A 222442-nucleotide genomic window follows, 5' to 3' on the forward strand; every position below is an offset into this window, starting at 1 on the left:
TCACTTGACGAGTTCAGTTCCTTGGGCTGGTATGGCGTCCAGTGTTGCTCCATGAGTGGGGGACTGAATGTCCGAAATCGCCAGTGGCCGAGGGCACGGCTTTGCGACTCGTGCGACCGCTCCTGGCTGACTGCGGACTTGCGGCTCACGCTGTGCCGCGGCCATGAGCTCCCAAGCCTTGTCCGCACGGCGGCTGCCGTGCCAAGCCGGATGATCACGCCCCCGACCGCGAGGTCGACCTTGGTTCTCAGCCCCCGCCATGGACGCCCTGCTCAGCCTGCCGCAACTCCTCGCCTTCGTAGGCGCTGCCCTGCTCGTCACCGCCGCACCGGGGCCCGACAACCTGATGGTGCTGAGCCTGGGCCTGGCGCGCGGCCGGCGGGCCGGTATGGCCTTCGGCAGCGGCTGCGCGCTGGGCTGCCTGAACCACACCGTGCTGGCCGCGCTGGGCGTGGGCGCGCTCATCGCTGCGTCGCCCGTGGCCTTCACCGCGCTGCGCGTGGCCGGGGGGCTGTACTTGGTGTGGATCGGCATCGGCGCAATGCGCGCCAGCCTGAGACCAGCCGGGGCCGGCGCTGGCGCCGTGGGCGCGGTGCCGACCGACCCGCCGCGCCGGCTCTTCCTCAAGGGCCTGGCCGTGAACGCCATCAACCCCAAGGTGGTGCTGTTCTTCCTGGCCTTCTTGCCCCAGTTCGTCGAACCCGCGCGCGGCCACGCGGCCTGGCAAATCGCCCAGCTCGGGCTGGTGTTCACCTTGCAGGCGCTGCTGGTGTTCGGCGCCATCGGGTGGTTTGCTGGCGGCGTGGGCGAGCGCCTGCAGCGCCGCCCGGCGCTGGGCCAATGGCTGGACCGCATCGCCGGTCTGGTGTTCGTGGGCCTGGGCTTGCGCTTGTTGGCTCCGGGGTGAATCATGGCCTCCCAGACCGAGCCGCCAATCCGCCGGTGACAGCGCCCAAGGCGCGATATGGAGGGGAGAGTTCATGCGCATTCGATACCCGCTGGCCCTGCTCCTGAGCGTTGTCATGGGCCTTTTCCCCGTGCGCGGGGCCGAGTTGAACTACGCGACGGCCCTTGCACAAAGCAAGGCGGACGCCTCGAATCCAGCGTACGAGGACTGGTACTGGAGCCTGATGTATCCCGCGTTCAAGGGCGCCAGGCGCCAGGCGTTCGCCGAATGCCTGCCGCTGAATAACGAAGGTTTGCCGTCGATCGGGCAGGTGTTGGTGCTGGACACCACCGGAGCCGTGCGGCAATCGGTTGCTCGTGGCGACTCTGCCCTCGACCGCTGCATGCAAAGCAAGCTATCGATGCGGCGCTATCCGGCTCCGCCCAAGCCGGACTTTCACGTCGGTTACGAGCTGGAGGGATCACCGATCCTGCCGCGCACGCCGTGATCAGGTTGACGATGCGGCGGTGCGCGCTGGGGCGCCCAGTGTGTGTGCGTGGGGCCTTGGATTGCGCCATGTGGATCGTGAAGCAAGAGTGGGTGTCGGTGCCGCCCGGCGCCATGGAGGGCCTCCTTGTCACCGGCTGGACCTCCATGGGTTTGACTTGGCGAGAGACGGGCAGCCGAGAAACACTCGCATTGACCAAAGCAACAGCCAAGCTGTCTTCGATGACCTTGCAACCGCCGCGTTACCGCTGCTCACCCAAATCCGTGAAACCACGAATCCAATAAAACAAAACACTGTTTCATGATGGAGGTTCGATGCGCTGCCTGTTGGGGGCGCCGACCTGACGTCGCTGCGCTGCAGATCGACCGGGCCCGACGGTCCGTCGGCCCAGGCACCCCAACGACCTCGGAGACCTCCCCATGAAACTCGCATCGCTCACGCCCGTGGGCAGCGCTTTGGCGCTGCTGTTCGCCCTGCCTGCCGCCCACGCGGTCGATTGGCCTTCGGGCTACTCCAAGTGCGCGGACGAAGGCGGCACCTGCCGCGTTGGCACGACCCCGCGCTCGGTGTCTTTCGGCATCAAAGACCGCTGGGTGATCAAGACCCTGCAGGGCGACCAGGCCTGCACCGTGGCCACCTTCGGCAGCGACCCGAACCCGGGCATCGCCAAGAAATGCGCGGTGGGCCCGGCGGCAGCGCCAGTCCCTGCTCCCGCACCTTCGCCGGCCCCGGCACCCGCGCCGGCCCCGGCACCCGCGCCAGCACCGGCCCCCGCGCCGGCCCCTGCCCCTGCCGGCCACAGCGGGGGCTACGCCGGCACGGTGACGGGGGGTGGCAGCGCCGCCCCCATCACGGTGACGAATGCGGCCGAGATGCAAGCGGCCATCAACAACTACACCGGCACGGGCGGCTTGGTGCTGCGCTACACCGGCACCTTCAACTTCGCGGCCATCACCGACAGCTGCACGCAGTGGAAGCAGCCGGCGGGCGCCATCGTCGAGATCAAGAACAAGAAGAACATCACCATCGAAGGCGCGAACGGCTCGGCCGCCAACTTCGGCATCGCGATCAAGGCCGATTCGCAAAACATCATCGTCCGCAACATGACGATCGGCCTGCTGCCCGGCTCCATCGACGCCATCGGCATCGAGGGCCTGAGCGGCAAGTTCCCGGGCTACATCTGGATCGACCACAACACCTTGTTCAGCAGCCTCAAGGACTGCGCGGGGGCGGGCGATCTGGAGTTCGATGGCCTGATCGACAGCAAGGCCGGCGCGCACCACATCACCTACTCGTACAACCACATCCACAACCACCAGAAGGTGGGGCTGATCGGTTCGAGCGACAGCGACGCCAGCGACCGCTTCATCACCTTCCACCACAACCACTACCAGGATGTGAGCGCGCGCCTGCCGCTGCAACGCGGTGGCTACACGCACCTGTACAACAACCTGTACAGCGGCGTGAAGACCTCGGGCGCCAACATCCGCATGGGCGGTTACTCGCTGATCGAAGGCAACTACTTCGAGAACGCGCAGAACCCGGTGACTTCGCGCGACAGCTCGTCCATCGGCTACTGGCAGCTGCGCAACAACAACATCCAAAGCCAGGCGGACTTCGCGCGCTTCAACATCACCTGGGTGGCCAGCGATTCTTCGCCCATGCGCGACGCCACCGACTGGAAAACGACGGCCAACTTCCCACTGGGCATTCCCTACCCGTACACGGTGCAGGACGCCGCCTGCGTGAAGGCGAAGCTGCCGGCGGTGGCCGGGGCGGGCAAGGGCTTGGCGAAGCTGAGCTGCTGAGGCCTGGCGCGCACTGCCGCCGGCGCGCCGAAGTGCGTCAGCCCCCTCGCCCTGCGCGTGGACGCCAAGGGGCTGATCGGCCCCACCCTGACCTTGCCATCGGCACGGCCAGGGTGGGGCCTGCGCATCAAGGCGCATGGCCATCCCCCACACCCGCGGCCGCCTGCGCGCGCAACTTGGCGGCCATCGACTGCGGGTGCTTCACGTGCAGCAAGTCGGCCAAGCGCCACATCACGTGGCGTTCGTGCGCGTCCAAGTGCCCGTCGGCAAAGGCCACGGACCACATCGCTTCGACCATGCGAAGCCGGGCGGCTTCGTCCCAGCGTGCGTTGATGGCGCTGGTGAACTGGTGGAAGTCGGTGGCGTCGTTCGCGACGCCTTCGGCGTGCGCCAGCAGGGTGTCGCGCTCGTCCTCGTTCATGGGAAACGGGCGCGCCAGGGTGGCCAGCACGTGCTGCCGCTCGGCGGCGGGGAACTGGCGGTCGGCGCGCATCACCTCCACCAGCAGCACGGCGGTGGCCAGTTGCAGGGTGTGGTCGTCGGGCGGTGCGTCCTGCTGGCCGGTGGCCTTCAGCAGAGGGGCGAACAGGTCTTGGAGGGCGCGGAGCATGGCGGGATCATCGCGGCCCACGGCCTTGGGGGCGAAGCGGGCGCAGCAAGTCACGCAGGCCGTTGTGGTCGATGGTTTGCATCAGGGCCAGCAGGCGCCCGATCTCGCCTCTGGGAAAGCCCTCGCGGGCGAACCAGTTCAGGTAGTTGCCGGGCAGGTCGGCCAGCAGCACGCCCTCGTGCTTGCCGAAGGGCATGCGCTGGGTCACGAGCTTTTCCAGGTCTTGGGCGTCCATGGCGTTCGCAGGAGGGGTAGACGGTGGTGGCTTGGGCGGCCCCTGAATTCGACGGCGCCAGCGCCCATCGTTTAGGCTCTTGACCCACCGCCACCCGCAGGGCCCCAGCATGCATGCAGCGAGCGAAGCGCACACGCCGTCCGAGCGCCCCCGGATTTTGTTGGTCGACGACCTGCCCGCCAACCTGGCGGTGCTGGTGGAGTTCCTCCAGGACGACTACGAACTGCGCTTGGCCCCCAGTGGCGAGCGGGCCTTGGAGCTGGCGCGCCAATTGCCGCGGCCGCAGTTGATCCTGCTCGACGTGATGATGCCCGGCCTCGACGGCTACGAAACCTGTCGACGGCTGAAGGCCGACCCGCTGACCCAGCACATCCCCGTGATCTTCCTCACCGCGCGGAACGAGGAGCAAGACGAAATGCTCGGCTTGAGCCTGGGCGCTGTCGACTACCTGAGCAAGCCGGTCAGCATGGCCATCTTGCATGCCCGCGTGCGCACGCACCTGCAATTGCACGCGGTGGCCGAGTTCTTTCGCGACAAGAGCGCGCTTTTGGACGCCGAGGTGCAGCGCCGCACCGAGGAGGTCGAGTCCTTGCAGGACGCGGTGGTCATCGCCCTGGTCTCGCTGGGCGAGGCCCGCGACCACGAAACCGGCAACCACCTGCGTCGCACCCAACACTACGTGCTGGAACTGGCCGAGGCCCTGTCGGACCATCCGCGCTTCGCGGGTGCCTTGCCGCCCGAGCAGCGGCGGGTGCTGTTCAAGTCGGCGCCGCTGCACGACATCGGCAAGGTGGGCATTCCCGACGCCATCTTGCTCAAGCCCGGCCGGTTGAGCCCGGAAGAGTTCGAGCTCATGAAGAACCACACGGTGCTGGGGCACGCGGCCTTGGTGCGCGCCGAGCAGTACCTGGGGCGCCGTTTGGCGTTTTTTGAGTGCGCAAAGGAAGTGGCCTTGTCGCACCAAGAGTGGTGGGATGGCAGCGGCTACCCGCAAGGCTTGGCGGGGGAGGCCATCCCCCTTTCGGCGCGCTTGATGGCCGTGGCCGACGTCTACGACGCCTTGATTTCGCGCCGGCCCTACAAAAAGCCCTGGACCCACGCCGACGCCGTCGCGCACATCCAGAAGGAGTCCGGCACGCACTTCGACCCCGACGTGGTGGCCGCGTTCACGGCCTTGGCGCCTCGCTTCGCCGAAATCGCGGCGCAGTTCCGCGATCCCGACGAAGCGGGCTGAGCCGCCCCGTCAGGCGGGTTCCGTGCGCTCGCTGAGGTCGGCCAAGCGCGTGGGCTCCAGCGCGCGCAGGGCGTGCTGCTCCAAGCGGTCCCACAAGCGTTCGACGGCCTGGTGCTCGATCGTGGGGGCTGGCGGCTCGCCCCGCGGCTCGCGCTGGCCGGTCAGGGTGTGCAGGCCCAGGGCCTGGGCCACCGTGGCCACCGACAAGGTCTCCGGGTCGACGGCGAGGCGGTAACCCCCGCCCGGACCGCGCTGGCTTTCCACCAAGCGGGCCTGTCGCAAGGCCATGAACATGGCCTCCATGTACGACAAGGACACGCCCAGTTGCGGCGCCAGCACCGACAGGGGCAACGATTCGTCCGCGGGCATCTCGGACAAGGTCGTGAGCGCTTGCAGGGCGACTTCGAGTTGGCGGTTAGGCATGGGCCACTCCCAGGCAAGCGTGGGCGGCGGCACGGACGCAGTCCGTGCAGAGGCAATCGATCAAGGTCATGGCGCAGGGGCGTCGGAGCCGGGGCGGGCCGGGCGACGCAACAGAGTCAGAGGAAGCGCGTCTTCGAGGCGGGGCGCCCGTGGGCGCCCGTGGCCCCCGGTCGACGCGACCGGGGCCGCCTCGGACTCAGACTCTGGGGGGGCGCAGCGGGCCCTCGAGCACGGGGCCGCGCGGCGCGGGCGCGTGCGCGCTGCGGCGCCAAGCGCCTTGGGGCGGGGCCAGGGGCGCCGCCGAGGGCTCGGCCGAAGGCACGCCCAGGGTTTCGTGCACGGCCCCTTCGGCCGAGGCGGGCGGAGCGGCCTCTTCCGGCAGCGGCACGCTGGGCGCGGGCTCGGGGGCGGCCGTCAGGCTGGGGATGGCGTTGGCGTCTGGCGTGCACACGGGCCATGCGGCAGCGCTTGCCCCCATTGCCAGGGACAGGAAGAGCCCGATCAGCCACATCCAAATGCTGCGCACCATTCCCCAATTTTAGGGAGGCTTTCGGTCGGGTGTTAGGCCGGCGCTTGAAAACAGGCGGCCAACCAGGCCAACGCTTGGCGCTGCGCCCCCTCGCCCAGGCGGTGGCCATCGGGCGTGATGCGAACGCTCAGGTTCGCGGCCTTGGGCCCCGACCAGGCCCGGGACAGTTGGCGAAGGCCGTCCTGCACGGCGTCCCAGGGGAAGAGGCGGTCGGTGGGCGAGGCGAACAGCAGCAGCGGCCGTGGCGCGATCAGGGCCGCAACATCCGGGTGGTCGAGCTCGGCCGCCAGGCCCGGATGCAGCATGGCGTAGGCCGACTGACCTTGCAGCGTGTGGCCCCCAGGCCGCAACAGGCCTTCGCGGGTGCACATCCAATGGGCCGCCACGCAGGCTTGCACCTCCTCGGGGGCCAAAGCGGCCAACTGCCAGGCGCGCAGGGCCCCCATCGAAAAGCCCATCGTGGCCACGCGCTGCGGATCCACGTGGGCTTGGGCGCGCAGGCAGCGCAGCGCTCGCAAATCGTCGCTGGCGATGAGGCCGGCCCAGCTCAAGCCCAACTGCTGCAAATGGGCGGCCAGGGCCTGCTGGTCGTCGCGGGCAAAGTCGGGGCGCGCGCGCTCGCCCCAGCCCAAGGCGTCGATGGCAAGAACGGCGTGGCCGGCGCGCACCAGGCGTTCGCCGAGCCAGACGCCGTCAAAGTAGCGCTGGACCCAGGCTCGCGCGGCGGTTTCGCGCGCCGGATCGCCGATCGGCCGAATGAGCTTTTCCTTGCCGATGTCGAAGCGGGCGCCGTGGTCGTGCAGCAGCAGCACGGCGGGGTGTGGCCCGGGGGCCTTGGGGCGCAGGTGTAGCGCCCCAACCCGCTGGCCGAGGGTGGCGGTGAATTGCAGGCGTTCGGCCCAGTGGTCGCCACGGTCTTCGGTGGCCAAGGTGTCGGGATGGAACGGGGTGCCGTCGTCGCCCGGCTGCAGCACCAGACGGCGGGCCACAGCCCGGGCCTCGTCGGCCCAGCCCGGGGTGGGCTGCCACGCCAGGCGCGGGCGGTAAGCAGCCTGTTGGGCGCGCACCTCGTCGTCCAAGCCGGCCCAGGAAGGTGCGGCCGCGCCCAAGGCCAGGACGGCCCAAAGGCGCCGAGAAACGGCAGGATTCAACAGACCCTCCGGGGAATCCGGCATGGCAAACCCGTTCGGCACGTGCGACGGTACGACGCTTTGAGCGCTGGGCCGTCGGCCCGGGCGATCGACCAGAAGGGCGTGGGCGAATGAGCGGCGGCTGGACGCGGCGCGGGGCGCTGCAAGCAGGGGCGGCGGTGGGCTTGGGCGGCGCCTGGGCGGCAGCGCGCGCGCAGGAGGAGTCGCTGACCCTGCGCGTTGGCTGGGGCCATTCGCCGCCCTACCAGTTCGAAACGCCCCAAGGGCCTGCGGGCCTGGACATCGAACTGTTGACGGTGTGGGCGCGCGCCGCCGGCGTGAAGCTGCAGTGGGTGCGCGCCACCTGGGCGAGGCAACTGTTGGAGGCGCAGGCCGGCACGCTGGACCTGATGCTGTCGGCCACGCCCTCGGAGGAGCGGCGCGGCTTTGCCGACTTCACCGCGGCCTACCGCCAAGAGAACCTGGGCCTGATCTCGCTGGCCGGGCAGGGCCTGGAGGTCGCTGACCTGCGCGAGTTGGAGGGCCGACCGGTGAAGATCGGCATCATGCGCGGCATGGCCTTTCAGCCCGGCTTGGCGCAGACCTTGGAGCGTCCGGGCTTGCAGCGCCAATTGGTGCCGCTGCGCGGCGACGACATGACCTTGGCCGCGCTTCGGGCCGGGCAGTTGACCTACATCCTGAGCGACGTCGTGTCCATCCGGCACATGGCCAGCCAGGGGCCGGGCGAGCCCGTGAGCGTGGCCCTGGCCTTTCCGCCGGCGCCGGTGCATGTGCTGGTGTCGCGCCATGCGCTGAACCGGCATCCCGGGTTGCTGGGCCGCTTGAACGAGGCCTTGCAGCGCGTGCGAGGGTCGCCTGCCTGGGTCCAAGCCTTGGCGCGTTACCCCGGCGCTTGAGCCGTCGGCCGACAAGGGCGCCTCACCCGCCGAAAGCCCGGGGCAAGGCCAAGGACAACGCCGGCCAGAACGTCACCAGCATCAAGGTGACCACCAGGGCCCCGTAAAACGGCCAGATGCTGCGCATCACCTGCCCGACCGACACCCCGCCGATGGCGCAACCCACGAACTGCGTGCTGCCCACGGGCGGCGTGTTCAGCCCCAGCGCGCAGTTCAGCAGCATGACGATGCCGAACTGCGTCGGGTCCATGCCGGCTTGCTGGCAGACGGGCAAGAAGATCGGCGTGCAGATCAGGATGGTGGCCGCCATGTCCAAGAAGGTGCCGAGCAGGAACAGCAGCAGGTTGACCAGCAGAAAGATGACCCAGGGCTCGGCGCTGATGCGCGTGAGCAGCTCGCCCGTGAGCTGCGGCACCTCGTACAGCGCCAGCAGGTAGCCGAAGGCGCTGGAAATGCCGATGAGCAGCAGCACCACGCCCGTGGTTTTGCAGGCCTTGGCGCAAGCCTCGACGAAGCCGCGCCAGCTCAGCGAGCGGTACACCAGCCCGGTGACCAAGAGCGCCCAGCACACCGCAGTGGCCGCCGACTCGGTGGCCGTGAACACGCCGCTCAAGATGCCGCCCAGGATGATGCCCACCACCAGGAGGCCCGGCAGTGCGGCCACGAAGGCCACGCCCACCGCGCGCCAGCCGGGGAAGGCGCCGTGCGTGGGGTAGCCGCGCTTCACCGCCACGCCGTACGCGGCCACCAGGTTGGCCACGGTGAGCAACAGGGCCGGCAGCAGCGCGGCCAAGATCAGGTTGAACACGCTGACCGCCGCGATGCCCGAGGCCGCCAGCACGTAGATGATGAGGTTGTGCGAGGTGGGCATCAGCGCGCCCACCAGCGAGGCGTGCGTGGTGACGTTGACCGCGTAGTCGGCGTGGTAGCCCTCGCGTTTCATCAGCGGGATCATCACGCTGCCCATCGCCGAGACGTCGGCCAGCGGCGAGCCGGCCACGCCGCCGAACAGCGTGCAGCCGACCACGTTGCTCATGCCCAGGCCGCCGCGCACGTGGCCCACCAGGCGGTTGGCCAGGTTCACGATGCGCTCGGCGATGCCGCCGTGCAGCATCAGCTCGCCCGCGAAGATGAAGAAGGGGATGGCCAGGAAGGAGAACACCTGCATGCCGCCCACCATCTTCTGGAACACCAGCGCGAGGGGCAAGTCGGCCGCCAACAAGGTGGCGATGGACGACAACCCGATGGCGAAGGCCACGGGCACGCCGAGCAGCAGGAGCAGCAGGAAGCTGCCGCCCAGAATCCAAAGTTCCATCTCAGACCCCTGCCGGCTCGATGGTTTGCCCGCGCCACAGCGCGATCAGGTGCTCGATGCAGAACAGCACGATCAGCCCCCCGCCCAGCACCAAGGGCAGGTAGTCCAGCCCGTCGGGCACGCCCAGCATGGGCTTGGGCTCGTTCCACTTCAGCACCATCCACTCCCAGCCGCCGGCGGCCATGAGGCCGCCGAACAGCGCCACCAGCGCGTGGATCAAGGCCTCGAAGCCGCGTTGCAGGCGCGCCGGCAGCAGGCCGATCAAGGACTCCAGCCCCAGGTGCCCGGCGTCGCGCACGCCCACGGCCACGGCCAGGGCGGTGATGTAGAGCACGATCAGCAGGGCCACGGGCTCCGTCCAGGTCGGGGTGTCGTTGAGCAGGTAGCGGCCCAGCACCTGCCATTGCACGCACACCACCAAGGCCACCAGGCCCAGGGCGGCGCCGCGCAAGGCCCAGCGCGAGAGCAAGCGGCAGACCCGGGTCATCGCGCTCATGGCGTGCCTTGGATTTGCTGGACCAGGCGCTGCAGGTCGGGCGTGTTGGCGAAGCGCGCCACCACGGGGGCCATGGCGGCTTGGAAGGCGGCGCGGTCCACGTCCACCAGCTTGGCGCCGGCCGCTTGGGCGCGGGCCAGGCTCTGGGCTTCTTGGGCGTCCCACCGCTGGCGCTGCAGCGCCACCGAGGCTTTGGCGGCGGCGCGCACCTGGCCCTGCTGCGCGGGCGTGAGCTTGGCCCACACGCGCTGGCTGATGAACAGGACGTCGGGCGTCATGGCGTGCTCGGTGCGCGCGTAGAAGGGCGCGGCCTCCATGTGGCGGAAGCCTTCGAACGAGGGCAGGTTGTTCTCGGCCGCGTCGATCAGGCCGGTTTTCAAGCCGGTGTAGACCTCGCCGATGGGCATGGGCGTGGCGTTGGCGCCGATGGCGGCCATGGCGGCGATCCACACGTCGGTTTGCGGCACGCGCACCTTCAGGCCCTTGGCGTCGGCCACGGTTTTGATGGGGCGCTTGGCGTACAGCGAGCGCGCGCCGGCGTCGTACAGCGCCAGACCCACCAGGCCCTGGGCTTCGCAGGCCCGTAGCAGTTCCTCGCCCACCGGCCCGTCGAACACGCGGCGTTGGTGCGCCACCGAGCGGAACACGAAGGGCAGCGTGGCCACCGTCAGCTTGGGGCACATGCCGGCCAGCGCGGCGCCGTGCACGCGGGTCATGGCCAGGGCGCCCAGCTTCACCTGGTCCAGGGTTTCCTTCTCGGTGCCCAAGGCGCCCTTGTTGAAGACCTTCACGGTGAGTTGGCCGCCGCTGCTTTTGGCCAGCACCTCGCCCAAGTGGCGAACGGCGATCACCGTGGGGTAGTCGTTGCTGTTGTGCACGTCGGCCGACTTCAGCTCCAGCGCCCGGGCGCCGGGGCTCGTCGACAGGGCGGCGGTCAGCGCCAGGATCAGGGGCAGGCAAGCAGCGCGCATGGCGGTCTCAGGGTTGGCGGGTGAACAGGCTGGCCCAGCCGGCCTTGGGGGCCATGGTGGCCAGGTCCCAGTCGGCTTCCACGAAAGCGCGACGCGTGGCTGGGCGCTTGGGGAGGCCGCCGGCGTTGTTGCCGTACTCGTTGTCGATCAGGCGGCCGCGGTCCTCGGCCACGTCGGACAGCAGCTTGAAGTCCAGCGGGTCGCGCGCCCAGGGGCGGGCGCCCACCACGCGCGGCAGCACGCGCTCCAGCTCTTGCGCGGGCAGCCAGCGCAGGCCTGCGGGCAGCTCGGGCTCGCGGGCCGGCACGATCTGCGCGGCGCTGCTGGTGTAGCGCCCGGTGTGGGGCAGGGGCTGGCCCTGGCGGTCTTGGGCCAGGTTGTCGGCCAGGTACAGGCTCACGTCGCCCGCGCCACCCAGGCTGAAGAAGGGCAAGCCCGGGACGGTGTCGGGCCCAGCACGGTAGGCGTTGCCCACCAGGGTGAGGCGGCCCAGCTGGTGCGGGCGGTCGCCCCATTCGTGCGCCACCAGGTTGTAGTGCACGGCCCGGGCGCCGGGGTTGACGATCAGGTTGTTGACCATGGCGGCCTGCACACCGCCCTTGAACAGCGCGTTGCGCTCGCGGTTGCTGGCGTAGAGGTTGCCCAGCAGCAGGATCTGCGTGGCGTTGTCGTGCACCAGGGTGCCTTTGCTGTGCTCGCCCTTCTCGTGCACCGAGTCCCCCAACCCCTCGTAGATCAGGTTGTGGCTGTAGGTGATGGCGTGCGAGGTGGCGTGGCGCCAGGCCTCGGGCGTGTCGCCCTTGAAGCGCGAGCCGCCGACCGACAGGTTCTCGTCGGTGGCCCAGCTGAAGCTGCAGTGGTCGACGACGACGCGCGCCGCGCCGTCGGCGGTGCTCAGGCCATCGTGGTCGTTGCCGCTGCGCTTGGCGCGGCCGTACTCACCGGGGCGCACGGTGAGGTGCTGCAGGACCACGTCGTGGGTGCTCACCAGCAGCTCGCCGCGCACCAGGGTGATGCCCGGGTCGGGCGCGGTCTGGCCGGCCACGCTCACCATGGGCTCGCGGATGCGCAGCTGGCCGCCGGCCAGGTCGATGACGCCCCCCACCTCGAACACGATGGTGCGCTTGCCTTTCTCGTCCAAGGCCGCTTGCAGGCTGCCGGGGCCGTTGGCGGCCAGGGTGGTGACGCGCACGATGCGCCCGCCGAAGCCGCCCTCCGTCTGCGCCCAGCCGGGGTGCGTGTAAGTCGCGGCGTGCAGCGGGGCGGGGGCTTCGGGCAGGGCGGCGTGGGCGAGGCCCGCGCCGAGCAGCAGGGCCGCGAGGCAGGCTTTCACAGCAGGTCCTCCATGGCGGTGCGCGGGATGACCGCACCGGGGTGCTGGATCACCCGCGCCGCGAGGCGGTTGCCGAAGGCCGCGGCCTCGGCAGGCGATTGCCCTTGCAGGCGGCGCGCCAGGTAGCCGCCAGCGAAAGAGTCGCCCGCGGCCGTGGTGTCCACCACGCGGGGCACGGGTTCGGTGGCCACCTCATGCCAGGTGCCGCCCAGGCCCACCAGCGTGGGCCGAGCCCCACGCTTGAGGGCGAGCTCGGGCACGTTCAGGCCTTGGGCGTGGCCCGTGGCGGCCTCGGCGTCGGCCAAGGCGAACAGCGCTTGGTGGTCGTCGGTGGTGATCAGGGCGAGCGATGCCACGGCCAGTGCGCGTTCGAACCAGAGCCGCGCCGTGGCGGCGTCGTCCCACAGGATGGGGCGGTAGTTGTTGTCGAAGGCCACCCAAGCGCCACGCGCCCGCAGCCGCGCGGCCAGGGCCAGCAGGCGCTCGCGCCCCGCGGGGGGCAAGATGGCCAGGCCGATGCCGCTGAACAGCAGGCCGTCGAGGCGGTCGGCCGCGTCTTCCAAGGGGGTGGGGGCCGGGTCGTCGAAGTACGACCGGGCGGCGCTGTGCCCGCGCCAGAAGTGAAAGCGCCGCTCGCCGTGGGCGTCCAGTTCGATCTGGTACAGGCCCGGCCGGCGGCCCGGCAGCCGGCGGGTCAGGCTCAAGTCCAGGCCCTCCGCGCCCCAGCGCTGCAACAGGCCCTCGCTCAGCGAGTCGTCGCCCAAGGCGCTGGCGAAACTGACGCGCGCGCGGCTGCAGCGGGCCAGGTAGCAGGCGGCGTTGAAGCTGTCGCCCCCGTAATGCTGGCGCAGGGGGCCGAAGGCCTCGCCCTGCAGCTCCAGCATGCACTCGCCGAAGGCGGCGACCCAGGTCTCTTTCATTTTGAACCGTCGGCCTTCAAAAAATGGAACGACGTTTCGAATAATAGCGACTGCGGACCGTTGTGGCCAGTTGGGACTAACGCCAGCCTGATGCGGGCCCAAGCCCATGACTACATTGGGGTCCTCTGAAATCAGGGTCGCAAAGTGATGTCTACTTGGCTGGAAGGGATGCCATTGCCGCCTTGGCTGGCCCAGTTGGCGAACGGCGTGGCGCTCCAATCGGCTGGCTATTTGCTGGCGCTTGGCTTCACATGCTGGTTCAAACCGGCCTGGGCGCGCCGCTTTTTGCTGGCCCATGCCAGCACGCCCGGCCGGCACGCGCTGGAGTTGGGCCTTCGCTTCGTTGTTGGGCTGGCGTGGCTCGGGCATGCACCCCACACCGCCCTGCCTGGGGCGGCCATGGTCTTGGGCTTGGTGTTGGTGCTTACCACCTTGGGATTGGTCTTGATGCCTTGGCGCTGGCATCGGACCATGGCTGCGCGCTCGGTGCCCCGGGTCTTGGGGCACCTGGGCTGGATCGGCCTCGCTGCGGTGCTGGGCGGCGTGGCCCTCGCTGCCCTGGCCTGGCGCTACGCCTGAATCACGGCCAGCCGGCCACGGCCATGTCCTTCGGCGCGCTGAGCTGGTACTCGGCCGTCAGGCGCTGGCTTTGCTTGGGCGCTAGGGTCAAGGTCCACAGGCGCACGCCGGGCAAGTCGCGCCAAGCGTTCAGGGCCGGTGCGGGGTTGAACTGGGCCTGCACCTGGATGTCCTCGTGCTGCGGGTGTGGTCCAGCCTCCACCACCTGAACGGCCAGCGGCTTGCCGCTGGTGTTCTCGAGCACGTAGGCGCGTTTGACCGACAGCACGCGGCGGCTGCCGATGAAGCCGGCGTTGCCGCCGTCCCGCTGGGCCGGCTCGACGCGCACGCGCACGCGGTCGTCGGGGCCGAAGAACAGGGCCTGCTCCGCCTCATGGCCCAGCCCGAAGGAGGTGCGGCCCACGAACTCGCCGTCCCGCATGAGTTGCACCACCCCGCTCGGGAAGAAGCCCTCCGGCCGCGCAAAGCGGGCCACCAGGTAGCCCTGCGCTTGGGCCGCCGGCTGCACCTGGGTGAAGACCTGCACCGGCCAGTTCAGGCGCTCCAGGCCCAGGCTGCGTCGCTCGCCGCCGCTGGCCACCGTGACCGGGTTGGGCACGCTGAACTGCAGGTCGAAGTCGGACTGGAAGGACGGCAGGTTCGCGTCGACATCGGCGGCCAGGCGCGACCCCGTGACCATGACCTTCTCCAACATCGGCGCCGCGGGCGCAGCCGCGGCCATGGTGCGCACCGGGGGGCGTGGCGCCAGCGGCTCCAACACCCAAGGCCGTGGGTCAGCCAGGGCCATCGCGCGGTTCGGCTGGCGGGTGCTGAGCACCAGCTTCACGTCGCGCCAAGGCTCTCCCGTGCTTTGCGCCACCTCGGCGCGGCGCTCCAACTGCACGCTGCCTTTGGCGCTGTCGAGGTCCGCGCGGTAGCTCGGTTCCCAGCCGGCGTGGGCCGTGCGGCCGGTGAGTTGCACCGTTCCGCCCTGGGGGGCTTGCACGCGCACGCTGACGCGCAACCAACCGTCCACGCCGCCGGCCTCGGCCTCGCGCTGCAAGCGCAGGGGCTGGAGCTGCCGCTCCAGGTCTTCGACGCGCCGCTGCAGCAGGTGCTGCTGCTTCAAGGCCTCGGCGCCTTGCCGGCGGATGGACTCGCCGGTGGCGGCCTGCACGCCGCCCTTGACCTCCCCTTGGCCCGCGCCTTTGAGGTAGCCCAGCAACAGGTCCAAGGCCTGGCGGTCGGCCGTCACGGCGGCCTGCTGGTCTTCCAAAGCACGGATGCGGGCGTCGAGCGCCGCGGTGCTGCTGCACTCGGGGGCCGCGTCCTTGTCGAACGATTCGACGCGCAATTCGCCCACGCGAACCTCGCCAACGCCCTGGGCGCGGAACCCGCCCTGGTCGTAGCGGTTTGGGATGCAGGCGAACACCGCCTCTTGCGCCCCAGCGGCGACGGCCGTGGCGCGCTGCACCTCGGCCCCGCCGGGGAACACCAAGGCCTGGGTGATGCGGGCCTGCGCCCAAAGACCGCCGCTGGCCAGGGCCAAGACGAGGGGAGTGCAACGGTTCAAACGCATGAAGAAACCTCGGGGTGGAGACGCCGCTGGCATGTTGGCACGGGGCCGCGCTGGCACACTTCGACGCACTGTGAGCAAGCGAAACCCCGACCCCCGCACCGCCCTCGTCCTGTTCTCGGGCGGGCAAGACTCCACCGCCTGCCTGGCTTGGGCGCTGGACCGGTACACCAACGTCGAGACCCTGGGTTTCGACTACCGACAACGCCATCGCATCGAACTGGATTGCCGGCTTGTGGTCCGCGACCAGATCGCCGCGCAGTTCCCGGCCTGGCGCGCGCGCCTGGGCCCCGACCACCTGCTGGACCTGGCCCTGCTTTCGCAACTGAGCGACACGGCGCTGACCAGCGAGCGGGCCATCGAGATGCAGGCCAACGGCCTGCCCAACACCTTCGTGCCCGGCCGCAACCTGCTGTTCTTGACGCTCGCGGCCACCGTCGCCTACCGGCGCGGGGCCAGCGTGTTGGTGGGCGGCATGTGCGAGACCGATTACTCCGGCTACCCCGACTGCCGGGACAACACCATCAAGGCCCAGCAGCTCGCGCTGAGCCTGGGCCTGGACACGCCCATGACGGTCGAGACGCCGCTGATGTTCCTGACCAAGGCCGCCACTTGGCACTTGGCCGAGCAACTGGGGGGCGAGGCCCTGGTCGAGCTCACGCGCGAGCACACCCACACCTGCTACTTGGGCGAGCGCGGCGCGCGCCACGCCTGGGGCCATGGCTGCGGCCACTGCCCGGCGTGCGAGCTGCGGGCCAGTGGCCACGCGCAATACCTGCAGGAGCGCGCGGGGTGCTGATCGCCGCCTGGGTGCTGCTGGCGGTCCTGCTCTTGTGGGGCCTGGGGGCCTACAACCGCCTCATGCGGCTGCGCAACGGCATCGCCTTGGCCTGGCAGCAACTGGAGCCGGCCTTGACGGAGTTGCGCGCGGTGGGCGCGCAATTGGCCGAGCGGGGGCCGGCCTGGTTGCCCAGCGAAGGACCGGCCTTCGACAACCTTCGTCAGGCCGGGGAGGAGCTGGCGGCCGCCGTTCAGGCCGTGGCGGCGCGGCCGCACAGCGCCGATGCCGCTGCGCGGCTGGCGGTGGCTCATGCGTTGCATGCGGCCGCCCTGCAGCGCGTGCGCGGCCTCTTGGCCTTGGGTGTCGGCGATGAGCACGATGCCGATCGGCAGGCCTTGCTGGCGCGTTTGAAGCAGGCGGAGCCGCCGCGGGACTTCGCCCGTCAGCTGTTCAACCAGCGGGTGCAGGCCTTCAACCTGGCCTTGGACGAGCTGCCCACCCGCTTGTTGGCAGGGCTCTTCGGTTTCCACGACGCCGGCTCGTTCTGAGCCGGCCGCGCTGGGCGCCTCAACTGCAGACGATGGCGCCCGAGGCGATGAGTTCGTCGAACAGGCTGGCGATGGCGGCACCACTCATCGCGTAGGGATCGAGCTTGGCACTGGCCCCGTACTTCAGCACCAGGCCGGGGTTCAGGCGCTGCAGGTTCACCTGGCCCATGGTCCAGCCCGCAAAGCGCCGTTCTGCCACTTCTTCGTAGGCCAAAAGGGTCACGTCGCGGTGGCGGGGGTCGCTCACCACGCGGTTGTAGAGCGCATTGACCGCGTCACGCCCGCCTTCGAGCACCTGGATGAACACGCCATCGGCATGGCACAGCAGGCCAGTGATGCCGTTGGCCGGGTTGTGCTGGCGCGACTGGCGCAGCACCGTGGCCAGGTCGCCCTCGCCGAACTGAGCGCCCACGCGGCTGGCGTAAATCAAGCGAACGAGCATGGTCAGTCTTTCTTCGACAGCAGGGAGAGGAACTCGCGGCGCAGGTTGGCGTCCTTCAAGAAGGCCCCGCGCATCACGGAATTGGTCATCTTCGATTCGGTGTCCTTGACGCCGCGCCAGGCCATGCAGAAGTGGTCGGCCTCCATCACGATGGCCAGGCCATCGGGCTGCACGCGCTCTTGCAGTTCGTTGGCCAGCATGGTCACGGCCTCTTCCTGGATCTGCGGACGGCTCATGATCCAGTCGGCCAGGCGCACGTACTTCGACAGGCCGATCAGGTTGCTGTGCTCGTTGGGCAGCAGGCCGATCCAGACCTTGCCCATGATGGGGCACAGGTGGTGCGAGCAGGCGCTGCGCACGGTGATGGGGCCCACGATCATCAGCTCGTTGAGTCGCGTCACGTTGGGGAACTCGGTGACGCTGGGCGCGGGCTTGTAGCGGCCGGCGAAGACCTCGCGCACGAACATCTTGGCCACGCGTTTGGCCGTTTCGTTCGTGTTGTGGTCGCTGTCCGTGTCGATCACCAGGGCCCGCAGCACGCCTTGCAGTTGCTGCTGCACCTCGGCCTGCAGGGCATCGAGTTCGCCGTCTTCGATGAAGTCGGCGATGTTGTCGTTGGCGTGGTGGCGGCAGCCGGCGCTGACGAGTCGGTAGCGGATGCGCTCCGACACCGGCGCGTCGTCGCCCGGGGGGGTGGTGAGGTCGCTCATGCGCCGATTGTGGAGGCCGGCTGCCTAAACTGCCCGCGATGTCTGCCCAAAACCCCAGTCCGCCCCTCCACACCCTGCTGCGCGAGGCCGCGCGCGCCGTGGCCGCCCTGCGCCAGGGCCGCAACCTCGACGCGGCGCTGGAGGCGGTCCCCGCCGCCCTGCGGGGCGGCGCGCAGGCCCTGGCCTACGCCGCCGTGCGACGTCAGGGCAGCGGCCTGGCGCTCATCAAGGCCTTGGTGCCCAAGCGGCCGGCGCCGCCGGTGGAAGGCTTGCTGCTGGTGGCCCTGGCGCAGTTGCGGGGCGGCGGCCAGCACGCCGAACACACGCTGGTCAGCCAGGCCGTTCAAGCGGCGCGGGCCTTGGCGGGGCCGCAGGCGGGCCTGGTCAACGCCGTGTTGCGCCGCTTCTTGCGGGAGCGGGAGGCCTTGGAGGCCGGTCTGCGGGGCGACGACGCCGTGCACGAGCACCCCGCGTGGTGGGTGCAGCGCCTGCGCCGCGATTGGCCCGCGCAGGCCGACGCGCTGCTGGCCCAGGCGCAGCAGTCGCCCCCGTTCACCTTGCGGGTGAACCGCCGCCGAAGCACTGTCTCGGCTTACTTGCAGGCCCTGGCCGAGGCCGGCCTCCACGGGCAGGCCCTGGGGCCGGCTTGGCCCGACGGCCTGTGGGTGGACCCGCCGTGCCCGGTGCACCGCCTGCCCGGGTTCGCCGAAGGCTGGGTGTCGGTGCAAGACGCCTCGGCGCAGCGCGCCGCCCCGCTGCTTGTCGACGGAGAGGGCCGCCTCCCACCACTGCGACCGGGCGCCCGCGTGCTCGACGCCTGCGCCGCGCCGGGGGGCAAAACCGCCCACCTGTTGGAGTTGGGCGACTTCGACCTGCTCGCACTGGACGCCGACGCCCAGCGCCTGCCCAAGGTGAACGAGACCCTGGCCCGCCTTCAGTTGCAGGCCCGCACGCAAGCGGCCGACGGCCGCGACGTGAGCGCCTGGTGGGACGGCCAGCCGTTCGACGCCATCTTGCTCGACGCCCCGTGCAGCGCCAGCGGCATCAACCGCCGCCACCCCGACGTGCGCTGGCTGCGTCGGGAGGCCGACCTGGCCGAACTGGCGCGCGTGCAAGCCGGGCTCTTGGACGCGCTGTGGCCGCTGCTGGCGCCGGGCGGTCGCTTGCTGTACGCCACCTGCAGCCTGTTCGCGTCGGAGGGCCGTGAGGCCATTGCCGCGTTTTTGCAACGCCAGCCCAACGCCCAGGTGCTGCTGACCCCGGGCGAGCACGGGCACCTCTTGGGGCTGCCAGACAATGCGCCCGGTTCGCCGGGCCTGCCGCCGGGCGACGGCTTTTTCTACACGCTGCTGCAGCGTCCTTCCGCCCCCAACGCCTGAACCCCTTGTTGCGTCGCCGCTCGTTCGCCGCTGCCCTGTTGTGCAGCCCCTGGTTGGGGGCGGCTTGGGCGCAGGCCGTGCTGGACGCCCCGGTGCAGGTGCAGCGCGACGACCGGACCCTGGAGCTGGCCTACAACCTGAAGCTGGAGCTGCCCCGGACCTTGGCCGATGCGCTGCAGCGCGGCGTGCCCTTGCACTTCGTGGTCGAGGCCCGCGTGCGGCGGGTGCGCTGGTACTGGCGCGACGCCGTGGTGGCCGAGGGGCAGCGCGTCTGGCGCCTGAGCTACCAGCCGCTGACGCGGCAATACCGGGTGGCCGTCAGTAGGGGCCTGAGCCAGTCCTTTGACACCCTGGAAGACGCGCTGGCCGTGGTGCGGCGCGCAGGCCGCTGGCCATTGGACTTGCGCGACGACCCCAGCCTGGACGCCCAGTACGAGCTGGACTTCAGCCTGCGCTTGGACGTGTCGCAATTGCCCGGTCCCGTGCAGATCGGCCTGGGCACCCGCGCGGCCTTGGAGGCGACGCAAACGCGCCGCCTGCACCCCATGGAACTGGGGTTGGCCAGTTGAGCGGCCCCCCGGCTCCAGCGCCGGTGGAGCGGCGCAGCACCGCCGGGCGTTGGGCCTGGATGGTGTCGCTCTTGGCCGTGGCCACGGCCAGCGGCGCCTTGGCCTTCCTGCTGTCCATCGGCGCCACCACGCCGCAGGGCTTTTTCGAGCGCCACCAGGCGTGGCTGTACTGGGTCAACCTGGGCGTGGGCGTGCTGCTCGGCCTGGTGGTGCTGGTGGCGGCGGTGCGCCTCATGGTGCGCGTGCGGCGCGGTCGCTTCGGCGCCCAGTTGTTGGGGCGCTTGGCCTTGGTGCTGGCCGCCGTGTCGTTGTTGCCGGGCCTGCTGATTTATGGCGTGTCCTACGCCTTCGTGAACCGATCCATCGAGAGCTGGTTCGACGAGCGCCTGGCCAGCGCGCTGGAGGCGGGCCTGAACCTGGGCCGCGCCACCTTGGACAGCAAGGTGCAAGACCTGGGGGCGCAGGCGCGCGTGGGTGCGCAGCGCGTGGCCGACGAGGGCGGGGCCAGCCCGGCCTTGACCTTGGAGCGCCTGCGCGAGCAGTGGCTGGCCGAGCGGGTCGCCCTGCTCGGCCCCAACGGCCAGGTGCTGGCCGAGGTCAGCGACCTGCGCGACGCCACCGTGAGCCCCGGCTTGCAGCCGGCCGAACGCGTGGACCCTGCGCTCTTGCGACGGGCGGCCCGCGACGGCAGCACCGGCCGTGTCGAGGGCTTGGAGGACGACGGCCACGGCGGGCGCCACGCCCGCATCCTGGTCGTGGCGGCGCTGCCGAACACGGGCATCAAGCTCACCGGCGACCAGCGCTACCTGATGGTGCTGCAGCCGCTGCCGGTGTCGCTGACGACCAACGCCCTGGCGGTGCAGACGGCCAGCCAGGAGTACCAGCGCCGCGTCTACGAGCGCGACGGCCTGCGCCGCATGTACCTCGGCACGCTCACTTTGGTGCTGATCCTGGCGGTGTTCGTGGCCCTGCTGCTGGCCATCCAGCTGGGCAACGCCCTGGCCAAGCCCCTGGTGCTGCTGGCCGACGGCATGCGGCAGGTGGCCGGCGGCGACCTGACGCGCAAGCCCGTCATGAGCTCGCGCGACGAGCTCGGCGGCCTGACGCGGGCCTTTGCCGACATGACCGACCAGCTCGGCCAGGCCCGCGAGCAGGCCCAGCAGTCCATGGCGGCCCTGGAGCAGGCGCGCGCGCGCTTGCAGACCCTGCTCGACAACTTGACCGCCGGTGTCATCGTGTTCGACCGCGAGCAGCGCATCGCCAGCGTCAACGCCAGCGCCACGCGCATCCTGCGCCAGCCCTTGGCCGGCTTGGTCGGCGCGCCCCTGGACCAGCTGCCAGCGCTGGCGCCGCTGCACGCCCTGGTGTGGCCGCGCTTCGCCACCCTGACGGACGGGGCCGGCCCCGGCCTCGAGCACTGGCAGCTGGCCCAGGACCTGCCCCTGCCCAACCACCCCGCCCCCCTGACCCTGCTGCTGCGCGGGGCGCAGTTGCCCGACGGCCAGTGGTTGCTGGTGTTCGACGACATCAGCGAGCTGGTGTCGGCCCAGCGCACCGAAGCCTGGGGCGAGGTTGCACGCCGCCTGGCGCACGAAATCAAGAACCCGCTCACGCCCATCCAGCTCTCGGCCGAGCGGCTGGAGCACCGGTTGGCCGCCAAGTTGGCCGAAGAGGGCGACCGCGCCATGCTCACCCGCTGCGTCGGCACCATCGTCAACCAGGTGCAGGCCATGAAGCAGCTGGTCAACGAGTTCCGCGACTACGCCCGCCTGCCCGCCGCCCGCCTGGCGCCGCTGGACCTCAACGCCCTGGTGCAGGAGGTCATGACCCTGTACCCCGACGCCATCGAACAAGGGCGCTTGCTGCCGCAGCTCGAACCCGGCCTGCCTTGGATCCAGGGCGATGCCAGCCAGCTGCGCCAGGTCATCCACAACCTGGTGCAGAACGGCCTGGACGCGGTGAGTGATCGCCCTGATGGCCGGGTTGTTGTAGATACGAAACAATCGCGCCACGACGATGGCTCGGTTCGCGCCGTGCGGTTGACCCTGACGGACAACGGTCCGGGGTTTGCCGAACAGGTGTTGAGCCGGGCCTTCGAGCCTTACGTCACCACCAAATCCAAAGGCACGGGCCTGGGCTTGGCGGTGGTCAAGAAGATCGCCGACGAGCACGCCGCTTCCATCCGTTTGAGCAATTTGCCACCGGCCCAAGAGCCCACTGCGAGCGACGCGCCCACGGGCGGCGCCCGCGTCTCACTCACCTTTTCCCAGTTGGCGCCCCAAGGCGCCGCCTAGTCATTGCGCGCATGGCAACCATCCTTGTAGTTGACGACGAACTCGGCATTCGCGGCCTGCTGTCCGACATCTTGGGCGACGAAGGCCACACGGTGGAGCTGGCCGAAAACGCGGCGCAGGCCCGGGCGGCCCGCGAGCGCAAGGCCCCCGACCTCGTGCTGCTCGACATCTGGATGCCCGACGTCGACGGCATCACCTTGCTCAAAGAGTGGAGCGGGGCCGGCCTGCTGACCATGCCCGTCATCATGATGAGCGGCCACGGCACGATCGACACCGCCGTGGAGGCCACCAAGCACGGGGCCATGGCCTTCCTCGAAAAGCCCATCACCCTGCAAAAGCTGCTGCGCTCGGTGGAGTTGGCCTTGCAGCGCAACGCCCCGCGGCCGGCGCCGGCCGCCCCGGTGGTCAGCGGCTGGTCGCGGCCCGACTTGGAGCCGGCGCCTTACGCCCCCATGGGCTCGGTCATCAACCACGCGGCGTTGCAGACCCCCACCGGCCCGTCGGCCGACCAAGTGTTCAACCTCGACCGCCCCCTGCGCGAGGCCCGCGACGCCTTCGAGCGCAGCTACTTCGAGTTCCACCTGGCCAAGGAAAGCGGCTCCATGACGCGCGTGGCCGAGAAGACGGGCCTGGAGCGCACGCACCTGTACCGCAAGCTCAAGCAACTCGGCGTCGACATCGGGCGCGCCAAGCGCAACGGCTGACCGCGAAAACCCTGTGCTATAGTCGCGGGCTTCCTCGGCCTGGTAGCTCAGTTGGTAGAGCAGCGGATTGAAAATCCGCGTGTCGGTGGTTCGATTCCGCCCCAGGCCACCAGATTAAGAACAGCCCCGTCACGCAAGTGGCGGGGCTGTATGCTTTTCCCGGTCAGTTTGGGTCGTGCTCGGCGATGAAGGCCGCGATGGCCGCGTTCACGGGCTCGGGGTGCGTGACGGGTGCCATGTGGCCCGCACCGGGGATGTCGACCGTGCTCAGCGACGGGAGGACTTGGCGCAGTTGCGCGGCGACCCCCAGGGCCGAGGCGCGGGAGCGTTCGCCCGTCATCAGCAGGCAGGGGCAGGGCAGGCTCGCCCAGGCCCTCAGCGGCGTGGGCTCGCCGAACAAGGCTTGCCAATGGCCTTTGACCGCGGGCAGACCGGCTTGCAGGTTGGGGCGCTTGGCCTCGGGGGTGCTGGCGTAGCGACCCGCGCCCATCCAGTAGTCGACGAAGGCCTCGGTGGCGGCCTCGAGTTGGCCGGCGTCCAGCAGTTGCGTGGTGTGGCGGCTGATGGCGTCGATCTCGCGGGCCCCCTCGCTGTCGGGCGCGGCGGCCATCAGCAGGCTGAACAGCACGGGCTCGAAGAGGGTCAGCGAGGCCAGGCGGTCGGCGTGACGCAGCGCTGCGCGCAGCGCCACGGCGCCGCCGAAGGAATGGCCCACCAGGTGGAAGCGCGGGCCGGCGCGCTCGAACATCGCGGCCAGCGCGTCGACCTCGTCGTCCAAGCGCAGGGGGCGTTGGAAGTGCCAGGGCGCGGACTTGCCGCAGCCTTGCAGGTCGGGCGCCAGCACGCGGTGCTGGGCGCTGAGCGATTCCATCAGCGCCCGCCATTGGCTGGACGAGCTGGCGCTGGAGTGCAGCAGCACGACGGGCGTGCCGTCGTAGCCGGCCTCGCGCACGAAGGGGGAAGGAGCCAAAGGGAGGGAGGGCATGGCCAGCATTCTGGCCGGCCAGGCTCAGCGCTGGGGCTCGATCACGACCTTGCCCACCACGCGGCGTTCGGCCAGGTCGCGCAGGGCTTGCGGGGTCTCGGCCAGTGCGTAGCGCCGGCTCACCAAGGGGCGCAACTGCCCGCCGCGCAGCCAGCCCATCAGCTCCTTCAGGCCCGCGCCCCAAGCCTGTGGCTCGCGCTTCAACCACTCGCCCCAAAACACGCCCACCAGGCTGGTGCCCTTGAGCAGCAGCAGGTTGAAAGGCAGGGCCGGGATCTCGCCGCTGGCAAAGCCCACCACGAGATAGCGGCCGCGCCAGGCCATGCCGCGCAGCGCGGGTTCGGCCAGCGCGCCGCCCACGGCGTCGTAAACCACGTCGACGCCGCGGCCCTCGGTCAGGACCTTGAGGCGATCGCGCAGGTTTTCAGTGCTGGTGTTGATCACGGCATCGGCGCCGTGCGCCGTGCACACGGCGAGCTTCTCGTCGCTGCTGGCGGCGGCGATGACCTTGGCGCCAATGGCCTTGGCGATTTCCACCGCCGCCAGGCCCACGCCACCCGCGGCGCCCAGCACCAGCAGGGTCTCGCCGGGTTGCAGCGCGCCGCGGTCGCGCAAGGCGTGCCAGCTGGTGCCGTAGGCCAGGGTGAAGCTGGCGGCCAGCGCCGGGTCCAGCCCGGGCGGCAGCGGCATGAGCTGGTTGGCGGGCACCAGGGCCTCTTCGGCAAAGGCGCCCAGGCCGCTGAAGCCGACCACCGCTTGGCCGACTTGCAGGTGCGTCACGCCTTCGCCCACGGCCTCCACCACGCCCGCCAACTCGGCGCCTGGCGTGAAGGGCAGCGGCGGCTGCAGCTGGTATTTCTTCTGGACGATGAGCAGGTCGGGGAAGTTCACGCCCGCGGCTTGCACCTTCACGCGCACTTGGCCGGGGCCTAGCGCGGGGCTGGGCAGGGTTTGAACGGCGAGGTCCTCGGGCGGACCCCATTGGGTGCAGACGATGGCGCGCATGGGGGGGTATGTGGGCGAGGGATGGGTCGGGGCGCTGCTGGCGTCAGCTCTTGCGGTACCGGGCGATCCAATCGTCCAGCATCGCAGCCGTTGGTGGGGTGGAAAGGCGGTGAACCAGTTTCCGGATTTCTGCGTCGGGCAAGTCCCACCAGCGCAGCGTTCGCAATCGCTCGACGATGTCGGGTGGAAACCGGTGTCGGATGAGCCGGGCCGGATTGCCTGCAACGATGGAGTAAGGGGCGACGTCCTGCGTGACCACGGCGCGCGCTGCGACCACCGCGCCATCACCAATTCGCACGCCCGACATGATCGTGGCGCCGTCGCCGAGCCAGACGTCGTTTCCGACGACCACGGCCCCATTCGTTGTCGGATGTCCCAGGACGTCACGACCGCCCAGTTGTTCCCCAAACACGTGGCCGAACGGGAAGGTGGTGACCCAGTCGACGCGGTGGTTGCCCCCTAGAAACACCGTCACGCCTTGGCCGATCGAGCAAAAACTACCGATTTGCAAGGGCTCCCCCTCGCCCCATTGCTTGACCTGCAGGGTTTCGTACCCGTAGGTGTAGCGTCCGATGTCGACCACACTTGCGCCAGCCTGGCCCTTGAGGCCGTGGGTGTTGGTCTCTGAAGCGGGCGGCGTGCTCATGGACGGTGATCGACCTGCGGCTTGAAGCCCAATGCCCACAGGGCGAACTTGTGGCGACTGACCTGCACGCGCTCAAAGCCAGCATCTCGCAAAGACTGTGCGAGCGTGTCCGCCGTGAAGCCGGTTTTGTGCAGCATGAAGGGGTTGCCGCTCTCGACGAAGGGGGTGTAGCTGTAGATCAAGTGATGCGCCGTCACGGGTCCGGCCGGCGATTGGTAGAGGGGCGTGTGCAGTTCACCCCGCAAGATGGCCTCTGCCGCCGACTGGAGGTCGGGCAAGGTGATCAACGCAAAGCCACCTGGTTTGAGAACCCGATGGAAGGCCTGCAAAGCCTTGGGCACCTGGCTCGGGAACAGGTGCTCCACGTTGTGCGAGGAGTAAAGCGCGTCGGCGTGGTGCGACGGAACGGGGGCCAAGTCTTCGATGGAGGCCACGAAGTCCGGGTGGACTTTGGGATCCAAGTCCACCCGGAGCTCGCGCCATTGCTGGGGGTCGAAGCCTGGGGGGAGCTTGCCGGCTTCGGGGTGCCCGCAGCCGACGTGCAAGACGTGATGGGTCCGCGTTGAACCTTCGGGCTGCAAGTCGCACCATTGAGCCCACGCCCTGCGAATGACGTCCCCGAGTTCCTGGGCAAAGCCTTGACCCTCTAGCAGCGGACTGGCGTGCAAGCGGTCGCGCATGCGCCGGCGCAGATCGGCCAGGCGACTTGGGTCGGCCAGCAGCGCTTGCGCCTGTGCAATCAATTCAGATTCGTTGGCACAGGCCCAGTCTCGGAAACCAGCCGTCTCCAGCAGCGAACGGCCCATCCGTCCCGCAGGGCGGTTGCCGGCCAAGCTAAGCACCGGGACGCCCATCCACAAGGCCTCGCAGGTGTTGCCCGCGAGGTTGAACGGCAGGGTGTCGAGCATCACGTCTACTTCCTGGTAGGCGCTCAGGTGTTGGAAGTGATCGCTCCAGGGCAAAAACACCAAGCGGTCGGCGGCGATGCCCTCACGGCCAAGCGCCTCGGTGATCCGGGATTGCTGTTCCTGCTCGGCCAATGCCGCCGCTTTGAGGACGAATCGGGCGGTGGGGACGGCCCGAAGCACAGCCGCCCAATGGACGAGGGCCTCGGGGCCGAACTTGGCGTAGTTGCCGAAGACCCCGAAACTCGGTCGTCCGATACGGAGCAAGGGCGGCTCGGCGGGAAGCGGCGCCTGCTCGGGCGGCGCGTAGCGGAAGACGCCCTGGGCCAAGCGCACGCAAGGCTCGACGCCGCAGGGGAGGTCTGGAGGATCGATCCAGGCATCGCTGATGCGCAGGTCAATCGCGCGCAAGCCGGTCGTCGCGGGGTAGCCGAGCAGACTCACCTGGACGGGGGCGGCGCGGCGGGCAAAGACCGGCAACCGATTCCCCGCCGTGTGTCCTGAGAGGTCGATCAGCACGTCCACCTGGTCCTCGCGCACTTTGGCCAGCAAGGCATCGTCGCTCAGGTGCTGCACCTCGACCCATGCCGCTGCCAGGGCCTGAAACTTCTGCTGCATCGGGTCATGGCGCGTTCGTGTCGCGTACACATGCAACTCGAACTTCGATGCATCCAGCGCCTGAAGCCAAGGCAGCGCGAGGTAGCCCACAGGATGCTCACCCAGGTCTGCGGAAACCACGCCCAGCCGCAGGCGACGATCACGACTTCGGTCGTTGGCGAAAGGAAAGGGAATGGCGGGCCAAATGCCCTCGATGCGCTGTCCAAACCGCGTGTGCAGGTCCAGCAGCGTGGATGGATCCAGGCGCTCGTCGTACTGCGCCATCAAGAGCCGATTGCTCCAAACGGTGGCGTCGTCGGGACGAAGCGACAGCACGCGTTCGTAGGCTTCGGTGGCTGTTCGCCAATCGCCAGCGTCGGTGCAGATGTTGCCCAGGGTGGCCCAGTGTTCGGCGTCCGATTCCGCGGCCGTCTGCGTCATTACGCGCTGGGCGGCGCCCGGCTGTCCGGAGCGCGTCAGCGCGATGCTGAGGTTTCGGCGTCCAGCTAGATCCAGGCCGCGCTCGATCAACGGCGCTAGTAACTCGATCGCTTCTCGGTGCCGCTGAAGCAGCACCAGGGCCGACCCCAGTCCAGCCTGCAAATCGGCGCGCGCTGGTGCCGCGTCCACCGCTGCCTGGAGCAGGCGCAGTGCGCGATCTGCGTGACCGAGTTGCAGCGCGACCAAGCCCAAGTTGTGCAGCACGTCAGCATTCGTGGGATGCACCGATAGAAGCTCTTCGTACAGTCGCTCGGCCTCGACGAACTCGCCCGCGTTGTGGCGGTCCACGGCTTCAGCGAACAGGGCATCGGGTTGCAGGCGAGCCCGCCAGCTTTGGGGTGCACCGTGGCCCGGCAACGGGTCAGCTCCTGGGGCACCGTGGCACTTCTTGTACTTTTGGCCACTGCCGCAGGGGCAGGGTGAATTGCGATCAATCTTCAATTGAACTCACCGACAGATGGACGACGCAGTTTAGAAGTCGCCCCGCTGGGCAGGCGGCCGCCGGTCGAGGCGTCTCAACGTCGCGCCAGAACGCGTTCCAGTTCGTCGCGAAGCGCCCGGTGATCGGCCGCCAGGGGCATGGTGGCGGCGGCCTCGTCCAGGGCCTGACTTGCGGCGCGGCGCAGGGAGTCGGCATCGTTGGGGTTCAAGGGCGCCAGCCAGGCGGCCGCTTCGGCCCAGGCCAAGCGGGCGCTGCGGCCGAGGTTGGCGTCGCCGAAGTGGCCTTGCAAGCGAGCCAAGGCGGCTCGCAGCGGGGCCTCGGCGCCGGGTCGGCGCAGGGCGTGCAGCAGGGCACCCTGCAGGGCTTGCAACTGACTCCAACGGACATCGGCGCCTGGGTTGGGGGCGGTGCCGCGCGTGGCTTGCCAGAGGGCCATGCCACGGCTCACCACGGCCAGCGCCGCCTCGGGCTGGCCGGTGGCCCACAGCGCCCGGCCGTGTTGAAGCGCCAAAGTGCGGGGCATCGTGGCCCATTTGCTCTTGGGCCCCTCTTGGCGCGCCAGGCGTTCGTTCTCCTCCCACGCCAGGGTGGACGCCGCGAGCGCTGCAGCCGCTTGACCCAGGCGCAGTTGCACCAAGGACAGGGTGTTGGCCTCCTGCATCAGGCCGTCGTGCCAGGCGATGTTGTCGGGATCGGCCGCCACGTTGGCGCGCCGCAAGGGCAGCGTGGCCTGCAGTTCCGTCAGAGCCTCGTCCAGTCGGTCCAGTCGGATCAGGGTCAGGGCGCGCGAGGCGCGGGCCACGCCGAGTTGGTGTCGCAGGTAGACCTCGCTCTTGATGTCTCCCGGGGCAGCTTGCCGGTCGGACTCGGCTTGCATGGCTTTGTCGTCCAAGAGGTCGCGGTAGACGGGTTCGGCCTTCGCGTACAGCACCAGGGCTTCGCCCATGCGACCGGCGGCGCTGAGGGTTTGGGCCAGGCTCAAGGTGGTGTTGGCCAGTTCTACGCCCAAGGCGGCGCGCCCCAGCAAGTCAGGCTGGGCATGGGGCCTTGCCACTTCCAGGCGCGCGATGGCTTGGCGAATGGTCGCTTCGGCGGCTTCTGGCTGCCCGGAGTTGCGCTGCCGCACCGATTGCACCTGCAGCACACGCGCATGCCACTGGGCAAAGCGCCAGTCGCGCTGGTGCGTGGACCACAAGCGCTCGCCCAGGGCAATGGCGCGTTGGGCCATGGCGTCGGTCTCGGCCGCCAGTTCGGCGGTGCCGGTGGTGTCGTTGCCCAGCAGTTCGGCCCGGCGCGCCAAGATGGAGGCGCTGAGCGCTTGAAGGTCACTGTCCGGCTGCTCGCCTTGCACCAAGGGCGACAGGGCGGACAGGGTCTGTTCCAGCAGCTTGTCTTGCGCTTTGCGGCCGCCGGGGAGGTAGGTGATGGCGTCGCCGAAGCGGAACACGAGGTCGGCAGTGATGCCCTTCACCGCCGTGAGTCGCAGTTCCGCGGCTTGCCGCGCTTGACGGGCCACGTGGGCCTGCCAGGCGGCCAGGGCCAGACCCGTCAGCAGGGCCAACACGGCGGTGGCGCCTAGGCCCACGGTCACGCGGTTGCGCTGCACGAACTTGCTCAACAGGTAGCCCCGGCTGGGCGCCCGTGCGCTGACCGGGTAGCCGGCCAGGGTGGCGCGAAGGTCGGCGGCGAACTGGTCGACGCTGGCGTAGCGGCGCGGCACGTCCTTCTCCAGGGCCTTGAGCAGGATGTTGTCGAGGTCGCCTTGCAAGCGTTGCCGTGTGGAGAGCCAGTCTTGGGCGTTGGCGCCCATGTTGCTGGGCAGTGTGAGCGCGGAAGGGCGGGTGGGCGCTTCGTTCAGCACGGCCTGGGCGGCCTCGGCCGGGCTGCGCGCGTCGCGGCCGTAGGGGCGTTGGCCGGTGAGCAATTGGTAGAGCAGTACCCCGAGCGAATAGACGTCGGTGGCCGTGCTCACGGGCTCACCGCGCACCTGCTCGGGGCTGGCATGCGTGGGCGTGAAGGGGCGTTGCCCGGCCAAGGTTTGTTCCGGCGCGCCCGGGTCGTCCAGCGGGTCCAGGGCCTTGGCGATGCCGAAGTCCAGCAGCTTGACCTGGCCCTCGTCATTGACCAGCACGTTGCTGGGTTTGAGGTCGCGGTGCACCAGCAGGTGCCGGTGCGCGTGGGCCACAGCGTCGGTCAACTGCAGGAACAGGGCCAGCTTGCCCTCCAAGGGCAGCGCGGCGGCAGCCTGATCGATGGACTGGCCCTGCACCCGTTCCATCACGAAATAGGGCAGGCCCTGGGGGCTGAGGCCGGCGTCGAACAGGCGGGCGATGTGCGCGTGGTCCAGCCGGGCCAGGGCCTGGCGCTCTTGCGCGAAGCGCTGCAGCACGGCGGCCGAATCCATGCCGCGCTTGAGCAACTTGACCGCCGCTTCGCCCGTGTAGGCGCCGTCGGCCCGCTCGGCCAGCCAGACCTCGCCCATGCCGCCGCTGCCCAGGGGGTGGACCAGGCGCCAGGGACCCAGGCGCTCGCCGGGATGTCCGGCCGAAGGCTGCGACTGCGCACCCAACAGGTGCGCCGCGGGCTGGGCCAAGAAGGCCTCGGTGCTGTGGGCCAACAGGCTCAGCACCTCCGCCTCCACCTCGGGGCCCGCCCCGGCGGACCGAACGAAACCTTCGCGATCGGCTGCGGGGAGGGCCTGGGCCGCCTCGAAAAGGGCTTTGACGGCGGACCAGTCGGCGGAGCTGGGGGGCGTTTGCATGGGGGCAGTGTGCCGGGGGGCGACGCGCTCGGCAGGCGGGTCGCCCCGGGGTGGAAGTGCTCAGCGGCTCAGTTGGGGAAGTAACAGGCGTCGAACTGCGACGCCGTGCCGCCGACCGAGGGGGCCACCTGCGCCGTGACGTAGCTGACCTGCGAGCGCTCGCCGTTGTGCGCCAGCTCTACCTGCACTTGCACCGTGCTGCTGCCTGAGGGCGATTGGCCGGTGAGCGACCAGACCCAATCGCGTGCGCCGGTCAACGCGCCGTAGGCCGACAGGCGGGACGTGCCGCTGGCGTCGCGGTCACCCTGCGTGCTGCCTCCGCTGACCTGGGCGGCGTAGGTGCGGCCGCCGGCCGTCACCAGCAGCGTGCCATCGCCCGAGACCTGCAGACTGCAGGCCGCCGGGGCGCTGAGCGGGAACAGCATGTTGCCCGTGGCCTGGCCGGTGTGCGTGCCGACCAGCCAGCTCGGCAAGTCGGCGGCCAGCAGGCCGGGGTTCTTGATGGGCAGGGGCGGGCTGCTGCTCAGGGCCAGGGTCAACGGGGTGTCCGACTTGAAGGCGATCGCGCATTTGTCCAGCACACCGCCCACCTCCACCAGCGCCAGGCGGGGGCCATAGCCCGTGAGGACGACGCCCTGACCGGGCTCGACGACGTTGACGCCCCAGTTCATGGAATTGGCCGGGAGCTGCACCCAGGTGTCGCCGCTGTCGCCGTCGAGCTGCGCACTCTGCGTGCTGCCGTTCATGGTGGCCGACACGCTGCCGTTGGCCTGGATGGTGACCGAGCACAGGCCCGCCGTGCTGCGACCGTAGTAGGTGCCAGCCAGCCAAGCGAGCGCACCGTTCGGGGCCACGGCGCGCGCAGTCGGTGCGGCAGCCTGGAAAGCGGTATAGCTGGTCAGCGCGCCCGCCGGGGCGGGGGCTGGTGTGGGGGCGGGCGCGGGCGCGGGCGTTGGTGCCGAGGCCGGTGGCGGCGCTGGCACTGGGGCGGGGGTCGGCGCTGGGGCCGTGTTGCGGGCTGTGGTGCCTTGCAGGTAACGGTTCGCGTTGCTGCTGCCCAAGTCGGAACCCGACACGTAGAGCCCGTTGAAGGCGGGGCTGAAGAAGTCGATGTGGCGTTGGGCGTCGATCACTGCCACCACGCCGATGTTGGCCCCGCTGCTGTTCTTGTTCTGGCACACGGCGGTGACGGTGGCGTTGGCCGCCACCGAGCCGCTCAGGCCCGTGCCCGGTGTGAACTGCAGGGTGCTGCCGGTCAGCGCCAGCGTGGCCGGCCCCAGGTCAACCGGCGTTGGGGTGCTGCTGTCGAAGACCTTCACGGCGTAGTTGCCTTCGAAAGGCAGCAGATCGGCCAGGGTCAGCGGCGTCAGGGTGCCGCAGGCCGATGGCGCGGGCGCCGGGGCAGGGGCTGGCACGGGCGGTGCGGGCGGCGTGGCGGGGTTCAGGGGCGGGTCGTCGCCGCCCCCACCCCCGCCGCAGGCGGCCAGGCCGGCCAGGCCGATCGCGGCGAAGGCGTGGGCCCAATGGACCCAATGGGCCCGGGTGGGTCGGATGGGGCAAACAAGGCGGGCGCGGGGGTCCAACTCAGACATGGCGATCTCCGGTGGTGAAGGGGGGTGTCTTTGGCTTACGCAGGCCCGCCGCGCCAAAAGGCTCACGGCCCTTGCAAGGCTGAGAAAGAATGGCCACGCCATGCCTCACGCCGCGCCCGAGTTCAACCCTGCCGAAATCACCCAGTGGCTGCAGCAGCAGCCCGACGAAGCACCAGCTGTGGGCAACGCCTTGTTCGCCGCGCTGTACGACGAGCTGCGCCGCTTGGCCCGCGGCCACCTGCGGCGCGAGGAGGCGGGCCACACCCTGTCGGCCACCGGCCTGTCGCACGAGGCCTGGTTCCGGCTGGCTGAGCAAACCCGCACCGCGTGGCGCAACCGCGGTCACTTCTTGGCCGTCGCCTCCATGATGATGCGGCGCATCTTGGTGAACCACGAGCTGGCCCGCCGGGCTGCCAAACGCGATGCCGAGCTGGTGCCCGTCACCTTGGGCGGTTTGGAGCAAATGGCCTTGCCGGCCGACCGCGACGTGGTGGCCGTGCACGACGCTCTGCTGGCCCTCGAGGCCGTGGACCCGCGTGCGGCCAAGGTGGTGGAGTTGCGCTTCTTCGGTGGCTTGGAGAACGAGGAGATCGCCGAGGTGCTTGGCCTCTCGCTGGCCACCGTAAAGCGCGACTGGACCTTGGCGCGTGCTTGGCTGCACCGGGCGCTGAGCGAGTAGCCGCCCGTGTGCATGGGTGTGCAGCGGTAACGCCAGCGCCTGGCTGTCACATTCAGGTGCAAGCCAACGGCATGGCGCCGCTACGGTGCGGGCTCCTTGACCTGGAGCCCCATCCGATGAAAGCCCTGAGCCTGAGTGCCGTCCTGATCCTGAGCCTGAGCGGCTGCGCCACCCAAGACTTCGTGCGCGAGACCGTCGCGCCCGTGCAAACGCAGGTCGGCGATCTGTCGCAGCGCGTGAAGGCGCAAGACGAGGGTCTCAAGGCCTTGGACGGCCGCGTCAAAGGCAGCGAGGAACGCATCCTGGCGCTGCAAAAAGAAGCCCAGGCCCGCGCCGCCGCGGCCGGCCAGGTGCGCGAACCCGGCTTTGCCATGAGCACCTTACTCAGCGACGACAAGATCAAGTTCGCGCACGGCCGCGCGCTGCTCACGCCCGAGGCCAAGGCCGAGTTGGACCAGCTGCTGGCGCGCCTGAAGGCCGAGAACAAGCCGGTGTACCTGGAGATCCAGGGCCACACCGACGCCACCGGCACGCCCGCCTACAACCAGCAGCTGGGCCAGCAGCGCGCCGACGCCGTGCGCCAGCACCTGGCCCTGGCCGGCATGCCCCTGCACCGCATCGCCACCATCAGCTACGGCGAGAGCTCGCCCATGGCCGACAACCGCAGCGCCGAGGGGCGCAGCCTGAACCGCCGCGTGCAGCTGGTGGTGATGCGCTGAACCCCGAACGCAACGGCATGAAAAAGGGGCCCCGAGGGGCCCCTTGCCGTTGGCGTGCTTGGGCTCGACTTGCGCGCCGGGCTCACTTCTTCATGGCGTCGGCCAGGCCGGGCACGTGCTCGGCCCCGGTCGGGATTTGCGCGGTCGACTGGCGCACCGTCTCGCCCAGGGGCTCCACCCGGCCGCCCAGGCACTGGCCCAAGAAGGCTTCGGTGATGGCGTTGAAGCCGATGCGGTTGTTGGGCTTGGCGAAGCCGTGGCCTTCGTCGGGGTACAGCACGTAGGTGACCGGGATCTTCTTGGCCTGCATGGCGCCCACGATTTGGTCGCTCTCGGCCTGCTTCACGCGCGGGTCGTTGGCGCCTTGCCCGATGAGCAGCGGGCGCACGATTTGGTCGGCCTTGTACAACGGCGAGGCGGCGCGCAAGATGGCCTTGCCTTCCTCGGTCGTCGGGTCGCCCATCCGGCTGTAGATCTGCTTGCGACCCGCTTCCCAATAGGGCGGGATCGTGGACAGCAGGGTCTCGAGGTTGGACGGGCCGACGATGTCCACCGCGCAGGCGAAGGTGGTGGGCGTGAAGGTCACGCCGGCCAGGGCTGCGTAACCGCCGTAGCTGCCGCCCATGATGGCGACCTTGTCCTTCGTGGTCACGCCTTGCTGGACGGCCCAGTCGACGGCGTCGAGCAGGTCGTTGTGCATGGCCAGGCCCCACTGCATGTTGCCGGCGCTGAGGAACTTCTTGCCGAAGCCGGTGGAGGCGCGGAAGTTCACCGACAGCACGGCGTAACCGCGGTTGGCCAGCCATTGGTGGTAGCCGTTGTAGCCGTAGGAGTCGCGCGCCCAGGGGCCGCCGTGCACGAACAGCACCATGGGCACGGGCTTGTCGGCCTTGCCGTCGCCGTTGGTGTCGGCGCCCTTGGGCAGGGTCAGGTAGCTGGGCAGGGTCAGGCCGTCGCGGGCCTTGATCTCGGCGGTGAGCATGGGCACCAGCGGTGCGCCTTGCAACTCGGGCCGGGCCACGTACAGCGGGCTGAGCTTCTTGGTCTTGCGGTCGTACAGGTAGGTGGCGGCGACGCTGGAGACGGGGTCGATGCCGACGATCCACTTGTCATCGGCCCGCGTGCGGCTGGCGACGTACACCTCGCCCTTGCCCAGTTGCTTTTGCAGCCAGTCGAAGTCGGCCTTGAGGTTCTTGTCGATGAACTTCCACTCGTTGGTCAGGTAGTCCACCGCGTAGGCCTGCACCACGCCCGTCACCGGGTGGCGCAGCGTGGCCCCAAGGTCGGCGCGTGGGTCTTGGGCGATGAGCGTGCGCGCGCCGGTGCGCGTGTCCTGCGCGAAGACGGCCGTGGTGTCGCGGTCGCGCGAGTCCATCCAGTAGAGGGTCTTGCCGTCGGTGGTGTAGCCGATGGGGCCGGTGCTGCTGTCTTCGAGGTTGGTGCTCAGCAGCGGCTTTTCGGCCACCACGTTGTCCTTCACCTCGAAGTAGTCCACGCCGCCGGCGGCATTGGGGCGCGAGGCCATGCGCACTTGCAGGTCGTCGTCCACGCTGAAGGCACCGATGCCGTCGCCCTTCATCACCAACTTCAGCTCGCCGGTTTTCAGGTTCAGCAGGTACGCGTCGTGCCAACGAGGGTCGCGGTTGTTGATCCCCACCAGCACCTCGTCCAGGCGCTTGGACGAGCCGCCCAGCATGCGCACGCGCACCTTGTCGAAGGGCGTGTAGTCCTTCTGCTCGCCAGTGCGCACGTTCACGCCGTACAGGCGGAAGTTCTCGTCGCCGGCGTTGTCCTTGACGAACAGCACCTGCTCGCCGTTGCCCGACCAAAAGTGCGTCGGGATGGGGCGGTCCTTGGAGTCGGTGATGGCCTTGGCGTCGGCCGGCTTGCTGGCTGGCGCCACCCACACGTTCATCACGCCGTTCACCGGGGCCATCCACGACAGCCACTGGCCGTCTGGGCTCAACTGGGCCCCGGCCTTGACGGGGTTGCCGAACAGCGCGGCGCGGGGGATCAGCGGCGTGTCGCCCACGGTGAGGCCGGCGCTGGCCTTCATGTGGCCGTGCGCCATCGAAGCCAGGGGCAAGGCGGCCAGCAGCGCGGCGGCCAGGGGGGTGAGCAGGCGGGTGCGAGACAGGGTCATGGGGAACTCGGGGGGAGTCAAAGGAAGGCCAGCAGCTTAGGCAGTTCCCGCCGGCGATGCCATCCGTCATGCGATGGACTGCCGACCCAGGCGCCTCAGCGGCCCGTGATCGCCCGCAAGCGCAGGAAGGTGGGCTTGAGCCGCCCGTACAGCGGCCGGTAGACCTCGCGGTACAGGCGCTCGTAGGTATCGGCGGCGGCCGGCTGCGGCTCGAACCAGCGCGCCACGCGCGTCATCTCGGCCACGGCGGTGGGCATGTCGGGGTGCAGGCCCAGGCCCACGGCGGCGTCCATGGCAGCGCCCAGGCCCGAGGTTTCGTGCGTGTGCGGCCGGGCCACGGGGAGGCGAAAGACGTCGGCCGTGAGTTGCAACGCGGCGTTGCTCTGCGCGCCGCCGCCGCTGGCGCGCAATTGGTTGAGCGTGACGCCCGCGCGGCGTTCCAGGCGTTCGCGCCCCTCGCGCAGGCCGTAGGCCAGGCCTTCCAGGATGGCGCGGTACAGGTGGGCGCGGGTGTGCTGTTCGGTGAAGCCCACGATGGCGCCGCGCGCCTCGGGGCCGGGGGTGCGGATGCCGGGGCCCCAGGTGGGCAGCAGGGTCAGGCCCAGGCTGCCGGGCGGCACGTCGGCGATGAGTTCGTCGAACAGGGCCTCGGGCGCCACGCCCAGGGTTTGGGCGGCTTCGCGTTCGGGGTGGCCGAACTGCTCCTTGAACCAGCTCACCAGCCAGAAGCCGCGGGTGATTTGAACCTCGGCGCTGTAGTGGCCGGCCACGGCCGCGGGGTAGGCGGGCACGAAGGGCTCGGGCTCGACGTAGCGCGGCAGCGTGAGGTTGATGGTGGCCGTGGTGCCGTAGCTGATGGCGCCCACCTCGGGCGCCAGCGCGCCGGCGCCCAGCACCTCGCAGGCCTTGTCTGCCGCGCCGGCCAGCACGGGGGTGCCCGTGGGCAGGCCGGTGGCGTGGGAGGCGGCGGCGGTGACGGTGCCGATGGGGGCGCCCACGGGGTGCAGCGTGGGCACTTGGTCGGGCCGCAAGGCCAGGGCCTGCCAGTGCCAATCCCAGGACCTCGCCCAGGCGTGGCGGCGGTAGTCGAAGGGCAGGTAGGCGACCTGGCTGCCGATGGAGTCGGCGAACTCGCCGGTGAGCCGCAGGTGCAAGAAGCCCGACAGCAACAGGAAGCGGTGCGTGCGGGCCAGCAGTGCGGGCTCGTGCTGGGCCCACCAGTTGACTTCGGCGTCGCGCTGCAGCGCGTCCATGGTGCCGCGCACCCCGGCCAGCCGGAAGGCGGCGCGCCACCAGGGCGCCAGCGGCGGCAGTTGCGTGGCGCGGCGCTGGTCCAGCCAGATGACGGCCGGGCTCAGGGCGCGGCCTTGCGCGTCCACCGGCACGAGGGAGCCGCGCTGCGTGGTGACGGCCACGCCGGCCACGCGATTCGCATCGTGCCCTTCGGCCCACAGGCGCCGGCAGCAGGCGGCCGCGGCCTGCCAGAAGCCGTCGGCGTCGTGCGTCATCCAGCCGGGCTCGGGCCGTTGGTAGTCGGTGAACACCTGCTGCGCGCGGCCCACCAGGTGGCCGCGCAGGTCGTAGAGCAGCGCGCGGACGGACTGGGTGCCGAGGTCGAGGCTGAGGAGCAGGTCCTTCATGAGGCCGTCCGCCCCTCGCCCGGCGCATGCGCCGGGCGATCCCCCGAGGGGATGGGGCCCGGCTTGGGAGCGGCCCGGCGCTCGGGCCCCACCACCCCATGCCGCTCGTGCATCAAGGCCAGGTAGCGCTCGACCTCGAAGCGCCACCGTGTCCCGTCCCAGCCCAAGGCCGATTGGCAGGGCGTTTGCAGCGCCGGCAGCAGCGCTTGCGCGAAGGCGGGTTGCCGCAGCCCGAGGCGGGTGCGGCGCAGCAGCAGGTCGTCGAGGTGGTGCACCTGCTCATGCTGCAGGCTCCAGGCGATTTCGCCCATCCGGGTTTGCGTGCCGCCCAGGCACTCGCCGCGCAGGGCTTCGGGGGGCAGGGGCGTGCCGCCGCCGGCGAACCAGGCGGCGTGGGCGGGCTCGCGCAGCGGCGGCAGCCAGGGCGCGGCGGCGCGCAGCGCGGCTTCGGCCATGGGGATGAAGGTGGTGAGCTTGCCGCCACTGAGCAGCACCAGGCCCTGCGAGGCCTGCACCAAGGTGTCGCGCCGCTCTTGCGAGGGGGCCAGGCCTTGGCCGCTGTCCAGCACCGGGCGCAGGCCGGCCCAGGTGCATTGCAGGTCGCAGGCTTGGATGCCGGCGCGGGGGAAGGCCTGGGCGAGCGCGTCCAGCAGGTAGGCCTGCTCGGCCGCGGTGATGCGCGGGGCGCGTTCGGGGTCGGGGTGGTCTTCGTCGGTGGTGCCCACGATGAGCGTTCCCAGCCAGGGGTAGGCGAACACGGGGCGCCCGTCGCGCGCGTGGCGCCAGGCCACGGCGCGGGCCAGGGGCAGGCGCCACAGGGGCAGCAGCAAGTGGCTGCCGCGCAGCGGTCGCAGCTGGGGTGCTTGCAGGCCGACCTGATCGGCCAGCGTGGTCAGGTGCGCGCCGGTGGCGGCCACCGAGGCGCGGCAGCGCAGGGTCCAGGGCTGGCCGCCCGGGCCGCGAAGTTGGGCGCCGTTGACGTGGCCCTGCGCGTCGCGCGTCAGCGCTTCCAGCGCGGTGCGGTTGTGCAGTTGCGCGCCCCAGGTTCGCGCCTCTTGCAGCACGCGCAGGGTCAGGCGGGCGTCGTCGGTGGTGGCGTCGTCGTAGCGGTGCGCGCCTTGTGGCGCGTGCCAGCCGGGCACGGTCCAGGCCAGGGTGGTGGCAGGGTCGAAGCCGCGGGCGTGGCGGCGGGCGAGGGCGTCGTACAGGCGCAGGCCCAGGGCCGTGCTGGCGCGCGAGGCCGCGCCGCCGGCCGCCAGCGAGAAGGGCAGGCGTTGCACCAGGCCCGGCAGCTCGCGCAGCAGGCGCTCGCGCTCGCGCAGGCTTTGCGCCGTGAGGTGTACGGCGCCCTGCGCCAGGTAGCGCAGGCCGCCGTGCACCAGCTTGCTGCTGGCGCTGCTGGCGCCGCTGGCGAAGTCCTCGCGCTCGACCAGCGTCACCCGCAGCCCACGGCGCGCGGCGGCCAGGGCCACGCCGGCGCCGCTGATGCCGCCGCCGATCACCAGCAGGTCGGTGTCGACCGTGGGGTTCATCGAACGGGCCGCAGGTTGCCCGAGGCCAGCAGGCCGTTGGGGTCGGCGTGCTGGATCAGCGCATCGATGGCGGCCAAACCGGCCGCGCCCTTCTCGGCGCCGAGGTAAGGCGCGTGGTCGCGGCCCACGCCATGCTGGTGGCTCACCGTGCCGCCCTGCGCCACGATGGCCTGCGTGACGGCGGCCTTCAGGGCCTGCCAGCGCGCGCGGCTCTCCTCGGCCGTGGCGCCCACGCGCAGCACGAAGGTGCTGTAGACCGAGCTGCCCGTGGGGTAGACGTGGCTGAGGTGCGTGTAGGCGTGGCAGCGCTCGCCCATCGCCGTCAGGGCCTCGCGTCCCGCCGTTTCGATGGCGTTCACCATGGCCGTGGTGCGGCCCCAAGGCACGGCGGTTTCCATGGTGTCGACCATGAAGCCAGCGTCCCACAGCGCGTTGCGCAGGTACACGCCGGCGAAGCGCTTGGCCGCCCACTTCTGGCCCAGCACCGTGCCCGTGCCCACGCCGCCGTGGGTGCGCCAGACGGCGCGCGCCTCGCGTTCGGTTGCGCGCACCTGGCTGGCACTGCCGGTCAGGCCGACGAAGAGCAGCACCTTGCCATCGCCGCAGCCGCGCCAGCCGAGGACCCGCTCCAGCCAGGCGATGGCGCCGGCGTGGCCGGCGAGCTTCAGCGTGGTGCGCGTTTCCACCGCGTTGGCCAGGCGCAGCATGGACAAGCCCCCGAGCTTGCTCTGGGCCAGTTCGCGCGTGGCGGCCACGCCGGCCTCCCAGCCGGGGAAGAACACGCCGACGAAGCGCTCGACCTCGGGCAACTTCGTCACGCGCACGGTCACGTCGGTCAGCACGCCCAGGCGGCCCTCGCTGCCCAGCACCCACTCGCGCAGGTCGGGCCCAGCGCTGCTGGCGGGCAGGGGCGGGATCGTGCATTCGGCCTGCGGCGCCAGCATCGTGCCGCCGGCGAACCAGTGCTCGGCCCGCCCGTAGCGCAGGCTTTGCTGGCCGCTGCTGCGCGTGACCACCCAGCCGCCCAGCGAGGCCTGCTCGAAGCTCTGCGGGAAGTGGCCCAAGGTGAAGCCCTTGGCGCGCAGTTGCGCCTCCAAGTCGGGGCCCAGCACGCCGGCCTCGAAGGTGGCGAGTTGCGCCTCGGCGTCGAGCCGCGTCATCGTGCGCATGCGGCTGAGGTTCAGGGTCAGCACCGGGCGCGGCTCGGCGGCCTCGGGCGTCAGGTGGCCCACCACCGAGGTGGCGCCACCGCAGGGGATGACCAGCGCGCCCACGGCCTGCGCCCAGTCCAGCAGGGTGCGCACCTCGGCGCGGTGCGTGGGGTGGGCGACGCCGTCGCTCACGCGCGGCAGCGCGCCGAAGCGCAGCGCGATCCAGTCGCCCAGGCTTTGGCCCAGGCTGCTGCGCAGGCGCGCCTCGGGCGCGGTGTCCACCAGCGGGTGCGGGGGCAGGCGGCTGTCGGGGATGCGGGCGCACACGGTGGCCAGTTCGGCGTCGGGCACCGGCTGGGGCGTGCCCACGGCCTCGCGCAAGAATGCCAAGGCTTCGGGGGCCAGTGTGGCCCGCACCGATTCATCGCCCCACCCGTTCCAACGCCGCATCGGTCGCTCCTCGAAAAGGCCGCGATGCTAGGAACGGGCCCGCCCTTTGGCTTGTTGCCGCCGACCCGCCCGTTTGTGAATTCACGCCACCTGCCTTCGCCGCTGCCCCCCTGGCCCCAGGCCCGGGTGGCGCGGCCCTACGCCCAGGCGGCCTTGGACGAGCTCGCGGCCTGTGGCGTGGCGGCGCCCGTGCCCGAGGCCGACACCCTGCCCGTGGCCGACTACCTGGCCCTGCTGAACCTGGGCCGCGCGCAGGCGGGCGAGGACTTTGGCTGGCGCGTGGGCGCGCGCATGCGCACCGCCAGCTTCGTGGCCTACGGGCACGCGGTGCTGTCTTGCCCGCGCTTTGACGACGCCATCGCGCTGACGCAGCGCTTCGAGGGCCTGGCGCACGACCTCGGCCGCAGCGAACTGTTGATCGACGGCGCGCAGGCGCACTACCGCTGGCACAGCCCCTGGCTGGCCGCGCACCCTTGCCCGGCACTGCCGGAGTCGGTGATGTCGGGCATCTTGGCCTTTGCCACCTGGCTGGCGCAGCGGCCTCTGCCCGTGCTGGCCCTGGCCTTCCCGCACGCGGCGCCCTGCCGCGATCTGCGCGAAGCGATCGACCAGCGCCTGGGCCTGCGTGTGGTGTACGACGCGCCCGTCACCAGCGCCACGGTGCCCGCCGCGCTGTTGCACGAGCCCATTCCCACCGCCGACCCGGCGCTCTTCCCCTTGCTGGAGCAGCACGCCGCGCAGCAGCTGGCGGCCCGCGAGCAGGCGCTGCGCGCCACCGACGCCCGCACGGCCCTGGCCGCGCAGGTGCAGCGCTGCATTGCCGAGCGCCTTGCGCACGACGGTGCGCGCCTGGCCGAGGTGGCCGACGTCCTGGGCCTGTCGGCCCGCACCCTGCAACGCCGATTGGCCGAGGCGGGCACACCCTTTCAAGGCCTGCTGGACGCCACGCGCCGCGAGCTGGCGCTGCAGTACCTGCGCGACCCCGCCTTGTCGATGACGGAGATCGCCTTCTTGCTCGGGTACGCCGAGCAGAGCAGCTTCAACCACGCGTGCCGGGGGTGGTTTGGGGAGGCGCCGGGGAGGGTGAGGATGGGGTTGGGGTGACTTTGGCGTGAGAGCTCGCAGGGCGCTCCGCCCCTGCACCCCGGGTTCCTTTTGTCTTGGCAAAAGGAACCAAAACCGCTGGCCCCGACTACAGCGCCCCTGGCTCCGCCAGGGGTTCCCTGCGCTGCTCGTTCCGGGGGGCTCGGGATTGAACTCCCTGCGCTCACTGCGTTCGCTCCGGTCAGACAGCAATCCCGGGTCAGTTCACGAAGCGCGCTTCGCGCGCGCCCCCCTGCACTGCGCTGCTCGGCGCTTCCGAACGGGGCAACAGCCGGAACAGCCAAACGCCGAACAGCCCGGACTTCAACGCATTGCGCCGGTTCCCGGCTGCTGGCTGTTTGGCTGTTCGCCCCGTTTGGCGAGCAGCGCAGGGAACCCCCGCCACCGGCGGGGGCGAAGGCTGCTGGGGCGGGCGCTTTTCCCCACTTTTGGCAAGACGAAAGGGGGTCGGGTGCAGGGGTGAAGCCCCTGCGGGCTGCACCGAAAACGGAGTGCCCTGCGGGCTCTCCCTCAAAGCGCCAAGGTCAAACCTCGACGTTGTCGATCAAGCGCGTGCTGCCCAGCTTGGCCGCGCCCAGCGCCACCAAGGGCTCGCCGTCGCGGGCCGGGCCCAGGTCGTGCTGGCGGCGCAGGGTCAGGTAGTCGGGCTGCCAGCCTTGGGCGGCCAACCGGTCCATGGCCTCGCCCTCCATGCGCTCGCGGTCGCGCAGGCCGGCTTGCCATTCATGGATCAAGGCGCGAAGGGCCGCGCTCAGTTGCAGCGCCTGGGCCTTTTGCTCGGCGCTCAGGTACTGGTTGCGGCTGCTCAAGGCCAAGCCTTCGGGGCTGCGCAGGGTTTCGCCGCCGTGGATGGCGATGGGCAGCCCCATCTGCGCCACCATGCGGCGGATGACCATCAGCTGCTGGTAGTCCTTCTTGCCGAACACGGCGTGCGCCGGCTGCACGAGGTTGAACAGCTTGTGCACCACGGTGCACACGCCGGTGAAGAAGCCGGGCCGGAATTGGCCCTCCAAGATGTCGGCCAGCTCGGGCGGTGGCACCACCTTGTAGCCCTGCGGCTCTGGGTAGAGCTCGCGCTCGTCGGGGGCGAAGACCACGTCGCAATGGCCTTGGGCGGCGAGTTGCGCGCAGTCGGCGTCCAGGGTGCGCGGGTAGCGGTCGAAGTCCTCGTGCGGCAGGAACTGCAGGCGGTTGACGAAGAGGCTCACCACCACCGGGGCGTCAGGCGCCACGGCGCGGGCCTGGGCCACGAGCGCCAGGTGCCCGGCGTGCAGGTTGCCCATGGTGGGCACGAAGGCGGCGCGGCCGGCACCGACCAGGGCCCGCAGCTCGGCGATGGTGTGGACGACTTTCATCAGAAGGCGTGCAGGGATTCGTCGGGGAAGGTGCCGGCTTTGACCTCGGCCACGTAACGGCGCACGGCGTCTTGCACGCTGCTGGCGCCTTGCATGAAGTTCTTGACGAAGCGCGGGCGGCGGCCGGGGGTGATGTCGAGCATGTCGTGCAGCACCAGCACCTGGCCGCTGCAGCCCACGCCGGCGCCGATGCCGATGACGGGCACGGGACTCCAGGCGGTGATCTCGCGGCCCAGGTCGGCGGGGATCATCTCGAACAGCAGCATCTGCGCGCCGGCCTCGACCATGGCCTGCGCTTGGGCCTTGACCTGGGCGGCGGCCTCGCCGCGGCCTTGCACCTTGTAGCCGCCCAGGGCCGACACGGTTTGCGGCGTGAAGCCCAGGTGCGCGCACACGGGCACGCCGCGCTCGGTGAGGAAGCGCACCGTGGGCGCCGTCCAGGCGCCGCACTCCAGCTTGACCATGTGGGCGCCGGCTTGCATCAAGGCCAGGCTGCTGTGCCAGGCCTGCTCGGGGCTGGCGTGGTAGCTGCCGAAGGGCAGGTCGCCCAGCAGCCAGGCGGTTTTGTTGCCGCGGGCCACGCAGCGCGTGTGGTACTCCATGGCGTCCAGGCGCACCGGGGTGGTGGTGGCCTCGGCCTGCAGCACGGTGCCCAGGGAATCGCCCACCAACAGGATGTCGACCCCGGCCTCGTCCAGCACGCTGGCGAAGGCGGCGTCGTAGCAGGTGAGCATGGCGATCTTCTCGCCGGACTTGTGCATGTCCTGCAGGCGGTGCAGGGTGACGGGTTTGCGCTCGGGCATGGGCGTCTCCTGGCGGGTGGCCGCGGTGGGCCAAGGGAAGGGCGCTGGAAGGGCGCGGAGTGTAGGCTTTGCCCCATGACCTTGACCGAACTCCGCTACTTGGTGGCCGTCGCCCGCGAACTGCACTTTGGCCGCGCGGCGGAAGCCTGTCACGTTTCGCAGCCCACGCTCAGCGTGGCCATCAAGAAGCTGGAAGAGGAGCTGGACGTCAAGCTCTTCGAGCGCGGCGGCAACGAGGTCAGCGTCACCCCGCTGGGGCAAGAGATCGTGCGGCAAGCGCAAACCGTGCTGGAGCAGGCCAACGCGATCAAGGACATCGCCAAGCGCGGGCGCGACCCCCTGGCCGGGCCGCTGCGCCTGGGCGTGATCTACACGATCGGCCCCTACCTTTTGCCGCGCCTGGTGCGCCAGGTGATCGAGCGCACGCCGCAAATGCCGCTGCTGCTGCAAGAGAACTTCACCCACAAGCTCTTGGAGATGCTGCGCACCGGGGAGCTGGACTGCGCCATCCTGGCCGAGCCCTTCCCCGACACCGGCCTGGCCATCGCGCCGCTGTACGACGAGCCCTTCCGCATCGCCGTGCCGGCCGCGCACCGCCTGGCCGCGAAGACCGAGCTCAGCGCCGAAGCCTTGAAGCAAGAAACCATGCTGCTGCTGGGCAACGGGCACTGCTTCCGCGACCACGTGCTCGAGGTCTGTCCCGAGTCGGCGCGCTTTGCCAGCGGGGCCGAGGGCATCCAGAAGAGCTTCGAGGGCTCGTCGCTGGAAACCATCAAGCACATGGTGGCCTCCGGCATGGGCATCACCGTGCTGCCGGCCCTGAGCGTGCCGCAGCCGCCCGAGCAACACCCGCACCTGCGCTTCCTGGACTTCACCGCGCCGGTGCCTTCGCGCCGGGTGGTGCTGGCCTGGCGGCGCAGCTTCACGCGCTACGAGGCGATTGCCGCGCTGCGCAACGCGGTGGTGGCCTGCGAGCTCACGGGGGTTCGCCCGCTGAACGTCGGTTGAGGCGCGGCGCCGTCGCAACAGGCTTCGGCCTGCGCGGCACCTTGGTGTGGGCACTGCGTCACACAGCGTGTCCTGCCGCAGTCGCAACCGATTGCGAGCGACCTATCCTTGCCGGTTCCGTCAAGAACTCGTGCTTTCAACGTCGATTCGCGCCCGCCATGACCCGAAGCTTTGCCGCCACCGATCGCACCCGCACCGTCGCCCCTGGGGGCTATTTCTCGTACCACGGGCTGTGGGCGCCTGGCATTCGTTGGTTTCGGCGCATGCGCTTTGCCAGCAAGGCTTGGATCATCTCCATGGTCTTGGTGGTGCCTGCTTTGGCCTTGCTGCTGGGGCAAATGCTGCAGCACAACGACGAGGCCATGAACGACCGCATGAAGGCCACGCGCGAGCACGTAGAAATTGCGCACAGCGTGCTGCAGTGGGCGCATGCCAAGGAGAGGGCGGGCGCCCCCACAGCCGAGGCACAAGCCCTGGCCCTGTCGGCCCTGGCGCAACTGCGGTATGCCGAGACGGAGTACTTCTGGGTCAACGACATGCAGGCCCGCGTGGTCATGCACCCTATCAAGCCCGAACTGAACGGCAAAGAGGGCGCCACCATCAAGGATCCCAACGGCAAGGCCCTGTTCGTCGCCTTCGTGGACCAAGTGCGCCGGGAGGGCAAGGGTTTCGTCGATTACCAATGGCCCAAGCCCGGCTCGGCCGCGCCGGTGGACAAGGTGTCCTACGTGATGGGATTCGAACCTTGGGGTTGGGTGGTGGGCTCCGGCATCTACGTGGGTGACCTGCAGGCCGCGGCGCGCGAGCGCACGCTGGTGACCCTCGCCATTCTGGTTCCGGCCCTGCTGACGGGCCTGTACCTGTTCATCTGTTTTTACCGCGTCATGGATGGTGGCTTGGCCGAGACGCGGCGCCATCTCCGGGCGCTGACCGATGGCGACTTGACCACCGTCCCCGAGCCTTGGGGTCGCGATGAGGCCGCCGAGCTGATGCTGGACTTGCGGGCGACCCAGCAATCGCTGGTGGCCGTGGTGGGCACGGTGCGCGACGCCAGCCACCGCATCCTGGACTCCAGCACCGAGATCGCCGCTGGCGCCATGGACTTGTCGGCGCGCACCGAACAGGCAGCGGCCAACCTGGAGGAAACCGCGTCGGCGATGGAAGAGATCGGGGCCACGGTGAATCAGGCCACCGAGCACGTGAGCCGTGCCACCGGCCTGGCTTCCACCAACGCCCAGGTGGCGCAGCGCGGGGGGGAGGTCATTGGGCAGATGGCGGCCACCATGAGCGAGATCCAGGCCTCGTCGCGGCGCATCAACGACATCATTGGCGTGATTGACGGCATCGCATTTCAAACCAACATCTTGGCGTTGAATGCGGCGGTGGAGGCCGCCCGAGCCGGCGAGCAAGGCCGTGGCTTTGCCGTGGTCGCGGGCGAGGTGAGAAGCCTGGCGCAGCGCAGCGCCTCCGCCGCTCGCGAGATCAAACAGCTCATCGTCACCAGCGTCGAGGCCGTGGACAACGGCACCCGCATCGCCACCGAGGCTGGCGAAACCATGGTCGATGTGGTCAAAAGCGCCCACCAAATCGAAGAGGTCCTGAGCCAAATCGCCAATGGGGCCTCAGAGCAAAGCCTGGGCATCGGTCAAGTCGGGGAGGCCGTGCAAGACCTTGACCGTGCGACCCAGCAAAACGCCGCGATGGTGGAGCAAACCGCTGCCGGCGCGTCGGCCCTGAAAGACGAAGCCAGCGCCTTGGCGTCGCAGGTGGCGCGCTTTCGCCTGCCCTGATGGGCTCCCGCTGTTTGCGCGCGCCTGGCCCCGGTCATGCCGCGCCAGTCGCGGGCGTCACCCTGAACGAATGAGGCCTTCGGCCTCGGCCACGCGGGCCAAGGCGTCTTCCAACAGCACCCGTGCCTGGCCGCTGACCTGCTGCAGGTGGCGGTGCAGGGCGGCGTCCTCGGGACCGCGGCTGGCGCAGTCGGCGCTGTAGGCCTCGAACTGCCCGAGTTGGATCAGCAGCTCGGCCAGGTGGCGCGGGCACTCGCAGGCGATGGTGGTCGACAGGCCGGCGAAGGCCTCCAGCGTCGCCTGGTCCCAGCGGGGCGGGGGCGCGGTGGCGGCCGGCGGCGCCTCGGGCGGGGGCAGGGTCGGCCGCGTGGCCACGAGCCGCTGCCACCAGGCGCGCAACGCGGCCTCGTCCGCCGGCTCGCGCAGCACCTCGGCCCCAGCGGCTTGCAGGGCGGCCACGGCCGGGGCCGCGGCGTAGCGCACCAGCACGCCCCAGCGCGGGCCGCCCGCGGGCGCCTGGGCCGGGGCGTCGGGCAGCAAGCGCGCATGGCGGTCCAGGTGCAGCGCGGCCGCCTCCCCCGGGCCGACCCATTGCAGGGGCTGGTCAACCAGCGCGTCCAGGCGCTCGCGCAGGCGCGGGTCGGCGCAGCGCACCCGCAGCGGCGCCGCGGCCTCGGGCGTGCGCGGGCGGGCGGTGGTGGCCGCGTGCGTGGCGGCCACGGCGTGCAGGGCCTCGGTGTCCAGCGGGGCCAGGGTGCCGATGGCGTGGCCGTGGGCCACCAGTTGTTGGATGAGGGCCAGGCGTTGCACGTCGGCGCCGCTGTACAGGCGTTGTCCGCTGGGCGTGAGTTGCGGCGCGCACACCCCGTAGCGGCGCTCCCAGACGCGCAGGGTGGCCACGGGCATGCGCAGCATGCGCGCCACGGCGCCGCTGCGGTATCGGGGCTCGGTCGGGTTCATTGAATCGGAAGTGAATTCGAAAAAGGCGGGTGGCTCGTCGGATTCTGGGGTCAAGTTGGCGTCATTTCGTCAAAGCCCCTAGGCTGTGCCCATGCATTCCGCAGCCTTCTCCCTCGATGTCGTCGACCGCCCGGTGGCCGTGGTGGGCGCCGGCCTGGCCGGTGCGCGCTGCGCCAGCCTGCTGCGCGAGGCCGGGCTGGCCGTGACGGTGGTCGACAAATCCCGTGGCGCGGGCGGCCGACTGGCCACGCGGCGCGGCGTGTGGACCGACGCGGCGGGCCAGCAGCACACCGTGCGCTGGGACCACGGCGCGCCCGGCTTCGAGACCACGGCGCCCGACTTTCTGGCTTGGCTGCACGCGCAGGCGGCCCAGGGCCGGGCGCGGGTGGTGCAGGCCAAGGTCGCTGGGCAGGGCCTGGGCCCCGCCCGCTGGCAGGGCTGGCCCACCCAGCCGGCGCTGTGCCAGTCCCTGCTGGAGGGCGCGGCCACGCACTGGAACTGCACCGTGCAGGGCCTGACGCGCGACCCCGAGGGGTGGACCCTGCACACCGACGGCGGCGACCTGGGCCCTTTCGCGGCCGTGGTGCTGGCCTTGCCGCCCGCCCAGGCCGCCCCCCTGCTGGCCCCGCACCGGGACGATTGGGCGCGGGCGGCCTCGCTGGTGCCCATGCAGCCCTGCTGGACGCTGATGGGCGTGAGCGAGTCCCTGGCGGGCGACCCGCACGACGAGGTCTGGCTGCCCGAGATGGGGCCGCTGGAGCGCCTCACCCGCCAGCGCGCGGCTGACCTGCCCGCCGGCGCGACCGCCTGGGTGGCGCACGCGCGGGCCGCCTGGAGCCGCCAGCACCTGGAAGACCCTGCCGAGCAGGTGCTGCCCGACCTGCAGGCGGCCGCCGAGGCCGCGCTGGGCCAGCCTGTGCGCTGGCTTCACGCCGCCGTGCACCGCTGGCGCTACGCGCAACCGGCCCTGCCACCCCGCGAGGACTGGGGCGGCGCCCGCTGGGACGCGGCGTTGGCCTTGGGGCTGTGCGGCGACCACCTGGCCGGCTTCGGCGCCGAAGGCGCATGGCGCTCGGGCAGCGCCCTCGCGCAGTGCATGCAGGCTCCCTCCCGCCACGCCCCGCCGCCCTTGGGGCGCGCCGACGGGGCCGTGGTTGTCGCCCCGGCGCGCCCGTGAGGACCCTGCCATGACCTGCCCGCCCCGCCGCGAATTCCTGATCACCCTGGCCTTGACCGGCCCCGCTGGCGCCGCACTGGCGCAGGCACCGATGCTCAACGAGAAAGACCCCGCCGCCCAAGCCCAGGGCTACGTGGCCGACGCCAAAAAGGTGGACGCCAAGAAATGGCCGAAGTACGCCGCCGGCCAGGTGTGCAGCAACTGCGCGCTGTACCAAGGCAAGCCGGCGGACAAAGCGGCCGCCTGCCCCTTGTTCGCCGGCAAGCAAGTGGCCGGTGCCGGGTGGTGCAACGCCTGGGTCAAGAAGGCGTGAACACCCGCCCCGCCGTCGTGCAGTCGGCCCTGGACGTGTTCTACGACGGGGCCTGCCCCCTGTGCCGGCGCGAGATCGCGCACTACCAGCGCTTGCGCGCCGACCCCCCGGTGCGTTTCGTGGACCTGAGCACCGACGCGCTGCCTGCGCACGCGCCCGAGCGCGCCGCCTTGCTGGCCCGCTTGCACGTGCGCCATGCCGACGGCCGCTGGCGGCACGGGGCGGCGGCTTTCGTGGCCCTGTGGGCCTGCCTGCCCGGCTGGCGCTGGGCCGCGCGCGCGGCCCGACTGCCCGGCGTCTTGCCGGCGTTGGAGTTGGCCTACCGCGCCTTTCTCCGCTTGCGCCCCCTGTGGCGCCCGCGCGCCCCCTGCGAAGGCGCTTGCCCCCCGAAAGGACCTGCATGACTCCCCCTTCCATCGTCGTCACCGGCGCCAGCGGCGGCATCGGCCGCGCCCTGGCCACCCAACTGGGCCGAGCCGGTTGGCGCGTGGTCGCCGTGGGCCGCGAGGCCGATCGCCTGAGCGACGTGCCGGCCCTGGCGCGGGTGGTGGCCGACGTGACCACGCCCGAAGGCGCCGCGGCGGCCTTGGCCGGCGCCCAGGCGGCGCTGGGCGAGGCCCCTGCGCACTTGGCGCACTGCGTGGGCAGCACCCTCATCGCGCCCCTGCACCGCACCAAGGCCGAGGCCTACCGCGAGCTGATGCGCGTGAACCTGGACAGCGCCGTGTTCACCCTCCAAGCCTGGCTGACGGCGCGGGCCGGCGGGCCGGGCGCGGCGGTGTTCGTCAGCTCGGTGGTGGCGCGCACCGGCGTGGCCAGCCACGAGGCCATTGCGGCGGCCAAGGGCGGGGTGGAGGCGCTGGTGCGCAGCGCCGCCGCCACCTACGCACCGCAGGGCGTGCGCGTCAACGCCGTGGCCCCCGGCCTCACGGAAACCCCCATGACGGCCAAGATGCTCTCGGTGCCCGCGCAGCGGGAGGCCGCGGCCAAGCAGTACCCACTGGGCGGCGTGCAGTCGGCCGACGAAGTGGCGGCCGTCATGGCCTTCCTGCTCGGTCCGGCGGGCGCGCGGCTCACGGGCCAAGTGCTGCCGGTGGACGGCGGCTTCACCAGCGTGCGGCCCTTGGTGCGCTGAAGGGGGCGTCTCAGCCCTTGGTGTCGGTGAAGCGCTGCGCGATGGCGCGGAATTCCGGCTCCACCGCCAAGAAGGCGTCGACCACGTCGGGGTCGAAGTGCTGGCCGCGGCCGGCCGCGATGGTGTCCCGGGCGGCCTCGGGCGTGAAGGCGCGCTTGTAGACGCGCTCGCTGATCAGCGCGTCGTACACGTCGGCCACGGCCATCAGCCGGGCCGAGATCGGGATGGCGTCGCCGGCCAGGCCCTGCGGGTAGCCGCTGCCGTCCCACTTCTCTTGGTGCGACAGCGTGATCTCTTTGCCGTAGCGCAGGAAGGGCAGGTCTTCGCCCAGGCTCAGCTCCGCGCGGTGGATGGCTTCATGGCCCAGCGTGGTGTGCGTCTTCATGACCTCGAACTCGTCGGGCGTGAGCCGGCCGGGCTTGAGCAGGATGGCGTCGGGAATGCCCACCTTGCCAATGTCGTGCATGGGGGCCGACTTGTAGAGCAAGCGAATGGCGTCGGGCGTCAATTCGGCGGCGAAGCGGGGGTGGTCTTTCAACTGCTCGGCCAGGCACTTCACGTAGTGCTGGGTGCGGCGCAGGTGGTTGCCGGTTTCGTTGTCGCGCGTCTCGCCCAGCGAGGCCATGGCCAGCACCACCACGTCTTGCAAAGCCTCGTTCTCGCGCGTGCGGCGGGCCACCTCGGCGGCCAGGAACTCGCTGCGGTCGCGCAGGAAGTCGGCCGAGGCCTTGAGCTGCAGGTGCGTGCGCACGCGGGCTTCGACGATGGGCGGGCTGATGGGCTTGGTGATGTAGTCCACCGCGCCCAACGACAGGCCGAAGGTCTCGTCCTCCACCTGGGACTTGGCCGTCAAGAAGATCACCGGGATGTGGGCCGTGGCCGGGTCGGCCTTGAGGCGACGGCAGACCTCGTAGCCGTCCATGCCCGGCATCATCACGTCGAGCAGGATCAGGTCGGGCCGGGGTTCGGCATGGGCCAACTCCAGGGCGCGCTCGCCCTGGTTGGCCACGCGCACGCGGTAGGCCGTGCGCAGCAGGCCGAACATCAAGGACAGGTTGTCGGCCACGTCGTCGACGACGAGAACCGTGGGCGGCGCGTGGGGCGTGGGCGTGCTCATGAGGGTTCCGGTCGGGTGGCGTTCAGCAGGGCCAAGGCCTCGGGGAACTCGAACTGTCGCACCTTGGCCAGCAAGGGGGCGGCGGCGGGCCCCAAGTGGTGCTGCAAGAAGCCGTGGTGGCGCTCGGTCCAGGCCAGGGCTTCAGGATCGCCATCGCGCAGCAGCGCGGCCAACTCGGCCATCAGGCCTTCGACCTGCGCCGGCGTCACGGCCTCGGGCGGGGCCTCGGTCTCGTCACCGCCCAGGGCCTCGCGCAGCGCCTCGACCAATCCGTGCAGGGCCTGCACCAAGGCCGGCACCTCGCGGGCCGCGGCCCGGGGGTCGCTGGCCAGGCGCCGCTCCAGCGCCTCGCACTGCTGCTGCAGCCAGTTCGCGCCCAGGTTGCCGGCCACGCCCTTGAGGCTGTGCACGTGCAGGCGCAGGGCCTCCGCGTCGAGATCCGGCGTGCCCTGTGCGGCCTGCAGCAGGGCGTCCGCGGTCGTCGCTTCGGACTGCACGAAGCGCTGCAGCAGGTCCAGGTAGAGCTCGGCCTTGTGGCCGCAGCGGCGCAAGCCGGTCCGGGGGTCCAGGCCGCCGATCCGTTGCAGCGGCGCCAAGCGCGGGTCGCTGGCCACGGGCGCTGGGGCGGGGCGGGCGGTGGGGGGCGGTGGCAGTTCGCTGGGCAGCCAGCGCTGCACCGCGGCGCGCAAGGCCTCGGCCTCCACCGGCTTGGCGACGAAATCGTTCATGCCGGCGGCCACGCAGCGCGCGCGGTCCTCGGGCAGCACGTTGGCCGTCATGGCGATGACCGGCAGCGAGGCCCAGCGCGCGTGTGCGCGGATGGCCTGCGTGGCGCCGAGGCCGTCCATCACCGGCATGTGCATGTCCATGAACACCAGCGCGTAGTCCTGGGCGTCGAGGGCGGCGAGCGCCTCTTGGCCGTTGGCGGCGATGTCCACCGCCAGGCCCAGGTCTTGCAGCATTTCTCGCGCAATTTGTTGGTTGATGGCGTTGTCTTCGGCCACGAGCACGCGCTGGCCTTGCGCGCCCGCCAGGGGGCCGGCGTCGGCCTGCGGGGCCATGGGTGCGAGCACCGCGCCCGGGTTCAGGCCCAGCAGCAGGTTGTCCAGCAGCACCGAGGCGTTCAGGGGCTTGACCATCACCGCCATGAATCCCTCTTGCAGCGCATCGCGCATGACCGTCTCGCGGCCGTGGCCGGTGACGAGCATCAAGCGGGGCGGCCGCTCCAGGCCCAAGCCGCGGATGCGGCGCCCGGCCTCGAGCCCGTCCATGCCCGGCATTTGCCAATCGAGCAGCACGAAGTCGTAGGGCCGGCCGGCCGCGGCGGCCCGTGCCACCTGCTCCACGGCCTCGGCGCCCTGGCCGGCGCATTCCGCCGCCAGCCCCAAGCTGCGCAGCAGCGTGCACAGCACGCCCAGGGCGGTCTCGTTGTCGTCCACGGCCAGAACGCGCAATCCACTCAGCGCGGTTCGGTTGGGCGGGGCCGCCGGCGCTTGCCCGCGCGGGAAGCGGGCGGTGAACCAGAAGGTGGAACCGTGCCCGGGTTCGCTGTGCACCCCGACCTCGCCGCCCATCAGGTGCACCAGCTTTTGCGTGATGGCCAAACCCAGGCCCGTGCCGCCGTACTGCCGGCTGGTCGAGCTGTCGGCCTGGTGGAAGCTTTGGAACAGCTTGCCCACCTGCTCGGGGCTCAGGCCCACGCCGGTGTCTTGCACCGCGAAGCGCAGCAGCACCTGCTCGCCCTCGTCGGCCGCGACCTGCACGCGCAAGACCACCTCGCCGTGGGCCGTGAACTTCACGGCGTTGCTGCCCAGGTTGATGAGCACCTGACCGAGCCGAAGCGGGTCGCCCACCAAGACGTTGGGCACCCCGGGGGCCACGTCGAGCACCAACTCCAGGCCCTTTTCGCTGGCGCGGTCGCCGATGAGGGTGAAGACGTTGTCCAGCACCGTCAACAACTGGAAGTCGATGGCCTCGAGCACGAGCTTGTCGGCCTCGATCTTGGAGAAGTCCAGGATGTCGTTGATGACGCCCAGCAGGTGCTTGGACGAGAGCTGGACCTTGTGCAGGTAGTCGCGCTGCTGCTCGTCCAAGCGGGTGCGCAGCAGCAGGTGCGTCATGCCGATGATGGCGTTCATCGGCGTGCGGATTTCGTGGCTCATGTTGGCCAGGAAGCGGCTCTTGGCCTCGTTGGCAGACTCGGCCGCGCGCTTGGCCTCGGCCAGCGCGTCGGCCGCCTCGTGCTCCGGCGTCATGTCTTCCATGACGACGAGGGTCAGCATCTGATCGCCCTGGTCCAGGCGTCGGGCGGAAATGCGCGCCCAGAAGGGGCGGCCGTCGCGGCGGCAGAGTTGCTGCTCGCGCAGGTGGGTGCGGCCGGCGCTGAGGTCGGCGTACAGCGCCCGGCCAACTTCGTCGTAGTCCTCTTGGTGCTGGTACCACTGGCGGGTGGGTCGGCCGATGGCCTCGCCGGGCTCGTAGCCGAAGAGCTCTTCGGCCTTGGTGTTGCAACGCAGCACCCGGCGGTCTTTCAACAGGAGGATGCCCACGGTGGCCGAGTCGATGATGAGCGACACCTCGGCCGTGAGCTGCTGAAGCCGGTCGCGCTCGCGCGCCAGTTCGTCGGCGGTGGCCTGCAACTTGGCGGTGCGCTCTTGCACCGTGCTCTCGAGCCGCGCGTTCAGCGCACGCACTTCGTCTTCGGCACGCTGACGTTGCGTGACGTCGCGCAGGATGACCGTGAAGTAGTCCTGGTCGTCGATGCGGGCGTGCGAGATCGAGGCCTCGGCCGGGAACTCCTCGCCGTCCCAACGTCGCCCGTGCACCACCGACTGGGCCGACATCTGGCGGTTGGTGACCCCACTGTCGGCAAAGCGTCGCACCAAGTCCGGGTGGTGCGCGCGGTAGCGCTCGGGCAGCAGGCATTCCAGCGGTTGGCCGAGCAAGGCCGCCTCGGAGACGCGGAACATCTCGGTGGCCGAGCGGTTGGCCATGACGATGCGGCGCTCGGCGTCAACGGTGACGATGGCGTCCATGGCCGAGCTGACCAAGCTGGCCAAGCGCTGGTGGCTGGCCTCGCTCTCGGCCTGCGCCGTGCGCGTGCGTTGCACCATCTGGTTGAAGCTGCGCGCCAGGCGGCGCACCTCGAAGGGCCCGGACTCGGGCACCGGGCGCACCGGGCGGTCGGCCTCGGCCAGTGCACGGGTCGCCGCCTCCAACTGGTCCAGGGGCTGCGTCACTTGGAAGCGCAACACCAGGCTGAGCCACAGCAAGGTGAGGGTGGCCACGGCCAACGCGGGCCAGGTGTTGACCAGGGCCTGGTGGTCGGCGACGGCCAGTTCGTGCCCGAGGTCGTAGACCATCCACACGGCATAAAACTGCTGGGATCGCACGCGCGCCTCGTCGGTGCCGACGCTGACCGGCACCAGCACGTTGACGTGCTGGGTCCCCGTGTCGGTCCACAGCACGGGCACGCTGCCCTGCTGGACCTGGCGCCAGCGTTCGGCATCGAGCCGCGGGGCCGTGGGGTTCCAACTCTGGGCCACCGCGGGGGCCTCGGTCGCCGCGCGCCCCACGAGCACGCGCCGGTCGGCGAACAGGATGCGGCCCTGTGCATTGAGCACGGCGACGCGCTCGACGCGCGGGTCGGTCGCGGCCATCGCCAAGTCGGCGGCAAGCACGCCCCGGTTGTCCAGCACATGCTGCTCGACCGAGCGGGCCAGGTGCGCCGCCTCGGCCAGCGCATTGCGTTCGGCACGCAGCTGCACCGCCTGGCGGTCGGTGCCGCGCTGCTGAAGGAACGCGAGCAGCACGGCCACCAGCATGGCCGCCAACAGGGCCAGCGGCAAGGTCGTGCGCATCGAGGCGTGCAGGCGGCTCATAGGCCTTGCAGCCAGCGCGGGTCAAGGAAGGGGCCCGTGTCCACCTCGCGCGCCATCAGGCCCTGGGCCTGCAGCAAGGGCACCAAGCTGCCCAAGCCCTGTCGCACGCTGCCCTTGGGCGCCAACAGGGCGCGGTTGGCGGCCAGGTCGGGCAGGTCCAGGCCCTGGAAGGCGCCGGGCACGGCCTCGGCCGGGATTTGCAGCCGAGGGGCCAGCAGGGCCGAGGCGGCCAGGGGCTGGGCCCGGAAGTGCGCCAAGGCCCGGAAGTGCCCGCGCAGCAACTGGGCCAAGCCGGGGGCGCGGGCCGGCAGGGCGTCGGCCCGCACGGCCAGCACGTCCACGATGCGGCCTGGGATGGCGCGGCTGTCGAACACGGCCTGGGCGCCTTCGGCCCGCAGGGTGCTGGCCCAGGGTTCGGCCGTGACCAGCGCGTCGACCTGCCGGCTGCGGTAGGCCTCGACGCTGGACGACAAGGCCATGGGCACCTTTTGAATGTCGCCCACGCCCAGGCCGGCGGCTTCGAGCACGGCGGCCAGCATCAAGGCGCCGACGGCGCTGTCTTCCACGCCCACGCGGCGGCCGCGCAGGTCGGCGGCGTCGTGCGCCGGTGGGCGGGCCAGCACCACGTCGGCCCCGGCCGACACGTCGAGCACGGCCACCACCCGCAGGGGGATGCCCTCGCTCAGGCCGGTCAGGGCCTCGTCCAGGGTCAAGGCGGCGGCCTCCAGGCGGCCCAGGGCCAGGGCGCGCAGGGTGTCGGTGTTGGTCTGCATCTCGACCAAGTGCACGGGGGCCTCGTTCAGCCAGCCCATCTGCTCCGCCAAGAACAGGAACTCGTAGCCGGGGAACACGATGGCCCCGACGCGCAGGGCCGCGGGCGGGGCGCTGCAGCCCACTCCCAGCGCGCCCAGCCCGAGGCAGGCGGTGGTGCTCATCCAGCGGCGGCGTGACAGGCGATGGCGCAAGGCAGTCTCGGCGTTCCTTGTGGGCGTCGGCTCAGCTTAGCGTGGCGCCAAGCCCGCCGGGTTTGGCGCAGGTCAAGAACCAGCGCTGCACCTCGGCCTGCTGCGTGGCATTCAGCACGAGCCCGAGCTTCGTGCGCCGCCACAGGAAGTCGTCGCCGTTCTGCGCCCATTCGTGCGCGTGCGCGTGCCGCAGTTCGGCCTCGCACACGCCGGGCGCGATCTCGGGACCCGGTGGCGTGTTCAGCAGCGCGCGGGCCCCGCTGCCATGGGCCCGTGCCCAGCGGGCCACAAGCGCTGGATCGCGATCCGGGTGGGCGCCTTGCAGTTCGGCGATGAAGGGCGCCAGCGGGCCGCAGTCGCCCCCGGGCAACGGGGCTTCGGCGGTCCAGGTGCCGCGCGGGGCGCCCAGCAGCGGTGCCAGGCGGTCGGCAGCCTGCTCGGCCAGCAGGCGGAAGGTGGTGAGCTTGCCGCCCCACACGTCCAGCCGGGGTGGCAGGCCCGGTGCTTTGACGAGGTCAAGCCGATAGTCGCGGGTGATGGCCTTCGCGTCGCCCTGGGCGTCGTCCAGCAGGGGCCGCACGCCGGCCCAGCGGTGCAGCACGTCGGCCGGCGTGACCGGCTCGCGCAGCCAGCGGCTGGCCTGGGTGCACAGGTAGTCGACCTCGGCCTCGGTGGCCTGCGCGCTGGGACGGTCGACCTCGACGTCGGTGGTGCCAAGCAGGGTGAATTCGCCGTGGAAGGGCAGGGCGAAGAGCACGCGGCCGTCGGGGTTCTGCAGCAGGTAGCCGGCGCCGTGCGTCCAACGCCGGCGCACGACCACGTGGGTGCCTTGCACGAGGCGCAGGCGCGGCGGCTGGGGGTGATGCAGGGCCTCGGCCAAAAAGCGGCTGGCCCAGGGCCCGGTGGCGTTGACCAGGGCACGGGCGTGCACGGCGTGCTCGCGACCGTGGGGTTCGCGCAGCTGGATGTGCCACAGGCCATCGCGCGGCCGCGCGCTCACGCAGGCATGCCGGGTGAGGATGCGCGCGCCGTGGGCTTGCGCGTCGAGCGCGCAGGCCAGCACCAGGCGGGCGTCGTCCACCCAGCCGTCGCTGAAGGTGAAGGCGTGGGTGAAGCGCGCTTGCAGGGCGGCGCCCTCGGGCGTGCCGGGCAGGGCCAGCGCGCGGGAGGGGGCGCTGACGCGCAAAGGCGCGAGGTGGTCGTACAGAAACAGGCCCGCGCGCAGCCGCCAGCGGGGGCCTTGGGTCGCGTCGTGCGGCAGCACCAGGCGCAGGGGCTGCATCAGGTGCGGGTTGCGCGCCAGCAGGCGCTCGCGCTCGAGCAGGCTTTTTCGCACCAAGCCGAAGTGCCCTTGCGCGAGGTAGCGCAGGCCGCCGTGCACCAGCTTGCTGCTGGCGCTGCTGGTGTGGCTGGCCAGGTCGTCGCGCTCGGCCAGCAGCACGCGCAGGCCGCGCCCCGCCAGGTCGCGGGCGATGCCCGCCCCGTTGACGCCCCCGCCCACCACCAGCACGTCAACAATGTCTGCGCCCATGCCCCATTCTTGAGGAGTCCCCGATGTCGGCCAAGCCCTACGTGTTGGCGCTGGACCAAGGCACCACCAGCAGTCGCGCCCTGCTCTTCGACGCCCAGGGCCGCCTGTGCCGCGTGGCGCAGCGCGCGTTCGCGCAGCACTTCCCGCAGCCGGGTTGGGTGGAGCACGAGGCCGAGGACATCTGGGCCACCCAACTCGCCACGGCCCGCGAGGCGATGGAGGGCATCGACCCGGCCGAGGTGGCGGCGATCGGCCTGACCAACCAGCGCGAGACCGTGGTGCTTTGGGAGCGCGCCAGCGGTCGGGCCCTGACCCGGGCCGTGGTCTGGCAGGACCGCCGCACTGCCGCGCACTGCCAGGCGTTGCGCGACGCCGGCCACGAGCCCGAGCTGCGTGCGCGCACCGGGCTCACGCTGGACCCCTACTTCAGCGCCACCAAGGTCGCGGCCTGGTTGCGCGAGCGCCCCGACTGGCGGGCCCGGGCCGAGGCCGGCGAGTTGGCCGTGGGCACGGTGGACAGCTGGCTGCTCTGGCGCTTGACCGAAGGCCGCGTGCACGCCACCGACAGCACCAACGCCAGCCGCACCCTGCTGATGAACCTGCACACCGGCGCTTGGGACGAAGAGTTGTTGCGCCTGTTCGATGTGCCGGCGGCCTTGCTGCCGCGCATCGAGCCCTCGTGCGCCGACTTCGGCCACACGACGCTGCTGGGTGGGCGCATCGCCTTGCGCGGCGTGGCCGGGGACCAGCAAGCCGCGCTGTTTGGCCAGGGCTGCAACCGGCCTGGGCAGGCGAAGAACACCTACGGCACGGGGTGCTTTTTGCTGATGCACACGGGCTCGCAGGCCCTGGCTTCGCAGCACGGGTTGCTGAGCACGCGCGCGGCCCAGGTCGACGCCCAGGCGCAGTACGCGCTGGAAGGCAGCGTCTTCATGGGCGGGGCAATCGTTCAATGGCTGCGCGACGGCCTGGGCCTGGTGCGGCACAGCGACGAGATCGAGCCCCTGGCCCGCAGCGTGCCCGACAGCGGCGGCGTGGTGCTGGTGCCCGCCTTCACCGGTTTGGGCGCACCGCATTGGCGGCCCGAGGCCCGCGGCGCACTGTTGGGCCTGACACGGGGCAGCACGCGCGCGCACATCGCCCGCGCGGCCTTGGAGGCCATCGCGCTGCAGTGCGCCGACCTGCTCGACGCCATGCTGCGCGACGCCGCCCCGGCGGGCTTGGCGCTTCAAGACCTGCGCGTGGACGGCGGGGCCTGCGCCAACGGCCTGCTGATGCAAGTGCAGGCCGACTTGCTCGGCGTGCCCGTGCTGCGGCCGGCGATGCGCGAACGCACCGCGTTGGGGGCGGCGGCGCTCGCCGCCCACGGCGCCGGCCTGTGGAGGGGCGAGGTTCCCTGGGGCGGCGCCGAGTCCGACGAGCGCTTTCGGCCCCAAGCCAGCGCCAGCGACCTCGCCCCGCTGCGCACGGCCTGGGCGCAAGCCTTGCAGCGCGTGATGTGACGCGGCCAAAGAAAAAGCCCCGCCAGGGCGGGGCTTGGAGGGGGCACCGGGTCGCCGAGGCGACCGGGCCGGGGATCACTTGAACTGGTAGGTCGCGGTGGCGAACCAGATGCGCGTGCGCGGGTCGGCGAACGAACCGGCGAAGCCGGCCGCGTGCGAGCCGTAGCTCGACGAGGCCACGAACGGCGGCTCGGCGTTGGTGAGGTTGCGCGCGCCCACCGTCAGCTTCAAGTCCTTGAAGCCGCGGTAGCTCATCGCCAGGTTCCAGCGGCTGGTGTTCTTCACGCTGTAGGGCGCGTCCACGCCCAGGTTCGTGTTGACCACCGCGGCCGACTCGGTCCAGCCCTTGGTGTAGGTGTTCTCCAGCGCGATGCCCCAGGGGCCCATCGACCAGTCGAAGCCCAGGGTGTGCTGCCACTCCGGCACCGGGGCGTTGCCGCCCAGGCTCAGGCCCACGTAGTCGGTGAAGGGCGTGCCCTTGCCGTTCTGCTGCTCGAACTTGACGATGCGGGTGCCGTTGAGGCTCACGCCCAGGCGGCCGAAGTCGCCCAGGGTGAAGTTGCTGCGGATGTCGAGGTCGAAGCCCGAGGTCTTCAGCTCACCCAGGTTCTCCACCGGCGTCTCGATGTACGAGATGAAGCCCGCGGTGGTGCGCTTCACGCGGCTCTTGTACTTGGCGTACAGGCCGGGTTCGGCCATCAGGGTGTCGCCCGTGATGACGCCGATCTGGTCGCGCTTCTGGATGTTCCAGTAGTCCAAGGCCATCGTCAGGTTGCGCATCGGCTCGAAGACGATGCCGGCCGTGAACTGGCGGCTCTTCTCCGGCTTGAGGTTCGGCGCGCTGGTCAGGCGCACGTTGAACTGCGTGTTGCACAGCGGGCTGGCCGACTGGCCGGCCGGGCATTCCGGGTCCACCTGCGGGTCGGCGGTGTTGGTGTTGCTGGGCGGGCTGTTCACGTCCCACAGCGTGGGCGCGCGGAAGCCGGTGCCGGCGCTGGCGCGCAGCATCAGTTCCTTGGTCGGCTGGAAGCGGGCGCGCAGCATCGGGTTGAAGGTGCCGCCGAAGTCGCTGTAGCGGTCGTAACGGGCGGCCGCGGTCAGCTCGAACTCCTTGCTGAACGGCATGGCCAATTCGCTGAACACGGCCACCACGTTGCGGCTGGCGCTGGTGGCGGGCACCGAGCCTTCGCCACCGATGTGCTCGCCACGCTCGTACACGCCTTGCGTCGGACGGTCGCTGGCCTTGTCCTTGCGCAGGTCGGCGCCGACGGCCAAGGCCATCGCGCCGCCGCCGAGCTGGCCGATCTCGGTGCTCGCCTTGGCGTCAAAGGCCATGGTCGTGCCCTTGGACTTGCGCACGGTGCCCTTGAGTTGGGCGCCGTCCAGCAGGGCCACGCCAGCGGCGTCGTTCGGGCCGAAGGGGTTGACGTTGCCCGTGGCCAAAGCAGCCAGGTAGGGGTCTTGAGCCAAGTAGCCTTCGTAGTCCAGCTTGCCGCGCGACTGTGCCAGCGTGAACGCCGCGTCCACGTCCCAGCCGCCCATCACGGTGCTGCCGCCCAAGATGGCGCGGTACTGCTCGTTGGTGTTGTCGCTGACGCGGTTGCCGCGGTCCAGCGAGCGGGTGGCCACTTCGGTGTACTTGCGACCGGCCGGGTCCACGTACGAGACGTAGTCGGCTTCGGTGTAGCCCAGGCGGGTGAGCAGGGCCAGCGGGAAGTACTTGCTGTCGATCGGCATCACCATGCGCGGGTAGTTGCCGTCGGCCTGCACCTTCATGGCCGAGCCGTCCAGCGGCGAGGGCGCCGCGCGGCCGGTGGTGTGGTTGCGGGCCAGCGAGACCTCGGTGTACCAGCTCGTGTCGGCGTCCACCTTGAAGGTGCCGCGGGCAAAGAGGTCGGTCTTGGTGCTGTCGGGCAGGTTGTCCAGCATGGCCGCGTAGATGGCGCGGCAGCGCTTGGCGTCGTCCACACCGTTCGGGGTCTTGCCAGCCACTTGAACCACGGTGTTGGCCGGGTCGCAGGCGGCCATGTTGGCGCCAGGGTTGGTGTACGCGCCCGGGGAGATGCCGATGTCCATCAGGCGGCCGGGGTAGGCGCGGAACGAGGTCGGGGGGATGGAGCCCGGCACTTCGGTGGCGTGGCGCCAGTACCAGCCCTGCTCGTTGGCTTGCAGGCGGGTCTGCTCCTTGATGTTGGCGGTGACCAGGACGTTGTAGCCGTCCTTGTTCAGGTCGCCCATGCCGTAGGCCAGCGAGCCGCCGTGTTCCTTGCCGCCCTTGGTTTCGTCGGGCTCGTAGTAGCGGACGGTGATCTCGCCCTTTTGGTAGTCCTTGCGGGTGATGAAGTTCACCACGCCGCCCACGGCGTCGGTGCCGTAGATGGCCGAGGCGCCGTCGCGCAGCACTTCGATGCGCTCGATGGCGCCGAAGGGGATGCTGTTCAAGTCGACCGCGACCGAGCCGCCGATCGAGCCGAAGGGATGGCCGGCCATGCGGCGGCCGTTCAGCAGCACCAGCGTGGAGTTGGCGCCCAGGCCGCGCAGGTTGGCGTTGGAGGTGGCGTAGCCGGCACCCTGCGTGGAGTCGGACAGCATGCCGGTCATGCCGGAGATGCGGCGCAGGATGTCTTCGACGTTGGTGGCGCCGCTCTTCTCGATCTGCTCGCGGGTCACGACGGTGACGGGCAGGGCGGTTTCGGCGGCCAGGCGCTTGATGGACGAACCGGTGACGACGACGCGTTCCAGTTGCTGGGCTTCTTGGGCTTGCACGTGCCCGGCGGCCAGGCCGCCAAAGGCGACGGCCAGGGCGGCACAAAGACGGGTGGGATGACGCATGGAGACAGTACCTCGCGCTGAATGGGTTGATCGAGTGCGAATCCCCGCCCGTAACGGCGTGAAATTCGCACGTGGCGCGCATTCTTGGCAGGTACCCCTGCGGTATCGAAGGTCATCGATTTGGGTGTAGCGCAAATGCGTCGCGCGTATCCCCTGGTTGCAAAAACGCGAGGCGCGTTGCATTTCCTTCGTGCTAGCTCCCAGAAACGACAACGCCGCCCGGAGGCGGCGTGGTAGACGACCCAGGAAGGTGGCTTACTTGGTCTTGGCGGGCGCCTTGCCAGCGGCCGTCGGGTTGGCGGCCAGGGCGGCGGCCGGGTCGAGGCTGGCCACGTAGCTGGTGTACTGCTGCTCGGTGCAGGCCAACTGCTTGCCCGGCTTGGCTTCGCCGCGCAGCTTGCCCTGGTGGTACTGGAACTGGAACTCGTTGGCGCCGCTGACCACCACCTTCGGGGCGTTCTGGGCGGCGCAGGCGCTGCGCAGTTGCTTGTCGGCCGGGGCGGTGGCCAGGGCGAGTGCGGGGGTCAGGGCGAGGGCGAGCAGGGCGAATTTCATGACGGACTTCCTTGAAACGGGGCGGTGCGCGGGGCCAGCCGGAACAGCGTGAGAGGTACGGTCCGCGCGAATCTCCAGCTTAGCCAGGGCCATCGGGCTTGAACAGGCGGGAATCCCGGGTTTCCGGGGGGTGGGCGGTGTGCACAAGTGCACGCAGCGGGCGCCCAGGACATTGCAACCGTTGCATCGCCAGGGCGCCGAGTGGCGGGCAAACCCCGGGAATTGGCGTGGGTGCCTCGGTGCAGGATGGGGGCATGCTGCCCTTGTTCCCTTCGCCCTGGTTGCGCGACGACCACCAAGCCCTGGCCGACGCGGCCGCGCGCTTGTTTGCCGAACGCTGGGTGCCGCAAACCGCGGCCTGGCGGGCGGCCGGCCGCGTGCCGCGCGAGGTCTGGCGCGAAGCGGGGGCCCAGGGTCTGCTGTGCGCCGCCATGCCCGAGGCCTATGGCGGGGCCGGGGGCGACTTCGGGCACGAGGCCGTGATCGCGCTGGAGCAGGCCAAGGCCAACATCAGCGCTTTCGGCGGCGGCCTGCACTCGGCCATCGTGGCCCCGTACCTGTTGCACCACGGCACCGAGGCGCAAAGGCAGCGCTGGCTGCCTCGCATGGCCACGGGTGAATTGATCACCGCCATCGCCATGACCGAGCCGGGCGCCGGCTCCGACTTGCAGGGCGTGCGCACCGTGGCCCGCCGCGAGGCCGATGCGTACGTGCTGAGCGGCAGCAAGATCTTCATCACCAACGGCCAGAACGCCCAGGGCGTGATCGTGGTCTGCAAGACCGACCCGACCCAGGGGGCCAAAGGCACCTCGCTGCTGTTCGTCGAGGTGGAAGACGCCCAAGGGAACCTGACGCCGGGCTTCTCGCGCGGTCGCAACCTCGACAAGATCGGCATGCACGGGCAAGACACCTCGGAGCTGTTCTTCGACGGCGTTCGCGTGCCGGTTGACAACCTCATCGGTGGCGTGGAGGGCCAGGGCTTCTTCCAGCTGATGAACGAGCTGCCCCAGGAGCGCCTGCTCATCGCCGTGCAGGCCATGGGCGGCATGGAGCGCGGCCTGGCCGAGGCCCTGAAGTACACGCAAGAGCGCCAGGCCTTCGGCAAGCGCATCTGGGACTTCCAGAACACCCGCTTTCAGCTGGCCGAGGTGCAGGCCCAGGTGCTGGCGGCGCGCAGCTTCGTGGACCAGGCCATCGCGGCGCACCTGGCGGGCCAGTTGGACGCCGCGCGCGCGGCGCTGCTCAAGAGCTGGATCACCGACCTGCAGTGCCAGGTGCTGGACGTGTGCCTGCAGCTGCACGGCGGCTACGGCTACATGATGGAGTACCCCATCGCCGAACTGTGGGCCGACGCGCGCGTGGCGCGCATCTACGGCGGCAGCAACGAAATCATGAAAGAGCTGGCCTCGCGCTCCATGGGAGGGCGTGCGCCATGAGGACCGCCCCCGACGCCTACATCGTCGACGCCGTGCGCACGCCGCGGGGACGCGGCAAGGCCGAGGTCGGCGCCTTGAGCGGGCTCACGCCGCTGTGGCTGCTGCGCGGCGTGCTGCAGGGCCTGCAGCGGCGCCTGGATTTGGACACCGCGCAGGTGGACGACGTGGTGATCGGCTGCGTCACGCCCGTGGGCGAGCAGGGCGGCTGCATCGCGCGCACCGCGGTGCTGGACGCCGGCTGGGCGCGCAGCGTGGCGGGGCTCACGCAGTCGCGCTTTTGCGCCTCGGGCCTGGAGAGCGTGAACCTGGCCGCCGCCAAGGTGGCCAGTGGATTCGAAAGCCTGGTGGTGGCGGGTGGCGTGGAGAGCATGAGCCGCGTGCCCATGGGCAGCGACGGCGGCGCCTGGCTGCACGACGCCCGCGTCGTCGAGTCGCTGGGCCTGGTGCCCCAGGGCATCAGCGCCGACCTGATCGCCACGCGCGAGGGCTTCACGCGCGCGCAACTCGACGCCTACGCCGTGCAAAGCCAGCAACGCGCCGCGGCGGCGCAGGCCGCGGGTCGCTTCTCGCGCAGCCTGCTGCCGGTGCACGACGAGACCGGTGCACTGGTGCTGGACCGCGACGAAATCGTCCGGGGTGACGCCACCGTCGAAGGCTTGGCCTCGCTCAAGCCGTCGTTTGCCGCGCTGGGCGCGCAGGGCTTGGACGCCCGGGCCCTGGCACGGTTTCCCGACACCCCGACCATTCAGCACCTGCACCACGCGGGCAACAGCTCGGGCATCGTCGACGGCGCCGCCGCCGTGCTGGTGGCCAATGCCGCCGGTTTGGCCGCCTCGGGCCTGCGGGCCCGCGCCCGCATCCGGGCGCTGGCCGTGACCGGCAGCGACCCGACCTTGATGCTCACCGGTCCGACACCGGCCGTGCAAAAGGCGCTGGCCCAGGCGGGCATGTCCGCCAGCGACATCGATTTGTGGGAAATCAACGAAGCCTTCGCCGTGGTGCCCCTGCAGACGCAGCGCGCGCTTAACCTTGACCCGGCGAAGGTCAACGTCAACGGCGGGGCCATCGCGCTGGGGCACCCTTTGGGTGCAACCGGTTCCATGTTGTTGGCGACGGTCTTGGACGAGTTGGAGCGGCGCGACGAAAGCTGCGCCTGCGTGACTTTGTGCGTCGGCGGTGGCATGGGCATCGCCACGGTGGTCGAACGTGTGTAAACCTATTGGGTTTGCGAATTTGGGTGCCCCCTGGGGGCCGCCAGTGTTTGGGTTTTGGAGGACCTGTTCATGAACAACTTCACCGTCGCCGCCCGCCTGTGGTTCATGGTGACCCTGTTTGCCGCCGTGATCCTGGTCGGCTCGCTGATCGGCATCGGGGGCACCCGCATGGGGGCCCAGGCGGCCGAGCAGATCTACAAGGACCAGACGGTGCCGGCCGGCTTGATGAGCGAGGTCGAGTCCAAGTTGTTGAACAACCGCCTGCACATCGCCGCGGCCCTGCAGACGCCCAAGGACGAGGTGATCCAGGACTCGTTGAAGTCGATCGACGCCGGCCGCAAGGAAATCGACGTCCTGCTCAAGCAGTTCGACGCCATTCCCCGCTCGCCCGACATGGAGGGCTACTACGGCGAGTTCAAAAAAGCCTTGGGTGCCTACCGCAAGGACGCCCTGGAACCTTCGATCCAAATGCTGAAGGACTTCGACCTGGTCGAGCTGAAGTCGATCGTGGTGAAGGTCGCCCGTCCGAAATTCGCCGAGGTGAAGAAGCAATTGGATGCCATGCGCGTGCTCAACGAGACCGAAGCGCGCACCGCGTTTGAAGAGGCCGAGTCGCGCTACAAGAAGATGGTCACCGGCGTGGTCATCGCGGTGGGCATCGCCTTCGTGGGCGTGTTCTTGTACGGCCGGATGCTGGTGAGCAGCATCGTCAAGCCGCTGAACCAGGCCGTGGACCTGGCCGAGCGCGTGGCCGCTGGCGACCTGACCTCCGACGTGGAGACCCACGGCCGCGACGAACTGGCCCGCCTGATGGGCGCGCTGCAGGGCATGAACCAGAGCCTGGCCGAGATGGTGCAGCGCGTGCGCAGCGCCGCCGACTCGATCGCTACCGGCTCGGCCGAGATCGCCACGGGCAACGCCGACTTGAGCCAGCGCACCGAAGAGCAAGCCAGCAACCTGCAGCAAACCGCCGCCTCGATGGAACAACTGGCCGCCACGGTGCGCCAGAACGCCGACAGCGCGCGCCAAGCCGACCAGGTGGCCAACGGCGCCAGCGGCTCGGCCATGCAGGGCGGCGAGGTGGTGACCCGCGTGGTCGACACCATGCAGGCCATCAGCAGCAACTCCAAGCGCATTGCCGACATCATTGGCGTCATCGACGGCATCGCCTTCCAGACCAACATCCTGGCCTTGAACGCCGCCGTGGAAGCGGCGCGGGCGGGCGAGAGCGGCCGCGGCTTCGCCGTGGTGGCCGGCGAGGTGCGCAACCTGGCCGGTCGCTCGGCCGAAGCGGCGCGCGAGATCAAGACCCTGATCAGCCAAAGCGTGGAGACCGTCGAGTCCGGTGGCCGCCAGGCCAACGAGGCGGGCAACTCGATGGGCGACATCGTGCAGCGCGTGCAGCAGGTGACCACCCTGATCAGCGAGATCTCCACGGCCTCGAACGAGCAAACGCAGGGCATCGAGATGGTGCGCGAGTCGGTCAGCCAGCTCGACCAGGTCACGCAGGCCAACGCCGCCTTGGTCGAGGAATCGGCCGCCGCCGCGGAGAGCCTGCGCGTGCAGGCCGCCCAGCTGGTGGAGGTGGTGGCCACCTTCCGCCTGCCCCGCGGCATGGAGTGACCGCGCGGGGGGCGCCCACGGCGCCCCTGACCTTCGGGTGCAGCAACGAAGCCGGCTACAACGCCGGCTTCGTCGCTTTCGGAGCCCTGCCTTGATCCGCCTTCACCACAGCAACAGCAGCGCCGCCATGGCGCCGCACATCGTCCTGGAGGAGCTGGGTCTGCCGTTCGAGTTGGTGCCGGTGGACACGGCGACCGGCGCGCACCGGCAGGCCCCCTACCTGCGCTTGAACCCGAACGGCGTGATCCCGACGCTGGAAGACGGCGAGCTCGTGCTGTACGAGACCGTGGCCATCTTGATGCACCTGGCCGACACGCACCCCGAGGGCGGATTGCTGCCGGCCATGGGCACACCCGAGCGGGCGCAGGCCATGAAGTGGCTGATTTGGAGCACCAACACCCTGCAGGCCACGCTGATCGCCTACTTCTACCCGGAGCGCTGGGCCCCGGACCATCCGGCCGAGGTGAAGGCCACGGTGCAGGCGCGCATCCGCCCCATGCTGCAGCAGCTGGACGAGGTGCTGGCCGACGGACGCCCCTGGTTCATGGGCGCGGCTTTTTCGCTGGTGGACGTGATGGTCTTCATGCTCAGCCGCTGGACGCGGCACTTCGACGACCACCCGGCCCGCGGCTTCCCCCACCTGGGGCCCTACCTGCAGCGCGTGCTGGCCCGGCCGGCGGTGCAGCGGGTGTTCGCGCGCGAAGGGCTGCAGCCCTTCGTCTGAAGCCTCAGGCGCGAGGCCGCAGCACGCTCAGCGCGGCCACGCGCTGCAGCATCTCGCGGTCGTTCCAGGGCTTCTTGAAGATGCCGTAGAGGCCCTTGGCGTCGTGCACCTGGGCGTGCAGGGCCTCGTGGCCGGTGATGGCCACGATGGGCAAGTTCTCGGTGCGCAGGTCGCCGCTGACGTGGGCGATCAGCTCGAAGCCGTCCATCTCCGGCATCTCGAGGTCGGTGATCATCACGGCGAACCATTGCTGACCGATGGCCTCCAAGGCCTCTTGGCCGTGACGGGCCACGGTGACCGCGTAGCCGTTGCTGGTCAGCAGCTTGCCCAGCTTGGCGCGCACCACGGCGGAATCGTCCACGATGAGGATGGGCGTCGGGCCGGCGGCGGGCGCGGCGGGGCTGTCCACGCGGTCGCTGGCGCGGCGCCGCGGCAGCAGCAGCGCGCTGTCGGCGTCCGGGGTCGCCGGCCGGTCGTCCGCACGGCGGCGGGGCGGGGCGTCGGCGGCGGGGGTGACCTCGCGCAACAACGGCGATGCAGGTGCCACCGGGGCGCTGGGGCTCAAGTAGGGCGTGACGGCCGGGCCGAGGTCCATCGGCTCGGTGGGGCGGTCGTCCCACGCCCCGGGCACGGTCGGGCGGTCGTCCCAGGCGCCGGGCACCGTGGCCGGGTGATCGTCGTCGAACAGGGGCTTGGCCGGTGCCGTTTCCGCCGGCGCGGCCGGTGGTACGGGGGCGGGCGCAGCCACGGCCGCCGATGGCGCTGCGGGCGCCGGGGCGACCTCGGCCGCTGGCACCGGCACGGGGGCGGGCGCCGGCGCGAAGGGGCTGGGCATGGGCGTGCGCGGCAAATCGGGGCGCACGGGCGGCAAGGCGGCGCGCTGGGTGCCGTCGGGCCGGTGCGTGCTTTCGGGCCGGCGGCCGGGGCCGAGCAGGTCGTTGCGGCTGTGCGACCAGTGGTCGTCTTTGTTCGAGCGGGCGGCGATCAGCACCACCACGATGGCCAGGGGCACCAGCAGCAGCAAGGGCAGCATGTACTCGCTGAGCAGGGCGGGCAGGTCAAAGTGCATGTCGGGCTCCGGGGTGGCGCAGGGTCGGCGCTGGCGCTGGCAAGGGCGGTCGCAAGGGGCCGCTCACTCTATCGGGACTGGGACGCGCTGGCCCCTTGGGACAAGCGCTGGGGCCGCCGGGGCCGCTCGGGCGTGGGCAGCACGCGGCCTTGCGCCTGGGCGGGCGGGCGCAGGCCCAGCACGGCGGCCAGGGTCGGGGCGATGTCGACCACCTGCACCGGGGTGTCGATGCGGGCGCTGCCGCCCCACCAGCTGGGGCCCCACATCAAGATGGGCACGTGCTGGTCGTAGGCGTGGGGCGTGCCGTGCGAGGCACCGTTGGGCCGGCTCGACGCGATCCACCCAGGCGCCAGGGTCACGGCCACCGGGGCGCTGCGCGCCGGGTGCCAGCTCAAGCGGTGGGCGGCCAAGAAGGGCTGGTCGGCGCGCGGGGGCACGCTGCCGGCCAGTTCGGTCCGCGTGTTGGCGTCGGCGATGCCCTCGAGGCCGCGCAGGAAAGCCGCAGCGGCCTCGTACACCGTTTGCGGGTTCAGCCCGGCCTTGGCGATGGCGGCCTCGTCCAACAACACGCCACCGGCCGAAGAGTGCGTGGCCATCTTGGGCAGACCGAAGCGGTCCTGCAGGTCGGCGTTGAGCGCCGACAGCACCAGGCTGGTCGACAGGCGCCCTCCGGGCAGCCCTTGTTGGCGCCGCCATTCGGCGGTGTCGCCGAAGCCGTGGTCGGCGGTCAGCACCAGCACGTAGCGGTCGGGGCCCACTTTCGCGTCGAGGTCGCGGAAGAAGGCGCCGAGCAGGCGGTCCAGGTGCAGCAGGTGGTCGTGGGCCATCCGCGACTCGGGGCCGAAGGCGTGGCTGACGTAGTCGTGCGCCGACAGGCTGATGCTGAGCAGGTCGGGCACGGCGTCGGCCCCCAACTGCTCGTGGTCGATCGCGGCGCGGGCGAAGTCCAGGGTCAACTGGTCGCCAAACGGCGAGGTCAGCAGATCGGTGTAGTAGCGGGGGCCAGGCTCTGTTTGGTTGGCGCCCATGGTGGCCGGCAGCGCGCGACCGAAGCCGGCGATGCTCATCCAAGGCTGGTTGTCGGGCGCACTCTGGGCGTAGGCCGATTCGGGCAGCAGCGGCTTCCACACGGCGCCCCACAGGGCGTCCGCGGGGCGGCGGGCGTTGAAGGCGTTGACCCAGGCCGGGTGGGCGGCCATGTAATAGGTGCTCGAGGTGAAGCGACCGTTCTCGGTGCGGTACATGTAGGCCGTGCCGCGGTGGCCGGCCGGCAGGATGGCCCCGCGGTCTTTGCCCGAGATGCCGATGACCTTGGCGGCCGGTTGCCCTTGGCGGAGCACGTCGCCCACGGTCTCGGCCAGCAGGTTCTTGGGGCTGGTGCCGGCATCGGACGGCGTGCTGCCCCCGTCCAGGTACTGGTGGGCGCGGTCCTCGGTGCAGTACACGTTTTGGCGCGTGAGCGGGTCGATCCACTCGTTGCTGATGATGCCGGTGCGCTGGGGGTAGGCGCCGGTGAGCATGGTGGCGTGACCGGCCCCGGTGACCGTGTGGCCGTGGCGGTAGTAAGCCTGGGTGTAGGTGCGCCCTTGGCGCAGGAAGCGGTTGAACCCGTCCGCCCCGAAGTGCGGGGCCCACTGCTCGATCTGTCGCATGGGCAGCCCGTCGATGGCCATGAACACCACCAGGGGCGGGGCCTTGGCCGCAGGCGCAGCGAGGGCCGTGGTGGCGGCCAGTGCCAGGGTGGCGATCAGGGGCAGGCGGCGGGGCATGCGGGTCTCGAACGGCAAAACCCTGGATTGTGGGCCGCTGCCGCGCCCTTGGGCGCGCGCCGAAGGCGCTTTCAGGCGAGCAAGGCCTCGTCCAGCAGTTCGATCCAGTGGCGCACCGGCACGTCGGTGCCGGCCTGCAGGTGCGTCAGGCAGCCGATGTTGGCACTGGCGATGGCCTCGGGGCGGCAGGCGTGCAGGTGCGCCAGCTTGCGGCTGCGCAGCGCCTGGGCCGTGCCCGCCTGCAGCACCGAGTAGGTGCCGGCAGAGCCGCAGCAGAGGTGGGCCTCGGCGGGCAGTTGCACGTCGAAGCCCAGCGCGCGCAGGCCGGCCTCGACGCCGCCCTTCAGGCGCTGCCCGTGCTGCAAGGTGCAGGGCGGGTGGTAGGCGATGCGGCGCCCCGCGATGCGCGCGCCGAGCAGCGCTTGCAGCCGCTCGACGAAGCCGTTCTCGGGGTCGAACAACCACTCGCCGAGGTCGCGCGTGGCAGCGGCGGTGCGCTTGGCGTCGGGATGGCCGGGCAGGGCCTGGGCGGCGTCCTTGACCGCCACACCGCAGCCGCTGGCGTTGGACAGCAGCACCTCGGCCTGCCCCAGGCGATCGGCCGCCCGGCGGGCCAGGCGGCGCAGGTCGCGCTCGCCGGCCTCGTGCTGGCCCAAGTGGCTGCGCAACGCGCCGCAGCAGCCCTCGATTTCTTCGACAGACACGCCCAAGCGGTCCAACACCCGGCGCGTGGCCGCGTTGATGCCCGGCGACATCGCCGGTTGGACGCAGCCTGCCAGCAACAGCACCTTGCGGGGCCGGGGCGTGCTCGGCACCGGCCCGGGTGGGCGGTGCGCGGGCACCTTGTCCTTCAAGGCCTGGGGCAGCAGCGGGCGCAGCCATTGCCCCAGGCGCAGCGCGGGGCCGAAGGCGCGCGAGGTCAGGCCGGCGCCCAGGGCCGCGCGCACCCAGCGCTCGCCCAGCGGGCGCGTCACCGCGGCGTCGACCAGGGCGCGTCCGGTGTCGATCAGGGCACCGTACTGCACCCCGCTGGGGCAGGTGGTTTCGCAGGCACGGCAGGTCAGGCAGCGGTCCAGGTGCTGCTGCGTCTCGCGGCTGGCGGGCACCCCTTCCAGCACTTCTTTGATCAGGTAAATCCGGCCCCGGGGGCTGTCCAGTTCGTTGCCGAGCACCTGGTAGCTGGGGCAGGTGGCGGTGCAGAAACCGCAGTGCACGCACGCCTGGATGCGCCGCGCCGCGGCCTGGGCCGCGGGGTCGTCGCGCAGGGCGGGGCTGAGCTCGGTGTGCATGGGGGGCGATGGTAGGGCGCTCGGTCAACGGTCCGGTGCGCTGTTCGTTCAGCGCGCCCTTTGTCCATCCGTCGCAAGGAGGAGTCGATCGACCGCAAAGCCTTTTTAGAGTGCGCGCCTTTCCTCAACCGGACCTCCCCATGAACCCTGTTCATCGTTTGGCCTTGGCGATTGCCCTGCTGGGCATTGGCGCTTCGGCATCGGCCCAGCGCATCGCCATCGACGTGCCCCAGCCCGTGCTGGCGGGCGATCCCATCGCACTGCAACTGGCCGACTTGAAGCCGGGCCAAAGCGTGCGCCTGCACGCCCAGCGTGCCGTGCAGACCTTCACCGGCCAGGTGGCGCTGTTCGAGTCCCAGGCCGTGTTCCAGGCCGACGCGAAAGGCCGTGTGGACCTGAGCACCGCCGCCCCGTTGCCCGGCAGCAGCTACGAAGGGGCCGACGTGCGCGGCCTGCTGTGGTCCATGAAGCCCGGCGCAGGCGAGGTCAAAGGCAAGCCCTTCGGTCGCGTGGACTTCCGGCTGCACGCGGCCGAGGCCGCGGCCGATGCGCCGCCGCTGGCCGAGGCCAGCCTGAGCTTTCGCAACGCCCTGCCCGAGGTGGTGACGCGCAAGGTGGAGGCTTTCCCGGGCGCGGTCTTTGCCAGCCTGCCCGGCGCTGCCAAGCGCCCGACCCTGATTCTGTTGGGCGGCAGCGAGGGCGGTTCGATGATCGCCCGCGACGCCGCGCCCTGGGCCAGCCGGGGCTACGCCGTGCTGGCCTTGCCGTACTACTCGCCCCCTCAGTGGGGCCCCACGGGCCCGATGCCGCCCGAGCTGCCCAGCCTGCCGGCCGAGTTCGTCAACATCCCCGTCGACCGGCTGGAGCTGGCGCGTGACTGGTTGGCGCAGCAGCCCGAGGCTGACGCCAGCCGCATCGGCGTGATGGGCACCAGCAAGGGCGCCGAGTTCGTGCTGCTGGCGGGCGTGAAGATGCCCTGGATCAAGGCCGTGGCCGCCATCGTGCCCACCGACGTGGTCTGGGAAGGCTGGGGGCCGGGCCCGGGCCCCGTGGGGGTGCGCGCCAGTTTTGCCTGGAAGGGCGAGCCCTACGCCTTCGTGCCCTACCAAGACTTCTCGCAAGAGTTCGCGGGCCTGAGCACGGGCCAGCCGGTGAAGATCCGCCGCCCCCACGACAAGGGTCGCGCTGCGGCCTCGCCCGAGGTGATCGCCAAGGCGCGCATCCCCGTGGAGCGCATTGCCGCGCCCGTGCTGGTGGCCGGCGGCGGGGACGATCAACTGTGGGACAGCGGCGGCATGGCCGCGAACATCGCCGCCACCCGCCAGAAGGCCGGTTTGCCAACGGTGGCCTTGGTCTTCCCCGAGGCCGGTCACTTCCTGGGCGGCACCGGCACCGGCCCGTCCACGCACTACAACGACGGCCCGATGAAGAACGGCGGCACGCCCGCGGCCACGGCCCGCGCCCAAGCGGCGACGCACGCGGCGCTGCTGAAGTTCTTCGCCGACAGCCTGGGTCGTTAATCGGTGCGGCCGGCGGGCGCGTGCGCTTCGTCGGCGTCCCAGGCCGACAGCGCCGCGCGCAGCCCCGCCAGCCAAGGGCGCAGGTCGGCCCGTTCGCCCAGGGCCGGCACGTGGATGAAGCCGCTGCGCACGGCCGGCTGCCGCCGCAGGCGGTGCTGCAGGCCGAAGAAGACCTGGTTGCACACGAAGCTGCCCGCGCTCAGGCTCATCTCGACCGGCGCCCCCGCCGCTTTCGCGGCCGCCATTTGCGCCTTGATTGGCAGGGTGGTGAAGCGCGCGGGCGGGGCGCCGGCCAGCACCGGCAAATCCACCGGCTGCGCACCGTCGTTGTCGGGGATGCGGGCGTCGATCCAGTTGATGGCCACGCGCTCGAACGACAGCACGTGGCGCGAGGCGGCCTGGCCCAAGGCGACCACGCAGGCCGGCCGGTGCTGCTGGATCAAGGCGTCCAGCGCGTGCAGCGACGACGCAAAGCGGCAGGGCAAGATGGCCGCGGCCACCACCAAGCCGCCCAGGCGTTCGCCGTCCAGGGCCAGGGCCAGTTGCTGGCTGGTGTTGACGGCTTCGCCGCCAAAGGGCTCAAAGCCCGTGAGCAATAAGGAGCGCGTTGGCATAGGCCGCCAGTATCACGACCACAATGCGTGGCCACTTCTCGACGACCCGCCATGGCCACTGACGCCCCCTCGACCGGTCTCCTTAAGATTCAACGCGGTGCCGCCAGTGCCCCGCAGCGGCGGCGGCGCTGGCGCTGGGGCCTGCTCACCGCCGTGGCGGTGGCCATCGGCGGCGCCGTGCTCAAGCCCAAGGTGCCCGAGGTGCAGACCGTGTCGGTGGCGCAGACCACCCCTTCGGTGCAGTACCAGCAGCTCACGGCCAGTGGCTTTGTCGTCGCACAACGGCGCGCGGCGGTGGCCAGCAAGGCCACGGGCCGGCTGGTGGAGCTGAACGTGCGCGAGGGCTCCCGCGTCCAAGCCGGCCAACTCTTGGCCCGCCTGGATGCCAGCGACGTGCAGGCCACGCTGCAGGTGGCCCAAGCCGCCATCGGCCAGGCCCAGGCGCTGGCGGCGCAAGGCCAGGCCCTGGTGCGCCAAGCCCAGGTCGAGCTGAGCAATGCCGAGGCCGAGTTCGAGCGCACGCGCCAGCTGCGCGAGCAGGGTTTCGTCAGCCCCCAAGCCCTGGACGCGGCGCAGCGGCGCCTGGACGCCGCGCGCGCCAGCGTGGCCAGCGCGCAAGCCGGCGCCGCGCAGTCGCAGGCCAGCGTCACCCAGGCCCGCGCGCAGTTGGGCGTGCAGCAGGTGAACCAGGGCTACACCGAGATCCGCGCGCCCTTCGACGGCGTGGTGCTGGCCAAAAACGCCAACGTGGGCGACCTCATCACGCCGTTCTCCAACGCGGCCGGCAGCCAAGGTGCGGTGCTGACCCTGGCCGACCTCTCGACCCTGGAGGTGGAGGCCGACGTCAGCGAGGGCAGCCTGGCCAAGGTGACGCAGGGCATGCCGGTGGAGATCACGCTCGACGCCTTGCCGGGCCAGCGCTTCCGCGGCCAGGTGGCCAGCATCGTGCCCACCGTGGACCGGGCCAAGGCCACCGTGATGACCAAGGTGAAGTTCGAGACGCTCAGCGACCGCATCCTGCCCGAGATGAGCGCCAAGGTGCTGTTCCTCAGCCAGCGCCCCACCGACGCCGAGCAGCAACCCGTGCTGGCCGTGCCGGCCAAGGCGCTGGTGGACGGCACCGTGTGGAAGCTGGTGACCGAGGGCGACCGCACGCGGGTGCAGGCCGTGGCCGTGAAGGCCGGCCGCAAGCTGGCCGAGGCCGTGGAAGTGACCCCGGCCGCCGGTGCCCAACTGGCCAGCGGCGATCGCCTCGTGGCCGCGCCCCAGGGCCTGAAGGACGGCCAGGCGGTGAAGGTGAGCGCGAAGTGACGCACGAGACGGACGAGACGGACGTGAAGCCGTCGGCGCCGCTGATCCGCCTGCGCGGCCTGGCCAAGAGCTACCGCCGCGGCGACCAGCTCATTCCGGTGCTGGAAGGCATCGACCTCGACGTGCCCGAGGGCGACTTCGTGGCCCTGATGGGCCCCAGCGGCAGCGGCAAGAGCACGCTGCTGAACCTGCTGGCCGGCATCGACCAGCCCACGGCCGGCACCATCGAGATCGGCGGCACCGACATCGCCACGCTCAGCGAAGGCCAGCTCGCCGACTGGCGCGCCGCCAACATTGGCTTCATCTTCCAGTTCTACAACCTGATGCCGGTGCTGACGGCGCTGGAAAACGTCGAGCTGCCCTTGCTGCTCACGTCCTTGAATGCGCGCCAGCGCCGCGAGCACGCGTTGGCCGCCTTGAACCTGGTGGGCCTGGGCGAGCGCCTCGACCATTACCCCAACGAGCTCAGCGGCGGCCAGCAGCAACGCGTGGCCATTGCCCGCGCGCTGGTGACCGACCCCACGCTCATCGTGGCCGACGAGCCCACCGGCGACCTCGACCGCCACACGGCCGAGGAGGTGCTGGACCTGCTGGGCCGGCTGAACCGCGAGCTGAACAAGACCATCGTGATGGTGACGCACGACCCCAAGGCCGCCGCCCGGGCGCGGCGCTTGGTGGAGCTGGAAAAGGGCGTGCTGGTGGTGGGGGAGGCGGCGTGAACCCCAGGGTGGGCAACGACCGCCAGCGCTCGCCGGGAGGGCGCCCGTGTTCCTGACCCAGCTGCTGCTGCGCAACGCCTTTCGCCACCCGCTGCGCAGCCTGCTCACGCTGCTCGGTCTGGTCGTGGCCATCGCCGCCTTCGGCCTGCTGCGCACCGTGAACGAAGCCTGGTACGCCGGCGTGCAGGCCAGCTCGGCCACGCGCCTCGTGGCGCGCAACGCCACCAGCCTGACCTTCGTGCTGCCCATCAGCTACGCCCAGCGCATCCGCGGGGTCGACGGCGTCAGCAGCGTCTCCTGGGCCAACTGGTTCGGCGGCATCTACCAAACCGAGCGCAACTTCTTCCCGCAGTTCGGCGTCGACCCGGCCAGCTACCTCAAGCTCTACCCCGAGTACGTGATGAGCGAGGACGAGAAGCTGGCCTTCATCAAGGACCGCCAGGGGGCCGTCGTCGGGCGCAAGCTGGCCAACCAGTACGGCTGGAAGTTGGGCGACACGGTGCCCATCCGCGGCACCATCTACCCAGGCACTTGGAACTTCACCATCCGGGGCATTTGGGAGGGCCGCGACGCCAAGACCGACGAGAACCAGATGCTGTTCCATTGGCAGCTGCTGAACGAGTCGGTCAAGAAGCGCTTCCCCAAGCGGGGCGATTCGGTCGGTGTGTTCATCGTGGGCATCGACGACCCCTCGCAGGCCGCCACGGTGGCTGGCCGGGTGGACGCCATGTTCAAGAACTCCCTGGCCGAGAGCCTGACCGAGACCGAGTCGGCCTTTCAGCTCAGCTTCGTGTCCATGAGCGAGGCCATCCTCGTGGCCATCGAGGCCGTGAGCTACATCGTCGTGCTCATCATCCTGGCCGTGATGGCCAACACCATGACCATGACGGCCCGCGAGCGCCTGGCCGAGTACGCCACGCTCAAGGCCCTGGGGTTCGGCCCCGGCTTCGTGGCGCGCCTGCTGCTCGGCGAAAGCCTGCTCATCGCGGCGCTGGGCGGGGCGATGGGCATCGCCGTCAGCTTCCCCATCGCCGCGGCCTTCGGTTCGGTGGTCGGCAGCGTGCTGCCGGTGTTCGAGATCTCGGCGACCACGATCGCGCTGCAGATCGGGGCCTCGATGGCCGTGGGTTTCATTGCCGCGGCCTGGCCGGCTTGGCAGATGGGCCGCATCGACATCGTCAACGGCCTGCGCCATGTCGCCTGACCCGGCCGCCTCATGAAGCAGTTGCCCTGGTCTTACATCGCCCGCAACCTCTGGGTGCGGCGCGTCACCACGGCGCTCACGGCCTTGGGCCTGGGCCTGGTGGTCTACGTTTTCGCCACCGTGCTGATGATGAGCGAGGGCATCAAGGCCACCCTGGTGGCCACGGGCAACCCGGACAACCTGCTGGCCTTGCGCAAGGGCGCGGGCGCCGAGATCAACTCGGGCGTCAGCCGCGAGCAGGCCGCCATCCTGGGCAGCCTGCCCGGCGTGGCCACCGCGGCCGATGGCCGCTTGCTGCTCAGCTACGAGCCGGTGGTGCTCAACAACCTGCCCAAGCGCGCCACCGGCAAGCCCAGCAACGTCAGCGTGCGCGGCACCTCCGACCTCGGTCTGGCGCTGCGCCCACAGGTCAAGCTGGTGGCCGGCCGCATGTTCCGACCCGGCAGCAGCGAACTCGTCGCCGGCCAGGCCACGGCGCGCGGCTTCACCGGCGCCGGGCTGGGCGAAACGCTGCGCTTCGCAGGCCGCGATTGGACCGTGGTGGGCGTCTTCGACGCCGGCAACAGCGGCTTCGACAGCGAGTTGTGGGGCGACAGCGAGCAGATGATGCAGGCCTTCCGGCGCCTGCAGGCCAGCAGCGTGGTGCTGCGCCTGAGCGACCCGACCCAGGCCGAGGCCTTCATCGCCCGCGCCGCCGCCGACCCCCGGCTGACGCTCGACCTCAAGCCCGAGCGCCAGTTCTACGAAGAGCAAAGCCAGGCCTTGGCCACCTTCATCCGCTACCTGGGTCTGGCGCTGTCCATCATCTTCAGCATCGGCGCCATCGTCGGCGCCATGATCACCATGTTCGCCGCCGTGGCCAGCCGCACGGGCGAGATCGCCACCCTGCGCGCGCTGGGCTTTCGCCGCCCGGCCGTGCTGTGGGCCTTCCTGGCCGAAAGCCTGCTGCTCAGCCTCGTGGGCGGCTTGCTCGGTCTGGGCGGCGCGGCCCTGATGCAGGGCGTGAACATCAGCACCACCAACTTCCAAACCTTCAGCGAGGTGGCGTTCCGCTTTGTGATGACCCCGCCAATCGTGACGCAAACCCTGCTGTTCGCGCTGCTCATGGGGCTGGTCGGCGGTTTCCTGCCCGCCTGGCGCGCCGCGCGCCTCAACATCGTCGACGGCCTCAGGGCCCAGTAAGCCCCTTCAACCGGAGATCCCCATGAAACGCACCCTCACCGCCTTGGCCTTGAGTTTGGGCCTGTTCGCAGGCGTTCACGCCAAGACCGACTGCCCACCCGTCGCGCAAGCGCCGAGCCAGGAGCAAATCGCCGACAACCTCAAGAACGCCAAGGACCGCGGTGCGCTGTGGACCCTCACCAAGGATGGCCGCACCAGCTACCTGTTTGGCACCCTGCACGTCGGCAAACTGCCCTGGGCCTTTCCCGGGCCCCGCCTGATGCAGGCCTTGCGCGAGACCCAAGTGCTGGCCGTGGAAGTGGACGTGACGGCGCCGAGCACGCAATCGGAGATGCAAGCCGCCATGGCGGAAGCGGCCCCCTTGGCCCTCGGCAACAAGGACCAGGCCCGGCTGGACGCCCAGGCCGACGCGGCCTGCGTGCCGCGCACGGCGCTCGCTGCCATGCACCCCGTGATGCAAGCCATCACCTACGTGGTCCTGGCCGGTCGGCACGAGGGCCTGGACGCGGCCTTTGGCCAGGAACCCAATCTCTTGGCCCTGGCACGGGCCCAGCAGCGGCCGATCGTGTCGCTCGAATCGATCCGGTCTCAGTTGGGCGTGCTGCTGCCCAAAGACCCTGTCGCAGCCCGCCAGAGCTTCGAGCGCGTGATGGCCGATCTCGAAGCCGGCAAAGCCCGGAGCCAGATCGCCCGCATCGGCAAGGCCTGGGAGGAGGGCGACTTGGACACCGTGGACAGCCTCGAAAAGCTTTGCCAGTGCCAGCCCACGGCCGAAGAGCGGGCCTTCAGCAAAGTGTTGAACGACGACCGCAACCCGAACATCGCGCAGCGCATCGCCGAAGAGCACGCCAAGGGCAAGCCCGTGCTGGCCGCCGTGGGCCTGCTGCACATGACCGGCCCCAAGGCCCTCACGACCTTGTTGGCCGCCCAGGGCTTCGAGGTGCGCCGTGTCGCGTATTGAGCTTGGCGGCTGGGGCGCATGGTTGGTTGGTGCCGCGCTGCTCGTTCCAGGCTGGGTGGCGGCGGCGTCGCCCAGTCCAAGGGGGGCTGCCGACCCTGATGCTGCGGGCTTGGAGGCCTTGAAGGCTGCGATTGGCGAGCCTCGCTGCCTCACCGATGCGTCCTGCTGGGCGGTGCCCATCGGCTCGCGTCCTTGTGGCGGGCCGGAAACGTACTGGCCTGCCTCCCACGACACCAGCGACTCGAAGCAAGTTGCCCGGCTGGCGGAGGCTTGGGCCGCGACTCAGCGGAATCGCGCCCAGGTCAGCGGACGCCTGGGTGTGTGCACGGTGACCCCCATGCCGGTCATGCGGTGCAATCCGAAGGCACGGCTTTGCGAGGCCATGTCCGAAGGAAACGTCACGGCCCGCTGACCCGATACGGTGTTGGTGGCGATCGACGCGCTTGGCGGAAGCACCTAGCCTGGCAAATGCAGGGGCACGATCTCGGCGATGCGCTCTGCCACGGTGCCGTGGCAGGCGCGCAGAGCGTCCAGGGCCGAGTTGGGCAATGGTGCAGTGACATAGTCGGCGCGAATCGGACCGGCCTCCGGCTTGACACCGATGCGCACACGCCGCACCCGATCGGATTGCGCATGCACCAAAACGCTGGCAACGCCACGATGTCCGCTCGCGTGCCCGTGCATCTTGACCTGCACCTTGCCCAGGCTGAGGGCCAAGTCGTCGTGCACCAGCAGCACACGCTCGGGCGGGAGCCCGAGGTGCGCCATCAAGCGCACCACGATTTCCCCGGTCCAGTTGACCGGTGCATTGGGTTGCAAACACAGCAAACTGCAGCCGGCCATGGTCACTGCGGCCCAAGCGCCTGCGGGCGACTCCGTCCATTCGCCGCCCCCACTTCGCACGATGGCTGACAAGGCTTCAGCGCCTGCGTTGTGGGGCGTCCCGAGATAAGCGTCACCGGGGTTGCCCAAGCCAATCACAAGCCAATCCCTGGGCCCCAATTGCGGCCACGGCACACTGGGCACGTCGCGGTCCCATCGGGCTTGTTGCTCGACCCCTGGAACTTGGCCGCGCCGGTCTTGCATGCGGTCGGGACAGTCGCTGCAAAACTGTTCGCGGCGACAGTCGTCTTGCCAACAGCGCACCTCGTTGCTGCGTGCCAGCACCAAGCGTTGTAGGTGGTCGATCTTCCCCGTGCCCTTCAGCAGCACCAGGTCGCCAGCCTTCGCATGCTGCGCCAGATGCGCCTGGGCCCCCCACACCGTGTCGAAGGCCCACACGCGCCCGCTTGCCCGACCTTGCACTTCCAATGCAACGGTGGCCCAAGGGCCGACCACCAGCACTTCGTCGGACACGTCGGCCAGGCGCTGGACGAGCTTGGCGATGTGCTTCTCTTTGCTGGCTCCCTTGGGTTTGTCCGAAACCTCGCCCAAAACGACCCACTTTCGTGGTGCTTGAGCCTGGGCGAGGAAATTCACGCAAGCGTCCAAGGTCCACATGGGCGCTTTGAAATCGTCCCGAATGAAATGAAGGCCATCGGCGGTGGTCACGGGCTGCATGCGCCCGTCGAAGGCGGGAACGCGCGACAGCGCGTCGGCGCACTGTTGGAGGCTCAGGCCGCAGACCAAGGCCACGCCCACTGCACCGAGTACTGCCGTCACCCAATGATTGCCGCACAGTTGCGTGGTTGCGCGCACCCGTTGGTTGCCGTGGACGAGCGTGAGGGTCAACCGGTCGGGCCAGTTTGAGCGAACTTCCTCGGCTCGCAAGTCAGCTTGGGCCGCCAGGCCGTAGGTCAGAACGCTCCCGCGACATTCAGCCGCCAAGGCCAGGGTGGGCGCGTCGTCGGCGTTCAACACCGCTGTGCCGTGGGCGGGCAAGCCGCGAACCAATGCGGCCAGCTCCTCGGCAATGCCCTGCGGGTGGGTGAACGCGGCGGCATGGTCATCGCGGAGCAGGGTGATCAAGGCGACCGAGGGCTGCAACAGTGCGAGGTTCTGTTCCATCACGCCTGGACGGTCTTCGCTGATTTCGACCAAGCCGTAGTCGTGCCAGGGGCGCAGGCGAACGACCATCTTGGCCACTTCTGGGACAGCGTTCAGCGAGGCTCGCGTGGCTTCTCCACGCAGGTGCTGCGACAGGATCCCCTGCAGCAATTCCTTCGCGGTGGTTTTGCCTGCGCTTCCGGCCACGCCGATGCAACGGGGGCGCTTGAGCCACGGGCGGTAGGCCAAGCCGCAGCGCACCCAGACCCGGTCCACGGCGGCGTCGCCCACCTTGGCGCGAAGTCGCCAGCCCAGTGCAGCCCACAAGTTAAGTGTCATGTCTCGGCCTTTCGTGGCGCCTGGCGCAACAAGGTCCGCAGGCGTGCCACCGCCTGCTCAACCCCCGCATTCGCGAGCGCGTGGGATGACGGGTCGAAGGGCTTGGTCACGTGGTCGATCCACGATTCGGGGGGCTCGCTGGGGCGCGCCCCGACCTTGATGCGGCAAAAGCCGTCGGACTGGAAGGCGACCAAGACGGAGTCGATGCCTCGGTGTCCGCCGGCGCTGCCTGCCTGCCGCTGCTTCACCGTGCCCAGGGGCAGCGACAGGTCGTCGTGGACCAACACCATTCGCGCGGGCGCCAAGCCCCAGCGCTCGGCGATGCGCCGCAGCGCCGGGCCGGTCAGGTTGATGGCCACTTGGGGCAGCAGCAGGGACACCGAGCGGCCGTTCAACGAGCCCCGGGCGACATGCATGTTTGTGTCGCGGTGCCAAGTCCATCCTTCCGCCGCGGCCAGGGCCTGCAGCGTGGCGGCACCCAGGTTGTGCGGGGTGTTGTCGTATTGCGCGCCAGCGTTGCCCAATCCGACCGCGACCCACTCGTCCGCGGCGGGTGGCGCAGCTTGCCATGGGTGTTCCGGGGCGGGTGCCTCGTCATTGCGGACCGCCGTCGCCCCGTGGTTGGGAGGACGGCTGCGGCGGCCCAATTCCGGGCAGCTGGTGCAGCTGCGCGTCAGGCGACAGTCGTCACGCCAGCAGTCGACTTGCCTGTCCCGGGTCAGCAGGAGTCGCTCCAAATGGTCTTGCTTGTTGGTGCCCTTGAGCCACACGAGATCCCCAGACCTCAGCTCGGCGTTGAGAAAGGTCGACAGGTCCAGCACGCTGGAAAACGCCATGCGTCGGGTCGATGGGTGGCACCGAGCGCCCAAGGCCGCCGTCGCCCAGGGGCCGACGAACAGCGCCAGGTCGACCAGCCCGTTGAGTTGCTCCGCCAGTTGGGCGTAGCGCTTTGCCGCGCCGACGCCAGGCCCAAAGTCGGACAAGCTGCCGATCACGGCAACCTTGCGCGGGGCCTTCGCTCGCTGCAAGAAATCCAGGCCCGCCGCGACCGTCCAATACGGCGCTTTGTAGTCGTCCCGCACGACGTGCACCCCGTCGGCGGTGGTAAGCCCTTGCATCCGTCCGCTCAAGGCCGGCAAGCTGCCCAGCACTTGTGCGCACTGCCGCAGTGACAGGCCGCAGGCCAGCGCGGTGGCCACGGCCCCCAGCACCACCGGCACCCAGTGGCGGCCGTGGAGTTGTGTCGTGGCGCGTGCCCGCTCGTCGCCGTGTACGAGGGTCATCGACAGCGTGCTTGGCCAGTCGCCGTCAACGTCTTCGGCCCGGACGTGCGCATGGTCGGCGACCCCATACGTGATCACTCGGGCGCTGGTGTGCTCCTGCAGGGCCGCGATCTCGGGCTCGTCGGCGTTCAGCACCGCGGTGCCAGAGGCCGGCAGTGACGCCAGCAGGCAGGCAAACTCCGCCAAGACCTGCGCCGCGCCCTCGAATGCGGCCGCGTGGTCGTCGCGACGCAGCGTGACCAGGGCCACGGACGGGCGAAACAAGGCAACGTTGGCGGCCATGGCCCCGGGCTCGTGCTCGGTGAGTTCTGCCACCGCATAGCGGTGCCAAGGTCGCATCGCCAGCACCACCTTGGCGATCTGGTGCAGCATGTTCAGCGAGCCGGGGTTGGCCACGCCCGGTCCCGTGGACGCCAGCAGCCCGTGGATCAACTCTTTGGCGGTCGACTTGCCGCCGCTGCCGGTGACCCCAATCGCGATGGGGCCACGCACCCACGGGCGGTAAACCCGCGCGAGCCGAACCCAGGCAGCATCGACCCGGTCACTGCCCACCCAAGCGCGAATGCGCCAAGCGAACGAATGGAGGATGGAGCGCAAGCGACGCATCGATGGACGAAAGCACGTCAGGCTGAGGGGTCCGAGTTTCGTCGTGCAGTCCCGCGCAGGGCGATGGCTGTGAACTCGTACCGCGGGGATCCCAGAAAACACAACAGGGTGCCGAAGCACCCTGTTGGTAGGAGAGAAGGCGACGCCTTCGCTTAGGCGGCCTTGCGACGGCGGGCGGCAAAGCCCAAACCGGCCAGACCGAAGCCCACCAGGGCCAGCACGCCAGGTTCCGACACCGTGGAGATGCGGAAGCCGAACGGCACGACCGTGGCCTGGTTTTCTTCGGTCGTGAAACCGACGCAACCGGCAGCTTTGCCCGCGGCGGCGCAGGCGGCCGGCGGCAGGGTTTGGAACGAACCCAGGCTCAGCGGGAACACCGTGATGGCGTACGTGATGCCGTCGTAGGTGAACTGCTGGGCGCCAGACGCTTGCGACGGGTTGTCCAGCACGAAGATGTCACGGCACGGGGTGCTGCTGGCAACCGCGCAGGTTTCCACGTTCGGCGTTTCGACAAACTTGATGTCGATGTTCTGCAGGCTGGGCGGGAAGGTCGGGCCCGGCACCGGCAGGGTGGGCGTCAGCACCAACTGGGCTTGCAGCGTGGCGGATGCCAACGTCGCACCGAAGATCGGGAAGTTGTTGTGCGTGACAGTCACGCCATTACCGATGCCAGTGTTCGTGGCCACCGTGCCAGCCGCGGGGTCGGTCAGACTCAGCGAGGAAATGCCGGCGGTCGTGGCGGGCGTGCCCCAGCTCAGCAGTTGCGTACCGACTCCGCTCGTGTTGGCGTTGTCAGTGTTCTTGGCCGCAGACCACTTCGAGGTCAAGGTGTAGGACCACTGCGTGACCATGGCCGCCGAGGCCGAGGTGCTCAGCGCGAGGGCCACGCCAGCGGCAGCCGTCAGCTTCAGAAGTTTGTTCATCGTCGTCCTCCGACAAATTGGGTTAGGTGACCAGTGGTTAGCAATGCCTGTGCCAGGATCCAATTCGCGCCGAAAAACGAAATGCAATCAATGAGTTACAGATCGTTTGCTGGCGACGATCGCCAGGCGGGCTGAGGGGCTGTAAAGCCTTCCGACAAGGTCGACGGGGCGAAGGAGCGCCGTTTGCACCAAGAAAAAGGGGCCCCTGGGGGGCCCCGGCGGGGTGCGGTCAAGCGACGCCGTTCAGAACGGGATGTCGTCGTCCATGTCGTCGAAGCTGCTGGCCGGCTTGGGGGCCGGGGCCTGACGCGGGGCTGCCTGGGGCCGCTGCGGGCGCGGGGCGGGGGCGCCGCCGTGGTCGTCGTCGTGGCCTCGGTTGTAACCGCCACCGCCCGAGCCGCCCTCGTCACGGCCGCCCAGCAGTTGCATCTGCTCGGCGATGATTTCGGTGGTGTAGTTGTCCTTGCCGTCCTTGTCCTGCCACTTGCGGGTCTTCAAGCGACCTTCGACGTAGACCGGGCGCCCCTTTTTGAGGTACTCGCCAGCGATTTCGGCCAGACGGTCGTAGAACACCACGCGGTGCCATTCGGTTTCTTCTTGGCGTTCGCCGCTGTCTTTCGACTTCCAGTTGCGGGTGGTGGCGATGCTGACGTTGCAAACCGCCGCGCCGCTGGGCGTGTAGCGCAGTTCGGGGTCGCGCCCCAGGTTTCCAAGAACGATGACTTTGTTGACCGATGCCATGGCGAGCTCCGCTGTTCAGCGTAAATAGTGGGGCCGGGATGATACGGGGCAGCGCTGCCGCTGGGGGCTCGAACAATGGGGGCATGCCCTCACTGCCCATCCCCGACTTTGCCCGCTTCTACAAGCACGACGAACTCTTGAGCCTGCTGGCCGCTTACGCGGACGCCCGGCCCGACCTGGTGGAGCGCCAGGTCATCGGCCAAAGCTTTGAAGGCCGGGACATCGTGCTGCTGGTGCTCACCAACCGAGCCACCGGGAACCACGAAGACAAGCCTGCCCTCTGGGTGGACGGCAACATCCACGCCGCCGAACTGCTGGCGTCCACAGCGGTGCTGTACTACCTGCACCGATTGCTGTCGACCTACGGACAAGACGAGGCCGTCACGCACTTGTTGGACACCCGCACGGTCTACCTCGTGCCGCGCCTGAACCCCGACGGGGCTGAACTGGCCTTGTCAGACCGGCCGCGGCACATCCGCAGCAGCACGCGCCGCTATCCCTACGACGAGGCGCCGGTGTCCGGCCTCACGCCGGAGGACATCGACGGCGATGGACGCATTTTGAGCATGCGGGTGGTCGACCCGCACGGCGGCTGGAAGGCCGACGCCCAGGACCCTCGTTTGATGGTGGCGCGCGAGCCGGGTGAGTTTGGCGGCACCTACTACCGGGTGATGCCCGAAGGCTTGATTGCCGGCTTCGATGGCGTGCAGATCGCCGTGAACCCGGACCCCGAAGGCCTGGACCTGAACCGCAATTTCCCGTCCGAATGGCGGCAGGAGTTCGAACAGGTGGGCGCGGGGCCCTACCCGACGAGCGAGCCCGAGGTGCGGGCGATGGTCGACTTCATCGTGAAGCACCCCAACATCGGCGCGGCGCTCAGCTATCACACGCACAGCGGCGTCATCTTGCGGCCCAGCACCGCGCGCAGCGACGACGACCTCTTCCCCGAAGACCTGTGGCAAATCAAGCGCTTGAGCGCGCTGGGCACGAAGCACACGGGATTCCCCGCCGTCAGCAGTTGGCACGACTTCCGCTACCACCCGAAGGAAACGATTTCGGGAACCCAAAGTTGGGTGTACGAACACCTGGGCGCCTTGTTCTGGGTGGTGGAACTGTGGAGCCCCAATCGCGAGGCCGGGATCAGTGGCTACCACTGGACCGACTGGTACCGCGAGCACCCGGCTGACGACGACCGCAAGCTGCTGGCCTGGGCCGACAGCCTGGGCCCGGATTCGGCCTTTGTGCAGTGGCGTCCCTTCCAACACCCCCAGTTGGGCGCGGTGGAGATTGGAGGCTGGGACCTGATGAACTTTTGGCGCAATCCGCCACCGGCCTACCGCGAGAAGGAAGTCGAACGCTTCCCGGGGTGGATGAACCAGATCGCCTTGAGCCTGCCCAAGCTGGTGCTCTTGCAGACCGAGGTCGAGCGTCTGGGGCCCGAGAGTTGGCGGGTGCGCATGGCCGTGGCCAACAGCGGCTACCTGCCCAGCACCGTCACGCTGCAGGCCGAGAAGCGGCAGGTGGTGCGGGGCCTGGTGTTCGAAATTGCCGATGCCGACGATCCGAACGCGCCCCTGCAACTCGCGCCGGGACAGCACCGCCGCGTGCAGGGGGGGCAATTGGCCGGGCATGCGGCCAAGACGAGCCCCCAAGCCTTTTTGCCGACCAAGGCCATCACGGGCGATCGCGCCCAGGTCCAGTGGTTGATCCAAGCGCCAGTCGGTCAGCGCTTGCGATTGCAGGCCAGGCACCCGCGCGCTGGGCTGGTGGACGTGGTCCTGAGCTTGGCCTGAGCACAATGCGCTCATGTCCGCCACGCCCCGATTGACCGAGCGCCTGCCGCTGTACCTCGACCTGATCCGGTGGGACCGCCCAGCGGGGTGGCTGTTGCTGCTGTGGCCCACGCTCAGTGCCCTGTGGTTGGCGGCTGACGGATTTCCGGGGTGGCACCTGCTCGGGGTTTTCGTGGCGGGCACCGTCCTGATGCGCTCGGCGGGCTGTTGCGTCAACGACGTGGCCGACCGCGACTTCGACCGCCACGTCAAACGCACGGCCCAACGCCCCGTGACCAGCGGCCGCGTGGGCGTGCGGGAGGCCTTGCTGGTCGGGTCGGCCTTGGCCTTTCTGGCTTTTTTATTGGTGCTGACGACCAACCCACCGACCCTCTGGATGAGCGTTGCCGCCCTGGCGGTGGCCGTGGCCTACCCCTTTGCCAAGCGGTGGGTGTCGATGCCCCAAGCGGTGTTGGGCGTGGCCTTTAGCTTTGGCATCCCCATGGCGTTTACTGCCGTGCAGGGCAGTGCGGAATGGCGATGGGGGGCCGTTCCCGACGCGGTGCCTTGGCAAGCGTGGCTCATGGTGCTGGCCAACCTGAGTTGGGTGCTGGCCTACGACACCGAGTACGCGATGGTGGACCGCGACGACGACTTGAAGATCGGCATCCGAACCAGTGCCATCACCTTGGGGCGCTTCGACGTGGCGGCCGTGGCCTTGTTCTACGGGCTCTTCTTGGTCGGCTGGACCTGGGCCGGCCTTCAGTTGGGGCTCGGTCGGGGCTTCTTGCTCGGCATGGCCGTGGCCGCGGGCCAAGCGGTGTGGCATGTGAAGCTGATCGCCGACCGCTCGCGAGAAGGCTGTTTCCGGGCTTTTCGCCTGAACCACTGGATCGGCGCCGCGGCTTTTGCTGGCGTCGTCCTGGATTTGGGCCTGCGCTAACGCCCGCTCAAAGTTTGGGGATGCGAATGCGGCTGACCATCAGCGAGCCGCTGAGGAAGAACAGCAGCGACAGCGGGTGCAGGGTCCAGCCCAGCCATTCCATCGCGCCACCCCACAAGTGTTCCCCAATGGCGCCGCTGTGGGCTGCTGCGGCGAGCAGGCCCACCAACAGCGTGGAGGTGGGGATGGGCGTGCCTTCGAAGTAGGCCACCTTGTCCGAGCCCTCGCTGAGCTTTTCGGCCGTGATGTTGTAGCGGGCCAAGCGCGACACGCCACAGGCGACGAAGAAGACCAACACCGCGCGATCCCAGCCGCCCTGCATCCCCGCGGCATAGGCAATGGCCGCGGGCAGCACGCCGAAGCTGATCACGTCGGCCAAGGAATCCAACTCGCGGCCCATGGCGCTGCTCGCTTGGCGCCAGCGGGCGATGCGTCCGTCCAGCACATCGAACACGAGGGCGGCGGGCACCAGCGCGCAGGCGCTGAGCAGGTGGCGAACCTCCTGCGTTTGGAGGTAGGACATGGCCGCGAACAGGCCGGCCACTCCGCAGAACGCATTGCCCAGGGTGAACCAGTCGGCGAGGTGGAACTCGCGGATCATCGAGAAGGGCTTGGGGCGAGGGGCTTGCGACATGGCCCGAGCTTAGCCCTCGAGTCGGGCCGTGGTGGGGGCGTGGTGGTCGCGCCAGCGCCGACGCAGTTTGTTCAGCAGGTGCGGCACCAGCAGGCGAAGGGGCAGCCGCAAGGTGTGCGCGCGCAAGTACAGCAGGGTCTGGGCCCCGCGCCGGGGCCCACTGTCGCGTCGAGGGTGCCAACTGCCTCCCGCCGCGCGGAACAAGGGCCGCAGCAGGCGGGCCGACACCATGCGCCAGGTGGTCAGGCGCGGCCACGCCGTGGGTGCGGCCCCGAGGCGCGATTGGCGCTCCCATTGGACCTGCAGCAGCACATCGTCCACGCCGAGTTCGCGGGCACGCTCGGTCAGTCGGGTCTCGAAGGTCGGGTCCTGGCGCAGGCCTTGTTGGATCAGGGCGTCGATGTCGAGCAGGTCCCGCAGGGCGCGGTCGAACTCGCCACTGAGCACGCTGTGCAGCGCGCTGTGCAGCACCATGTCCTCCGACTGCAGCGTGCGCAGCTGGCGGTAGCCCGGCACCACCGGGGCGGCAGCGAGCAGGACCTCGGTGTCCACCGGGTAGCGCCCGAGGGGTGGGGAGATTGCGTGGTGCAGGTCCACGGTGCTGCCGCGGCGCACGTGGGTCACGGGGGGGACTTCGTGGGACCACTCGCGGTAGAAGCGCTCGTCGTGCGCATCGCCGCGGAGGTCGCCGATCCAGCCCGCGGCCATCAGCGCGCCTTCGACCCAGGCCAGGTCCGAGCGACGGACCAGCAAGTCCAAGTCGCCGAACTGCCGATGGGCGGCGAAGGGCAGGTTCAAGGCCACGTAGGCCGCGCCCTTGAGCAGCACCCAGGGCACGTCCAGCGGCTCGATCGCGGCCGCCAAATGGCCAATCTCGCGCTGCATGTGCTGCAGGCGCAGCGTTTGCAAGTGCAGTTGGGCTTGCAAGTGGGCCTGGGCCTGCGGCGGCGCTGGCAATGCCCCGGATACCGCGGCCAAAGCGGGCAACAGGCCCGAGCTTCGCGCCTCCGCGATGCGGTCCGACCAGGCACGGGGCGTGGTCGGCGCAGTGGTTTGGGGACGCCGCAGCACATCGAGCAGGGGATCACGCAAGGCCGAACTCCTCTTGGGTGATCGAGGCAATGGCTTGCAGCGCGGCCGCCAGCGACCCGTAGCGGGCGTGGTGGCAGGTGCTGCGCGCGAGCATGGCGGTCAAGGCCTGGAACGCGGGCAAGCCCAGTTGCTCGGCGTTGAAGCTCTGGCCCATCAGGTCCAGCAAGGTGGCGGGGCGGGGCAGGGGGGTGATCACGGTGCTGGCCTCGGCCGCGAACTGCGGAAACACCACCCATGCTGGCGTGGCCGGCTCGTCCAGCCGGGCCACGTGCTCGGGCAGGGGCTGCAGGTGGGCGATGCTGCCTTTGACCGTGTCGTGCGTGACTTGGGTGAACACAGCACGAGGGCTGAAGCCTCGGATGAGGTCGATCGACCTGTTTTTCAGGCTCACGCCCCGGCCCAAGGGCAGCAGGCGGGGCTCGGGCTCCATCGTCAGCAGGGCCAACTCGTCGGTGAGCAGGCGCCAGCCGCTGAGCATCAGGGCGGCGCACAGGGTGCTCTTGCCCGAGCCCGGCGGCGCAGGCATGACCAGGGCGCGCCCTCCGCGCTCCAGCACGGCGGCGTGGATGAGCACGTGGTGCTTGACCTGGCTGGCCACGCACCAGTTCATCGCCCACTCCAGCAGGGGATTGGCGTGGGCCACGGGCATCAAAGCGAAGGGCCGCTCGCCGTTGGAACTGAAGGCCAACTGCCAGCCGCCCTTCGGTCGCCACACGCGCTCGACGGCCACGTCGAAATCGACGAAATCCTCAGGGCCGGCCACAGGGTGGCGGCCGTAAAGCACACCCAAGTGGTCGTCGATGGCGGGCTGGTCGGTGCGCAGACGGTAGACAAAGGGGCCGGTGCGCAGCAGCAGGCCGTCGCCGCGCAGGCGCCGGCGGCGTTCAGCGGCCCCCAGTTCGTCCAGGCAGGTCATGGGGTCCACTCCCGGACCAGGCCCAAGGTCACCAACTCGTTCAGGGCGCGGTCCACGGCCGCCGCCTGCTCGGCGGGATCGTCGTCGGGGTACTCGGCGCGCAAGGCGGCTTTGACCGCCTCGGTGTCCATCGCCTGGGTGCAGATTCGCTCCATGACGGCCCACGGCAATTCGGTCAGCAGGTGCAAGCCCCCATCCCGGGCGTCAAAGAGCACCGCCTGGCCGTCGGCCGCAAACACCGTCAGGCCTTCGAGGTGGGCAAGGTAGCGCGTCGGGTTCATGGGGCAATGAAAAGGCCGGCCGCCTTTCGGCGCCGGCCTTGACCGACACAAAGGTCTAGGAGCTTCAAGCGGGCTGGTGCGTTTCCAGATACGCCTTGATGAAGGCCAACGCGTCGGCGTTGCCCTCCATGTACAGGCTGGTGATCTGTTGCGACGTGAACGGGAAGTTGTCGTTGGCGTTGTACTCGTACTGCACCTCGTTGGAGCGCGCATTGAGCCAGGCGCCCAGCCAGTGGCGGTCGTTGGCGCTGGAGAAGCCGCTGATGCTCATCACTTCCCACATCGTGGCGGTGCGACCACTGACCTGAAGCGCGCCGCCCGGCAGGGCCGTGGTGTAGGGCAGGTCCGGCAGCGTGGCCATGCCGCCTGTCCAGCGTTTGGCCTTGACTTGGTTGTTCTGGCCCCACCATCCCGGGCTGTACCCGCCGCAGGTCTTGGTGCCTGGCGTACCGCTCAAGAACGCGCCACCCTTGTACTGGCCGGTGCGCTGGGCGTTCTGGAACGACTGCCAACCCGACAAGGAGCACACGATGACCGGGTAGGCGCCGCCGGCTCCGGTGCTGGTCACCAGGCGTTCGCCGGTGGTGGCCATGGCCACGAGCGGCGCGCCGCCGCTAGCGGCGGCCACGCTGGCGCCCTTGAGCAGCGCACGGCGCTTGGCGCCGGCCGTGGGGGCGGAGGTGGGGGTGTCAGACATGTGGGACTCCAAGCGATTCGTGGGGCGCGCACGCCTTGGCGGGCGCCCGCGCAGTCGGGTCTCCCGACAGTTGTTGGCGAGTGTTTCATAACTGGCCGGGCGGGCAAGGCCTGCGGCCCCCCTGATTCGGGTGGCATGGCGGCAGGTCCCGCGCACCCGGTCGGGCTTCTTTGCGGACCATCCCACGGAAGCGTCGTTCGGTCGCATGCGAAGCGCCAGATTCGCCGCGATTCGCGAGCATGGAGATCACTTTCAGGAGAACTCCCATGCCCATGCGCCGTTCCGCCGTTGTCGTGCTGTCGAGCCTGGCCTTGCTGGCTTCGGCCGTCCGCGCCGAAGAGCAAGAGTGGGTCTTGCGCATCAAAAATGAAGCCAAGCAGTGGTCGTTGAGCGTGGGGCACACCTCGGTTTACGGCTCTGGGGGGCCTCGCATCAAGGGGTCCGGCCAGTGGGTCGAACGCACCCGTGCGGTGGCCCCATTCAGCCGGGTGCGCGTGGACGGTCCGGTGGATGTTCGACTCGCCCAAGCCGGGGCCGACGGCGTCAAAGTGGGGGCCGACGACAACGTGGAGGCGCTGGTGACCACGGCCGTCGAAGGCGACACCCTGGTGGTGGGCTTGAAGCCGGGCAGCAGCTTTTCCACCCGGCAGCCTGTGCGGGTCACCGTCGAGTTCAAGGACCTGCAGTCGCTGGAGCTCAAAGGCTCGGGCGACGCGCGCCTGGACCGGCTCCAAGGGGAGCGTTTGCGCGTCCAACTCTCGGGCTCGGGCGACTTGGACATCGGCTTGCTCGAGGTGCGAGAGTTCACGGCAGCCCTGAGCGGCAGCGGCGACTTGGCAGTGGCGGGCCGCGTCGAACAGTTGGACCTGCAATTGAGTGGCAGTGGTGATGTGAGCGCAAGCTCACTCAGCAGTCGGCAGCTGCGGGCCACGCTGTCGGGCAGTGGCGACGTGCAGGTTGGCGTGAGCCAGGAGTTGGAAGCCGTGCTCAGTGGCAGTGGTGACTTGCGCTATGCCGGGCGCCCCAAGGTGAAAAGCCAGGTGTCGGGTTCGGGCGAATTGATGGCCCGTTGACGGGGCCTTGAGCCCCGATTGAGGGCCGGTCTAGCGCTCAGCCGGGGTTGTCGAGCGGGCGGCGAAGTTGGATCGCCTCGGCCACCGAGGCCGCGTCGAGCTCGTCGCGGGCGGCCAAGTCCGCCACCGTCCGGGCCACGCGCAACACGCGGTGGTAGGCCCGGCCCGACCACGCCAGCTTGGTCGCAGCCTGCTGCAACAAGGCCCGTGCCGCTGGCGCCAAAGGGGCGTGGCGCGTCAGGTCTTGGGCTTCCAATTGGGCGTTTGGCACGCCCTGCCGATGAAGGGCCCGGTCGCGCGCTTGGGCCACGCGCCGGGCCACGTCGGCGCTGCGCTCGCCCCCGCTCGCGGCTTCCAATTCGGTCGGTGCCAGCACGGGCACGACCACGGCCAGGTCGATGCGGTCCAGCAAGGGGCCGGACAAGCGCGCCCGGTAGCGCGCCACAGCCTCCGGGCTGCAGCGGCAGGCGCGAAGGGGGTTGCCCAGGTGGCCGCAGGGGCAGGGGTTCATCGCGGCGATCAGTTGGAAGCGCGCCGGGAACTCGCTGCTGCGCGCGGCCCGCGCGATTTGCACCCGGCCGGTTTCCAGCGGCTCGCGCAGCGCTTCCAGGGCCGGCCGCGGGAATTCGGGCAGTTCGTCCAGAAACAACACCCCTTGGTGGGCCATGGAGATCTCGCCCGGACGCGGGGGTGAGCCGCCGCCCACCAGCGCGACGCTGCTGGCACTGTGGTGCGGGGCACGGTACGGCCTTTGCGCCCAGGCCCGGGGGTCAAACCCGGCTTGCAGCGACCGAACCGCGGCCGCTTCGAGGGCGTCCTCGGGGCTCAAGGGGGGAAGCAGGCCAGCCAGGCGCGCCGCCAACATGGACTTCCCAGTCCCCGGTGGCCCCTCGAGCAGCAGGTTGTGCTGGCCGGCGGCGGCGATCTCGAGGGCGCGCTTGGCCGCGGCCTGACCGCGAACGTCGGCGAGGTCGGGTGACACCGGGGGCGCGCGCAAGGCCTCTTGCACGGGCATCAGCAGGGGCACCGCCCCCTCGGGTTGGAGGGCGGCGACCACGTCCAGCAGGTGGGGTGCTTCGCGCACTGCCAGGTCGGGCACCAAGGCCGCCTCGGCGGCGCTGCCCGTGGGCAGCACCAGGCCGCGCTCGCCCGCGCGCGCGGCCAAGGCATGGGCCAGGGCCCCGCGCACCGGCCGCAGGGCACCGCTGAGCGAGAGCTCGCCCGCCCACTCCCAAGCCGCCAAGGGGGCAGGGTCGATTTGGCCGCTGGCGGCCAACAGGCCCAACGCGATGGGCAGGTCGAAGCGCGCGCCTTCCTTGGGCAGGTCGGCCGGCGCCAGGTTCACCGTGATGCGCCGGTCGTGGGGGAAACGCAGGCCCGCGCTGGTCAGCGCGGCGCGAACGCGCTCTCGCGCTTCCTTCACCTCGGTGTCGGCCAGGCCCACCAAGGTGAAGCTGGGCAGCCCGGGGGCCAGGTGCACCTCGACGCTCACCGGCAAGGCTTGCAGGCCCACCAGGGCGCGGCTGTGCAAGGTCGCCAGGCTCATGTCGACTCCCCCTTCGCATGGATGCGTCGTTCGTGGCCGGCGATTCTGACGGCGCCGGAGCCGGGGGCCATCCCCGCACTTGGGTCCCTGCACGCTTCTGGTGCGCGCCCCCGCCGCAGGCGGCGAGCGGTGCGCCGTCGTCCCTGTTTTGGTGCAAATGGCGTTGGATGCCCGCGTTTGGGGCTGGCACAGAAGCTGCAACTTGGGGGTGAGCCTGCTTCCCTCATTCACACGACCCCCCGATTGGAGAACCCATGACCCGAGCCCAGACCCTGAATCGCCTCGCCCTGACCTTGGTGGCCGCTGCCGCCGCCGTCACGGCCCTGCCGGCCCAGGCCGCCGATTCGCTGAGCTTCAACGCCGGCGTGACCACCGACTACCGCTACCGCGGCATCTCGCAGACCCGCCTGAAGCCGGCATTGCAAGGCGGTGCGGACTTCGCGGCCGACAGCGGCTTCTACGTCGGTGCTTGGGGCTCCACCATCAAGTGGGTCAAGGACGGCGGCGGTGACGCCAACGCCGAAATCGACCTGTACGGCGGCTACAAGACCGAGATCGCCAGCGGCCTGACCCTGGACGTGGGCGTGCTGCAGTACGTGTACCCCAGCAACAAGCTGAACCCCAGCGCCAACACCTTGGAAGGCTATGGCGCCCTGAGCTATGGCCCGGCCACCCTGAAGATTTCGCGCAGCTTCACCAACCTGTTCGGCTTTGCCGACAGCAAGGGGTCGATGTACTACGACCTGAGCGCCACGTTCGACCTGGGCAGCGGCTACTCGCTCACCCCGCACGTCGGCCACCAAACCGTCAAGAACCTCAGCGCCGCTTCTTACACCGACTACTCGCTGACGTTGAACAAAACCATCGATGCCTTGACCCTGAGCCTGGGCGTGGTGGACGCCAAAACCGGCGTCTACATCAGCCCGGTGGGCAACAAGGACCTGGGCAAGCGCGCCGTCGTGCTGGGCGCCAAGTACACGTTCTAAGGAGACCCCCATGAAACTCATCACGGCCGTCATCAAGCCGTTCAAGTTGGACGAGGTGCGCGAAGCCCTCTCGGCCATCGGCATCCAGGGCCTCACGGTCACCGAAGTCAAGGGCTTCGGCCGCCAAAAGGGCCACACCGAGCTGTACCGCGGCGCCGAGTACGTCGTCGACTTCCTGCCCAAGGTCAAGATCGAAGCGGCCGTGGCCGATGGCGTCGTCGACCAGGTCGTCGAGGCCATCGAGAAGGCCGCGCGCACCGGAAAGATCGGCGACGGCAAGGTGTTCGTCCAGTCGCTCGAGCAGGTCGTTCGCATTCGCACCGGCGAGACCGGCGAATCCGCCCTGTAAGCCGCCACCCCCGAACGGAGAATCTTCATGAAAAAACTACTCGCCGCCTTGGCGCTGGGGGTCAGCTTGCTGGCACCGGCCTGGGCCCAGGATGCCGCGGCCAGTGCCGCGGACGCCGCCTCTGCCGTGGCCGCCGTGGCCGCGCCTGCGGCCGACGCCGCTTCGGCGGCGGCCGCCGCACCGGCTGAAGCCGCTTCGGCCGCCGCCCCGGCCCCCAAGATCGACAAGGGCGATACCGCCTGGATGATGGTGGCCACCCTCCTGGTCATCTTGATGACGGTGCCCGGCCTGGCCCTGTTCTACGGTGGCTTGGTGCGCGCCAAGAACATGCTCAGCGTGCTGATGCAAGTCATGGTCACCTTCTCGCTGATCGTCGTGCTGTGGACCTTGTACGGCTACAGCCTGGCGTTCACCGAGGGCAATGCCTTCATCGGCGGCTTTGACCGGGTGATGCTCAAGGGCGTTTGGGACAACGTCGCCGGCACCTTCGCGCCGGCCGCGACCTTCAGCAAGGGCGTCTACATCCCCGAGATCGTGTTCGCCGCCTTCCAGGCCACGTTCGCCGGCATCACCTGCTGCCTGATCGTGGGCGCGTTTGCCGAGCGCATCAAGTTCAGCGCGGTGCTGGCCTTCTGCGCGATCTGGTTCACCTTCAGCTACCTGCCCATCGCCCACATGGTCTGGTTCTGGATGGGCCCGGACGCCTACAGCAGCGCTGCTGTGGCCGACGCCATGAACGCCAAGGCCGGCTACATCTGGCAGCACGGCGCCCTGGACTTCGCCGGCGGCACCGTGGTGCACATCAACGCCGCCGTGGCGGGCTTGGTGGGTGCCTACATGGTGGGCAAGCGCGTGGGCTATGGCAAGGAAGCCTTCACCCCGCACAGCCTGCCGTTGACCATGACCGGCGCGGCCCTGCTGTGGGTGGGCTGGTTCGGCTTCAACGCGGGTTCGGCCCTGGAAGCCAACGGCTTCGCCGCCCTGGCCTTCATCAACACCTTCGTGGCGACCGCCGCCGCCGTGTTGGCCTGGTGCCTGGGTGAAGCCCTGCACCGTGGCAAGGCCTCGATGCTGGGTGCCGCCTCTGGTGCCGTGGCAGGCTTGGTGGCCATCACCCCGGCCGCTGGCAACGTGGGCGTGGGCGGAGCTTTGGCCATCGGCCTGATCGCCGGCTTCGCCTGCCTGTGGGGCGTGACCGGCCTGAAGAAGCTGCTGAAAGCCGACGACTCGCTGGACGTGTTCGGTGTCCACGGCGTGGGCGGCATCTTGGGCGCCCTGCTGACCGGCGTGTTCGCCAGCCCCAGCCTGGGTGGTCCCAGCGCCATGGGCGACTGGGTGACGGCCACGATGATCGCCCCCGATGCCTTCTCGATCGCCACGCAAGTCTGGGCGCAAGCCAAGGGCGTGCTCATCACGATCGTGTGGAGTGCGGTGGTGTCGGTGGTGGCTTTCAAGCTGGTCGACTGGACCATCGGCCTGCGCGTCACCGAGGAAGAAGAGCGCGAGGGCCTGGACATCGCCAGCCACGGCGAGACCGCTTATTCGAAGTAAGTCGCGCCATTCGGCACAAGGCCGCCCCTCGGGGCGGCCTTTTTCTTGGGCGCTGCGCTCAGTGCGGCGCCGTGTCGCGGGACTTGAGCATCACCATCACCACTTCCAGCAGCCGGGCCGGCGAGAACGGCTTGGTCAAGAAGTAGTTGGCACCGGCGGCCAGCGCAGTCTGCTTGTCGCGCGGCTCCTGGCGGCTGGTCAACATCAGCGTCAAGGTGCCGCTCAGGCCGGACTCGGCCTGCAGGGCCTGGAGCACGTCCAAGCCGTCCACGTCCCCCGGCATCACCTGGTCCAGCACGATGAGGTCGGGCCGCAGCGCCCGCGCCAGCTGCAAGGCCAACTGGCCGTTGGGGGCCTCGAACAAGGCGAACCCTGCGTCTTCCAGGGCAAAGCGCACTAGGCGCCGGATGTCGGCCTGGTCGTCCACGATGAGGATCTTGGGTTTCACGGGCGAAGCATAGTCAGCTTGCAGTTCGTGGCATCGACCCCACTTGCCCCGTTCCTAGAATGGCCCTAAGCCCCCGAGAAAGCGCCGCCCCATGGTCCCCCACCTGATCACCGCCCTGACGGGCCCCATCAACGAGCTGGAGCAGCGCATCCTGGAGTCCATGCCGGCCATCGAGCGCTGGTTCCGGCTCGAGTGGATGGAGCACACGCCGCCCTTCTACACCTCGGTGGACGTGCGCAACGCCGGTTTCAAGTTGGCTCCGGTGGACACCAACCTCTACCCAGGCGGCTTCAACAACCTCACCGACGCCATGCTGCCCTTGGCAGTGCAGGCGGCCATGGCGGCGATCGAAAAGATCTGCCCCGAGGCCAAGAACCTGCTCCTGATCCCGGAAAAGCACACCCGCAACACCTTCTACCTGGCCAACGTGGCCACCCTGGTGCGGATCTTTCACCAGGCCGGCTTGAACGTGCGCCTGGGCACGCTGGACGAGACCATCACCGCGCCCACGCCCCTCACCCTGGCCGACGGCAGCACCCTGGTGGTGGAGCCGCTGATTCGCAAGTCCGGCCGGCTGATGCTCAAGGACTTCGACCCCTGCACCATCCTGCTGAACAACGACCTGTCGGGCGGCATTCCCAACATCCTGAAAAACCTGGAGCAGCAGTACCTGCTGCCGCCGCTGCACGCCGGCTGGGCGGTGCGCCGCAAGAGCCAGCACTTCGCGGCCTACGAAGAAGTGGCCAAGAAGTTCGCCAAGCTGCTGGGCATGGACCCCTGGCTGCTGAACCCGATGTACGAGCAGTGCGGCAGCGTCGACTTCGCCGAGGGCACGGGCATCGAATGCGTGCAGAGCCATGCCGATGCCTTGCTGACCAAGATCCGCCGCAAGTACAAGGACTACGGCATCAACGAGAAGCCCTTCGTCATTGTCAAGGCCGACAACGGCACTTACGGCATGGGCATCATGACCGTGCGCGACGCCAAGGAACTGGACGCGCTGAACCGCCGCACGAAGAACAAGATGTCGGTGGTCAAGGACGGTCAGCAGGTCAACGAGGTCATCATCCAAGAGGGTGTGCCGACCTACGAGCGCGTCAACGGCGGAGTGGCCGAGCCGGTGGTCTACATGGTCGACCGCTACGTGGTGGGCGGCTTCTACCGCGTTCACGCCGACCGCGGCATCGACGAGAACCTCAACGCCCCCGGTGCCAGCTTCGTGCCCCTGGCCTTCGCCGAACCGGCCAGCTTGGCCCGCCCGGGCCAGAAACCGGGGGCCAGCGCGCCCAACCGCTTCTACATGTACGGGGTGGTGGCCCGCCTCGCGATGCTGGCCGCCAGCTACGAACTGGAGCGCACCGACCCCAACGCCGAAGAGCGCGAAGGCGTGCCGGCCTGATGGGCGCCTGGGCCCGCAGGATCCTGGTGCTGGGTGCCCTGGTGGCGGGCGCGGGCCTTCGGGCGGCGCCGACCGCGCCCGACCTGGGGGCCCTGCGGGTCTGCGTGGCCGACATGGCCTACCCGCCGTACATCACCTTGGACCTGGCCCACCCCGGTTTGGCCGAGCGGCGCTTGGTCGAGGCCGGGGCCGCGGTGGGCGTGCGGGTCGAGATCGCCTACCTGCCTATCCGCCGCTGCCACCGCATGGTGCGCGACGGTGACATGGACCTGGTCTACCTGGCGGCCACCCCGCAAAGCCTGGCCGAGTACCGCTTCCCGCGCACGGCGCAGGGCCAACCCGACCGGGCGCTGCGCATCGCGCAGGAACTCGTGGTTGTCGTGGTGCGGCGCGCCGATCCGGTCGTTTGGGACGGCAAGCGCTTCGGCCAGCCCCCCGCGCTGGGCACGCGGGCCGGGCTGCGCATGGCCCGCGAAGCGGCCGAGCGCCTGGGCCTGGCCGTGGACGACAGTGCCTTCGACGCGGCCCAAGCGCTCCGGAAGCTCCAGGCCAAGCGGCACGACGCGGTGCTGCTCTTGCAGGCCGACGTCGAGCAACAGGGCACCCTGATGAAAGAACTGGACTTGCTGGCCCTGCCCAAGCCGGCCGCCACCTTCGACGGCTACATGGCCGCCAGCCCCAAGTTGCACCCGGGTCGCGAGGCCGCCCTGCGGGCTTATTGGAAGGCCCTGCCCCGCTGGAAACCTTGAGCGGGTGTCCCGCGATGCCAATGCTGCATTGCAGCATTGGGGCCAAACCGGCGCACAATCTCGGCAACTGAACTCCGGCGGCACCTCTCCCAGGTGCCGCTCCTCTTTCGTGGGCACTCCCAACTCGGCGGCCAACAGCCGCTCGCCCGCCGCCCTGGCGGCATTGAGCCTGGTCGCACTGGGCGTCGTGTTCGGCGACATCGGCACCAGCCCGCTGTACGCCCTGCGCGAGACCTTTCACGGGGCCCACTTGGCCGTGACGCGGGACAACGTGCTGGGCGTGCTGTCCCTGTTGTTCTGGACGATGACGGTCGTCGTGTCGTTCAAGTACGTGCTGCTGATCCTGCGCGCCGACAACAACGGCGAAGGCGGCCTGATCGCCATGATGGCCCTGGCCACCAACGCCGTGCGGGACAAGCCCGTGCTGCGCCGCCGCTTGATGTTGCTCGGTCTGTTCGGCACGGCCATCTTCTTCGGCGACGCCGTGATCACGCCCGCGATGACCGTTTTGGGCGCGGTCGAAGGCATCGACGTGTACGCGCCGGAGTACCACGGGCTCATCTTGCCCGTCACGCTGCTGATCCTCACGGCGCTGTTCGCCTTCCAGCGCCTGGGCACGGCGGTGGTGGGCAAGGCCTTCGGGCCGATCATGTTGGTGTGGTTCGTGTGCCTGGCCTTGCTGGGCGTGCCGCACATCGCCGCCAACCCCGATGTGCTGAGCGCGCTGAACCCCGCCTACGCGCTGGACTTCGGCTTGCAGCACCGCTGGATGGCCTTCGTGGCCCTGGGGGCCGCCGTCCTGGTGGTCACCGGCGGCGAGGCGCTGTACGCCGACCTCGGCCACTTCGGCAAGCGGCCGATTCGTTGGTCTTGGTACGCGTTGGTGATGCCCGCCCTGACGCTGAACTACTTCGGGCAGGGCGCCTTGCTGCTGCGCGAGCCCGAGGCCATCAAGAACCCCTTCTACTTGCTGGCGCCGAATTGGGCCGAATTGCCCCTGTTCGCCCTGGCCACCCTGGCCGCCACGGTGGCCTCGCAGGCGCTCATCACCGCGAGCTTCTCGGTGGCCAAGCAGGCCATGCAGTTGGGCATCCTGCCGCGCATGCGCATCTGGCACACCTCGGTGAAGGAAACCGGCCAGATCTACGTGCCGGCCATCAACTGGGCCCTGTACGCCTTCGTGGTGGTGGCCGTGGTGTTTTTCGGCTCCAGCAGCAAGATGGCCGGTGCCTACGGCGTGGCGGTGACGATGGACATGACCATCACCACCGTGCTGACCTTCTTCGTCATCCGCCACGGTTGGAAGTACCCCTTGGCGCTGTGCATCGCGGCCACGGGCGCCTTCTTTGCCATCGACGTCCTGTTCCTGGCCTCGAACCTGCTGAAGGTGCCCTCGGGCGGTTGGTTCCCGCTCGCGATTGGCATCTGGTGCTTCACCTTGATGCTCACCTGGAAGCAGGGCCGGCGCTTGATGGCCGACAAGCTGCGCGAGGATGCCATCGACTTGAAGAGCTTCCTGCAAGCGGTGTTCGTGAGCCCGCCCACGCGGGTGGAAGGCACGGCGGTGTTCATGTCCAGCGAGGCGGGTGTGACGCCCAACGCCCTGCTGCACAACCTGAAGCACAACAAGGTGCTGCACGCGCAGAACCTGTTCGTCACCGTGAAGCACCACGAAGTCCCCTGGATCGGCTTCGACCGCCGCGTGCAGGTCGAGGCCTTGGGCAACAACTGCTGGCAGGTGAGCCTGCATTTCGGCTTCAAGAACGAGCCCGACGTGCCCGAGGCCCTGCAGCTCTTGAAGCAGCAAGGCATCGTGCTGGACGACATGGACACGAGCTACTTCCTGAGCCGCGACATCGTCATGCCCACCATCGGCGGTGGCATGGCGCTGTGGCGCGAAAAGCTGTTCGCCAGCATGCACCGCAACGCCGCGGGCGCGGCCGACTTCCTGCACCTGCCCACCAACCGCGTGGTGGAGTTGGGCTCGAAGGTCGAAATCTGACCGGGCGCCGCTGGTGGGCCTGACGCGACGCGACCTGCCGGCCCTCGTGGCGGGGGCCGTGGTCGTGCTGGTGGGATTCACGAGCTCGGTCGCCTTGGTGTTCCAGGCGGCCCAGGCCGTGGGGGCGAACGCCGCGCAAACCGCCTCCTGGCTGTGGGCCTTGGGCCTGGGCATGGCGTTCACCTCGATCGGCTTCAGCTGGCGTTACCGGCAGCCCGTGCTCATCGCCTGGAGCACGCCGGGGGCGGCCTTGATCGCGGCCAGCCAGGGGGTGAGCTTGCCGGCCGCCACAGGCGCCTTTTTGCTGTGCGGCCTGCTGATCGCCGTGGCCGGTTACAGCGGCGCCTTCGCCCGGCTCATGGACCGCATCCCGGTCGGCATCGCCAGCGCCTTGCTCGCCGGCGTGCTCGCCCGCTTCGGCCTGGACGCCGTGCGCGCCACCCCCGATGCGTCGCTGCTGGTTGGCGCCATGCTGTTGACCTACTTGTGGGGGCGCCGCGCGCTGCCGCGCTGGACGGTGCCCGCCGTGCTGGCGGTGGGCCTGGTCGGCGCGGTGGCCTTGGGCCTGGTTCGCCCGCTCGCGTTCGAGGGCGGTTGGGGCGCCGCCCCGGTACTGGTGCGGCCGACCTGGGACCCGGCCGTGCTCATTGGGCTGGGCTTGCCCTTGTTCGTCGTGACCATGGCCTCGCAGAACCTGCCGGGTGTCGCCGCCATGCGCGCGGGCGGCGTCAACGTGCCGCTGTCGCCCGTGATCGGTGGCACGGGCTTGGCCACCCTGCTCTTGGCGCCCTTCGGGGGCTACGCGCTGAACCTGTCGGCCATCACCGCCGCCATCGTGATGAGCCCGGAAGCCCATGAGGACCCCCAGCGGCGTTGGCTCGCTGCCGTCGCGGCCGGCGTGCTGTACGGCGGGGTGGGCCTGCTGGGCGCGGCCGTGGTGGGCGTGTTCGCCGCGCTGCCCAAGGCCTTGGTGCTGGCCGTGGCGGCGCTGGCTTTGCTGGGCAGCATCGGCAACGGATTGGCAGCGGCGCTGGCCGACGCACGAGAACGCGACGCAGCCGCCTTGACCTTTTTGGTCACTTTGTCGGGGGTGACCGTGGCCGGCATCGGGGCTCCCTTTTGGGCCGTGCTGGCGGGCGGGCTCGCGTTCGTGCTCAGGCCACGTTGATCGGGTGCTCGGTGGTGCGACCGTCGGCGTGCAGGCACAGCGCGGCACCGGGGTTCAGCGCGGTCCAGCCCTCGGGGTCGCCCTCCAGGGGCTCGCTGGCCACCATCTGACCGTAGTCGGCGCGGTGGTGGTAGAGCGTCGGCGGGCGGTCGTCGCTGGCCCAGCGGAAGGCGAACACGTCGTCGCCATCGGCCAGGGCGGCCGAGAAGCGCAGGGGGTCGGGGATCTGCGCCTCGCGCATCAGGGTTCGGACCTCGCCGAGCACCTGGCTGACCGCCTCGACCGGGCCGAAGCCGTTGACGATGCGCTCGACGATCAGCAGGAACAGCAGTTCCGAGTCGGTCGCCCCGCGGCGCTGGTGCCACAGGGTGTCGGGCAGTTGCGCTTCCAACTGCCGCCGCACCAAGCCAAAGCCGCCCACTTGCCCGTTGTGCATGAACAAGAAGGTGCTGGTGGCGAAGGGGTGGCAGTTGCTCAACGCGATGCCGCCGCCCGTGGCCGCGCGGACGTGGGCAAAGAACAGGTGCGATCGCACGTGGGCCGCCAAGGCGCGCAGGTTCTCGTCGCTCCAGGCCGGCGTGACCTGGCGGTACACGCCCGGGGTATCGCGGTCGCCGTACCAGCCCACGCCAAAGCCATCGCCGTTGGTGACCATCTTGGCCTCCTCGGCGCGCAGGCTCTGGCGCACCAGGGAGTGCTTGGGGCGGCAGACCAAGTCTTCCAAGTAAATGGGGTCGCCGCGGTAGGCCAGGAATCGACACATGGCCCCGAGTGTGCGGCGTGCCAAACTGGTCGGCCACCGCAAACACCCTGACGCCATGGACTTTCTCGTCGTTGCCGACCCGTTCAGCACGTTCAAGACCCACAAGGACAGCACCTTCGCCATGCTGCGCGAGGCCGCCCGCCGCGGCCACCACCTGTGGGTGTGCGAGCCCTGGCAGCTGCGCAGCGAACCGGGGCATGGCGTTCGCGTCACGCCCACCCGCCTGCACCTGAGCCTGGACGCCCTCAACAGCCACGCCGGCCAGCACGTGCCCGACTGGGTGCAGGCCGCCGAAGACGCCACGCGCCGCCTGGCCGACTTCGACGCCGTGCTGATGCGCAAGGACCCCCCCTTTGACGCCGAGTACGTCTACGCCACGCACCTGCTGAGCCAGGCCGAGCGCGAGGGTGCGAAGGTCTTCAACCGCCCGGCGGCCTTGCGCGAGCACCCCGAAAAACTCGCCATCCTCGAGTTCCCGCAGTTCACGGCGCCCACCCTGGTCAGCCGCGACATGGCGGCGCTGCGCGCCTTCCATGCCGAGCAGCAGGACTTGATCTTCAAGCCCTTGGACGGCATGGGCGGCATGGGCATCTTCCGCGTCAAGGCCGACGCGCTGAACCTCGGCGCCATCCTGGAGCAGCTGACCCGCGATGGCACGCAAACCATCATGGCGCAGCGCTACTTGCCGCAGATCAGCGAGGGCGACAAGCGCGTGCTCTTGATCGATGGTGTGCCCGTCTCGCACGCGCTGGCGCGCATCCCGCAAGGCGGCGAGGTGCGGGGCAACCTGGCCGCCGGCGGCAAGGGCGTGGCCTTGCCGCTGACGCCGCGCGAGCGCGAGATCGCCGAATTCCTCGGCCCCATCCTGGCGGCACGGGGCCTGCTGCTGGTGGGCCTGGACGTGATCGGCGGGCACCTGACCGAGATCAACGTCACCAGCCCGACCTGCTTCCAAGAGATCAGCGCCCAGGCGGGCGTGGATGTGGCGGCCTTGTTCGTCGACGCGCTGGAGCGCCACCTGGGCTGAAGCGCCCAGGGACAATGGGTGTCTATGGCCCTGTTGTCCCTCTCCCAAGCCCACCTGGCCTACGGCCACTGGCCGCTGCTCGACGCGGCAGATTTGTCCCTGGAGGCTGGCGAGCGCGTCGGCCTGATCGGCCGCAACGGCAGCGGCAAGAGCAGCCTGCTCAAAGTGCTCGCCGGGTTGGAGAAGCTCGACGACGGTCTGCTGCAACGCGAAAAGGGCGTGCGCATCGTCTACGTGCCGCAAGAGCCCGTCTTCGAGCGCAACGCCACGGTGTTCGAGGCCGTGTCCGAGGGCGTGGCCGAGGCCCGCGACCTGCGGGCCCGCTTCGAGGCGCACGCCGAGGGCGACGACCTCGACGCCCTCCAAACCCGCATCGAGCAGCTCGGCGGCTGGACCTGGGAGCAGCGCGTGGACGAGGCCTTGCACCGCCTGGCCCTGGACGGCGACCGGCCGGTGGCCGAGCTCAGCGGCGGCTACAAGAAGCGCGTGGCCTTGGCCCAGGCCTTGGTGGCCCAGCCCGAGGTGCTGCTGCTGGACGAGCCGACCAACCACCTGGACCTGGACGCCATCCTCTGGCTGGAAGAGCTGCTGAAGAACTTCGAAGGCAGCCTGCTGGTCATCACCCACGACCGCGCCTTCTTGGACGCGGTGTGCACCCGCATCGTCGAGCTGGACCGCGGCCAGCTGCGCGGCTACCCCGGCAACTTCGCCGCCTTCGAGGCCGCCAAGCAGCGCGAGCTGGAGAACGAGGCCCTGGCCAACGCCCGCGCCGACAAGCTGCTGGCGCAAGAAGAGGTGTGGATCCGCAAGGGCGTGGAAGCGCGCCGCACGCGCTCGGTGGCGCGCATCGCCCGGCTGGTGAAGCTGCGCGAGGAGCACGCCCAGCGCCGCAACCTGCAGGGCAAGGCACAGCTGCAGGTGGAGGTGGGCGAGCGCAGCGGCAAGCTGGTGGCCGAGCTGGACAACGTGCGCAAGGCCTTTGGCGAGCGCGTGATCGTCGACGGCCTGACCGCCACCTTCCTGCGCGGCGACAAGGTCGGCCTGATCGGCCCCAACGGCGCGGGCAAGACCACGCTGCTCAAACTCATCCTGGGCGAGCTGACGCCCGACAGCGGCCGCCTGCAAACCGGGACGCGCCTGACCGTGGCGCATTTCGACCAGATGCGCGCCGGCCTCGACTTGGACGCCACCCTGGCCGACACCATCAGCCCGGGCTCCGAGTTCGTGGAGGTCGGCGGCCAGCGCCAGCACGTCAACAGCTACATGGTGAACTTCCTGTTCAGCCCGGCGCGCGCCAACAGCCCCGTGCGCACGCTCAGCGGTGGCGAGCGCAACCGCCTGCTGCTGGCCCGCTTGTTCGCCCGCCCAGCCAACGTGCTGGTGCTGGACGAGCCGACCAACGACCTGGACATCGAAACGCTCGACCTGCTGGAGGAGATGCTGATCGACTACCCCGGCACGGTGTTCTTGGTCAGCCACGACCGCCGCTTCCTGGACCGCGTGGTGACCAGCACCCTGGTGCACGAGGGACCGGGGCGCTGGCGCGAGTTCGAGGGCAGCGTGCAAGACTGGTTGACCCAGTCGGCCCGCGCCGCCGCGGCCGACAAGGCCGCGAAGAAGGCCGAACCGCCGCCGGCGCCCGCTGCGGCACCCGTCGCGCCGGCGGCGCCCAAGCGCAAGCTCAGCTACAAGGAGCAGCGCGAGTTGGAGGCCTTGCCTAGCCAGATCGCTGCGCTGGAGGCCGAACAGGCCCAGCTGCAAGCCCTGCTCAACGGCAGCGAGCTGTACACGCAAGGCGCGGCCCGCATCGCCGAGGTCACCGCGCGGGCGGGGGCCATCGACGACGAACTGCTCGCCTTGCTCGAGCGCTGGGAAGCGCTCGGCGGCTGATCAGCGCTGCAGCTTGTGCGCCGGCACGAGGTCCTTGACCCCGTGCAACTGGGCCATTTGTTCGCCACGGCTGATGACCACGGTCACCACCTTGTGCGGCTTGCCGTCGAAGCGCACCGAGTCGCCCACGCGGATGGGCGGCGGCACCGGGGGTAGTTCGATGCGACGCTGCTGGCGGACGTCCAACTTGCCCTTGGACTCGGCGTTCAAGCGGGCGGCCAGCTCGGGTCGCTCGCGAGACAGCCACTCCAGGTTGGCCTGCGTGGTGCGCTTGAGCTCCTCGGCCGTGAACGGTTTTTTCAGCAAGAAGCGGGAGCCGGCCGCGCGGGCCGCTGCCTCCACCTCGGGGCCGACGTCGAAGCTCATGAAGCCGACGTGGCAGGTGGGGTGTTGGGCTTTGATGTGCTGGTACAGCTGCACGCCCGTCATGTCGGCCTTGCCGAACCAGTCGGTGATCAGGAAGTCGGGCGGCGTGTCCATGGCCTGGATGAGCGCGCTGCCGGTGTCGCTGAAGCAGTGGATCGAGTCGGGCGCGAAGCCATAGCCTTCAAACAGCCGGCGGGCGAACACCTGCACGCCCTCCAAGGGGTCGACGACGAAGAACTGAAGCGCGGCGGGCATGGGCAAGAACCTGGGAATCTGCGGCGAATTATTCGGGGCTCTGGCCAGGTGGAGGCGCGGCGACTTGGAAGAAATGCCGCCTATTCGGCATTTCAGGCCAATTCCTGCCGGCGGGCGCTCAGGGCGCGCCAGAACGCAGGGGCTTGGGCGCCCACGAAGTTCACGCGCATGTGCGTCCCGCCGCGGCGGTCGGGGTGGAACAGGCACTCGGGGGCCGTGCGAAAGCCGTCCAGTGCCAGCGCCTGCGCCAGGCGCTCGCTGTCCACGCCCGTGTCCAGCCAACCGAACAGGCCTGCCGGCGGGCCGCTGAAGGCGCAGCCGGCTTGCTCGGCCAGGCGGCGGCAGCGCGTGCGCGCGCCCTCCAGGCGCTCGTTCAAACGCTCGGTGTGGCGGCGCAGGCCGCCGCGCTGCAGCAGCAGGGCCAGCGCGCGTTCGGTGATGGGCGAACTGGCCAGTTGCTGGACCATCTTGCGCGCGCACAGGCGCTCGATGGCCTCGCTCGGCCCGGCCACGCAGCCCACGCGCAGGCCGGCGCCCAGCACCTTGGCGTAGCCCGTCACGTACAGGGTGCGCCGCAGCCCGTCCAAGGCCGACAGGCGCGGCAGGTGGGGCGGTGCGAAGCCGGCGTAGGTGTCGTCCTCCACGACCCAGCAGCGGCCGGGGCCGGCGGCTTCGGTGGCGCGCAGCACCTCGTGGGCCTGCGCCAGGCTCAGCGACTGACCCGTGGGGTTGTGCAGCACCGACACCGTCACGTACAGGCGCGGGCGGTGCTGCTGCGCCAGGCGCGCCAGCACGGCCAAGTCCGGCCCCTGCGCCGTGCGCGGCACGGGCAGCAGGCGCAGGCCGGCCTGGGCCAGGCGGGCGTACTCGATGGGCCAGCCCGGGTCGTCCACCAGCACGGCGTCGCCCGGCTCGGCCAGGGTGTGGGCGATGAGGTCCAGCGCGTGGGTGGCGCCCACGGTGGTCAGCACCTGCGCCGGGCTGGCGTGCACGCCCACGTCGGCCAAGCGGTGGGCCAGGGCCTCGCGCAGTTCGACGTCGCCCTGCGGGTCGCCGTAGCGCAGCAGCAGGGCGTCGTGCCCGGGGCCGGTGGCCTCGCGCAGGGCGCGGCGGATCAGCGCGGCGTCCAGCCACTCCATGGGCAGGGTGCCGTGCGCCGGGCTGGGGGTGGCCTCGCTGTTCATCAGGCTGCGCATCAGCGTCAGCGAGTCGTAGGGCGCCGTGACCGTCGCCGCTGGCGCGGTCGCTGGACGCGCGACGGGGCCGCGCTGCTCGCGCACGAAGAAGCCGCGCTTGTGCCTTGCCTCCACCAATCCCTGGGCCTGCAGGCGGTCGTAGGCCGCCACCAGGGTGGAGGGGCTCACGCCTTGCAGCTTGGCGCCTTCCCGCACCGAGGGCAGGCGGGCGCCGGGCAGCAGCAGCCCGTGTTCGATGCGCCGAGCCCAGTCCTGCGCCAAGCGTTGGGCCAAGCCGCCGTCTGTGTGGGTCACCGAGACCATACAGATTGTCTTTCTGTGAATGAATCTGTATGGCCACTGTACTGCTTGGCAGGTCTATGCTGGCGCCATGACCCCCGAGTTGCTCCTCGCTTTCGCCCTGTTTGCGGTGGTGTCCTCGATCACGCCGGGGCCCAACAACCTGATGCTGCTGGCCTCGGGGGTGAACTTCGGTTTTCGCGCCACGGTGCCGCACATCCTGGGCATCGGCACCGGCTTCGCGGCCTTGCTGCTGGCCGTGGGTTGGGGCTTGGCGGCCCTGTTCGTGCGCTGGCCTGTGGCCCACGCGGTGCTGCAGTGGGTGGGCGCGGCCTACCTGCTGTGGCTGGCCTGGCGATTGGCGCGGGCCGGTGCGCCGGCAGAAGGCCCTGCGCGGGCCGGCGGCCCCTTGGGTTTTTGGGGGGCGGCGGCTTTCCAGTGGGTCAACCCCAAGGCCTGGATCATGGGCGTCACCGCCTTCACCACCTACGTGCAAACGCCCAGCACCGGCACCGTGGTGGCCATGGCCGCGCTCTTCGCGCTGCTCAACCTGCCGTGCCTGTCCGTTTGGGCGCTGCTGGGCAGCCGGCTGCGTGGCTGGATGGCCGTGGGTCGGCGCCAGCGCGCCTTCAATGCGCTGATGGGCGCCCTCTTGGTGCTCAGCCTTTGGCCCATGCTGCGCCAGACCTGAAGCGCGGCACCGCACAATCTCCCCCATCCATTTCAACGAGTTACCGACCATGAACACCCCCTGGACCCTGGCGAACCGTGCCGCGCGGATGAACCCGTCGATCATTCGCGAGATCCTCAAGGTCACCGAGAAGCCCGGCATCCTGTCCATGGCAGGTGGCCTGCCCAGCGCTGACACCTTCCCGGTCGAAGAGATCAAGGCCGCCTGCGAGCGCGTGCTGACCGACAGCCCCCGCGAGGCCTTGCAGTACGCCGCCAGCGAGGGCTTTGCCCCGTTGCGCGAGTGGGCCGCCGCCCGCGTCAAGCGCGAGATCGGCATCGACGCCACGCCCGACCAAGTGCTCGTCACCAGCGGCTCCCAGCAGGGCCTGGACCTGGTCGGCAAGATCCTGTGCGATGCCGGCGCCCCCGTGGCCGTGGAAACGCCCACCTACCTCGGCGCCTTGCAGGCCTTCACGCCCTACGAGCCCCTGTTCCACAGCCTGGACAGCGACCTCGAAGGCCCCACGCCCGAGGCCATCCGTGCGCTGCCCACGCAAGCGGCTGGCACGCGCTTCATGTACCTGCTGCCCAACTACCAAAACCCCACCGGCCGCGTGATGAGCAACGCCCGCCGCGACGCGGTGATGGAAGCCGCCCGCGCCGTGAACGTGCCCGTGGTGGAAGACAACCCCTACGGCGACCTGTGGTTCGACGAGCCGCCGCTGCCCGCGCTGGGCAGCCGCTGGGCCGAAGGCAGCATCTACCTGGGCAGCTTCAGCAAGATCCTCACGCCCGGCTTCCGCCTGGGCTATGTCATCGCCCCCAAGGCCCTGTACCCCAAACTGCTGCAGGCCAAGCAAGCGGCCGACCTGCACACCCCCGGCTTCAACCAGCGCGTGGTGTACGAGGTGATCAAGGACGGCTTCCTGGACCGCCACATCCCCACCATCCGCGCTCGCTACAAGGCCAACCGCGACGCCATGGCCGAGGCCCTGACGCAGCACCTGCCCGAGGGCTGCGACTGGCAAATGCCCAAGGGCGGCATGTTCTTCTGGATCCGCCTGCCCGAAGGCCTGAACGCCATGGCCCTGCTGCCCACCGCGGTGGAGGCCAACATCGCCTACGTGCCGGGTGCGGCCTTCTACGCCGCCAACCCCGACCCGCGTGCGCTGCGCTTGAGCTTCGTGACGCTCACGCCCGAAAAGATCCGCGAAGGCGTGGCCATCTTGGGCCGCGTGCTGAACGATGCGCTGAACGGCAGCCACGCACCGACGCCGTGAAGCTCTGGCAGGTCGCACTCTTCGTGGCGCTGACCTGTGCCCTGGGCCTCGCGCAGGCGGGATCCGCCACGCCGAGGCAGGCGATGCAGGCTTACCTGGCCGATGAACTCAGTGGCGCCCGGTTGGATAGCGAACGCTGGCGCCGCTTTCTGGCTGATCGCGTGATGGCCGGCGAGGGGTACGACGAGTCTGGGTGGGACGCAGTGGATCTGGTGACTGCCGCGCATGTAGGTCCCATGACTTGCCGCGACGCACGCCACTGCACGGCTGAGGTGCGTTTTGTCTTGGCACCCGTGCAGGTCGCGGCCGCCGCACCTGAAGGCGGCGCACCAAACGCTCGAGTTGGTGAGATACGGGAAGGCTACGTCTTGATGCGCGCTGCCGACGGTTGGCGGGTGGCGGCCTGGCCGCATGCCGACCCATTGCCGCGTCCAAGGGTCACACCCAAGGCCTGGCAGCGATGAGCCAGTCGCTCATGCGCGACGTCGATGGCCGCCGCTACGCCATCCGCTTTGACGCGCTCGACGTCGACGCCGTCCACGCCATGCTCAGCCGCGCCTACTGGTGCCGCGGCATCCCGCGCGAGACGGTGGCCAAGGCCATGGCGAATTCGCTGTGCGCCAGCTTGTTCTGTGGCGACGTGCAGGTCGGCATCGCCCGCTGGGTGACCGACCGCGCCACCTTCGCCTACCTGTGCGACGTGTTCGTGCACGAAGACCACCGCGGCCTGGGCCTGGGCGATTGGCTGGTGGGCGAAGGCCTCAAGCACCCCGACCTGCAAGGCCTGCGCCGGCAGCTGCTGTTCACCGCCGACATGCACCGCCTGTACGCCCGCCACGGCTTTGAACCCTTGGCCACGCCCGAGCGCGGCATGGAAATCGTTCGCCCCAACCTGTACCAGACCCCATGAGCCGCCGCTACGCCGTCGTCGACGTCTTCACCGCCACGCCCCTGATGGGCAACCCGCTGGCCGTGGTGGTCGACGGTGAGGGCCTGGACGAGGCCGGCATGCAGCGCTTGGCGCGTTGGACCAACCTGAGCGAAACCAGCTTCTTGCTGCCGCCGAGCGACCCGGCGGCCGACTACCGCGTGCGCATCTTCACCCCCGGGGGCGAGCTGCCCTTCGCTGGGCACCCGACCTTGGGCAGTTGTTTTGCTTGGCTGCAGCACGGCGGCCAACCCAAGACGCCCGGCACCGTGGTGCAGGAGTGCGGCATCGGGCTCGTCACCGTGCGCCAAGGCGAGCGATTGGCCTTCAACGCGCCGCCCTTGCGCCGCACTGGCCCCGTGGAGGGCGACCAGCGTCAGCAGGCCATCGACAGCCTGGGCCTGCGCGCCGACGAGCTGCTGGACCTGCAGTGGATCGACAACGGTCCCGGCTGGATGGGCGCGCGATTGGCCAGCGCCGAGCGCGTGCTGTCGCTGCGCCCGGACTTCGCCCGCATGCGCGGCCTGAAGCTCGGGGTCGTCGGCCCGCAGCCGGCGGGCAGCGAGACCGCCTTCGAAGTGCGGGCCTTCGTGCCCACCCTGGGCGTGCCCGAAGACCCGGTCACGGGCAGCCTGCAGGCCGGGATGGCCCGCTGGCTCATCGGGGCCGGCCTCGCGCCTGAGCGCTACGTGGCGGCGCAAGGCCAAGCACTTGGCCGCGCCGGCCGCGTGCACGTCGAGCGCGAAGGCGAAGCCGTGTGGATCGGCGGCGACGTGCTGGCCCTGGTGCGCGGCGAGCTCGCGCTGTGACCCGCCCCGTGCAGCGCACCACCGGCGCCTGCCACTGCGGCGGCGTGCGCTTCGCCATCACCACCGACTTCCCCGAGCTGACGCAGTGCGATTGCTCGATGTGCAAGCGGCGCAGCGCCACCATGGTCAAGGTGCACGAATCGGCCTTCGAGCTGTTGGCGGGCGCCGAACTGCTGACCGAGTACCAGTTCCACACTCGCACCGCGCGGCACTTCTTCTGCAAGGTGTGCGGCATCTACCCCTTCCACCGCAAGCGCGTGACGCCCGATCACTTCGGCGTCAACGTGGCCTGCCTCGACGACTTCGACCCCACGGGCATTCCCCTGCGCCAAGCGGTGGGCGCGGCGATGCCCTGACCGCCATGACAGCGCCCATGACCGACGAACTCTTCCGCGACGACGCCAACCTGCTGCACTGCGAAGCCACCGTGGTGGCGTTGGAGGAGGGCGGCGTGGTGCTGGACCGCACCGTGGCCTACCCCTTGGGCGGCGGTCAGGCCGGCGACACCGGCTGGCTGCGGCAGGGCGAACGCCGCTGGCGCTTGACCGACACCCGCAAGAGCAAGGTTCATCCCGGTGGCGTGCTGCACCTGCTCGAAGGCGAACTGCCCGCGCTGGGTGCGGCCGTGTCCGTCGAGGTCGACGCCGCGCGCCGCCAGGCGCACCGTCGCTTCCACACCGCCACGCACTTGCTGTGCGCGCTGCTGCCCTACCCGGTGGACGGCTGCTCGATCACCGACACCTACGCCCGACTCGATTTCCACACCGACGAGCCCTTCGACAAGGCCGCCATCGAAGCCGGCCTGGCCCGCCTCGTGGCCGAAGCCCACCCCGTGCGCCACCGCTGGATCGACGAGGCCGAGTTGGACGCGAACCCGGGCCTGGTGCGCAGCATGAGCGTGCAGCCCCCCAGGGGCCTGGGCCGGGTGCGCGTGCTGGAGGTGGAGGGCGTCGACCTGCAACCCTGCGGCGGCACGCACGTTGACAACACGGCCGACATCGGCGGCCTGGTGGTGGCCAAGATCGAGAAGAAGAGCGCCAAGACGCGCCGCGTGGTGCTGCAGTTCGCCTGACTACACTCGCTGCGCGATGCCCGACGCGCCTTCTTTTCAGCTGCTCACCCCCAGCACCGACGCCGAATGGGCGGAGGCGCGCAGCATCCTGCGCGAGTACGCCGCCCAACTGGGGGTGGACCTGTGCTTCCAAGGCTTCGAAGAGGAGCTTCAACAGCTGGGCGTGCACTACGCCGAGCCCCACGGCGTCTTCTTCCTGGCCATGCTGGATGGCGCGGTGGCCGGCTGCGGCGGTTTCCGTCCCCTGCCCGACGTGGACTACCCCAACGCCTGCGAGATGAAGCGCCTCTTCGTCCGCCCCGCGTTCCGCCGCTTCGGGCTGGGACGCTTGGTGGCCCAGGCCTTGATGGACCGCGCCCTGGAATCGGGCTACTCCACGATGCTGCTCGACACGCTCGACGACATGGAGGCGGCGCGGGGGCTGTACGAAAGCCTGGGCTTTGAAGACATCCCGCCGTACTACTTCAACCCCATCCCCGGCGCGCACTACCTGAAGGCCGAGTTGGGCGCGCCGCGTCCGAGTTACTTCGGGTAACCCACCCACAATCGTCGGATGCACACCGACGACCTTCGCCCCCTCAACGACCACCGCTGCCTGCTGGGCGAATCGCCCCTGTGGCACCCCGACGAGCAGGTGCTCTACAGCGTCGACATCCCCGGCCGCCAGGTGCTGCGCTGGCGCGAGGGGACGGACGCCCCCGATGTGTGGCCGATGGAAGCCGAGCCCGGCTGCATCGCGGCCCGGCAGGGCGGGGGCTTGGTGGTGGCCCGACGCGACGGCTTGTTTGCCTTGGACACGCAAACCGGGCGCTTGAGCGCGCTGGCGCCGCCGCCCTACGACCCTGCCGCCCAGCGCTACAACGACGGCAAGCCCGACGCCGCCGGGCGCCTTTGGGTTGGCACCTTGAGCGACGCCCGTCGCCCGGAGGCGGCCCTCTACCGCATCGACGCGGGCGGAGCGACGCCCATGGTTCAGGGCATCACCGTGGGCAACGGCTTGGCCTGGAGCCCGGACGGCCGCACGTTGTACGCCAGCGACACCAAGGCCCACACGGTGTACCGCCAGCCTTTTGATGGTGCGACGGGGGCCTTGGGCCCGCGCGAAGCCTGGGTGCAGTTCCCCGAGCGGGACCCCGCCCAGCCGCTCGCGGCCTACGGCGGTCGCCCCGACGGCGCGGCCGTCGACGCCGAAGGCTGCTACTGGGTGGCGATGTTCGAAGGGCAGCGACTGCTTCGCCTGTCCCCAAAAGGCGAGGTTCTGCAAGTGCTGCCCCTGCCCGTGCGCTGCCCCACCATGCCTTGCCTGGGCGGCGCCGACGGTCGAACCCTGTTCATCACCACGGCCCGCGACAAGCGGCCGGCCGACGAGTTGGCCGCGCAACCCTGGGCGGGTGCGGTATTGAGCGTGCGCGTTGACGTGCCGGGCTTGCCCGCGCATCGGTGTCGGCTCTAAGCCCCAGTAGGGAGCCGGGTCAAAGGTCACGGTCGGTAACTACGGGTTTCCACATATACTCCTTGGGTTTTGCTGACCGGCCCTGCCGAGCCAGCCACCGCCTGACCCTGGAGACGCTGTGAGCAACCGACCGCAACACTCGGTGCGTCCTGACGATCCATGGGCCCAGTCGGGGTTGGAGTCGGAGCCCGTCGCCCCATGGACTGCGCAGCAGGTCCAGGCCCTGGAGGCGCGAGACCCCTCGCGCTCACCGTGGTGGGTGGTGCGGGTGCAGGCGCTGGTTGGAGGATTGTTGGCGCTGGGGTGGTGGCTTTTGGGCACCGAGCCGGCGTCGCAGGTGCGCTCCGCGCTGTGGGGCGCGGCTGCGGTGGTGTTGCCCCATGCCGTCATGGCTTGGGGCCTGCGTCGCCGGGCTGCCGTCGCAGCGCAGGCACTCCTGCAGTTCCTCGTGTGGGAACTGGTGAAAGTGGGCCTGGCCCTCGCCATCTTGGTGGCGGCGGTCTGGCTGGTGCGCGATTTGAGTTGGCCGGCCCTGCTGGTGGCGCTGATCGCGTGCTTGAAGGTACATGTGTGGGCCTTGTGGATGTTTGCAAGGCCAGGCCAACGAACAAACCCGTGAAGCGACGATGAGCAGCGAACAGCACGCGCCCAGCGCCGGTGAGTACATCACCCACCACTTGCAGCATCTGCAGAAGAACTTCTCGTTCGAGAGCGTCAAGCAGACCAGCATCGTTGACTTCAGCCTGTTCAACCTGGACTCCCTGGTGTTCGGCAGCCTGTTGGGCCTGATCGCCGTGTGGTTCCTGTGGGTGGGTGCGCGTCGCGCCACCTCGGGCGTGCCCGGTCGCTGGCAAGCCGCCGTCGAGATCCTGTTCGAGTTGGTGGACAACCAGGCCAAGAGCGTGATTCACAACGCCAACAGCCGCCGCGTGGTCGGTCCTCTGGCGCTGGTCGTGTTCGTCTGGATCTTCGCCATGAACTTCATGGACATGCTCCCGGTGGACTGGCTGCCCAAGCTGTGGGCCAACGCTTACGCCGCCGCGGGGCACGACCCGCACCACGCCTACCTGCGCGTCGTGCCGACCGCCGACCTGTCCACCACGCTGGGCATGTCCACCTTCGTGCTGCTGGCCTGCCTGTACTACAACATCAAGATCAAGGGTGCTGGCGGCTGGGGCCACGAGTTGATCGCGGCGCCGTTTGGCGACCACTGGGCGCTGTGGCCCTTCAACTTCCTGATGCAAATGATCGAGTTCTTGGCCAAAACCGTGTCCCACGGCATGCGGCTGTTCGGCAACATGTTTGCCGGTGAACTCGTCTTCATGCTGATCGCCCTGATGGGCGGCGCCTGGGCGCTGAATGCCACCGGCATCAGCCTGGCCATCGGTCACGTGTTCGCGGGGACGATCTGGACGTTGTTCCACATCCTCGTGATCGTGCTGCAAGCGTTCATCTTCATGATGCTCACGCTGATCTACATCGGTCAGGCGCACGACGCCCACTGATCTTCGTTTCCCTGTTTTTTTGTCCCTGTTCCCTTCTCATTTCTTGGAGATTTCAAAATGAACGACATCCTCGGTCTGGTTGCTCTGGCTTGCGGCATCATCGTTGGTCTGGGTGCCATCGGCGCTTCGATCGGCATCGCCCTGATGGGTGGCAAGTTCCTCGAGTCGTCGGCCCGTCAGCCTGAGCTGATGAACCAGCTGCAAACCAAGATGTTCATCTTGGCCGGTCTGATCGACGCCGCCTTCCTGATCGGTGTGGCCATCGCCCTGCTGTTCGCCTTCGCCAACCCGTTCGCTGCCACTTTCCTGGCGACCGTCGCGAAGTAATCACCGCTCCCTTTCACGCTTGAAAGGAACGAAGCCGTGAATATCAACGCAACGCTGTGGATCCAGTGGATCCCGTTCGCGATCTTGGTGTTGGTGACCGCCAAATTCATTTGGCCGCCCATCGCCAAGGCGCTGGACGAGCGCGCCGCCAAGATCGCCGACGGTCTGGCGGCCGCTGACAAGGCCAAGAGCGAACTGGCCACCGCCAACAAGCGCGTGGACGAGCAGTTGGCCCAAACGCGCACCGAAACGACCAAGCTGCTGGGCGACGCTGAGAAGCGCGCCGCCGCGCTGATCGAAGAGGCCAAGCGCAAGGCCGAAGAAGAGGGCGCCAAGATCATCGCCGCTGCCAAGGCCGAGGCCGAGCAGCAGGTGGTCCGGGCCCGCGAGGCCCTGCGCGAGCAGGTGGCCGTGCTGGCCGTCAAAGGTGCCGAGCAGATCCTGCAGAAGGAAGTCAACGCCGGCGTTCACGCCGACCTCTTGGCCCGCCTGAAGACGGAGCTGTAAGCATGGCCGAACTCGCCACCATCGCCCGTCCGTACGCCGAGGCCTTGTTCCAAGTCGCGCAGCGGCACGACCTGAACGCCTGGCGTCAGCAGATCGACGCGCTGGCCCTGGTGGCTGGTGACGCCGGCCTGCGCCAGTTCGCCGATCACCCGAAGACCGCGCCCGCGCAGGTGTTCGACGTGATGGTCGAAGCGGCCAAGCTGCCCCTGGCCGACGGCATGCGCAACTTCCTGCGCGCTGTGATCGACAACGGGCGCTTGGATGCGCTGCCGGCCGTGGCCGAGCAGTTCCATCGCCTGGTCAGCCAAGCGCAAGGCGTGGCCGAAGCGCAGGTGGAAAGCGCCTTCCCGCTCGACGCCGCGCAATTGGCTGAACTGGTCGCTGTGCTGGAAAAGCGTTTCGATCGCAAGCTGACGGCCGCCGTTTCGGTGCAGCCCTCGCTCATCGGCGGCGTTCGCGTCACCGTGGGCGACGAAGTGCTGGACACCTCGGTGCGCGCGCGCCTCGAGCGCATGAAGACCACGCTGACCGCCTGAACCTCAACCACCCGGTCCGACCGGGCGGAGACACGACATGCAACTGAACCCTGCAGAAATTTCTGAACTGATCAAGAGCCGCATCGAAGGCTTGGCCCCGAGCGCGGACATCCGCAATCAGGGCACCGTGGTGTCGGTGTCCGACGGCATCGTCCGCGTCCACGGCCTGTCCGACGTGATGCAGGGTGAGATGCTGGAGTTCCCGGCGGACGCCAGCGGTCAGCCCAGCTTCGGCCTGGCCCTGAACCTGGAGCGCGATTCGGTCGGCGCCGTGATCTTGGGTGCTTACGAGCACATCTCGGAAGGCGACACCGTCAAGTGCACGGGCCGCATCCTGGAAGTGCCCGTCGGCCCCGAGCTGATCGGCCGCGTGGTGAACGCCCTGGGTCAGCCCATCGACGGCAAGGGCCCGATCAACGCCAAGATGACGGACGTGATCGAAAAGGTCGCCCCGGGCGTGATCGCCCGTAAGTCGGTGGACCAGCCGGTGCAGACCGGCCTGAAATGTATCGACACGATGGTGCCCGTGGGCCGCGGCCAGCGCGAGCTGATCATCGGCGACCGCCAGACCGGCAAGACCGCGGTGGCGATCGACACGATCATCAACCAGAAGGGTCAGAACATGACCTGCGTGTACGTGGCCATCGGTCAGAAGGCCTCGTCCATCAAGAACGTCGTGCGCGCTCTGGAAGCCGCCGGCGCGATGGAGTACACGATCGTCGTCGCCGCCTCCGCCTCGGAATCGGCCGCCATGCAGTACGTGTCGGCCTACTCGGGCTGCACGATGGGCGAGTACTTCCGCGACCGCGGCCAAGACGCGCTGATCATTTACGACGACCTGTCCAAGCAGGCCGTGGCCTACCGCCAAGTCTCGCTGCTGCTGCGCCGCCCGCCGGGCCGCGAAGCCTTCCCTGGCGACGTGTTCTATCTCCACAGCCGCCTGTTGGAGCGTGCCGCTCGCGTGAACGCCGACTACGTCGAAGCCTTCACCAAGGGCGAGGTCAAGGGCAAGACCGGTTCGCTGACGGCCCTGCCGATCATCGAAACGCAAGCCGGTGACGTGTCGGCCTTCGTGCCGACCAACGTGATCTCGATCACCGACGGTCAGATCTTCCTGGAAACCAACCTGTTCAACGCCGGCATCCGTCCCGCGATCAACGCCGGTATTTCGGTGTCGCGCGTCGGTGGCGCTGCGCAGACCAAGCTGATCAAGGGCTTGTCGGGCGGCATCCGCACCGACTTGGCGCAGTACCGTGAACTGGCTGCTTTCGCGCAGTTCGCCTCGGACCTGGACGCGACGACGCGCAAGCAACTGGACCGCGGTGCCCGCGTGACCGAGCTGCTGAAGCAGGCGCAGTACCAGCCTCTGCCCATCAGCCTGATGGCCGCGTCGATCTACGCCGCGAACAAGGGCTACCTGGACGACATCGACGTCAAGAAGGTGCTGTCCTTCGAGCACGGCTTGCACCAGTTCCTGAAGACCAGCCACGCTGCGTTGCTGGCTTCGCTGGAGCAAAAGCAAGCCATGGACAAGGACGCCGAGGCCGAACTGAACAACGCGATCGCGTCGTTCAAGAAGTCCTTCGCTTGATCTGACGACCTAGAACGCGGGGCGAAAGCCCCGCGCTCCAACCAGGAGACGCTATGGCGGCAGGCAAGGAAATCCGCAACAAGATCAAGTCGGTCGAGAACACCAAAAAGATCACCAAGGCCATGGAGATGGTCGCGGCGGCCAAGATGCGCAAGGCGCAGGACCGCATGCGCACGGCGCGCCCGTACTCCGACAAGGTCGCGGCGATCGCGGGTCACCTCTCGATGGCCAACCCCGAGTACGTTCACGCGTTCATGCAGGCGAACGACGCGGGCAAGCCGGTCGGCATCGTCATCGTGACGACCGACAAGGGCCTGTGCGGCGGCTTGAACACCAACATGCTGCGCGCGGTCACGACCAAGCTGCGCGAGATCGACGCTGCCGGCAAGAAGGCCGAAGTCGTGGCGATCGGCAACAAGGGCCTGGGCTTCATGAACCGCATCGGCGCCACCGTCGTTGCCCATGCGACCCAGTTGGGCGACACGCCGCACCTGGACAAGCTGATCGGTCCGGTGAAGGTGCTGCTGGACAAGTACGCGGCCGGCGAGCTGTCGAGCGTTTACTTGTGCTTCACGCGCTTCGTCAACACGATGAAGCAGGAGCCGGTGCTGCAGCAGCTGCTGCCGCTCTCCAGCGAGAGCCTGCAAGAGAAGGCCAAGGCGGCCCACGCCTGGGACTACCTCTACGAGCCGGACGCCCAAACGGTGATCGACGAACTGTTGGTGCGCTACACCGAGTCCCTGGTCTACCAGGCGGTGGCCGAGAACATGGCCAGCGAGCAAAGCGCGCGGATGGTCGCCATGAAGGCCGCCACCGACAACGCGGGCACGCTGATCAAGGAACTCAAGCTGGTCTACAACAAGACCCGCCAGGCTGCGATCACCAAGGAACTCTCGGAAATCGTCAGTGGCGCCGCCGCCATCGGCGGTTGAGCACGACACGCAAGACAAGGAAATTCAAATGACTCAAGCTCAAGGCAAGATCGTTCAGTGCATCGGCGCCGTGGTTGACGTGGAGTTCCCGCGCGACCAGATGCCCAAGGTCTACGACGCCCTCAAGATGGACGGCTCGGCCCTGACCCTGGAAGTGCAGCAGCAGCTCGGCGACGGCGTGGTTCGCACCATCGCGCTGGGTTCGTCCGACGGCCTGCGCCGTGGTTCCGTGGTCTACAACACCGGCGACACGATCCGCGTGCCGGTGGGCAAGGCCACCCTGGGCCGCATCATGGACGTGTTGGGCAACCCCATCGACGAGCGCGGCGAAGTCAGCCACGAACTGACCGCCTCCATCCACCGTGCCGCCCCGGCCTACGACGAGCTGAGCCCGTCGCAGGACTTGCTGGAAACCGGCATCAAGGTGATCGACTTGATCTGCCCGTTCGCCAAGGGCGGCAAGGTGGGTCTGTTCGGTGGCGCCGGCGTGGGCAAGACCGTGAACATGATGGAGCTCATCAACAACATCGCCAAGGCCCACTCGGGTCTGTCGGTGTTCGCCGGTGTGGGCGAGCGCACTCGCGAAGGCAACGACTTCTATCACGAGATGTCGGACTCCAACGTGGTCGTCCAGGAGAACCTGAGCGAGTCCAAGGTCGCGATGGTCTACGGTCAGATGAACGAGCCCCCGGGCAACCGCCTGCGCGTGGCCTTGACCGGTTTGACCATGGCCGAAGCCTTCCGCGACGAAGGCCGTGACGTGCTGTTCTTCGTGGACAACATCTACCGCTACACCCTGGCCGGTACCGAAGTGTCCGCACTGCTGGGCCGCATGCCTTCCGCCGTGGGCTACCAGCCGACGCTGGCCGAAGAAATGGGCCGCCTGCAAGAGCGCATCACGTCGACCAAGGTCGGCTCGATCACCTCGATCCAGGCCGTGTACGTCCCTGCGGACGACTTGACCGACCCGTCGCCGGCGACCACCTTCGCCCACTTGGACGCGACCGTGGTGTTGAGCCGCGACATCGCCGCGCTGGGCATCTACCCCGCCGTGGACCCGCTGGACTCGACCTCGCGCCAGATCGACCCGAACGTGGTCGGCGAAGAGCACTACAAGACGACCCGCGACGTGCAGGCCGTTCTGCAGCGCTACAAGGAACTGCGCGACATCATCGCGATCTTGGGCATGGACGAACTGTCGCCCGAAGACAAGCTGGCCGTGGCCCGCGCGCGCAAGATCCAACGTTTCCTGTCGCAGCCCTTCCACGTCGCCGAAGTGTTCACCGGCGCGCCTGGCAAGTACGTGCCGCTGAAGGAAACCATCCGCGGCTTCAAGATGATCGTGGCCGGCGAGTGCGATCACCTGCCCGAGCAAGCCTTCTACATGGTCGGCACGATCGACGAGGCGTTCGAAAAGGCGAAGAAGCTCCAGTGATGGGCCAGGGACCGCAACCCCGCGGTCCCGACTTCGACTTCAAACGCTAAGGAACAGTAAATGGCAACGATTCACGTCGATGTGGTGTCCGCCGAGGAGAGCATCTTCTCGGGCGAGGCCAAGTTCGTCGCGCTGCCGGGTGAAAACGGCGAGCTCGGCATCCTGCCGCAGCACACCCCGCTGATCACCCGCATCAAGCCCGGTGCGGTGCGCATTCAGCGCGCCGACGACGGCCAAGAAGAGTTCATCTTCGTGGCCGGCGGCATCCTGGAGGTTCAGCCGCACAGCGTGACCGTGCTGGCCGACACCGCCGTGCGCGGCAAGGACCTGGACGAAGCCAAGGCCGCCGAAGCCAAGGCCGCCGCCGAAGAGGCGCTGAAGAACGCCAAGAGCGACATCGACTTGGCGTCGGCCCAGGCCGAGCTCGCGTCCTTGGCCGCCCAGATTGCCGCCGCCCGCAAGCTGCGTGGCATGAAGCACTGAGTGCATCGCATCCCCTGACAAAGCCCGCCTTTGGCGGGCTTTGTTGTTTGTTCAGTCCGCCCCGAGTCGAGCCCAGACCATGAATGCCTTGCCCCCCAACGAAGCGCTCGTCCACCTTCAGTCGCCCGATGGTTCGCGGGCCACGGTGCTCCTCCATGGGGGCCACCTTGTCAGCTGGATCCCGGCCGGTGGTCAGGAGCAGCTCTACCTGTCGCCCCAGAGCCGATTCGGCGCGGGCGCTTCGGTGCGCGGTGGCGTGCCCGTGATCTTTCCGCAGTTCGCCGAGCAGGGGCCAGGCCCTCGCCATGGTCTCGCGCGCAACCGCCCCTGGCAGGTGGTGCAGCAAGACCGCGGGCGCGACGACGCCCTGCTGGTGCTTCGCCTGCAAGACGACGAAGCCACCCGCGCGGCGTGGCCGCACGCCTTCGCCTTGGAGCTGACCGTGCGGCTGACCGCGCAGCAACTCGACCTGGAGTTGGCGGTCGACAACCTGGGCGACCAGCCGTTCGACTTCCAGGCGGCCTTGCACAGCTACTGGCGTGTTGATGCCCTGACGCACACCGTGGTGCAGGGCCTGCAAGGCTGTCGCTACCAGGACCAAGTCGCGGGCGGCGCTGAGGGCGTGCAGCACAGCAGCCGGTTGGAGCTGCTGGGACAGGGGCCGATCGATCGCATCGTCCACGAGGTCCCCGGGGGGCTGGGCCTGACGGAGATGGGACCGCCGCCGGCGCGCCGTCTCGCCCTGGCCTTCGAGGGCTTCGAGGACGCCGTGGTGTGGAACCCGGGCCCGCAGCACGGGCTGTCCGACCTGCCGGCTGACGGGTGGCAGCACTTCGTCTGCTTGGAAGCCGCGCAGATCCAGCGGCGGATTCACTTGCCGGCTGGCGAGAGCTGGGTCGCCCGCCAAAGCGCCCGTTGCGTGTAGTTTCAATACGGTTTTATCTCTTTTTCGCAGTAAAGCCGACACGGATTGGCGGGAAATCCCGCCTATCGCGATGTAGTTTTGTTTCATTAGCATCCACCCTCCGAACAATGGGGGCGGTATGGCGAAGCTGGGTTGGCGACAGTGGATGGCGGTCTTGGGCCTGGGCATGGTCCTGGCAGGCTGCGGCGGTGGGGGTGGCGGCGGCGCTGAAGTGCCGCCCCCGGCGCCCACCCCGCCGGCGCCCGACGCCCGCTTGGTTCAAGGCAACGCTGCTTTCCAAACCGTGTTGGCCGCCGAACAGCCGGCGCCCCCTGCGCCGCCGGCCGGCACAGACGCCACCTCGTTGACGATCCACTACCAGCGCACCGACGGCAACTACACCGGCTGGCAGGTGCACACCTGGGGTGCTGCCGAGCCCTCCGTCTGGAACGAGGGTCGCAACCCCACCGGGCAGGACAGTTTCGGCGCCGTGTACGAGGTGCCGCTGAAGGACAAGACCGGCAATGTGGGCTACCTGTTCCACAAGCTGGACGACAAGGACCACGGCGGGGCCGACCAGAGTTGGACGCTGAAGCCGGGCAAAAACGAGATTTGGCGCAAGCAGGGCGACGCCACGACCTACACGAGCCCGCCCAGTGGACCGGCCGCCGCGCCCGACATCACGACGGTGCGGGTGCACTACAAGCGCTTCGCGGGCGACTACAGCGCCTGGGGCCTTCACCTGTGGCCCAGCAGCGGCATCGACGTGGCCCGATTGCCAGGGCTGACGCTGGACCAATGGAGCAACGCGGTGTCGTTCAGCGCCATGCCGGCCTACAGCGCCGGCAGCGGCGAGGTGGTGTTCGACCTGCCGGTGCTCAACCCCAAGCTGGACAGCAGCCGCACGGCTGTCGAGTTCATCATCCACGGCAAGTCGCCCAACGAGAACGACAAGGACGGCCGCAACGACAACATCCGGGTCACCTTCGCCAACCTGTCGATCAGTGGCCAAGTGGGCCAAGTCTGGTTGGTGCAGGGCGATGCCACGGTCTACACCGCGCCGCCCGACTTGCGCCGCGTCAGCATCGCCGACGCCCGCGCTTTCTGGCTGAACAAGCAACTCATCCAGTGGCCGACCAACGACGGCACGGGCAGCGTCAAGCTCTACCACTCGGCCCAGGCCAAGCTGGTCGTTGGCAAGGGCGTGGCCGTGAGCGGTCACGACGGCGCCGTGACGCTCGAGCCCTTCACCGGCACCGTGCCGGCCGCCGTGGCCGAGCGCTTCAAGTGGATCGGCGCGGGCGCGCGTTTCAAGCTGCCCGACGCCCAGGCGGTCAACCTCGGCACCCTGCTCAAGAGCCAGGTGGTCATCGTGCAAGAGGACGCCGACGGCAAGGTGCAAAACGCCACCACCCTGCAGACCCCGGGGGCCTTGGACGACCTGTACGCGGCCGCGGCCAACGTCAACGACCTCGGCGTGACCGTCGCCGGCGGCAGCACCCGCTGGAAGCTGTGGGCGCCCACGGCGCAGAAGGTCTTGGTCTTTACCTACCCCAACGCCACCGGCGACGCCGAAGCCGTGCACGAAGCGAGCTTTGACGCCGCCACCGGCGTGTGGACGGCCAACGCCGCCAGCGACTTGACCGGCAAGACCTACAAGTTCGCCGTCGAGGTGGTGGTGCGCGGCGTGGGCCTGGTGCGCAACCTCGTCACCGACCCCTACGCCGTGGCGCTGACCGCCGACGGCAAGCGCGCCGGGGTAATCAGCCTGTCCGCCGCGAACACCAAGCCCGCCGGCTGGGACGCGAGCTCGCCGCCGGCCAAGGTGGCGGCCACGCCCGACATGAGCATCTACGAGCTGCACGTGCGTGACTTCTCGGCCAACGACGCCAGCGTCAGTGCCGCCAACCGCGGCAAGTACGGTGCGTTCACCGAACCGGCCGCCAACGGCATGAAGCACCTCAAGGCCCTGGCCGATGCTGGCCTGACCGACGTGCACCTGTTGCCCGCCTTCGACTTTGCCTCCGTGCCCGAGGTGGGCTGCACCTCGCCCAGCCCCACGGGCGGCCCAGCCGACGAAACGCAGCAAGCGGCGGTGGGCGCCACGGCCAGCGGCGACTGCTTCAACTGGGGCTACGACCCGCAACACTTCAACGCGCCCGAGGGCTCGTACAGCAGCGACGCCAACGACCTCGTCAAGCGGGTGGTCGAGTTCCGCGCCATGGTTAAGGGCCTGCACGACGCCGGCCTGCGCGTGGGCATGGACAAGGTCTACAACCACACCAGCACCAGCGGACAACGCGAACGCTCGGTGCTGGACCGCGTGGTGCCGGGCTACTACCAGCGCCTGAACGCCGACGGCAAAGTGGAGACCAGCACCTGCTGCGAAAACACCGCCACCGAGCACCTGATGATGGGCAAGCTGATGAGCGACTCGGTGCTGCTGTGGGCGCGCGAGTACAAGATCAGCTCCTTCCGCTTCGACCTGATGGGCCACCAGCCCCGGGCCGCGATGGAAGCGATCAAGGCGCGCTTGAAGGCCGAGCTGGGACGCGATGTGCAACTGCTGGGCGAAGGCTGGAACTTCGGCGAGGTGGCCGACGGCCGCCGCTTCGTGCAGGCCAGCCAGCTCAGCCTGAACGGCAGCGGCATCGGCACCTTCAACGACCGCCTGCGCGACCAGGTCCGCGGGTCCAGCTTTGGCGAGGGAACGGGCTTCGTGGGCAACCAGGGCTTCGTCAATGGCGCCTTCTACGACCCCAATGCCCACGGCGGCGGCAAGAGCCGCGGCGACCTGATGTGGGCCAGCGACGTGATCAAGGCCGGCCTGGCTGGCTCCATCCGCAGCTACGTGTTGACCACGCACTGGGATGCCACGCAGCGACTGGACGCCCTGGGCGGCCAGACGATCGGCTACGTGACCGATCCGGGCGAGGTGGTGAACTACGTCGAAAACCACGACAACCACACCCTGTTCGACCTGAACGCCTACCGCCTGCCGGTCACGACGAGTCGCGAGGACCGGGCCCGGGTGCAAATCCTGGCGGCGGCCCTCAACACCTTCGCCCAGGGCGTGGCCTACTTCCACGCCGGCATCGACACCCTGCGCAGCAAGAGCGGCGACCGCAACAGTTACGATTCGGGCGATTGGTTCAACCGGATCGACTGGACTTACGCCGACAACAACTTCGCCGTCGGCGCCCCGCCCAAGGGAGAGAACCAGGCCAACTACGCGGTGCTCAAGCCGCTGCTCAGCAACAGCGCCATCAAGCCCACCGCCACCGAAATCGCCTGGACGCGCGACGCCTTCCGCGACCTGCTGAAGATCCGTGCCAGCACCACGCTGCTGCGCCTGCGCACCGCCGACGACATCAAGGCGCGCTTGCGCTTCCACAACACCGGCAGCAGTCAGGAGCCGACGGTCATCGCCGCCAGCATCGACGGCAGCGGCTATGCCGGCGCCAACTTCGCCGAGCTCGTGTACCTGGTGAACGTCGACAAGACGGCCAAAACCCTGACGGTCGATGCGCTGAAGGCCAAGGGCTTCCAGTTGCACCCGGTGCACCGCGCTGCGGGTGCCGCCGACCAGCGCGTGGCCGCCGGCGCCAGCTACAACGGCGCGACCGGGGCCTTCACCGTGCCGGCACGCTCGGCCGTGGTCTTTGTTCGGTAAGCCCTCGCGGCTTCACCCTGGAAAGGGGCAGGTGGGTGGGCCACCTGCCCCTTTTTCTTGCCCCCTCGAATGGGCGTGTCGGCCGGTCTGACAGGTCCTCGACTGGGTCCATGGGGGCGGCGGCAAACGCTCGGCGGCGCCATCGGATCGGAGGAGCTGGCCCGCTTTGTGCTTCATCGTGCCAGCTGTTTCTCAAAGACTCTTTCAAATCCTTCACCATGATCCAGACCTTCCGCCGTCACGTCGCTGGCCTGTTTGCCGCCCTCTCCCTCGCCGCTGCTGGCACCGCCTCGGCCGCGCCCGTGCTGGGCGCCCAGCTCTACTGGCAAGGCGGTGACGTCACCATCGAAGTGCAGGCCACTTCGGCCGGCTTCACCAGCGAGTTGCGCTTGTTCAATCCGAACGCCACCAGCACCTTCATCGCCTACAACGCCCCCAACGGCAACCCCGTCGGCACCACGGTGACCCTGAACACCGCTTGGCTCGACACCCTGTACAACGTGGGCGACGAGCTGAAGTTCGGCATCTACGTGACCAACACCGGCAACACCTTCTACCTGGGCTCGGCCGCGCGCAACGCCGACGGCGTGATCCACGGCACCATCGACAACACCGCCCGCGCGGGCTGGCTGCGTGTGGGTTTTGAAGACCTGTACGGTGGTGGCGACCGCGACTACGACGACAACGTGTTCGACTTCCGCGGCAGCGTGCGCACCACCGCCCAGGTCAGCGAGCCGGCCGCCCTGGCCCTCGTCGGCTTGGCCTTGGTCGGCGCCGGCTTCGCCCGCCGCCGCGGCCAACGCGCCTGAGGCAGAAGGCGCCACTGGAGGGCGCACTGGCTCGAACCATGACGGCCCCTTCGGGGGCCGTTTTTCATGGGCGGCGCTTCAGCGCCACCACCAAATGAGCACCAGCAGGCCCAGCACACCGCTGTAGCGCCACAACTGCGCCACCCAGCGTGGCGCGCCGAGTTGCTCCAGCGGGTCGTCGTCGCGGCGTGTGAACCGGGTCAGGCGGGCGAGTTGCGTGTCGCGGTGGTCGCCAGGGCGGCGCTCGCGCGGCACGAACGTGGGCCGCTGCCGCGCCAGCGCCAAGCGGCGCTCGGTCTCGGCGTCGTGCCAGCGAACCTCCGCCTGGTCCAGCAGGGGGTTGAGGTCCACGAGCGCGGGGGCGATGGCCGGTTGCCCACAGCTGCGGCAGGCCAAGTCCTCGTTGGGGTCCATGGCCGCGCCGCAGGCCACGCAGGCCCAGGAAAAAGGTTGACCCGCGGGCTTGGGGGTGGGCTGTGCGGCGTCGTTGGCATGCCGCAGGCCGTGCATCAGGCGGGGGACGTCGATCACGACCAAGGGGCTGTCGCAATAGCGACAGCGCTCGGTTTCGCCCCGGGTGGGCGCGCCGCAGTTCAGGCAATTCAGCGGGTGCTCGCGCGACGACCAGGCCGCGCGTTCCGCGGGCAACAGCCCGCGCACGAAACCGCGCTCCGCCAGCACCCCGGTGTGGCTGTGCAGGTGGCCGTGGCGGTTCGGGCACTCTTGCATGACGAACTCGCCATAGCGGCTGCGGTTGTGCACGGCCTTGAGCGGGCTTTCGCAGTGCGGGCAAGCGGGGGGGCTCGGCCGCGCCGGGGGCAGCGCGAGACCATTGCCGTCTTGCAGCAGGCGGATGAGTCGCGCCCAGCCCAGCCCCGTCAAGGCCACCGACTCGTGCGCGTCAAACCAGACCAGCCGGCAGCCGTTGCAGTGGTCCACCTCCACGGTGCGCGCGTGCAGCACCGGCAGGACATGCCGGTCCATGCGGCTGTCGCAGCGGGGGCAGGGCAGGGCACTGGGGCTGGGCGATGGGGTGTCGGGCGGCATGCAGCGATGATCCTCCAATGCAACCCCTTCACGACGCCTTGCATGGGGCTTTGCGCCCTGCCCCGCGGCCGGCGCTCACCCTCGGTCCTGCGTTGGTGCTGGGGGCGGGCGGCTGGCTCGGTTCGGCCATGCTGTCCCAGGTGCTGGCCGCGGGCCACGCACGCGTGGGCGCCTGGGTGCGCCAACCCATGGCCAGCACGCACCGCGGCTTGGTGGCCGTGCCCGAGGCCGTGTGGCAGGCCCCCACCCCGGCCCAGCGCGAGGCCTGGGCCGGGGCCACGGCCTACCTGGTGCTCGAGCGCGCGGGCCTCGTGGGCGCCCGCGACGCCGTGTTTGCCGCGCCCCAGGCGGCCGACTTGCTGCCGCTGGCTCGGCAGCTTCGGGACTTGGGGGTCGCGCGTCTCGCGGTGGTGCTGCCGCATGCGGCGAACAGCCTGCCCGAGGCCTTGCGACATGGTTTCGCCGACGCCGACGAGCACGCGCTGTCGACCCTGGGCTTCGACCAGCTGCTGCTGGTGCGCAGCAGCCGGGACGCCGCCGCGCTACCGCCCGGCACCCCTTGGTGGGACCGCCTGGCCGCGGCCTGGTGGTCGCAACTGCGATGGATCGTGCCCGATGCCGAGCGCCCGCTGCGCTCGGTGGCCTTGGCCCGTGTGGTGGTGGCGGCCGTGCGCCTCTTGCGCGAAGCCCCGCCTGGCGTGCGCGTCTTACCCCAGGGCGTGGCCAGCCGGGCGGCGCATGCCGCCGAGGGCGTCGAGCCGGTCCTGCGCACCTGGCTCGCACTGCCCCAGAAGAACGGGGCTTGAAGCACGTCAAGGCGGCCCGGGAAGGGCGCCGGGATAATCGCCCGATGGCTTTCGCACCCCTCCAGAACGACACCTTCCTGCGCGCCGCCCTGCGCCAGCCCACCGACCACACGCCCCTGTGGCTGATGCGCCAGGCCGGACGCTACTTGCCAGAGTACAAAGCGACGCGGGCCAAGGCCGGCAGTTTCATGGGCCTGGCCACCTCGCCGAATTACGCCACCGAGGTGACCCTGCAGCCCCTGGAGCGCTTCCCCCTGGATGCCGCCATCCTGTTCAGCGACATCCTCACCGTGCCCGACGCCATGGGCTTGGGCCTGAGCTTCGGCGAGGGCGAAGGCCCGCGCTTCGCCAAGACGGTGCGCGACGAGGCCAGCCTCAACGCCTTGCACTTCGACCTCAACAACCTGCGCTACGTCTTCGATGCGGTCACCAGCATTCGCCAGGCTTTGGGGGGCAAGGTGCCTTTGATCGGCTTCGCCGGCAGCCCTTGGACCCTGGCTTGTTACATGGTGGAAGGCCGCGGCAGCGAGGACTACCGCACCGTCAAGACCTTCCTCTACAGCCGGCCCGACCTGATGCAGCGCCTGCTGGACACCTTGGCCGATGCCGTGGCGGCCTACCTCAACGCGCAGATCGACGCCGGCGCCCAAGCCGTGATGCTGTTCGACAGTTGGGGGGGCGTGCTCAGCCACGACGCCTACCTGCGCTACGCCCTTCCGGCCAGCCAGCGCGTGCTGCGCCAACTGAAGAAGACCGGCGCCGATGGCGAGCGCGTGCCGCACATCCTGTTCACCAAGGGCGGCGGCCTGTGGCTGCAGGAGCAAAGCGAAACCGGCGCCGACATGCTGGGCCTGGACTGGACCATGGACCTCGGCCGAGCCCGGGCCCTGACCCAAGACCGCGTGGCCCTGCAAGGCAACCTCGACCCCATGGTGCTGTTTGCGCCGCCCGAGACCGTGGCCGCCGAGGCGGTGAAGGTGCTGGACAGCTTTGGCCGCCCGCAGCGTGCCGATGGCCGCTGGGGCGGGCACGTGTTCAACCTGGGCCATGGCATCAGCCAGCACACCCCGCCCGAGCATGTAGCGGCCCTGGTGGAGGCCGTTCACGGCCACTCCCGCCGGCTCCGGCAGGCGCAGTGAGCGCCCGCTAACGCGGGGGTGCCTCGAGGGCGCGGCGCTCGATTTGTCCCCAGTTCAGGCCATCCAGGTTTTGGGGCATCGGGTTTCCCCGATTGCGCCACGAATCGATCTCTAAGTGCATGATTCACATGTGCTTTTCAGATTGATGCAAACGAACGGGCCGATTCGCGCTAGCACGAATCGGCCCCGAATCTTTCCCCGGGTGGTGTTTGTGCACAAAGTTATCCACAGCCGGCGCCAGGCCTGCAACCCCCAGTTGCATCAAGCACTTGTGACGTTTTTGTGAACGAATCCACAGCTCCAAGCGCCCGTCGACTGCGGGTGGCCGTGCCCACGCCGCAGCACGCGGGCTTGGCCGGCCTGTTGGATTACGAGCACCCCGACGCGCTGCCGCCGGGCAGTCTGGTGCGCGTGCCCCTGGGCCGACGCCAGGTGCTCGGCATCGTGTGGGACGACGGCGACCCCAGCGAGGCGCCCCCCGACCTGAAGCCGGTGGCCGAGGTGCTGGCCCTGCCCCCACTGGACGGGGCTTGGCGCGCCCTGCTGGGGTTTGCGGCCGCCTACTACCAACGCGGCTTGGGCGAAATGGCCCTGGCCGCGCTGCCCACTGCCCTGCAGCAACTGGACAACGCCCAATTGGCCCGGCGACTCAAGCGCAAGCCGGCGGCGCCAGTCACCCGCGAGGCCGGCGCCAGCGCCGCCGCGCAGGCGCCGGTGCTCAACGCCAGCCAGCAGGCCGCGGTCGCGGCCGTGCAGGCGCAACTCGCGCTGCCGCCCCAGGCGCCCCGTCCGCCGCTGCTGCTGTGGGGCGTCACCGGTTCCGGCAAGACCGAGGTCTACCTGCACGCGGCGGCGTTGGCGCTCGCCGAAGGGCGGCAGGTCCTGGTGCTGGTGCCCGAGATCAACCTCACCCCGCAGCTCGAGGCCCGCTTCGCCGCGCGATTCGGGGCCGAGCGCATCGCCACCCTGCACAGCGGGCTCACGCCGCCGCAGCGCTTGCGGCACTGGCTGGCGGCGCACGCAGGCACGGCCACCATCGTGCTGGGCACCCGCTTGGCCGTGCTCGCCTCCTTGCCCCGTCTTGGGCTGATCGTGGTCGACGAAGAGCACGACGCCAGCTTCAAGGCCCAAGACGGCGCACGCCAAAGCGCCCGCGACCTGGCCGTGCTGCGCGCCCACCAGGCCCGCGTGCCGGTGATGCTGGGCAGCGCCACGCCCAGCCTGGAGAGCTGGCACAACGCGCAGCAGGGGCGCTACCTGCGCCTGGACCTGCCCGACCGCGCCGCCGGCGGCGCCTTGCCGAGCTTGCGCGTGCTCGACCTGTCGCAACAGCAGCGCCCCAAGGGCCTTCGCGGCCCTGGCGCCACGCCGCCGCCCGTGGCCCAAGCGCTGTTGGATGCCATCGAGCAGCGCCGCCAGCGCGGCGAGCAGAGCCTGCTGCTGCTCAACCGCCGCGGCTACGCGCCCGTGCTGCACTGCGGCGCCTGCGCCTGGAAGAGCGCCTGCCCCCACTGCACCGCCTGGCGCGTGTTCCACAAGGCCGACCGCACGCTGCGCTGCCACCACTGCGGCTTCACCGAGCCGGTGCCCCGTGCCTGCCCCGACTGCGGCAACCAGGACATCGCCCCGATCGGCCGCGGCACCGAGCGCCTGGAAGAACAGTTGCAGGCCCTGCTGCCCGAGGCGCGCATCGCGCGGCTCGACGCCGACACGACCAGCCAGGTCGGCAGCCTGGAGCGGCAATTGGCCGCCGTGCACGCTGGCGAGGTGGACGTGCTCGTGGGCACGCAAATGATCGCCAAGGGGCACGACTTCCAGCGCGTCACGCTGGTGGCCGCCCTCAACCCCGACGGCTTGCTGTTCAGCAGCGACTTTCGCGCCCCCGAACGCCTGTTTGCGCTGCTGCTGCAAGCGGCGGGCCGTGCCGGCCGCGCCGGCGGGCGGGCCGAGATGTGGCTGCAGACCGACCAGCCCAAGCACCCGCTCTACCTGGCCCTGGCCCGGCACGATTACCCGGCCTTTGCCGCGAGCCAGTTGGCCGAGCGCGAGGCGGCGGGCCTGCCGCCCTACGCCCACCTGGCCTTGTTGCGCGCCGACAGCAAGGACCCCGACACGGCGCCCGCCTTCTTGCAAGCCGCGGCCGAAGCCGGGCAGGCTTTGAGCGGCGAGCAAGCAATCGCCTGGTACCCGCCCGTGCCCCACCCGGTGGCCCGGGTGGCCGACCACTGGCGCTGGCAAATGCTGGTCGAAAGCCCGCAACGCGCCGCCCTGCAGCGCGTGCTGGCGCAGTGGGTGCCGGAACTGCACGCGCTGCGCCGCGCCCACAAAGGCTTGGCCCGCTGGGCCATCGACGTCGACCCCTCGGCCATTTGAGCGGCGGCTGTGCCCTCGGAGAGCGTGTCACCAGGGTGTCACGCCAGCGCGGCAGCATCCCGGCTCTTTCGACCGCCCAGGAGTGTTCATGTCGCCCGCCGTTCCTCGCCGCCATTTGCTGCTGATGCTGGCCGCGGTCACGGGGCCGCGGGTCGTGCGGGCACAAGCCGCCACCACCGACATGCTGCTGCAAGCCGTGATTCTTCGGGCCGGCATGGAGCGCCTGGTGAAGCTCGAGTTGGAGCACCGGGTCTTGAAGCAAGACCGTGCCCGTCTGGCGGCGGAGAAGGAGCGCCAGCGGTTGCAGCGCGCCATGGAAGCACTGAGCGCCCCAATCAAAGGGCTGACGGGTCGGCGCGAAGCCCAAGTTCAGCGCGCGGTGTTGGATGCCGGTGATTTGCTGGCCAACCTCGGCCAGCCAGTGGCGGCTTTGGTGGGGGCCAGCGAAGCGCTCGCGGCCCGATTGGGGTTCGTCACCACGACCCTGTCGGGTGTCGCGACCGATCCTGACCGTGCCACGCTCATCGACCTGTTGGCTCGTGCCAGCGCCACCGCATTGCGCCTTGGCAAATTCAACTTTGCCGCCTTGGTTGCCAGCGCGGCCAGCTCCGATGTCAGTGTGTCGGCGCAGCAGGTGTCGGGCGAGTTCCGTGCGGCATTGGAAGCGGTTGCCGCGCAAAACCTGGATGAGCGCGGCCGTGCTGACCTGAAGCTGGCCCAAAACCAATGGCTGTTGTTGAGCCACGCCTTGGGCCCGACTGGGCTGGCCAAGTCGCCCGAGCGCCTGGCCGAGGTGGCCACCACCACCGACCGCATTGCCGAGTCGATGCTGGCGCTGGCGCGGCGCGTTTGAATCAGCGAATGAAGTGCACGGTCTGCCCGAGCATCTCGGGCGTGACCAGGGTGACGCCCTTCTCGGTGACGTGAAAGCGCTGGCGGTCGGCGTCGGGGTCGACGCCGATCTGCAGGCCGGGCGGGATGACGCAGCGGCGGTCCACGATGCAGCGTCGCAGCACGGCGCCGCGGCCGATGTCGACCGCGGGCAGGATGACCGAGTCCTCCACCGAGGCGTAGCTGTGCACGCGCACGCCGTTGAACAGGACCGAGCGGCGCACGCTGGCGCCGCTGACGATGCAGCCGTCGGCCACCATCGCGTCCACGGCTTGGCCGCGCCGGCCGTCGTCGTTGAACACGAACTTGGCCGGCGGGCTCTGCGGCTGCCAGGTCCAAATGGGCCAGCTGTGGTCGTACAGGTTGAGCTCGGGGGTGACGGCGACCAGGTCGAGGTTGGCCGCCCAGTAGGCGTCCAGGGTGCCCACGTCGCGCCAGTAGGGGGGCTTGTCCGGTTGGCCCAAGGCGCTGTCGGCCAAGCGGTGGGCTTGCACGCGATAGCGTTGGACGGCGTGGGGGATGAGGTCCTTGCCGAAGTCGTGGCTGGACTTGGGGTCGTCGGCGTCGCGTAGCAGTTGCTCGAACAGGAACGCGGCGTTGAACACGTAGATGCCCATGCTGGCCAAGGCCACGTCGGGGCGGCCGGGCATGGGGTCGGGCTGGGCGGGCTTTTCGGTGAAGCGAATGACGCGTTGGCTGGCGTCCACGGCCATCACGCCAAAGTCGCGGGCCTCGGCCACGGGGACTTCGATGCAGCCCACGGTCATGTCGGCGCCGCTGGCCGCGTGCTCGGCCAGCATGCGGCTGTAGTCCATGCGGTAGACGTGGTCGCCCGACAGCACCATGACGTACTCGGGGCGCGCGCGCCGGATGACGTCCAGGTTCTGGAACACGGCGTCGGCCGTGCCGCGGTACCAGCGCTCCTCGTCGATTTGCTGTTGCGCGGGCAGGATCTCGATGAACTCGTGGAAGCGGCCGTCGAGAAAGCTCCAGGCTTGCTGCAGGTGGCGGATGAGGCTTTGCGCCTTGTACTGCGTGGCCACGCCCACGCGCCGGATGCCGCTGTTGACGCAGTTGCTGAGCGTGAAGTCGATGATGCGGAACTTGCCGCCGAAGTGCACGGCGGGCTTGGCGCGCCAGTCGGTGAGCTGGTGCAGTCGGCTCCCGCGCCCCCCGGCCAGCACCATGGCGTAGGTGCTGCGGGTCAGGTGGCTGGTCAGGCGGGCGGACTCGGGCATCGCGGACTCCTGGCAAACGCAGAAGCCCCAGCGTAGCGCGGCGCCAGGGCACCGCGCTTGCGGTGGATCAGCCCCCGAGCGTGGACAGGCGCTGGCGGGCGTCGGCCGCGGCCTTCTCGCTCAAGGGGCGGGCCAAGGCCTGCTGGAACGCGGACACGGCCTTGGCCTTGTCGCCCTTGGCCTGGTAGGCCAGCCCCAAGCGGTAGTGGGCGTTGAGCTTGGGGTTGAGCTGCAGGGCGCGCTCCATCGAGGCGATGGCTTCGTCGGTGCGCTTCATCTCCAGCAGCACGCGCCCTTGACCGAACCAGGCGGCGGCATGCTGCGGGTCGGCGCTCACCACGCGCTGGAAGGTTTTCAGGGCGGCGTCCAACTGGGGGGCTTGCAGCTGCGCAAAACCCAGGTTGGCCAGGCTGTCGTTCAGGTCTTCGGCCAGTTCGGCGTCGCGACCCGGCTGCACCGCGGCCAATTGGGCGGCGGCCTCGGGCAGCTCTTTCTCGTAGAGGTGCACCGCGGCCAGCAGCATCCGGCTGCGCGGGGCGTCGATGGCGGCGTAGCTGGTGGCCAATTCGCGCGCTTTGCGCACGCTGCCGCCGGCGATGCCCGGGGCCTGCAGGTAGAACTGCTGCAGGTCCATACGCATCGCGAAGTGCTTCGGGTCCAGGGCCACGGCCTCGGACAGGTGCTCTTTGATCTTGCCGACCAGCTTCATCGCCTGCGTCATGCCCCCAGAGCTGGCCATGGCGCCGTACAAGCTGCCCAGCAGGTGCTGGCAGCGGGCCGATTGCGGGCGCGCGGCGACGCAGGCCTCGGCGCGTAGCAGCACCTCGGCGCGCTTGGCCGGGTCGCCGGCCACGGTGCGGCCCCAGGCCCACAGGGCCAGGTCGTCCTGGGGATTGGCCTGCAGGCGCTGGCGGGCCAAGGCTTCAACGGCGTCGAACTGCCGTTGCTTGAGCAAGGCGTTGAACTCGGCCTCGGTGGATTGGGCGTGGGCGCCCAGGGCAAGGCACAGCAGGGGCAGCGCGAGGGTCGAGGGCTTCATGTCGTCAGCGGCAGGGTGGGGGGACGCTCGCACTGTGCCGGGCCAGCCGCGTCGGCCCGAGCGGCTTGCGACGAAGTCCCAGCGCGGTGGCGCGAACGGGGGCTGCTGGGGGTGAACTTGCGATCCGCCGTGGGTCAGTCGGCCCCGAGGAAGCCGCCGCTCTGGTGCGCCCACAACCGCGCGTAGATGCCGCCTTGGGCGAGCAACTCAGCATGGGTGCCGGTTTCCACGATGCGGCCTTGGTCCATCACCACCAGGCGGTCCATCGCGGCGATGGTGCTCAAGCGGTGGGCGATGGCGACCACGGTTTTGCCCTCCATCAGCTGGTACAGCGACTCTTGGATGGCGGCTTCGACCTCGCTGTCCAAGGCGCTGGTGGCCTCGTCCAGCAGCAGGATGGGCGCGTCTTTGAGCATGACGCGCGCGATGGCGATGCGTTGGCGTTGGCCGCCGCTGAGCTTGACGCCGCGTTCGCCGACGTGGGCGTCGAGCCCGGTGCGGCCTTTGGGGTCGCTCAGGCTGGCGATGAACTCGGCGGCGTGGGCGCGCTCGATGGCGCGGCGCAGGTCCTCGTCCGTGGCGTCGGGGCGACCGTAAAGCACGTTGTCGCGCACCGAGCGATGCAGCAGCGAGGTGTCCTGCGTGACCATGCCGATGTGCTGGCGCAGGCTGTCTTGGGAGACGGTGGCGATGTCCTGCCCATCGATGGTGATGCGCCCCCCCTCGGCCGGCAGGTCGTACAGGCGCAGCAGCAGGTTGACCAGGGTGCTCTTGCCCGCGCCGCTGCGGCCCACCAGGCCGATCTTTTCGCCGGGGCGGATGGTGAGGTTCAGGCCGTCGACCACCGGCGGGCGGTCGCCGTAGGCGAAGCGCACGGCCTCGAAGCGCACTTCGCCCCGGGGCACTTGCAACGTGGAGGCGCCCGGCGCGTCGGTGACGGACTGGCCTTGGCTCAAGGTGCGAAGCCCATCCTGCACGGTGCCGATGTGCTCGAACAGCGAGGCCGTCTCCCACATCACCCAGTGGCTGATGCCGTTCAAGCGCATGGCCATGGCGGTGGCGGCGGCCACCCCGCCCACGCCGATGGCCTCGGCGCTCCACAGCCACAGCGCCAGCACCGCGGTACTGCCCACCAGCAGGGCCGACAGCAGGGTGTTGACCACCTCCACCCCCGTGACCAGGCGCATCTGGCCGTAGGCCGTTTGCATGAACTCCTGCATGGCCTCCTTGGCGTAGCCGGCCTCGCGCTGGCTGTGCGCGAACAGCTTGACGGTGGCGATGTTGGTGTACGCGTCGGTGATGCGGCCGGTCATCAGGCTGCGTGCATCGGCCTGGGCCTGCGCGACCTGGCCCAAGCGGGGCACGAAGAAGCGCAGGGCGCTCAGGTACAGCACCAACCACACGGCGAAGGGCAGCATCAGCCGGGCGTCGAAGCTGGCGACGATGGCCACCAGGGTGCCGAAGTACACGACGACGTAGACCAGGATGTCGGCCACGATCAGCCAGGTGTCGCGCACGGCCAGCGCCGTTTGCATCACCTTGGTGGCAATGCGGCCGGCGAACTCGTCGCCGAAGAAGGCCAAGCTTTGCTCCAGCATGCGGCGGTGGAACACCCAGCGCAGGCGCATGGGGAAGTTGCCGAACACGCCTTGGTACTTGGTGAGGGCCTGCCCCAGGGCCAAGACCACGCTGGCCACGAGCACGGCGCCCAGGGTCCACAGCACGGGCTGCGGCTGTTGCCACAGGGTGGCGGGTTTCTGCGTGCCCAGCCAGTCCACCAGCGAGGCCATCAGGCTGAACAGCAGCGCCTCCGCCGCCGCGATGCCCGCGGTCAGCAGGGTCACGGCCAAGAGGTGGGGGCGAACGCCTTCGGCGCAGCGCCAGAGGAAGGCGAAGAAGGTGGCCGGCGGCTGGGTGGGCCGGGCGGTGGGGTAGGGGTCGACCAGGCGCTCGAAGCGGCGGGTCAAGGCAGTCAACAGGGGCATGGGGGGCAGTGTCTCCGCACCGCGCGCCCCAGGCCCGCGGTCAGCGGGTTTTGAGCACGTCCGTGGGGGTGAACAGGTGGGCCGGGTCGGCGCTGCGGGCCGGCCCCACGACCTTGCGGTCGCCACTGGCGTCGGTCCCGCTGGCCTGGGGGGCGTCCAGGGCCTGGCCTTCGGCGTCGGTCAGCAGGGCGATCATCGGGCGCAGCGGGTCGCGGGTCCGCTCGGTCACCATGGCCTGTTCGCCACTGCCCAAGCTCACCAGGCTGCCTGGGGGATAGACCCCCATGGTGGTGACGACCGTGGCGCCAAAGTAGTTGGCGCTGCGCTGGCGGAAGATCGCCTCGGCGGCCGTGGGGCTGAGCATGGCGGTGCGGCCGGCGCGCGGGCTCATCTTGGCGCAGAAGACGTCGCAGGTGCGCAGCAAGTCGGCCAACTCGCCGGTGCGGTCCAGGCCGCGCGGGTAGCCCTTGCCGCCGGGTTGCTCGTGGTGCTCGGCCACGGCGGCCAGCCAGGTTTCGTCGCCCACGCCCAGGCTGCGCAGCAGGCGTTCGCTGTCCAGCGCGTGGTTGCGCATGCGCGTTTGCTGCTCTTCGTTCATGGGGCCGGGCTGCTGCGCCAGCGTGGTTTGCAGGTCGGTGACGGCAATGTTCATCGTCAGCGCCGCTTGCAGGGCGCACAAGCGCTTGGCTTGCACCCATTCCTTGCGCTGGGCCACCAGCCACACAACGCTGGCGGTGTGCAGCGAGTGCAGGGCGCCGTAGCGGGTCAGCTTGTCGGGGCTGATGCGCACCACCTCGAACACGCCGAGGTCGGTGTCTTGGGCCATGAGGGCGTCGACCTGCTGGGCCAACTCGCGCAAGGCCAGGGGGAAATCGGCGGCCGACTGCGGCCAGAGCAGCAGGTGTTCGAGGGCGTCGGCAAGCTGCTGCCACGCGTGCCAGCGCGACAGGGTGGGGTGGTCGGACATGGGCGGGGCGGGGCGAGCCAGAACAGGCCCAACCATAGGCCGACACCGCCCGCCTGTCACGGGGCGCAACCCGCCGCCTTGCGACCTTGGTCACGCAGCCCGGGTCGCCAAGGCGCGGGTGGCGGCCTGGCGACAGAGCCCGTCGTTCAATCCCCGGTGGACCCAGTCCCAGGCCGCGTGGGTCAGCTTGATGGCGTGCGCATCAGGGTGGGTTCGGGCCAGGGCCAAGAGCCGGGGCCAGGCCCAGGGGGCTGGGGGTTCGGGCCAGGTGTCGCGCCCGCCATGCCAGCCGCTGGCCAGGGCGGCCGCAGCCCAGTGCTGGCTGAAGGCGCGCAGGGCGGGCGTGACCTGCGCCGGGTCCAGGCAGGGGCCCAGCACGGCCATCGCACGGCAGGCCGTGACGGCGTGCAGCAAGGTGAAGTCGCCGCTGGCGGCGTAGGCCGTCAGTGCGGCCGTCGCCAGGTCCTTCAAGGTCGAACCGCGCAGGCGCAGCGTCGGGGCCCAGCGCTGGAAGCCCGGGTCGTCGGCCCAGGCTTGCATGCGGGTGGCGATCCAGGCACGGGGCCAGGGCGTGGGCCGCCGCAAGGCGCCCAAGGCCGACTGCCAGTCGGCCCAGTCCAGCTCGGGCGGGGGCGACGCGGAGGCGGGCGCCAGAGGCTGGTCGCGCTGGCGCCACCAGGCCAAGGCCAGGGCCAACTCGCCGGCGTGCCCCGACTCCCAGGCGTGGGCGGTGCGGATCAGGCCGTGGAAGGCCGCGGCCCCGGCGTGGGCCATGCGCTCGGGCAGGCAATCGGCCAACACCGATGGGGCGCCTTCGGCGGCGATGCGTTGGCGCAGTTCGGCCTCGTCGCGGTCCAGCGCGGGCCATGCCGCGCGCGGCGGCAGGGCCTGGCGCTCGTGCCCGTCGAACGCGGCGAGCTCGGCCGCCGAGGCGCCCAAGGCCGAGAGGGCGTGGAGGGCCATGGGCCAGTGGCTGGCGTAGGCCGGTCCAGGGCCGGTGTGCGCGGTCTTCGCGTCGACGTACTCGGGCGCGAGCGCCAGCCCGGCGTCGAGCCATGGGTGCAGCTCGGCCGCTGCCTGGGGGAGGGCGGTCGTGCTCATGGCCGCAGCGCCGGGGTCGGCCAGGTCAGCTCGAAGGGGTTGCCGTCGGGGTCGCTGAAGTACATCGACTGCGTCAGGCCGTGGTCCACCACCGCAGGGCGCTGGGGCAAGTGCGCCGCCAAGTGCGCCTGCCAGGCGGGCCAGCCGTCGGCCGGGATGCCCAGGGCGATGGTGCCGCCCCGGGGCAGGGCCGCGGCGGGCGGGCGTTCGAACAGGGCCAGGTGCAGCACGCCGGCGGGGTCGCTCAGCGTGAGTGGCCCGCCGTCGGTGGCCCAATGGGCCAGGGCCTCGACGCGCTGCAGGCCCAGCACCTGGGCGTACCAGCGCTCGGCGCGGGGGCGGTCGTTCACGTGCAGGTGCAGGTGGTCGATGGCGGTGAACGTGGGGACGGGGGCGTTCATGGGAGCTCCGAAAACGAGGAAGTGGCGCTATCGTGCAAGTTCAAGTGAACTTGAAGTCAAGGGCCCCATGCAGACTCCCGACAACAACGGCACGCAGTTACCGCCTGACGCGCACAGCACGGCATCCACCCCGATGCCAATTGGCGAGTTGGCGCGCCGTTCCGGTGTGGCGGCCAGCGCCCTGCGCTTTTACGAGGACCAAGGCTTGATTCAGGGAAGTCGCAGCGCCAGCGGCCGGCGTCAGTACCCGCGCGACACGCTGCGGCGGGTGGCCTTCTTGCGAGCCGGCCAAAAAGTGGGCCTGAGCCTGGAGGAGTTGCGACAGGCCTTGGCGGATCTGCCTGCAAACCGCACCCCGACCAAGGCCGATTGGGAGCGCTTGGCGCGGCACTGGCAAGGCTTGCTCGACGACCGCCTGGCGCTGCTTCAGCGCTTGCGCGATACCTTGGGCAGCTGCATCGGTTGCGGTTGTTTGTCGCTCAAGGCTTGTGCGCTCTACAACCCGGGCGACGCGGTGGCCGTTCGGGGCCCGGGGGCTCGCCGGCTGATGGTGGGAGAGCCGCTGTAAGGCACACGGGGGAACGCGCGACAGAGGGACTTTCGTCCGAGGAGCGCCTCATGCCCGGGTTCATGTTCAGCCGTCGCCGATGGGTGGCCCAGGCCTTCAGTGTGGGGGCCGTGTCTTGGGCCTCGGCGGCCTGGTCCGCTACGCCGGCCGTCCCGGCCTTTGTGCTGCGAGGACCCACCCTGCGCGGTGACCGCTTCGACCTGGCGCGTCAGCGGGGCCGGGTGGTGATGGTGGTGTACTGGTCGACCGACTGCGCGGTGTGCCGGGACAAGCTACCGGAGTTGCGTCAGAACCTGGCCGGGTGGAGCGACAAGCCGTTCGGCCTGGTGATGGTCAGCCTGGATCGGCGAGAAGACGATTGGCGCCGGTACGAGGCTTTGCAGGCCATCACGCAAGCCAAGGCGGTGCAGCGCGGCATCGCTTTATGGGCTGGGGCGCCGGGGTTCCAAGACAGCTTGGCCGCTCGGCCACCACAGCTGCCATTGACGCTGGTGTTTGGCCCGGATGGGCAAGAGCGGTTGCGCGTTGCAGGGCGCGTGCCTGCCGAGGCCTGGGACGCCGTGGCCGAATGGTTGCCCTGAAAGGGTTCAGCGCCCCTTCGGTTCGCCCAGGTGGCGCTTGAGCCAGTTCGCCATTTCCCACTGCACCTGGCCCGCGGCCTCGCGGCTGGCCAGGGCGTGGCCTTCCAGGGGCAGGACGGTCAGGCGAACGGTTTGGCCCAGGCCCGCCAGGGCGTGGTACAGGCGTTCGCTTTGCAGCACCGGGGTGCCGCTGTTGGGGTCCTGCTCGCCGTGCAGCAACAGCAGCGGGTCCTTGATTTGGTTGGCGAAAAGCAGGGGCGACAGGCGCAGGTAGGCCTCGCGGGCTTCCCACAGGTTGCGCCGCTCGCTCTGGAAACCGAAGGGCGTGAGCGTGCGGTTGTAGGCGCCGCTGCGGGCGATGCCGGCCTTGAAGAGCTTGGTGTGGGCCAGCAGGTTCACGGCCATGAAGGCGCCGTAGCTTTGGCCGCCGATGGCCATGCGGCGCACGTCGACGCTGCCCAACTCCTCGGCCTTCTCGACGATGGCGCGGGCGTTGCGCTGGATTTGCTCGAGGAAGTTGTCGTTGACCGTCTTGGCGTCGCCCACGATGGGCATGGTGGCGTCGTAGATCACCACGTAGCCTTCCAAGGCCAACCACGCCGGGCTGCCAGGGGGCGGCCACTGGCTGCGCTCACTTTGCTGGGCCTGCTGGCTGGCCAGTTGCGCGTCGGTGTACTCCAGCGGGTAGGCCCACACCAGGGCCGGGCGCTTCTGGCCTTCTTGCCAGTCGGGCGGCAGCACGACCCAGAAGCTCATGTCCACGCCGTCGTCGCGCTTGAAGCTGACGAACTCGCGGCGCAGCGCGCGCACCGGCGCGGGGGGCTCTTGCGGCGCCGTGAGCGGGCTCCAGGCACCAGCCTGGCGCACGCCCCATTGCCGCGCTTCCAGCGGCTTTTCGACCTGGGTGAGCAGGCGCTTGGCGTCCAGCCATTGCAGTGGCAACTCGAACTGACCATCGGCCTGGAAGACGCGCTGCACGGGCGCGTCGCGCAGGCTGTAGCGGTCGAGGAAGGGGCGCTCGCCGCGGGCCGTGTAGCCCTGCCCGACGAACCAGAAGCTGCCGTCGGGGGCGGTATGCACCACCCGGTGGCCGTTGGGCGCCGTGCGCATGAGCGGAACGCCAGGGTGGCGGGCCCGTTCGCGCAGGGAGTGCTCGAAGAGTGCGCGGCTTTGCGTGCCGTCCAGCGGCAACAGGTAGGTGCGGGTGCTGCCGCGGGCGCGGTCGATCTCGCTGAGCAGGGCGTGCGCGCCGTCTTCCAGGAAGCGCAGCCGCGCGAAGCGGTGCGGCATGCGCTGGATCTCTTCGGGCTCGCCCGTGTAGGGCGCGTCCAGGCGCATCACCCGGTCGCGGTAGGCCACCTTGTTGGCCGGGTTGCCGCCGTCCAAGGCCTCGACCCAGTAGATGCTCGCGTCCTTGGTGGGTGCGCCATAGAAGACGCGCGGGCCGGGCAGGGTGCCGTCCACCGGCACGCCTTGGCGCGAGGGCACCTTGGCCAGTTCGCGCAGCACGCGGCCCTGCGCGTTGCGCACCTCCACCACCTGGGGAAAGTCGTCCCAGGTGAGCAGGCGGGGGAAGGGGCGCACCAAGCGCTCGGTCAGCAGGGCCTGGCCCTCGCCCAGCACGGTGAGACTGGCGAACAGGCCCGGCTCGCCCAGGCGGCTGAAGCCCAGGCTGTTGAGGTTCACGCGCACCACCTGGCTGCGGGCCTGGTGTTCGAACAGGGCCTCGTCGTGCGCGCTGCGCAGCAGGCCGGTGTGCGGGGGCTCGGGCGTGCCGCGGCCGCTGTGCTCCTGCGACTCGGGCGCGGGCAGCGGCTCCTTGGGCGGCGGGCCAGGGTTGGCGGGCAGGGCCAGGGCCAGGAGCTCGCCGGCGTTCCACCAGACCCACTCGCCATCGCTGAGCACGTTGTTCAAGCGCAGGCCGGGCACGGGCTGGGGGTCGCCCAGGGCCGCTCGGCCCACCCAGAGTTCGGTGGACCACGCGGTGCGCCGCTGCAGCACGTAATGCCGCCCATCGGGCGACCACTGGAAGCTGTGCCAGGTGCCGCCGGGCGGCAGGTTGACGTGGCGCTCGTTGCCCGGCCGGGCGTCTGTGGCGCGCAGGCTCAAGCCTTGCACGGCGGTGCTGGGCAGGCCGCTGCGGTTGTTGGACTCGAAGCGCAGGCCGGCCAAGCGCAGCGTTGGCCGCGCCAACTCGGCCAGGGGCACGTAGCGGCGGGGCTCCACCAAGGCCAGCCAACGCCCGTCGGGCGAGGCCTGCAGGCGGTCGGGCAAGGGAGCGTCCAGGGCGGCGCGCACGGCCGGCGAGGGCTGGCGGTAGCCCTCGGCCGCGGCGCCCAGGGTCAAGGCAGTGCCCACGCACAGGGCCAACAGCCAGCGCAGGTTCACAGCCGCACCCCCAAGGCCCAGGCCAAGAGGGGCAGGGTCAGCACGGCCAGGGCCGTGGACCCCAGGATGGTGCGCGACACCGCGGGGTCGTCGGCATCCAGCCGCTGCGCCAGCAGGGCCACGTTGGCCGCGCTGGGCAGGGCGCAGGCCAGCACCAGCACGGCCGCGGCCTGGGCGCTCATCCACCCTTGGGCGAGGGCCCATTGCCCGCCCAGCCAGGCCAAGAGGGGGTGCAGCACCAGTTTCACGGCGGTCAGTTGCCCCGCCAGCGGCGAGCGCGGGGCCGGCGCCTGCAGGGCAAGGGCCAGGCCCAGGCACATCAGGGCCAGGGGCGTGGTCGCCTGGGCCAGCAAGGCGAGGGAGCGCTCGATCGGGGCCGGCAGCCCCCACCCGCTCAGGCCCCAGACCATGCCGGCGAGCACCGACCAGGGCAGGGGGTTGCGGGCCGCCAGGCGCAGCCCCTGCACGGGCGTGCCGCCGCCCAGCACCAGGCAGACGGTGGTCGTCAGCACCAGGTCGAACACGATGGTGGCCCCCACCGGCGCCGCGGCGCTGGGGCCCAGGAGGCCGGCGATCAAGGGCAGGCCCATGAAGCCCGTGTTGGGGAAGGCGGCAATCAAGGCGGCCAGGCCGCGGGGCCGCGGGGCCAAGCCCGCCCGGCCGGCCAAGGCCCAGGCGCTGGCCACCACGCCCATGCTCGCCAGGGCGTACACCGGCAGCAGGGCCGCGCCTTCGAAGCCCTGGCGCGCCCAGTCGCGCCCCATGAGCAGCAGCAGGGCCGGCAGGGTGAAGAGCATCACGACGCTGTTGAGCCCAGGCAGGGCTTGAGGCGCCCACGCGCTGCGCCGGCCCACCGCGTGGCCGAGACCGATCAACAAAAAGAAGGGCAGGCACAGGCCCAACACCGCCAGCATCCCGCCAGTATCGCGATGGTTACAGGCGCCGCGGGTGCCGCCGCCTAACATCGCCCCATGAAAGCGAGCGAAACCTTGGGCCAGCCCGGCGACCGACTGGGCGTCTGGCGGCTCGACCAACCCTTTGCCAAGGCCCCGTCGGGCCACTGGTGGCGCGCGTCGCACCAGAAGTCGGGCCAGCAGGTGCTGTTGCTGGTCTATGCCGAGGCCGCCGATGCCGGTGCCGTGTTGCTGCGCATGGCCGGCACCGAGGGGCAGCCTTGGACGCACCCCGACATCGCCTGGCCCCTGGACTCGGGCATGAACGCCCAGCAGCAGCCCTACGTGGTGATGCCCTTGTTGTCGGGCACCCCGCTCACCGAGGGCCTGGGCGACGCCTCCCTGCGCCGCCGCCTCGAATGGGTCATGCAGCTGTGCGAGCTGCTGCTGCTGGCGCAGCAGCAAGGCCTGTCGCTGGTCGAACTCGACCCCAGCCTGCTGTGGGTGGGGCCGCAGCAGCAACTGCGCTTGCACGCCTTGGCCTTGGTTCGCACCCAAGCCGACGCCTTGCAACTGGGCGGTTTGCAAGGGCAGATCTGCCGCGCCGCGCAGCCCCTGCAAAGCCCGCAGACCGTGCCCGGGGCCGCGGGCAGCCCGGCCGACCAGGCCTACCGCGTGGGCAAGCTGGCCGGCTGGTTGGTCACGGGGCGCTGGCGGCCCGACGCCGACGGCAGCCTGACCCCGTCGCAAACCCTGCTGCAGTGGCTGAGCCTGAAGCCGGAGTCGCGCGACGCGCTCAACGCCTTGTTGCAGCGCGCCGTGGCCGAGGACCCGGCCGAGCGGCCGCAGGACTTGGTGAGCTTGGCCGAGGCCATCGAAGCCTGGCTGGACGACGCCGGGGGCGTGCCGGCCGGCAGCGGCCCGGCGCCCCTGGACGCCTTGCCGACCGCGGCCCCGCCCAAGGCGGCTGCGCCCGCCCCGCGGCCGCTGCGGGCGCCGGTGGCGCAGCCGGCGCCGAAGGCCCCGCCGGTCGCGCCCCCCGCGCCGACCCCGCGTGGCCCGGCTCCCTGGGTGTGGGGCGTGGCGCTGGGCCTGCTCGTGGCGCTGGGCGCAGGCGCTTGGTGGTGGTGGCGGCGCTGAGCGCCGAGCGGCCGGGGCCGCTGACTATCATCGACGCATGAACCCCGAGACGACCTTGGGCGAGGGAGAACGCCGGCGTCGTCGACGCCGGTCCAGCTCCACCTCGTCGGCCTTCGCCAGCCCGTCCCCCCGCGCGTCTTCAGGCCGGCGTGGCGCCGCGCCCGACCGTTGGGCCCCGCTCGCGTGGCTGGTGGCCGCGCCCTGCCTGTTGCTGGCCTTGTACCTGGCCGCCATTCACCCCCTGGGCGCTGGCTGGGCCGTGCCCGCCGTGCTGCTGGTGGCCCTGCTGGCCCGCTACTTTTGGACCACCTGGCCGGGCTGGATGCTGGCCCTGGTGCCGCTGATCGGCCTGGCGCCCTGGACGGGCTGGCTGTGGCTGGAAGAGTGGGACCTGCTGGTGCTGGCCAGCGCGGCCGGAGGCTATGCCGCCTGGGCGGGCCCCCACCGCCACACGCCTCCGCCGGTGCAGGCGGTGTGGCGTCGCGCGCTGCGCTGGCGGGCGTCCGCCGTCGCGCTGATGGTGCTGGCCGCCGCCGCCACGGCCCTGAGCGTGTTCATCGGCGTGACCGACGCCGGCGGCCTGGACCTGTACGTCTACCAGGGCTATTGGGAGTCGGGCCAAGCCCTGCGTGCGGGCAAGCCGGTGCTCGCGCTGCTGTTGATGCTGCCCTTGTGGCACCGCGCGGCGACCCGCGCCCCGCAAACCCTCACGCCCGCGTTGGGCGTGGGCCTGTGCGGCGTGCTGCTGGTGGTCAGCCTGGGGGCGCTGTGGGAACGCCTGGCTTTCACCGGCTTCAGCAACTTCAGCACCGACTACCGCACGACCAGCGTCTTCTGGGAGATGCACGTGGGCGGCGCCGCGCTGGACGGGGCCCTGGCCCTGAGCCTGCCCTTCGGGCTGTTGGCCTTGTTGCGCGCCCGCGGCCGCCTGGGCTTTGCCTGGGCCATGGGCCTGTTGCTGCTGGGCCTGTACGCGCTGATCACCACCTTCTCGCGCGGTCTCTACCTGGCCGCGGCCCTGGCCCTGCCCTTGACCTTGGCGCTGTGGATGCGCCAGCAGTCGCGCGCGCAGGCCGCCCCGGCCCCCGCGCCGGGGGCTGTGTGGCCCGCCGCGCCGGCCCAGGCCCTGATGCCGCCCGGGCGCAGCCTGTTCGGCTTGGGCCTGTTGGTGGCCTTGGGCGCCGCCGTGGCCTGGCAGATGTTCCCGAACAGCGGCTACCGCGGCCTGCTGGCGGTCAGTGGGGCCATGGTGGCTCTGATGCTGCAACCCGTGGGCCATGCCGGTGGCGACCGCCGCGAGCGCTTGCTCGGCTGGGGCCTGGGCCTGGTGATGGCCGTGCCCCTCGTGGGCCTGGGCGCCTTGCTGGCCACCTGGGTCAACAAGCTGGCTTATGGGCTTTACGCCCTGGCCTGGCTGCTGAGCGTGGTGCTGGCCCGGGCGGCCTGGTCGGGCCGGCACCCCTGGCGCACGCCCCTGGGCGACAGCCTGCGCGCCATGGCCTGGCTGACCACCGTGGGCTTGGCCGGCGTGGTGGCCTGGAACTGGGGCGGCATGCCGGCGGTGGAGCGCGCCTGGCTGCCGCTTTTGGTGCTGAGCCTGGCATGGCCGCTCAGCCAAGGCGGCAGCGTGGGCCAGGTGCTGGGCCAGTTGGGCTGGCGGCCGCGCATGCTGGCCGTGGGCGCCATGCTGGGGGCCAGCGCCATCGTGGCGGCCCTGGCCGGGGGCAGCTACATCGCCGAGCGCTCGTCGACGGTGTCGCAAGACTTGGACGGGCGCTTTGCCCACTGGTCTCGCGGCCTGGCCATGGCCGACGTGGCCGGCGGCGAGTGGATCGGCGTGGGCGCGGGCCGCTACCTGCCCCACTTCGCCAACAACGCCCCGGTGGAAGAGCGCATCGGCGACGTGCGCTTCCTCGGCGGCACCCCGCCGCGCGTGGCCTTGAGCGCCGGTCGCCACACCCTGGGCTGGGGCGAGATGCTGCGCCTGACCCAGCGCGTGAACGACGCGCCGCCGGGATTGCGCCTGCGCGTGCTGGTGCGCAACCCCTTGCAACTCAAGCTGCTGGGCGAGGTGTGCGAGCGCCACCTGATCTACACCGAGGCCTGCCGCACGCGCCAGGCCGAGCTGCCGGCCAGCGAGGGCTTCCGCTGGGTCACCCTGGAGCTGGGCGGCAATGGCGAGCTGGGGCAGCGCGGCTGGCCCAAGCGCGGGCTGGCCCTGTCGCTGGCTGTCGAAACCCCAAGCACCAAGGTGGAGATCGCCGGCGTGAGCCTCCAGGGCAGCGACGGGCGCGAGCTGCTGAAGAACGGCGGCTTCGAGGACGGCATGGCGCACTGGTTCTTCAGCAGCGACCGCCACCACCTGCCTTGGCACGCCAAGAGCCTGCCGCTGCACTGGTACTTCGAGCAGGGCGGCATTGGCTTGGTGCTGAGCCTGGGCCTGTGGGCCTTGGCCCTGGGGCGGGTGAGCTGGGGCAATGCCGCCGGGCACCCGCTGGCACCCGCGCTGGCCGGGGCCTTGCTCGGCTTCATGCTGGTGGGCCTGTTCGACAGCCTGGTCGATGGCGCGCGCCTGGCCTTCCTGTACGGCACCTTGGTCTGCCTGGGCTTGGGCCTGCGCACGCCGCCGCCGCCCGCTGTGCCGGTGCCGCCCCCGCCTGAGCCGGCGAGCGCCTGATGGCCGGCCCGGGGCTCAACGCCGCGCAGATGAGCGCGGTGCAGCACGTGCATTCGCCCTGCCTGGTGCTGGCCGGCGCCGGCTCGGGCAAGACGCGCGTGATCACGCACAAGATCGCCCACCTGCTGCAGCAGGGGATGCGCGCCGACGCCATCGCCGCCATCACCTTCACCAACAAGGCGGCGCAGGAAATGCGCGAGCGCGCCCGTGAGTTGGTGGGGGCCAAGCCCGCCAAGGCGCTGACCATCGCCACCTTCCACGCCCTGGGCGTTCGCCTGCTGCGCGAAGAGGGCGAGCGCCTGGGCCTGAAGCCCCAGTTCTCCATCTTGGACAGCGACGACGTGGTGGGCATCTTGCGCGACTGCGCCAACACCACCGACGCCAAGCTGCCCCGCCTGTGGCAGTGGCAGATCTCGCTGTGGAAAAACGAGGGCCTGGACGCCGATGGGGCCTTGGCCGCGGCCGAGAGCGAGTCCGAGCGCCAGGCGGCCATCGTGTTTCGTGCCTACGCCGAGCGACTGGCCGCCTACCAGGCGGTGGACTTCGACGACCTCATCGGCCTGCCGCTCAAGCTGCTGACGACCGACCCCATCGCCCAGGCCAAGTGGCGCGCCAAGTTCAAGCACGTGCTGATCGACGAGGTGCAAGACACCAACGCCGTGCAGTACGCGCTGCTCAAGGCCCTGGTCGGCCCCGAGGGCGTGTTCACGGCGGTGGGCGACGACGACCAGAGCATCTACGGCTGGCGCGGCGCCACGCTGGACAACCTCAAGCAGCTGGGCGTGGACTACCCCAGCCTCAAGGTCATCGCGCTGGAGCAGAACTACCGCAGCACCAGCGCCATCTTGCGCGCCGCCAACCACGTCATCGCCGCCAACCCCAAGCTGTTTGAAAAGAAGCTGTGGAGCGACCTGGGCGAGGGCGAGCCCGTGGCCCTGCTGCAGTGCGACGACGAGCAGCACGAGGCGGAGCGCGCGGTGGCGCGGCTGCAAAGCAAGCGCAACGCCGAAGGCGCCAATGGCAAGTGGAGCGACTGCGCCATCCTCTACCGCGCCAACCACCAGGCCCGCGTGTTCGAGCAAGCGCTGCGTCGCGCGCAGATCCCCTACAAGGTCAGCGGCGGGCAGAGTTTCTTCGATCGCAGCGAGATCAAGGACCTGTGCGCCTGGCTGCGCCTGTTGGTGAACGAGGACGACGACCCGGCATTTCTGCGCGCGGTGACCACGCCCAAACGGGGCATCGGCCACACCACCTTGGCGGCCTTGGGGGCCTTTGCCGGTGCGCGCAAGATCAGCCTGTTCGAGGCCCTGTTCCACGAGAGCCTGGAGGCGGCGGTGAGCAGCCGCGCCGTGCACGGGTTGCACGAGTTCGGCCGCACCGTGCACGACCTGCAGGCCCGCGCCAAAGCCGCGGTGGGCAAGGACGCGGCGATGAAGCTGTGCCTCGACTGGCTCAAGGAGCTGGACTACGAGGCCCACCTGCAGCACGTCGAAGAAGCCAGCGCCGCCTCGCGCTACAGCAACGTGCTCGACTTCGTGGAGTGGGTGGCGCGCCGCTGCGGCGGGCGGGACGAGGACGACCCCGAGCAGAGCGTGCTCGACGTGGCGCAAAGCATCAGCGTCATCATGAGCTTGATGGAGCGCGACGAAGAGCAGGACCAGGTGACGCTTAGCACCCTGCACGCGTCCAAGGGCCTGGAGTGGCCGCACGTGGTGCTGGCCGGCGTGAACGAGGGCCTGTTGCCCTTCACGCGCGACGAGGAGGCCATCACCCCCGAGGGCTTGGCCGAGGAGCGGCGCCTGATGTACGTGGGCATCACCCGCGCTCGCAAGAGCCTGGGCGTGAGCGTGCTGCGCCGGCGCAAGCGCGGGCGCGAGATGGTCATCGCCCGGCCCAGCCGCTTCGTGGACGAAATGCGCCTGGACGACGTGCCCAAGCCCGCCGACCCGCGTGCCGCGCTGGCCGAGCTGCGCGCCCGCATGGCGGCGCAGGTGGCCGAGCGCGAGGCGAAGGCGCCCAAGGAGAAGGGATGAAGTCGATGCTGTGGTTGGGGGCGGCGGCGCTGAACGCCGCCCTGTTCATCGGGGCCGACTTGGGCCTGCTGCCCGAGCCCCTGCGCTGGATCGCCAAGCCGGCCGCCACGCTGGCCCTCATCGCGTGGGCCTGGCCGCGTGGCGAAACACAGCCGGTGCAGCGGCGTTGGCTTCGGGTCGGTCTGGTGGCCTCGCTCGCGGGCGACGTGGCCTTGCTGTGGCCGGCGCAGGGCTTCTTGCCCGGCTTGGTCAGCTTCCTGCTGGCGCACTTGGCCTTTGTGCGCAGCATGGCCGTGCGCAGCCGTTTTGGGGCGCCATGGAGGCCCTTCCTGGCTTACGGGGCGCTGGCCGCGGCGGTGCTGGCTTGGGTGATTTGGCCGGGCCTGCCAGGGGACCTGCGCGCGCCGGTGGTCATCTACGTGGCGGTGCTGGTGGCCATGGCCGGGCAGGGCGCGGCCTGGTGGTGGCGTTCGCGCGAGCGCGATGCGTGCTGGGCGGCGATGGGGGGCGCGCTCTTCCTGGCCTCCGACACCCTGCTGGCCGTGGACCGCTTCGGCGGGGGCGTGCCACTGGCCAGCTTGGCCATCCACGCGCTGTACTGGGTGTCGATCGGCCTGATCAGCCGCTCGCTGCCGCGTTGACCTTGGCCAGGATCGCGCCCACCAACTCGCGACCCTCCACCGGCTTGTAGAACACGGGCAGGCCGGCTTCCTTGGCGGCGTGGATGCGCTCGGGGGCGGTGTCGCCGGTGATCAGCCAGGCCGGTGCTTGGCAGCCGGCTGCGCGCAGGCGCAGCAGCACGTCCAGGCCCGTGGCGCCCCCGCCCAGGCGGAAGTCGAGCACCACGGCGTCCACGCGCTGGGCCGCGGCCCACAGGGCCAAGGCGCTGTCGCCGTCGGCCGCGGCGTGCAAGGTCCAGCCCAGGGCTTCCAGGTACAGGCCCAAGGCCTCGCGGATGGGGGCCTCGTCGTCCACCAACAGCACCTGCAGGCGGGGGGCGCTGGGGCCGTCCAGGGGCATCAGGCCGCTGGGGCTGGCCGCCCTGGCGCTGATCTCCGGGGTGGGCGCCAGGGGCAACTTGAGGCGGAAGCAGCAGCCTTGGCCGGGCTCGCTTTCAAGGGTCAAGGGGACGTCCATCAGGTGGGCCAGGCGGTTCACGATGGCCAGGCCGAGGCCCAGGCCTTGCTGGCGGTCCCGCGCTGGATTGCCGACTTGGAAGAACTCTTCGAACACCCGCTCTTGCAGCTCCCGGGGGATGCCCGGGCCGGTGTCGCGCACCGCGATCCAAGCGTCCTGCCCGCGGGTGCTGAGCTCCAGGCGCACCTCGCCTTGCGGCGTGAACTTGATGGCATTGCCCACCAAGTTGCTGAGCACGCGGCGCAGCTGGGCCGCGTCGCCCCGGGCCCAGCAAGGCTGGGGTGGCAGTTCGGCCCACAGGGTCAGGCCGCGCTCTTGCGCCAAGGGCCGCAGGCCCTGGGTCACGCCGGTGACCAGCTCGGCCAGGTCAAAGGGCTCGCGGGCCACTTCCACGGCACCGGCGTCCAACTGGGAGATTTCCAGCAGGCTGTTGAGCAGCATTTGGCTTTCGCCCAGCGAGCGCCGCAAGCCCTGACCGACCCGACCGAGCTGGGCATCCTCCCGCAGCTTGGCCAAGGCCTCGATGGTGGCCACGTTGTAGGCCAAGGCCGTGAGGGGCTGGCGCAGGTCGTGGCTGGCGGCGGCGAAAAAGCGCGTGCGCGCCTCGTTGGCCCGCTCGGCCGCCGCATGCGCCTCGCTCAGGCGCACGTTGGTGCGCAACAGCGCCAGCTGCGCGCGACCCTGGTCGCGCACGTAGTTCGTCAGCGAGGCCAAGAGCACCAACACCAGCACCGCGGGCAGCCAGGCCCCGAAGCCCCCGGCCATCAGCCAGGCCGAGGCGTGGCCGATGCCCCGCACCGAGGCGTAGGCCACGTAGCCGCGCACGTCGCCGGCGGCCGGCGCCACGGCCCCCGCCGCCGCGCCCGTGATCACCATCGAAAACAGGTAGTGCAGCGGCTGCAGGGGCTCCTGGAACAGGACCAGGGCCAGGCCCACGTAGCCCGCGGCGATGAGCATGGGCGACAGGGACATGACCCGCATGACCTCGGCGTCGCTGAAGCGCTTGTCCTCGTGCATCCACTCCAGCAGGCTGCCCCGCCCGTGCACCACCAAGGCCATGTAGGGCAGGTAGATCCAAAGCACCTCGCCATGCCCGAGGGCGATCGTGACCCAGGCCACCACCAGCTCGGCCACGGTGTGCGGCAGGCGCACGCGACGGGCCTGCTCCAGGCCCTGGCGCACCCGCTCGGCGCGCAGCTGCTGCGCTTCGGCTGCGGCGTGTTGGGTGGCGCTGGCGCTCACGGCTGGGCGCCGCGTGCCAGGTGCGCGGCTTCGCCGCGTTTGCCCACGCCCAAGGTTTGCAGGATCACGCGCACGTGGCTCTTCACGGTGCTCTCGCCGATGCCCAGCTCTCGGGCAATCTGCTTGTCCGAGGCGCCGCGCACCATGGCGCGGTAAACGTCGGCCTGGCGGGGCGTCAGGTCGGGGAACAGGGTGGCCACGTCCAGGGCAGGCAGGCCGTCGCGCGCCGCCACCGAGGGCGGCAGCGCGGCGCGCTGGCCGGCGAGCACGGCGCTCAGGGTGTCGATCAGCTCTTGCGGCTCGGCGGACTTGCGCACGTAACCGGCCACGCCCAAGGCCCAGGCCTGGCGCATCACGGCCTCGCGGTCGTCGCCCGAAACGACGACGATGGGCGCGGTGCAGCCGGCTTGGCGCAAGGATTGGATGGCGGCGGCCCCGTCCGTGGACTCGAGCCACCAGTCGAGCAGCACCAGCTGAAAGGGAATCGAGGCCACCAACTGTTCCGCGCTGGCCAGGGTCTTGGCCTTGTCCAGCGAGAGATCGGGAAGCACGACCTGGAGCAAGAGCTCCAGCGAGTCGCCGATCAGTTGGTGGTCCTCGATCCAAAGTGCGCGCATGGGTTCTGCAATCTGCAGCCTCCCTCCCATGCGCCAGCGTCGCGATGACAGCTTGGCGCGCAGGTTATCGGCTGGGTTCTGGGGTGACATCCTCCGTCCGGAGGAGACGGGGGCGATGGTCGCACAGCGCCCCCCGAATGCCGGGGGTCACAGGATGGCATGCTCCCACGCCATGCAACGCCGCACCGTCTTGGCCACCTTGCCCCTGCTCGCGTCGACCGCCTCGGCGGCGGCCCGCACCTGGACCGTGGGCGCGCCCGGCGGCCCCGCCACCCTGGCCGAGGCCCTGCGCCAGGCGCAGGACGGCGACACCGTGGCCCTGCCCCCCGGGGTGCACCGCGGCGGTGGCGTCGTGACCCAGGCGCGCCTCACCCTGCGCGGCCTGGGCGAGGGCGCGGTGCTGGACGGCACCGGAGCGGCCCTGCCCGAGGGCAAGGCCCTGCTGGTGCTGCGCGGGGGGGACGTGCGCGTGGAAGGGCTTGGCTTTCGCGGGGCGCGCGTGCCCGATGGCAATGGGGCCGGCATCCGCTTGGAGCGCGGGCGGCTGCACGCTGTGGATTGCCGCTTTGACGACAACGAAATGGGCCTGCTGACCGGCAACGAGGCGCAAACCCGCCTGGAGCTGGAGCGCTGCACCTTCGATCAAGCCCCGCCGGACTCCGGACGTGGGCTGCACCACCTGCTGTACATCGGCGCCATCGCCCAGGCGCGGGTGCAGGCGTGTCGTTTCCGGTTCGGGGCGCGGGGCGGCCAGGGCCACCTGCTGAAGTGCCGGGCCCGAGAGGCCGAGGTGCTCGATTGCGAGCTCGGCTGGGACGACCCCCAGGGCACGGCCTCCTACGAGCTCGACTTCCCCAACGGCGGGCAGGTGCTGCTGCGCGGCAACCACATCGCGCAGGGGCCGGCTTCGCCCAACCGCACCCTGGTGGCCTTTGGCGCGGAGGCCCGGCCGAACGATGCGCGCGCGCACCGCCTGCGCATCGAGGACAACGCCTTTCGCAGCGCGGGCGCCGACGCCCTGTGGTGGCGCGTCTGGACCGATCGCGTGGGGAGGGCGGTGCCCGTGGAGGCGCGCGGCAACCGCTTCGAGGGGGCAGGGCGCGCGCTGGCCTGAGCCCCAGCGGGCCTCACATGCCCTTGAAGAGGTGCGTGTAGCTGCGACTGACTTCGAGCTTGTCGTTGGCGCCGCGCACGCTCACCAGTTGGCGGCCGCGGAAGTCACGGCTGATGCCCGAAATGGCCTTCACGTTGACCAAGGTGCTGCGGTGGATTTGCCAGAACAGGTGCGGGTCGAGCTCGTCGACGAGCTCCTTGATGGGCTTGCGGATCAGGGCCTCGACGGTTTCGGTTTGCACCCGCGTGTACTTCTCGTCGCTGATGAAGAACAGCACCTCGGTGACCGGAATCATGCGGATCTCTTGCCCCACGCTGGCCTGGATCCATTCCAGGTGGCGCGGCGGCTGCCCGCTTTGCAGGCTGCTCAGGCGCTGCAGCAGCTGTTGCAGGGGCTTGGCGGTGGGCAGGTCGTCGGCGCCAGCGCTGGCGCTGGGGTCGCGCGCAGCCAGGCGCTTTTTGAGCCGCTCCACGGTCAATTGCAGGCGTTCGCGTTCGGCGGGCTTGAGCACGTAGTCGGCCACACCCTGCTCGAAGGCCTCCACCGCGTACTGGTCGTAGGCCGTGATGAAGACGATCTCGGGCGTGCACCAGTTGTCGTCTTCGGGCAGCTGGGCGATTTGCTTGGCGGCCTCGACGCCGGTGAGGCCGGGCATGCGGATGTCCAAGAGGCAGATGTCGGGCTTGTGCTCCTGCGTGAGGGCCACGGCCTCCAGGCCGTTCTTGGCCTCGGCCACGATCTCCAGCTCGGGCCACACCTCGGTCAGGCGGGCGCGCAGCTGTTCGCGCATCAGGCGTTCGTCATCGGCCAGCACGGCACGCACGGTCATCGGGGTCTCCCAGGGGTCGTTGGTGTCAGGCCGCGACTGTAGGGCGCGAGCGGCGGGCCAGCCAGACCACGAGCAAGACCGGGATCAGGATGGGGCCGGTGACGACGAGCGACACACCGAGCAAAGCGACCAGCACCGCGCCGAGGCCGACCGCGAGCACCAAGAGCGGCACCCCCACCCCGACGATCAGCACCAGGGGCACGACGATCACCAAGGTGAGGCCCGTGACCAAGGCGGCGACCAAGCCGCCGCCCAGGCCCAGGCGCTCGTCCATCACCCAATCGTCCACCGGCTGGCCGTCCACGACCACGTGCCAGTGGCCGCTGTCTTGCCAGCCGTCGAAGGCGGTGCCGATGGCCAAGGTGCCCACCGCCATGCTGAGCACGAGCAGGATGACAAAGGTCCAGAAGGTCCACTTGAAGAACTTGGCCATGATCAGGCTCCTTGGGTTGGGTTGGGGGCGCCGCTGGCGGTGCCGTTGTGGTTGCTGCGGTAGGGCACTTGGATGCGCACCACCGTGCCGCAGGGCTGGTTCTCGGCCACGGTGAGGCTGGCCTTGTTGCCGTAGAGAAGCTGCAAGCGCTCGCGGGTGTTGGCCAGACCCACGCCCGTGCCGCTGGTGCCGGCGCGGCCGAAGCCCAGGCCGGTGTCGGCCACCTGGACGACGAGGTCGCCGTGCTCGATGTGGGCCGAGACCACCAGGCTGCCGCCTTCGGGCTTGGGCTCCAGGCCGTGCTTGATGGCGTTCTCGACCAGTCCTTGGATGATCATGGGCGGGAATTCGGCCGACAGCAGGCCGTCGGGTACCTCGATGCGCCATTGCAGGCGCTCTTCCATGCGCACCGACAAGATCTCCAGGTAAGGGCGCACCACCGCCACTTCGCGGGCCAGGTCGCGCACCTTTTGCTGGCCGCTGGCCTCGCGCATGGTGGGCATGGTGGCGCGCAGCAGGGCGATCAGGTTGCGCTGCATCTGGCTGGCGCGCTTGGGGTCGGTTTCGATCAGGTGATCGATGGAGGCCAGGGTGTTGAACAGGAAATGCGGCTCCACCTGGGCCTGCATGGTTTGCAGGCGGGCTTCCACGAGCTGGCGCTTCAGGGCTTCGGCCTCGGCGGTTTCCTCGGCGGCGGCGGCTTTGGCCTCGGCCTCCTTGCGGCCCTTGTAGAGCGCCTTGACGGCGATGCTGAACACCACCCACCACAGGGCGATGTCTTGCAGGAAGTCGCCCCAGCGCAGGGTGCGCACACGGGTCTCTTGGCGGGCGTGGCGCTCGGCGGCCTTGGCCTTGGCCTGTTGCTTCACCGCCTTGGCGATCTCTTTCTCGGCCTGCTGCTTGGCGGCCTTGGCCTCCTCGAGGGCGCGCTTGACGTCGGCCTCGATCTGCTTGGCATTGCGCTCGAGTTCGCGGCGCAGGGCTTCGGCGGCCTCGGGGGGCAGGCGGATGTCCAAGACCGTGGCCGGTGCCGAGGCGGCGCTGCTGGCACCGGGGGCGGGTGGGGCCACGATGCGCACGCCTTCGGGGCTGATGTTGACCTCGGCGGCCTCTTGCGTGGCGCCCTTGGGGCCGATGCGCACGCCGTGCTTGCCGATGCTGATCTCGACGCCGTCGCCGCCGGCGTCGGTGCTGGGCGGCTCGGCGTCCGGGGCCTCGGGCGGAGCCGGTTCGTTGTCCGCCGGGTCGGGGGCGTCTTCCACGTTGGGCGGGTCCATCGGGTCGGTCCGCTCGAACTGCACCGATTCGGTGATCCGCATGGTGAACGGCCACATGCCGGTCAGGTAGTGGGTGCCGATCAGCAGGATCAACGCGTAAGCCGCGAATCGCCACCAACTCATCGCCACCAGCCAGCCGGCGTAGCGGTGGAAGGCGTTGATCGTCACCGTGGCCCAGCGCGACAGGCGGTCGCGCCACACGGGGTCGGTGATCCAGTTGGGGATGCGGGGCGAGGCTTTCATGGGGTGGACTGTAGGGAGCCCGGCCCGGGCGGTCGCGCGGCGTGTGACACGCCGTGCGGGTGGGGTGACGAAATGCATCCCGGGCGGACGAGCCGGTCGGGCCGGCGGTGCACGAGCGAACGCCCCATGGGCCAGGGGTGGGCGTTGGCGTGACATCCGTCACGCAGGTCAGGGTGGGCCCCAGAACGACAAAGCCCCGCCAGGGCGGGGCTTTTCTGAGGCCGGGTTGGCGCTCAGGGCTGCTTGACGCCCTCCACTTGAATCACCAGGCGAATGTCGTCCGGCAAGAAGGCCGTCATCTTGTCCATGCCCCACTGGCTGCGTTTGATCGTGGTGCTGAAGTCGCCAGCACACACTTGACGCTTGATCATGGGGTGCATGAAGCAGCCGTAGCTGTCCGCCTTGAGGGTGACGGGGAGCGTCTTGCCCAGCATGGTCAAGGTGCCGCCGACGGACACAATTTTTTCCCCATCGAATGCGAACTGCTCGCCAACGAACTTGGCCGACGGGTGGACTTCGGCGTTGAAGAAGTCAGGACCCTTCAAGTGCTTGTCGAAGGCCGCCGTCCCGGTGTTGATGCTGCCCATGTCAATCGTGACCTCGACCTTGCCGGTCTTGGCCGTCGGGTCGATGGTGATCGTGCCTTCCTTCTTGTCGAAGCGTCCGCGGTTCGTGCTGAAGCCGAAGTTGAAGTGCTTGGCTTCGAAGGTCACGAAGGTGTGGGTGGGGTCAATCGCGTAGGTGGCCGATTGGGCCTGGGCGGCACCTGCGAGGGCCAGGGCGGCCAGGGCGAACAGGGTCTTGCGCATGGGAACGATCTCCAAGGGGGGAAGGAACATCACAGCGGCGCCATGCCGCTGAACTGGAACTTGAACTTCACCAGCACGTCGGCGGCGACGATGCTGGTGTCGCTCCACTCGCCGTCACCGATCTTCCAATCGGTGCGCTTGAGGTTGAACTGGCCGGTGGCGGTGCTGTTGGCACCGGCCTGGGTGAGGGTGAGCTGCACGGTCAGGGGCTTGGTCTGGCCCTTGAGCGTGAAGGGGCCGCTGAGCTCGAACTTGCCGCCGCCCAGGGCCTTCACGCTTTGGGCGGTGAAGCTGGCGTTGGGCTGGCGCTTGCTGTCCAGCCACTCGGGCTTCATCAACTCAGCCTCGACGTCGGCCGCGCCCATGCTGGCGCTGGCCAGGTTGATGCCGATTTGCACCTTGGCCGCCTGGGGCTGCTTGGGGTTGAAGGCGAAGCCGGGCAGGCTGAAGGTTTTGAAGCGGCCTTCGACCGGCACGCCCATTTGCTTGCTGACGAAAACGATCTCGCTGCCCGCGGGGACCAGGGTTTGCGCCTGGGCCAAGCCGAAGCCAGCCAGCAGGGCGGTGCTGAGGAGAAAGCGTTTCATTCAGTCCTTTCCGGGCCACATGCGGGCCAGCAGGCGGTCGCGGTCGATCAGTTGGTGCTTCAGCGCGGCGCCCACGTGGGCGGCGATCAGCACGGCCAGGCTCCAGGCCGCGATCTTGTGGAGGCCTTTGAGCGTTTCGGCCAGTTCTTTGTTCGGCCCGACCCAGTCGGGCAGCGGCAGCACGCCGAACCACACCACGGGGAAGCCAGCGGCGTTGCTGTAGGCCCAGCCGAGCAGGGGCACGGCGGCCATCAGCACGTACAGCAGGCCGTGCACCGCGTGGGCGGCGCGGGCCTGCCACAGCGGGGCGGGCACCTCGGCAGGCGGGCGGTGGGTGGCCCGCCAAGCAAAACGGACGACGAACAGCAGCAGCAGGGTGATGCCGAACCACTTGTGCCAGTTGATGAGCTTCAGGCGGGCCAAGGACATCGGCAGTTCGCTGGCGTACCAGCCCACGGCGATGGCGCCGATCAGGCCCAAGGCCATGACCCAGTGCAGGGCCATGGCGGTGCGGGTGTAGCGGCGGGGGGTGGAGCTCAGCGGCATGGGGGTCAGTGTCCGGTGGAGCAGGCGAGCTTAGGTCGCGCTGCGTTGCATGCTTGTTTCAATCGGTTTGAACGATCGACCGTTCCCAGCGCGAGCCGGGTTGAACGTTGGCCCGCGTCAAGTCGCCGCCGTAATGGGCCAGCACGCGCTTGTCCATCACGCGGCGCCACAGCCAGGGCACGTAGGCCAGCAGCACCATGCCGGCGTAGCCGTTGGGCAGTTGCGGCGCCTCGGGGAAGTGGCGCAGGGCCTGGTAGCGGCGGGTCGGGTGGGCGTGGTGGTCGCTGTGGCGCTGCAGGTGGTACAGGAACACGTTGCTGGCCACGTGGTTGCTGTTCCAGCTGTGCTCGGGCCGGCAGCGCTCGGGCTTGCCGTCGGGGCCGCTGCCGCGCTTCAGGCCGTAGTGCTCCAGGTAGTTCACCACCTCGAGCAGGCTGAAGCCGTACACGGCCTGCAGCACCAGAAAGCCCAGCGCCCAAGGGCCCCAGAGCGCGGTGAGCGCGCCGAACAGCGCCACCGTCATGGCCCAGGCCTGCAAGCACTCGTTGCGCCAGTGCCAAACCCCCAGGCCCCGACCGGCCAGGCGGGCGCGCTCCAGGTGCCAGGCGCTTTGCAGGCTGCCCATCACCGTGCGCGGCAAGAAAGCCCAGAAGGACTCGCCCAGGCGCGAGCTGGCCGGGTCCTCGAAGGTGGCCACGCGGCGGTGGTGGCCGCGGTTGTGCTCCACGTAGAAGTGTCCGTAGGCCACGGGTGCCAGCGCGATGCGGGCCAGCCAACGCTCCCAGGCCGGGTGCTTGTGCCCCAACTCGTGCGCCGTGTTGATGGCCGCGCCGCTGATGGCGCCCACGCTCAGCACGAGGCCCAGCCACACCCAAGGCTCGCCCGCGTGCACCACCGCCAGCTGCGTGCCTTGCACCACCAGGGCCAGGTACAGGGGGATGAAGAGCACCGTGAGCGCGCGGTACCAGCCGTCGGCTTCCAGCCCCGGCACGGCTTCGTCGGGCGGGTTGCGGGTGTCTTCGCGGATCAGCGCGTCCAGCAGCGGGATCACGCCGTAGAGGAACACGGGCGTGACGAAAAGCCAGCCCAGCTGCCCGGTGTGCTCGAAGCGCAGCAGGTGCCACACCACGGTGAGGGGGAACAGGGCGGACAGCAGCCAGGCGTAGCGCTTGGGGTCGCGGTAGGTGGGGGTGGGGGCGAGGGCGGCCATGCGGCGATGGTGGCGGCTGGCCCGCAGCGGCGCAAGCGGGCCAGCCCGCAGGCGACACACTGTGGGCATGAGCACCGAACTCGAACTTCGCCTGGCCATCCCGGCCGCCGCGGCCGGCGCCGTCGCCGCCCACGTGGCCGCCCTGCCCGGCGCGCGCACCGTGCCTTTGCGCGCCACCTACTTCGACACCGCCAGCAGCGCCTTGGGCCGCGCCGGCTGGGGCCTGCGCCTGCGCTGGGAGGGCGAGGCCGGCTGGGTGCAAACGATCAAGGGCCCGTTGATGGCCGATGGCCTGAGCCGGCCCGAGCACAACGCGGCGCGCGGCACGGCGGCCGAACGGCCCGCGCTGGACATGCACGCCCACGACGCGCTGCCCGAGGCGGCGGCGTTGCTGGCCGGTGTGCCATCGCCCTTGCTGCCGCAGTTCGGCACCGAGATCGAACGCCTGCGCGCGCAGCGCACGCTGGCCGGTGGCACCCGCGTGGAGTTGGCCTTGGACCGCGGGCACTTGCTGGGCGGCAGCGCCAGCGCGCCGGTGTGCGAGCTGGAGCTGGAGTGGCTGGACGGTCCACTCGCCCCGCTGTGGGCCGAGGCCGAGCGCCTGGTGCGCGCCCACGGCCTGGTGCTGGAGCCGCGCAGCAAGGCCGCGCGCGGTCACGCGCTGGCGCGGGGCGAGGCGGTGCCGCCCGCCGATTGGGCGTCGGTGGACGCCACGCTGGCCGCGATCAGCGATTGGGCTCGATCGGCCTGAAGCAGTAGCCAGCGCCGTACACGGTTTGCAGCGCCGGGCCCAGGCCCAGGGCGTCGAGCTTGCGGCGCAGGTTTTTGATGTGGCTGTCCACCGCGCGGTCGCTGACGTCGCGGTAGTCGTCGTGCAGCGCGTCCAGCAGCGTGGCGCGGCTGAGCACCCGGCCCGGGGCCAGCAGCAGCGCGCGCAGCAGGCGGAACTCGACGGGCGTGGTGCTCAGGGCCTGCTCGCGCCACCACAGGCGCTGGCCGTCCTCGTCGATGACGAAGCCGCCCGTGCCCGGCAGCTGCTGGCGCGCCGGCGCGCCCAGACGGCCGTCGGCGCGGCGCAGCAGGGCCTTGACGCGGGCCACGGCCTCGCGCGGGCTGAAGGGCTTGCACAGGTAGTCGTCGGCGCCCAGCTCCAGGCCGAGCAGGCGGTCGAGCTCTTCGATGCGGGCGCTCAGCATCAGGATGGGCACGCCAGAGCGCTGGCGGATCTGCTGGCACACCTGCAGGCCGTCTTGCCCAGGCAGGTTGAGGTCGAGCAGCACCGCCGCCCAAGGCCCTTCGTGGACGAAGCGCTGCACGGCCTCCAGCCCGTCGCCGCAGGGGCTGGGCGCGTGGCCGGCGGCGCGCAGGTAGTCCACCAGCAGGCCGGCGATGGCGGGGTCGTCCTCCACCACCAGGATGCGCGCGGCAGGGCTGGCGGCGGCGCCGACGCTCACAGCGGCAGCTCCATCACGAGGCGCAGGCCGCCCAGGGGCGAGGCCTCGGCGTGCAGGCGCCCGCCGTGGGCCTGGACCAGGGCGCGGGCGATGGACAGGCCCAGGCCGCTGCCGCCGTCGTCGGCCGCGCCTGCGCGGCTGCGCGAGGCGTCGCGCCGGTACAGGGGCTCGAACAGGCGCTCGCGCTCGGCCGCGTCGGGCACGCCGGGCGGGCTGTCGTCCACGGTGACGCGCCAGCCCTGTGGGCCGTGGCGTTGCGCCTGCACCGCCACGCGGCCGGGGGCCTGCGTGTAGGCCAGGGCGTTGCCCAGCAGGTTGTCCAGCACCTGCTGCAGCCGGGTGGCGTCGGCCGACACCGAGCCGGGCAGATCGGGCCATTGCCAGTCGTTGGCCAGGCCGGCGGCATCGAGCCGCGGCGCCCAGCGGGCCCGGGTGTCGGCCAACAAGGCGGCGGGGTCGGTGGGCTGGCGGTGCACCGGCAGGGCGCGCAGGTCGCCGCGGGCCAACAGGGCGAAGTCGTCGGCCAGGCGGGTCAGGCGCCCCACCTCGCGTCGCAGGCTGTCCAGGCGCTCGGCGTTGAGCGGGCGCACGCCGTCGGCCACGGCGTCGAGCTCGCCGCGCATCACGGTCAGCGGCGTGCGCAGCTCATGGCTCAGCTCGGCCACCCAGCGGCGGCGGCTGCCCTCCAGGCGCTGCAGGCCTTCGGCCAGGCGGTTGAGGTCCAGGGCCAGGTCGTCCAGCTCGTCGCGCCAGCGCCCTTCGGCCGGCGGCAGGCGGTGCTCGAAATCGCCCTGGGCCAGGCGGTGCGTGGCGGCCTGGGCGGCGGCCAGCGGGCGCATCCAGCGGCGGGCCACCCACACCGCCACCCCCGCGGCCAGCACGGCCATGGCCAGGCCCAAGCCCGCCAAGCCGGCGAACTGGCGCTGCAGGAAGCGCGCGTCGGCTTCGTCCTCGCTGGCCTCTCGCCGTGGCGCGAAGTGCGCGACGGCAACGGTGCGACCGTCCAGCACGATGGGGTGGTCCAGCACTTCGCGCGGCCGCGGGGGCGGACGGCCCCACAGGAGCGAACCGTCGGGCGCGGTGACGAAGAAGCCGCGCAGCGCGCGTTCGTCAGCCCGCAAGGGGCGGTAGGGGCGCTCGCCCCGCGGTGGGGGCGCCTCGCCAAAGGCATCGGGCCGGGGCGGGGGGCCACCCAGCAGGGGAGCCATGAGCGCCTCGGGATGGGCAGCCAGGCCTTGCACGCCGTGGCGCTCGACGGCTTGCCGCGCCCCCTCGGCGAAGGTGGCCAAGCGCGCGCGGTCTTGGGTGCGCAGGTAGTCGGTGAAGCCGCTGCGCAGGTGGGTCGCCGTCAGCGCCGCCAAGCCCACCACGGCCAGCAGGCTGGTGCCCACCAGCAGCAGGCTCAACTGGTGAACGAGGCGCAGTCGCATGCCGGCCATCTTAGGAAGGACCGGCTTGGCAACTGTGGAGATGGCCTCCACAAAGCCTCCATCCTGGCTCCGCACCCGCGGCCGAGCATCGCGCCACCTTGTTCTTGAACCCGGAGCCGACCATGACCCACCGTTTCTCCACCTTGTCCGCTTGGGCCTTGGCCCTGGCGATGGCCGCCACCGCCGTGCAGGCGCAGCCCGCCGGCGAGCGCCGCCCACCCCCGCCGCCCTCGGCGTCCGAGCTGCAGCGCGAGCTGGGCCTGGAGGCCGCCAAGGCCGAGCAGGTGGCCGCGCTGATGGCCCGCCATGGCGAGGCCCGGCAGCAGTTGCACGAGCGGCAGCGCGGCGAGCTCGAAGCCTTGCTCAGCGCCGAGCAGTTGCGCCAGTTGAAGCGCGCTCGCCCTGAGCATGGGGAGCGCCAGGGTCGCGCCGTCGAGCGCCAGCGCTGAACGCTGAGCGCCTGGAGCCTGCCATGCGTTCTCGCCTCGCCCCCTGGGTGCTGCCCGCCGCCCTGGCCCTGAGCGCTTGCGGTGGGGGTGGCGCCAGCACGGTGCCCACCCCAGCCGCGCCCGCGCCCGCGCCCGCACCCGCACCCGCACCCGCACCCGCACCCGCACCAGCGCCAGCGCCAGCGCCAGCGCCCGACACCAGCCCCGCGGCCCGCGCCGCCGTGGGCGACCTGCTGTTCCACGAGGTGCGGCTGTCGGCCAGTGGGCGGCAAAGCTGCGCCAGCTGCCACGACCCGGCCCGCGGCCATGCCGACCCGGCCGGCGGCTTCCTGCCGTTGGGGGGGCCCTCGCTGGACCAACAGGGCCTGCGCAGCTCGCCCTCCGTTCGGTACCTGAGCAATGCCGGCGCCTTCACCATCGAGGCCAACGGCCGTGTGCACGGCGGGCTGTTTTGGGATGGGCGCGCGGCCACGCGGGAGGAGCAAGCCCGCGGGCCCTTGCTCAACCCCAAAGAAATGGCCAACGCCAGCGTGGCCGACTTCGCGGCCCGCCTGCGCGGCACGGCCGCCTGGCTGCCGCTGCGCAACGCCTACGGCCTGGCCGCCAACGCCAGCGACGAGGCCCTGATGACGGCCTCCACCAACGCTCTGGCGCTGTACCAACAGCTGGACGTGGACTTCCAGCCCTTCAGCAGCAAGTTCGACCAGGTGCAGGCCGGCACCGCCACCTTCACGCCGGCCGAGGCGCGGGGCCTGGCGGCGTTCAACGACCCGCAGCGCGGCAACTGCGCCAGCTGCCACAGCAGCGGGCCGCGACCGGGGGGCGGTTTGCCCCTGTTCACCGACTTCAGCTACCACGCGCTGGGCGTGCCGCGCAACGCCAGTGCGGCCACGGCCGATCCCGCCTTCTTCGACCTGGGCCTGTGCGGCCCGAACCGCATCGACTTGGCGGCCCGCACCGAGCTGTGCGGCAAGTTCCGCGTGCCCACGCTGCGCAACGTGGCGCTGACCGCGCCCTACATGCACAACGGGCGCTTTGCCACGCTGGAGGAGGTGGTGCGCTTCTACGCGACCCGCGACACCAACCCGGCCGCGTGGTACCCCACCGTGGCGGGCACGGTGCAGCGCTTCAACGACCTGCCCGCGGTCTACCAGGGCAACGTGGAGCGGCGCATCCCCTTCGGCGGCCGGCCCGGCGGCACGCCGACCTTGAGCGAGCAGGACGTGGCCGACATCGTGGCCTTCTTGGGGACCTTGACCGACCGCTGAACCGAGGGCTCAGCGCCAGTGCAGGTCGGCGTCGAGCAGCACCTCGTCCTGCACCGCCAGCAGGCCGCCCAGGATGCTGAAGGGCGCCAGGCCGTGGTCGGTGTGGCGCAGCACCAAGCGCCCTTGCAGGCGCAGCTGCTGCGCGTCTTGCGCCACGGCCAGGGCCACGCGGTGGGTGTGCGTTCGCCCGGCCAGGGTCAGGGCCACGGTGGCGGCCCACCAGGGCGCAGCGCCGGTGAGCTGCACGAGCTGCAGGCGCACCTCGGGGTGCGCGGCGGCGTTGAGGCCTTGGGGCGAGAGCAGGTTGCGCTTCGTGGCCGCGACGGCCTCGGCGTCCAGCGGCTTCTCGTTGAACTCGCCGCCGGCCTCTTGGCGCCAGCGCGGGTCGTCCAGTTGCAGCGCGTCCAGGCGCGTGCGCAGCTCGCCCTGCGCGCCGGCCAGGCCCTGGGTCGGCAGCCACAGCGCGCCTTGGGCCTCGCCGGCTTCCAGCAGGTGGTGGTGGCCCAGGCGCGCGGCGCTGCCGCCGCGAAAGGCCACGATGCGAAGGCGGGAGGCCGCGGCGTCGAGCCGCCACAGGCGGCCGCCGGCCGGAGGGGCGCCAGCGGCCAGCGCCGCCAGCAGCGACGGAGGCGCTCGGTCGCCGCCCTCGGCAGGGGACGCCGGGGCCAGCGTGCCGCACGCGCCCAGGCTCACCAGCCCGGGCAGGGCGATCAGCAGGGCACGGCGGCGTGGCCGCATCACTTGGCGCCGGTGGCTTCGTCTTTGAAGTCGCCCGCCCACACGATCTGCAGCGCGTCCAAGCGCAGGTGGCGGCGCAGGGCCTCGTTCACCTGCTGCAGCGTGGCGGCCTCGATCTGCGCGTCGACCTCGGCCGTGCGCGCCATGGTGCGGCCCAAGTAACTCTGCTGGGCCAGGCTGCCGGCCAGGCCACCGTCTTGGGCGCGCCCCAGCGCGCGGTAGTTCAGCAGCGCGCGCTTGGCATTGGTCAACTCTTGGGCGGTGAAGCCGTCCTTCAGCGCGCGGGCGAACTCTTCCTTCAAGGCCTTCTCGACGCGGGGGCGGTTCTGCGGCGCAAAGATGGCGCCGAAGACCCAGGTGCTGGCGGCTTCGAACGAGTTCCAGTCGACGTAGCTCCAGGTGCCGTAGCTCAGGCCCTCGCGCTCGCGGATGCGCACCCACAGGCGCGAGTCGGTGTTCGAGCCGAGGATGTAGTCGGCCAGCAGCAGCGCGGCGTACTGCGGGTCCATGTCGTTCAGGGGCACCGACACGGCGGCCAGGAAGGTGGCGTTTTGCTTGTCGGGCGTGGCCTGGCGCACGTCGGCGGCGGGGAAATCCTGGAAGGGCTGCGGCAGGCGCTCGTGGGCCAAGGCGCCGGTCCAGTTGGCGACGCCCTTCTCGACGGCGGCCTGGACCGCCTTGGCGTCGAAGTCGCCCACCAGGCTCAGGGTCAGGGCCTGCGGGCCGTACAGGCTGGCGTGGGCGCGCTTCACGCCCTCCAGGGTCACGGCCTGCAGGTCGGCGCGGGTGCCCTCGAACGTGCGTTCGTTGCGCGGATCGCCCTCGGGGTGGGCGCTGCGCAGGCGGTTCAAGGTGTTGCTGGCGATGTTCTCCGGCTCGCTCTTCATCGCGTCGATGCCGGTGATGAACTGCGCGCGCACCTCTTCCAGGGTGGCGGCGTCCAAGCGCGGCTCGCGCAGCAGGTGCAGCACCAGCGCGGTGGCCTCGGCCGCGTGCTCGCGGGTGGTGGTCCAGCCCAAGCTCACGCCCGCGGTGCTGTCGCGCACGCCCAGCTCCATCTTCAAGGCGTCCAGGCGGTCGCGCAGTTGTTGGCGGTCCAGCGCGGTGGTGCCCTTGTCGAGCAGCGCCGCCAGCAGGTCGGTGGTGGAGCGTTGGCCTTTCAGCGCCGCCAGGTTGCCGAAGCGCAGGGTCAGGGTGCCGTGCACCTGGTTGCCGCGGGTGGGCTTGGCCAGCATCACCAGGCGCGCGCCGTTGGGCAGGCTCACGCGCTGGGTGGCCCGCTCGATGGCGGCCGGCGCGGTGTCGAAGGCGGCCACGCTGGCCAGCGCGGCCTGGGGCACGAAGGTCTGGATTTGCGCGGCCACGTCCACGGCCTCGGGCTTGGGCGCGCGCACCGGCTTGTCGGTGGGCACGTACAGGGCCAAGGTGCGGTTGGCCGGCAGCAATCGCTCGGCGGCCACGCGGTTGACGTCGGCCAGGGTGGCGGCCTTGACGCGGTCGCGCAGCAAGAAGAACAGGCGCCAATCGCCGCTGGCGATGGCCTCGCTCAGCGCGGTGCCCACTTGCTGCGGATCGCCGAAGAGCTTTTCCCAGCGGTTGAGCCAGCGGGTCTTGGCGCGGTCGAGTTCGGCCTGGGTGAAGGGCTGGGCGGCCACGCCTTCCACCACCTGCAGCAGGGCCTTGCCCAGGGCCTCGGGGTCGCCGCCTGGCTGGGCGTCCGCGCCCAGCAACAAGGCGCTGGGCTCGGCCAGCGCGGCCGAGAAGCCGCTCACGCCGCTGGCGGTCTTGAGCTCTTCCACCAGGCGCTTGTGCAGGCGGCCCGCGGGGGGCTCGGTCATCAGGGTGGTGATGAGCTCCACGGCGGCGTAGTCGGGGTGGCTGCTGGCGGGCACGTGGTAGGCCACGGTGGCACTGGGCGTGCCGCCGGTGCGGCGCACGGTGACGCTGCGCTCGCCGTCCTGCACCGGGTCCAGGGTGTAGAGCTTGGGGCGCGGCTTGGCGGGCTTCTTCAGCGGGCCGAAGCTGGCCTGGATCCAGCCCAGGGTCTGGGCCGGGTCGAACTTGCCGGTGACGATGAGGGTCGCGTTGTCCGGCTGGTAGTGCAGCTTGTAGAAGGCTTGCAGGCGGCCGATGTCGACGTTCTCCACGTCGGTGCGGGCGCCGATGGTGCTCTTGGCGTAGTTGTGCCACTGGAACATGGTGGCGAACAGGCGCTCGAACACGATGTTGCCGGGGCTGTTCTCGCCCATCTCCATCTCGTTGCGCACCACCGTCATCTCGGTGTCCAGGTCCTTCTTGGCGATGAAGCTGTTGACCATCGCGTCGGCCTGCCAGCCAAGGTACCACTTCAGGGTGTCGGGGTTGGCGCTGAAGGAGGCGTAGTAGTTGGTGCGGTCGAACCAGGTGGTGCCGTTGGCGGCCAGGCCCCGCTTGGCGAACTCGGCCCACACGTTGGGGTGCTTGGGCGTGCCCTTGAAGATCAGGTGCTCCAGCAGGTGGGCCATGCCGGTCTCGCCGTAGTTCTCGTGCTTGCTGCCCACGCGGTAGGTCACGTTCACCGTGGTGGTGGGCTTGCTGGCGTCGGGCGCCAGCAGCACCTGCAGGCCGTTGGGCAGGCGGTACTCGCTGATGCCTTCGACGGTGCGCACCGGCGCCATGGGAGCGGCCGAGGCGGCGGCCAGCAGGGAAAAGCTCAGCGCGCCCAGCAGCGCGCGCAAGATCGGGTGGGCCATGGGCAGATCCACGAACGAGAAACGGGGAGGCGAGCCTACCCGAGGCCCGCCGGCGTGCCGAACGTCAGTCAGGCCACGCCGTAGCGCTCGCGCAGGCGCTGCAACTCGCCGCTGGCGGCGAGGCTTTGCAGCCCCAGCACCAGGCGGGAGCGGGCCGCCACCGGCAGGGCGCGCGAGCAGGCCACCCGCTGTTCGTCCACCTTGAACACGGCGGGCAAGATGCGCAGTTGCGCCCCCAGGCCGTTGCGCTCGATGTGCTCGCGCAGCGAGGAGCCCGCGTGGTAGAAAAACCGGCCCCGGCCCAGCAGCAGCATGCGCAGGTTTTGGTCGTTGTTCAGGGCCTGTGGGTAGAGCGCGATGCCGGTTTGTTGGCCCAGGTACTCCGAGTACGCCGTGCCGTGGGTCGTGAGCACCAGGCCGTCCGGGCCCAGCGCGCGCAGGTCGTCCAGCGAATTCACCTGCACCGGGTCGTCGGCCCGAACGGCGACCTGGTGGCGGCTGACGTACAGCGGCGGGCCTTCGAGGAAGTCCACCAGCCGGCGCCGCTCGTCGGTGGGGATCAGCGAGAAGAAGACGTCGATCTCCTCGGTGCTGAGCGCTTGCACGACGCGCTTGAGGGGCAGGTCCCGCTCCAGGCCGCGGAAACGCAGTTGGAGGTCGTTGGCCTCCAAGCGCTCGATGATTTCGATGCAAATGCCAGGCCGCGAGCGATTGAGCCGGTCGAACTTCAGCGGCAGGGCCGCTTGGCTGGCGGTGCGCAGCACCAGCAGGGGCTTGGCCCGGGGCTCCGCCGGCAGCACGCCCGGGATCAGCGCGGCAGAGGCCAAGCACAGGGCGCGACGTTGCATGTTTTGACTGTAGGCAGCGTGCGCGCCCTGGGCAAGGGGGCCGCCATCCCCACAACGAACGAGGCCTGGGCCGTCAGCGTGCGGGCGCCAGCATCTCGTGGACGTCGTGCGTCATGACCGCCAGGTACGCCGCGAGCAGCAGGTAGTACGTGGCCCACTCCCAGCGCTTGCTGGGGGCGGTGGCGTAGTAGGCCGCTTGCGCTGGGTCGGCGCGGTGCTTCCAGGCTTGCCAGGCCTGGGGGCCGGCGATCACGGCCAGCACCAGCAGCATGGGGCTGGGGTTGGCGATGAACACCGCGCCCAGCAGCGGCAGGCCCAGCCACCAAATCTTGGGACTCAGCACGCTGGTGATGCGCCCGCCGTCCAGCGCCGGCAAGGGGATGAGGTTGAACAGGTTCAGGAAGAAGCCGCTGTAGGCCACGGCCAACAGCCAACGCAGGTCCGGGGTGCCTCGTGCCCAGAGGTAGCACAGGGTCGCGGCCACCGTGCCCAGCAGCGGGCCGCCCATGCCGATGTAGGCCTCGTCCTCGGCCTTGTGCGGCATCTTCTTCAACTCGACCCAGGCCCCGACGAAGGGCAAGAAGGTCGGCAAGCCCACGGGCAGGCCCTTTTGGCGCGCGGCGATGTAGTGCCCCATCTCGTGGACGAAGAGCAGCGCGATGAAGCCCGCGGCGTAGCGCCAGCCGAAGATCCAGGCGTACACGACCAGCGACAGCAGCATGCTGCCGCCGCTGGCCAGCAGCTTGCCGAACTTGGCGCCCGAAAACAGCAGGGCCAGCAGCTTGATCATGCGGTGTTCTTGTTGCGGCCCAGCAGCTTGCCGATGCCGCCCACCAGGGCGATGCCGCCGATCAGGAAGACCTTGGCGAACTTGGCCAGGAAGCCGGCGATGACGGCGAACAGCCCCAGCTTCTTGGCGCCCACGCCCAGCACGAGCGCCGCCAGACCGTATTCGGCCACCTTGTCGGTGCGGCTGTCGAAATCGGCGTAGCGCTTGCCGTCCACAAAGGCGATGGCGCCCAGCAGCTCTTGGGCCACGGCCTTGTGCTGCGGCAGGTCCTTGAGGTCGGTGACCAGGTTCAGGCTCAGGTAGCCCTCGCGGCCCAGGGCGAAGGTGTTGTAGTTGACGCCTTGCTCGGCGGTGGCCGGGGCGCCCTTGTCCTTGCTGGCCATGGCCCACACCAGGCGGTGGGTGCTGGCGTCGTAGGCGGGCTTCTCGGCCCAGCCGACGATTTCCATCGCCGCGCCGCCGAGCTTGATGCGTTCCTCGTTGGCCGCCTCGGTGCCTTCGCGGTAGCTCTTCAGCAGGTCGTCGGCGTTCCAGTCTTTGGCGTCGTCGTCCTTGATGTAGCCACCGCCTTCCCAGCTGATCAAGGCGAACCAGCCCTCGCGCGTCTCGGGCAGCACCAGGCCGCGCACGTCGCGGTGCTCGCCGGGGTTGCCCATGAGGCGCAGCAGGTTGCCGGCGTGCGGTTGCGGCACGAAGCGCCGGCCCGCGGGCACCTTCAAGGTGGCTTGGTTGTCGAGCTTGACCTCGCCAGGTCCGGTGACGGCCGCCGCCAGGGCCTCCGTCAGGGCCTTGGGCGGTTCGGCTTCGGGGGCCGGGCTTTGGGCCTGGGTGGCGGCGGCGGCCAGCAGCAGCGCCAGCGCGCGCAGGGGACGGAGGATGGACATGGAGACTCCCTGGTTCTTGGAAAGCCGGGGAGTGTAGGAATGCCCTTTCCAATTTGAGGGCCTTCAACCCAGGGGGGCGTCTCCAAAAGCAACACGCCCGCGCGGCAGGGCCGGCGGGCGTGTTGCGTGGGGGCGGGTGGCTTGAACCCTCAGGGCATCAGGCGTTCCACTGCGCCAGCAGTTGCTGCCACTTGGTTTGCACCGCGTGGGCGTGGCGCTCTTTCACGTGGCCGAAGCCACGGATGTCCTCCGGCAGGCGGGCCAGTTCCAGGGCCTGGGGCAGGCGCTCGGCGCTCAAGCGGGCCAGGATCGCTTCGACGGTGGTGCGGTACTGCTGGATGAGCGCGCGCTCCATCTTGCGCTCGGCCGTGTGGCCGAAGACGTCCAAGGCCGTGCCGCGCAGGCCCTTGAGCTTGGCCAGCACGTGGAAGGCCGGGCGGATCCAGCGGCCCATGGGCTGCTTGACCAACTCGCCCTTGGCGTTCTTCTTGGCCAGCAGCGGCGGGGCCAGGTGGTGCACCAGCTTGTAGTCGCCTTCGAACTGCGCGGCCACCTTGTCGGTGAAGGCGCGGTCGGTGTGCAGGCGTGCCACCTCGTACTCGTCCTTGTAGGCCATCAGCTTGAACAGGTACTTGGCCACGGCCTCGGTCAGGGCGGTGCCTTGGCCCAGCTTCGCTTCTGCGGCGCGCACGCGCTCGACGAAGGCCTTGTACTCGCCGGCGTAGGCGGCGTTTTGGTAGCCGGTCAGGAACTCGACGCGCTTGGCCACGATCTCGTCCACGCCGGGACGCTTGACGAAGTTGATGACCGATTGCGCGGCGAACAGCGCGCGCACCTTGGCAGCATCGACGGCGCAGCGGCGGCCCCACTCGAAGGCGGCCTTGTTGTTGTCGATCTGCACGCCGTTGAGCTCGATGGCGCGCATCAGGGCCGCGTAGCTCAGCGGGATGCGGCCTTGCTGCCAGGCGTAGCCCATCATCAGCGGGTTGGTGTAGATGCTGTCGCCCAGCAACTTCACGGCCACCTCTTCGGCGTCGAACTTGCCCAGCAGCTCCGCGCCCACGGCCTGTTCCAGCGCGGTTTCGCAGGCGGCGCCGGGGTGCTGCCAGTCGGCGTTCAGCACGAAGGTGGCGGTGGGGCTGCTGTGCGTGTTCAGGGCCACGTAGGTGCGGCCCGGGCGCATGACCTGCAGCGTGGCCTTGTTGGCGGCCACGATGGCGTCGCAGGCGATGACGAGGTCGGCCTCGGCCGTGCCCACCTTGGTGCAGTGGATGGCGTCTTGGGTGTTGGCGATCTGGATGTGGCTCCAGGTGCTGCCGCCCTTTTGCGCCAAGCCGGCGGCGTCTTGCGTGACGACGCCCTTGCCTTCCAGGTGCGCGGCCATGCCCAGCAGTTGGCCGATGGTGATCACGCCCGTGCCGCCCACGCCGGCCACCACGATGCCCCAGGCGGCGTCGCACATCGGCAGGGTGGGGTGGGGCAGTTCGCCGAGCGCGGCGGCGTCAAAGGGCGAGACCTTCTTGGCCTTGGCCTTCTTCATCTGGCCGCCCTCGACGGTGACGAAGCTGGGGCAGAAGCCTTTGACGCAGGAGAAGTCCTTGTTGCAGCTGTTCTGGTTGATTTGGCGCTTGCGGCCGAAGTCGGTCTCCAGCGGCTCGATCGACAGGCAGTTGCTCTGCACGCCGCAGTCGCCACAGCCTTCGCACACCAACTCGTTGATGACGACCCGCTTGTCGGGCTCGGCCAGCTTGCCGCGCTTGCGGCGGCGGCGCTTCTCGGTGGCGCAGGTCTGGTCGTAAATGATGGCGGTGACGCCGGGGATCTCGCGGAACTCGCGCTGGATGGCGTCGAGTTCGTCGCGGTGGTGCACCGTCACGCCGGGGGCCAGCACCACGCCGGTGTACTTCTCCGGCTGGTCGGTCACGATGACCAGCTTGGCCACGCCTTCGCTGAGCACCGACTGCATGATCTGCATCACCGAGTGGCCCTCGGGGCGTTCGCCCACGGTTTGGCCGCCGGTCATGGCGACCGCGTCGTTGTAGAGGATCTTGTAGGTGATGTTCACCCCGGCGGCGATGCTCTGGCGGATGGCCAAGATGCCGCTGTGGAAGTAGGTGCCGTCGCCCAGGTTGGTGAAGATGTGCTTTTCGGTGGTGAAGGGCTGTTGGCCCACCCAGGGCACGCCTTCGCCGCCCATCTGCGTGAAGGTGCTGGTGTTGCGCCCGGGCATCCAGCTGACCATGTAATGGCAGCCGATGCCGGCCACGGCGCGGGAGCCTTCGGGGACGCGCGTGCTGGTGTTGTGCGGGCAGCCGCTGCAGAACCAAGGCACGCGGTCGGCACCACCGGCCACGCTCAGTTCATCCGTCAGCGCGCGGTCCTTGGCCTCGATGACGGCCATGCGGGCGTCGAGGCGGGCCATGACGTCGGCGTCCACGCCCAGCTTCTTGAGGCGCTTGGTGATGGCGCGGGCGATGATGGCCGGGGTCAGGTCGGCCTGGGCGCGCAGCAGCCAGCGGTCGCTGGGGTTCGGGCGGTTCCACTCCCCGCCGCTCATGTCGCCCTCCGACTCCTCGAACTTGCCCATCACGTTGGGACGGACGTCGGGGCGCCAGTTGTAAAGCTCTTCTTTCAGTTGGTACTCGATGACCTGGCGCTTTTCTTCGACGACCAGGATCTCTTGCAGGCCGGTGGCGAAGTCGCGGGTGATCGTGGCTTCCAGCGGCCACACCACGTTGACCTTGTGCAGGCGGATGCCCAGGCGGCGGCAGGTGTCGGTGTCCAGGCCGAGGTCGTGCAGGGCCTGGACAGTGTCGTTGTAGGCCTTGCCGCTGGCGATCAGGCCGAAGCGGTCGTTCGGGCCCTCGATGACGTTGTGGTTCAGCTTGTTGGCGCGCACGTAGGCCAGCGCCGCGTACCACTTGAAGTCCATCATGCGGGCTTCTTGGTCCAACGGCGGGTCGGGCCAGCGGATGTGCACGCCGCCCGGGGGCATCTCGAAGTCGGTGGGCAGCACGATGTTGACGCGGTCGGGGCTCACGTCCACCGTGGCGCCGCTCTCGACGATCTCCTGGATCGTCTTCATGCCGCTCCACAGGCCGCTGTAGCGGCTCATGGCGAAGGCGTGCTGGCCCATGTCCAGGATGTCTTGCACCGTGGTCGGGAAGAAGACTGGGAAGCCCACGGCCTTGAAGACGTGGTCGCTCTGGTGCGCGGCCGTGCTGCTCTTGGCGATGTGGTCGTCGCCGGCGATGGCGATCACGCCGCCATGCTTGGCGGTGCCGGCCATGTTGGCGTGCTTGAACACGTCGATGCAGCGGTCCACGCCCGGGCCCTTGCCGTACCAAATGCCGAAGACGCCGTCGTACTTCTTCTTGTCGGGGTACAGGTCGAGCTGCTGCGTGCCCCACACGGCGGTGGCGCCCAGCTCTTCGTTCACGCCCGGCTTGAAGACGACGTGGTTCTTCTCCAGGTGCTTGCGCGCGGCCCACAGGGCCTGGTCGTAGCCGCCCAAGGGCGAGCCGCGGTAGCCGCTGATGAAGCCGGCGGTGTTCAGGCCATGCATCGCGTCGCGGGCGCGTTGCAGCATCGGCAGGCGCACCAGGGCCTGGATGCCGCTCATGAAGGCGCGGCCACGGTCGAGTTGGTACTTGTCGTCCAGCGTGACGGTGTCCAGCGCGCGGCGGATGTGCTCGGGCAGGGGGGCGTTCATCGGCAAGGCTCCTGGCCTGGGGGTCGGTTGAGTGTGCGCTGATGGGCGCGGCAACGGCCTGCGGGCAAGCCCTTGTGGGGCCAGCGCAGGCAACCCGGCAGTGTAGGAACTTCGTGCGGCGAAGTGCTTGCGATGTTTGCGCCAAAAACCGAAGATTGAGCAATCCTGTTGCTGTTGCTGTGCACAAAACGCCACCATGACCGCCAAGAAGCCCGCTCGGGCGAAAGACCCTCGCGCCGCCGTGGCGCACCTGTCCAAGGCCGAAGAGGCCCCCGAGGCCGAGCGCAGCGGCAGCGCACTCGACCGCTATGACATCGCCATCCTGGCCGCGCTGCAGCACGACGCGCGGCTGACCAACGCCGAGCTGGCCGCCCGCATCGGCCTGACCGCGGCGCCCACCTGGCGGCGCGTGCGCTGGCTGGAGGAGCAGGGCTACATCACCGGCTACCGCGCCGAGATCGACCGCCGCCGCATCGGCCTGGGCGTGCTGGCCTTCGTGCGCGTGGACGCCGACCGCAACAACGCCGCCGCCACGCGCCAACTGGAGGCGTCATTGCGCGCGCTGCCCGAGGTCATCAGCTGCCACTACATCAGCGGCGCCGGCACCTTCGAATTGCAGGTGGTGGCCACCGACCTCGACGCGTTCAGCCGTTTCACGCTGGACACCCTCTTGGTGCTGCCCAACGTGGGCGACGTGCACACCAGCTTCAGCCTGGGCGAGGTCAAGGCCGCCGGGGCCTTGCCCCTGCAACATTTGGCACCGGCGGGCCGGTCTTTGGCTTGACGGATTCCCATCCCTTGGGCGGCGCATGTACCCTCAAGGCGCCCATGACCGACGCTGCCGCTTCGACGCCGGACGACCGCCGTGCTGCCATCGCCCAATCGGCGGTGGTGGTGGCGGCGTCGGCCGTCTGCCAGCTCGTTTTCTTGTGGGTCGGCCGCCAAGCCGGCACGCCGTGGCCCTGGCTGTTGGCGGCCGCTGGCGCGGCGTTCGGCGGCTTGGTGCTGTTGCACCTGTTGATCCGTTCGGGCTGGTCCGAGCGCTTGGAGGATCCCAGCCTCAGCCAAGCCCACATTCAGTACGGCACCTTGTCCATGGCCATTGCCTATCCCCTGATGGGGGTTTATGGCTCGTTGGTGCTGCCCCTGGCCGTGGCCTTGCTGACCTTCGGCGTGTTCGCGCTGCGCGGCCGGCAGTTCACTGGTTTGGCGCTGTGGGCCTTGGGCGTGCTGGGAACGGGCATGGCCGTGGCTGTGCTGGGCTGGCCGCGCCAAGTGCCTGGGGATTTGGCCCTCGGGCAGTTCATGGCGCTGTGCATCGCCATGCCGTCCATTGCTTGGTTCGCCGCGCGCATTTCGGTGTTGCGCCACCGGTTGGAGCAGCAGCGCAGCGAGTTGAGCGAGGCCTTGGTGCGCATCGAGCACCTGGCCACGCGGGACGCCCTGACGGGCTTGGCCAATCGCCGTCACGCCGAGGCGGTCTTGGACCAGACCCTGCGCCGCCAGCGCCGCGGGGGGCGGCCGGCAGCGCTGGCCTTGGTCGACCTGGACCACTTCAAGCGGGTGAACGACCGCCACGGCCACGCCGTGGGCGATGCCGTGCTGGTGGCCTTCGCGCGGGCGGCCGAATCGGCCCTGCGCGACACCGACCTCGTGGCCCGCTGGGGCGGCGAAGAGTTCTTGCTTTTGCTGGAAGGCAGCGACCCCCTGGCCGCCGAGTCCGCCTTGGCCCGTTTGCGAGCCACCGTGGCCGAACTCGCCGTGTCCGCGGGCGACGAAATCTTGCGCTTCACCTTTTCTGCCGGACTCACCCCCTGGCAGGCCGGTGACACCGCCGCGCGCTGGTTGGACCGCGCCGACCGCGCGCTGTACGAAGCCAAGGCCGCTGGCCGCGACCGCACCGTGTTGGCATGAGCCGGAGGCGTTTCGCCGCGTTTCGAAGGTAGGCTGCGCGCAGCACCGCTTGCCCATTCGCCTGCCGCATGCCCGACGCGTCAACGTCCACCGTCGCTCCCGCCCCTGCGGCTGGGCGAAGCGCTGCCGCCGCCCAGCGCTTGCGGGTGGGCCAGTTCTTGTTGGCCTCGGTGCTGATGGGCGCTCACGTCGTGTTCGTCATCAGCATCGGCACCTGGACCGAGGTCCCCGCCGTGCCGCTGTGGAGCTGGGCCGCGGTCACCGTGGCCACCTACGTGGCGTTTTACGTCGCCCTTCGCTCCGGCTGGTCGGAGCGCCTGCGCGATCCCTCCATGACCCAGCACCAGGTCGTGGCCTCCCTGGTCTTCGCCGGCGTGTCGTACCTGTTCTTGGGGCCCGTTCGGGGCCTGCTGCCCGGTGCCATGCTGGTGGTGGTGTGCTTCGGCATGTTCAAGCTGCGGGTGCGCACGGTGCTGGGCGTGGCCCTCTTGGGCTGGTTGGTGCTGGCCGCGGCCGTGGGCTTGCACCTGGCTTTGGCCCCGCCCCCGGTGGACCCCACCCTGGACCTGGCGCACCTGTTCGCTGCATTCGTGATGTTCATGGCCGTGGGCCTGCTGGCCGGCCGCCTGTCGCGCATCCGCGCGCGGCTGACGGCGCAGCGCGAGCAGCTCAACGAGGCCTTGGCCCGCATCGAGGCCCTGGCGCACCGCGACGCCCTGACCGGGCTGTTCAACCGACGCTTTGCCGACGAGGTGCTGCTCCAGGCCGTGCAGCGCCAGCGCCGGCAGCCCCACCCGCCGCTGTGCGTGGCCATCGTGGATCTGGACCACTTCAAGCGGGTCAACGACCGCCACGGCCACGCCGTGGGCGACGCCGTGCTTTGTGCGTTCGCCAAGGTGGGCCTGGCCACGCTGCGCAACACCGACACCCTGGCCCGTTGGGGCGGCGAAGAGTTCCTGCTCATCCTGCAGGCCAGCGATTTGATGGCCGCCGAGCTGGCGTTGGAGCGCCTGCGCACCGCCGTGGCGGCGCAGCCCTTGGCCCTGGACGGTGGCGACACGCTGCCCTATGCGTTTTCGGCCGGCCTCACGGCGTGGCGACCCGGTGACGCCTTGGCCCACCTGCTCGAGCGCGCCGACCGCGCGCTCTACCAGGCCAAGGCCGAGGGACGCAACCGGGTGGTGACCTTGTGAGGCGGCGCCTTGCCCTCCACGCCGCCTGCGTGGCCTGCTTGGCGCAGGGCCTGCCCGTTCACGCCGCCGAGCCGGTGATGCTGCTCGTCGAGTTGCGCTGGGTGGTGCTCAGCACCCCTGCGGCTGCTGGCCTGAGCAGCGCGGGCCAACCCCGCGGCGGCACCACCTTGGGCACGCAGGCCGCAGGCGACGGCGTCGAGCCCCTGGGCCCCGCGATGCGCGTGCTGGCCGGGGAGGCGCTGAGCTGGTCCTTGGGCCGCGAGACCGCCGAGTTGCCCGTGACCTGGGCCTGGCCCCAAGTGGCCGGCGTGCCCGTTCAAGTGCCCGCGCCCTTGCGCCAGGGTCAAGAGCGCCGCTGGCGCCTCGACGTCCAAACCCGCTGGCCCAAGCCAAGCGGCCCCGTGCTGCTGCAACTCCGCTGGTCCACCGAGGGCGACGGCGACCCCGGCGAACGCCTGGCCACCACCCTGCGTGTGCCGCTGGGTCGTTGGACGACCGTGGCCCTCCACAACGAAGGCGCTGCCGCGCTGCCCGCCAACCGCGGCGAGTTGCGCAGCAGCGCTGCCCGCCCCCAGCGCACCCGCGAGTTGCAGGTGCGCGTCAGCCCCGTCCTCGAATGACCGACTCCCTGCGCATCGCCCTCATCGCCCACGACCGCTGCAAAGACGCCATGGTGGCCTTGGCCAAGGAGTTTGCCGACCGCCTGCGCCCCTGCGTGCTGATGGCCACCGGCACCACCGGCGGCCGCTTGCAGGCCGAGGTGGGATTGACCTTGCACCGCTACCTGAGCGGGCCGCTGGGGGGCGACCTGCAAATCGGCGCGCGCCTGGCCGAAGGCGGCGTCGACGCCGTGGTGTTCCTGCGCGACCCGATGACGCCCCAGCCGCACGAGCCCGACATCAACGCCTTGGTGCGCGCTTGCGACGTGCACAACGTGCCCTGCGCCACGAACGTGGCGGGGGCGCGCTTGCTGCTCGGTGCGTTGCTGCGGGATCCGGCGTCAGGGCCAGCGACGCGGTCTGGGCCCTGAGTCAGCGTCGCCTGGGCGCCCGCTCCCTGGCGACCGGTCGATCTGCGGCGGAGCTTGGCCCCGCTGGGCGGGACGAAACCGCCTCGTGACCGCTACTCTAGGCCAAGAATGGCGCCGACCGACTCGCGAACCAGTTCCACCAACTCGGGGTCCATGAACCGGTACTCGTCCGGGATGTCGAGGACGTGGATCGGCTTGTTGTCCAGCAGCCGCCTGTAGGCCGCCAGCAACCGAGACTTGTGCTTCTCTTCCATGACGAAGATGACTTGGGCCCAGGCCAAGTCAGCGACGGAGACGGGGTGCTTGGCGTTCGGGCTGGTGCCCGCTGAGCGAACGCACAGGGCTGGGTGCTTCCGCCAAACCTGCTCTGCCGTGGGGCTTCGCCATTGATTGCGACTGCACACGAACAAGACATTCGTTGGGGCTGGGCTTGGCAATTCTTCAGGCTCCTGCGTCAACTGCGCTTCGGTGACCCTGGGGTACTCCAGCCCGAGTTGCTTGGCACGCGCGAGCTTGACGGACCTCATGTAGAGGTGCTTCCAGTTCTTCTCGCGCTTGAATTCGGCGGGCATGGCTCGTGATGCGCCTACCGTTTGAATTCAGCCGACCAGCCTGCATAGCTGAAGCAGGTCGGCTGCAATGATTGGTTAGGGCTTGCCAAATGTTTCATGCGTTGCCCAGTCGCTAGCGCAGAGCCAGTCCTCTGGGATTTCCTCGGCCGCTTCAACAGTCGCCTCGATATCCCAAATGTGCTCCCATCCTCCGGTTGAGTAACTCTCGACTCGTGCAGCCTCACCCCACTTGGCAAGCCACTCGCGCATCCAATCGAAGTCCGCAGAAGAGTCGACATGATCTACATAGACAGTGATTCGCTTCGTCGTCGGCATGCGAGCGCCCTAACGTTCGCGCTCAGCGGGCGACTTGGCCGTCCGCTGCAGCAAGGGGTTAAGCCGCATGCTCTTGATATGTGCCATCCGAATGCCTTGACCAGCCTGACTCGAATATTCCGGTTGCGAGATTGAAAAAGCTCTCGAACTCTTGCATGAGAGCCCCATCGGAATCAAATAGATACCCGCGAACACGTTGGAGCCGAAGCTTCGAAATTCCATCCGCGGAGTCCCAAACATGTTCGCCGTCCCAATAGTCGCCGAGCGGCATTTGATTCGAATACACACATGCGCCTTCCGGGCTGTAGCCGATAAGTAAGGCGCAATCCCGAATGCATAGCTGTTCCATGCGCGGCTTAACGTGTTCTCGGGCGACACACACCGCCGCTTTGGCAGGCGCGCTGCGCCCTGGATCGGCAGCCAAAAAGGCGTCCAAGCTTTTGTTTCATTGGAGAAAAGCTCACGTTGAACTGGGTGACCATACGGCTTCGAATGATGGGCAGAAGCGGCACGTTGTGACAAGTGCTGGAAAGCCGCCGCAGCGCGAGGTGCGCGAATGATGCCCGTCGCCAACAGGCATCCAAGGGCAGCGTGCATTGACAGCCCACGCGAAGACGCCGGCGCTCGCTTGGGCGTTCCGGCAGGGCCGCACGAGTCGGCCCGTGTCCTCGCCCCTTCAGCGCGCCGGCGCCACCGGCGGCGCGTACACCGCCAGGCTGCTGTGCCCACCGGCCCCCAGCGCCTGCACGCCAAACACCACGTCGTCGCGCGACACGCCGGCGATCACCGCCTCGCGGGCGCTGGCGGGTAGGTCGCGGGCCCACTCCCAGCGGGCCGATTCGCTGCGGCGCCACAGCACGCGGTAGCCGCTGGCGCCGGGGCTGGGCGCCCAGGTCAGGCGGGTGTCGTTGCTGAGTTCGCTGGCGTCGACCTGCACCTGCGCGGGCGGCGGTGGGGCCCAGGCCAGGGTGGCCAGGCCGGCGAGGTTGGCGCGGGTCACGCGGGCGAGGTAGTCCACGTCCACGAACGCGGGCAGGTCGCCGGCGAGTTGGCCGTTCTCCAGGCGCACGTTCTGGTGCTGGTTGGCGTAGTTCTCGAAGGGTTCGGTGAAGCGCACGGCGGCCAGGCCGCGTTCGAGGAAGGGCAGGTGGTCGCCGCCGCGCAGGGTGCGGTCGCGGCGCTGGATCAGGTCGATCTGGGTGCCGGGCACGTAGGCCTCGGCGGCGCGGGCCATGTGGCGGCCCAACTGCGCGGCGGGCAGGTCGTCGGCACCGCCGGCCGCGGCCAGGGCCTGTTGGGCCTTCAAGCGCGGCGAAGCCTCCGCCTGCGCGCCGCGCAGCATCAGGCGCAGCAGCGGGTCCAGGCCGTCGGCGAACAGGCGGATGCGCATCGGCGCGTGCTCGCCCTTGGCGCCGCGTGGGCTGCCCACGATGTCGTTGGTGACCATGGCCTCGACGCTTTGGCCGTCGATGTCCAGCTCCTTGGCCAACTGGGCGGCGCCCAACAGGCCTTGTTCTTCGCCTGCGACGGCGGCGAACACCAGCGTGGCCTCGGGGGGGCGGGACGAGCGCGCCATCGTGCAGGCCATGGCCATCACAGCGGCGGTGCCTGAGGCGTCGTCGTTGGCGCCGGGGGCGTCGCCTTGGGCGTCCATCACGTCGGCGTTGCGGCTGTCGTAGTGGCCGCTGACGACGATGAAGCGCTTGGGGTCGCGGCCGGGCAGGGTGGCCAACACGTTGACGATTTCGGTGGGCGCGGCGATGCGACGGCCCACGGGCTCGGTGTGGCTGCGGGTGCTGATTTGCAGTGGCGTGCCCTTCGCGCAGGTGCGCCATTCGCGCTCGATCCAACGCCGCGCCGCGCCGATGCCGCGCGTCTCGCTCGCGGTCTCCGAGGCCGTGTGCCGCGTGCCGAAGGCGGCCAGGGTGTCGATGTGGCGGCGCAGCAGCGCGGGGTCGACGGCCTGCAGCAGCGGGGTCAGCACGGGGTCGGCCGGCGGGGGCGGCACGGGCGCGGGCGTGGGGCTTTGGGCCGCGGCCTGGGCGGCCCATGCAAGCAGAGAACAAGCCAAGAAACGCATCGAAATCTCCGTGGGGGTGCGGTGCCTTGCGCCGCCAGGTGCCGTCTGGCGCGACTTTGGGCTGGCGGCTGGCGCGATGGCGGGCCGGCTGCCTAGGATCGGGGCCCCGCACCTTACCCCCATCCCCATGACCGACTGGCGCCCTGGGCTTCATGCCCTCGCCGTGGAACACGGCCTCGACCCCCGGCGCACCCGCGCGCTGCTGGCTTTGGTGGACGACACCCCGCCGCCCCGCTTGCCGGAGCGCCTGCTGCCGGCGGTGCTGGCGGTGGGGGCCTTGCTGGTGGGCCTGGGCGTGGTGATGTGGATCGCCGCCAATTGGGCCGATTGGGGGCGCGTGACGAAGTTCGGGCTGCTCCAAGCCCTGGTGGCCACCAGCCTGCTGGGCACCTGGGCCTTGCCCCGGCTGCGGCCCGCCCTGGGCCTGCTGGCTTTGCTGGGGCAGGGCGCCCTGTTCGCCTACTTCGGCCAAACCTACCAAACGGGGGCCGACCCCTGGCAACTGTTCACGCTGTGGGCCGCCCTGGCCGTGCCCCTGGGGCTGGCCGTGCGGCACGACGCCGTTTGGGCGCCATGGACCCTGGTGGCCACGCTGGCCGTGGTGCTGTGGGTGCAGGCGCACAGCGGTCACCGCTGGGCATCGGACGCCGACTCCGCGACGCCGCAACTGTGGGGCGCCTTGGCCTTGGTGGGCCTGGCCACCGCCTTGTCCCCCTGGGCCCAGCGCTGGCACGGTGCCGGCCTGTGGGCCTGGCGCGCGCAGGGCGTGTGGGGCGTGGGGGTGATCACCGGTTGGGCCCTGATGGCTGTGTTCAGCACCGACTGGGCGGCGCAGTTCTTCTGGCTGGGCCTGCTGCTGCTGGCCGCGGCGGCGGCCCTGTGGCGCCAAGGCGATTTGGTGATGCTCTCGTCCACCGCCATGGCGCTGAACGTGTGGGCCCTGGCGGGCTTTGGCCGCTGGCTGTTCGACGGCAACGGACGCGACTGGCTGGGCCAGGCCTTCTTGTTCGGGCTGGTGGCCGCGGGTCTGCTGGCGGGCACGGTGAGCCTCTTGATGCGCCGCCACCGCGATGGGGGTGCTGCATGAGCGCCGCCGACTTGCTGCATCGCGCGCAAGCCCAGGGCCTGCTGCCGCCCGGGGCCCGCTGGCCGGCCACCGAGCAGCGGCCCTGGCCGGTGCAGCTGCTCACCGCGGTGGGCGCTTGGTTTGCTGCCGTGCCGCTCGTGGCCGTCATTGGCGGCTTGCTGGGTCCGTTGGTGCGCGACGGGGCGGGCCTGCTGCTGGTGGGCGCGGCCTTGATCGTGGCGGCGGTGTTGCTGCTTCGCGACCGCGCTGTGCCCCTGTTCGTGGAGCAATTGGCCGTGCCGATCTTGTTGGTCGGCCTGCTGTGCGTGGGCTGGCGCCTGCACGAGAGCCTGCCCGATGCGCCCGCCTGGCTGGCCTTGAGCGCCCTGGCCCTGGGGGTGGCCTGGGCGCTGCCGAGACCTTGGCTGCGCGCCTTGCTGGGCGCGGGGGCGGTCGCTTGTCTGTGGGCCAGCACCGCGCCCTGGTCGGGCGCTTGGCGGGCGCTGGCCGTGCCGCAGTGGGCGGTGGCCACGGGCTTGCTCGCGGTGTGGGTGGGCCTGGGTCGCGCGCCCTGGGCCCCGCGCTGGGCGGCGGCCTGGGAGGCAACGGGCGCCGGTTGGTTGCTGGCCGTCCTGGGGATCTTGGCCCTGCACAGCGGCAGCCCGTTTTTGCTCGTGGGCTTGACCGGGTTGCAGGCGGGCGGCTCGGGCTGGGGGGCGCCGGTGCTGGCGATCGGCAGTGCGGCCACGGCCGGACTGGGGGCTGCCTGGCTGGCGAGGGCCTGGCCGGCCGTGCGCACCCTGCGCTGGGGCGCCTTGGCCGCGCTCCTGGCGTCCATGGCCCTGGTGCTGCCCGCCTTGGGGCCCATCGCCCTGGCGGCGGCCGTGTGCGCCCGCCAGCAGCGGTGGCGCCTGGCCACGGTGGCAGGCCTGGCGGCGCTGTGGGTGCTCGGCGCTTTTTATTACCAACTCGCCTGGCCGCTGGCCCACAAGGCGCTGGGGCTGGTGGGCTTGGGCCTGGCGATCGGCCTGCTGGCCTTGGGACGGCGGGCCGCACCGGCAGCGGCGGCGGCCCGGGGGGGCCGGCCTTGGGCGGCCCTGGCGGCGCTGGGCCTCACCCTGGCCGTGGCCAACGGCGGCATCGTTCAGAAGGAGCGCTTGATCGCCCAAGGCGAGCCGCTGTTCGTGGCCCTGGCGCCGGTCGACCCGCGTTCCCTGATGCAGGGCGACTACATGCGGCTGAACTTCAACGTGCCGACGGACGCCCGTCCGCCCCAGGCCGCGTGGGGCGCCGCCCGCCCGCGGGTGGTGCTGCGTCGCGACGCCCAGGGCGTGGCCACTTTCGTGCGACCCGACGACGGCCGCCCGCTGGCGGCCGACGAGCGCCGGGTGGAACTCAGCCCCAAAGACGGACGCTGGATCTTGGTGAGCGACGCCTGGTTCTTCCGCGAGGGCGAGGCCGAGCGCTGGCAGCGCGCCCGCTTCGGCGAGTTCCGTGTCACGCCCGACGGGCGGGCGCTGCTGGTGGGCTTGCGGGGGGAGGGCCTGGCGCCGCTGTGAGTCAGGAGGGCAGGGCCGCCCCGCGCGGCCACAGCGCCCACCAGCGCATCGGCTGCTTCATGCGACCGGCCTGGGCCAGGGCGGGTTCGCCCCAGCCGAAAAACAGGTCGGCCCGCACGGCCCCGACGATGGCGCTGCCGGTGTCTTGCGCCAACACCAAGCGGCGCAGGGGCGTGGTGCTGAGGGGCTCGGTGCTGTCCAGCCACAGCGGGGTGCCGTAGGGCACGGCGCGCGGGTCCACGGCCACGCTGCGCCCCGGGGTGAGCGGCAGGCCCTGGGCGCCGCGGGGGCCGACCTTGGGGTCGAGCAGGGCTTCTTCGCGGAAAAAGACGACGCGCGGGTTGGCGGCCAAGAGCTCCTCTTGCCGTTCGGGGTTCTGGATCGTCCAGGCCTTGATGGCCGGCCAGTTGGCGCTGCCTTCGCGGAGCTGGCCTTGGTCGATCAGCCAGCGGCCCAGGCTTTGGAAGGGGTGCTGGTTGTGGCCGGCGTAGGCCACGCGGCGCTGCTGTTCGCGGCCATCGGGTTCGGTGATGCGCACGCGACCCGAGCCTTGGATCTGCAACAGCACCGCGTCCACCGGGTCTTCCAGGTAGACCACGGCCTGGAGGCGTGCTTGCGTGGCCGGCGATTGCAGCGTGGCGCGCGGGGCGCTGGCCAAGGCGGGGTCGCGAGGCGGCGCCCACAGCGGCACCTTGAAGCGTTCGTCGGGCTGACGGCGCGCGCGCAACTCGGGCTCGAAGTAGCCCGTGGCCAGGCCCTCATCGCGGCCGTCCAACGCCTCCACCCGGAAGGGTTGCAGCGTTTGCATGAGCCAGCCGTGGGCTTGCAGCGGGTCGGAGGGTTCGGGTTGGGCCTGCAGTTGCTGGCACCAGGCCTTCCAGGCTTCGGCGGGACGGCTGCAGTTTTGGCGCAGCACGGGCCAGAGGGTGTGGACTTCGTCTTGGCCCCAGCCGGGCAGGGCGGTCCAGGGCAGGGGCACCCAGCGAGCCGGCCCGCGCTGGTGCGCGGGGCCGGTGGGGGCCACGGCCTCGGGCGGTGCGGCGGGCGGGAGGGGCGTGAGCGTCGCGGGGCGCGGAGCCGGGGGCGTCGGCGGGTTGGGCGGCGGCGTGCTGCAGGCGCCCAGCAGGGCCGCGAACGTCGCCAGCGCCAAACCCTTGCCACGGCGCCCCTTCGGCTTGCCGTGCTGCAATGGCGGCATGTGGTTGTTGCTGCTCGAGGCGCTGGGGGCGCTGCTCATCTTCGTGTTCATCATCTGGTGGACGATGTTCTCTGGCCGCAAAGGCGGCGAACGCCGCGACGACGGGGACCCGCCGGCTCAGTGAAGCTGACCGCTGTCGCTCAGCAAGAACTCGGGCACCTCGGCCCAAAACACCTCGGCCGATTCACTGACGCAGAGGTACTGCCCCTTCATCGTGCCCTGGGGCGTGGCGATGCTGGCCCAACTGCTGTATTGGAACGATTGCCCCGGCTGCAAGTAGGGCTGGTGGCCGACGACCCCCAGGCCCCGCACCTCTTGCTCGGCGCCTGCGGTGTCGACGATGGTCCAGCGCCGCGCGACCAATTGCGCGGGCACACTGCCCGTGTTTTCGATGGTCACGCTGTAGCTGTAAGCCCAGCGGCCCTCGTCCGGGGCGGTTTGCTCGGGCAAGGGCTTGACCTCGACGCGGCAGGTGAACTCGGCTTGGGGCATGGAGGCGGTGATGTTGAAGACGGTGGAAGGCGACGACAGTGTGCGCCGCTGCGCGTGGTGCGAGGCGCCTGATTTTCCGGCCTACCGCCGGTACCACGACGAAGAATGGGGCTTCCCGGTGGGTGACGAGACGCGCCTGTTCGAAAAACTCTGCCTGGAGGGCTTTCAGGCGGGGCTGTCCTGGCGGACCATCTTGGCCAAGCGCGAGGCCTTTCGCGCGGGCTTTGCCGGGTTCGATCCCGTGCGCGTGGCGGCATTCACCGAGGCCGACGTGCAGCGCCTGCTGGCCGACGCCGGCATCGTGCGCCACCGCGGCAAGATCGAGGCGGCCATCGGCAACGCCCGGGCCCTGCTGGCCATGCACGCCCGCGGCGAGCGCTTGGGCCCCTTGGTCTGGTCGCACGAAGAGACCAAGCCCGCCGCAGAGCCCGTGATGCGCAGCGAGTCGCCGGCCTCGCAGGCCCTGTCCAAGGCGCTCAAAGCGCGCGGCTGGCGCTTCGTGGGCCCAACGACCGTGTACGCCTTCCTGCAGTCCATGGGCGTCGTCAACGACCACCCCAGCGCCTGCGCCGGCCGCTCGCGGGCCTTGGCGGCCAGGGCCTCCTTCCGCGTGCCTTCCTAAAATCGGGCCATGACTGCCCTCATTGCCCCGAGCCTGTTGTCGGCCGATTTCGCCCGCCTGGGCCAAGAGTGCCGCGACGTGCTCGCCGCCGGTGCCGACTGGATCCACTTCGACGTGATGGACAACCATTACGTCCCCAACCTGACCTTCGGCCCCATGGTGTGCCAGGCCCTGCGCCCGCACGCCGTCAAGCCCGATGGCACGCCGGCCGTGATCGACGTGCACCTGATGGTCGAGCCGGTCGATGCCCTGGCCCAGGCCTTTTGCAAGGCCGGTGCCGACGTGGTGAGCTTCCACCCCGAGGCCAGCAAGCACGTCGATCGCACGCTGCAGCTCATCCAGGCCGAGGGCAAGCAAGCGGGCTTGGTGTTCAACCCCGGCACGCCGTTGGACGTGCTGGACTGGGTGATCGACAAGGTCGACCTGATCCTGATCATGAGCGTGAACCCCGGCTTTGGCGGCCAGAGCTTCATCGACAGCGCGCTGCGCAAGCTGGAGCAAGCGCGCCGCTTGATCGAGCGCACCGGCCGCGACATCCGCCTGGAGATCGACGGGGGCGTGAAGGTGGACAACATCCGCCGCATCGCCGACGCCGGCGCCGACACCTTCGTGGCCGGCTCGGCCATCTTTGGCCAGCCCGACTACCGCCGGGTGATCGACGCCATGCGCGCGCAGCTTGCTGCTTGACGGCCGCTGGATGCACGATTCCATCCTCGTCGTCTGCCGCGCCAACCTGTGCCGCTCGCCCATGGCCGAGGTGGTCTTGCGCGCTTGCGCGCCGGCCATGGGCGTGAACCGCGTGGGCTCGGCCGGGGTCTGGGCCTCGTCCCGTCCTGAGGCCATGGACGCGCGGGCCCGCGCCGCGCTGGAACGCCGCAAGTACAGCGTGCCGGCCAAGTGGAAGTCGCGCCGCGTGTCGCGCGACGACCTGGCCGACTGGGAGCTGATCCTGGCGGCCGACCAAGAGGTGCTCAAGGCCCTTCAGGCCCTGTGGCCCGATGCCCCGCCGCAGCGCCTGCGCCTGTTCCTCGACCACGTGCCCGGTCACCAGGGGCAGGACGTGCCCGACCCTTATTACTCCAGCGCGGCCGGCTTCGAGCAGGCCTTGGACCTCATCGAACGCGCCGTCGTCGCCTTGGGCCGTGCCTGACCGGCCCGTGCAGCCCGTGCCGCCCCTTCGGCCCATTCCGCCCATTCCGCCCACTCGGCCCAAGGCGTTGCTGATCGACCTCGACGGCACCCTGGTCGACACCCTGGGGGACTTCGTGGCGGCCTTGCAAGCCACCGGCCGGGAACTCGGCCTGGGGGCCACCGACCCCGCCTGGGTGCGCCAGGCCATCGGCCGTGGCGGCCAGCGCTTGGTGCAAGCCTGGCTGACCCAGCTTGGCGCGCCGGCGGATCGGTTCGACGCTGCTTGGGCGGCCTACTCGGCGCATTACGCCGCGGTCAACGGCCGCCATGCGCAGGTGTTCGAGGGCGTGCGCGAGGCGATCCCGCGTTTGGGCATGCCCCTGGCCTGTGTCACCAACAAGCCGCAAGCCAACGCCGAGGCGCTGCTGCGCCAGCTGGGCCTGCGCGACGCCTTCGCGGTCGTGGTGGGTCAACAAGCGGGCCTGCGCCCCAAGCCGCACCCCGACGCTTTGCTGCGCGCGTGCGAGGCCCTGGGCATCGCGCCTGCGCAGACCTGGATGGTGGGCGACTCCCGCAATGACGCCGAATCGGCCGAAGCGGCCGCTTGTGGCGCCGTGGTGCTCATGCGCTACGGCTACAACCATGGGGAGGCGGTGCACGAGGTGCCCGCCTTGGCCCATTTGGATCGTTTGGACGAATTGCCCGCGCTGTGGCGCGGGCCAGCGGACTGAGCGAGCACCTCGCGGGTCGCTCAGTCCTGGGCGCTCCACTCAGCGCGATTTGCCCTTGCCCAGCCAGGCGTCCTTCAGGTTGTCGTCGGCCGGGTGCTCGCCCACCCAAATGCGCAGCAGGGCGGCGTAGAACTCGGGCTCTTTGATCGGTTCGCCGGCGGCCTTGCCGTCGAAGAACACTTGCGAGCCGGTGCCCGGGATCCAGTCGACTTGGATGTTGCTGCCCGAGGGTGCGCGCTTGATGTCGGCAAAGATTTGGCCGAACTTGAAGATGCCGTTGATCGTCTTGGAACGGTCTTCGGGCGTCATGTTCTTTTGCATGGCCTCGGTGAAGGCTTTGCCCAGGTCCTTGCCGTCGACGTCGCGGAGCATCTTGATCTGCACCCGCTTGGCGCCGTCCATCTTGATGATGGCGTCCGGCGTGTCGGCCTTGGCCTTGATGTAGAGGCCGGCGGCGTACACCTTGAACACCGCGCGGTAGCGCACGCCCGCGCCATTGAGCACCAGCTTCTGGCCGGCCACTTCGGCCGAGGTTTCGAACTTGGCGCCGCCGGCGTCCACGGTTTGGGCCTGGGTGGCGAACGGCAGGGCGAGGGACAGCAATACGGTCAGTGCGGCACGGCGCAAGATCATGGCGAGGGTCTCCGGTTGGTGATGGCTGGCTTGCCAGGGGGTGCAAGGTGCAGCGCGGCCCATTGTGGCGCGCAGGAATCGCCTCGGCGAGTTCGGGTGAATCCGCCCCCATTCGCCCCGCTAAACTGGCTCGCATGTTCATTCCACGCACGCACATGCACGGGTCGGGAGACCGGGGAGCCTGGCCCTGGCGGGCCTGAGCGCGCCCCTCACCCGCTTCCCCTTTGGCATGTGCCGATGCCGCCTGCGACGCGCAAGTCCGGCGGCCGGACTTTCATCCTGAAAGCCCTGACGTGATCTCGAACGACGACTTCCAACGCCTGGCCGCCGCCGGGCACAACCGCATTCCCTTGGTCCGCCAGGCCCTGGCCGACCTGGACACGCCGCTGTCCCTGTACTTCAAGCTCTGCGGCGGCCAGCGCCACAGCTTTTTGCTCGAGTCGGTGGTCGGCGGCGAGCGCTTCGGCCGCTACTCCTTCATCGGCCTGCCCGCCCGCACGCTGCTGCGCGCCACGGGCAGGGTCACCGAGCTGGTGACCGACGGCGCCGTGGTCGAGCGCTGGGAGGGCAACCCCCTGGACGCCATCACCGCCTACCAGGAGCGCCTGAAGCCCGCGGTGCCGCAAGGCCTGCCGCGCTTTTGCGGTGGCTTGGCCGGCTATTTCGGCTACGAAGCCGTGCGCGCCATCGAGCCCAAACTGCAAGCCACCCGCCCCGCAGGGGGCCTGGGCACGCCCGACATCCAGCTGCTGCTGAGCGAAGAAGTCGTGGTCGTCGACAGCCTGGCCAGCCGCCTGCACTTCATCGTCTGGGCCGATCCGTCGCAACCCGGCGCCTACGAGGCCGCCCAGGCCCGATTGGCCGCGCTGGCCGACCGGGCACAGCGCCCGGCCAGCGCGCCGCCCCTGGTGCCCATGGCGGCGCACCCCGTGGAGCGCCATTTCGCCAAGGCCGATCTGATCGCGGCCGTGGAGAAGGCCAAGGACTACATCGCCGCGGGCGACTGCATGCAGGTCGTCATCGGCCAGCGACTGAGCAAGCGCTTCGACGCCCCGCCCATCAACCTCTATCGGGCGCTGCGCACCCTCAACCCCAGCCCCTACATGTACTTCTACGACATGGGGGAGTTCCAGATCGTCGGCGCCTCGCCGGAGATCCTGGTCCGCGAAGAGCGCCTGCCCGACAACCAGCGCAAGATCACCATCCGCCCCCTGGCCGGCACGCGCCCGCGCGGCGCCACGCCCGAGGCCGACGCGGCACTGGAAGCCGAACTGCGGGCCGACGCCAAGGAGCGCGCCGAGCACCTGATGCTCATCGACCTGGCCCGCAACGACATCGGCCGCGTGGCCCGCACGGGCAGCGTCAAGGTCACCGAGGCCTTTGCCGTCGAGCGCTACTCGCACGTCATGCACATCGTCAGCAACGTCGAGGGCATCCTGCGTCCCGAGGTCGGCCAGCTGGACGTGCTCAAGGCCACCTTCCCGGCGGGCACCTTGACGGGCGCGCCCAAGGTGCGCGCCATGGAGCTCATCGACGAGCTGGAGCCGGTGGAGCGCGGCATTTACGGCGGGGCTTGCGGCTACGTGAGCTTTGCCGGGGACATGGACCTGGCCATTGCCATCCGCACGGGCATCGTCAAGGACGGCGTGCTGCACGTGCAGGCCGCGGCCGGCGTGGTGGCCGACTCCGTGCCCGAACTCGAGTGGAAAGAAACCGAGGCCAAGGCGCGCGCCGTGCTGGCCGCTGCCGAATTGGTCGAAGGAGGGCTGGCATCGTGATTCTCATGATCGACAACTACGACAGCTTCACCTTCAACCTCGTCCAGTACCTGGGCGAGTTGGGCGCCGAGGTGAAGGTCGTGCGCAACGACGAGATCGACGTGGCCGGCATCGGGGCGCTGAAGCCCTCGCACCTCATCCTGTCGCCCGGCCCCTGCACCCCCAACGAAGCGGGCGTCTGCGTCCCGGCCATCCAGGCCTACAAGGGCCAGTTGCCCATCTTGGGCGTGTGCCTGGGCCACCAAAGCATCGGCCAGGCCTTGGGCGGCAAGATCGTGCGCGCCCAGGTGCAGATGCACGGCAAGGCCAGCACCATCCACACCGACCAGCGTGGCGTGTTCCACGGCCTGCCCGAGCGCTTCAGCGTCATCCGTTACCACTCGCTGGCCATCGAGCGCGAGACCTGCCCGCCCGAATTGCTCGTCACCGCCCGCACGGACGATGGCGAGATCATGGGCGTGCGCCACCGGGAGCTGGCCGGCACGGCCGCCCCGCTGGAGGGCGTGCAGTTCCACCCCGAGTCGATCTTGAGCGAGCACGGCCACGCCATGCTCAAGAACTTCCTCGACCTGAGGAACTGAAATGGCGGTCGATCTCCGCTCCGACACGGTCACGCGCCCCACGGCCGCCATGCGCGCCGCCATGATGGCCGCGCCCCTGGGCGACGACGTGTTCGGCGACGACCCGACGGTGAACGCCTTGCAGGCCCAGGTGGCCGAGCGCCTGGGCTTCGAGGACGCGCTGCTCATGCCCACCGGCACGCAGAGCAACCTCGTCGCCCTGATGGGCCACTGCCAGCGCGGCGACGAGTACCTGGTGGGCCAGATGGCCCACTGCTACCGCTGGGAAGGTGGTGGCGCCGCGGTGCTGGGCTCCATCCAGCCCCAGCCCTTGGCCCACCAGCCCGACGGCACGCTGGCCTTGGCCGACATCGCCGCGGCCATCAAGCCGGACGACCCGCACTTCGCGCGCACCCGCCTGCTGGCCCTGGAGAACACCCTGGGCGGCAAGGTCATGCCCTTGGCCTACCTGCAAGAAGCCACGGCGCTGGCCCGACAGCACGGCTTGGCCTGCCACCTCGACGGCGCCCGCCTGTTCAACGCCGCGGTCGCGCAAGGCGGTGACCCCTTCGAGGCCGCCCGCGCCATCTGCGCGTCCTTCGACAGCGTGTCGGTCTGCTTCTCCAAGGGCCTGGGCGCCCCCATGGGCTCGGTGCTTTGCGGCTCGCGCGACCTGATTGCCCGCGCACGGCGCTGGCGCAAGGTGGCCGGTGGCGGCCTGCGCCAGGCCGGTCTGCTGGCCGCCGCCATGCAGCACGCGCTGGACCACCACGTCCACCGCCTGGCCGAGGACCACGCGCTGGCCCGCCGTTTGGCCGATGGCCTGCAGGGGCTGCCCGGCCTGGTGGTGGAGCCGCCGCAAACCAACATCGTGTTCGCCGACGTCGCGCCCGAGCGTGCCGCCGGCCTGATCGAACACCTGAAGGCACATGGCGTGCTGGCCACGGGCCTGTACCGCCTGCGTTTTGTCACCCATCTGGACGTGGATGCCACTGGCATCGACCGCGCCATCGACGCCGTCCGCAGCTATTTCAAGGCCTGAGCCATGCCCATCACCGACACCGAAGCGCTGCAGCGCGTCATCGAACACCGGGAAATCTTCCCCGACGAAATGCTGCACCTGATGCGCCGGATCATGACGGGCGAGATGTCGCCGGTCATGGCGGCAGCCCTCATCACCGGCCTGCGCGTGAAAAAGGAAACCGTCGGCGAGATTGCCGCCGCGGCGCAGGTCATGCGGGAACTCAGCCGCAAGGTGAACGTGCCCGCGGGGCCGCACCTCGTGGACGTGGTGGGCACCGGGGGCGACGGGGCGCACAGCTTCAACATCAGCACCTGCGCCAGCTTCGTCGCCGCCGCGGCGGGCGCCCAAGTGGCCAAACACGGCAATCGCAGTGTCAGCAGCAAGTGCGGCAGCGCCGATGTCTTGGAGGCCTTGGGCGCGCGGATTGATTTGCAGCCGGAGGCCGTGGCGACTTGCCTTCAGCGCGTGGGCTTGGGCTTCATGTTCGCCCCGAACCACCACCCGGCGATGAAAAACATCGCCCCGGTGCGCAAAGAGTTGGGCGTGCGAACCGTCTTCAACATCCTGGGGCCGCTCACGAACCCGGCCGGTGCGCCCAACATCCTGATGGGCGTGTTCCACGCCGACTTGGTTGGCATCCAGGTGCGGGTGCTGCAACGCTTGGGGGCGCAGCACGCCCTTGTGGTTTACGGGCAGGACGGCTTGGATGAGCTCAGCCTGGGGGCCAGCACCCTGGTCGGCGAATTGAAGGACGGCCAGGTCACCGAGTACGAGTTGCACCCAGAGGACTTTGGCTTGTCGATGGCCGCCACGCGGCGCCTGCGCGTGGCCGATGCCGCCGAGAGCGCGGCGATGGTTCGTGGGGTGCTGGCTGGCGACGCCGGCACCGCGCGCGACATCGTGCTGCTCAACGCCGGGGCGGCGCTGTACGCCGCCAACGTGGTGCAAGGGGTGGCCGAGGGCATCGAGCGCGCCCGCGAGGTCATCGACAACGGCGCCGCCCGCGCCAAGCTGGACGCCTTCGTGGCGGCAACCCATGGATGACGTTCTGCGCCGCATCGTTGCGGTCAAACACGAAGAGTTGGCCCTTCTGCGTCCGCAAGTCGCGGCCCTGCGTCGCGAGGCCGAACAGGCCGCGGCCCCCCGCGGTTTCGCGCGCGCACTGCAAGAGAAGGTCGCTGCCGGGCGCAGCGCCGTCATCGCCGAGGTCAAGAAGGCCAGCCCCAGCAAGGGCGTGTTGCGCGACCCCTTCGACCCCGCCGCCATCGCCCGCAGCTACGCGCAGCACGGTGCTGCTTGTTTGAGCGTGCTCACCGACGAGCGGTTCTTCCAGGGCAGTCGGCGCAACCTCGAATTGGCCCGGGCCGCCTGCGCGTTGCCGGTCGTCCGCAAGGACTTCGTCATCGACGAGTTGCAGGTGATCGAAGCGCGCGCCATGGGCGCCGACGCCATTTTGTTGATCGTCGCCTGCTTGGACGACGTGCAACTGCGCGATCTCGAAGACTGCGCGTCCGCACTGGGCATGGACGTGCTGGTGGAAAGCCACGACGCCGCGGAGTTGGACCGCGCGCTGCGATTGCGCACGCCTTTGCAAGGCATCAACAACCGGAACCTGCGCACCTTCGAGGTCAGCCTGGACACCACCTTGGCCTTGCGCGACCGGGTCGGTGCCGATCGCTTGTTGGTGACCGAATCGGGAATCTTGGCGGCGGACGACGTGCGCAGGATGCGGTCGGAAGGCGTTCATGCGTTCTTGGTGGGCGAGGCCTTCATGCGTGCGCCCGACCCTGGCGTAGCGCTCGCTGCGCTGTTCACGTCGTGATCCCTCCATCGGGCCTGGCGCCAGGCTGGGACGAGGTCGTGGGGCCGTGGTGGGCCGCGGCTGGGCCCTTGCGCGACCGCATCGCAGCCCGCGAGTCGGCAGGCATCCGTGTGTTTCCCCCGGACCCTTGGCGCGCCTTGCGATTGACGCCCCTGGACGAGGTGAGGGTGGTGATCCTGGGGCAAGACCCGTATCACGGGGCGGGACAGGCCGAGGGCTTGGCGTTTTCCGTGCCTGAGGGCGTCAAGCTGCCGCCGAGCCTGCGCAACATCCTGCAGGAGGCGGTCGGCAAGCCCGTTCGCCCGACGAGTGGCAGCTTGCTGCCTTGGGCCAGATCGGGCGTGCTGCTGCTCAACACCGTATTGACGGTGGAGGAGGGGCAGGCCGGTGCCCATGCCAAATGGGGCTGGGAGTCCTTGACCGATGCGCTGGTGGCGCGCGCGAGCGCCGATGCCGCGCCCAAGGTCTTCATGTTGTGGGGGGCGCACGCGCAGGCCAAAGAGCCACTCGTTGATGCGCGGCGGCACCTGGTGCTGCGGGCCAACCACCCCTCGCCCTTGGCGGCGCGCCGTCCGCCCGTTCCCTTTGTGGGCTGTGGACATTTCGAGCAAGCCAGTGCCTGGCTGGCCGCACGCGGTCGTCCGGTGGATTGGACTTTGCCGGGCGAAAAGCCTGTGCTATAGTCGCGGGCTCGCCCTAACGGAGGGGTGGCCGAGTGGTTAAAGGCAGCAGACTGTAAATCTGCCCGCTAACGCGTACGCTGGTTCGAATCCAGCCTCCTCCACCAAAGCAAGATCCCGAGCGATGTCAGGGCGGGAGTAGTTCAATGGTAGAACCTTAGCCTTCCAAGCTAATGACGCGGGTTCGATTCCCGTCTCCCGCTCCAAGCGGGGCTTGTGAAAGCAAGGCGACACCGGATTGCAGATGCAGTGGTCGTCTTCAATCCTGTGTCGCTGCCCATGTGGCTCAGTGGTAGAGCACTCCCTTGGTAAGGGAGAGGTCGCGGGTCCGATTCCCGCCATGGGCACCACCCTCTTTTCTCCACCTGTCTGACAGATCGCCAGGAGCATCAAATGGCAAAAGGTAAGTTTGAACGCACCAAGCCGCACGTCAACGTTGGCACGATTGGTCACGTCGACCATGGCAAGACCACGCTGACGGCCGCGATCGCGACGGTGCTGTCGAAGAAGTTCGGTGGCGAGGCCAAGGCCTACGACCAGATCGACGCAGCGCCCGAAGAGAAGGCTCGCGGCATCACGATCAACACCGCGCACGTTGAGTACGAGACCGCCAACCGCCACTACGCGCACGTTGACTGCCCCGGCCACGCCGACTACGTCAAGAACATGATCACCGGCGCCGCCCAGATGGACGGCGCCATCCTGGTGTGCTCGGCCGCTGACGGCCCGATGCCCCAGACCCGCGAGCACATCCTGCTGGCGCGTCAGGTGGGCGTGAAGTACATCATCGTCTTCCTGAACAAGTGCGACATGGTCGACGACGCCGAGCTGCTCGAGCTGGTCGAAATGGAAGTGCGCGAACTGCTGTCGAAGTACGACTTCCCCGGCGACGACACCCCCATCGTCAAGGGTTCGGCCAAGCTGGCCCTGGAAGGCGACACCGGCGACCTGGGCGAGCAAGCCATCATGCGCTTGGCCGACGCCCTGGACACCTACATCCCCCAGCCTGAGCGCGCCATCGACGGTGCCTTCTTGCTGCCCGTGGAAGACGTGTTCTCGATCTCGGGTCGCGGCACCGTGGTGACCGGTCGCGTTGAGCGCGGCATCATCAAGGTTGGCGAAGAAATCGAAATCGTCGGCATCCGCGACGTGCAAAAGACGACCGTCACCGGCGTCGAAATGTTCCGCAAGCTGCTGGACCAAGGTCAAGCCGGCGACAACGTGGGCGTGCTGCTGCGCGGCACCAAGCGCGAAGACGTCGAGCGCGGCCAAGTGCTGAGCAAGCCCGGCTCGATCAAGCCCCACACCCACTTCACGGGTGAGGTGTACGTGCTGAGCAAGGACGAAGGCGGCCGCCACACCCCGTTCTTCAACAACTACCGTCCCCAGTTCTACTTCCGCACGACGGACGTGACCGGTTCGATCGAGTTGCCGAAGGACAAGGAAATGGTCATGCCTGGCGACAACGTCAGCATCACCGTCAAGCTGATCGCCCCCATCGCCATGGAGCAAGGCCTGCGCTTCGCCATCCGTGAAGGTGGCCGTACCGTGGGTTCGGGCGTGGTGGCAACGATCATCGAATAAGACTAGGCCGCAGGGGCATAGCTCAATTGGCAGAGCGTCGGTCTCCAAAACCGAAGGTTGGGGGTTCGAGACCCTCTGCCCCTGCCACCCCAGTCTGAACGAAGACCCGATCCGCAAGGATTGCCAGCCAGCCCGCTGCGGTTTTGACCCGGCGGGCTTTGCTGCTGATGGTGCCGACCGCTTTGAGGTCGGCGCCGAACCGAATAGATGTCCATGACCCAAGTCGAAACCGTCAACACTGGAGCAGACAAGGCCAAGCTGGCCGGGGCGGCGCTGCTCGTCGTCGGTGGATTGGTGGCCTACTACCTGCTGGCCAAGCAAGGTGCCTACGCCCAATGGGGTGCGCTCCTCGCGCTGCTGGCGGTGGCGGTGGTGTTGTTCTTTACTTCCGAGTCTGGCAAGCAGTTGGTGGCCTATGGTCGCGACAGCTGGCGTGAGGCGCGCAAGGTGGTTTGGCCCACCCGCAAAGAGTCTCTGCAGATGACGGGTTACGTCTTCGCCTTCGTGGTGGTGATGGCCCTGTTCCTCTGGGGCACCGACAAAACCCTGGAATGGGTCATCTTTGACTTGATTCTGGGCTGGAAGCGCTGAAGGACGGAGCAGGAATGAGCGAACAACAAGCAATCGACGTCGGCAGTCCCAAGCGTTGGTACGTCGTGCACGCCTACTCCGGCATGGAGAAGGCTGTGGAGCGCAACTTGCGCGAGCGCATCGAGCGTGCTGGCATGCAAGACAAGTTCGGCCGCATCTTGGTGCCCACCGAAGAAGTCGTCGAACTCAAGAACGGCAAAAAGTCGATCACCGAGCGCCGCTTTTTCCCGGGCTACGTGCTGGTCGAGATGCTGTTGGACGACGACTCTTGGCACCTGGTGAAGCACACCAGCAAGGTCACCGGCTTTGTGGGGGGTGCGCGCAATCGCCCCGCCCCCATCTCGGAGGCCGAGGTGATGAAGATCGTCAACCAGATGCAGGAAGGCGTCGAGAAGCCGCGTCCCAAGTTTGAGTGGACGGTCGGCGAAGTGGTGCGGGTCAAGGACGGCCCGTTTGCCGACTTCAACGGCGCCATCGAAGAAGTCAATTACGACAAGAGCAAGGTGCGCGTGTCGGTCACGATTTTTGGTCGCGCCACGCCGGTCGAGTTGGATTTCGGCCAGGTCGAAAAGGTTTGAGGGCCTGCAGGTGCCCGGTTGGCGAAAGTCGATCGACCTGCCGTACAGCCACCGCGTGAAGGGGCATGAGGAGCAAACCCTTCGGGGGATGCGTTCGTACTCGGGGTCGCCCAGTGGGCGGCTTCCTTAGGAGCAATCAATGGCAAAGAAAATTGTCGGCTTTATCAAGCTGCAAGTGCCGGCCGGCAAGGCGAATCCTTCGCCCCCGATCGGTCCCGCGTTGGGCCAGCGTGGCCTCAACATCATGGAGTTCTGCAAGGCGTTCAACGCCAAGACGCAGGGCGTGGAGCCGGGTCTGGTGCTGCCGGTGGTCATCACCGCCTTCGCCGACAAGAGCTTCACCTTTGAGATCAAGTCGCCGCCCGCGACCGTGCTGATCAAGAAGGCCGCCAAGATCGAGAAGGGTTCGCAGCGCCCCCACCTGGACAAGGTCGGCAAGCTGAACCGTGCCCAGCTGGAAGAGATCGCCAAGGTCAAGATGAAGGACATGAACGCCGCCGACTTGGATGGCGCGGTCCGCATCATCGCGGGCTCGGCCCGCTCGATGGGCATCATCGTGGAGGGCGTGTGACATGGCTAAGTTGACCAAGAAACAAAAGGCGATGGCTGGCAAGGTCGAATCGACCAAGCTGTACCCGCTGGCCGACGCCCTGGCCCTGGTGAAGAGCCTGGCCACCGCCAAGTTCGACGAGTCGATCGACGTGGCCGTGCAACTCGGCGTGGACGCCAAGAAGTCGGACCAAGTCGTGCGTGGCGCTGTCGTGATGCCCAATGGCACCGGCAAGACCAAGCGCGTGGCCGTGTTCGCCCAAGGCGCCAAGGCTGAAGAAGCCAAGGCCGCTGGCGCTGACGTGGTGGGCATGGAAGACCTGGCCGAGCGCGTCAAGGCGGGCGACATGCCCTTCGACGTGGTCATCGCCTCGCCCGACACCATGCGCATCGTCGGTACCTTGGGCCAGATCCTGGGCCCCCGTGGCCTGATGCCGAACCCGAAGGTCGGCACCGTCACCCCCGACGTCGCCACGGCTGTCAAGAACGCCAAGGCGGGTCAGGTCCAGTTCCGCGTCGACAAGGGCGGCATCATCCACGCCACCATCGGCCGTCGTTCGTTCGACGACGAGAAGCTGGCGGGCAACCTGCGTGCCCTGGTGGAAGCCTTGAACAAGGCCAAGCCGGCCTCGAGCAAGGGCGTTTACCTGCGCAAGGTGGCGCTGTCCTCCACGATGGGCGCTGGCGCCCGCGTGGAAGTCGCATCGATCAACGCTCAAGCCAACGCGGCCTGAGTTTGAAGTGGTGGGCCGTTGCCTCTTCGGGGGCGACGGGCCATCCAAGACCGCTGGTGTGGGTTCGCCCACGTAATGGAAGGCCGCAGGGCCTGAAGCCAGCGCAGATGGCGGTCCCGCCGACGAGGAATACCCCATGCATCAACACGATGACTGGGGCTCCAAGACGGCAAGGTCGCTGAAACCGGTGCGGTGCTGGGGCGCAAGCCCTGGTGCCGCGATGTGAGGAGATAGACCTTGAGTCTGAATCGCAACGAGAAGGCTGCCGTCGTCTCGGAAGTGGCTGCGCAAGCTGCCAAGTCCCAGACGCTCGCGATCGCCGAGTACCGTGGCCTCACCGTGGAAGCTCTGAACAAGCTGCGCGTCGACGCGCGGTCCAAGGGTGTGTACCTTCACGTGCTGAAGAACACCCTGGCCCGTCGCGCCGTTGCTGGCACGCCGTTCGAGCCCGCGGTGGAGCTGATGGTCGGTCCGCTGATCTACGGCTTTTCCGAAGATGCAGTCGCTGCCGCGAAAGTGGTGGCCGACTTCGCCAAGAGCAACGACAAGCTGGTCCTGAAGGGCGGCGCGTACAGCGGCAAAGCGCTGGACGTGGCCGGTCTGAAGACCTTGGCCTCTGTGCCCAGCAAGGAAGTCTTGCTGTCGCAGATCGCCGGTCTGCTCAAGTCGCCTGTGCAGCGCACCGCTGCCGTGCTGGCGGCGCTGGCGGCCAAGCGTGGCGAGGGCGGCGAAGCCCCGGCCGCTGCTTAAGCATCCCAATTTCAATACCCCAACGATTCAAAGGAGCCCCAAATGGCTTTCGATAAAGACGCTTTCCTGACCGCCCTCGACAGCATGTCCGTGATGGAACTCAATGACCTGGTGAAGGCCATTGAAGAGAAGTTCGGCGTGTCCGCCGCTTCGATGGCTGCCCCCGCCGCTGGCGGTGGTGGCGCTGCCGCTCCGGCCGCCGAAGAGAAGACCGAATTCAACGTCGTGCTGCTGGAAGCCGGCGCCAACAAGGTTGGCGTCATCAAGGCCGTGCGCGAAATCACCGGTCTGGGCCTCAAGGAAGCCAAGGACCTGGTCGATGGCGCCCCCAAGACCGTCAAGGAAGCCTTGCCCAAGGCCGACGCCGACGCCGCCGTCAAGAAGCTGGTGGAAGCCGGCGCCAAGGCCGAAGCCAAGTAATTTCCGGCGTCCTTCGGGACGCTTGGAAGTCCAAGGCCGGACCCCTTTCGGGGGTTCGGCCTTGTGTTCTTTCCGACGAGTTCCTTCGAAAGGGCTCGCGATGCCTACAATCGCGGGTTTTTCCGAAGGTTCTCTGATCCGACTGCAGAGAACGGGTTTGGTCGAGCCGAGGGCGCAATGCCTTCGGTTGTCTGCCAGCGACGGGTAGTGGCCCGTCACCGAACCTCGAATGCAATGTTCGAGACGCCAGTCGTCCGACGCGCCGCTTGATCCCCGGCCGTCACCCCTCCTCGGAGCTTTCATGGCGCAAGCAACCCCCTACAGCTACACGGAGCGCAAACGCATCCGCAAGAGCTTCGGCCAGCGCGACAGCGTGCTGGGCGTGCCCTACCTGCTGACGATGCAGAAGGATTCCTACAAGGCCTTCCTGCAAAAAGAAGTCAACCCTGCGCAACGCAAGCCCGAGGGCCTGCAGGCCGCTTTCTTGGCCGCGTTCCCCATCGTCTCGCACAACCAGTTTGTCGAGATGCGCTTCCTTGACTACGCGATGGCCCGTCCGGCCTTCGACGAGCGCGAGTGCCAGCAGCGCGGCCTGACCTTCTCGGCCGCTGTTCGTGCGCGCCTGCAGATGATCATTTACGACCGCGAGAACAGCACGCCGTCGAACAAGGTCGTCCGCGAAGTGAAGGAACAAGAGGTCTACATGGGCGAAGTGCCCCTGATGACCGACTACGGCAGCTTCATCATCAACGGCACCGAGCGCGTCATCGTGTCGCAGTTGCACCGCTCGCCCGGTGTGTTCTTCGAGCACGACAAGGGCAAGACCCACAGCTCGGGGAAGCTGCTGTTCTCCAGCCGCATCATTCCCTACCGTGGTTCGTGGCTGGACTTCGAGTTCGACCCCAAGGACATCCTCTACTTCCGCGTGGACCGTCGCCGCAAGATGCCGGTCACGATCCTGCTGAAGTCCATCGGCCTGACGCCCGAGCAAATCCTGGCGCACTTCTTCGTCTTCGACAACTTCCGTCTGATGGACGTGGGGGCGCAGATGGAGTTCGTGGCCGAGCGCCTGAAGGGCGAAATCGCCCGCTTTGACATCACCGACAAGGATGGCAAGGTCCTGGTGGAAAAGGACAAGCGCGTCACCGCCCGCCACATCAAGCAGCTGGAAAGCAGTGGCACGCAGTACGTGTCGGTGCCGGAAGACTTCTTGGTCGGTCGCGTGGTGGCCAAGAACATGGTCGACCCCGACACGGGCGAAATTATTGCCAAGGCCAACGACGAGCTGACCGAAGCGCTGCTGAAGAAGCTGCGCGCGGCTGGCATCAAAGAGCTGCAGTGCCTGTACACGAATGAGCTGAGCGAAGGCGCCTACATCAGCCAGACCTTGGCCCTGGACGAGACGGCCGACCAGTTCGCCGCCCGCGTGGCCATCTACCGCATGATGCGCCCTGGCGAGCCGCCGACGGAAGACGCTGTCGAGGCCCTGTTCAACCGCCTGTTCTACAGCGCCGACACCTACGACCTGAGCCGCGTCGGCCGCATGAAGTTCAACGCCCGCGTGGGCCGCGACACCAGCGAAGGCGCGATGGTCCTGTCGAACGAGGACATCCTCGACGTCGTCAAGATCTTGGTTGAGCTGCGCAATGGCCGTGGCCAAGTGGACGACATCGACCACTTGGGCAACCGTCGCGTGCGCTGCGTGGGCGAACTGGCCGAGAACCAGTACCGCTCGGGCCTGGCGCGCATCGAAAAGGCTGTCAAGGAACGTCTGGGCCAAGCCGAGACCGAAAGCCTGATGCCGCACGACCTGATCAACTCCAAGCCGATTTCTGCGGCGCTCAAGGAGTTCTTCGGGGCGTCGCAGTTGTCGCAGTTCATGGACCAGACCAACCCCCTGTCCGAGATCACGCACAAGCGTCGCGTCTCGGCCCTGGGCCCGGGCGGTCTGACCCGCGAACGCGCTGGCTTTGAAGTCCGCGACGTGCACCCGACCCACTACGGTCGCGTGTGCCCGATCGAAACGCCGGAAGGCCCGAACATCGGCCTGATCAACTCGCTGGCCTTGTTCGCCCGCTTGAACGAGTACGGTTTCCTCGAGACGCCCTACCGCCGCGTGGTGGACGGTCAAGTGACCGACCAGATCGATTACCTGTCGGCCATCGAGGAAGGCAAGTACGTCATCGCCCAGGCCAACGCCAAGCTGGACGCCAACGGCAAGTTGGTGGACGAACTGGTGTCGGCCCGTGAAGCCGGCGAATCCGTGCTGTTGAGCCCGGAGCGCGTGCAGTACATGGACGTGGCGCCGGCCCAGATCGTGTCGGTGGCCGCTTCGCTCGTGCCCTTCCTGGAGCACGACGACGCCAACCGCGCGTTGATGGGCGCCAACATGCAGCGTCAGGCCGTCCCGACCCTGCGTCCTGAGAAGGCCTTTGTGGGCACGGGCGTGGAGCGTGTGGCTGCCAAGGACTCGGGCACCGTCGTCGCCGCCCGCCGCGGTGGCGTGGTCGACTACGTGGACACGAACCGCATCGTGATTCGCGTGAACGACAACGAAACGGTGGCCGGTGAGGTGGGTGTCGACATCTACAACCTCATCAAGTACCAGCGTTCCAACCAGAACACCAACATCCACCAGCGTCCGATCGTCAAGCGCGGCGATCGCGTGGGTGCCGAGGACATCATTGCCGACGGCGCGTCGACGGACCTGGGCGAATTGGCCCTCGGCCAGAACATGCTGGTCGCGTTCATGCCCTGGAACGGCTACAACTTCGAAGACTCGATCCTGATCTCCGAACGCGTGGTGGCCGACGACCGCTACACCTCGATTCACATCGAGGAGTTGGTGGTCATGGCCCGCGACACGAAGCTGGGCAGCGAAGAAATCACCCGCGACATCCCGAACCTGTCCGAGCAGCAATTGGGCCGCTTGGACGAGTCTGGCATCGTCTACATCGGCGCCGAGGTCAACCCCGGCGACGTGCTGGTGGGCAAGGTCACGCCGAAGGGCGAAACCACGCTGACGCCGGAAGAGAAGCTCCTGCGCGCCATCTTCGGCGAGAAGGCCAGTGACGTGAAGGACACGTCGCTGCGCGTCGACCAAGGCACGCAAGGCACGGTCATCGACGTGCAAGTCTTCACCCGCGAAGGCATCCAGCGCGACAAGCGCGCCCAGCAGATCATCGACGACGAGCTGAAGCGCTTCCGCCTGGACTTGAACGACCAGTTGCGCATCGTCGAGGCCGACGCCTTCGACCGGATCGCCAAGCTGCTGGTCGGCAAGGTCGCCAATGGCGGCCCGAACAAGATCGCCAAGGGCACCGCCATCACGGCCGAGTACCTGGCCTCGGTCGACAAGCACCACTGGTTCGACATCCGCCCGGCCGATGACGAGTTGGCCAACCAGCTCGAATCGATCAAGAACAGCCTGGAGCAAACGCGCCACGCCTTCGACCTGCACTTCGAAGAGAAGCGCAAGAAGTTGACGCAAGGCGACGAGCTGCCCGCCGGCGTGCTCAAGATGGTCAAGGTCTACCTGGCCGTCAAGCGCCGCCTGCAACCGGGCGACAAGATGGCCGGCCGCCACGGCAACAAGGGTGTGGTCTCCAAGATCGTTCCGGTCGAGGACATGCCCTACATGGCCGATGGCACGCCCTGCGACATCGTGCTGAACCCGCTGGGCGTGCCCTCGCGGATGAACGTGGGTCAGGTCTTGGAAGTCCACCTGGGGTGGGCCGCCAAGGGCATCGGCCAGCGCATCGGCGACATGCTCCAACGCGAAGCCAAGATCGCCGAGCTCCGTCAATTCCTGGATGCCTTCTACAACCAAAGCGGTGGTCGCAAGGAGTCGCTGAAAGACCTGAGCGACGCCGAGGTGCAGTCCATGGCCAAGAACTTGGCTTCGGGCGTCACCTTCGCCACGCCGGTGTTCGACGGCGCTGCGGAAGAAGAAATCCGCGCGATGCTGCACCTGGCCTACCCGGAGGAGATCGCCGCCAAGAAGGGGCTGACCGCCACGCGCACGCAATGCATGTTGAGCGATGGCCGCACGGGCGAACAGTTCGAGCGCCCGGTCACCGTCGGCTACATGCACGTGCTGAAGCTGCACCACTTGGTGGACGACAAGATGCACGCCCGCTCGACCGGCCCGTACAGCTTGGTGACCCAGCAGCCGCTGGGCGGCAAGGCCCAGTTCGGTGGTCAGCGCTTCGGTGAGATGGAAGTCTGGGCACTCGAAGCCTACGGCGCTTCGTACATCCTGCAGGAAATGTTGACCGTGAAGTCCGACGACGTGAACGGCCGCACCAAGGTGTACGAGAGCATCGTCAAGGGTGAGCACTCGATCGAAGCCGGCATGCCGGAATCGTTCAACGTGTTGGTCAAGGAAATTCGTTCGCTCGGTATCGACATCGAGCTCGAGCGCAACTAATCAAGGAACAGGAGAACGACATGAAAGGTTTGCTGGACCTGTTCAAGCAGTTCACGCCCGACGAGCACTTCGACGCGATCAAGATCGGCATTGCTTCGCCGGAAAAGATTCGCTCGTGGTCCTTCGGGGAAGTGAAGAAGCCCGAGACCATCAACTACCGCACCTTCAAGCCCGAGCGTGACGGCTTGTTCTGCGCCAAGATCTTTGGCCCGATCAAGGACTACGAGTGCTTGTGCGGCAAGTACAAGCGCCTGAAGCACCGCGGCGTCATCTGCGAGAAGTGCGGCGTCGAGGTCACCCAGACCAAGGTGCGCCGCGATCGCATGGGTCACATCGACCTGGCCGCTCCCTGCGCGCACATTTGGTTCCTGAAGTCGCTGCCCTCGCGTCTGGGCCTCGTGCTCGACATGACGCTGCGCGACATCGAGCGCGTGCTGTACTTCGAGGCCTACGTCATCGTCGACCCCGGCATGACGCCTCTGAAGAAGTTCGGCATCCTGACGGAAGAGCAGTACGACGTCGAGCGCGAAAAGCACGGTGAAGAATTCGTCGCCTTGATGGGCGCCGAAGGCATTCAGCGCCTGCTGGCCGACATGGACCTGGACGTTGAGATCGACAAGATCCGCAACGACCTGACTGGCTCCGAGCTCAAGATCAAGAAGAACTCCAAGCGCCTGAAGGTGATGGAAGCCTTCAAGAAGAGCGGGATGAAGGCCGAGTGGATGGTCATGAACGTCCTGCCCGTGCTGCCGCCGGACCTGCGTCCGTTGGTGCCGCTGGACGGTGGTCGCTTCGCGACCTCGGACCTGAACGACCTGTACCGCCGCGTCATCAACCGCAACAACCGCCTGGCGCGTCTGTTGGAGTTGAAGGCCCCGGAAATCATCGTGCGCAACGAAAAGCGCATGCTGCAAGAGTCGGTGGACAGCCTGCTGGACAACGGCCGCCGCGGCAAGGCCATGACCGGCGCCAACAAGCGCCCGCTCAAGTCCCTGGCCGACATGATCAAGGGCAAGGGCGGCCGCTTCCGCCAGAACTTGCTGGGCAAGCGCGTCGACTACTCGGGCCGTTCGGTCATCGTGGTGGGCCCGACCCTCAAGCTGCACCAGTGCGGCTTGCCGAAGCTGATGGCTTTGGAGTTGTTCAAGCCCTTCATCTTCAGTCGCCTTGAGGCGATGGGCATCGCCACCACCATCAAGGCGGCGAAGAAGGAAGTCGAATCTGGCACGCCGGTGGTGTGGGACATCTTGGAAGAGGTGATCAAAGAGCACCCCGTCCTGCTGAACCGCGCTCCCACGCTGCACCGTTTGGGCATTCAGGCCTTTGAGCCGGTGCTGATCGAAGGCAAGGCCATTCAACTGCACCCGCTGGTCTGCGCGGCGTTCAACGCCGACTTCGACGGCGACCAGATGGCCGTTCACGTGCCCTTGTCGATCGAAGCGCAGATGGAAGCCCGCACCCTGATGCTGGCCTCCAACAACGTGCTGTTCCCGGCTTCGGGCGAGCCTTCCATCGTGCCGTCGCAAGACGTGGTGCTGGGGCTGTACTACGCCACCCGCGAGCGCATCAATGGCAAGGGCGAAGGCATGGTCTTCGCCGACCTCGCCGAAATGCAGCGCGCCTTGGACAACGGGCAGGTGGAAATCACCGCCCGCGTCAACGTGCGCTTGACCGAGTACCGCAAGGTGGGCGACGAGTTCGTGCCTGAGCTGCGCCTGCGCTCGACCACCGTCGGCCGTGCTTTGCTGAGCGAAATCCTGCCGAAGGGCCTGCCGTTCGAGAACATCGACAAGGCCCTGAAGAAGAAGGAAATCTCGCGACTGATCAACGCCTCCTTCCGCCGTTGCGGTCTGAAGGAAACGGTGGTGCTGGCCGACAAGCTGATGCAAACCGGCTTCAAGCTGGCCACGCGTGCGGGTCTGTCGATCGCCATCGACGACATGCTCGTGCCGGCCGAGAAGCACACCCTGATCGAGGCCGCTGAGCGCGAAGTCAAGGAGATCGAGAAGCAGTACGTCTCGGGCTTGGTGACCGCCGGCGAGCGCTACAACAAGGTCGTGGACATCTGGGGCAAGGCCGGTGACGACATCGGCAAGAAGATGATGGACCACCTCAAGGTCCAGAAGGTCGCCGACCGCAACGGCAAGCAGGTGGACCAAGAGTCGTTCAACTCCATCTACATGATGGCCGACTCGGGTGCGCGCGGTAGCGCCGCCCAGATCCGTCAGCTGGCCGGCATGCGCGGTCTGATGGCCAAGCCGGACGGCTCGATCATCGAGACGCCCATCACGGCGAACTTCCGTGAAGGCCTGAACGTGTTGCAGTACTTCATTTCCACCCACGGTGCTCGTAAGGGCCTGGCGGACACGGCGTTGAAGACGGCCAACTCGGGCTACCTGACCCGCCGCCTGGTCGACGTGACCCAGGACTTGGTGGTCACGGAAGACGATTGCGGCACCGACCATGGCATGCCCATGCGCGCCTTGGTCGAAGGTGGTGAAGTCATCGAATCCCTGCGCGATCGCATCTTGGGCCGCGTGGCCGCGATCGACGTGGTGCACCCCGAGACCCAAGCCGTCCTGGTGCCGGCTGGCACCATGCTCGACGAAGACACCCTCGACCGGGTTGAGGCCGCGGGCGTGGACGAAGTCAAGGTGCGCACGCCTTTGACCTGTGCCACTCGCTACGGCTTGTGCGGCAAGTGCTACGGCCGCGACCTGGGTCGCGGTGGCTTGGTGAACCACGGCGAGGCGGTGGGCGTGATCGCCGCTCAGTCGATCGGTGAGCCCGGCACGCAGCTGACCATGCGCACCTTCCACATCGGTGGTGCTGCATCGCGCGCCGCGGTGGCCAGCAGCGTCGACGCCAAGAGCGAGGGCTTCATCGGCTTCAACGCCACGATGCGTTACGTGACCAACAGCAAGGGCGACTTGGTGGTGATTTCGCGCTCTGGCGAAATCGTCATCAGCGACCAGCACGGTCGCGAGCGCGAGCGTCACAAGGTGCCTTACGGCGCCGTCTTGAGCGTCAAGGCCGACCAAGCCGTCAAGGTGGGCGCCGTCCTGGCCAACTGGGACCCGCTGACCCGTCCGATCATCACGGAATTCGCCGGCACGGCGAAGTTCGAGAACGTCGAAGAAGGCGTGACCGTGGCCAAGCAGGTCGACGAGGTCACCGGCCTGTCGACCCTGGTCGTGATCGACCCCAAGCGCCGCGGCTCGGCCAAGGTCGTTCGTCCGCAGCTCAAGCTGTTGGACGCCGGCGGCCACGAAGTGAAGATCCCTGGCACCGACCACTCGGTGACCATCGGCTTCCAAGTTGGCGCGCTGATCCAGGTTCGCGATGGCCAAGAAGTGGGCCCTGGCGAAGTGTTGGCGCGCATTCCGGTGGAAGGCCAGAAGACCCGCGACATCACCGGCGGTCTGCCCCGCGTGGCCGAACTGTTCGAAGCCCGCTCGCCCAAGGACAAGGGTGTGTTGGCCGAGCAAACCGGCACCGTCTCCTTTGGCAAGGAAACCAAAGGTAAGGTCCGCTTGCAGATCACGGATCCGGACGGCAAGGTGTGGGAAGAGCTCGTGCCGAAGGACAAGAACATCCTGGTGCACGAAGGCCAGGTGGTCAACAAGGGCGAACCGATCGTTGACGGCCCGGCCGATCCGCAGGACATCTTGCGCCTGTTGGGCATCGAGGAGCTGGCGCGTTACATCGTGGACGAAGTCCAGGACGTGTACCGCTTGCAAGGTGTGAAGATCAACGACAAGCACATTGAGGTGATCGTTCGCCAGATGCTGCGTCGTGTTCAGATCGCCGACCCGGGCGAGTCCAGCTACATCGCCGGCGAGCAGGTTGAGCGCTCGGAGATCTTGGACTCCATCGACAAACTGCGCGCCGACGGCAAGGTCCCGCCGACCTACACCGACGTGCTGTTGGGCATCACGAAGGCCTCCTTGTCGACCGACTCCTTCATCTCGGCCGCCTCCTTCCAAGAGACCACGCGCGTCTTGACCGAGGCGGCGATCATGGGCAAGCGCGACGATCTGCGCGGTCTCAAGGAGAACGTCATCGTGGGTCGCTTGATTCCTGCCGGCACCGGTATGGCGTACCACAAGGCCCGCAAAGCCAAGGAAGAGTTGGACGAAACCGAGCGCAAGGCCATTGCGCTGCAGGAAGCCGAGGAATTGGCGGCCATGCAGTTGGCAGCGCTGGATGCGAAGGGCGAAGGCGACGACGCCTGAGCCGATCCAACGTGAACGTTCAAGGCGGCCTGCGGGCCGCCTTTTTCATGCGCCGCTGAGTCGGGCCAGCGCGGCTTCGGGGGTCTCGATCCACACCGAAAGCAGCTTGGCGCGTTTGCGATGGGCCAACAAGGCCTTGTCCCGGCTCCACAGGCTGCAAGGCCGCAACGCATGGGCCAGGTCCAAAAACATCTGATCGTCAGGGTCGCGACAACGCCAAGGCGAAGGGTTGTCAGGAGGAGGCAAAAGCCGAGGCTGGGGCAGCCCACCGGGTTCGCGACCGGGGCGCGAACCGATGCCGCGCCGCATCATGTAGTGCCACTCTGCCACCATGGCCGCCGTGCCCACCCAATCCAGGGCAGGCAGGATCTGACCCAATCGCTGAACGCGGGGGTCTTCGAACAGCCACAGGTCCAGCAAAACCTGCGTGTCGAGCAAGAGCGGATGGGCAACAGGCTGTGGTCCCAACGCGGCATGGATGCCGCATGCCCTCGGGTAATCCTTGCCCTCAACGCGGTCTTGCATATAATCGACGGCTTTTCTCCGCGCAGCCCAAAGTGCGTCCGCACGCGGCAGATCGTACTGCACCAAGCCGTCAAGGCGGTGCGGGCGGTGGGCGGGGGAAGATTTCGTTAGCTGACTTCAAACGGGAACAAGTCACCCATGCCAACCATCAACCAGCTCGTGCGCCACGGCCGTCAAGCCGAAGTCACGAAATCCAAGTCGCCTGCGATGCAGAACTGCCCGCAGCGCCGCGGTGTTTGCACCCGCGTCTACACCACCACCCCGAAGAAGCCGAACTCGGCACTTCGCAAGGTCGCCAAGGTGCGTTTGACCAACGGTTTCGAGGTCATCTCGTACATCGGCGGTGAAGGCCACAACCTGCAAGAGCACAGCGTGGTGCTCGTGCGCGGCGGTCGTGTGAAGGACTTGCCCGGTGTGCGTTACCACATCGTGCGTGGTTCGCTCGACTTGCAAGGCGTCAAGGATCGCAAGCAGTCGCGTTCGAAGTACGGCGCCAAGCGCCCGAAGAAGTAATCCCCTTTTCGGGGTTCATGGGGGCGAAAGCCATCCCAAGTAAGTGGGCGGTGCCATCGCTGGCCGCCCGAGGCTGATCCAACAGCCAACTGAAGCAACAAAGGAAGAGAAATGCCACGTCGTCGCGAAGTACCCAAGCGCGAGATCCTGCCGGATCCGAAGTTCCACAACGTTGACCTGTCCAAGTTCATGAACGTGATCATGGAGTCGGGCAAGAAGGCCGTCGCCGAGCGCATCATTTACGGCGCGCTGGAGCAGGTGGAGAAGAAGTCTGGCAAAGACCCGCTGGAAGTGTTCACGATCGCGCTGAACAACATCAAGCCGATGGTCGAAGTGAAGTCCCGCCGCGTGGGCGGTGCGAACTACCAAGTTCCCGTGGAAGTTCGTCCCGTTCGCCGGATGGCTTTGGCCATGCGCTGGTTGAAGGAATCGGCGCGCAAGCGTGGTGAAAAGTCGATGGCCCAGCGCTTGGCCAACGAGCTGCTGGAGGCCTCGGAAGGCCGTGGCGGCGCGATGAAGAAGCGTGACGAAGTCCACCGCATGGCCGAAGCCAACAAGGCCTTCTCGCACTTCCGCTTCTAAACTCAGCCCTCTTTGGCCGCCACGGGTTTTCACCAACCCGCTGGCGGCTCACGCATTTCGGAGCAAACCATGGCCCGCAAGACCCCCATCGAGCGTTACCGCAACATCGGTATCAGCGCCCACATCGACGCCGGCAAGACCACCACGACCGAGCGCATCCTGTTCTACACCGGTGTCAACCACAAGATCGGTGAGGTGCACGATGGCGCCGCCACGATGGACTGGATGGAGCAGGAGCAAGAGCGCGGCATCACGATCACCTCGGCTGCCACCACCTGCTTCTGGAAGGGCATGGACCTGTCCTACCCCGAGCACCGTTTCAACATCATCGACACCCCCGGGCACGTCGACTTCACCATCGAAGTCGAGCGCTCGATGCGCGTGCTCGACGGTGCCTGCATGGTCTATTGCGCCGTGGGTGGCGTGCAGCCCCAGTCGGAAACCGTCTGGCGCCAGGCCAACAAGTACAAGGTGCCTCGTTTGGCCTTTGTGAACAAGATGGACCGCACGGGTGCGAACTTCTTCAAGGTCGTTGACCAGATGAAGACCCGCCTGAAGGCCAATCCCGTTCCCATCGTGATCCCCATTGGCGCTGAAGACACCTTCACCGGCGTGGTCGACCTGATCAAGATGAAGGCGATCATTTGGGACGAGGCGTCCCAGGGCATGAAGTTCGACTACCAAGACATCCCGGCCGAGTTGGTCGAGGTGGCCAAAGAGTGGCGCGAAAAGATGGTCGAGGCGGCTGCCGAAGCCAGCGAAGAGCTGATGAACAAGTACCTGGAAACGGGTGACTTGAGCGAGGCCGAGATCAAGGGTGCCATCCGCACCCGCACGATCGCCACCGAGATTCAGCCCATGCTGTGCGGCACCGCCTTCAAGAACAAGGGTGTGCAGCGCATGTTGGACGCGGTCATCGACTTCTTGCCCAGCCCGGTGGACATCCCCCCGGTGGCTGGCACGGACGACGACGACCAAGAAACGACTCGCAAGGCCGACGACAGCGAAAAGTTTGCCGCGCTGGCGTTCAAGCTGATGACCGACCCGTACGTCGGTCAGCTGACTTTCGTGCGCGTGTACTCCGGCGTGCTGAAGTCGGGCGACTCCGTCTACAACCCGATCAAAGGCAAGAAGGAGCGCATCGGCCGCATCTTGCAGATGCATGCCAACCAGCGCGAGGAAATCTCCGAGATTCTGGCGGGCGACATTGCAGCTTGCGTGGGTTTGAAGGAAGTCACGACCGGCGAGACGCTGTGCGACCAAGACGCCATCATCACCTTGGAAAAGATGGTCTTCCCTGAGCCTGTGATTTCGCAGGCCGTGGAGCCCAAGACCAAGGCCGACCAAGAAAAGATGGGCGTCGCCCTGGGCCGCCTGGCCAAGGAAGACCCGTCGTTCCGTGTTCGCACCGACGAAGAATCCGGCCAGACCATCATTTCTGGCATGGGCGAGCTCCACCTGGAAATCATCGTCGACCGCATGAAGCGCGAGTTTGGTGTGGAAGCCAACGTGGGCAAGCCGCAGGTCGCCTACCGCGAAACCATCCGCAAGACGGCCACCGATGTCGAAGGCAAGTTCGTTCGTCAGTCGGGCGGCAAGGGCCAGTACGGCCACGTTGTGCTGACCGTGGAGCCGCAAGAGCCGGGCAAGGGCTTCGAGTTCGTCGACGCCATCAAGGGCGGTGTCGTTCCCCGCGAGTTCATCCCCGCGGTTCAGAAGGGCATCGAAGACACCCTGCCGAACGGAGTGTTGGCCGGCTTCCCGGTGGTGGACGTGAAGGTCACGCTGACCTTCGGTTCTTACCACGAAGTGGACTCGAACGAAAACGCCTTCAAGATGGCAGCGTCGATGGGCTTCAAGGAAGGCTGCCGCAAGGCCTCGCCGGTGATCCTGGAGCCGATGATGGCCGTGGAAGTCGAAACCCCGGAAGACTATGCCGGCAACGTGATGGGCGACCTGTCCAGCCGTCGCGGCATGGTGCAGGGCATGGACGACATGGTTGGTGGCGGCAAGGTCATCAAGGCCGAAGTGCCGCTGTCGGAAATGTTCGGCTACTCGACGACCCTGCGTTCGATGTCGCAAGGCCGTGCCACGTACACGATGGAGTTCAAGCACTACAGCGAAGCTCCCAAGAACGTGGCCGACGCCATCATCACGGCGCGTTCCAAGTAATTCCCCACGGTCTGCGGGCCGCTCGCCATCGGTGCCAGTCCCGATGGAGCGCGGGCGGTCCGACAGACCTTAAACCCACGACTGGTGTTGCTCTTTGTTGGAGAGATTGAAATGGCAAAAGGTAAGTTTGAACGCACCAAGCCGCACGTCAACGTTGGCACGATTGGTCACGTCGACCATGGCAAGACCACGCTGACGGCCGCGATCGCGACGGTGCTGTCGAAGAAGTTCGGTGGCGAGGCCAAGGCCTACGACCAGATCGACGCAGCGCCCGAAGAGAAGGCTCGCGGCATCACGATCAACACCGCGCACGTTGAGTACGAGACCGCCAACCGCCACTACGCGCACGTTGACTGCCCCGGCCACGCCGACTACGTCAAGAACATGATCACCGGCGCCGCCCAGATGGACGGCGCCATCCTGGTGTGCTCGGCCGCTGACGGCCCGATGCCCCAGACCCGCGAGCACATCCTGCTGGCGCGTCAGGTGGGCGTGAAGTACATCATCGTCTTCCTGAACAAGTGCGACATGGTCGACGACGCCGAGCTGCTCGAGCTGGTCGAAATGGAAGTGCGCGAACTGCTGTCGAAGTACGACTTCCCCGGCGACGACACCCCCATCGTCAAGGGTTCGGCCAAGCTGGCCCTGGAAGGCGACACCGGCGACCTGGGCGAGCAAGCCATCATGCGCTTGGCCGACGCCCTGGACACCTACATCCCCCAGCCTGAGCGCGCCATCGACGGTGCCTTCTTGCTGCCCGTGGAAGACGTGTTCTCGATCTCGGGTCGCGGCACCGTGGTGACCGGTCGCGTTGAGCGCGGCATCATCAAGGTTGGCGAAGAAATCGAAATCGTCGGCATCCGCGACGTGCAAAAGACGACCGTCACCGGCGTCGAAATGTTCCGCAAGCTGCTGGACCAAGGTCAAGCCGGCGACAACGTGGGCGTGCTGCTGCGCGGCACCAAGCGCGAAGACGTCGAGCGCGGCCAAGTGCTGAGCAAGCCCGGCTCGATCAAGCCCCACACCCACTTCACGGGTGAGGTGTACGTGCTGAGCAAGGACGAAGGCGGCCGCCACACCCCGTTCTTCAACAACTACCGTCCCCAGTTCTACTTCCGCACGACGGACGTGACCGGTTCGATCGAGTTGCCGAAGGACAAGGAAATGGTCATGCCTGGCGACAACGTCAGCATCACCGTCAAGCTGATCGCCCCCATCGCCATGGAGCAAGGCCTGCGCTTCGCCATCCGTGAAGGTGGCCGTACCGTGGGTTCGGGCGTCGTTGCGACGATCATCGAGTAATCAATCTTGAGGCCGGCGCCCTGAGCAATCGGGGCGTTGGAACACCATGCAAAAGCAAAAAATCCGCATCCGCCTCAAGGCCTTCGATTACAAGCTGATCGACCAATCGGCCCTGGAAATCGTTGACACCGCCAAGCGCACGGGCGCCATCGTCAAGGGCCCCGTGCCCCTGCCGACGCGCATGGAGCGTTTCGACATCCTGCGTTCGCCGCACGTCAACAAGACCAGCCGCGACCAGTTCGAAATCCGCACCCACCAGCGCCTGATGGACATCGTCGACCCCACCGACAAGACCGTGGACGCGCTGATGAAGCTCGACCTGCCGGCCGGCGTGGACGTCGAAATCAAGCTGCAGTGATCGCGGGCGCGTAGCGCCTGCCCTGGAGACAAAGCGGCCCACGGGCCGCTTTGTCGTTTCTGGCGGCGCCCGATTGACTTTTCACAGGCGCTTCTTGTCAGTTCGTGCGCGCAGCCCTATACTCGCGGGCTTTCCCGCATTTTGTGGGGGAGTGCCGCATGCCTGCGCGAGTGGGTGGTGGCAACCAAGGGCGCCCGGCCAATCGCTGTCGGGTGTGTCAAACAAAGGCCTTCGCAATCAAACGTTGGGGGCTGGAGAAAGCAATGAGTCTTAGCAATCGTCTCGGATTGCTGGGCCGCAAGGTGGGCATGATGCGCATCTTCACGGACGATGGCGACACCATCCCCGTGACGGTGCTGGATGTGTCCAACAACCGCGTGGCTCAGGTCAAGACGCAGGAGAGCGACGGCTATACCGCCATTCAAGTGGCGTATGGCGAGCGCAAGGCCTCCCGCGTGAGCAAGCCGGAAGCTGGTCACTTCGCGAAAGCGGGTGTGGAAGCCGGTGAACTGCTGAAGGAATTCCGTGTGTCGGCCGACGTGGCCGCCGAATACAAGCCGGGCGCCGCAGTGCCCGTGACCTTGTTTGCTGTGGGCCAGAAGGTGGACGTGCAGGGCACTTCCATCGGCAAGGGCTTCATGGGCACGATCAAGCGCCACAACTTCGGCTCGCAGCGCGCGTCGCACGGCAACAGCCGTTCGCACAATGTGCCGGGTTCGATCTCGATGGCGCAAGACCCGGGTCGCGTGTTCCCGGGCAAGAAGATGTCGGGTCACCAGGGCGACGAAACCGTCACCACCCAGAACCTCGACATCGTCCGCATCGACGAAGCCCGCCAGCTGTTGCTGGTGCGTGGCGCCGTCCCGGGCAGCAAGAACGGCCACGTTGTGGTTCGTCCGGCTGTCAAAGTCAAAGTGAAGGGGGCCCAGTGATGCAACTCGAGCTCCTGAACGAACAAGGTCAAGCCTCGGGCAAGGTCGACGCGTCTGACGCCGTCTTCGCCCGTGACTACAACGAAGCCCTGGTTCACCAAGTGGTTGTGGCCTTCCAGGCCAACGCCCGCCAAGGCACCCGCGCTCAGAAGGATCGTGGCGAGGTTCATCACTCGACCAAGAAGCCCTTCCGTCAGAAAGGCACCGGCAACGCCCGTGCTGGTATGACCTCGTCGCCGCTGTGGCGCGGAGGCGGTCGGATTTTCCCGAACCGCCCCGACGAGAACTTCACGCACAAGCTGAACCGCAAGATGTACCGCGCCGGCATGGCCGCCATCTTGTCGCAGTTGGCCCGTGAAGGCCGCTTGGCGGTCGTGGACTCGATCAAGGTCGAGGCCCCGAAGACCAAGTTGCTGGCTGCCAAGTTCAAGGCTATGGGCCTGGAGTCGGTCCTGGTGATCGCCGACGAAGTCGACGACAACCTGTTCTTGGCTTCGCGCAACCTGCCGAACGTGCTGGTGGTCGAGCCCCGTCACGCCGACCCGCTGTCGCTGGTGCACTTCAAGAAGGTGCTCGTGACCAAGGCCGCCGTGGAGCAGCTCAAGGAGATGTTCGAATGAGCGCGCCCAAGTTCGATGAGGGCCGTCTGGCCCAGGTGCTGCTGGCCCCGATCGTGAGCGAAAAGGCCACGCAAGTCGGCGAAAAGCACAACCAAGTCCTGTTCAAGGTCATGCGCGACGCCACCAAGCCGGAAATCAAGGCCGCGGTGGAGTTGATGTTCAAGGTCGAAGTGGCTTCGGTCAGCGTCGTGAACGTCAAGGGCAAGACCAAGCGCTTCGGTGGCCGTGTCGGTCGCCGCGATCACGTCAAGAAGGCCTATGTGGCCCTCAAGCCGGGTCAAGAGCTGAACTTCTCCGGGGAGGCTGCGTAATGGCCGTCGTCAAAGTCAAACCGACCTCGCCCGGCCGCCGTGCCGTGGTGAAGGTGGTGCACGCCCACCTGCACAAGGGCGCGCCTGAGGCCTCGCTGGTCGAGCCGCAGAAGCAGAAGTCGGGCCGTAACAACAACGGTCACATCACGATGCGCCACAAGGGCGGTGGTCATAAGCACCACTACCGCGTGGTTGACTTCCGTCGCAACAAGGATGGCATTCCCGCGAAGGTGGAGCGCATCGAGTACGACCCGAACCGCACGGCACACATCGCTTTGGTGTGCTACGCCGACGGCGAGCGTCGCTACGTGATCGCCCCGCGTGGTTTGGCCGTGGGCACGGTCCTGCTGTCGGGCGCTGAAGCGCCGATCAAGCCGGGCAACACCCTGCCGATCCGCAACATCCCCATCGGCTCGACGATCCATTGCGTCGAACTGCTGCCGGGCAAGGGTGCGCAAATCGCCCGCTCGGCTGGCACCTCGGTCACCCTGATGGCCCGTGATGGTGCCTACGCGCAGATCCGTCTGCGCTCGGGCGAAGTCCGTCGCGTGCATATCGACTGCCGCGCCACCCTGGGCGAAGTCAGCAACGAAGAGCACAACCTGCGCCAATACGGCAAGGCCGGTGCCAAGCGTTGGCTGGGCATCCGTCCGACGGTCCGTGGTACGGCCATGAACCCGGTGGACCACCCGCACGGTGGCGGCGAAGGCCGCACGGGCGAAGGTCAAGTGCCGGTGTCGCCGTGGAACACGATGACCAAGGGCTTCCGCACCCGCAGCAACAAGCGCACGCAGACGTTCATCGTCTCGCGTCGCAAGAAATAAGGGGTTGACCACATGAGTCGCTCGCTTAAAAAGGGCCCGTTCGTTGACGCCCACCTGATGGCGAAGGTCGAGAAGGCCGCCGCCAACAAGGACAAGAAGCCGATCAAGACCTGGTCGCGCCGCTCGACGATCCTGCCCGAGTTCATCGGTCTGACCGTGGCCGTGCACAACGGCCGCCAGCACGTCCCCGTGTACGTGACCGACCAAATGGTTGGCCACAAACTCGGCGAATTCGCGCTGACGCGGACCTTCAAGGGTCACCCGGCCGACAAGAAGGCCGGTAAGAAGTAAGGATGCCCACGATGGAAACCAAAGCAATCGTTCGTGGCGTCCGCCTCTCCTGCGACAAGGGCCGCCTCGTGGCGGACCTGATCCGTGGCAAAAAGGTGGACCAGGCGCTGAACATCCTGACCTTCACCCAAAAGAAGGCCGCCGGCATCATCAAAAAGGCTCTGGAGTCGGCCATCGCCAACGCCGAGCACAACGACGGTGCCGACATCGACGCCCTGAAGGTGACCTCCATTTACGTGGAGCAAGGCACCGTTCTGAAGCGTTTCACCGCGCGCGCCAAGGGTCGTGGCAACCGCATCAGCAAGCCCACGTGTCACATCTACGTGACCGTCGGCAACTGAGGGGGCTAAGAGGACTATGGGACAAAAAATCCATCCGGTTGGCTTCCGCCTGCCCGTCACCCGCAACTGGTCGTCGCGCTGGTACGCGTCGAGCCGCAACTTCGCCGGCATGCTGGCCGAAGACCTGAAGGTTCGCGAGTTCCTGAAGGCCAAACTCAAGAACGCGGCCGTGTCGCGCATCTTGATCGAGCGTCCCGCCAAGAACGCCCGCATCACCATTTACTCGGCTCGCCCGGGTGTGGTCATCGGCAAGAAGGGCGAAGACATCGAAGCGCTGAAGGCCCAACTCGGCAAGCTCCTGGGCGTGCCGGTGGCGGTGAACATCGAAGAAGTGCGCAAGCCTGAAGTCGATGCACAACTGATCGCCGACTCGATCACCCAGCAGCTGGAAAAGCGCATCATGTTCCGCCGCGCCATGAAGCGTGCCATGCAGAACGCCATGCGCCTGGGTGCCCAAGGCATCAAGATCATGTCGGCCGGTCGCTTGAACGGCATCGAAATCGCGCGCACCGAGTGGTATCGCGAAGGCCGAGTGCCTCTGCACACCCTGAAGGCTGACATCGATTACGGTTTCAGCGAAGCCAAGACCACCTATGGCGTCATCGGCGTCAAGGTCTGGGTGTATCGCGGTGACCGCCTGGCGAACGGCGAAGCCCCCGTGCTCAAGAGCGTGGAAGGCGAAGACGATCGTCGCAACCGCCGTCCGGGCCGTCCTGGTCCGGGTCGCGGCCGCGATGGCAAGCCGGGTGAGGGCGGTGACCGCCCTGCAGCCAAGCGCGTGGTGCGCAAGCCGGCTGATGCCGGCGCCGCGCCCAAAGGAGAGTAAACATGCTGCAACCCGCTCGTCGCAAATTCCGCAAAGAGCAAAAGGGCCGCAACACCGGCGTCGCCACGCGTGGCGCGCAGGTGTCGTTTGGCGAGTTCGGTTTGAAGGCCACCGAGCGTGGCCGGATCACCGCGCGTCAAATCGAAGCCGCTCGTCGTGCCATCTCGCGCCACATCAAGCGTGGCGGCCGTATCTTCATTCGCATCTTCCCTGACAAGCCGATCTCCAAGAAGCCGGCCGAAGTGCGCATGGGTAACGGCAAGGGCAACCCGGAGTACTACGTGGCTGAGATCCAGCCCGGCAAGGTGCTCTACGAACTCAACGGCGTGCCCGAAGCACTGGCCCGCGAAGCGTTCACCCTGGCTGCAGCCAAGCTGCCGCTGAAGTGCACCTTCGTTGAGCGCCAGATCGGCGCCTGAAAGGGAACACCATGAAGGCATCTGAACTGCGCACCAAAGACGTTGCCGCGCTGGAAGCCGAGGTCAAGTCGCTGCTCAAGGCCCATTTCGGCCTGCGCATGCAAAAGGCCACGCAACAGCTGAGCAATCACACCGCCCTGGGTAACACGCGTCGCGACATCGCCCGCGTGAAGACCATCTTGGCCGAGAAGAAGAAAGAGGCTGCCAAATGACGACGCAAGCCGCGACCAAAGTCACCCGCACCCTCGTGGGTCGCGTGGTCAGCGACAAACGCGCCAAGACGGTCACCGTTTTGGTTGAGCGTCGCACCAAGCACGCGCTGTACGGCAAGATCGTCGCCACGTCCCGCAAGTACCACGCCCATGACGAACAGGGCGCGTACAAGATGGGCGATGTGGTCGAGATCACCGAAAGCAAGCCGATCTCGAAGACCAAGAACTGGGTCGTGACCCGCTTGGTCGAGAAGGCCGAAGCCGTCTAAGGCCTCAGGGGCCCTCGCTCAAAGCCGCGTCCTGTCAAACGGACGCGGCTTTTTTATTCAGGAGATCACCATGCTTGAAGTTGGCGCTGCACTGCCGGCGGTTACGGTCTACGAATACAACACCGTTGAAGGCGAAGCCTGCCCCATCGGCCCGATGGCGGTGCCGTTGGATGCCGCAAGCCGCGGAAAGTCCATCGCACTGTTTGCCTTGCCGGGCGCCTACACCCCGACCTGTTCGGCCAAGCACCTGCCCGGCTACATCGCGCAAGCCTCGGCGTTTCGTGCGCTGGGCGTGGATGAAATTTGGTGTCTGTCGGTGAACGATGCCTTCGTCATGCACCACTGGGGCGAGTCCCAGGGGGCGACTGGCGTTGTTCGCATGCTCGGCGATGGCTCTGCGCACTTCGCGCACGCGGCCGGCCTCGTGCTGGACCTGTCCGCCAAGGGCATGGGAGTACGCAGCCAACGCTATGCCGCGTGGGTCGTTGACGGTGTCATCCGCGTCCTGCAGGTGGAGGCGCCAGGTCAGTTTGAACGCAGCAGCGCCGAAAGCTTGCTGGCAGCTATTGCGGCAGCTTGAGAGCGTCGCCCAACACCGAGTGCCTTAACTGGCAGGGGACTCGAGACAATTTCGCGCGTCGGGGTTGACCCGATGCGCCATCGTCCTGCATAATGGCAGGCTTCGCTGGCCTTGGATGCGGTTGCCGTTCGTGCGACACCAAGGTTGGCTTCAGACCTCAAACCGCCGGGCGGCCTCAAAGGCTCAACGGCTTACGGGCCCAAGACTGACCGAGCGCTAAGCGACCGGGGCAAGTTGGGAATTGACATGATCCAAATGCAATCGCGACTCGACGTCGCGGACAACACGGGCGCGAAGTCCGTCATGTGCATCAAGGTGCTGGGTGGCTCCAAGCGTCGCTATGCCGGTATCGGTGATGTGATCAAGGTCAGCATCAAAGAAGCTGCGCCGCGTGGCCGCGTCAAAAAGGGCGAGGTCTACAACGCCGTGGTGGTGCGCACCGCCAAGTGTGTTCGTCGCCAAGACGGCTCGCTGGTGAAGTTCGACGGCAATGCCGCCGTGCTGCTCAATGCCAAGCTCGAGCCGATCGGCACCCGCATCTTCGGCCCGGTCACGCGCGAGCTGCGCAGCGAACGATTCATGAAGATCGTCTCGCTGGCGCCGGAAGTGCTCTGAGTCTGGCGACCGCAAAAGGACTGTCATGAACAAGATTCGCAAAGGCGACGAGGTCATCGTGTTGACCGGTCGCGACAAGGGCAAGCGTGGCACGGTGGCTGCTCGCGTTGACGCCGACCATCTGCTGGTTGATGGCGTGAACGTGGCCAAGAAGCACGTCAAGCCGAACCCCATGAAGGGCACGACGGGTGGTGTGGTTGACAAGACCATGCCCATCCATCAATCGAACGTGGCGATCTTCAATGCGGCGACCGGCAAGGCCGACCGCGTTGGGATCAAGTTGCTCGAAGACGGCAAAAAAGTGCGCGTCTTCAAGAGCAGCGGCGCCGAAATCAAGGCTTGACGGGGACCAACATGGCTCGTTTGCAAGCGTTTTATCGCGAAAAAGTGGTGCCCAGCCTCGTTGAGAAGTTTGGGTACAAGTCGGTGATGCAGGTTCCTCGCATCACCAAGATCACCCTGAACATGGGTGTCAGTGAAGCAGTGGCCGACAAGAAGGTCATGGATCACGCCGTGGGTGACTTGACCAAGATTGCGGGTCAAAAGCCGGTGGTGACCAAGTCGCGCAAGGCCATCGCGGGCTTCAAGATCCGCGAAGACGTGCCCATCGGCGCGATGGTCACCTTGCGTGGCGTCCAGATGTACGAATTTCTGGACCGCTTCGTGACGATCGCGTTGCCCCGTGTTCGCGACTTCCGCGGCATCTCGGGTCGTGCATTTGACGGTCGTGGCAACTACAACATCGGCGTCAAAGAGCAGATCATCTTCCCCGAGATCGAGTACGACAAGGTGGATGCGCTGCGTGGTCTGAACATCAGCATCACGACGACCGCCAAGACCGACGACGAAGCCAAGGCTCTGCTGCAGGCTTTCAAGTTCCCGTTCAAGAACTGAGGCACGCCATGGCAAAGCTTTCTCTCAAGCAGCGCGAACTGAAGCGCGAGCAACTGGTGGCCAAGTTTGCGAAGAAATACGCCGAACTGAAAGCCATCATCAACGACGCGAAGCGCAGCGACGAAGAGCGTTACGCCGCCCGTTTGGCCTTGCAGCAACTGCCGCGCAATGCCAACCCGACGCGCCTGCGCAACCGCTGCGAACTCACGGGCCGTGCCCGTGGCACGTTCCGCACCTTCGGCCTCGGCCGCAGCAAGATCCGTGAACTGGCCTTCAAGGGTGACATCCCCGGTGTCATCAAGGCCAGCTGGTAATCGGCAGGATTTGGAGAGTACCCCATGAGCATGAGTGATCCGATCGCCGACATGCTGACGCGCATCCGCAATGCGCAGTCGGTGGAAAAGTCGAGCGTGAGCATGCCCTCCTCCAAAATCAAGCTGGCGATCGCCAAGGTCTTGAAGGATGAGGGTTACATCGAGAACTTCGTGGTGCGCGGCGACGCTGCCC

209 protein-coding genes, 5 tRNA genes and 1 pseudogene (1 of these 215 cut by a window edge) are annotated in these 222442 nt (G+C 69.2%); 132 read left to right on the top strand and 83 right to left on the bottom strand.

What is annotated here, in order from left to right; all coding sequences use genetic code 11:
• Window positions 1–259: 259 nt before the first annotated feature.
• From EOD73_RS07940 to EOD73_RS07950, 3 genes are all read left to right on the top strand, one after another.
• The gene (locus EOD73_RS07940) at window positions 260–907 is read left to right on the top strand and encodes a LysE family translocator (protein ID WP_127682468.1); all 648 of its coding nucleotides are present in this window, start codon (window positions 260–262) and stop codon (window positions 905–907) included.
• Window positions 908–980: 73 nt separating this feature from the next.
• Window positions 981–1394, top strand: a complete 414-nt coding sequence (locus EOD73_RS07945; protein WP_127682469.1) for a hypothetical protein — start codon at window positions 981–983, stop codon at window positions 1392–1394.
• Between the two features lie 419 nt (window positions 1395–1813).
• Window positions 1814–3202, top strand: a complete 1389-nt coding sequence (locus EOD73_RS07950) for a pectate lyase family protein (protein ID WP_127682470.1) — start codon at window positions 1814–1816, stop codon at window positions 3200–3202.
• A 127-nt stretch (window positions 3203–3329) separates the two neighbouring features.
• On the opposite strand, the gene EOD73_RS07955 is transcribed toward EOD73_RS07950, so the two are convergent.
• Both EOD73_RS07955 and EOD73_RS07960 read right to left on the bottom strand, forming a co-directional pair.
• A complete protein-coding gene (locus EOD73_RS07955) occupies window positions 3330–3812 on the bottom strand; it encodes a tellurite resistance TerB family protein (protein WP_127682471.1) in 483 nt (160 codons plus the stop codon).
• 7 nt (window positions 3813–3819) lie between these two features.
• Window positions 3820–4047: a DUF3820 family protein gene (locus EOD73_RS07960; protein ID WP_127682472.1), complete on the bottom strand. Its 228-nt coding sequence runs from the start codon at window positions 4045–4047 to the stop codon at window positions 3820–3822.
• A gap of 109 nt (window positions 4048–4156) precedes the next feature.
• Here EOD73_RS07960 and EOD73_RS07965 point away from each other — a divergent pair, with 109 nt between their 5' ends.
• A complete protein-coding gene (locus tag EOD73_RS07965) occupies window positions 4157–5281 on the top strand; it encodes an HD-GYP domain-containing protein (RefSeq protein WP_127682473.1) in 1125 nt (374 codons plus the stop codon).
• A gap of 9 nt (window positions 5282–5290) precedes the next feature.
• Here EOD73_RS07965 and EOD73_RS07970 read toward each other — a convergent pair whose 3' ends face one another.
• From EOD73_RS07970 to EOD73_RS07980, 3 genes are all read right to left on the bottom strand, one after another.
• The gene (locus EOD73_RS07970; protein WP_127682474.1) at window positions 5291–5704 is read right to left on the bottom strand and encodes an RrF2 family transcriptional regulator; all 414 of its coding nucleotides are present in this window, start codon (window positions 5702–5704) and stop codon (window positions 5291–5293) included.
• Between the two features lie 196 nt (window positions 5705–5900).
• Complete coding sequence (locus EOD73_RS07975; RefSeq protein ID WP_127682475.1) at window positions 5901–6233, bottom strand: hypothetical protein; 333 nt, start codon at window positions 6231–6233, stop codon at window positions 5901–5903.
• A 32-nt stretch (window positions 6234–6265) separates the two neighbouring features.
• Complete coding sequence (locus EOD73_RS07980; protein WP_164845990.1) at window positions 6266–7384, bottom strand: dienelactone hydrolase family protein; 1119 nt, start codon at window positions 7382–7384, stop codon at window positions 6266–6268.
• Window positions 7385–7494: 110 nt separating this feature from the next.
• Here EOD73_RS07980 and EOD73_RS07985 point away from each other — a divergent pair, with 110 nt between their 5' ends.
• A complete protein-coding gene (locus tag EOD73_RS07985) occupies window positions 7495–8280 on the top strand; it encodes a substrate-binding periplasmic protein (protein ID WP_127682477.1) in 786 nt (261 codons plus the stop codon).
• Between the two features lie 22 nt (window positions 8281–8302).
• Here EOD73_RS07985 and EOD73_RS07990 read toward each other — a convergent pair whose 3' ends face one another.
• The 5 genes from EOD73_RS07990 to EOD73_RS08010 are packed head-to-tail and all read right to left on the bottom strand — an operon-like array spanning window position 8303 to window position 13315.
• Window positions 8303–9595 carry a TRAP transporter large permease gene (locus EOD73_RS07990; protein ID WP_127682478.1) on the bottom strand — a complete coding sequence of 431 codons (1293 nt, stop codon included), beginning with the start codon at window positions 9593–9595 and terminating at the stop codon, window positions 8303–8305.
• Window position 9596: 1 nt separating this feature from the next.
• Window positions 9597–10091: a TRAP transporter small permease gene (locus EOD73_RS07995; RefSeq protein ID WP_127682479.1), complete on the bottom strand. Its 495-nt coding sequence runs from the start codon at window positions 10089–10091 to the stop codon at window positions 9597–9599.
• Window positions 10088–11062, bottom strand: a complete 975-nt coding sequence (locus tag EOD73_RS08000) for a TRAP transporter substrate-binding protein (RefSeq protein WP_127682480.1) — start codon at window positions 11060–11062, stop codon at window positions 10088–10090. Before EOD73_RS08000 ends, EOD73_RS07995 begins: the two co-directional genes overlap by 4 nt.
• A 7-nt stretch (window positions 11063–11069) precedes the next feature.
• Window positions 11070–12395 (bottom strand): pectate lyase family protein, encoded by a 1326-nt coding sequence (locus tag EOD73_RS08005; protein WP_127682481.1) that lies wholly within the window; start codon window positions 12393–12395, stop codon window positions 11070–11072.
• Window positions 12392–13315: a sugar kinase gene (locus tag EOD73_RS08010; protein WP_127682482.1), complete on the bottom strand. Its 924-nt coding sequence runs from the start codon at window positions 13313–13315 to the stop codon at window positions 12392–12394. Before EOD73_RS08010 ends, EOD73_RS08005 begins: the two co-directional genes overlap by 4 nt.
• A 168-nt stretch (window positions 13316–13483) precedes the next feature.
• On the opposite strand from EOD73_RS08010, the gene EOD73_RS08015 reads away from it, so the two are divergent.
• Window positions 13484–13894 carry a hypothetical protein gene (locus EOD73_RS08015; protein WP_127682483.1) on the top strand — a complete coding sequence of 137 codons (411 nt, stop codon included), beginning with the start codon at window positions 13484–13486 and terminating at the stop codon, window positions 13892–13894.
• A 1-nt stretch (window position 13895) separates the two neighbouring features.
• Here EOD73_RS08015 and EOD73_RS08020 read toward each other — a convergent pair whose 3' ends face one another.
• A complete protein-coding gene (locus EOD73_RS08020) occupies window positions 13896–15452 on the bottom strand; it encodes a DUF4139 domain-containing protein (protein ID WP_164845991.1) in 1557 nt (518 codons plus the stop codon).
• Between the two features lie 70 nt (window positions 15453–15522).
• Here EOD73_RS08020 and queC point away from each other — a divergent pair, with 70 nt between their 5' ends.
• On the top strand, window positions 15523–16248 hold the full coding sequence (queC, locus tag EOD73_RS08025; protein ID WP_240660645.1) for a 7-cyano-7-deazaguanine synthase QueC: 726 nt from the start codon (window positions 15523–15525) through the stop codon (window positions 16246–16248).
• Complete coding sequence (locus EOD73_RS08030) at window positions 16242–16778, top strand: LemA family protein (protein WP_127682486.1); 537 nt, start codon at window positions 16242–16244, stop codon at window positions 16776–16778. The genes queC and EOD73_RS08030 overlap by 7 nt, the downstream gene beginning before the upstream one ends.
• A 19-nt stretch (window positions 16779–16797) precedes the next feature.
• On the opposite strand, the gene EOD73_RS08035 is transcribed toward EOD73_RS08030, so the two are convergent.
• Window positions 16798–17220: a BLUF domain-containing protein gene (locus tag EOD73_RS08035; RefSeq protein WP_127682487.1), complete on the bottom strand. Its 423-nt coding sequence runs from the start codon at window positions 17218–17220 to the stop codon at window positions 16798–16800.
• A 2-nt stretch (window positions 17221–17222) separates the two neighbouring features.
• Window positions 17223–17930 (bottom strand): GTP cyclohydrolase I, encoded by a 708-nt coding sequence (gene folE, locus EOD73_RS08040; RefSeq protein ID WP_127682488.1) that lies wholly within the window; start codon window positions 17928–17930, stop codon window positions 17223–17225.
• Between the two features lie 29 nt (window positions 17931–17959).
• Between folE and rsmB the strand changes: the two genes are divergently transcribed.
• From rsmB to EOD73_RS08065, 5 genes are all read left to right on the top strand, one after another.
• Entirely contained in the window at window positions 17960–19309 is a 1350-nt protein-coding gene (rsmB, locus tag EOD73_RS08045) for a 16S rRNA (cytosine(967)-C(5))-methyltransferase RsmB (protein WP_441316918.1), read from the top strand.
• Between the two features lie 5 nt (window positions 19310–19314).
• A complete protein-coding gene (locus EOD73_RS08050; RefSeq protein ID WP_240660646.1) occupies window positions 19315–19878 on the top strand; it encodes a DUF4390 domain-containing protein in 564 nt (187 codons plus the stop codon).
• Window positions 19875–22172: a sensor histidine kinase gene (locus tag EOD73_RS08055; RefSeq protein WP_127682491.1), complete on the top strand. Its 2298-nt coding sequence runs from the start codon at window positions 19875–19877 to the stop codon at window positions 22170–22172. Before EOD73_RS08050 ends, EOD73_RS08055 begins: the two co-directional genes overlap by 4 nt.
• An 11-nt stretch (window positions 22173–22183) precedes the next feature.
• A complete protein-coding gene (locus tag EOD73_RS08060; RefSeq protein WP_127682492.1) occupies window positions 22184–22876 on the top strand; it encodes a response regulator in 693 nt (230 codons plus the stop codon).
• Between the two features lie 36 nt (window positions 22877–22912).
• A tRNA-Phe gene (locus EOD73_RS08065) sits at window positions 22913–22988 on the top strand.
• Between the two features lie 51 nt (window positions 22989–23039).
• Here EOD73_RS08065 and EOD73_RS08070 read toward each other — a convergent pair.
• The 7 genes and pseudogenes from EOD73_RS08070 to EOD73_RS08095 form a co-directional block, all read right to left on the bottom strand.
• Complete coding sequence (locus EOD73_RS08070) at window positions 23040–23861, bottom strand: alpha/beta fold hydrolase (RefSeq protein ID WP_164845992.1); 822 nt, start codon at window positions 23859–23861, stop codon at window positions 23040–23042.
• A 24-nt stretch (window positions 23862–23885) separates the two neighbouring features.
• The gene (locus EOD73_RS08075; protein ID WP_127682494.1) at window positions 23886–24866 is read right to left on the bottom strand and encodes an NADPH:quinone oxidoreductase family protein; all 981 of its coding nucleotides are present in this window, start codon (window positions 24864–24866) and stop codon (window positions 23886–23888) included.
• Between the two features lie 43 nt (window positions 24867–24909).
• On the bottom strand, window positions 24910–25512 hold the full coding sequence (locus EOD73_RS08080; RefSeq protein WP_127682495.1) for a CatB-related O-acetyltransferase: 603 nt from the start codon (window positions 25510–25512) through the stop codon (window positions 24910–24912).
• Window positions 25509–27803 carry an O-linked N-acetylglucosamine transferase family protein gene (locus EOD73_RS08085; RefSeq protein WP_240660647.1) on the bottom strand — a complete coding sequence of 765 codons (2295 nt, stop codon included), beginning with the start codon at window positions 27801–27803 and terminating at the stop codon, window positions 25509–25511. Before EOD73_RS08085 ends, EOD73_RS08080 begins: the two co-directional genes overlap by 4 nt.
• An 87-nt stretch (window positions 27804–27890) precedes the next feature.
• Window positions 27891–27956: pseudogene (locus tag EOD73_RS17995) on the bottom strand (SEC-C metal-binding domain-containing protein); the annotation flags it as partial.
• Between the two features lie 74 nt (window positions 27957–28030).
• Entirely contained in the window at window positions 28031–30718 is a 2688-nt protein-coding gene (locus EOD73_RS08090) for a serine/threonine-protein kinase (RefSeq protein WP_127682497.1), read from the bottom strand.
• A gap of 68 nt (window positions 30719–30786) precedes the next feature.
• The gene (locus tag EOD73_RS08095) at window positions 30787–32310 is read right to left on the bottom strand and encodes a hypothetical protein (RefSeq protein WP_127682498.1); all 1524 of its coding nucleotides are present in this window, start codon (window positions 32308–32310) and stop codon (window positions 30787–30789) included.
• Window positions 32311–32410: 100 nt separating this feature from the next.
• Here EOD73_RS08095 and EOD73_RS08100 point away from each other — a divergent pair, with 100 nt between their 5' ends.
• A complete protein-coding gene (locus tag EOD73_RS08100) occupies window positions 32411–32989 on the top strand; it encodes an ECF-type sigma factor (protein ID WP_127682499.1) in 579 nt (192 codons plus the stop codon).
• Between the two features lie 116 nt (window positions 32990–33105).
• A complete protein-coding gene (locus EOD73_RS08105) occupies window positions 33106–33708 on the top strand; it encodes an OmpA family protein (protein ID WP_205702437.1) in 603 nt (200 codons plus the stop codon).
• 82 nt (window positions 33709–33790) lie between these two features.
• On the opposite strand, the gene EOD73_RS08110 is transcribed toward EOD73_RS08105, so the two are convergent.
• The 4 genes from EOD73_RS08110 to EOD73_RS08125 all read right to left on the bottom strand — a co-directional run bounded on the left by EOD73_RS08110 (window position 33791) and on the right by EOD73_RS08125 (window position 40624).
• The gene (locus EOD73_RS08110) at window positions 33791–35851 is read right to left on the bottom strand and encodes a S9 family peptidase (protein WP_240660648.1); all 2061 of its coding nucleotides are present in this window, start codon (window positions 35849–35851) and stop codon (window positions 33791–33793) included.
• Between the two features lie 95 nt (window positions 35852–35946).
• Window positions 35947–37491, bottom strand: coding sequence for an FGGY-family carbohydrate kinase (locus EOD73_RS08115; protein ID WP_127682501.1), 1545 nt, complete (start codon window positions 37489–37491; stop codon window positions 35947–35949).
• On the bottom strand, window positions 37488–39023 hold the full coding sequence (locus EOD73_RS08120) for an FAD-dependent oxidoreductase (RefSeq protein ID WP_127682502.1): 1536 nt from the start codon (window positions 39021–39023) through the stop codon (window positions 37488–37490). Before EOD73_RS08120 ends, EOD73_RS08115 begins: the two co-directional genes overlap by 4 nt.
• A complete protein-coding gene (locus EOD73_RS08125) occupies window positions 39020–40624 on the bottom strand; it encodes an FAD-binding oxidoreductase (RefSeq protein ID WP_127682503.1) in 1605 nt (534 codons plus the stop codon). The genes EOD73_RS08120 and EOD73_RS08125 overlap by 4 nt, the downstream gene beginning before the upstream one ends.
• Before the next feature lie 75 nt (window positions 40625–40699).
• Between EOD73_RS08125 and EOD73_RS08130 the strand changes: the two genes are divergently transcribed.
• Entirely contained in the window at window positions 40700–41728 is a 1029-nt protein-coding gene (locus EOD73_RS08130) for a helix-turn-helix transcriptional regulator (protein ID WP_164845993.1), read from the top strand.
• A 524-nt stretch (window positions 41729–42252) separates the two neighbouring features.
• On the opposite strand, the gene panC is transcribed toward EOD73_RS08130, so the two are convergent.
• Both panC and panB read right to left on the bottom strand, forming a co-directional pair.
• On the bottom strand, window positions 42253–43083 hold the full coding sequence (panC, locus tag EOD73_RS08135) for a pantoate--beta-alanine ligase (protein ID WP_127682505.1): 831 nt from the start codon (window positions 43081–43083) through the stop codon (window positions 42253–42255).
• On the bottom strand, window positions 43083–43886 hold the full coding sequence (gene panB / locus EOD73_RS08140; RefSeq protein ID WP_127682506.1) for a 3-methyl-2-oxobutanoate hydroxymethyltransferase: 804 nt from the start codon (window positions 43884–43886) through the stop codon (window positions 43083–43085). The genes panC and panB overlap by 1 nt, the downstream gene beginning before the upstream one ends.
• Before the next feature lie 75 nt (window positions 43887–43961).
• Here panB and EOD73_RS08145 point away from each other — a divergent pair, with 75 nt between their 5' ends.
• Entirely contained in the window at window positions 43962–44894 is a 933-nt protein-coding gene (locus tag EOD73_RS08145) for a hydrogen peroxide-inducible genes activator (RefSeq protein WP_127682507.1), read from the top strand.
• Window positions 44895–45052: 158 nt separating this feature from the next.
• Entirely contained in the window at window positions 45053–46684 is a 1632-nt protein-coding gene (locus EOD73_RS08150) for a methyl-accepting chemotaxis protein (RefSeq protein WP_127682508.1), read from the top strand.
• Window positions 46685–46741: 57 nt separating this feature from the next.
• Here the strand turns inward: EOD73_RS08150 and EOD73_RS08155 are convergent, their stop codons facing one another.
• Window positions 46742–47644, bottom strand: coding sequence for a MerR family transcriptional regulator (locus tag EOD73_RS08155; protein ID WP_127682509.1), 903 nt, complete (start codon window positions 47642–47644; stop codon window positions 46742–46744).
• Window positions 47645–47735: 91 nt separating this feature from the next.
• Between EOD73_RS08155 and EOD73_RS08160 the strand changes: the two genes are divergently transcribed.
• The 4 genes from EOD73_RS08160 to EOD73_RS08175 are packed head-to-tail and all read left to right on the top strand — an operon-like array spanning window position 47736 to window position 50269.
• Window positions 47736–48821: an NAD(P)/FAD-dependent oxidoreductase gene (locus EOD73_RS08160; RefSeq protein ID WP_127682510.1), complete on the top strand. Its 1086-nt coding sequence runs from the start codon at window positions 47736–47738 to the stop codon at window positions 48819–48821.
• Window positions 48822–48831: 10 nt separating this feature from the next.
• The gene (locus EOD73_RS08165) at window positions 48832–49134 is read left to right on the top strand and encodes a high-potential iron-sulfur protein (RefSeq protein WP_127682511.1); all 303 of its coding nucleotides are present in this window, start codon (window positions 48832–48834) and stop codon (window positions 49132–49134) included.
• Window positions 49131–49538 (top strand): thiol-disulfide oxidoreductase DCC family protein, encoded by a 408-nt coding sequence (locus EOD73_RS08170; RefSeq protein WP_205702438.1) that lies wholly within the window; start codon window positions 49131–49133, stop codon window positions 49536–49538. The genes EOD73_RS08165 and EOD73_RS08170 overlap by 4 nt, the downstream gene beginning before the upstream one ends.
• The gene (locus EOD73_RS08175) at window positions 49535–50269 is read left to right on the top strand and encodes an SDR family NAD(P)-dependent oxidoreductase (protein ID WP_127682512.1); all 735 of its coding nucleotides are present in this window, start codon (window positions 49535–49537) and stop codon (window positions 50267–50269) included. The genes EOD73_RS08170 and EOD73_RS08175 overlap by 4 nt, the downstream gene beginning before the upstream one ends.
• 10 nt (window positions 50270–50279) lie before the next feature.
• Here the strand turns inward: EOD73_RS08175 and EOD73_RS08180 are convergent, their stop codons facing one another.
• The 4 genes from EOD73_RS08180 to glpD form a co-directional block, all read right to left on the bottom strand.
• Window positions 50280–51386, bottom strand: a complete 1107-nt coding sequence (locus EOD73_RS08180) for a response regulator (RefSeq protein ID WP_127682513.1) — start codon at window positions 51384–51386, stop codon at window positions 50280–50282.
• Window positions 51383–55267: a response regulator gene (locus EOD73_RS08185; RefSeq protein WP_127682514.1), complete on the bottom strand. Its 3885-nt coding sequence runs from the start codon at window positions 55265–55267 to the stop codon at window positions 51383–51385. Before EOD73_RS08185 ends, EOD73_RS08180 begins: the two co-directional genes overlap by 4 nt.
• Window positions 55264–56202 (bottom strand): ABC transporter substrate-binding protein, encoded by a 939-nt coding sequence (locus EOD73_RS08190; RefSeq protein WP_127682515.1) that lies wholly within the window; start codon window positions 56200–56202, stop codon window positions 55264–55266. Before EOD73_RS08190 ends, EOD73_RS08185 begins: the two co-directional genes overlap by 4 nt.
• Window positions 56203–56263: 61 nt before the next feature.
• Complete coding sequence (gene glpD / locus EOD73_RS08195) at window positions 56264–57763, bottom strand: glycerol-3-phosphate dehydrogenase (protein ID WP_127682516.1); 1500 nt, start codon at window positions 57761–57763, stop codon at window positions 56264–56266.
• A 23-nt stretch (window positions 57764–57786) separates the two neighbouring features.
• On the opposite strand from glpD, the gene glpK reads away from it, so the two are divergent.
• On the top strand, window positions 57787–59265 hold the full coding sequence (glpK, locus tag EOD73_RS08200; RefSeq protein ID WP_127682517.1) for a glycerol kinase GlpK: 1479 nt from the start codon (window positions 57787–57789) through the stop codon (window positions 59263–59265).
• Window positions 59266–59340: 75 nt separating this feature from the next.
• On the opposite strand, the gene EOD73_RS08205 is transcribed toward glpK, so the two are convergent.
• Complete coding sequence (locus EOD73_RS08205; RefSeq protein ID WP_164845994.1) at window positions 59341–62097, bottom strand: TonB-dependent receptor plug domain-containing protein; 2757 nt, start codon at window positions 62095–62097, stop codon at window positions 59341–59343.
• A 255-nt stretch (window positions 62098–62352) separates the two neighbouring features.
• Window positions 62353–62652, bottom strand: coding sequence for a hypothetical protein (locus EOD73_RS08210; protein ID WP_127682519.1), 300 nt, complete (start codon window positions 62650–62652; stop codon window positions 62353–62355).
• 254 nt (window positions 62653–62906) lie between these two features.
• On the opposite strand from EOD73_RS08210, the gene EOD73_RS08215 reads away from it, so the two are divergent.
• From EOD73_RS08215 to EOD73_RS08230, 4 genes are all read left to right on the top strand, one after another.
• Complete coding sequence (locus EOD73_RS08215) at window positions 62907–64088, top strand: acyl-CoA dehydrogenase family protein (protein WP_127682520.1); 1182 nt, start codon at window positions 62907–62909, stop codon at window positions 64086–64088.
• Window positions 64085–65302, top strand: coding sequence for an acetyl-CoA C-acetyltransferase (locus tag EOD73_RS08220; RefSeq protein WP_127682521.1), 1218 nt, complete (start codon window positions 64085–64087; stop codon window positions 65300–65302). Before EOD73_RS08215 ends, EOD73_RS08220 begins: the two co-directional genes overlap by 4 nt.
• Window positions 65303–65371: 69 nt before the next feature.
• Window positions 65372–66925 (top strand): methyl-accepting chemotaxis protein, encoded by a 1554-nt coding sequence (locus EOD73_RS17935; protein ID WP_127682522.1) that lies wholly within the window; start codon window positions 65372–65374, stop codon window positions 66923–66925.
• 91 nt (window positions 66926–67016) lie between these two features.
• Window positions 67017–67649 carry a glutathione S-transferase family protein gene (locus EOD73_RS08230; RefSeq protein WP_127682523.1) on the top strand — a complete coding sequence of 211 codons (633 nt, stop codon included), beginning with the start codon at window positions 67017–67019 and terminating at the stop codon, window positions 67647–67649.
• Between the two features lie 4 nt (window positions 67650–67653).
• Here the strand turns inward: EOD73_RS08230 and EOD73_RS08235 are convergent, their stop codons facing one another.
• The 3 genes from EOD73_RS08235 to glcF all read right to left on the bottom strand — a co-directional run bounded on the left by EOD73_RS08235 (window position 67654) and on the right by glcF (window position 71776).
• On the bottom strand, window positions 67654–68718 hold the full coding sequence (locus tag EOD73_RS08235) for a response regulator (protein ID WP_127682524.1): 1065 nt from the start codon (window positions 68716–68718) through the stop codon (window positions 67654–67656).
• Between the two features lie 68 nt (window positions 68719–68786).
• Window positions 68787–70487 (bottom strand): alkaline phosphatase family protein, encoded by a 1701-nt coding sequence (locus EOD73_RS08240; RefSeq protein WP_127682525.1) that lies wholly within the window; start codon window positions 70485–70487, stop codon window positions 68787–68789.
• A gap of 71 nt (window positions 70488–70558) precedes the next feature.
• A complete protein-coding gene (gene glcF / locus EOD73_RS08245; RefSeq protein ID WP_127682526.1) occupies window positions 70559–71776 on the bottom strand; it encodes a glycolate oxidase subunit GlcF in 1218 nt (405 codons plus the stop codon).
• A gap of 140 nt (window positions 71777–71916) precedes the next feature.
• Here glcF and EOD73_RS08250 point away from each other — a divergent pair, with 140 nt between their 5' ends.
• The gene (locus tag EOD73_RS08250; RefSeq protein WP_164845995.1) at window positions 71917–73296 is read left to right on the top strand and encodes an acyl-CoA thioester hydrolase/BAAT C-terminal domain-containing protein; all 1380 of its coding nucleotides are present in this window, start codon (window positions 71917–71919) and stop codon (window positions 73294–73296) included.
• On the opposite strand, the gene EOD73_RS08255 is transcribed toward EOD73_RS08250, so the two are convergent.
• Window positions 73293–73910: a pyroglutamyl-peptidase I gene (locus tag EOD73_RS08255; protein WP_127682528.1), complete on the bottom strand. Its 618-nt coding sequence runs from the start codon at window positions 73908–73910 to the stop codon at window positions 73293–73295. The genes EOD73_RS08250 and EOD73_RS08255 overlap by 4 nt on opposite strands.
• 51 nt (window positions 73911–73961) lie before the next feature.
• Between EOD73_RS08255 and EOD73_RS08260 the strand changes: the two genes are divergently transcribed.
• The 5 genes from EOD73_RS08260 to EOD73_RS08280 are packed head-to-tail and all read left to right on the top strand — an operon-like array spanning window position 73962 to window position 79287.
• Entirely contained in the window at window positions 73962–75221 is a 1260-nt protein-coding gene (locus EOD73_RS08260; RefSeq protein WP_127682529.1) for an efflux RND transporter periplasmic adaptor subunit, read from the top strand.
• Between the two features lie 23 nt (window positions 75222–75244).
• Window positions 75245–75940 (top strand): ABC transporter ATP-binding protein, encoded by a 696-nt coding sequence (locus EOD73_RS08265; RefSeq protein WP_127682973.1) that lies wholly within the window; start codon window positions 75245–75247, stop codon window positions 75938–75940.
• Between the two features lie 46 nt (window positions 75941–75986).
• Entirely contained in the window at window positions 75987–77144 is a 1158-nt protein-coding gene (locus tag EOD73_RS08270) for an ABC transporter permease (protein WP_127682530.1), read from the top strand.
• A gap of 12 nt (window positions 77145–77156) precedes the next feature.
• Window positions 77157–78326, top strand: coding sequence for an ABC transporter permease (locus tag EOD73_RS08275; protein WP_127682531.1), 1170 nt, complete (start codon window positions 77157–77159; stop codon window positions 78324–78326).
• 22 nt (window positions 78327–78348) lie between these two features.
• Window positions 78349–79287: a TraB/GumN family protein gene (locus EOD73_RS08280; RefSeq protein WP_127682532.1), complete on the top strand. Its 939-nt coding sequence runs from the start codon at window positions 78349–78351 to the stop codon at window positions 79285–79287.
• A 456-nt stretch (window positions 79288–79743) separates the two neighbouring features.
• On the opposite strand, the gene pth (EOD73_RS08285) is transcribed toward EOD73_RS08280, so the two are convergent.
• From pth (EOD73_RS08285) to ssb, 4 genes are all read right to left on the bottom strand, one after another.
• Window positions 79744–81612, bottom strand: coding sequence for an aminoacyl-tRNA hydrolase (gene pth, locus EOD73_RS08285; protein ID WP_127682533.1), 1869 nt, complete (start codon window positions 81610–81612; stop codon window positions 79744–79746).
• Window positions 81609–83492 carry an aminoacyl-tRNA hydrolase gene (gene pth, locus EOD73_RS08290; RefSeq protein WP_164845996.1) on the bottom strand — a complete coding sequence of 628 codons (1884 nt, stop codon included), beginning with the start codon at window positions 83490–83492 and terminating at the stop codon, window positions 81609–81611. Before pth (EOD73_RS08290) ends, pth (EOD73_RS08285) begins: the two co-directional genes overlap by 4 nt.
• A gap of 161 nt (window positions 83493–83653) precedes the next feature.
• Complete coding sequence (locus EOD73_RS08295) at window positions 83654–84424, bottom strand: THxN family PEP-CTERM protein (RefSeq protein ID WP_127682535.1); 771 nt, start codon at window positions 84422–84424, stop codon at window positions 83654–83656.
• Between the two features lie 243 nt (window positions 84425–84667).
• Window positions 84668–85165, bottom strand: coding sequence for a single-stranded DNA-binding protein (ssb, locus tag EOD73_RS08300; RefSeq protein ID WP_127682536.1), 498 nt, complete (start codon window positions 85163–85165; stop codon window positions 84668–84670).
• 83 nt (window positions 85166–85248) lie between these two features.
• Here ssb and EOD73_RS08305 point away from each other — a divergent pair, with 83 nt between their 5' ends.
• Together EOD73_RS08305 and ubiA are read left to right on the top strand one after the other, a co-directional pair.
• Complete coding sequence (locus tag EOD73_RS08305; protein ID WP_127682537.1) at window positions 85249–86958, top strand: M14 family metallopeptidase; 1710 nt, start codon at window positions 85249–85251, stop codon at window positions 86956–86958.
• Between the two features lie 13 nt (window positions 86959–86971).
• Window positions 86972–87880 carry a 4-hydroxybenzoate octaprenyltransferase gene (ubiA, locus tag EOD73_RS08310; protein WP_127682538.1) on the top strand — a complete coding sequence of 303 codons (909 nt, stop codon included), beginning with the start codon at window positions 86972–86974 and terminating at the stop codon, window positions 87878–87880.
• A 7-nt stretch (window positions 87881–87887) separates the two neighbouring features.
• Here ubiA and pssA read toward each other — a convergent pair whose 3' ends face one another.
• The 5 genes from pssA to EOD73_RS17545 form a co-directional block, all read right to left on the bottom strand.
• Entirely contained in the window at window positions 87888–88514 is a 627-nt protein-coding gene (gene pssA / locus EOD73_RS08315; protein ID WP_164845997.1) for a CDP-diacylglycerol--serine O-phosphatidyltransferase, read from the bottom strand.
• Window positions 88515–88523: 9 nt separating this feature from the next.
• Complete coding sequence (locus EOD73_RS08320; RefSeq protein WP_164845998.1) at window positions 88524–89606, bottom strand: nucleotidyltransferase domain-containing protein; 1083 nt, start codon at window positions 89604–89606, stop codon at window positions 88524–88526.
• Entirely contained in the window at window positions 89599–90522 is a 924-nt protein-coding gene (locus tag EOD73_RS08325; protein WP_127682540.1) for an HprK-related kinase A, read from the bottom strand. Before EOD73_RS08325 ends, EOD73_RS08320 begins: the two co-directional genes overlap by 8 nt.
• Window positions 90519–90803: an HPr-rel-A system PqqD family peptide chaperone gene (locus EOD73_RS17540; protein ID WP_164845999.1), complete on the bottom strand. Its 285-nt coding sequence runs from the start codon at window positions 90801–90803 to the stop codon at window positions 90519–90521. Before EOD73_RS17540 ends, EOD73_RS08325 begins: the two co-directional genes overlap by 4 nt.
• Before the next feature lie 64 nt (window positions 90804–90867).
• On the bottom strand, window positions 90868–91500 hold the full coding sequence (locus EOD73_RS17545; protein WP_164846000.1) for a hypothetical protein: 633 nt from the start codon (window positions 91498–91500) through the stop codon (window positions 90868–90870).
• A gap of 266 nt (window positions 91501–91766) precedes the next feature.
• Between EOD73_RS17545 and EOD73_RS08335 the strand changes: the two genes are divergently transcribed.
• Window positions 91767–92573 carry a head GIN domain-containing protein gene (locus EOD73_RS08335; protein WP_164846001.1) on the top strand — a complete coding sequence of 269 codons (807 nt, stop codon included), beginning with the start codon at window positions 91767–91769 and terminating at the stop codon, window positions 92571–92573.
• 37 nt (window positions 92574–92610) lie between these two features.
• Here the strand turns inward: EOD73_RS08335 and EOD73_RS08340 are convergent, their stop codons facing one another.
• On the bottom strand, window positions 92611–94119 hold the full coding sequence (locus tag EOD73_RS08340) for a YifB family Mg chelatase-like AAA ATPase (RefSeq protein WP_127682543.1): 1509 nt from the start codon (window positions 94117–94119) through the stop codon (window positions 92611–92613).
• 254 nt (window positions 94120–94373) lie between these two features.
• Here EOD73_RS08340 and EOD73_RS08345 point away from each other — a divergent pair, with 254 nt between their 5' ends.
• Genes EOD73_RS08345 through amt form a run of 3 tightly spaced genes read left to right on the top strand, consistent with a single transcriptional unit; the run spans window position 94374 to window position 97005 of the window.
• Window positions 94374–95105: a TorF family putative porin gene (locus tag EOD73_RS08345; protein ID WP_127682544.1), complete on the top strand. Its 732-nt coding sequence runs from the start codon at window positions 94374–94376 to the stop codon at window positions 95103–95105.
• Window positions 95106–95115: 10 nt separating this feature from the next.
• The gene (gene glnK / locus EOD73_RS08350; protein WP_127682545.1) at window positions 95116–95454 is read left to right on the top strand and encodes a P-II family nitrogen regulator; all 339 of its coding nucleotides are present in this window, start codon (window positions 95116–95118) and stop codon (window positions 95452–95454) included.
• A gap of 27 nt (window positions 95455–95481) precedes the next feature.
• Window positions 95482–97005, top strand: a complete 1524-nt coding sequence (gene amt, locus EOD73_RS08355) for an ammonium transporter (RefSeq protein WP_127682546.1) — start codon at window positions 95482–95484, stop codon at window positions 97003–97005.
• Between the two features lie 58 nt (window positions 97006–97063).
• Here the strand turns inward: amt and EOD73_RS08360 are convergent, their stop codons facing one another.
• Entirely contained in the window at window positions 97064–97453 is a 390-nt protein-coding gene (locus tag EOD73_RS08360; protein ID WP_164846002.1) for a response regulator transcription factor, read from the bottom strand.
• A 91-nt stretch (window positions 97454–97544) separates the two neighbouring features.
• Between EOD73_RS08360 and gshA the strand changes: the two genes are divergently transcribed.
• The 4 genes from gshA to EOD73_RS08380 all read left to right on the top strand — a co-directional run bounded on the left by gshA (window position 97545) and on the right by EOD73_RS08380 (window position 102771).
• Window positions 97545–98852, top strand: a complete 1308-nt coding sequence (gshA, locus tag EOD73_RS08365) for a glutamate--cysteine ligase (RefSeq protein ID WP_127682548.1) — start codon at window positions 97545–97547, stop codon at window positions 98850–98852.
• A complete protein-coding gene (locus EOD73_RS08370) occupies window positions 98852–99601 on the top strand; it encodes a transporter substrate-binding domain-containing protein (RefSeq protein ID WP_127682549.1) in 750 nt (249 codons plus the stop codon). The genes gshA and EOD73_RS08370 overlap by 1 nt, the downstream gene beginning before the upstream one ends.
• Before the next feature lie 109 nt (window positions 99602–99710).
• Window positions 99711–101603, top strand: a complete 1893-nt coding sequence (locus EOD73_RS08375) for a potassium transporter Kup (protein WP_127682550.1) — start codon at window positions 99711–99713, stop codon at window positions 101601–101603.
• 13 nt (window positions 101604–101616) lie between these two features.
• The gene (locus EOD73_RS08380) at window positions 101617–102771 is read left to right on the top strand and encodes a benzoate/H(+) symporter BenE family transporter (RefSeq protein WP_240660650.1); all 1155 of its coding nucleotides are present in this window, start codon (window positions 101617–101619) and stop codon (window positions 102769–102771) included.
• On the opposite strand, the gene EOD73_RS08385 is transcribed toward EOD73_RS08380, so the two are convergent.
• Window positions 102758–103534, bottom strand: a complete 777-nt coding sequence (locus tag EOD73_RS08385; protein ID WP_164846003.1) for a class II glutamine amidotransferase — start codon at window positions 103532–103534, stop codon at window positions 102758–102760. The two genes, EOD73_RS08380 and EOD73_RS08385, sit on opposite strands and share 14 nt — an antisense overlap.
• Before the next feature lie 55 nt (window positions 103535–103589).
• On the opposite strand from EOD73_RS08385, the gene gshB reads away from it, so the two are divergent.
• Both gshB and EOD73_RS08395 read left to right on the top strand, forming a co-directional pair.
• A complete protein-coding gene (gene gshB, locus EOD73_RS08390) occupies window positions 103590–104561 on the top strand; it encodes a glutathione synthase (RefSeq protein ID WP_127682552.1) in 972 nt (323 codons plus the stop codon).
• A gap of 24 nt (window positions 104562–104585) precedes the next feature.
• On the top strand, window positions 104586–106451 hold the full coding sequence (locus EOD73_RS08395) for an ATP-binding cassette domain-containing protein (protein WP_127682553.1): 1866 nt from the start codon (window positions 104586–104588) through the stop codon (window positions 106449–106451).
• Here EOD73_RS08395 and EOD73_RS08400 read toward each other — a convergent pair whose 3' ends face one another.
• Window positions 106452–107072: a response regulator gene (locus EOD73_RS08400; RefSeq protein WP_127682554.1), complete on the bottom strand. Its 621-nt coding sequence runs from the start codon at window positions 107070–107072 to the stop codon at window positions 106452–106454.
• 92 nt (window positions 107073–107164) lie between these two features.
• Window positions 107165–108571 carry an aminotransferase-like domain-containing protein gene (locus EOD73_RS08405; RefSeq protein WP_127682555.1) on the bottom strand — a complete coding sequence of 469 codons (1407 nt, stop codon included), beginning with the start codon at window positions 108569–108571 and terminating at the stop codon, window positions 107165–107167.
• Between the two features lie 67 nt (window positions 108572–108638).
• On the opposite strand from EOD73_RS08405, the gene EOD73_RS08410 reads away from it, so the two are divergent.
• The 21 genes from EOD73_RS08410 (at window position 108639) to EOD73_RS08510 (ending at window position 127463) form a co-directional block, all read left to right on the top strand.
• Window positions 108639–109238, top strand: a complete 600-nt coding sequence (locus tag EOD73_RS08410) for a LysE family translocator (RefSeq protein WP_127682556.1) — start codon at window positions 108639–108641, stop codon at window positions 109236–109238.
• Window positions 109239–109287: 49 nt separating this feature from the next.
• A complete protein-coding gene (locus EOD73_RS08415) occupies window positions 109288–110499 on the top strand; it encodes an aminotransferase-like domain-containing protein (RefSeq protein ID WP_127682557.1) in 1212 nt (403 codons plus the stop codon).
• Window positions 110496–110963, top strand: a complete 468-nt coding sequence (locus EOD73_RS08420) for a hypothetical protein (RefSeq protein WP_127682558.1) — start codon at window positions 110496–110498, stop codon at window positions 110961–110963. The genes EOD73_RS08415 and EOD73_RS08420 overlap by 4 nt, the downstream gene beginning before the upstream one ends.
• The gene (locus EOD73_RS08425; RefSeq protein WP_127682559.1) at window positions 110960–111409 is read left to right on the top strand and encodes a GNAT family N-acetyltransferase; all 450 of its coding nucleotides are present in this window, start codon (window positions 110960–110962) and stop codon (window positions 111407–111409) included. Before EOD73_RS08420 ends, EOD73_RS08425 begins: the two co-directional genes overlap by 4 nt.
• Window positions 111406–112236: a PhzF family phenazine biosynthesis protein gene (locus tag EOD73_RS08430; RefSeq protein WP_127682560.1), complete on the top strand. Its 831-nt coding sequence runs from the start codon at window positions 111406–111408 to the stop codon at window positions 112234–112236. Before EOD73_RS08425 ends, EOD73_RS08430 begins: the two co-directional genes overlap by 4 nt.
• Window positions 112233–112592 (top strand): GFA family protein, encoded by a 360-nt coding sequence (locus EOD73_RS08435; protein ID WP_205702439.1) that lies wholly within the window; start codon window positions 112233–112235, stop codon window positions 112590–112592. Before EOD73_RS08430 ends, EOD73_RS08435 begins: the two co-directional genes overlap by 4 nt.
• A 17-nt stretch (window positions 112593–112609) precedes the next feature.
• Entirely contained in the window at window positions 112610–113308 is a 699-nt protein-coding gene (locus EOD73_RS08440; protein ID WP_127682561.1) for an alanyl-tRNA editing protein, read from the top strand.
• Window positions 113309–113324: 16 nt separating this feature from the next.
• Window positions 113325–113843, top strand: coding sequence for a GNAT family N-acetyltransferase (locus EOD73_RS08445; protein ID WP_127682562.1), 519 nt, complete (start codon window positions 113325–113327; stop codon window positions 113841–113843).
• An 18-nt stretch (window positions 113844–113861) separates the two neighbouring features.
• Window positions 113862–114761: an SMP-30/gluconolactonase/LRE family protein gene (locus tag EOD73_RS08450; RefSeq protein WP_127682563.1), complete on the top strand. Its 900-nt coding sequence runs from the start codon at window positions 113862–113864 to the stop codon at window positions 114759–114761.
• 118 nt (window positions 114762–114879) lie between these two features.
• The gene (locus EOD73_RS08455; protein WP_164846004.1) at window positions 114880–115380 is read left to right on the top strand and encodes an ATP synthase subunit I; all 501 of its coding nucleotides are present in this window, start codon (window positions 114880–114882) and stop codon (window positions 115378–115380) included.
• A gap of 7 nt (window positions 115381–115387) precedes the next feature.
• Entirely contained in the window at window positions 115388–116266 is an 879-nt protein-coding gene (gene atpB, locus EOD73_RS08460; RefSeq protein ID WP_127682565.1) for a F0F1 ATP synthase subunit A, read from the top strand.
• 57 nt (window positions 116267–116323) lie between these two features.
• On the top strand, window positions 116324–116593 hold the full coding sequence (atpE, locus tag EOD73_RS08465; protein WP_127682566.1) for a F0F1 ATP synthase subunit C: 270 nt from the start codon (window positions 116324–116326) through the stop codon (window positions 116591–116593).
• Window positions 116594–116629: 36 nt separating this feature from the next.
• A complete protein-coding gene (locus tag EOD73_RS08470) occupies window positions 116630–117100 on the top strand; it encodes a F0F1 ATP synthase subunit B (protein ID WP_127682567.1) in 471 nt (156 codons plus the stop codon).
• A gap of 2 nt (window positions 117101–117102) precedes the next feature.
• Window positions 117103–117636 (top strand): F0F1 ATP synthase subunit delta, encoded by a 534-nt coding sequence (locus tag EOD73_RS08475; protein ID WP_127682568.1) that lies wholly within the window; start codon window positions 117103–117105, stop codon window positions 117634–117636.
• A 37-nt stretch (window positions 117637–117673) separates the two neighbouring features.
• Window positions 117674–119227: a F0F1 ATP synthase subunit alpha gene (gene atpA / locus EOD73_RS08480; RefSeq protein ID WP_127682569.1), complete on the top strand. Its 1554-nt coding sequence runs from the start codon at window positions 117674–117676 to the stop codon at window positions 119225–119227.
• 53 nt (window positions 119228–119280) lie between these two features.
• On the top strand, window positions 119281–120159 hold the full coding sequence (atpG, locus tag EOD73_RS08485; RefSeq protein WP_127682570.1) for a F0F1 ATP synthase subunit gamma: 879 nt from the start codon (window positions 119281–119283) through the stop codon (window positions 120157–120159).
• A 28-nt stretch (window positions 120160–120187) separates the two neighbouring features.
• A complete protein-coding gene (gene atpD / locus EOD73_RS08490) occupies window positions 120188–121594 on the top strand; it encodes a F0F1 ATP synthase subunit beta (RefSeq protein WP_127682571.1) in 1407 nt (468 codons plus the stop codon).
• A gap of 60 nt (window positions 121595–121654) precedes the next feature.
• Window positions 121655–122077, top strand: a complete 423-nt coding sequence (locus EOD73_RS08495) for a F0F1 ATP synthase subunit epsilon (RefSeq protein ID WP_127682572.1) — start codon at window positions 121655–121657, stop codon at window positions 122075–122077.
• A 79-nt stretch (window positions 122078–122156) separates the two neighbouring features.
• Window positions 122157–123002 (top strand): D-hexose-6-phosphate mutarotase, encoded by an 846-nt coding sequence (locus EOD73_RS08500; protein ID WP_127682573.1) that lies wholly within the window; start codon window positions 122157–122159, stop codon window positions 123000–123002.
• Between the two features lie 118 nt (window positions 123003–123120).
• On the top strand, window positions 123121–126654 hold the full coding sequence (locus EOD73_RS08505; RefSeq protein WP_127682574.1) for an alpha-1,6-glucosidase domain-containing protein: 3534 nt from the start codon (window positions 123121–123123) through the stop codon (window positions 126652–126654).
• Between the two features lie 218 nt (window positions 126655–126872).
• On the top strand, window positions 126873–127463 hold the full coding sequence (locus tag EOD73_RS08510; RefSeq protein WP_127682575.1) for a DUF4114 domain-containing protein: 591 nt from the start codon (window positions 126873–126875) through the stop codon (window positions 127461–127463).
• Between the two features lie 78 nt (window positions 127464–127541).
• Here EOD73_RS08510 and EOD73_RS08515 read toward each other — a convergent pair whose 3' ends face one another.
• The gene (locus EOD73_RS08515; protein WP_127682576.1) at window positions 127542–128510 is read right to left on the bottom strand and encodes a TFIIB-type zinc ribbon-containing protein; all 969 of its coding nucleotides are present in this window, start codon (window positions 128508–128510) and stop codon (window positions 127542–127544) included.
• Between the two features lie 17 nt (window positions 128511–128527).
• On the opposite strand from EOD73_RS08515, the gene EOD73_RS08520 reads away from it, so the two are divergent.
• From EOD73_RS08520 to EOD73_RS08535, 4 genes are all read left to right on the top strand, one after another.
• Window positions 128528–129316: a hypothetical protein gene (locus tag EOD73_RS08520; RefSeq protein ID WP_127682577.1), complete on the top strand. Its 789-nt coding sequence runs from the start codon at window positions 128528–128530 to the stop codon at window positions 129314–129316.
• A 44-nt stretch (window positions 129317–129360) separates the two neighbouring features.
• A complete protein-coding gene (gene hemE, locus EOD73_RS08525) occupies window positions 129361–130455 on the top strand; it encodes a uroporphyrinogen decarboxylase (RefSeq protein ID WP_127682578.1) in 1095 nt (364 codons plus the stop codon).
• A 282-nt stretch (window positions 130456–130737) separates the two neighbouring features.
• Window positions 130738–132828, top strand: coding sequence for a primosomal protein N' (locus tag EOD73_RS08530; protein ID WP_127682579.1), 2091 nt, complete (start codon window positions 130738–130740; stop codon window positions 132826–132828).
• A gap of 88 nt (window positions 132829–132916) precedes the next feature.
• Window positions 132917–133681: a hypothetical protein gene (locus tag EOD73_RS08535; protein WP_127682580.1), complete on the top strand. Its 765-nt coding sequence runs from the start codon at window positions 132917–132919 to the stop codon at window positions 133679–133681.
• A gap of 1 nt (window position 133682) precedes the next feature.
• On the opposite strand, the gene glgC is transcribed toward EOD73_RS08535, so the two are convergent.
• The 6 genes from glgC to EOD73_RS08565 form a co-directional block, all read right to left on the bottom strand.
• Window positions 133683–134957: a glucose-1-phosphate adenylyltransferase gene (glgC, locus tag EOD73_RS08540; protein ID WP_127682581.1), complete on the bottom strand. Its 1275-nt coding sequence runs from the start codon at window positions 134955–134957 to the stop codon at window positions 133683–133685.
• 67 nt (window positions 134958–135024) lie between these two features.
• Complete coding sequence (locus EOD73_RS08545) at window positions 135025–135996, bottom strand: tetratricopeptide repeat protein (protein WP_127682582.1); 972 nt, start codon at window positions 135994–135996, stop codon at window positions 135025–135027.
• Between the two features lie 134 nt (window positions 135997–136130).
• Window positions 136131–137981 carry an ABC transporter ATP-binding protein gene (locus tag EOD73_RS08550; RefSeq protein ID WP_205702440.1) on the bottom strand — a complete coding sequence of 617 codons (1851 nt, stop codon included), beginning with the start codon at window positions 137979–137981 and terminating at the stop codon, window positions 136131–136133.
• Window positions 137982–138021: 40 nt separating this feature from the next.
• Window positions 138022–138948 carry an HD-GYP domain-containing protein gene (locus EOD73_RS08555; protein WP_127682583.1) on the bottom strand — a complete coding sequence of 309 codons (927 nt, stop codon included), beginning with the start codon at window positions 138946–138948 and terminating at the stop codon, window positions 138022–138024.
• Window positions 138949–139038: 90 nt separating this feature from the next.
• A complete protein-coding gene (locus EOD73_RS08560; protein ID WP_127682584.1) occupies window positions 139039–140049 on the bottom strand; it encodes a questin oxidase family protein in 1011 nt (336 codons plus the stop codon).
• Complete coding sequence (locus EOD73_RS08565) at window positions 140046–140450, bottom strand: VOC family protein (protein ID WP_127682585.1); 405 nt, start codon at window positions 140448–140450, stop codon at window positions 140046–140048. The genes EOD73_RS08560 and EOD73_RS08565 overlap by 4 nt, the downstream gene beginning before the upstream one ends.
• Window positions 140451–140583: 133 nt before the next feature.
• Here EOD73_RS08565 and soxR point away from each other — a divergent pair, with 133 nt between their 5' ends.
• The gene (gene soxR / locus EOD73_RS08570; RefSeq protein WP_127682978.1) at window positions 140584–141018 is read left to right on the top strand and encodes a redox-sensitive transcriptional activator SoxR; all 435 of its coding nucleotides are present in this window, start codon (window positions 140584–140586) and stop codon (window positions 141016–141018) included.
• A gap of 50 nt (window positions 141019–141068) precedes the next feature.
• A complete protein-coding gene (locus EOD73_RS08575) occupies window positions 141069–141599 on the top strand; it encodes a TlpA family protein disulfide reductase (protein ID WP_127682586.1) in 531 nt (176 codons plus the stop codon).
• Window positions 141600–141605: 6 nt separating this feature from the next.
• Here the strand turns inward: EOD73_RS08575 and EOD73_RS08580 are convergent, their stop codons facing one another.
• Both EOD73_RS08580 and EOD73_RS08585 read right to left on the bottom strand, forming a co-directional pair.
• Entirely contained in the window at window positions 141606–143987 is a 2382-nt protein-coding gene (locus tag EOD73_RS08580) for a S9 family peptidase (RefSeq protein WP_127682587.1), read from the bottom strand.
• Entirely contained in the window at window positions 143984–144901 is a 918-nt protein-coding gene (locus EOD73_RS08585) for an AEC family transporter (protein ID WP_164846005.1), read from the bottom strand. Before EOD73_RS08585 ends, EOD73_RS08580 begins: the two co-directional genes overlap by 4 nt.
• A gap of 57 nt (window positions 144902–144958) precedes the next feature.
• Here EOD73_RS08585 and EOD73_RS08590 point away from each other — a divergent pair, with 57 nt between their 5' ends.
• Genes EOD73_RS08590 through EOD73_RS08605 form a run of 4 tightly spaced genes read left to right on the top strand, consistent with a single transcriptional unit; the run spans window position 144959 to window position 151371 of the window.
• Window positions 144959–146020 (top strand): serine/threonine-protein kinase, encoded by a 1062-nt coding sequence (locus tag EOD73_RS08590; protein WP_127682589.1) that lies wholly within the window; start codon window positions 144959–144961, stop codon window positions 146018–146020.
• Between the two features lie 37 nt (window positions 146021–146057).
• Complete coding sequence (locus tag EOD73_RS08595) at window positions 146058–148697, top strand: hypothetical protein (RefSeq protein ID WP_127682590.1); 2640 nt, start codon at window positions 146058–146060, stop codon at window positions 148695–148697.
• On the top strand, window positions 148697–150730 hold the full coding sequence (locus tag EOD73_RS08600; protein WP_240660651.1) for an ATP-dependent helicase: 2034 nt from the start codon (window positions 148697–148699) through the stop codon (window positions 150728–150730). The genes EOD73_RS08595 and EOD73_RS08600 overlap by 1 nt, the downstream gene beginning before the upstream one ends.
• Window positions 150727–151371, top strand: coding sequence for a lysoplasmalogenase (locus EOD73_RS08605; RefSeq protein WP_127682591.1), 645 nt, complete (start codon window positions 150727–150729; stop codon window positions 151369–151371). The genes EOD73_RS08600 and EOD73_RS08605 overlap by 4 nt, the downstream gene beginning before the upstream one ends.
• Here the strand turns inward: EOD73_RS08605 and EOD73_RS08610 are convergent.
• Window positions 151349–153109: an ATP-binding response regulator gene (locus EOD73_RS08610; RefSeq protein ID WP_127682592.1), complete on the bottom strand. Its 1761-nt coding sequence runs from the start codon at window positions 153107–153109 to the stop codon at window positions 151349–151351. The genes EOD73_RS08605 and EOD73_RS08610 overlap by 23 nt on opposite strands.
• Window positions 153106–153726, bottom strand: coding sequence for a response regulator (locus tag EOD73_RS08615; RefSeq protein ID WP_164846006.1), 621 nt, complete (start codon window positions 153724–153726; stop codon window positions 153106–153108). Before EOD73_RS08615 ends, EOD73_RS08610 begins: the two co-directional genes overlap by 4 nt.
• A gap of 172 nt (window positions 153727–153898) precedes the next feature.
• Between EOD73_RS08615 and EOD73_RS08620 the strand changes: the two genes are divergently transcribed.
• Window positions 153899–154840 carry a right-handed parallel beta-helix repeat-containing protein gene (locus EOD73_RS08620; RefSeq protein ID WP_127682594.1) on the top strand — a complete coding sequence of 314 codons (942 nt, stop codon included), beginning with the start codon at window positions 153899–153901 and terminating at the stop codon, window positions 154838–154840.
• A gap of 13 nt (window positions 154841–154853) precedes the next feature.
• Here EOD73_RS08620 and EOD73_RS08625 read toward each other — a convergent pair whose 3' ends face one another.
• The 7 genes from EOD73_RS08625 to EOD73_RS08655 form a co-directional block, all read right to left on the bottom strand.
• A complete protein-coding gene (locus EOD73_RS08625; protein WP_127682595.1) occupies window positions 154854–155669 on the bottom strand; it encodes a LytR/AlgR family response regulator transcription factor in 816 nt (271 codons plus the stop codon).
• Window positions 155670–155694: 25 nt separating this feature from the next.
• Window positions 155695–156102 carry a hypothetical protein gene (locus tag EOD73_RS08630; RefSeq protein WP_127682596.1) on the bottom strand — a complete coding sequence of 136 codons (408 nt, stop codon included), beginning with the start codon at window positions 156100–156102 and terminating at the stop codon, window positions 155695–155697.
• Window positions 156103–156104: 2 nt separating this feature from the next.
• Window positions 156105–157622 carry a histidine kinase gene (locus EOD73_RS08635; protein ID WP_127682597.1) on the bottom strand — a complete coding sequence of 506 codons (1518 nt, stop codon included), beginning with the start codon at window positions 157620–157622 and terminating at the stop codon, window positions 156105–156107.
• 233 nt (window positions 157623–157855) lie between these two features.
• On the bottom strand, window positions 157856–158431 hold the full coding sequence (locus tag EOD73_RS08640) for a YceI family protein (protein WP_127682980.1): 576 nt from the start codon (window positions 158429–158431) through the stop codon (window positions 157856–157858).
• Window positions 158432–158460: 29 nt separating this feature from the next.
• Window positions 158461–159018, bottom strand: a complete 558-nt coding sequence (locus EOD73_RS08645; RefSeq protein WP_127682598.1) for a YceI family protein — start codon at window positions 159016–159018, stop codon at window positions 158461–158463.
• A complete protein-coding gene (locus EOD73_RS08650; protein WP_127682599.1) occupies window positions 159019–159564 on the bottom strand; it encodes a cytochrome b in 546 nt (181 codons plus the stop codon).
• A 58-nt stretch (window positions 159565–159622) separates the two neighbouring features.
• Window positions 159623–160774, bottom strand: coding sequence for an alkane 1-monooxygenase (locus EOD73_RS08655; protein ID WP_127682600.1), 1152 nt, complete (start codon window positions 160772–160774; stop codon window positions 159623–159625).
• Window positions 160775–160841: 67 nt separating this feature from the next.
• Here EOD73_RS08655 and EOD73_RS08660 point away from each other — a divergent pair, with 67 nt between their 5' ends.
• On the top strand, window positions 160842–161525 hold the full coding sequence (locus EOD73_RS08660; RefSeq protein ID WP_164846007.1) for a CYTH domain-containing protein: 684 nt from the start codon (window positions 160842–160844) through the stop codon (window positions 161523–161525).
• Here EOD73_RS08660 and EOD73_RS08665 read toward each other — a convergent pair.
• Together EOD73_RS08665 and EOD73_RS08670 are read right to left on the bottom strand one after the other, a co-directional pair.
• Window positions 161500–162228 carry a response regulator gene (locus EOD73_RS08665; protein WP_127682602.1) on the bottom strand — a complete coding sequence of 243 codons (729 nt, stop codon included), beginning with the start codon at window positions 162226–162228 and terminating at the stop codon, window positions 161500–161502. The genes EOD73_RS08660 and EOD73_RS08665 overlap by 26 nt on opposite strands.
• Window positions 162225–163658: an ATP-binding protein gene (locus tag EOD73_RS08670; protein WP_127682603.1), complete on the bottom strand. Its 1434-nt coding sequence runs from the start codon at window positions 163656–163658 to the stop codon at window positions 162225–162227. The genes EOD73_RS08665 and EOD73_RS08670 overlap by 4 nt, the downstream gene beginning before the upstream one ends.
• A 122-nt stretch (window positions 163659–163780) precedes the next feature.
• Between EOD73_RS08670 and EOD73_RS08675 the strand changes: the two genes are divergently transcribed.
• Both EOD73_RS08675 and EOD73_RS08680 read left to right on the top strand, forming a co-directional pair.
• Window positions 163781–164107, top strand: coding sequence for a hypothetical protein (locus EOD73_RS08675; protein ID WP_127682604.1), 327 nt, complete (start codon window positions 163781–163783; stop codon window positions 164105–164107).
• Between the two features lie 23 nt (window positions 164108–164130).
• Complete coding sequence (locus tag EOD73_RS08680; RefSeq protein WP_127682605.1) at window positions 164131–165375, top strand: cytochrome-c peroxidase; 1245 nt, start codon at window positions 164131–164133, stop codon at window positions 165373–165375.
• A 9-nt stretch (window positions 165376–165384) separates the two neighbouring features.
• On the opposite strand, the gene EOD73_RS08685 is transcribed toward EOD73_RS08680, so the two are convergent.
• The 6 genes from EOD73_RS08685 to EOD73_RS08710 form a co-directional block, all read right to left on the bottom strand.
• Window positions 165385–166113, bottom strand: coding sequence for a YceI family protein (locus EOD73_RS08685; RefSeq protein ID WP_127682606.1), 729 nt, complete (start codon window positions 166111–166113; stop codon window positions 165385–165387).
• Window positions 166113–168845 carry a M16 family metallopeptidase gene (locus EOD73_RS08690; RefSeq protein WP_127682607.1) on the bottom strand — a complete coding sequence of 911 codons (2733 nt, stop codon included), beginning with the start codon at window positions 168843–168845 and terminating at the stop codon, window positions 166113–166115. Before EOD73_RS08690 ends, EOD73_RS08685 begins: the two co-directional genes overlap by 1 nt.
• A 68-nt stretch (window positions 168846–168913) precedes the next feature.
• Window positions 168914–169693, bottom strand: coding sequence for a substrate-binding periplasmic protein (locus EOD73_RS08695; protein ID WP_127682608.1), 780 nt, complete (start codon window positions 169691–169693; stop codon window positions 168914–168916).
• A 73-nt stretch (window positions 169694–169766) separates the two neighbouring features.
• Window positions 169767–170483 (bottom strand): site-2 protease family protein, encoded by a 717-nt coding sequence (locus EOD73_RS08700; RefSeq protein ID WP_127682609.1) that lies wholly within the window; start codon window positions 170481–170483, stop codon window positions 169767–169769.
• The gene (locus tag EOD73_RS08705; protein WP_127682610.1) at window positions 170480–171367 is read right to left on the bottom strand and encodes a DUF2167 domain-containing protein; all 888 of its coding nucleotides are present in this window, start codon (window positions 171365–171367) and stop codon (window positions 170480–170482) included. The genes EOD73_RS08700 and EOD73_RS08705 overlap by 4 nt, the downstream gene beginning before the upstream one ends.
• Before the next feature lie 157 nt (window positions 171368–171524).
• On the bottom strand, window positions 171525–175079 hold the full coding sequence (locus EOD73_RS08710; RefSeq protein WP_127682611.1) for an indolepyruvate ferredoxin oxidoreductase family protein: 3555 nt from the start codon (window positions 175077–175079) through the stop codon (window positions 171525–171527).
• 196 nt (window positions 175080–175275) lie between these two features.
• Here EOD73_RS08710 and EOD73_RS08715 point away from each other — a divergent pair, with 196 nt between their 5' ends.
• From EOD73_RS08715 to EOD73_RS08735, 5 genes are all read left to right on the top strand, one after another.
• Window positions 175276–175863 (top strand): Lrp/AsnC family transcriptional regulator, encoded by a 588-nt coding sequence (locus EOD73_RS08715; RefSeq protein ID WP_127682612.1) that lies wholly within the window; start codon window positions 175276–175278, stop codon window positions 175861–175863.
• A gap of 44 nt (window positions 175864–175907) precedes the next feature.
• Window positions 175908–176993 (top strand): GGDEF domain-containing protein, encoded by a 1086-nt coding sequence (locus tag EOD73_RS08720; RefSeq protein WP_127682613.1) that lies wholly within the window; start codon window positions 175908–175910, stop codon window positions 176991–176993.
• A 68-nt stretch (window positions 176994–177061) separates the two neighbouring features.
• Entirely contained in the window at window positions 177062–178186 is a 1125-nt protein-coding gene (locus tag EOD73_RS08725) for a GGDEF domain-containing protein (RefSeq protein WP_127682614.1), read from the top strand.
• Window positions 178183–178806 (top strand): hypothetical protein, encoded by a 624-nt coding sequence (locus EOD73_RS08730; RefSeq protein ID WP_127682615.1) that lies wholly within the window; start codon window positions 178183–178185, stop codon window positions 178804–178806. The genes EOD73_RS08725 and EOD73_RS08730 overlap by 4 nt, the downstream gene beginning before the upstream one ends.
• Entirely contained in the window at window positions 178803–179216 is a 414-nt protein-coding gene (locus EOD73_RS08735) for a methylglyoxal synthase (protein ID WP_127682616.1), read from the top strand. Before EOD73_RS08730 ends, EOD73_RS08735 begins: the two co-directional genes overlap by 4 nt.
• 92 nt (window positions 179217–179308) lie before the next feature.
• Here the strand turns inward: EOD73_RS08735 and EOD73_RS08740 are convergent, their stop codons facing one another.
• Window positions 179309–179788: a low molecular weight protein tyrosine phosphatase family protein gene (locus EOD73_RS08740; RefSeq protein ID WP_375137436.1), complete on the bottom strand. Its 480-nt coding sequence runs from the start codon at window positions 179786–179788 to the stop codon at window positions 179309–179311.
• A 991-nt stretch (window positions 179789–180779) separates the two neighbouring features.
• On the bottom strand, window positions 180780–182183 hold the full coding sequence (locus tag EOD73_RS08750) for a M28 family metallopeptidase (RefSeq protein WP_240660652.1): 1404 nt from the start codon (window positions 182181–182183) through the stop codon (window positions 180780–180782).
• A gap of 127 nt (window positions 182184–182310) precedes the next feature.
• On the opposite strand from EOD73_RS08750, the gene EOD73_RS08755 reads away from it, so the two are divergent.
• Entirely contained in the window at window positions 182311–183270 is a 960-nt protein-coding gene (locus EOD73_RS08755; RefSeq protein WP_164846008.1) for a DUF2157 domain-containing protein, read from the top strand.
• A complete protein-coding gene (locus EOD73_RS08760) occupies window positions 183267–184808 on the top strand; it encodes a GDYXXLXY domain-containing protein (RefSeq protein WP_164846009.1) in 1542 nt (513 codons plus the stop codon). Before EOD73_RS08755 ends, EOD73_RS08760 begins: the two co-directional genes overlap by 4 nt.
• Before the next feature lies 1 nt (window position 184809).
• Here EOD73_RS08760 and mltA read toward each other — a convergent pair whose 3' ends face one another.
• Window positions 184810–186006, bottom strand: a complete 1197-nt coding sequence (mltA, locus tag EOD73_RS08765) for a murein transglycosylase A (protein ID WP_240660653.1) — start codon at window positions 186004–186006, stop codon at window positions 184810–184812.
• Between mltA and EOD73_RS17895 the strand changes: the two genes are divergently transcribed.
• Window positions 186005–186130, top strand: a complete 126-nt coding sequence (locus tag EOD73_RS17895; protein WP_259370326.1) for a hypothetical protein — start codon at window positions 186005–186007, stop codon at window positions 186128–186130. The genes mltA and EOD73_RS17895 overlap by 2 nt on opposite strands.
• Here the strand turns inward: EOD73_RS17895 and apaG are convergent.
• Window positions 186124–186498: a Co2+/Mg2+ efflux facilitator ApaG/CorD gene (apaG, locus tag EOD73_RS08770; RefSeq protein WP_127682622.1), complete on the bottom strand. Its 375-nt coding sequence runs from the start codon at window positions 186496–186498 to the stop codon at window positions 186124–186126. The two genes, EOD73_RS17895 and apaG, sit on opposite strands and share 7 nt — an antisense overlap.
• Before the next feature lie 10 nt (window positions 186499–186508).
• Here apaG and EOD73_RS08775 point away from each other — a divergent pair, with 10 nt between their 5' ends.
• The 4 genes from EOD73_RS08775 (at window position 186509) to EOD73_RS08790 (ending at window position 188982) form a co-directional block, all read left to right on the top strand.
• Complete coding sequence (locus tag EOD73_RS08775) at window positions 186509–187120, top strand: DNA-3-methyladenine glycosylase I (protein WP_127682623.1); 612 nt, start codon at window positions 186509–186511, stop codon at window positions 187118–187120.
• 9 nt (window positions 187121–187129) lie between these two features.
• The gene (gene rpe, locus EOD73_RS08780; RefSeq protein WP_127682624.1) at window positions 187130–187807 is read left to right on the top strand and encodes a ribulose-phosphate 3-epimerase; all 678 of its coding nucleotides are present in this window, start codon (window positions 187130–187132) and stop codon (window positions 187805–187807) included.
• A 10-nt stretch (window positions 187808–187817) separates the two neighbouring features.
• Window positions 187818–188270, top strand: a complete 453-nt coding sequence (locus EOD73_RS08785) for an arsenate reductase/protein-tyrosine-phosphatase family protein (protein ID WP_127682625.1) — start codon at window positions 187818–187820, stop codon at window positions 188268–188270.
• Between the two features lie 67 nt (window positions 188271–188337).
• Window positions 188338–188982, top strand: coding sequence for an HAD-IA family hydrolase (locus tag EOD73_RS08790; protein ID WP_240660654.1), 645 nt, complete (start codon window positions 188338–188340; stop codon window positions 188980–188982).
• 39 nt (window positions 188983–189021) lie between these two features.
• On the opposite strand, the gene EOD73_RS08795 is transcribed toward EOD73_RS08790, so the two are convergent.
• Entirely contained in the window at window positions 189022–189615 is a 594-nt protein-coding gene (locus tag EOD73_RS08795) for a chalcone isomerase family protein (protein WP_127682626.1), read from the bottom strand.
• Between the two features lie 293 nt (window positions 189616–189908).
• Between EOD73_RS08795 and trpE the strand changes: the two genes are divergently transcribed.
• From trpE to rpoC, 19 genes are all read left to right on the top strand, one after another.
• Window positions 189909–191393 carry an anthranilate synthase component I gene (trpE, locus tag EOD73_RS08800; RefSeq protein WP_127682627.1) on the top strand — a complete coding sequence of 495 codons (1485 nt, stop codon included), beginning with the start codon at window positions 189909–189911 and terminating at the stop codon, window positions 191391–191393.
• A gap of 5 nt (window positions 191394–191398) precedes the next feature.
• The gene (locus EOD73_RS08805) at window positions 191399–191974 is read left to right on the top strand and encodes an anthranilate synthase component II (protein ID WP_164846010.1); all 576 of its coding nucleotides are present in this window, start codon (window positions 191399–191401) and stop codon (window positions 191972–191974) included.
• A 1-nt stretch (window position 191975) separates the two neighbouring features.
• Window positions 191976–192995 carry a low-specificity L-threonine aldolase gene (ltaE, locus tag EOD73_RS08810; protein ID WP_127682629.1) on the top strand — a complete coding sequence of 340 codons (1020 nt, stop codon included), beginning with the start codon at window positions 191976–191978 and terminating at the stop codon, window positions 192993–192995.
• A gap of 3 nt (window positions 192996–192998) precedes the next feature.
• Window positions 192999–194021: an anthranilate phosphoribosyltransferase gene (gene trpD, locus EOD73_RS08815; RefSeq protein ID WP_127682630.1), complete on the top strand. Its 1023-nt coding sequence runs from the start codon at window positions 192999–193001 to the stop codon at window positions 194019–194021.
• Complete coding sequence (gene trpC / locus EOD73_RS08820; RefSeq protein WP_127682631.1) at window positions 194014–194799, top strand: indole-3-glycerol phosphate synthase TrpC; 786 nt, start codon at window positions 194014–194016, stop codon at window positions 194797–194799. The genes trpD and trpC overlap by 8 nt, the downstream gene beginning before the upstream one ends.
• Window positions 194796–195482 carry a uracil-DNA glycosylase gene (locus EOD73_RS08825; protein WP_127682632.1) on the top strand — a complete coding sequence of 229 codons (687 nt, stop codon included), beginning with the start codon at window positions 194796–194798 and terminating at the stop codon, window positions 195480–195482. Before trpC ends, EOD73_RS08825 begins: the two co-directional genes overlap by 4 nt.
• An 18-nt stretch (window positions 195483–195500) precedes the next feature.
• Window positions 195501–195586, top strand: a tRNA-Tyr gene (locus EOD73_RS08830).
• Between the two features lie 25 nt (window positions 195587–195611).
• A tRNA-Gly gene (locus tag EOD73_RS08835) sits at window positions 195612–195685 on the top strand.
• Window positions 195686–195754: 69 nt separating this feature from the next.
• Window positions 195755–195829: transfer RNA gene (locus EOD73_RS08840), tRNA-Thr, on the top strand.
• A gap of 43 nt (window positions 195830–195872) precedes the next feature.
• Window positions 195873–197063, top strand: coding sequence for an elongation factor Tu (tuf, locus tag EOD73_RS08845; RefSeq protein WP_127682633.1), 1191 nt, complete (start codon window positions 195873–195875; stop codon window positions 197061–197063).
• Between the two features lie 11 nt (window positions 197064–197074).
• A tRNA-Trp gene (locus EOD73_RS08850) sits at window positions 197075–197150 on the top strand.
• Window positions 197151–197270: 120 nt separating this feature from the next.
• Window positions 197271–197654, top strand: coding sequence for a preprotein translocase subunit SecE (secE, locus tag EOD73_RS08855; protein ID WP_127682634.1), 384 nt, complete (start codon window positions 197271–197273; stop codon window positions 197652–197654).
• 14 nt (window positions 197655–197668) lie between these two features.
• A complete protein-coding gene (gene nusG / locus EOD73_RS08860) occupies window positions 197669–198232 on the top strand; it encodes a transcription termination/antitermination protein NusG (protein WP_127682635.1) in 564 nt (187 codons plus the stop codon).
• A 139-nt stretch (window positions 198233–198371) separates the two neighbouring features.
• A complete protein-coding gene (rplK, locus tag EOD73_RS08865) occupies window positions 198372–198803 on the top strand; it encodes a 50S ribosomal protein L11 (RefSeq protein WP_127682636.1) in 432 nt (143 codons plus the stop codon).
• 1 nt (window position 198804) lies between these two features.
• Window positions 198805–199515: a 50S ribosomal protein L1 gene (gene rplA, locus EOD73_RS08870; RefSeq protein ID WP_127682637.1), complete on the top strand. Its 711-nt coding sequence runs from the start codon at window positions 198805–198807 to the stop codon at window positions 199513–199515.
• Window positions 199516–199752: 237 nt separating this feature from the next.
• Window positions 199753–200265, top strand: a complete 513-nt coding sequence (gene rplJ, locus EOD73_RS08875; RefSeq protein WP_127682638.1) for a 50S ribosomal protein L10 — start codon at window positions 199753–199755, stop codon at window positions 200263–200265.
• Window positions 200266–200307: 42 nt separating this feature from the next.
• Window positions 200308–200685 carry a 50S ribosomal protein L7/L12 gene (rplL, locus tag EOD73_RS08880; protein WP_127682639.1) on the top strand — a complete coding sequence of 126 codons (378 nt, stop codon included), beginning with the start codon at window positions 200308–200310 and terminating at the stop codon, window positions 200683–200685.
• Between the two features lie 301 nt (window positions 200686–200986).
• The gene (gene rpoB, locus EOD73_RS08885) at window positions 200987–205114 is read left to right on the top strand and encodes a DNA-directed RNA polymerase subunit beta (RefSeq protein ID WP_127682640.1); all 4128 of its coding nucleotides are present in this window, start codon (window positions 200987–200989) and stop codon (window positions 205112–205114) included.
• 20 nt (window positions 205115–205134) lie between these two features.
• Complete coding sequence (gene rpoC / locus EOD73_RS08890) at window positions 205135–209349, top strand: DNA-directed RNA polymerase subunit beta' (RefSeq protein ID WP_127682641.1); 4215 nt, start codon at window positions 205135–205137, stop codon at window positions 209347–209349.
• A 45-nt stretch (window positions 209350–209394) separates the two neighbouring features.
• Here the strand turns inward: rpoC and EOD73_RS08895 are convergent, their stop codons facing one another.
• A complete protein-coding gene (locus EOD73_RS08895; RefSeq protein ID WP_164846011.1) occupies window positions 209395–209787 on the bottom strand; it encodes a PIN domain-containing protein in 393 nt (130 codons plus the stop codon).
• Between the two features lie 225 nt (window positions 209788–210012).
• Here EOD73_RS08895 and rpsL point away from each other — a divergent pair, with 225 nt between their 5' ends.
• The 21 genes from rpsL to rpsH form a co-directional block, all read left to right on the top strand.
• A complete protein-coding gene (rpsL, locus tag EOD73_RS08900) occupies window positions 210013–210387 on the top strand; it encodes a 30S ribosomal protein S12 (RefSeq protein ID WP_102766011.1) in 375 nt (124 codons plus the stop codon).
• A gap of 111 nt (window positions 210388–210498) precedes the next feature.
• Window positions 210499–210969 carry a 30S ribosomal protein S7 gene (gene rpsG, locus EOD73_RS08905; protein WP_127682643.1) on the top strand — a complete coding sequence of 157 codons (471 nt, stop codon included), beginning with the start codon at window positions 210499–210501 and terminating at the stop codon, window positions 210967–210969.
• Window positions 210970–211038: 69 nt separating this feature from the next.
• Entirely contained in the window at window positions 211039–213141 is a 2103-nt protein-coding gene (gene fusA / locus EOD73_RS08910) for an elongation factor G (RefSeq protein ID WP_127682644.1), read from the top strand.
• A gap of 111 nt (window positions 213142–213252) precedes the next feature.
• A complete protein-coding gene (tuf, locus tag EOD73_RS08915; RefSeq protein ID WP_127682633.1) occupies window positions 213253–214443 on the top strand; it encodes an elongation factor Tu in 1191 nt (396 codons plus the stop codon).
• 46 nt (window positions 214444–214489) lie between these two features.
• Entirely contained in the window at window positions 214490–214801 is a 312-nt protein-coding gene (gene rpsJ / locus EOD73_RS08920) for a 30S ribosomal protein S10 (protein WP_127682645.1), read from the top strand.
• A 263-nt stretch (window positions 214802–215064) separates the two neighbouring features.
• The gene (gene rplC / locus EOD73_RS08925; protein WP_127682983.1) at window positions 215065–215733 is read left to right on the top strand and encodes a 50S ribosomal protein L3; all 669 of its coding nucleotides are present in this window, start codon (window positions 215065–215067) and stop codon (window positions 215731–215733) included.
• On the top strand, window positions 215733–216353 hold the full coding sequence (rplD, locus tag EOD73_RS08930; RefSeq protein ID WP_127682646.1) for a 50S ribosomal protein L4: 621 nt from the start codon (window positions 215733–215735) through the stop codon (window positions 216351–216353). The genes rplC and rplD overlap by 1 nt, the downstream gene beginning before the upstream one ends.
• A complete protein-coding gene (gene rplW, locus EOD73_RS08935) occupies window positions 216350–216664 on the top strand; it encodes a 50S ribosomal protein L23 (protein WP_127682647.1) in 315 nt (104 codons plus the stop codon). Before rplD ends, rplW begins: the two co-directional genes overlap by 4 nt.
• Window positions 216664–217488: a 50S ribosomal protein L2 gene (gene rplB / locus EOD73_RS08940; RefSeq protein ID WP_127682648.1), complete on the top strand. Its 825-nt coding sequence runs from the start codon at window positions 216664–216666 to the stop codon at window positions 217486–217488. The genes rplW and rplB overlap by 1 nt, the downstream gene beginning before the upstream one ends.
• 12 nt (window positions 217489–217500) lie before the next feature.
• Complete coding sequence (rpsS, locus tag EOD73_RS08945; RefSeq protein WP_127682649.1) at window positions 217501–217779, top strand: 30S ribosomal protein S19; 279 nt, start codon at window positions 217501–217503, stop codon at window positions 217777–217779.
• 11 nt (window positions 217780–217790) lie between these two features.
• Window positions 217791–218120 (top strand): 50S ribosomal protein L22, encoded by a 330-nt coding sequence (rplV, locus tag EOD73_RS08950; protein WP_127682650.1) that lies wholly within the window; start codon window positions 217791–217793, stop codon window positions 218118–218120.
• A gap of 16 nt (window positions 218121–218136) precedes the next feature.
• Window positions 218137–218946 carry a 30S ribosomal protein S3 gene (gene rpsC / locus EOD73_RS08955; protein ID WP_127682651.1) on the top strand — a complete coding sequence of 270 codons (810 nt, stop codon included), beginning with the start codon at window positions 218137–218139 and terminating at the stop codon, window positions 218944–218946.
• Between the two features lie 2 nt (window positions 218947–218948).
• Window positions 218949–219365: a 50S ribosomal protein L16 gene (gene rplP, locus EOD73_RS08960; protein WP_127682652.1), complete on the top strand. Its 417-nt coding sequence runs from the start codon at window positions 218949–218951 to the stop codon at window positions 219363–219365.
• An 11-nt stretch (window positions 219366–219376) separates the two neighbouring features.
• Window positions 219377–219577, top strand: coding sequence for a 50S ribosomal protein L29 (rpmC, locus tag EOD73_RS08965; RefSeq protein ID WP_127682653.1), 201 nt, complete (start codon window positions 219377–219379; stop codon window positions 219575–219577).
• Window positions 219574–219846, top strand: a complete 273-nt coding sequence (gene rpsQ / locus EOD73_RS08970) for a 30S ribosomal protein S17 (protein ID WP_127682654.1) — start codon at window positions 219574–219576, stop codon at window positions 219844–219846. The genes rpmC and rpsQ overlap by 4 nt, the downstream gene beginning before the upstream one ends.
• Window positions 219847–219916: 70 nt before the next feature.
• On the top strand, window positions 219917–220426 hold the full coding sequence (locus tag EOD73_RS08975) for a peroxiredoxin (protein ID WP_127682655.1): 510 nt from the start codon (window positions 219917–219919) through the stop codon (window positions 220424–220426).
• A 246-nt stretch (window positions 220427–220672) separates the two neighbouring features.
• A complete protein-coding gene (rplN, locus tag EOD73_RS08980) occupies window positions 220673–221041 on the top strand; it encodes a 50S ribosomal protein L14 (RefSeq protein WP_127682656.1) in 369 nt (122 codons plus the stop codon).
• Between the two features lie 25 nt (window positions 221042–221066).
• Window positions 221067–221384: a 50S ribosomal protein L24 gene (gene rplX / locus EOD73_RS08985; RefSeq protein WP_127682657.1), complete on the top strand. Its 318-nt coding sequence runs from the start codon at window positions 221067–221069 to the stop codon at window positions 221382–221384.
• An 11-nt stretch (window positions 221385–221395) separates the two neighbouring features.
• Complete coding sequence (rplE, locus tag EOD73_RS08990; RefSeq protein WP_127682658.1) at window positions 221396–221935, top strand: 50S ribosomal protein L5; 540 nt, start codon at window positions 221396–221398, stop codon at window positions 221933–221935.
• A gap of 8 nt (window positions 221936–221943) precedes the next feature.
• Entirely contained in the window at window positions 221944–222249 is a 306-nt protein-coding gene (gene rpsN, locus EOD73_RS08995) for a 30S ribosomal protein S14 (RefSeq protein ID WP_127682659.1), read from the top strand.
• Window positions 222250–222273: 24 nt separating this feature from the next.
• Window positions 222274–222442 carry the 5' end (the start) of a 30S ribosomal protein S8 gene (gene rpsH, locus EOD73_RS09000; RefSeq protein WP_127682660.1) on the top strand. 227 nt of this gene lie beyond the right edge of the window, so the window shows 169 of its 396 coding nt (coding positions 1–169); it begins with the start codon at window positions 222274–222276; its stop codon lies beyond the right edge, outside the window.

Origin of the sequence: Inhella crocodyli, from assembly GCF_004004565.1 — a bacterium.
Classification (GTDB): Bacteria; Pseudomonadota; Gammaproteobacteria; order Burkholderiales; family Burkholderiaceae_C; genus Inhella; species Inhella crocodyli.

Bases quoted from the DNA above. Each gene is read 5' to 3' on its own strand.
- EOD73_RS07940 (WP_127682468.1), top strand. From the start codon at position 260: ATGGACGCCCTGCTCAGCCTGCCGCAACTCCTCGCCTTCGTAGGCGCT.
- EOD73_RS07945 (WP_127682469.1), top strand. From the start codon at position 981: ATGCGCATTCGATACCCGCTGGCCCTGCTCCTGAGCGTTGTCATGGGC.
- EOD73_RS07950 (WP_127682470.1), top strand. From the start codon at position 1,814: ATGAAACTCGCATCGCTCACGCCCGTGGGCAGCGCTTTGGCGCTGCTG.
- EOD73_RS07955 (WP_127682471.1), bottom strand. From the start codon at position 3,812: ATGCTCCGCGCCCTCCAAGACCTGTTCGCCCCTCTGCTGAAGGCCACC.
- EOD73_RS07960 (WP_127682472.1), bottom strand. From the start codon at position 4,047: ATGGACGCCCAAGACCTGGAAAAGCTCGTGACCCAGCGCATGCCCTTC.
- EOD73_RS07965 (WP_127682473.1), top strand. From the start codon at position 4,157: ATGCATGCAGCGAGCGAAGCGCACACGCCGTCCGAGCGCCCCCGGATT.
- EOD73_RS07970 (WP_127682474.1), bottom strand. From the start codon at position 5,704: ATGCCTAACCGCCAACTCGAAGTCGCCCTGCAAGCGCTCACGACCTTG.
- EOD73_RS07975 (WP_127682475.1), bottom strand. From the start codon at position 6,233: ATGGTGCGCAGCATTTGGATGTGGCTGATCGGGCTCTTCCTGTCCCTG.
- EOD73_RS07985 (WP_127682477.1), top strand. From the start codon at position 7,495: ATGAGCGGCGGCTGGACGCGGCGCGGGGCGCTGCAAGCAGGGGCGGCG.
- EOD73_RS07990 (WP_127682478.1), bottom strand. From the start codon at position 9,595: ATGGAACTTTGGATTCTGGGCGGCAGCTTCCTGCTGCTCCTGCTGCTC.
- EOD73_RS07995 (WP_127682479.1), bottom strand. From the start codon at position 10,091: ATGAGCGCGATGACCCGGGTCTGCCGCTTGCTCTCGCGCTGGGCCTTG.
- EOD73_RS08000 (WP_127682480.1), bottom strand. From the start codon at position 11,062: ATGCGCGCTGCTTGCCTGCCCCTGATCCTGGCGCTGACCGCCGCCCTG.
- EOD73_RS08010 (WP_127682482.1), bottom strand. From the start codon at position 13,315: ATGAAAGAGACCTGGGTCGCCGCCTTCGGCGAGTGCATGCTGGAGCTG.
- EOD73_RS08015 (WP_127682483.1), top strand. From the start codon at position 13,484: ATGCCATTGCCGCCTTGGCTGGCCCAGTTGGCGAACGGCGTGGCGCTC.
- EOD73_RS08020 (WP_164845991.1), bottom strand. From the start codon at position 15,452: ATGCGTTTGAACCGTTGCACTCCCCTCGTCTTGGCCCTGGCCAGCGGC.
- EOD73_RS08035 (WP_127682487.1), bottom strand. From the start codon at position 17,220: ATGCTCGTTCGCTTGATTTACGCCAGCCGCGTGGGCGCTCAGTTCGGC.
- folE (WP_127682488.1), bottom strand. From the start codon at position 17,930: ATGAGCGACCTCACCACCCCCCCGGGCGACGACGCGCCGGTGTCGGAG.
- EOD73_RS08060 (WP_127682492.1), top strand. From the start codon at position 22,184: ATGGCAACCATCCTTGTAGTTGACGACGAACTCGGCATTCGCGGCCTG.
- EOD73_RS08070 (WP_164845992.1), bottom strand. From the start codon at position 23,861: ATGCCCTCCCTCCCTTTGGCTCCTTCCCCCTTCGTGCGCGAGGCCGGC.
- EOD73_RS08075 (WP_127682494.1), bottom strand. From the start codon at position 24,866: ATGCGCGCCATCGTCTGCACCCAATGGGGTCCGCCCGAGGACCTCGCC.
- EOD73_RS08080 (WP_127682495.1), bottom strand. From the start codon at position 25,512: ATGAGCACGCCGCCCGCTTCAGAGACCAACACCCACGGCCTCAAGGGC.
- EOD73_RS08090 (WP_127682497.1), bottom strand. From the start codon at position 30,718: ATGCAAACGCCCCCCAGCTCCGCCGACTGGTCCGCCGTCAAAGCCCTT.
- EOD73_RS08095 (WP_127682498.1), bottom strand. From the start codon at position 32,310: ATGTCTGAGTTGGACCCCCGCGCCCGCCTTGTTTGCCCCATCCGACCC.
- EOD73_RS08100 (WP_127682499.1), top strand. From the start codon at position 32,411: ATGCCTCACGCCGCGCCCGAGTTCAACCCTGCCGAAATCACCCAGTGG.
- EOD73_RS08105 (WP_205702437.1), top strand. From the start codon at position 33,106: ATGAAAGCCCTGAGCCTGAGTGCCGTCCTGATCCTGAGCCTGAGCGGC.
- EOD73_RS08110 (WP_240660648.1), bottom strand. From the start codon at position 35,851: ATGACCCTGTCTCGCACCCGCCTGCTCACCCCCCTGGCCGCCGCGCTG.
- EOD73_RS08115 (WP_127682501.1), bottom strand. From the start codon at position 37,491: ATGAAGGACCTGCTCCTCAGCCTCGACCTCGGCACCCAGTCCGTCCGC.
- EOD73_RS08120 (WP_127682502.1), bottom strand. From the start codon at position 39,023: ATGAACCCCACGGTCGACACCGACCTGCTGGTGATCGGCGGCGGCATC.
- EOD73_RS08125 (WP_127682503.1), bottom strand. From the start codon at position 40,624: ATGCGGCGTTGGAACGGGTGGGGCGATGAATCGGTGCGGGCCACACTG.
- panC (WP_127682505.1), bottom strand. From the start codon at position 43,083: ATGAAAGTCGTCCACACCATCGCCGAGCTGCGGGCCCTGGTCGGTGCC.
- panB (WP_127682506.1), bottom strand. From the start codon at position 43,886: ATGCCCGAGCGCAAACCCGTCACCCTGCACCGCCTGCAGGACATGCAC.
- EOD73_RS08145 (WP_127682507.1), top strand. From the start codon at position 43,962: ATGACCTTGACCGAACTCCGCTACTTGGTGGCCGTCGCCCGCGAACTG.
- EOD73_RS08150 (WP_127682508.1), top strand. From the start codon at position 45,053: ATGACCCGAAGCTTTGCCGCCACCGATCGCACCCGCACCGTCGCCCCT.
- EOD73_RS08155 (WP_127682509.1), bottom strand. From the start codon at position 47,644: ATGAACCCGACCGAGCCCCGATACCGCAGCGGCGCCGTGGCGCGCATG.
- EOD73_RS08160 (WP_127682510.1), top strand. From the start codon at position 47,736: ATGCATTCCGCAGCCTTCTCCCTCGATGTCGTCGACCGCCCGGTGGCC.
- EOD73_RS08165 (WP_127682511.1), top strand. From the start codon at position 48,832: ATGACCTGCCCGCCCCGCCGCGAATTCCTGATCACCCTGGCCTTGACC.
- EOD73_RS08175 (WP_127682512.1), top strand. From the start codon at position 49,535: ATGACTCCCCCTTCCATCGTCGTCACCGGCGCCAGCGGCGGCATCGGC.
- EOD73_RS08180 (WP_127682513.1), bottom strand. From the start codon at position 51,386: ATGAGCACGCCCACGCCCCACGCGCCGCCCACGGTTCTCGTCGTCGAC.
- EOD73_RS08185 (WP_127682514.1), bottom strand. From the start codon at position 55,267: ATGAGCCGCCTGCACGCCTCGATGCGCACGACCTTGCCGCTGGCCCTG.
- EOD73_RS08190 (WP_127682515.1), bottom strand. From the start codon at position 56,202: ATGAGCACCACCGCCTGCCTCGGGCTGGGCGCGCTGGGAGTGGGCTGC.
- glpD (WP_127682516.1), bottom strand. From the start codon at position 57,763: ATGGGCGCAGACATTGTTGACGTGCTGGTGGTGGGCGGGGGCGTCAAC.
- glpK (WP_127682517.1), top strand. From the start codon at position 57,787: ATGTCGGCCAAGCCCTACGTGTTGGCGCTGGACCAAGGCACCACCAGC.
- EOD73_RS08205 (WP_164845994.1), bottom strand. From the start codon at position 62,097: ATGCGTCATCCCACCCGTCTTTGTGCCGCCCTGGCCGTCGCCTTTGGC.
- EOD73_RS08210 (WP_127682519.1), bottom strand. From the start codon at position 62,652: ATGAAATTCGCCCTGCTCGCCCTCGCCCTGACCCCCGCACTCGCCCTG.
- EOD73_RS08215 (WP_127682520.1), top strand. From the start codon at position 62,907: ATGCTGCCCTTGTTCCCTTCGCCCTGGTTGCGCGACGACCACCAAGCC.
- EOD73_RS08220 (WP_127682521.1), top strand. From the start codon at position 64,085: ATGAGGACCGCCCCCGACGCCTACATCGTCGACGCCGTGCGCACGCCG.
- EOD73_RS17935 (WP_127682522.1), top strand. From the start codon at position 65,372: ATGAACAACTTCACCGTCGCCGCCCGCCTGTGGTTCATGGTGACCCTG.
- EOD73_RS08235 (WP_127682524.1), bottom strand. From the start codon at position 68,718: ATGCACTTTGACCTGCCCGCCCTGCTCAGCGAGTACATGCTGCCCTTG.
- EOD73_RS08240 (WP_127682525.1), bottom strand. From the start codon at position 70,487: ATGCCCCGCCGCCTGCCCCTGATCGCCACCCTGGCACTGGCCGCCACC.
- glcF (WP_127682526.1), bottom strand. From the start codon at position 71,776: ATGCACACCGAGCTCAGCCCCGCCCTGCGCGACGACCCCGCGGCCCAG.
- EOD73_RS08250 (WP_164845995.1), top strand. From the start codon at position 71,917: ATGAACCCTGTTCATCGTTTGGCCTTGGCGATTGCCCTGCTGGGCATT.
- EOD73_RS08255 (WP_127682528.1), bottom strand. From the start codon at position 73,910: ATGCCAACGCGCTCCTTATTGCTCACGGGCTTTGAGCCCTTTGGCGGC.
- EOD73_RS08260 (WP_127682529.1), top strand. From the start codon at position 73,962: ATGGCCACTGACGCCCCCTCGACCGGTCTCCTTAAGATTCAACGCGGT.
- EOD73_RS08275 (WP_127682531.1), top strand. From the start codon at position 77,157: ATGAAGCAGTTGCCCTGGTCTTACATCGCCCGCAACCTCTGGGTGCGG.
- EOD73_RS08280 (WP_127682532.1), top strand. From the start codon at position 78,349: ATGAAACGCACCCTCACCGCCTTGGCCTTGAGTTTGGGCCTGTTCGCA.
- pth (WP_127682533.1), bottom strand. From the start codon at position 81,612: ATGACACTTAACTTGTGGGCTGCACTGGGCTGGCGACTTCGCGCCAAG.
- EOD73_RS08295 (WP_127682535.1), bottom strand. From the start codon at position 84,424: ATGAACAAACTTCTGAAGCTGACGGCTGCCGCTGGCGTGGCCCTCGCG.
- ssb (WP_127682536.1), bottom strand. From the start codon at position 85,165: ATGGCATCGGTCAACAAAGTCATCGTTCTTGGAAACCTGGGGCGCGAC.
- EOD73_RS08305 (WP_127682537.1), top strand. From the start codon at position 85,249: ATGCCCTCACTGCCCATCCCCGACTTTGCCCGCTTCTACAAGCACGAC.
- ubiA (WP_127682538.1), top strand. From the start codon at position 86,972: ATGTCCGCCACGCCCCGATTGACCGAGCGCCTGCCGCTGTACCTCGAC.
- pssA (WP_164845997.1), bottom strand. From the start codon at position 88,514: ATGTCGCAAGCCCCTCGCCCCAAGCCCTTCTCGATGATCCGCGAGTTC.
- EOD73_RS08325 (WP_127682540.1), bottom strand. From the start codon at position 90,522: ATGACCTGCCTGGACGAACTGGGGGCCGCTGAACGCCGCCGGCGCCTG.
- EOD73_RS17540 (WP_164845999.1), bottom strand. From the start codon at position 90,803: ATGAACCCGACGCGCTACCTTGCCCACCTCGAAGGCCTGACGGTGTTT.
- EOD73_RS17545 (WP_164846000.1), bottom strand. From the start codon at position 91,500: ATGTCTGACACCCCCACCTCCGCCCCCACGGCCGGCGCCAAGCGCCGT.
- EOD73_RS08335 (WP_164846001.1), top strand. From the start codon at position 91,767: ATGCCCATGCGCCGTTCCGCCGTTGTCGTGCTGTCGAGCCTGGCCTTG.
- EOD73_RS08340 (WP_127682543.1), bottom strand. From the start codon at position 94,119: ATGAGCCTGGCGACCTTGCACAGCCGCGCCCTGGTGGGCCTGCAAGCC.
- EOD73_RS08345 (WP_127682544.1), top strand. From the start codon at position 94,374: ATGACCCGAGCCCAGACCCTGAATCGCCTCGCCCTGACCTTGGTGGCC.
- glnK (WP_127682545.1), top strand. From the start codon at position 95,116: ATGAAACTCATCACGGCCGTCATCAAGCCGTTCAAGTTGGACGAGGTG.
- amt (WP_127682546.1), top strand. From the start codon at position 95,482: ATGAAAAAACTACTCGCCGCCTTGGCGCTGGGGGTCAGCTTGCTGGCA.
- gshA (WP_127682548.1), top strand. From the start codon at position 97,545: ATGGTCCCCCACCTGATCACCGCCCTGACGGGCCCCATCAACGAGCTG.
- EOD73_RS08370 (WP_127682549.1), top strand. From the start codon at position 98,852: ATGGGCGCCTGGGCCCGCAGGATCCTGGTGCTGGGTGCCCTGGTGGCG.
- EOD73_RS08385 (WP_164846003.1), bottom strand. From the start codon at position 103,534: ATGTGTCGATTCCTGGCCTACCGCGGCGACCCCATTTACTTGGAAGAC.
- gshB (WP_127682552.1), top strand. From the start codon at position 103,590: ATGGACTTTCTCGTCGTTGCCGACCCGTTCAGCACGTTCAAGACCCAC.
- EOD73_RS08395 (WP_127682553.1), top strand. From the start codon at position 104,586: ATGGCCCTGTTGTCCCTCTCCCAAGCCCACCTGGCCTACGGCCACTGG.
- EOD73_RS08400 (WP_127682554.1), bottom strand. From the start codon at position 107,072: ATGCCCGCCGCGCTTCAGTTCTTCGTCGTCGACCCCTTGGAGGGCGTG.
- EOD73_RS08405 (WP_127682555.1), bottom strand. From the start codon at position 108,571: ATGGTCTCGGTGACCCACACAGACGGCGGCTTGGCCCAACGCTTGGCG.
- EOD73_RS08410 (WP_127682556.1), top strand. From the start codon at position 108,639: ATGACCCCCGAGTTGCTCCTCGCTTTCGCCCTGTTTGCGGTGGTGTCC.
- EOD73_RS08415 (WP_127682557.1), top strand. From the start codon at position 109,288: ATGAACACCCCCTGGACCCTGGCGAACCGTGCCGCGCGGATGAACCCG.
- EOD73_RS08425 (WP_127682559.1), top strand. From the start codon at position 110,960: ATGAGCCAGTCGCTCATGCGCGACGTCGATGGCCGCCGCTACGCCATC.
- EOD73_RS08430 (WP_127682560.1), top strand. From the start codon at position 111,406: ATGAGCCGCCGCTACGCCGTCGTCGACGTCTTCACCGCCACGCCCCTG.
- EOD73_RS08440 (WP_127682561.1), top strand. From the start codon at position 112,610: ATGACCGACGAACTCTTCCGCGACGACGCCAACCTGCTGCACTGCGAA.
- EOD73_RS08445 (WP_127682562.1), top strand. From the start codon at position 113,325: ATGCCCGACGCGCCTTCTTTTCAGCTGCTCACCCCCAGCACCGACGCC.
- EOD73_RS08450 (WP_127682563.1), top strand. From the start codon at position 113,862: ATGCACACCGACGACCTTCGCCCCCTCAACGACCACCGCTGCCTGCTG.
- atpB (WP_127682565.1), top strand. From the start codon at position 115,388: ATGAGCAGCGAACAGCACGCGCCCAGCGCCGGTGAGTACATCACCCAC.
- atpE (WP_127682566.1), top strand. From the start codon at position 116,324: ATGAACGACATCCTCGGTCTGGTTGCTCTGGCTTGCGGCATCATCGTT.
- EOD73_RS08475 (WP_127682568.1), top strand. From the start codon at position 117,103: ATGGCCGAACTCGCCACCATCGCCCGTCCGTACGCCGAGGCCTTGTTC.
- atpA (WP_127682569.1), top strand. From the start codon at position 117,674: ATGCAACTGAACCCTGCAGAAATTTCTGAACTGATCAAGAGCCGCATC.
- atpG (WP_127682570.1), top strand. From the start codon at position 119,281: ATGGCGGCAGGCAAGGAAATCCGCAACAAGATCAAGTCGGTCGAGAAC.
- atpD (WP_127682571.1), top strand. From the start codon at position 120,188: ATGACTCAAGCTCAAGGCAAGATCGTTCAGTGCATCGGCGCCGTGGTT.
- EOD73_RS08495 (WP_127682572.1), top strand. From the start codon at position 121,655: ATGGCAACGATTCACGTCGATGTGGTGTCCGCCGAGGAGAGCATCTTC.
- EOD73_RS08500 (WP_127682573.1), top strand. From the start codon at position 122,157: ATGAATGCCTTGCCCCCCAACGAAGCGCTCGTCCACCTTCAGTCGCCC.
- EOD73_RS08505 (WP_127682574.1), top strand. From the start codon at position 123,121: ATGGCGAAGCTGGGTTGGCGACAGTGGATGGCGGTCTTGGGCCTGGGC.
- EOD73_RS08510 (WP_127682575.1), top strand. From the start codon at position 126,873: ATGATCCAGACCTTCCGCCGTCACGTCGCTGGCCTGTTTGCCGCCCTC.
- EOD73_RS08515 (WP_127682576.1), bottom strand. From the start codon at position 128,510: ATGCCGCCCGACACCCCATCGCCCAGCCCCAGTGCCCTGCCCTGCCCC.
- EOD73_RS08520 (WP_127682577.1), top strand. From the start codon at position 128,528: ATGCAACCCCTTCACGACGCCTTGCATGGGGCTTTGCGCCCTGCCCCG.
- hemE (WP_127682578.1), top strand. From the start codon at position 129,361: ATGGCTTTCGCACCCCTCCAGAACGACACCTTCCTGCGCGCCGCCCTG.
- EOD73_RS08535 (WP_127682580.1), top strand. From the start codon at position 132,917: ATGTCGCCCGCCGTTCCTCGCCGCCATTTGCTGCTGATGCTGGCCGCG.
- glgC (WP_127682581.1), bottom strand. From the start codon at position 134,957: ATGCCCGAGTCCGCCCGCCTGACCAGCCACCTGACCCGCAGCACCTAC.
- EOD73_RS08545 (WP_127682582.1), bottom strand. From the start codon at position 135,996: ATGAAGCCCTCGACCCTCGCGCTGCCCCTGCTGTGCCTTGCCCTGGGC.
- EOD73_RS08550 (WP_205702440.1), bottom strand. From the start codon at position 137,981: ATGCCCCTGTTGACTGCCTTGACCCGCCGCTTCGAGCGCCTGGTCGAC.
- EOD73_RS08555 (WP_127682583.1), bottom strand. From the start codon at position 138,948: ATGTCCGACCACCCCACCCTGTCGCGCTGGCACGCGTGGCAGCAGCTT.
- EOD73_RS08560 (WP_127682584.1), bottom strand. From the start codon at position 140,049: ATGAGCACGACCGCCCTCCCCCAGGCAGCGGCCGAGCTGCACCCATGG.
- EOD73_RS08565 (WP_127682585.1), bottom strand. From the start codon at position 140,450: ATGAACGCCCCCGTCCCCACGTTCACCGCCATCGACCACCTGCACCTG.
- soxR (WP_127682978.1), top strand. From the start codon at position 140,584: ATGCCAATTGGCGAGTTGGCGCGCCGTTCCGGTGTGGCGGCCAGCGCC.
- EOD73_RS08575 (WP_127682586.1), top strand. From the start codon at position 141,069: ATGCCCGGGTTCATGTTCAGCCGTCGCCGATGGGTGGCCCAGGCCTTC.
- EOD73_RS08585 (WP_164846005.1), bottom strand. From the start codon at position 144,901: ATGCTGGCGGTGTTGGGCCTGTGCCTGCCCTTCTTTTTGTTGATCGGT.
- EOD73_RS08590 (WP_127682589.1), top strand. From the start codon at position 144,959: ATGAAAGCGAGCGAAACCTTGGGCCAGCCCGGCGACCGACTGGGCGTC.
- EOD73_RS08595 (WP_127682590.1), top strand. From the start codon at position 146,058: ATGAACCCCGAGACGACCTTGGGCGAGGGAGAACGCCGGCGTCGTCGA.
- EOD73_RS08600 (WP_240660651.1), top strand. From the start codon at position 148,697: ATGGCCGGCCCGGGGCTCAACGCCGCGCAGATGAGCGCGGTGCAGCAC.
- EOD73_RS08605 (WP_127682591.1), top strand. From the start codon at position 150,727: ATGAAGTCGATGCTGTGGTTGGGGGCGGCGGCGCTGAACGCCGCCCTG.
- EOD73_RS08615 (WP_164846006.1), bottom strand. From the start codon at position 153,726: ATGCGCGCACTTTGGATCGAGGACCACCAACTGATCGGCGACTCGCTG.
- EOD73_RS08620 (WP_127682594.1), top strand. From the start codon at position 153,899: ATGCAACGCCGCACCGTCTTGGCCACCTTGCCCCTGCTCGCGTCGACC.
- EOD73_RS08625 (WP_127682595.1), bottom strand. From the start codon at position 155,669: ATGACCGTGCGTGCCGTGCTGGCCGATGACGAACGCCTGATGCGCGAA.
- EOD73_RS08630 (WP_127682596.1), bottom strand. From the start codon at position 156,102: ATGGCCAAGTTCTTCAAGTGGACCTTCTGGACCTTTGTCATCCTGCTC.
- EOD73_RS08635 (WP_127682597.1), bottom strand. From the start codon at position 157,622: ATGAAAGCCTCGCCCCGCATCCCCAACTGGATCACCGACCCCGTGTGG.
- EOD73_RS08640 (WP_127682980.1), bottom strand. From the start codon at position 158,431: ATGCGCAAGACCCTGTTCGCCCTGGCCGCCCTGGCCCTCGCAGGTGCC.
- EOD73_RS08645 (WP_127682598.1), bottom strand. From the start codon at position 159,018: ATGAAACGCTTTCTCCTCAGCACCGCCCTGCTGGCTGGCTTCGGCTTG.
- EOD73_RS08650 (WP_127682599.1), bottom strand. From the start codon at position 159,564: ATGCCGCTGAGCTCCACCCCCCGCCGCTACACCCGCACCGCCATGGCC.
- EOD73_RS08655 (WP_127682600.1), bottom strand. From the start codon at position 160,774: ATGGCCGCCCTCGCCCCCACCCCCACCTACCGCGACCCCAAGCGCTAC.
- EOD73_RS08660 (WP_164846007.1), top strand. From the start codon at position 160,842: ATGAGCACCGAACTCGAACTTCGCCTGGCCATCCCGGCCGCCGCGGCC.
- EOD73_RS08670 (WP_127682603.1), bottom strand. From the start codon at position 163,658: ATGCGACTGCGCCTCGTTCACCAGTTGAGCCTGCTGCTGGTGGGCACC.
- EOD73_RS08675 (WP_127682604.1), top strand. From the start codon at position 163,781: ATGACCCACCGTTTCTCCACCTTGTCCGCTTGGGCCTTGGCCCTGGCG.
- EOD73_RS08680 (WP_127682605.1), top strand. From the start codon at position 164,131: ATGCGTTCTCGCCTCGCCCCCTGGGTGCTGCCCGCCGCCCTGGCCCTG.
- EOD73_RS08685 (WP_127682606.1), bottom strand. From the start codon at position 166,113: ATGCGGCCACGCCGCCGTGCCCTGCTGATCGCCCTGCCCGGGCTGGTG.
- EOD73_RS08690 (WP_127682607.1), bottom strand. From the start codon at position 168,845: ATGGCCCACCCGATCTTGCGCGCGCTGCTGGGCGCGCTGAGCTTTTCC.
- EOD73_RS08695 (WP_127682608.1), bottom strand. From the start codon at position 169,693: ATGCAACGTCGCGCCCTGTGCTTGGCCTCTGCCGCGCTGATCCCGGGC.
- EOD73_RS08700 (WP_127682609.1), bottom strand. From the start codon at position 170,483: ATGATCAAGCTGCTGGCCCTGCTGTTTTCGGGCGCCAAGTTCGGCAAG.
- EOD73_RS08705 (WP_127682610.1), bottom strand. From the start codon at position 171,367: ATGTCCATCCTCCGTCCCCTGCGCGCGCTGGCGCTGCTGCTGGCCGCC.
- EOD73_RS08710 (WP_127682611.1), bottom strand. From the start codon at position 175,079: ATGAACGCCCCCCTGCCCGAGCACATCCGCCGCGCGCTGGACACCGTC.
- EOD73_RS08715 (WP_127682612.1), top strand. From the start codon at position 175,276: ATGACCGCCAAGAAGCCCGCTCGGGCGAAAGACCCTCGCGCCGCCGTG.
- EOD73_RS08720 (WP_127682613.1), top strand. From the start codon at position 175,908: ATGACCGACGCTGCCGCTTCGACGCCGGACGACCGCCGTGCTGCCATC.
- EOD73_RS08725 (WP_127682614.1), top strand. From the start codon at position 177,062: ATGCCCGACGCGTCAACGTCCACCGTCGCTCCCGCCCCTGCGGCTGGG.
- EOD73_RS08735 (WP_127682616.1), top strand. From the start codon at position 178,803: ATGACCGACTCCCTGCGCATCGCCCTCATCGCCCACGACCGCTGCAAA.
- EOD73_RS08740 (WP_375137436.1), bottom strand. From the start codon at position 179,788: ATGCCCGCCGAATTCAAGCGCGAGAAGAACTGGAAGCACCTCTACATG.
- EOD73_RS08750 (WP_240660652.1), bottom strand. From the start codon at position 182,183: ATGCGTTTCTTGGCTTGTTCTCTGCTTGCATGGGCCGCCCAGGCCGCG.
- EOD73_RS08755 (WP_164846008.1), top strand. From the start codon at position 182,311: ATGACCGACTGGCGCCCTGGGCTTCATGCCCTCGCCGTGGAACACGGC.
- EOD73_RS08760 (WP_164846009.1), top strand. From the start codon at position 183,267: ATGAGCGCCGCCGACTTGCTGCATCGCGCGCAAGCCCAGGGCCTGCTG.
- EOD73_RS17895 (WP_259370326.1), top strand. From the start codon at position 186,005: ATGTGGTTGTTGCTGCTCGAGGCGCTGGGGGCGCTGCTCATCTTCGTG.
- mltA (WP_240660653.1), bottom strand. From the start codon at position 186,006: ATGCCGCCATTGCAGCACGGCAAGCCGAAGGGGCGCCGTGGCAAGGGT.
- apaG (WP_127682622.1), bottom strand. From the start codon at position 186,498: ATGCCCCAAGCCGAGTTCACCTGCCGCGTCGAGGTCAAGCCCTTGCCC.
- EOD73_RS08775 (WP_127682623.1), top strand. From the start codon at position 186,509: ATGTTGAAGACGGTGGAAGGCGACGACAGTGTGCGCCGCTGCGCGTGG.
- rpe (WP_127682624.1), top strand. From the start codon at position 187,130: ATGACTGCCCTCATTGCCCCGAGCCTGTTGTCGGCCGATTTCGCCCGC.
- EOD73_RS08785 (WP_127682625.1), top strand. From the start codon at position 187,818: ATGCACGATTCCATCCTCGTCGTCTGCCGCGCCAACCTGTGCCGCTCG.
- EOD73_RS08795 (WP_127682626.1), bottom strand. From the start codon at position 189,615: ATGATCTTGCGCCGTGCCGCACTGACCGTATTGCTGTCCCTCGCCCTG.
- EOD73_RS08805 (WP_164846010.1), top strand. From the start codon at position 191,399: ATGATCGACAACTACGACAGCTTCACCTTCAACCTCGTCCAGTACCTG.
- ltaE (WP_127682629.1), top strand. From the start codon at position 191,976: ATGGCGGTCGATCTCCGCTCCGACACGGTCACGCGCCCCACGGCCGCC.
- trpD (WP_127682630.1), top strand. From the start codon at position 192,999: ATGCCCATCACCGACACCGAAGCGCTGCAGCGCGTCATCGAACACCGG.
- trpC (WP_127682631.1), top strand. From the start codon at position 194,014: ATGGATGACGTTCTGCGCCGCATCGTTGCGGTCAAACACGAAGAGTTG.
- tuf (WP_127682633.1), top strand. From the start codon at position 195,873: ATGGCAAAAGGTAAGTTTGAACGCACCAAGCCGCACGTCAACGTTGGC.
- secE (WP_127682634.1), top strand. From the start codon at position 197,271: ATGTCCATGACCCAAGTCGAAACCGTCAACACTGGAGCAGACAAGGCC.
- nusG (WP_127682635.1), top strand. From the start codon at position 197,669: ATGAGCGAACAACAAGCAATCGACGTCGGCAGTCCCAAGCGTTGGTAC.
- rplK (WP_127682636.1), top strand. From the start codon at position 198,372: ATGGCAAAGAAAATTGTCGGCTTTATCAAGCTGCAAGTGCCGGCCGGC.
- rplA (WP_127682637.1), top strand. From the start codon at position 198,805: ATGGCTAAGTTGACCAAGAAACAAAAGGCGATGGCTGGCAAGGTCGAA.
- rplL (WP_127682639.1), top strand. From the start codon at position 200,308: ATGGCTTTCGATAAAGACGCTTTCCTGACCGCCCTCGACAGCATGTCC.
- rpoB (WP_127682640.1), top strand. From the start codon at position 200,987: ATGGCGCAAGCAACCCCCTACAGCTACACGGAGCGCAAACGCATCCGC.
- rpoC (WP_127682641.1), top strand. From the start codon at position 205,135: ATGAAAGGTTTGCTGGACCTGTTCAAGCAGTTCACGCCCGACGAGCAC.
- rpsL (WP_102766011.1), top strand. From the start codon at position 210,013: ATGCCAACCATCAACCAGCTCGTGCGCCACGGCCGTCAAGCCGAAGTC.
- rpsG (WP_127682643.1), top strand. From the start codon at position 210,499: ATGCCACGTCGTCGCGAAGTACCCAAGCGCGAGATCCTGCCGGATCCG.
- fusA (WP_127682644.1), top strand. From the start codon at position 211,039: ATGGCCCGCAAGACCCCCATCGAGCGTTACCGCAACATCGGTATCAGC.
- tuf (WP_127682633.1), top strand. From the start codon at position 213,253: ATGGCAAAAGGTAAGTTTGAACGCACCAAGCCGCACGTCAACGTTGGC.
- rpsJ (WP_127682645.1), top strand. From the start codon at position 214,490: ATGCAAAAGCAAAAAATCCGCATCCGCCTCAAGGCCTTCGATTACAAG.
- rplC (WP_127682983.1), top strand. From the start codon at position 215,065: ATGAGTCTTAGCAATCGTCTCGGATTGCTGGGCCGCAAGGTGGGCATG.
- rplD (WP_127682646.1), top strand. From the start codon at position 215,733: ATGCAACTCGAGCTCCTGAACGAACAAGGTCAAGCCTCGGGCAAGGTC.
- rplW (WP_127682647.1), top strand. From the start codon at position 216,350: ATGAGCGCGCCCAAGTTCGATGAGGGCCGTCTGGCCCAGGTGCTGCTG.
- rplB (WP_127682648.1), top strand. From the start codon at position 216,664: ATGGCCGTCGTCAAAGTCAAACCGACCTCGCCCGGCCGCCGTGCCGTG.
- rpsS (WP_127682649.1), top strand. From the start codon at position 217,501: ATGAGTCGCTCGCTTAAAAAGGGCCCGTTCGTTGACGCCCACCTGATG.
- rplV (WP_127682650.1), top strand. From the start codon at position 217,791: ATGGAAACCAAAGCAATCGTTCGTGGCGTCCGCCTCTCCTGCGACAAG.
- rpsC (WP_127682651.1), top strand. From the start codon at position 218,137: ATGGGACAAAAAATCCATCCGGTTGGCTTCCGCCTGCCCGTCACCCGC.
- rplP (WP_127682652.1), top strand. From the start codon at position 218,949: ATGCTGCAACCCGCTCGTCGCAAATTCCGCAAAGAGCAAAAGGGCCGC.
- rpmC (WP_127682653.1), top strand. From the start codon at position 219,377: ATGAAGGCATCTGAACTGCGCACCAAAGACGTTGCCGCGCTGGAAGCC.
- rpsQ (WP_127682654.1), top strand. From the start codon at position 219,574: ATGACGACGCAAGCCGCGACCAAAGTCACCCGCACCCTCGTGGGTCGC.
- EOD73_RS08975 (WP_127682655.1), top strand. From the start codon at position 219,917: ATGCTTGAAGTTGGCGCTGCACTGCCGGCGGTTACGGTCTACGAATAC.
- rplN (WP_127682656.1), top strand. From the start codon at position 220,673: ATGATCCAAATGCAATCGCGACTCGACGTCGCGGACAACACGGGCGCG.
- rplX (WP_127682657.1), top strand. From the start codon at position 221,067: ATGAACAAGATTCGCAAAGGCGACGAGGTCATCGTGTTGACCGGTCGC.
- rplE (WP_127682658.1), top strand. From the start codon at position 221,396: ATGGCTCGTTTGCAAGCGTTTTATCGCGAAAAAGTGGTGCCCAGCCTC.
- rpsN (WP_127682659.1), top strand. From the start codon at position 221,944: ATGGCAAAGCTTTCTCTCAAGCAGCGCGAACTGAAGCGCGAGCAACTG.